This window comes from Candidatus Allofontibacter sp. (assembly GCF_040404065.1).
GTDB lineage: Bacteria > Pseudomonadota > Alphaproteobacteria > Pelagibacterales > Pelagibacteraceae > Fontibacterium.
On record NZ_JBBAJM010000001.1, the window covers coordinates 914,354 to 1,129,950 of the forward strand.

Annotated in this window: 206 protein-coding genes, 4 tRNA genes, 3 rRNA genes, 1 other RNA gene and 1 pseudogene (1 of these 215 cut by a window edge); 74 read left to right on the forward strand and 141 right to left on the reverse strand. The window is 31.5% G+C overall.

The window, feature by feature from the left end; genetic code table 11:
• Window positions 1-390, forward strand: the 3' portion of a protein-coding gene (locus AC8IG9_RS04945) for a 3'(2'),5'-bisphosphate nucleotidase CysQ family protein (RefSeq protein ID WP_507425695.1). Its footprint begins 390 nt before the window's first position; the window shows 390 of its 780 coding nt (coding positions 391-780); its start codon lies off the left edge, out of view; the stop codon is at window positions 388-390.
• A 145-nt stretch (window positions 391-535) separates the two neighbouring features.
• On the opposite strand, the gene AC8IG9_RS04950 is transcribed toward AC8IG9_RS04945, so the two are convergent.
• Window positions 536-1,105: a regulatory protein RecX gene (locus AC8IG9_RS04950; RefSeq protein ID WP_507425696.1), complete on the reverse strand. Its 570-nt coding sequence runs from the start codon at window positions 1,103-1,105 to the stop codon at window positions 536-538.
• Window positions 1,106-1,125: 20 nt separating this feature from the next.
• On the opposite strand from AC8IG9_RS04950, the gene AC8IG9_RS04955 reads away from it, so the two are divergent.
• Both AC8IG9_RS04955 and AC8IG9_RS04960 read left to right on the forward strand, forming a co-directional pair.
• Window positions 1,126-1,620, forward strand: coding sequence for an ABA4-like family protein (locus AC8IG9_RS04955; RefSeq protein WP_507425697.1), 495 nt, complete (start codon window positions 1,126-1,128; stop codon window positions 1,618-1,620).
• 41 nt (window positions 1,621-1,661) lie between these two features.
• A complete protein-coding gene (locus AC8IG9_RS04960; RefSeq protein WP_507425698.1) occupies window positions 1,662-2,246 on the forward strand; it encodes a 2-hydroxychromene-2-carboxylate isomerase in 585 nt (194 codons plus the stop codon).
• Here the strand turns inward: AC8IG9_RS04960 and AC8IG9_RS04965 are convergent, their stop codons facing one another.
• On the reverse strand, window positions 2,247-2,639 hold the full coding sequence (locus AC8IG9_RS04965; RefSeq protein ID WP_507425699.1) for a rhodanese-like domain-containing protein: 393 nt from the start codon (window positions 2,637-2,639) through the stop codon (window positions 2,247-2,249).
• 45 nt (window positions 2,640-2,684) lie between these two features.
• Between AC8IG9_RS04965 and bcp the strand changes: the two genes are divergently transcribed.
• Window positions 2,685-3,149, forward strand: coding sequence for a thioredoxin-dependent thiol peroxidase (bcp, locus tag AC8IG9_RS04970; RefSeq protein ID WP_507425700.1), 465 nt, complete (start codon window positions 2,685-2,687; stop codon window positions 3,147-3,149).
• Here bcp and serB read toward each other — a convergent pair.
• The 11 genes from serB to folE all read right to left on the reverse strand — a co-directional run bounded on the left by serB (window position 3,142) and on the right by folE (window position 12,539).
• Window positions 3,142-4,026 (reverse strand): phosphoserine phosphatase SerB, encoded by an 885-nt coding sequence (serB, locus tag AC8IG9_RS04975; RefSeq protein ID WP_507425701.1) that lies wholly within the window; start codon window positions 4,024-4,026, stop codon window positions 3,142-3,144. The two genes, bcp and serB, sit on opposite strands and share 8 nt — an antisense overlap.
• Window positions 4,019-5,611 (reverse strand): phosphoglycerate dehydrogenase, encoded by a 1,593-nt coding sequence (serA, locus tag AC8IG9_RS04980; RefSeq protein ID WP_507425702.1) that lies wholly within the window; start codon window positions 5,609-5,611, stop codon window positions 4,019-4,021. The genes serB and serA overlap by 8 nt, the downstream gene beginning before the upstream one ends.
• A complete protein-coding gene (locus tag AC8IG9_RS04985) occupies window positions 5,604-6,764 on the reverse strand; it encodes a phosphoserine transaminase (protein ID WP_507425703.1) in 1,161 nt (386 codons plus the stop codon). The genes serA and AC8IG9_RS04985 overlap by 8 nt, the downstream gene beginning before the upstream one ends.
• A 70-nt stretch (window positions 6,765-6,834) precedes the next feature.
• Entirely contained in the window at window positions 6,835-7,506 is a 672-nt protein-coding gene (locus AC8IG9_RS04990) for a CADD family putative folate metabolism protein (protein WP_507425704.1), read from the reverse strand.
• A 201-nt stretch (window positions 7,507-7,707) separates the two neighbouring features.
• Entirely contained in the window at window positions 7,708-7,983 is a 276-nt protein-coding gene (locus tag AC8IG9_RS04995; RefSeq protein ID WP_026151779.1) for an HU family DNA-binding protein, read from the reverse strand.
• Window positions 7,984-8,131: 148 nt separating this feature from the next.
• The gene (rseP, locus tag AC8IG9_RS05000; protein ID WP_507425705.1) at window positions 8,132-9,238 is read right to left on the reverse strand and encodes an RIP metalloprotease RseP; all 1,107 of its coding nucleotides are present in this window, start codon (window positions 9,236-9,238) and stop codon (window positions 8,132-8,134) included.
• A 4-nt stretch (window positions 9,239-9,242) separates the two neighbouring features.
• Window positions 9,243-9,863 (reverse strand): LysE family translocator, encoded by a 621-nt coding sequence (locus AC8IG9_RS05005; RefSeq protein WP_507425706.1) that lies wholly within the window; start codon window positions 9,861-9,863, stop codon window positions 9,243-9,245.
• A 21-nt stretch (window positions 9,864-9,884) separates the two neighbouring features.
• The gene (locus tag AC8IG9_RS05010) at window positions 9,885-10,775 is read right to left on the reverse strand and encodes a LysR family transcriptional regulator (RefSeq protein ID WP_507425707.1); all 891 of its coding nucleotides are present in this window, start codon (window positions 10,773-10,775) and stop codon (window positions 9,885-9,887) included.
• A 2-nt stretch (window positions 10,776-10,777) separates the two neighbouring features.
• The gene (locus AC8IG9_RS05015; protein ID WP_507425708.1) at window positions 10,778-11,776 is read right to left on the reverse strand and encodes an MDR family oxidoreductase; all 999 of its coding nucleotides are present in this window, start codon (window positions 11,774-11,776) and stop codon (window positions 10,778-10,780) included.
• The gene (locus tag AC8IG9_RS05020; protein ID WP_507425709.1) at window positions 11,769-11,933 is read right to left on the reverse strand and encodes a zinc-finger domain-containing protein; all 165 of its coding nucleotides are present in this window, start codon (window positions 11,931-11,933) and stop codon (window positions 11,769-11,771) included. Before AC8IG9_RS05020 ends, AC8IG9_RS05015 begins: the two co-directional genes overlap by 8 nt.
• The gene (gene folE, locus AC8IG9_RS05025; protein WP_507425710.1) at window positions 11,934-12,539 is read right to left on the reverse strand and encodes a GTP cyclohydrolase I FolE; all 606 of its coding nucleotides are present in this window, start codon (window positions 12,537-12,539) and stop codon (window positions 11,934-11,936) included.
• 71 nt (window positions 12,540-12,610) lie between these two features.
• Here folE and hisI point away from each other — a divergent pair, with 71 nt between their 5' ends.
• Genes hisI through AC8IG9_RS05040 form a run of 3 tightly spaced genes read left to right on the forward strand, consistent with a single transcriptional unit; the run spans window position 12,611 to window position 14,077 of the window.
• On the forward strand, window positions 12,611-13,069 hold the full coding sequence (hisI, locus tag AC8IG9_RS05030; protein WP_507425711.1) for a phosphoribosyl-AMP cyclohydrolase: 459 nt from the start codon (window positions 12,611-12,613) through the stop codon (window positions 13,067-13,069).
• Complete coding sequence (locus AC8IG9_RS05035; RefSeq protein WP_507425712.1) at window positions 13,069-13,704, forward strand: putative 2OG-Fe(II) oxygenase; 636 nt, start codon at window positions 13,069-13,071, stop codon at window positions 13,702-13,704. The genes hisI and AC8IG9_RS05035 overlap by 1 nt, the downstream gene beginning before the upstream one ends.
• Complete coding sequence (locus AC8IG9_RS05040) at window positions 13,697-14,077, forward strand: DUF2237 family protein (RefSeq protein ID WP_507425713.1); 381 nt, start codon at window positions 13,697-13,699, stop codon at window positions 14,075-14,077. The genes AC8IG9_RS05035 and AC8IG9_RS05040 overlap by 8 nt, the downstream gene beginning before the upstream one ends.
• An 87-nt stretch (window positions 14,078-14,164) precedes the next feature.
• On the opposite strand, the gene AC8IG9_RS05045 is transcribed toward AC8IG9_RS05040, so the two are convergent.
• Genes AC8IG9_RS05045 through AC8IG9_RS05060 form a run of 4 tightly spaced genes read right to left on the reverse strand, consistent with a single transcriptional unit; the run spans window position 14,165 to window position 18,928 of the window.
• The gene (locus AC8IG9_RS05045; protein WP_507425714.1) at window positions 14,165-15,859 is read right to left on the reverse strand and encodes a GMC family oxidoreductase; all 1,695 of its coding nucleotides are present in this window, start codon (window positions 15,857-15,859) and stop codon (window positions 14,165-14,167) included.
• Window positions 15,860-15,873: 14 nt separating this feature from the next.
• Complete coding sequence (gene dxs, locus AC8IG9_RS05050; protein WP_507425715.1) at window positions 15,874-17,787, reverse strand: 1-deoxy-D-xylulose-5-phosphate synthase; 1,914 nt, start codon at window positions 17,785-17,787, stop codon at window positions 15,874-15,876.
• Window positions 17,787-18,671: a polyprenyl synthetase family protein gene (locus AC8IG9_RS05055; RefSeq protein WP_507425716.1), complete on the reverse strand. Its 885-nt coding sequence runs from the start codon at window positions 18,669-18,671 to the stop codon at window positions 17,787-17,789. Before AC8IG9_RS05055 ends, dxs begins: the two co-directional genes overlap by 1 nt.
• Before the next feature lie 2 nt (window positions 18,672-18,673).
• Entirely contained in the window at window positions 18,674-18,928 is a 255-nt protein-coding gene (locus tag AC8IG9_RS05060; RefSeq protein ID WP_507425717.1) for an exodeoxyribonuclease VII small subunit, read from the reverse strand.
• Window positions 18,929-18,972: 44 nt separating this feature from the next.
• On the opposite strand from AC8IG9_RS05060, the gene AC8IG9_RS05065 reads away from it, so the two are divergent.
• Genes AC8IG9_RS05065 through AC8IG9_RS05075 form a run of 3 tightly spaced genes read left to right on the forward strand, consistent with a single transcriptional unit; the run spans window position 18,973 to window position 21,450 of the window.
• On the forward strand, window positions 18,973-19,929 hold the full coding sequence (locus AC8IG9_RS05065) for an L-threonylcarbamoyladenylate synthase (protein WP_507425718.1): 957 nt from the start codon (window positions 18,973-18,975) through the stop codon (window positions 19,927-19,929).
• Window positions 19,922-20,659 carry an ABC transporter ATP-binding protein gene (locus AC8IG9_RS05070; protein ID WP_507425719.1) on the forward strand — a complete coding sequence of 246 codons (738 nt, stop codon included), beginning with the start codon at window positions 19,922-19,924 and terminating at the stop codon, window positions 20,657-20,659. The genes AC8IG9_RS05065 and AC8IG9_RS05070 overlap by 8 nt, the downstream gene beginning before the upstream one ends.
• Window positions 20,656-21,450 (forward strand): ABC transporter permease, encoded by a 795-nt coding sequence (locus AC8IG9_RS05075; protein ID WP_507425720.1) that lies wholly within the window; start codon window positions 20,656-20,658, stop codon window positions 21,448-21,450. Before AC8IG9_RS05070 ends, AC8IG9_RS05075 begins: the two co-directional genes overlap by 4 nt.
• A gap of 6 nt (window positions 21,451-21,456) precedes the next feature.
• Here the strand turns inward: AC8IG9_RS05075 and AC8IG9_RS05080 are convergent, their stop codons facing one another.
• The 8 genes from AC8IG9_RS05080 to AC8IG9_RS05115 form a co-directional block, all read right to left on the reverse strand.
• Window positions 21,457-22,860, reverse strand: coding sequence for an NAD(P)(+) transhydrogenase (Re/Si-specific) subunit beta (locus tag AC8IG9_RS05080; RefSeq protein WP_507425907.1), 1,404 nt, complete (start codon window positions 22,858-22,860; stop codon window positions 21,457-21,459).
• Window positions 22,860-23,162, reverse strand: coding sequence for a proton-translocating transhydrogenase family protein (locus AC8IG9_RS05085; protein ID WP_017971925.1), 303 nt, complete (start codon window positions 23,160-23,162; stop codon window positions 22,860-22,862). Before AC8IG9_RS05085 ends, AC8IG9_RS05080 begins: the two co-directional genes overlap by 1 nt.
• A complete protein-coding gene (locus AC8IG9_RS05090) occupies window positions 23,162-24,259 on the reverse strand; it encodes a Re/Si-specific NAD(P)(+) transhydrogenase subunit alpha (protein WP_507425721.1) in 1,098 nt (365 codons plus the stop codon). The genes AC8IG9_RS05085 and AC8IG9_RS05090 overlap by 1 nt, the downstream gene beginning before the upstream one ends.
• A gap of 40 nt (window positions 24,260-24,299) precedes the next feature.
• A complete protein-coding gene (locus tag AC8IG9_RS05095) occupies window positions 24,300-25,331 on the reverse strand; it encodes a branched-chain amino acid ABC transporter permease (RefSeq protein WP_507425722.1) in 1,032 nt (343 codons plus the stop codon).
• Window positions 25,332-25,334: 3 nt separating this feature from the next.
• A complete protein-coding gene (locus tag AC8IG9_RS05100) occupies window positions 25,335-26,240 on the reverse strand; it encodes a branched-chain amino acid ABC transporter permease (protein ID WP_507425723.1) in 906 nt (301 codons plus the stop codon).
• The gene (locus AC8IG9_RS05105) at window positions 26,233-27,030 is read right to left on the reverse strand and encodes an ABC transporter ATP-binding protein (protein WP_507425908.1); all 798 of its coding nucleotides are present in this window, start codon (window positions 27,028-27,030) and stop codon (window positions 26,233-26,235) included. Before AC8IG9_RS05105 ends, AC8IG9_RS05100 begins: the two co-directional genes overlap by 8 nt.
• 46 nt (window positions 27,031-27,076) lie before the next feature.
• Complete coding sequence (locus AC8IG9_RS05110; protein ID WP_507425724.1) at window positions 27,077-27,907, reverse strand: ABC transporter ATP-binding protein; 831 nt, start codon at window positions 27,905-27,907, stop codon at window positions 27,077-27,079.
• Between the two features lie 115 nt (window positions 27,908-28,022).
• Window positions 28,023-29,372: an ABC transporter substrate-binding protein gene (locus tag AC8IG9_RS05115; protein WP_507425725.1), complete on the reverse strand. Its 1,350-nt coding sequence runs from the start codon at window positions 29,370-29,372 to the stop codon at window positions 28,023-28,025.
• 161 nt (window positions 29,373-29,533) lie between these two features.
• Here AC8IG9_RS05115 and AC8IG9_RS05120 point away from each other — a divergent pair, with 161 nt between their 5' ends.
• Window positions 29,534-30,028 carry an HPP family protein gene (locus tag AC8IG9_RS05120; RefSeq protein ID WP_507425726.1) on the forward strand — a complete coding sequence of 165 codons (495 nt, stop codon included), beginning with the start codon at window positions 29,534-29,536 and terminating at the stop codon, window positions 30,026-30,028.
• 11 nt (window positions 30,029-30,039) lie between these two features.
• On the opposite strand, the gene fdhF is transcribed toward AC8IG9_RS05120, so the two are convergent.
• From fdhF to AC8IG9_RS05140, 4 genes are read right to left on the reverse strand one after another with little or no spacing between them, the layout of a single operon-like run.
• On the reverse strand, window positions 30,040-32,805 hold the full coding sequence (gene fdhF, locus AC8IG9_RS05125) for a formate dehydrogenase subunit alpha (RefSeq protein ID WP_507425727.1): 2,766 nt from the start codon (window positions 32,803-32,805) through the stop codon (window positions 30,040-30,042).
• A gap of 3 nt (window positions 32,806-32,808) precedes the next feature.
• Entirely contained in the window at window positions 32,809-34,458 is a 1,650-nt protein-coding gene (locus AC8IG9_RS05130) for an NADH-ubiquinone oxidoreductase-F iron-sulfur binding region domain-containing protein (RefSeq protein ID WP_507425728.1), read from the reverse strand.
• A gap of 16 nt (window positions 34,459-34,474) precedes the next feature.
• Window positions 34,475-35,317: a formate dehydrogenase accessory sulfurtransferase FdhD gene (gene fdhD / locus AC8IG9_RS05135; protein WP_507425729.1), complete on the reverse strand. Its 843-nt coding sequence runs from the start codon at window positions 35,315-35,317 to the stop codon at window positions 34,475-34,477.
• A gap of 17 nt (window positions 35,318-35,334) precedes the next feature.
• The gene (locus AC8IG9_RS05140; protein ID WP_507425730.1) at window positions 35,335-35,733 is read right to left on the reverse strand and encodes an iron-sulfur cluster assembly scaffold protein; all 399 of its coding nucleotides are present in this window, start codon (window positions 35,731-35,733) and stop codon (window positions 35,335-35,337) included.
• A gap of 43 nt (window positions 35,734-35,776) precedes the next feature.
• On the opposite strand from AC8IG9_RS05140, the gene mobA reads away from it, so the two are divergent.
• Both mobA and AC8IG9_RS05150 read left to right on the forward strand, forming a co-directional pair.
• Entirely contained in the window at window positions 35,777-36,391 is a 615-nt protein-coding gene (gene mobA, locus AC8IG9_RS05145) for a molybdenum cofactor guanylyltransferase (protein WP_507425731.1), read from the forward strand.
• Window positions 36,384-37,631: a molybdopterin molybdotransferase MoeA gene (locus tag AC8IG9_RS05150; protein ID WP_507425732.1), complete on the forward strand. Its 1,248-nt coding sequence runs from the start codon at window positions 36,384-36,386 to the stop codon at window positions 37,629-37,631. Before mobA ends, AC8IG9_RS05150 begins: the two co-directional genes overlap by 8 nt.
• Before the next feature lie 2 nt (window positions 37,632-37,633).
• Here AC8IG9_RS05150 and AC8IG9_RS05155 read toward each other — a convergent pair whose 3' ends face one another.
• Window positions 37,634-38,158, reverse strand: a complete 525-nt coding sequence (locus AC8IG9_RS05155; RefSeq protein ID WP_507425733.1) for a molybdenum cofactor synthesis domain-containing protein — start codon at window positions 38,156-38,158, stop codon at window positions 37,634-37,636.
• A 34-nt stretch (window positions 38,159-38,192) separates the two neighbouring features.
• Between AC8IG9_RS05155 and AC8IG9_RS05160 the strand changes: the two genes are divergently transcribed.
• The 8 genes from AC8IG9_RS05160 to rpoH all read left to right on the forward strand — a co-directional run bounded on the left by AC8IG9_RS05160 (window position 38,193) and on the right by rpoH (window position 43,317).
• Window positions 38,193-38,930, forward strand: coding sequence for a TSUP family transporter (locus tag AC8IG9_RS05160; protein ID WP_507425734.1), 738 nt, complete (start codon window positions 38,193-38,195; stop codon window positions 38,928-38,930).
• 34 nt (window positions 38,931-38,964) lie between these two features.
• Window positions 38,965-39,954, forward strand: coding sequence for a GTP 3',8-cyclase MoaA (moaA, locus tag AC8IG9_RS05165; RefSeq protein WP_507425735.1), 990 nt, complete (start codon window positions 38,965-38,967; stop codon window positions 39,952-39,954).
• Window positions 39,954-40,499 (forward strand): cyclic pyranopterin monophosphate synthase MoaC, encoded by a 546-nt coding sequence (gene moaC, locus AC8IG9_RS05170; protein ID WP_507425736.1) that lies wholly within the window; start codon window positions 39,954-39,956, stop codon window positions 40,497-40,499. The genes moaA and moaC overlap by 1 nt, the downstream gene beginning before the upstream one ends.
• Before the next feature lie 26 nt (window positions 40,500-40,525).
• Window positions 40,526-40,795, forward strand: coding sequence for a MoaD/ThiS family protein (locus AC8IG9_RS05175; RefSeq protein WP_507425737.1), 270 nt, complete (start codon window positions 40,526-40,528; stop codon window positions 40,793-40,795).
• A complete protein-coding gene (locus AC8IG9_RS05180) occupies window positions 40,795-41,247 on the forward strand; it encodes a molybdopterin synthase catalytic subunit (protein ID WP_507425738.1) in 453 nt (150 codons plus the stop codon). The genes AC8IG9_RS05175 and AC8IG9_RS05180 overlap by 1 nt, the downstream gene beginning before the upstream one ends.
• A 61-nt stretch (window positions 41,248-41,308) precedes the next feature.
• Window positions 41,309-41,383, forward strand: a tRNA-Arg gene (locus tag AC8IG9_RS05185).
• 12 nt (window positions 41,384-41,395) lie between these two features.
• Window positions 41,396-42,379, forward strand: coding sequence for an RluA family pseudouridine synthase (locus AC8IG9_RS05190; RefSeq protein WP_507425739.1), 984 nt, complete (start codon window positions 41,396-41,398; stop codon window positions 42,377-42,379).
• A gap of 38 nt (window positions 42,380-42,417) precedes the next feature.
• On the forward strand, window positions 42,418-43,317 hold the full coding sequence (gene rpoH / locus AC8IG9_RS05195; RefSeq protein ID WP_507425740.1) for an RNA polymerase sigma factor RpoH: 900 nt from the start codon (window positions 42,418-42,420) through the stop codon (window positions 43,315-43,317).
• On the opposite strand, the gene AC8IG9_RS05200 is transcribed toward rpoH, so the two are convergent.
• From AC8IG9_RS05200 to AC8IG9_RS05290, 19 genes are all read right to left on the reverse strand, one after another.
• On the reverse strand, window positions 43,307-44,596 hold the full coding sequence (locus tag AC8IG9_RS05200; protein ID WP_507425741.1) for an adenylosuccinate synthase: 1,290 nt from the start codon (window positions 44,594-44,596) through the stop codon (window positions 43,307-43,309). The two genes, rpoH and AC8IG9_RS05200, sit on opposite strands and share 11 nt — an antisense overlap.
• Before the next feature lie 41 nt (window positions 44,597-44,637).
• On the reverse strand, window positions 44,638-45,432 hold the full coding sequence (gene thiD / locus AC8IG9_RS05205) for a bifunctional hydroxymethylpyrimidine kinase/phosphomethylpyrimidine kinase (RefSeq protein ID WP_507425742.1): 795 nt from the start codon (window positions 45,430-45,432) through the stop codon (window positions 44,638-44,640).
• A 2-nt stretch (window positions 45,433-45,434) separates the two neighbouring features.
• Window positions 45,435-46,766, reverse strand: coding sequence for a phosphoglucosamine mutase (gene glmM, locus AC8IG9_RS05210; RefSeq protein ID WP_507425743.1), 1,332 nt, complete (start codon window positions 46,764-46,766; stop codon window positions 45,435-45,437).
• A complete protein-coding gene (gene folP, locus AC8IG9_RS05215) occupies window positions 46,766-47,830 on the reverse strand; it encodes a dihydropteroate synthase (RefSeq protein WP_507425744.1) in 1,065 nt (354 codons plus the stop codon). The genes glmM and folP overlap by 1 nt, the downstream gene beginning before the upstream one ends.
• Window positions 47,831-47,845: 15 nt before the next feature.
• On the reverse strand, window positions 47,846-49,741 hold the full coding sequence (gene ftsH / locus AC8IG9_RS05220; RefSeq protein ID WP_507425745.1) for an ATP-dependent zinc metalloprotease FtsH: 1,896 nt from the start codon (window positions 49,739-49,741) through the stop codon (window positions 47,846-47,848).
• 43 nt (window positions 49,742-49,784) lie between these two features.
• On the reverse strand, window positions 49,785-51,119 hold the full coding sequence (gene tilS, locus AC8IG9_RS05225) for a tRNA lysidine(34) synthetase TilS (protein WP_507425746.1): 1,335 nt from the start codon (window positions 51,117-51,119) through the stop codon (window positions 49,785-49,787).
• Window positions 51,091-52,044, reverse strand: a complete 954-nt coding sequence (ybgF, locus tag AC8IG9_RS05230) for a tol-pal system protein YbgF (RefSeq protein ID WP_507425747.1) — start codon at window positions 52,042-52,044, stop codon at window positions 51,091-51,093. The genes tilS and ybgF overlap by 29 nt, the downstream gene beginning before the upstream one ends.
• A gap of 82 nt (window positions 52,045-52,126) precedes the next feature.
• The gene (gene pal / locus AC8IG9_RS05235) at window positions 52,127-52,600 is read right to left on the reverse strand and encodes a peptidoglycan-associated lipoprotein Pal (protein ID WP_507425748.1); all 474 of its coding nucleotides are present in this window, start codon (window positions 52,598-52,600) and stop codon (window positions 52,127-52,129) included.
• 75 nt (window positions 52,601-52,675) lie between these two features.
• Window positions 52,676-54,016: a Tol-Pal system beta propeller repeat protein TolB gene (gene tolB / locus AC8IG9_RS05240; protein WP_507425749.1), complete on the reverse strand. Its 1,341-nt coding sequence runs from the start codon at window positions 54,014-54,016 to the stop codon at window positions 52,676-52,678.
• A gap of 1 nt (window position 54,017) precedes the next feature.
• Window positions 54,018-54,824, reverse strand: coding sequence for a cell envelope integrity protein TolA (gene tolA / locus AC8IG9_RS05245; RefSeq protein ID WP_507425750.1), 807 nt, complete (start codon window positions 54,822-54,824; stop codon window positions 54,018-54,020).
• A gap of 4 nt (window positions 54,825-54,828) precedes the next feature.
• Window positions 54,829-55,263 (reverse strand): protein TolR, encoded by a 435-nt coding sequence (tolR, locus tag AC8IG9_RS05250; RefSeq protein ID WP_507425751.1) that lies wholly within the window; start codon window positions 55,261-55,263, stop codon window positions 54,829-54,831.
• Window positions 55,264-55,908, reverse strand: coding sequence for a protein TolQ (tolQ, locus tag AC8IG9_RS05255; protein WP_507425752.1), 645 nt, complete (start codon window positions 55,906-55,908; stop codon window positions 55,264-55,266). It lies immediately after the preceding gene.
• 78 nt (window positions 55,909-55,986) lie between these two features.
• A complete protein-coding gene (locus AC8IG9_RS05260; protein WP_507425753.1) occupies window positions 55,987-56,400 on the reverse strand; it encodes a YbgC/FadM family acyl-CoA thioesterase in 414 nt (137 codons plus the stop codon).
• Window positions 56,393-56,890, reverse strand: coding sequence for a crossover junction endodeoxyribonuclease (locus AC8IG9_RS05265; RefSeq protein ID WP_507425754.1), 498 nt, complete (start codon window positions 56,888-56,890; stop codon window positions 56,393-56,395). The genes AC8IG9_RS05260 and AC8IG9_RS05265 overlap by 8 nt, the downstream gene beginning before the upstream one ends.
• A 4-nt stretch (window positions 56,891-56,894) precedes the next feature.
• Window positions 56,895-57,638, reverse strand: coding sequence for a YebC/PmpR family DNA-binding transcriptional regulator (locus tag AC8IG9_RS05270; protein WP_507425755.1), 744 nt, complete (start codon window positions 57,636-57,638; stop codon window positions 56,895-56,897).
• 3 nt (window positions 57,639-57,641) lie between these two features.
• Entirely contained in the window at window positions 57,642-58,451 is an 810-nt protein-coding gene (locus AC8IG9_RS05275; RefSeq protein WP_507425756.1) for a TIGR00282 family metallophosphoesterase, read from the reverse strand.
• Window positions 58,448-58,999 carry a 5-formyltetrahydrofolate cyclo-ligase gene (locus tag AC8IG9_RS05280; protein ID WP_507425757.1) on the reverse strand — a complete coding sequence of 184 codons (552 nt, stop codon included), beginning with the start codon at window positions 58,997-58,999 and terminating at the stop codon, window positions 58,448-58,450. Before AC8IG9_RS05280 ends, AC8IG9_RS05275 begins: the two co-directional genes overlap by 4 nt.
• A gap of 5 nt (window positions 59,000-59,004) precedes the next feature.
• Complete coding sequence (locus tag AC8IG9_RS05285; protein WP_507425758.1) at window positions 59,005-59,433, reverse strand: cell division protein ZapA; 429 nt, start codon at window positions 59,431-59,433, stop codon at window positions 59,005-59,007.
• Window positions 59,427-59,951, reverse strand: coding sequence for a hypothetical protein (locus tag AC8IG9_RS05290; RefSeq protein WP_507425759.1), 525 nt, complete (start codon window positions 59,949-59,951; stop codon window positions 59,427-59,429). The genes AC8IG9_RS05285 and AC8IG9_RS05290 overlap by 7 nt, the downstream gene beginning before the upstream one ends.
• A gap of 74 nt (window positions 59,952-60,025) precedes the next feature.
• Here AC8IG9_RS05290 and tkt point away from each other — a divergent pair, with 74 nt between their 5' ends.
• The 11 genes from tkt (at window position 60,026) to AC8IG9_RS05345 (ending at window position 69,853) form a co-directional block, all read left to right on the forward strand.
• On the forward strand, window positions 60,026-62,008 hold the full coding sequence (gene tkt, locus AC8IG9_RS05295; RefSeq protein ID WP_507425760.1) for a transketolase: 1,983 nt from the start codon (window positions 60,026-60,028) through the stop codon (window positions 62,006-62,008).
• A 12-nt stretch (window positions 62,009-62,020) separates the two neighbouring features.
• The gene (locus tag AC8IG9_RS05300; RefSeq protein WP_507425761.1) at window positions 62,021-63,208 is read left to right on the forward strand and encodes a phosphoglycerate kinase; all 1,188 of its coding nucleotides are present in this window, start codon (window positions 62,021-62,023) and stop codon (window positions 63,206-63,208) included.
• Window positions 63,209-63,234: 26 nt separating this feature from the next.
• Window positions 63,235-64,251 carry a class I fructose-bisphosphate aldolase gene (locus tag AC8IG9_RS05305; RefSeq protein WP_507425762.1) on the forward strand — a complete coding sequence of 339 codons (1,017 nt, stop codon included), beginning with the start codon at window positions 63,235-63,237 and terminating at the stop codon, window positions 64,249-64,251.
• A 4-nt stretch (window positions 64,252-64,255) separates the two neighbouring features.
• Entirely contained in the window at window positions 64,256-64,870 is a 615-nt protein-coding gene (gene thiE, locus AC8IG9_RS05310; protein ID WP_507425763.1) for a thiamine phosphate synthase, read from the forward strand.
• 20 nt (window positions 64,871-64,890) lie between these two features.
• Window positions 64,891-65,454 (forward strand): elongation factor P, encoded by a 564-nt coding sequence (efp, locus tag AC8IG9_RS05315; protein ID WP_507425764.1) that lies wholly within the window; start codon window positions 64,891-64,893, stop codon window positions 65,452-65,454.
• The gene (locus AC8IG9_RS05320) at window positions 65,454-66,236 is read left to right on the forward strand and encodes an inositol monophosphatase family protein (protein ID WP_507425765.1); all 783 of its coding nucleotides are present in this window, start codon (window positions 65,454-65,456) and stop codon (window positions 66,234-66,236) included. Before efp ends, AC8IG9_RS05320 begins: the two co-directional genes overlap by 1 nt.
• Before the next feature lie 8 nt (window positions 66,237-66,244).
• The gene (locus AC8IG9_RS05325; protein ID WP_507425766.1) at window positions 66,245-67,411 is read left to right on the forward strand and encodes an MFS transporter; all 1,167 of its coding nucleotides are present in this window, start codon (window positions 66,245-66,247) and stop codon (window positions 67,409-67,411) included.
• A gap of 67 nt (window positions 67,412-67,478) precedes the next feature.
• Window positions 67,479-67,712 carry a 50S ribosomal protein L31 gene (gene rpmE, locus AC8IG9_RS05330; protein WP_507425767.1) on the forward strand — a complete coding sequence of 78 codons (234 nt, stop codon included), beginning with the start codon at window positions 67,479-67,481 and terminating at the stop codon, window positions 67,710-67,712.
• 6 nt (window positions 67,713-67,718) lie between these two features.
• Window positions 67,719-68,288 carry a cell cycle transcriptional regulator TrcR gene (locus tag AC8IG9_RS05335; protein ID WP_507425768.1) on the forward strand — a complete coding sequence of 190 codons (570 nt, stop codon included), beginning with the start codon at window positions 67,719-67,721 and terminating at the stop codon, window positions 68,286-68,288.
• A gap of 24 nt (window positions 68,289-68,312) precedes the next feature.
• Window positions 68,313-68,813, forward strand: coding sequence for a 5-(carboxyamino)imidazole ribonucleotide mutase (purE, locus tag AC8IG9_RS05340; protein WP_507425769.1), 501 nt, complete (start codon window positions 68,313-68,315; stop codon window positions 68,811-68,813).
• On the forward strand, window positions 68,810-69,853 hold the full coding sequence (locus AC8IG9_RS05345; RefSeq protein ID WP_507425770.1) for a 5-(carboxyamino)imidazole ribonucleotide synthase: 1,044 nt from the start codon (window positions 68,810-68,812) through the stop codon (window positions 69,851-69,853). The genes purE and AC8IG9_RS05345 overlap by 4 nt, the downstream gene beginning before the upstream one ends.
• Here AC8IG9_RS05345 and AC8IG9_RS05350 read toward each other — a convergent pair.
• From AC8IG9_RS05350 to hflK, 13 genes are all read right to left on the reverse strand, one after another.
• Entirely contained in the window at window positions 69,850-70,488 is a 639-nt protein-coding gene (locus AC8IG9_RS05350) for a ubiquinone biosynthesis protein COQ9 (protein WP_507425771.1), read from the reverse strand. The genes AC8IG9_RS05345 and AC8IG9_RS05350 overlap by 4 nt on opposite strands.
• Window positions 70,489-70,493: 5 nt before the next feature.
• Window positions 70,494-70,979, reverse strand: a complete 486-nt coding sequence (locus tag AC8IG9_RS05355) for a hypothetical protein (RefSeq protein ID WP_507425772.1) — start codon at window positions 70,977-70,979, stop codon at window positions 70,494-70,496.
• Window positions 70,979-71,839 carry a rod shape-determining protein MreC gene (mreC, locus tag AC8IG9_RS05360; protein WP_507425773.1) on the reverse strand — a complete coding sequence of 287 codons (861 nt, stop codon included), beginning with the start codon at window positions 71,837-71,839 and terminating at the stop codon, window positions 70,979-70,981. The genes AC8IG9_RS05355 and mreC overlap by 1 nt, the downstream gene beginning before the upstream one ends.
• A gap of 19 nt (window positions 71,840-71,858) precedes the next feature.
• Window positions 71,859-72,890: a rod shape-determining protein gene (locus AC8IG9_RS05365; protein ID WP_507425774.1), complete on the reverse strand. Its 1,032-nt coding sequence runs from the start codon at window positions 72,888-72,890 to the stop codon at window positions 71,859-71,861.
• A 23-nt stretch (window positions 72,891-72,913) separates the two neighbouring features.
• Entirely contained in the window at window positions 72,914-74,473 is a 1,560-nt protein-coding gene (locus AC8IG9_RS05370) for a 2-isopropylmalate synthase (protein WP_507425775.1), read from the reverse strand.
• Between the two features lie 96 nt (window positions 74,474-74,569).
• Window positions 74,570-75,589, reverse strand: a complete 1,020-nt coding sequence (gene ilvC, locus AC8IG9_RS05375; RefSeq protein WP_507425776.1) for a ketol-acid reductoisomerase — start codon at window positions 75,587-75,589, stop codon at window positions 74,570-74,572.
• Window positions 75,586-76,152, reverse strand: a complete 567-nt coding sequence (gene ilvN / locus AC8IG9_RS05380) for an acetolactate synthase small subunit (RefSeq protein ID WP_507425777.1) — start codon at window positions 76,150-76,152, stop codon at window positions 75,586-75,588. Before ilvN ends, ilvC begins: the two co-directional genes overlap by 4 nt.
• Window positions 76,149-77,915, reverse strand: coding sequence for an acetolactate synthase 3 large subunit (locus AC8IG9_RS05385; protein ID WP_507425778.1), 1,767 nt, complete (start codon window positions 77,913-77,915; stop codon window positions 76,149-76,151). Before AC8IG9_RS05385 ends, ilvN begins: the two co-directional genes overlap by 4 nt.
• A 44-nt stretch (window positions 77,916-77,959) precedes the next feature.
• Complete coding sequence (gene miaA, locus AC8IG9_RS05390) at window positions 77,960-78,874, reverse strand: tRNA (adenosine(37)-N6)-dimethylallyltransferase MiaA (protein ID WP_507425779.1); 915 nt, start codon at window positions 78,872-78,874, stop codon at window positions 77,960-77,962.
• A gap of 11 nt (window positions 78,875-78,885) precedes the next feature.
• Window positions 78,886-80,325 carry a Do family serine endopeptidase gene (locus tag AC8IG9_RS05395; protein ID WP_507425780.1) on the reverse strand — a complete coding sequence of 480 codons (1,440 nt, stop codon included), beginning with the start codon at window positions 80,323-80,325 and terminating at the stop codon, window positions 78,886-78,888.
• Entirely contained in the window at window positions 80,322-80,513 is a 192-nt protein-coding gene (locus AC8IG9_RS05400; protein WP_507425781.1) for a DUF2065 domain-containing protein, read from the reverse strand. The genes AC8IG9_RS05395 and AC8IG9_RS05400 overlap by 4 nt, the downstream gene beginning before the upstream one ends.
• Window positions 80,513-81,400: a protease modulator HflC gene (gene hflC, locus AC8IG9_RS05405; protein ID WP_507425782.1), complete on the reverse strand. Its 888-nt coding sequence runs from the start codon at window positions 81,398-81,400 to the stop codon at window positions 80,513-80,515. Before hflC ends, AC8IG9_RS05400 begins: the two co-directional genes overlap by 1 nt.
• Window positions 81,400-82,536, reverse strand: coding sequence for an FtsH protease activity modulator HflK (gene hflK / locus AC8IG9_RS05410; RefSeq protein ID WP_507425783.1), 1,137 nt, complete (start codon window positions 82,534-82,536; stop codon window positions 81,400-81,402). The genes hflC and hflK overlap by 1 nt, the downstream gene beginning before the upstream one ends.
• Window positions 82,537-82,606: 70 nt before the next feature.
• Here hflK and AC8IG9_RS05415 point away from each other — a divergent pair, with 70 nt between their 5' ends.
• Window positions 82,607-83,437: an Mrp/NBP35 family ATP-binding protein gene (locus AC8IG9_RS05415; protein ID WP_507425784.1), complete on the forward strand. Its 831-nt coding sequence runs from the start codon at window positions 82,607-82,609 to the stop codon at window positions 83,435-83,437.
• Here the strand turns inward: AC8IG9_RS05415 and thyX are convergent.
• Window positions 83,430-84,380, reverse strand: a complete 951-nt coding sequence (gene thyX, locus AC8IG9_RS05420) for an FAD-dependent thymidylate synthase (RefSeq protein ID WP_507425785.1) — start codon at window positions 84,378-84,380, stop codon at window positions 83,430-83,432. The two genes, AC8IG9_RS05415 and thyX, sit on opposite strands and share 8 nt — an antisense overlap.
• 28 nt (window positions 84,381-84,408) lie before the next feature.
• Between thyX and ssrA the strand changes: the two genes are divergently transcribed.
• The 5 genes from ssrA to AC8IG9_RS05445 all read left to right on the forward strand — a co-directional run bounded on the left by ssrA (window position 84,409) and on the right by AC8IG9_RS05445 (window position 87,134).
• Window positions 84,409-84,709: a transfer-messenger RNA gene (ssrA, locus tag AC8IG9_RS05425) on the forward strand.
• A gap of 186 nt (window positions 84,710-84,895) precedes the next feature.
• A complete protein-coding gene (locus tag AC8IG9_RS05430) occupies window positions 84,896-85,276 on the forward strand; it encodes a hypothetical protein (RefSeq protein ID WP_507425786.1) in 381 nt (126 codons plus the stop codon).
• A gap of 135 nt (window positions 85,277-85,411) precedes the next feature.
• Window positions 85,412-85,972: a hypothetical protein gene (locus AC8IG9_RS05435; RefSeq protein ID WP_507425787.1), complete on the forward strand. Its 561-nt coding sequence runs from the start codon at window positions 85,412-85,414 to the stop codon at window positions 85,970-85,972.
• A gap of 176 nt (window positions 85,973-86,148) precedes the next feature.
• Window positions 86,149-86,409: a glutaredoxin 3 gene (grxC, locus tag AC8IG9_RS05440; RefSeq protein WP_507425788.1), complete on the forward strand. Its 261-nt coding sequence runs from the start codon at window positions 86,149-86,151 to the stop codon at window positions 86,407-86,409.
• An 8-nt stretch (window positions 86,410-86,417) separates the two neighbouring features.
• Window positions 86,418-87,134, forward strand: coding sequence for a cytochrome c biogenesis CcdA family protein (locus AC8IG9_RS05445; protein ID WP_507425789.1), 717 nt, complete (start codon window positions 86,418-86,420; stop codon window positions 87,132-87,134).
• A gap of 2 nt (window positions 87,135-87,136) precedes the next feature.
• Here AC8IG9_RS05445 and AC8IG9_RS05450 read toward each other — a convergent pair whose 3' ends face one another.
• From AC8IG9_RS05450 to mrdA, 5 genes are read right to left on the reverse strand one after another with little or no spacing between them, the layout of a single operon-like run.
• Window positions 87,137-88,093 carry a D-2-hydroxyacid dehydrogenase family protein gene (locus tag AC8IG9_RS05450; RefSeq protein WP_507425790.1) on the reverse strand — a complete coding sequence of 319 codons (957 nt, stop codon included), beginning with the start codon at window positions 88,091-88,093 and terminating at the stop codon, window positions 87,137-87,139.
• Complete coding sequence (locus tag AC8IG9_RS05455; protein WP_507425791.1) at window positions 88,090-88,989, reverse strand: DMT family transporter; 900 nt, start codon at window positions 88,987-88,989, stop codon at window positions 88,090-88,092. The genes AC8IG9_RS05450 and AC8IG9_RS05455 overlap by 4 nt, the downstream gene beginning before the upstream one ends.
• 11 nt (window positions 88,990-89,000) lie before the next feature.
• Complete coding sequence (locus AC8IG9_RS05460) at window positions 89,001-89,774, reverse strand: YdcF family protein (protein ID WP_507425792.1); 774 nt, start codon at window positions 89,772-89,774, stop codon at window positions 89,001-89,003.
• Between the two features lie 14 nt (window positions 89,775-89,788).
• Complete coding sequence (rodA, locus tag AC8IG9_RS05465; protein ID WP_507425793.1) at window positions 89,789-90,907, reverse strand: rod shape-determining protein RodA; 1,119 nt, start codon at window positions 90,905-90,907, stop codon at window positions 89,789-89,791.
• A complete protein-coding gene (gene mrdA, locus AC8IG9_RS05470) occupies window positions 90,900-92,729 on the reverse strand; it encodes a penicillin-binding protein 2 (protein WP_507425794.1) in 1,830 nt (609 codons plus the stop codon). Before mrdA ends, rodA begins: the two co-directional genes overlap by 8 nt.
• 62 nt (window positions 92,730-92,791) lie before the next feature.
• On the opposite strand from mrdA, the gene rpsU reads away from it, so the two are divergent.
• Window positions 92,792-92,986: a 30S ribosomal protein S21 gene (gene rpsU / locus AC8IG9_RS05475; RefSeq protein ID WP_029207103.1), complete on the forward strand. Its 195-nt coding sequence runs from the start codon at window positions 92,792-92,794 to the stop codon at window positions 92,984-92,986.
• Window position 92,987: 1 nt separating this feature from the next.
• Here rpsU and AC8IG9_RS05480 read toward each other — a convergent pair whose 3' ends face one another.
• From AC8IG9_RS05480 to rrf, 4 genes are all read right to left on the reverse strand, one after another.
• Window positions 92,988-93,098, reverse strand: coding sequence for an aa3-type cytochrome c oxidase subunit IV (locus AC8IG9_RS05480; protein ID WP_507425795.1), 111 nt, complete (start codon window positions 93,096-93,098; stop codon window positions 92,988-92,990).
• A 3-nt stretch (window positions 93,099-93,101) separates the two neighbouring features.
• Window positions 93,102-93,227: a type B 50S ribosomal protein L36 gene (ykgO, locus tag AC8IG9_RS05485; RefSeq protein ID WP_017969707.1), complete on the reverse strand. Its 126-nt coding sequence runs from the start codon at window positions 93,225-93,227 to the stop codon at window positions 93,102-93,104.
• Window positions 93,228-93,272: 45 nt separating this feature from the next.
• Window positions 93,273-94,157, reverse strand: coding sequence for an NAD-dependent epimerase/dehydratase family protein (locus tag AC8IG9_RS05490; RefSeq protein ID WP_507425796.1), 885 nt, complete (start codon window positions 94,155-94,157; stop codon window positions 93,273-93,275).
• Between the two features lie 22 nt (window positions 94,158-94,179).
• Window positions 94,180-94,294, reverse strand: a 5S ribosomal RNA gene (gene rrf / locus AC8IG9_RS05495).
• 150 nt (window positions 94,295-94,444) lie between these two features.
• On the opposite strand from rrf, the gene AC8IG9_RS05500 reads away from it, so the two are divergent.
• Window positions 94,445-94,521 (forward strand) — tRNA-Met (locus AC8IG9_RS05500).
• Window positions 94,522-94,562: 41 nt separating this feature from the next.
• Here AC8IG9_RS05500 and AC8IG9_RS05505 read toward each other — a convergent pair.
• The 4 genes and pseudogenes from AC8IG9_RS05505 to nadE form a co-directional block, all read right to left on the reverse strand.
• Window positions 94,563-95,486 carry a glycosyltransferase family A protein gene (locus AC8IG9_RS05505; protein WP_507425797.1) on the reverse strand — a complete coding sequence of 308 codons (924 nt, stop codon included), beginning with the start codon at window positions 95,484-95,486 and terminating at the stop codon, window positions 94,563-94,565.
• Window positions 95,487-95,520: 34 nt separating this feature from the next.
• Window positions 95,521-96,522, reverse strand: a complete 1,002-nt coding sequence (locus AC8IG9_RS05510; RefSeq protein WP_507425798.1) for a hypothetical protein — start codon at window positions 96,520-96,522, stop codon at window positions 95,521-95,523.
• Window positions 96,523-97,749, reverse strand: a complete 1,227-nt coding sequence (locus AC8IG9_RS05515) for an O-antigen ligase family protein (protein ID WP_507425799.1) — start codon at window positions 97,747-97,749, stop codon at window positions 96,523-96,525.
• 446 nt (window positions 97,750-98,195) lie between these two features.
• Window positions 98,196-98,930, reverse strand: a pseudogene (nadE, locus tag AC8IG9_RS05520) (NAD(+) synthase).
• A 138-nt stretch (window positions 98,931-99,068) separates the two neighbouring features.
• On the opposite strand from nadE, the gene AC8IG9_RS05525 reads away from it, so the two are divergent.
• Together AC8IG9_RS05525 and AC8IG9_RS05530 are read left to right on the forward strand one after the other, a co-directional pair.
• On the forward strand, window positions 99,069-99,860 hold the full coding sequence (locus tag AC8IG9_RS05525) for a class I SAM-dependent methyltransferase (RefSeq protein ID WP_507425800.1): 792 nt from the start codon (window positions 99,069-99,071) through the stop codon (window positions 99,858-99,860).
• A 10-nt stretch (window positions 99,861-99,870) separates the two neighbouring features.
• Window positions 99,871-100,587, forward strand: a complete 717-nt coding sequence (locus AC8IG9_RS05530; RefSeq protein ID WP_507425801.1) for a class I SAM-dependent methyltransferase — start codon at window positions 99,871-99,873, stop codon at window positions 100,585-100,587.
• Here AC8IG9_RS05530 and AC8IG9_RS05535 read toward each other — a convergent pair.
• Window positions 100,584-101,774, reverse strand: coding sequence for a glycosyltransferase (locus tag AC8IG9_RS05535; RefSeq protein WP_507425802.1), 1,191 nt, complete (start codon window positions 101,772-101,774; stop codon window positions 100,584-100,586). The two genes, AC8IG9_RS05530 and AC8IG9_RS05535, sit on opposite strands and share 4 nt — an antisense overlap.
• A 913-nt stretch (window positions 101,775-102,687) precedes the next feature.
• On the opposite strand from AC8IG9_RS05535, the gene AC8IG9_RS05540 reads away from it, so the two are divergent.
• Entirely contained in the window at window positions 102,688-103,437 is a 750-nt protein-coding gene (locus tag AC8IG9_RS05540; protein WP_507425803.1) for an O-antigen ligase family protein, read from the forward strand.
• Here AC8IG9_RS05540 and AC8IG9_RS05545 read toward each other — a convergent pair.
• Genes AC8IG9_RS05545 through AC8IG9_RS05575 form a run of 7 tightly spaced genes read right to left on the reverse strand, consistent with a single transcriptional unit; the run spans window position 103,434 to window position 111,578 of the window.
• Window positions 103,434-104,474, reverse strand: coding sequence for a hypothetical protein (locus AC8IG9_RS05545; protein ID WP_507425804.1), 1,041 nt, complete (start codon window positions 104,472-104,474; stop codon window positions 103,434-103,436). The genes AC8IG9_RS05540 and AC8IG9_RS05545 overlap by 4 nt on opposite strands.
• Entirely contained in the window at window positions 104,461-106,374 is a 1,914-nt protein-coding gene (locus AC8IG9_RS05550) for a glycosyltransferase family 4 protein (RefSeq protein ID WP_507425805.1), read from the reverse strand. Before AC8IG9_RS05550 ends, AC8IG9_RS05545 begins: the two co-directional genes overlap by 14 nt.
• Window positions 106,375-106,402: 28 nt before the next feature.
• On the reverse strand, window positions 106,403-107,524 hold the full coding sequence (gene wecB / locus AC8IG9_RS05555; RefSeq protein ID WP_507425806.1) for a non-hydrolyzing UDP-N-acetylglucosamine 2-epimerase: 1,122 nt from the start codon (window positions 107,522-107,524) through the stop codon (window positions 106,403-106,405).
• Window positions 107,521-108,627: a polysaccharide biosynthesis C-terminal domain-containing protein gene (locus AC8IG9_RS05560; protein WP_507425807.1), complete on the reverse strand. Its 1,107-nt coding sequence runs from the start codon at window positions 108,625-108,627 to the stop codon at window positions 107,521-107,523. The genes wecB and AC8IG9_RS05560 overlap by 4 nt, the downstream gene beginning before the upstream one ends.
• Window positions 108,628-108,631: 4 nt before the next feature.
• Window positions 108,632-109,657, reverse strand: coding sequence for a polysaccharide biosynthesis protein (locus AC8IG9_RS05565; protein WP_507425808.1), 1,026 nt, complete (start codon window positions 109,655-109,657; stop codon window positions 108,632-108,634).
• 9 nt (window positions 109,658-109,666) lie between these two features.
• Complete coding sequence (locus AC8IG9_RS05570; RefSeq protein WP_507425809.1) at window positions 109,667-110,647, reverse strand: glycosyltransferase family 2 protein; 981 nt, start codon at window positions 110,645-110,647, stop codon at window positions 109,667-109,669.
• 22 nt (window positions 110,648-110,669) lie between these two features.
• Window positions 110,670-111,578 (reverse strand): alpha-1,2-fucosyltransferase, encoded by a 909-nt coding sequence (locus AC8IG9_RS05575; RefSeq protein ID WP_507425810.1) that lies wholly within the window; start codon window positions 111,576-111,578, stop codon window positions 110,670-110,672.
• 137 nt (window positions 111,579-111,715) lie between these two features.
• On the opposite strand from AC8IG9_RS05575, the gene AC8IG9_RS05580 reads away from it, so the two are divergent.
• Entirely contained in the window at window positions 111,716-113,002 is a 1,287-nt protein-coding gene (locus tag AC8IG9_RS05580; protein ID WP_507425811.1) for a nucleotide sugar dehydrogenase, read from the forward strand.
• A gap of 10 nt (window positions 113,003-113,012) precedes the next feature.
• Here AC8IG9_RS05580 and AC8IG9_RS05585 read toward each other — a convergent pair whose 3' ends face one another.
• Genes AC8IG9_RS05585 through AC8IG9_RS05620 form a run of 8 tightly spaced genes read right to left on the reverse strand, consistent with a single transcriptional unit; the run spans window position 113,013 to window position 120,247 of the window.
• Entirely contained in the window at window positions 113,013-113,765 is a 753-nt protein-coding gene (locus AC8IG9_RS05585; protein ID WP_507425812.1) for a DUF268 domain-containing protein, read from the reverse strand.
• 22 nt (window positions 113,766-113,787) lie between these two features.
• The gene (locus tag AC8IG9_RS05590) at window positions 113,788-114,897 is read right to left on the reverse strand and encodes a DegT/DnrJ/EryC1/StrS family aminotransferase (RefSeq protein WP_507425813.1); all 1,110 of its coding nucleotides are present in this window, start codon (window positions 114,895-114,897) and stop codon (window positions 113,788-113,790) included.
• A gap of 7 nt (window positions 114,898-114,904) precedes the next feature.
• Entirely contained in the window at window positions 114,905-115,486 is a 582-nt protein-coding gene (locus tag AC8IG9_RS05595) for an acyltransferase (protein ID WP_507425814.1), read from the reverse strand.
• Window positions 115,487-115,494: 8 nt separating this feature from the next.
• Window positions 115,495-116,361 carry a transketolase family protein gene (locus AC8IG9_RS05600; protein ID WP_507425815.1) on the reverse strand — a complete coding sequence of 289 codons (867 nt, stop codon included), beginning with the start codon at window positions 116,359-116,361 and terminating at the stop codon, window positions 115,495-115,497.
• 2 nt (window positions 116,362-116,363) lie between these two features.
• Window positions 116,364-117,137 carry a transketolase gene (locus AC8IG9_RS05605; RefSeq protein WP_507425816.1) on the reverse strand — a complete coding sequence of 258 codons (774 nt, stop codon included), beginning with the start codon at window positions 117,135-117,137 and terminating at the stop codon, window positions 116,364-116,366.
• A 10-nt stretch (window positions 117,138-117,147) separates the two neighbouring features.
• Window positions 117,148-118,458 carry a lipopolysaccharide biosynthesis protein RfbH gene (rfbH, locus tag AC8IG9_RS05610; protein ID WP_507425817.1) on the reverse strand — a complete coding sequence of 437 codons (1,311 nt, stop codon included), beginning with the start codon at window positions 118,456-118,458 and terminating at the stop codon, window positions 117,148-117,150.
• Window positions 118,459-118,461: 3 nt separating this feature from the next.
• On the reverse strand, window positions 118,462-119,538 hold the full coding sequence (rfbG, locus tag AC8IG9_RS05615; RefSeq protein ID WP_507425818.1) for a CDP-glucose 4,6-dehydratase: 1,077 nt from the start codon (window positions 119,536-119,538) through the stop codon (window positions 118,462-118,464).
• Entirely contained in the window at window positions 119,528-120,247 is a 720-nt protein-coding gene (locus AC8IG9_RS05620) for a sugar phosphate nucleotidyltransferase (RefSeq protein ID WP_507425819.1), read from the reverse strand. The genes rfbG and AC8IG9_RS05620 overlap by 11 nt, the downstream gene beginning before the upstream one ends.
• Window positions 120,248-120,387: 140 nt before the next feature.
• On the opposite strand from AC8IG9_RS05620, the gene AC8IG9_RS05625 reads away from it, so the two are divergent.
• On the forward strand, window positions 120,388-121,338 hold the full coding sequence (locus AC8IG9_RS05625; RefSeq protein WP_507425820.1) for a glycosyltransferase family 25 protein: 951 nt from the start codon (window positions 120,388-120,390) through the stop codon (window positions 121,336-121,338).
• Here AC8IG9_RS05625 and AC8IG9_RS05630 read toward each other — a convergent pair.
• Window positions 121,328-123,028, reverse strand: a complete 1,701-nt coding sequence (locus tag AC8IG9_RS05630) for an ATP-binding cassette domain-containing protein (RefSeq protein ID WP_507425821.1) — start codon at window positions 123,026-123,028, stop codon at window positions 121,328-121,330. The genes AC8IG9_RS05625 and AC8IG9_RS05630 overlap by 11 nt on opposite strands.
• Before the next feature lie 85 nt (window positions 123,029-123,113).
• Here AC8IG9_RS05630 and AC8IG9_RS05635 point away from each other — a divergent pair, with 85 nt between their 5' ends.
• The gene (locus tag AC8IG9_RS05635) at window positions 123,114-124,076 is read left to right on the forward strand and encodes a glycosyltransferase family 10 domain-containing protein (RefSeq protein ID WP_507425822.1); all 963 of its coding nucleotides are present in this window, start codon (window positions 123,114-123,116) and stop codon (window positions 124,074-124,076) included.
• On the opposite strand, the gene AC8IG9_RS05640 is transcribed toward AC8IG9_RS05635, so the two are convergent.
• The gene (locus AC8IG9_RS05640) at window positions 124,060-125,148 is read right to left on the reverse strand and encodes an NAD-dependent epimerase/dehydratase family protein (protein WP_507425823.1); all 1,089 of its coding nucleotides are present in this window, start codon (window positions 125,146-125,148) and stop codon (window positions 124,060-124,062) included. The two genes, AC8IG9_RS05635 and AC8IG9_RS05640, sit on opposite strands and share 17 nt — an antisense overlap.
• Before the next feature lie 166 nt (window positions 125,149-125,314).
• Here AC8IG9_RS05640 and gmd point away from each other — a divergent pair, with 166 nt between their 5' ends.
• The 3 genes from gmd to AC8IG9_RS05655 are packed head-to-tail and all read left to right on the forward strand — an operon-like array spanning window position 125,315 to window position 128,098.
• A complete protein-coding gene (gmd, locus tag AC8IG9_RS05645) occupies window positions 125,315-126,391 on the forward strand; it encodes a GDP-mannose 4,6-dehydratase (protein WP_507425824.1) in 1,077 nt (358 codons plus the stop codon).
• Window positions 126,392-126,400: 9 nt separating this feature from the next.
• Window positions 126,401-127,327, forward strand: a complete 927-nt coding sequence (locus AC8IG9_RS05650) for an NAD-dependent epimerase/dehydratase family protein (protein WP_507425825.1) — start codon at window positions 126,401-126,403, stop codon at window positions 127,325-127,327.
• A gap of 12 nt (window positions 127,328-127,339) precedes the next feature.
• Window positions 127,340-128,098 carry an FkbM family methyltransferase gene (locus AC8IG9_RS05655; protein WP_507425826.1) on the forward strand — a complete coding sequence of 253 codons (759 nt, stop codon included), beginning with the start codon at window positions 127,340-127,342 and terminating at the stop codon, window positions 128,096-128,098.
• A gap of 17 nt (window positions 128,099-128,115) precedes the next feature.
• On the opposite strand, the gene AC8IG9_RS05660 is transcribed toward AC8IG9_RS05655, so the two are convergent.
• The 9 genes from AC8IG9_RS05660 to AC8IG9_RS05700 all read right to left on the reverse strand — a co-directional run bounded on the left by AC8IG9_RS05660 (window position 128,116) and on the right by AC8IG9_RS05700 (window position 137,408).
• A complete protein-coding gene (locus AC8IG9_RS05660; RefSeq protein ID WP_507425827.1) occupies window positions 128,116-128,805 on the reverse strand; it encodes an FkbM family methyltransferase in 690 nt (229 codons plus the stop codon).
• Window positions 128,806-128,923: 118 nt separating this feature from the next.
• Window positions 128,924-130,087 carry a DegT/DnrJ/EryC1/StrS family aminotransferase gene (locus tag AC8IG9_RS05665; RefSeq protein ID WP_507425828.1) on the reverse strand — a complete coding sequence of 388 codons (1,164 nt, stop codon included), beginning with the start codon at window positions 130,085-130,087 and terminating at the stop codon, window positions 128,924-128,926.
• A 4-nt stretch (window positions 130,088-130,091) separates the two neighbouring features.
• Window positions 130,092-130,940, reverse strand: coding sequence for a glycosyltransferase family 2 protein (locus AC8IG9_RS05670; RefSeq protein ID WP_507425829.1), 849 nt, complete (start codon window positions 130,938-130,940; stop codon window positions 130,092-130,094).
• The gene (locus tag AC8IG9_RS05675) at window positions 130,937-131,719 is read right to left on the reverse strand and encodes an NAD-dependent epimerase/dehydratase family protein (RefSeq protein ID WP_507425830.1); all 783 of its coding nucleotides are present in this window, start codon (window positions 131,717-131,719) and stop codon (window positions 130,937-130,939) included. The genes AC8IG9_RS05670 and AC8IG9_RS05675 overlap by 4 nt, the downstream gene beginning before the upstream one ends.
• Entirely contained in the window at window positions 131,716-132,696 is a 981-nt protein-coding gene (locus AC8IG9_RS05680; protein WP_507425831.1) for a glycosyltransferase family 2 protein, read from the reverse strand. The genes AC8IG9_RS05675 and AC8IG9_RS05680 overlap by 4 nt, the downstream gene beginning before the upstream one ends.
• A gap of 74 nt (window positions 132,697-132,770) precedes the next feature.
• Window positions 132,771-135,526, reverse strand: a 23S ribosomal RNA gene (locus AC8IG9_RS05685).
• Between the two features lie 121 nt (window positions 135,527-135,647).
• Window positions 135,648-135,723: transfer RNA gene (locus AC8IG9_RS05690), tRNA-Ala, on the reverse strand.
• A gap of 9 nt (window positions 135,724-135,732) precedes the next feature.
• A tRNA-Ile gene (locus AC8IG9_RS05695) sits at window positions 135,733-135,809 on the reverse strand.
• Window positions 135,810-135,922: 113 nt separating this feature from the next.
• Window positions 135,923-137,408 (reverse strand): 16S ribosomal RNA (locus AC8IG9_RS05700).
• Together the 16S and 23S rRNA genes with 2 tRNA genes alongside form the textbook arrangement of a ribosomal RNA operon.
• A gap of 403 nt (window positions 137,409-137,811) precedes the next feature.
• Here AC8IG9_RS05700 and AC8IG9_RS05705 point away from each other — a divergent pair.
• Window positions 137,812-139,107, forward strand: a complete 1,296-nt coding sequence (locus AC8IG9_RS05705) for a M23 family metallopeptidase (RefSeq protein WP_507425832.1) — start codon at window positions 137,812-137,814, stop codon at window positions 139,105-139,107.
• A gap of 10 nt (window positions 139,108-139,117) precedes the next feature.
• Here AC8IG9_RS05705 and AC8IG9_RS05710 read toward each other — a convergent pair whose 3' ends face one another.
• The 5 genes from AC8IG9_RS05710 to AC8IG9_RS05730 form a co-directional block, all read right to left on the reverse strand.
• Window positions 139,118-139,555, reverse strand: coding sequence for a DUF4167 domain-containing protein (locus tag AC8IG9_RS05710; protein ID WP_507425833.1), 438 nt, complete (start codon window positions 139,553-139,555; stop codon window positions 139,118-139,120).
• Window positions 139,556-139,673: 118 nt separating this feature from the next.
• Window positions 139,674-140,522 (reverse strand): peptide chain release factor N(5)-glutamine methyltransferase, encoded by an 849-nt coding sequence (gene prmC, locus AC8IG9_RS05715; protein ID WP_507425834.1) that lies wholly within the window; start codon window positions 140,520-140,522, stop codon window positions 139,674-139,676.
• 5 nt (window positions 140,523-140,527) lie between these two features.
• Window positions 140,528-141,604 carry a peptide chain release factor 1 gene (prfA, locus tag AC8IG9_RS05720; protein ID WP_507425835.1) on the reverse strand — a complete coding sequence of 359 codons (1,077 nt, stop codon included), beginning with the start codon at window positions 141,602-141,604 and terminating at the stop codon, window positions 140,528-140,530.
• Window positions 141,605-141,610: 6 nt separating this feature from the next.
• Complete coding sequence (gene ispG / locus AC8IG9_RS05725; protein ID WP_507425836.1) at window positions 141,611-142,717, reverse strand: flavodoxin-dependent (E)-4-hydroxy-3-methylbut-2-enyl-diphosphate synthase; 1,107 nt, start codon at window positions 142,715-142,717, stop codon at window positions 141,611-141,613.
• A 6-nt stretch (window positions 142,718-142,723) separates the two neighbouring features.
• A complete protein-coding gene (locus tag AC8IG9_RS05730) occupies window positions 142,724-143,935 on the reverse strand; it encodes an aspartate kinase (protein WP_507425837.1) in 1,212 nt (403 codons plus the stop codon).
• Between the two features lie 67 nt (window positions 143,936-144,002).
• On the opposite strand from AC8IG9_RS05730, the gene ubiG reads away from it, so the two are divergent.
• The gene (gene ubiG / locus AC8IG9_RS05735) at window positions 144,003-144,743 is read left to right on the forward strand and encodes a bifunctional 2-polyprenyl-6-hydroxyphenol methylase/3-demethylubiquinol 3-O-methyltransferase UbiG (RefSeq protein ID WP_507425838.1); all 741 of its coding nucleotides are present in this window, start codon (window positions 144,003-144,005) and stop codon (window positions 144,741-144,743) included.
• Here ubiG and AC8IG9_RS05740 read toward each other — a convergent pair.
• Genes AC8IG9_RS05740 through AC8IG9_RS05750 form a run of 3 tightly spaced genes read right to left on the reverse strand, consistent with a single transcriptional unit; the run spans window position 144,740 to window position 146,149 of the window.
• On the reverse strand, window positions 144,740-145,174 hold the full coding sequence (locus AC8IG9_RS05740) for a DUF1178 family protein (protein WP_507425839.1): 435 nt from the start codon (window positions 145,172-145,174) through the stop codon (window positions 144,740-144,742). The two genes, ubiG and AC8IG9_RS05740, sit on opposite strands and share 4 nt — an antisense overlap.
• A 38-nt stretch (window positions 145,175-145,212) precedes the next feature.
• Window positions 145,213-145,767: a DUF3833 domain-containing protein gene (locus AC8IG9_RS05745; protein WP_507425840.1), complete on the reverse strand. Its 555-nt coding sequence runs from the start codon at window positions 145,765-145,767 to the stop codon at window positions 145,213-145,215.
• On the reverse strand, window positions 145,739-146,149 hold the full coding sequence (locus tag AC8IG9_RS05750) for a (deoxy)nucleoside triphosphate pyrophosphohydrolase (RefSeq protein WP_507425841.1): 411 nt from the start codon (window positions 146,147-146,149) through the stop codon (window positions 145,739-145,741). The genes AC8IG9_RS05745 and AC8IG9_RS05750 overlap by 29 nt, the downstream gene beginning before the upstream one ends.
• An 86-nt stretch (window positions 146,150-146,235) precedes the next feature.
• Between AC8IG9_RS05750 and AC8IG9_RS05755 the strand changes: the two genes are divergently transcribed.
• Window positions 146,236-147,336: an alkene reductase gene (locus tag AC8IG9_RS05755; protein WP_507425842.1), complete on the forward strand. Its 1,101-nt coding sequence runs from the start codon at window positions 146,236-146,238 to the stop codon at window positions 147,334-147,336.
• A gap of 2 nt (window positions 147,337-147,338) precedes the next feature.
• On the opposite strand, the gene AC8IG9_RS05760 is transcribed toward AC8IG9_RS05755, so the two are convergent.
• Complete coding sequence (locus tag AC8IG9_RS05760) at window positions 147,339-148,223, reverse strand: cation diffusion facilitator family transporter (RefSeq protein ID WP_507425843.1); 885 nt, start codon at window positions 148,221-148,223, stop codon at window positions 147,339-147,341.
• An 86-nt stretch (window positions 148,224-148,309) separates the two neighbouring features.
• Here AC8IG9_RS05760 and AC8IG9_RS05765 point away from each other — a divergent pair, with 86 nt between their 5' ends.
• Window positions 148,310-148,732 carry a DUF4149 domain-containing protein gene (locus AC8IG9_RS05765; protein ID WP_507425844.1) on the forward strand — a complete coding sequence of 141 codons (423 nt, stop codon included), beginning with the start codon at window positions 148,310-148,312 and terminating at the stop codon, window positions 148,730-148,732.
• Here the strand turns inward: AC8IG9_RS05765 and AC8IG9_RS05770 are convergent.
• The 4 genes from AC8IG9_RS05770 to AC8IG9_RS05785 form a co-directional block, all read right to left on the reverse strand.
• Window positions 148,729-150,183 (reverse strand): sodium:solute symporter family transporter, encoded by a 1,455-nt coding sequence (locus AC8IG9_RS05770; protein WP_507425845.1) that lies wholly within the window; start codon window positions 150,181-150,183, stop codon window positions 148,729-148,731. The two genes, AC8IG9_RS05765 and AC8IG9_RS05770, sit on opposite strands and share 4 nt — an antisense overlap.
• Window positions 150,184-150,313: 130 nt before the next feature.
• Window positions 150,314-151,060 (reverse strand): TorF family putative porin, encoded by a 747-nt coding sequence (locus AC8IG9_RS05775; RefSeq protein ID WP_507425846.1) that lies wholly within the window; start codon window positions 151,058-151,060, stop codon window positions 150,314-150,316.
• A gap of 149 nt (window positions 151,061-151,209) precedes the next feature.
• On the reverse strand, window positions 151,210-151,956 hold the full coding sequence (locus tag AC8IG9_RS05780; protein ID WP_507425847.1) for a TorF family putative porin: 747 nt from the start codon (window positions 151,954-151,956) through the stop codon (window positions 151,210-151,212).
• 146 nt (window positions 151,957-152,102) lie between these two features.
• On the reverse strand, window positions 152,103-152,561 hold the full coding sequence (locus AC8IG9_RS05785; RefSeq protein ID WP_507425848.1) for an Lrp/AsnC family transcriptional regulator: 459 nt from the start codon (window positions 152,559-152,561) through the stop codon (window positions 152,103-152,105).
• 152 nt (window positions 152,562-152,713) lie between these two features.
• Between AC8IG9_RS05785 and AC8IG9_RS05790 the strand changes: the two genes are divergently transcribed.
• The 4 genes from AC8IG9_RS05790 (at window position 152,714) to AC8IG9_RS05805 (ending at window position 155,972) form a co-directional block, all read left to right on the forward strand.
• The gene (locus AC8IG9_RS05790; RefSeq protein ID WP_507425849.1) at window positions 152,714-153,352 is read left to right on the forward strand and encodes a peroxiredoxin; all 639 of its coding nucleotides are present in this window, start codon (window positions 152,714-152,716) and stop codon (window positions 153,350-153,352) included.
• Between the two features lie 108 nt (window positions 153,353-153,460).
• Window positions 153,461-154,441, forward strand: a complete 981-nt coding sequence (locus AC8IG9_RS05795; RefSeq protein ID WP_507425850.1) for a cysteine synthase A — start codon at window positions 153,461-153,463, stop codon at window positions 154,439-154,441.
• Window positions 154,438-155,574: a homoserine O-acetyltransferase MetX gene (metX, locus tag AC8IG9_RS05800; protein ID WP_507425851.1), complete on the forward strand. Its 1,137-nt coding sequence runs from the start codon at window positions 154,438-154,440 to the stop codon at window positions 155,572-155,574. Before AC8IG9_RS05795 ends, metX begins: the two co-directional genes overlap by 4 nt.
• The gene (locus AC8IG9_RS05805; protein WP_507425852.1) at window positions 155,571-155,972 is read left to right on the forward strand and encodes an OsmC family protein; all 402 of its coding nucleotides are present in this window, start codon (window positions 155,571-155,573) and stop codon (window positions 155,970-155,972) included. Before metX ends, AC8IG9_RS05805 begins: the two co-directional genes overlap by 4 nt.
• 3 nt (window positions 155,973-155,975) lie before the next feature.
• Here AC8IG9_RS05805 and AC8IG9_RS05810 read toward each other — a convergent pair whose 3' ends face one another.
• Window positions 155,976-156,347, reverse strand: a complete 372-nt coding sequence (locus tag AC8IG9_RS05810; protein WP_507425853.1) for a TIGR02300 family protein — start codon at window positions 156,345-156,347, stop codon at window positions 155,976-155,978.
• A gap of 17 nt (window positions 156,348-156,364) precedes the next feature.
• On the opposite strand from AC8IG9_RS05810, the gene aroA reads away from it, so the two are divergent.
• Genes aroA through AC8IG9_RS05860 form a run of 10 tightly spaced genes read left to right on the forward strand, consistent with a single transcriptional unit; the run spans window position 156,365 to window position 165,931 of the window.
• On the forward strand, window positions 156,365-157,663 hold the full coding sequence (aroA, locus tag AC8IG9_RS05815; RefSeq protein ID WP_507425854.1) for a 3-phosphoshikimate 1-carboxyvinyltransferase: 1,299 nt from the start codon (window positions 156,365-156,367) through the stop codon (window positions 157,661-157,663).
• Window positions 157,660-158,334 carry a (d)CMP kinase gene (gene cmk, locus AC8IG9_RS05820; protein WP_507425855.1) on the forward strand — a complete coding sequence of 225 codons (675 nt, stop codon included), beginning with the start codon at window positions 157,660-157,662 and terminating at the stop codon, window positions 158,332-158,334. The genes aroA and cmk overlap by 4 nt, the downstream gene beginning before the upstream one ends.
• Complete coding sequence (locus tag AC8IG9_RS05825; protein WP_507425856.1) at window positions 158,324-160,045, forward strand: S1 RNA-binding domain-containing protein; 1,722 nt, start codon at window positions 158,324-158,326, stop codon at window positions 160,043-160,045. The genes cmk and AC8IG9_RS05825 overlap by 11 nt, the downstream gene beginning before the upstream one ends.
• A 58-nt stretch (window positions 160,046-160,103) precedes the next feature.
• Window positions 160,104-160,442, forward strand: a complete 339-nt coding sequence (locus AC8IG9_RS05830) for an HU family DNA-binding protein (RefSeq protein ID WP_507425857.1) — start codon at window positions 160,104-160,106, stop codon at window positions 160,440-160,442.
• Window positions 160,439-161,128, forward strand: coding sequence for an orotidine-5'-phosphate decarboxylase (gene pyrF / locus AC8IG9_RS05835; RefSeq protein ID WP_507425858.1), 690 nt, complete (start codon window positions 160,439-160,441; stop codon window positions 161,126-161,128). The genes AC8IG9_RS05830 and pyrF overlap by 4 nt, the downstream gene beginning before the upstream one ends.
• A complete protein-coding gene (locus tag AC8IG9_RS05840; protein WP_507425859.1) occupies window positions 161,129-161,734 on the forward strand; it encodes a phosphoribosylanthranilate isomerase in 606 nt (201 codons plus the stop codon). It abuts the gene before it with no gap.
• On the forward strand, window positions 161,731-162,969 hold the full coding sequence (gene trpB / locus AC8IG9_RS05845; RefSeq protein WP_507425860.1) for a tryptophan synthase subunit beta: 1,239 nt from the start codon (window positions 161,731-161,733) through the stop codon (window positions 162,967-162,969). Before AC8IG9_RS05840 ends, trpB begins: the two co-directional genes overlap by 4 nt.
• Window positions 162,962-163,765 carry a tryptophan synthase subunit alpha gene (gene trpA, locus AC8IG9_RS05850; RefSeq protein WP_507425861.1) on the forward strand — a complete coding sequence of 268 codons (804 nt, stop codon included), beginning with the start codon at window positions 162,962-162,964 and terminating at the stop codon, window positions 163,763-163,765. Before trpB ends, trpA begins: the two co-directional genes overlap by 8 nt.
• Complete coding sequence (locus AC8IG9_RS05855) at window positions 163,762-164,700, forward strand: acetyl-CoA carboxylase carboxyltransferase subunit beta (protein WP_507425862.1); 939 nt, start codon at window positions 163,762-163,764, stop codon at window positions 164,698-164,700. The genes trpA and AC8IG9_RS05855 overlap by 4 nt, the downstream gene beginning before the upstream one ends.
• Entirely contained in the window at window positions 164,633-165,931 is a 1,299-nt protein-coding gene (locus tag AC8IG9_RS05860) for a bifunctional folylpolyglutamate synthase/dihydrofolate synthase (RefSeq protein ID WP_507425863.1), read from the forward strand. Before AC8IG9_RS05855 ends, AC8IG9_RS05860 begins: the two co-directional genes overlap by 68 nt.
• On the opposite strand, the gene trxA is transcribed toward AC8IG9_RS05860, so the two are convergent.
• From trxA to AC8IG9_RS05895, 7 genes are all read right to left on the reverse strand, one after another.
• Window positions 165,928-166,248 carry a thioredoxin gene (gene trxA, locus AC8IG9_RS05865; RefSeq protein WP_507425864.1) on the reverse strand — a complete coding sequence of 107 codons (321 nt, stop codon included), beginning with the start codon at window positions 166,246-166,248 and terminating at the stop codon, window positions 165,928-165,930. The two genes, AC8IG9_RS05860 and trxA, sit on opposite strands and share 4 nt — an antisense overlap.
• A 64-nt stretch (window positions 166,249-166,312) precedes the next feature.
• Window positions 166,313-166,903, reverse strand: a complete 591-nt coding sequence (gene msrQ / locus AC8IG9_RS05870; RefSeq protein WP_507425865.1) for a protein-methionine-sulfoxide reductase heme-binding subunit MsrQ — start codon at window positions 166,901-166,903, stop codon at window positions 166,313-166,315.
• 6 nt (window positions 166,904-166,909) lie between these two features.
• The gene (gene msrP, locus AC8IG9_RS05875; protein WP_507425866.1) at window positions 166,910-167,875 is read right to left on the reverse strand and encodes a protein-methionine-sulfoxide reductase catalytic subunit MsrP; all 966 of its coding nucleotides are present in this window, start codon (window positions 167,873-167,875) and stop codon (window positions 166,910-166,912) included.
• Between the two features lie 24 nt (window positions 167,876-167,899).
• Window positions 167,900-169,324: an exonuclease domain-containing protein gene (locus AC8IG9_RS05880; RefSeq protein ID WP_507425867.1), complete on the reverse strand. Its 1,425-nt coding sequence runs from the start codon at window positions 169,322-169,324 to the stop codon at window positions 167,900-167,902.
• Window positions 169,321-170,220, reverse strand: a complete 900-nt coding sequence (rmuC, locus tag AC8IG9_RS05885) for a DNA recombination protein RmuC (RefSeq protein ID WP_507425868.1) — start codon at window positions 170,218-170,220, stop codon at window positions 169,321-169,323. Before rmuC ends, AC8IG9_RS05880 begins: the two co-directional genes overlap by 4 nt.
• Before the next feature lie 3 nt (window positions 170,221-170,223).
• Window positions 170,224-170,667 (reverse strand): hypothetical protein, encoded by a 444-nt coding sequence (locus AC8IG9_RS05890; protein WP_507425869.1) that lies wholly within the window; start codon window positions 170,665-170,667, stop codon window positions 170,224-170,226.
• Window positions 170,668-170,673: 6 nt separating this feature from the next.
• Entirely contained in the window at window positions 170,674-171,345 is a 672-nt protein-coding gene (locus AC8IG9_RS05895; protein ID WP_507425870.1) for a DUF1345 domain-containing protein, read from the reverse strand.
• A gap of 181 nt (window positions 171,346-171,526) precedes the next feature.
• On the opposite strand from AC8IG9_RS05895, the gene AC8IG9_RS05900 reads away from it, so the two are divergent.
• A complete protein-coding gene (locus tag AC8IG9_RS05900) occupies window positions 171,527-172,678 on the forward strand; it encodes an FAD-binding domain-containing protein (RefSeq protein WP_507425871.1) in 1,152 nt (383 codons plus the stop codon).
• Between the two features lie 18 nt (window positions 172,679-172,696).
• On the opposite strand, the gene AC8IG9_RS05905 is transcribed toward AC8IG9_RS05900, so the two are convergent.
• The 6 genes from AC8IG9_RS05905 to AC8IG9_RS05930 all read right to left on the reverse strand — a co-directional run bounded on the left by AC8IG9_RS05905 (window position 172,697) and on the right by AC8IG9_RS05930 (window position 175,583).
• Window positions 172,697-173,266, reverse strand: coding sequence for an NAD(P)H-dependent oxidoreductase (locus tag AC8IG9_RS05905; RefSeq protein WP_507425872.1), 570 nt, complete (start codon window positions 173,264-173,266; stop codon window positions 172,697-172,699).
• Window positions 173,267-173,402: 136 nt separating this feature from the next.
• Complete coding sequence (locus AC8IG9_RS05910) at window positions 173,403-173,792, reverse strand: hypothetical protein (RefSeq protein ID WP_507425873.1); 390 nt, start codon at window positions 173,790-173,792, stop codon at window positions 173,403-173,405.
• 117 nt (window positions 173,793-173,909) lie between these two features.
• Window positions 173,910-174,188, reverse strand: a complete 279-nt coding sequence (locus AC8IG9_RS05915; RefSeq protein ID WP_507425874.1) for a hypothetical protein — start codon at window positions 174,186-174,188, stop codon at window positions 173,910-173,912.
• Window positions 174,185-174,415 carry a hypothetical protein gene (locus tag AC8IG9_RS05920; RefSeq protein ID WP_507425875.1) on the reverse strand — a complete coding sequence of 77 codons (231 nt, stop codon included), beginning with the start codon at window positions 174,413-174,415 and terminating at the stop codon, window positions 174,185-174,187. Before AC8IG9_RS05920 ends, AC8IG9_RS05915 begins: the two co-directional genes overlap by 4 nt.
• A complete protein-coding gene (locus AC8IG9_RS05925) occupies window positions 174,415-175,167 on the reverse strand; it encodes an acid phosphatase (RefSeq protein ID WP_507425876.1) in 753 nt (250 codons plus the stop codon). The genes AC8IG9_RS05920 and AC8IG9_RS05925 overlap by 1 nt, the downstream gene beginning before the upstream one ends.
• A gap of 2 nt (window positions 175,168-175,169) precedes the next feature.
• Window positions 175,170-175,583 carry a hypothetical protein gene (locus AC8IG9_RS05930; protein WP_507425877.1) on the reverse strand — a complete coding sequence of 138 codons (414 nt, stop codon included), beginning with the start codon at window positions 175,581-175,583 and terminating at the stop codon, window positions 175,170-175,172.
• Window positions 175,584-175,780: 197 nt separating this feature from the next.
• On the opposite strand from AC8IG9_RS05930, the gene AC8IG9_RS05935 reads away from it, so the two are divergent.
• Together AC8IG9_RS05935 and AC8IG9_RS05940 are read left to right on the forward strand one after the other, a co-directional pair.
• A complete protein-coding gene (locus AC8IG9_RS05935) occupies window positions 175,781-176,623 on the forward strand; it encodes a sulfite exporter TauE/SafE family protein (RefSeq protein ID WP_507425878.1) in 843 nt (280 codons plus the stop codon).
• A gap of 74 nt (window positions 176,624-176,697) precedes the next feature.
• Window positions 176,698-176,883 (forward strand): hypothetical protein, encoded by a 186-nt coding sequence (locus tag AC8IG9_RS05940; protein ID WP_507425879.1) that lies wholly within the window; start codon window positions 176,698-176,700, stop codon window positions 176,881-176,883.
• A 28-nt stretch (window positions 176,884-176,911) separates the two neighbouring features.
• Here AC8IG9_RS05940 and AC8IG9_RS05945 read toward each other — a convergent pair whose 3' ends face one another.
• Genes AC8IG9_RS05945 through AC8IG9_RS05960 form a run of 4 tightly spaced genes read right to left on the reverse strand, consistent with a single transcriptional unit; the run spans window position 176,912 to window position 179,337 of the window.
• Window positions 176,912-177,847 carry an ATP-grasp domain-containing protein gene (locus AC8IG9_RS05945; protein ID WP_507425880.1) on the reverse strand — a complete coding sequence of 312 codons (936 nt, stop codon included), beginning with the start codon at window positions 177,845-177,847 and terminating at the stop codon, window positions 176,912-176,914.
• 44 nt (window positions 177,848-177,891) lie between these two features.
• Window positions 177,892-178,386 carry an MOSC domain-containing protein gene (locus AC8IG9_RS05950; protein WP_507425881.1) on the reverse strand — a complete coding sequence of 165 codons (495 nt, stop codon included), beginning with the start codon at window positions 178,384-178,386 and terminating at the stop codon, window positions 177,892-177,894.
• A gap of 24 nt (window positions 178,387-178,410) precedes the next feature.
• Window positions 178,411-179,097 (reverse strand): dienelactone hydrolase family protein, encoded by a 687-nt coding sequence (locus tag AC8IG9_RS05955; RefSeq protein WP_507425882.1) that lies wholly within the window; start codon window positions 179,095-179,097, stop codon window positions 178,411-178,413.
• 57 nt (window positions 179,098-179,154) lie between these two features.
• Window positions 179,155-179,337, reverse strand: coding sequence for a hypothetical protein (locus AC8IG9_RS05960; RefSeq protein WP_507425883.1), 183 nt, complete (start codon window positions 179,335-179,337; stop codon window positions 179,155-179,157).
• A gap of 137 nt (window positions 179,338-179,474) precedes the next feature.
• Between AC8IG9_RS05960 and AC8IG9_RS05965 the strand changes: the two genes are divergently transcribed.
• Window positions 179,475-179,777: a hypothetical protein gene (locus AC8IG9_RS05965; RefSeq protein ID WP_507425884.1), complete on the forward strand. Its 303-nt coding sequence runs from the start codon at window positions 179,475-179,477 to the stop codon at window positions 179,775-179,777.
• Between the two features lie 18 nt (window positions 179,778-179,795).
• On the opposite strand, the gene AC8IG9_RS05970 is transcribed toward AC8IG9_RS05965, so the two are convergent.
• The 5 genes from AC8IG9_RS05970 to AC8IG9_RS05990 form a co-directional block, all read right to left on the reverse strand.
• Window positions 179,796-181,346: an MORN repeat-containing protein gene (locus tag AC8IG9_RS05970; protein WP_507425885.1), complete on the reverse strand. Its 1,551-nt coding sequence runs from the start codon at window positions 181,344-181,346 to the stop codon at window positions 179,796-179,798.
• 78 nt (window positions 181,347-181,424) lie between these two features.
• The gene (locus tag AC8IG9_RS05975; protein ID WP_507425886.1) at window positions 181,425-182,147 is read right to left on the reverse strand and encodes a fimbrial biogenesis chaperone; all 723 of its coding nucleotides are present in this window, start codon (window positions 182,145-182,147) and stop codon (window positions 181,425-181,427) included.
• A gap of 66 nt (window positions 182,148-182,213) precedes the next feature.
• The gene (locus AC8IG9_RS05980; RefSeq protein WP_507425887.1) at window positions 182,214-182,741 is read right to left on the reverse strand and encodes a spore coat protein U domain-containing protein; all 528 of its coding nucleotides are present in this window, start codon (window positions 182,739-182,741) and stop codon (window positions 182,214-182,216) included.
• 136 nt (window positions 182,742-182,877) lie between these two features.
• Window positions 182,878-183,426, reverse strand: a complete 549-nt coding sequence (locus AC8IG9_RS05985) for a Csu type fimbrial protein (RefSeq protein ID WP_507425888.1) — start codon at window positions 183,424-183,426, stop codon at window positions 182,878-182,880.
• 127 nt (window positions 183,427-183,553) lie between these two features.
• A complete protein-coding gene (locus AC8IG9_RS05990; protein WP_507425889.1) occupies window positions 183,554-185,281 on the reverse strand; it encodes a ShlB/FhaC/HecB family hemolysin secretion/activation protein in 1,728 nt (575 codons plus the stop codon).
• Window positions 185,282-185,404: 123 nt separating this feature from the next.
• Between AC8IG9_RS05990 and AC8IG9_RS05995 the strand changes: the two genes are divergently transcribed.
• The 3 genes from AC8IG9_RS05995 to AC8IG9_RS06005 all read left to right on the forward strand — a co-directional run bounded on the left by AC8IG9_RS05995 (window position 185,405) and on the right by AC8IG9_RS06005 (window position 190,731).
• Entirely contained in the window at window positions 185,405-187,501 is a 2,097-nt protein-coding gene (locus AC8IG9_RS05995; protein ID WP_507425890.1) for a tetratricopeptide repeat protein, read from the forward strand.
• A gap of 210 nt (window positions 187,502-187,711) precedes the next feature.
• Window positions 187,712-188,158, forward strand: a complete 447-nt coding sequence (locus tag AC8IG9_RS06000) for a hypothetical protein (protein WP_507425891.1) — start codon at window positions 187,712-187,714, stop codon at window positions 188,156-188,158.
• A gap of 95 nt (window positions 188,159-188,253) precedes the next feature.
• A complete protein-coding gene (locus tag AC8IG9_RS06005) occupies window positions 188,254-190,731 on the forward strand; it encodes a fimbria/pilus outer membrane usher protein (RefSeq protein ID WP_507425892.1) in 2,478 nt (825 codons plus the stop codon).
• Between the two features lie 3 nt (window positions 190,732-190,734).
• Here the strand turns inward: AC8IG9_RS06005 and AC8IG9_RS06010 are convergent, their stop codons facing one another.
• Window positions 190,735-191,202, reverse strand: coding sequence for a spore coat protein U domain-containing protein (locus AC8IG9_RS06010; protein ID WP_507425893.1), 468 nt, complete (start codon window positions 191,200-191,202; stop codon window positions 190,735-190,737).
• A gap of 5 nt (window positions 191,203-191,207) precedes the next feature.
• On the reverse strand, window positions 191,208-215,597 hold a 24,390-nt coding region (locus tag AC8IG9_RS06015), incomplete at its 5' end, for an autotransporter-associated beta strand repeat-containing protein (protein ID WP_507425894.1).

Sequence of the window (215,597 nt, forward strand, 5' to 3'; positions counted from 1 at the left end):
TCATTTGGAAAAAATAACGCCTTTGAAATTAATAGAAATAGAAAAAGTAAACTAACTAGTAAAAAGCTTTCTAAAAAAAATGAGATTTTAGCGCTATCAAATAGTCCAACCCCTTCAGATATTATTTTAAATATTCATAAAAAATATAACGTTACAAAATTTATAAAGTGTTCAAGCTCACTCAAATTTTGTTTAATAGCATCTGGCGAGTTCGATATTTATGCCGCAAGAGCAAGAGCAAAAGAATGGGACATTGCTGCAGGACATGCAATCGCTGAGCATGCAGGAGCAATATTAACTACTTTCTCTGGTAAAAAAATAATTTACGGTAAAAAAGACTTTGCAAATCCTGCAATGATATTAAGGAGATCGTCTAATCTAACAAGGTAAACTTATATGAAACACGACATCGCAATTAAAATCATAGGCGGAGTTTTTATATTTGGAATAATTTTTTTTATTATATGTGCAAACTTTTTAAGAAATACCGTAAACCAACTTGTTGCTAATAAAAAAAATAAGGAAAGAAAAAAAATTAAAAAGACCAAATCTTCTTCTCGAAAATCTTAAGCTCTTTTTTATCTAGCCCTAATACATTTTTAGAAGTTGAATAACTAAAGCCTGCTCTTGCTAAAACTCCCGTATCTTTTGTATAAAAAATTTCTCTATTTGCATCCGGACGATAAGGTCCTATTCTTCTTCTTCTACAAACTCTAATAGCCGCATAAAAGTCTGGATCGACATTATCTTTCTGAATATCATTCATTGTCTTTTTTAATAACTCACCATCAATTCCCTTCTGGGCTAAGTTCATTCTAATCTTATTTAAGGAATAACCTTTTTTTAGATAATTTTTTGATTTTAACTCTGAATAAATAATATCATTTACAACACCCATGCTCTCAAGATTGCTAATAACTGCGTCTATTTCTCTTAGAATGCTTTCTTTGTCTTTACTTAAATAATCCGTATCCAAGACTTTTCTGTATAAATAAATTCTAAGATCTTTTTTCGAAGGCTGGTATTTATCAAGATATTTTAAAGAAAGTTCTTTAATATCTTCTCTGCTATTTATTGATTGCTTTGCAGATTTATTAAATCTCATATAATAGTGCTTACTAACACATGCTTAACACTTTAAAAGATTTTTTTACCCTGGAAATGATTTATCATTTCACAAATATCGGTGTAATTCCATTATGGATTCTTCTTGCCTTTCTTCCAAGCTGGAACGGAACAAAAGTTTTGGTAAACAGCATATTAGTTCCTCTAATATTAAGTCTTACCTATTTTTATGTATTTTATATTTATGTAAACACTTCGAATGGCATATTTTCTAATATTCTAGATAAGGGAAAAACGTTCGAACTTTACATGGGAATTGATCAGCTTAAAAAAGTGCTGAGTGATAAAAATGTATTGTTATTGTTTTGGATACATTTCTTAACTGCAAATCTTATGTTAGGCGCTTGGATTGCAGCGGACGCTGCTAAAAATAAAGCTCTACAATTTATAGTTTTGGTTCCTTTGATACTTACTTATTTTTTAGGTCCTATTGGACTTGGTGTCTACTTACTCTTAAGACTTCTCGCTGCTCAAAAATTAAAATTATTCGATTAACTCTTAGTAGCTAATAATTTATTTCAGAGTTATAAATAACTATGAAAAAAATAGATTTCTATTTTGATTTAGGAAGTCCTTATTCATATCTTGCTCATACACAAATAAAAAAATTCGAAAAAGAAACTGGTGAAAAAGTAAACTACATGCCAGTTCTTGTAGGAGGACTTCATAAAGAGGCCGGAATTACTGCTCCAGCTTTCATTCCATTAAAGGCAAAATATTTAATCAAAGACTGCAAACTCTGGGCCGATAAATATAAAGTGAAATATCAATTCAATAGATATTTCCCTATTAAAACCGTTAATCTTATGAGAGCGGCATTAGTTGCTGAGAAAGATAATTTTTTTAGATCTTTTGTCGACAAAGCTTTTAATGCTGTTTGGGTTGACTCTATGAATATGAATGACGAAGAAGTATTTCTAAAATTTATTAAAAATCAGGAAATAAATTCTGATTTATTTTCTTTAAAATATAATGATCCAGTTATTAAAAATGATCTCATTAAAAGAACTAATGAATGTTTTAATAAGGGTATATTTGGAGTTCCTGCATTTATTGTAAATGGAAAAATGTTTTGGGGACAAGATCGTTTAGAATTTGTTTTTAACGAAGCTAAAAAATAGTTACTTCTTTTTAACTTCCATTATCTTAAAATTAATTTTTTTTAATGCTTCAAATCCACCTTTTATGTGAGCTACATTTGTAAAGCCCATATCTTTTAAAGTTTTAGCAGCAAGAGCTGAGCGCATTCCTTGAGCACAAAATAATATTTTATTTTTATCAACAGAAAATTCTTCCTTGTAATAGTGACTACTAGGATCTAACCAGAATTCTAGCATTCCTCTTGGGATATGCTTTGCATTCTCAACTGTGCCCTCTCTCCACAACTCTCTAATGTCTCTAATATCTATTAAAATTGTATTATCATCCAATCTTGATTTGGCTTCTTCTGGAGTAAGGTTTTCTATATGTAAACTTGCTTCTTCGACTAATTGCTTATGCGATTTTATCTTCATTAAATGTATTTTATAAAGTATTTTGAATTTATTAAACAGAGTATTATGATCAAAGAGAATAAATTAGCACCAAGTTTTAAAATTCCATCAAGTAATAATAAAGAATTTGAGCTTAAAAATAATAAAAAAAATTTTTTACTAATCTACTTTTATCCAAGAGATAATACGCCTGGCTGCACAAATGAGGCCAAAGATTTTTCAAAACTTTATAAAGAATTCAAAAAATTAAATTGTGAAATTACTGGAATTTCAAAAGATACTATAGAAAGTCATAAAAAATTTATAAATAAATTCAAAATTCCTTTTCAATTATTATCCGATGAAGAAAATATAGTACTTAAAAAATATGGTGCTTGGGGGGAAAAAAGTATGTATGGCAAAAAATTTATGGGGATCAAAAGAACAACAGTTTTAATTAATCCTAAAGGAAAAATAATAAAAATCTGGAACAATGTTAAAGTCACAGATCATGCAAAAGAAGTACTAAATTTTTTAAAAGAAGCTATTTAGAAAATTCTTTTTCAGCAAAGCCTAAATAAAATAGAATAGTTGTAAGATCAGTAAATAGAATGTGATTATCAACGGCCTTCTTTATTATAAGATGTGGACGATAACCCACTCCAAGACCTGAGTTTTTAAGCATTGCAAGATCATTTGCACCATCACCTACTGCGATCGCATGTTTTGTTTTGTTTAAACATTTTTTTTTACAAATATAGTTTAAGTAAAACAATTTAGAATTTTGTTGTCCAGTAATTGGGATATATTCACCTGTAAACTTATTATTTTTTATAACAAATTTATTACTGATTACTTTTTTAAAACCTAAAGTTTTTCCAACATAAGTTGAGATAGGCTGAAAACCACCTGTAACAAGGCTAGTGTGATATCCGTTTTTATTTAAAGTTTTTACTAAAATTCTAGAACCTTGATTAAATCTAATTTTTTTTATAACTCGCTTTATAAGCTGAGTACTTTTGTCTTTTAAGTAACTAACTCTAAATTTTAATGTATCTCTAAGACTAATTTTTCCATCCATCGCAAGTTTGCTTAGCTTATCAATGTCAGCTTTTATTCCTGCAATTTTTACAAGATTATCCAAAGTTTCATCTTTGATCATAGTTGCGTCCATATCTGCTAAAAATATTTTCTTTTTTCTCCACTTAAGATTTTGAATGCAAACGTCAATTTTTTTCTTAAAACAAAACTTTCTAATTTTTTTTCTATTTTTTTTATTTATGTCGCCACAATAAAGATCTAGAGCTCTTTTTGAGAGAATTTTATAATCTTGAGTATCCTGAATTTTTGAAAAAAAATTTATAAGATTTTTATAATCTAATTTATTTTTGGCTACAAAAGTGCAGACTAGTTCTGTAGAACTATTCATATTCATTATCTTTAAATTGAATATATTTTGCTTGGATTACTAAAGGTATTTTCTTAATACTCTCCAAAACAGAATTTTCAATTTTATTATCTGTTGAAATAATAGCGATCGCTTCTCCGCCAGCACTTACTCTGCCTAAATGAAACGTTGCAATGTTAACTCTATTATCTGCTAAAATTTTTGATAAGTCTTTTATAAAACCAGGTTTATCCTGGTTAGTTACGTATAAATTATGCTCTGATAAATCCGCCTCAACTTTAATTCCTTTAATCTCAACTATTCTAGCTCTGCCACCAAAAATGGTACCTGATACTGTTCTTGTTTGTTTTTCTGTAGTCACCGTTAACTTAATTAAAGATTGATAATCATTCTCTTTTTGATGTTTAACTTCTGAAATTGAAATTGATTTACTCTTTGCAACCAAAACAGAGTTAATAATATTAATGCTGTCCGTTGTTGGTTTTAATAAACTATAAATAATTGTTTGTGTAAGTGGAGCGCTATTAACACTTGCAGCACCTCCTTCAAAATCTATTTGAATAGATTTAATAGCATTCTCTGTTAATTGACCGGCAAACCCTCCTAGTAAACTTGATAGCTTTAAGTAAGGCGCAACAGATTGATGTTCTTTTGCAGTTAATGAAAAGGTATTAACCGCGTTAGTTATAGCTCCTGTTTTTAAATAATCTGATATTTGTTCTGCGATTTGCACCGCAACTTTTTCCTGAGCTTCTGTGGTAGAGGCTCCTAAGTGAGGGGTAAGAATTAAATTTTTTGTTCCTAATAAAGGGCTTCCTTTTGGTGGTTCTTCAACAAAAACATCTAAAGCAGCGCTTGCTACATAACCGCTATCTAAATTTTCTTTCAAAGCTACCTCATCAACAAGGCCTCCTCTTGCACAATTAATAATACGTACTCCTTTTTTCATTTTTTTAAATGCTTCTTTATTGATTATATTTTTTGTTTTTTCATTAAGGGGCGTATGCAATGTGATAAAATCTGATCTTTTAAATAAATCATCCAAACTAACTTTTTCAACACCAAGCTCTAATGCTTTTTTATCCTGTAAAAACGGATCAAATACGATTACTTTTAATTTCAGTCCTAAAGCGCGTTGTGCAACAATTGTTCCAATATTACCGCAACCGATAATTCCTAGAATTTTTCCAGTAACTTCTACTCCTTTAATAGTAGATTTTTCCCATTTACCCTCATGAGTAGTTTTGTCGGCATAAGGAATTTGTCTTGCAGTAGAAAGTATTAGCGTAATTGCGTGTTCAGCTGTTGTAATTGAATTTCCAAATGGAGTATTCATCACAACTTTTCCATTACTTGTGGCGGCTTCCAGATCTACGTTATCAACTCCAATTCCAGCTCTACCAATTACTTTAAGTTTTTTACAAGCTTCAATTACTTCTTTTGTAGCCTTTGTTGCTGACCTAACAACAAGAGCATCGCAATCTTGTAGTTCTTTTATTAATGATTTTGTATCAAGATCCGTTTTGGTAATAGCTTCAATTCCATTTTCTTTAAAAATGGCTAGCGCTTCATTACTTAATTCGTCTGCGATTAAAACTTTATACATTTAAATTCGTTAAATAAGCCCACTTAATCCAGGGAAGCAATTTTTCAATATCTGCTGTCTCTATTGTAGCTCCACCCCAGATTCTAAAGCCTGCCGGTGCAGTTCTATAAGAATTCACATCATAAGCAATATTTTCTTTTTCTAATATTTGATTAATAGTTTTTAATTTAGCTGCCTGATCTTCTTTGCTTAATTTTTTAAATTTTGGATCAATAATTTTTAAGCAAATACTAGTTGATGAAATAGTATTTTCTTGTTCAGCCAAGAAATCAATCCAGTCTTTATTTTCTTTAACAAAAAATTTAACTTCATCTAAGTTTTTCTTTGATCTTTTAATAGCACCTTCTGAGCCTCCTATAGATTCAATCCATAACAATGCATCTATGCAATCTTCAACACAAAGCATGGATGGAGTATTAATAGTTTCGCCCTCATAAACACCTTCTAAAACTTTTTTATCTTCAGCTAATCTAAATATTTTAGGAATTGGCCAACTAGGCTGGTATGTTTTAAGTCTTTCTAAAGCTCTAGGCGATAATGCAATCATGCCATGCCCCCCTTCTCCTCCTAAAACTTTCTGCCATGACCAAGTAATTACATCTAATTTTTTCCAATCCATTGGCATTGCAAAAACTGATGATGTTGCATCGCAGATTGTAAGGCCTTTTCGATCATCTTTTATCCAGTCGGCATTGGGTAAGCACACGCCAGAACTGGTTCCATTCCATGTAAAGATAACGTCATTGTTAAAATCAACTTTTGTTAGATCGGGCAGTTTTCCATAATCAGCTTTATGTACATTTAAATTTTTTATTTTTAACTGGCTGACAGCATCTTTTATCCAGTCGTTACCAAAATTTTCCCAACCTAAAATATCAACTCCTGTAAATCCCAACAAACTCCACATTGCCATTTCAATCGCGCCGGTGTCTGAGCCTGCGACAATGCCAAGTTTATAGTCGCTTGGAAGTTTTAATAATGATTTCGATAAAGTGATAACTTCTTTTAATTTATCTTTTGCAATTTTAGAGCGATGTGACCTTCCTAATGTAAAAATTGGCAAGTTAGAAATAGACCAGCCTGGTCTTTTTGCACAAGGCCCCGAAGAAAAAAAAGCTCTGTCTGGTTTTGTCTGTGGTCTTCCAATTGTCATAATTAATATTTTAAACTATTTGCATAAATATCCTGTGGTGTAATTTGCCACAGGATATTTAAAAAAAGATTTAAGCTGCTGCTTGAACGCTAAGATTATGCTTTTGCGCTACGCCTGAAAGAAAGTTCCAAAGATATTTTGCAGTTGTAAGTGCTGCAGTTTCTGCTTTTGCTTGTTCTTCTTTAGAAAGATTGTCTAATAAAACTTCACACTCTTGTCTGTGATAAACATCAGCCTTTTTATGAGTTTCAAAAAATGCAAGTCCAGATTCTGTGTTTACTCCGTAAAACTTCTTAAGACCATCAATCTTAACTTCCGCTATTTCAGGAATTTGTCTTTCGTAAGTATATAAAGAAGCAAGTCCTTCAGCATAAGTTGATCTTCCTTGTTTAAAGAAATTATCAATCATTTCTGAAGTGTGTTTTTCTAATTTTACTTTTTCGATTTCATTTTTGTCAGCTCCTAAAGCTACAGCAAATTGCTTCCATAGTTTAGGGTGATCATTATGTTTGTCTTCCTCATCATTCAAATTCTCAAGTAGAATTTTTCTGTTAGCAATATCTTCACACAATGAATGTGTTGCGCTAATATAACGTGGGAATGCCTTTACATGATGATAATATTGTTCAGCATAATCTTTTATAATTTTTCTGCTTAGTTTTCCTTCATTCCATGCTTGATAGAATGGATGCTTTAACAAATGAAACTCATCTAGTTTTGCGTTTAGTTCTTTTGAAAACATGTTTTTCTCCAAATTGTTTAGTTAAATTATAAATTAATTAAACTTATATACAAACAAGTTAAGGTTGAAAAAAATTAAAAAGATAAAGAAAAATGTGAATAATATTATTTAATCTTTATTGTTAAAATATTTTGAAAATTACTCGAGAACTTGAGGATTTAATAACTCAGCTAATAAAAGCTGAGTTATTAAAAAACGAAATTACTTATTAAACATCTCTTTTAAAGCTTTTGCTGGCAAAAACTTAACTTTTTGAGAAGCTGCGATTTGAATACTTTCACCAGTTCTAGGATTTCTTCCAGTTCTAGCTTTTCTTTTTGCAACTTTATACGTACCAAAACCTGCGATTTTTACAGTTTCATCATTCTTTAATTCAGCAAGAATAATGTCTTGTATTTTATCAAAGGTTTTTTCGGCATCACTCTTGCCCATATTGCAAGCAGTAGCTATTTTAGCCACTAATTGTTTTTTGTTCATTTTTAACCCTTTTGATTCGTTGATTTTTAAATAATGTTGAAAAAACAAAGAAAATCAACATAAATGTAGTATTTGCTTATTTTTCTAACACCATATGTTGATATGATTTATAAGGATTTTTTACTAAAACGTTGTTTTATATGACTTTTTAGAAAATACCTAAGCCTTTGAGGTCATTATACGTTGAAAAAAACATCAGCGTAAAAAGCACGAATAAACCGAACTTAAAGAAGTAAGTTTGCATCTTTTCACTCAATGGTTTTCCTCTAACAAGCTCATAGAAATAAAATACCAAATGACCGCCATCCAATAATGGAATTGGAAACAAATTAATTAGTCCTAAGCTAATTGAAATGTAAGCCATAATAGAAAGAAACGGAATAATTCCAAGTTGAGCAACTTGTCCTGAGATTTGAGCAATCTTTATTGGTCCACCTAATTGATCTGCCTTTTCAGTGCCAATAATCATCTTACCTAAATAGCTCATCGTGGTTGAAACTGTGAACCAGATTTCTTTTAAAGAATAATAAATTGCTTTAGCTGGTCCTAATCTTTGTCTATTGATTTCATTGTTAAGTGGAATGATCTGAATTCCAATCATTTTACGATTAATATTATTTCCTAAATTGTCTTTTGCTTCTTGTGTGATTGACTGAACTTGAAAATCATATTCTTTTCTATCTCTAAGAACTGTTATTTTAATCAAATGCGTTTCTGATAAAGCAATAGACTGCGATACTTCAGTGATACTGTTAATTTTATTATCATTAATTTTAATAATTTGATCATTCTTCTTTAGTCCAGCTTTATAGGCAGGACTATTAATTTTAACATCCTGAATAACAGGGACTGAAAAATCTTTTCCAGCAGTCATATAAATAAAAGAAAATATAACTAAAGCTAAAACAAAATTAGCAATAGGTCCTGCCGATACAATAATAGCTCGCTGATATAATTTTTTTGTTGCGAGTAAATATTTTTGATTTTTTTGTGAAAAACTTGAAGTCTTTTCTGGCTGACTTGCTGAGTTTGCATCGCCAAAGAATTTCACATAACCACCTAATGGTATAAGACAAACTTTCCAGCGCGTTCCATTTTTATCATTCCAGCCAAATAATTCTTTTCCAAATCCAATTGAAAAATCTGTAACTTTTACACCGTATTTTCTTGCATAATAATAATGTCCATACTCATGAACAAAAACAACAACTGAGATCAGAATTATAAAGGGAATAATGGTATTAATGATTGTCATTTAATTAAAAGTTATTAAGAGAATATACAAGCACAACTACTGCAAAAACTAAAACTATAAATCCTGTAATTACATTAGATCTTTTTATAAATGTATAATTTACTTTCTTTTTTAGAAATCTTGCAAACTCAACTAGTATTAACCACCACAACATCGATCCTAAAAAAGCACCCACAAAAAATAATAAAACTAAACCTTTATCAAAATCTTTAAAGCTTACATGCAGATAAGAAAGCAGCGCTATAAATCCAATATAGGTAAGAGGATTGCTTAGGGTAATTATAAAGCCTGAAAAAATATCTTGAGGCCATTTATTGTGATTTACTTTCTTATTACTAATTTTAACTGGGCCACTAAATAACATTCGAAGAGAAATAAAAACTAAACACAAACCACCGATCACCCTTAATATATCTTGGTTTTGTAAAAAAATATTTGAAATTGTATTTAAGCTATATATGGCCAAAAAACCGTACAATGCATCTGCTAAAGCAGCTCCAATTCCAATGCAAATTCCAGAGAATATTCCATATTGTAAAGTAATATTAATACACATCAACGCAACAGCACCAACCGGTAGGGCAAGCAGAAAACCTGATAAAATTCCTATAAGAAAAGTTGTCATACTAAATAAAAAAATTAAAAATTAAAAACGCCATTCATTAACTTTATCAAAAATGAAGTCTCTAAAACTCTTAACGCGAGCAACATTCTTTAAAGATTGCGGATAGACAAAATGAGCTTCGTATTTGGGTCCATCCACATTTGGTAAAACTTTTATTAAGCTGCTTTTTTCTTGAACCATATAATCAGGTAATGCTGCAAGTCCAACACCGCTTTCAACCGCAAGTAACAATGAGTAAATATTATTCACTCTCATTACTGATTTTCTTTTGCTAGAATCTTTTTTGCCAACTTTTAAAATCCAATCTGTTTGCGACAAAGGAGAAGGTGTACCTTTTCCGTAAACAATAAATTTATGTTTATCTAAATCTTTAACGGTATTTGGATAACCATTTTCTTCTAGATATTTTGGCGAACCGTAAATGTGATAATTGATATCGATTAATTTCTTTTGAATATAACTTAGTTGCGTTGGCTGTCTCATCCAAATTGCAACATCCGCTTCTCTTGTACTTAGATCTAACTCTTTATCAGTAACAATTACTTCAACTTCCATTTCAGGATATTTATCCATAAATTCTTTAATACGAGGTGTCAGCCAAATACTTCCAAAACCAACAACTGTTGTTACTATTAACCTTCCAGATGGTTTGTCTTTCTTTTCCATTAAAGAAGTTTCAACATCTTTAAGATGAATTATGACTTCATTTGCTGTTTTAAAAAGTGTTTCACCGTCTTCCGTAAGGGAGAGTCCTCTTGCATGTCTTTCAAATAAAGATGTTTTTAAAGTATGCTCTAAAGATTGAATCTGGCGACTAATAGCAGATTGACTTAAGTTTAAAGTACCGGAGGCTTCAGTAAAACTTCCTGCTTGAGCAACCGCATGAAATATTTTAAGTTTATCCCAATCCATAATTACTGATTAACGTCGATGACTACCCGACCCGAAACTTCTCCTTTTAATATTTTATCATAAGAGGCTATAAGTTTTGACATACTCCAAATTTGAGTAATCTCGTCTAATTTTTTCATATCAATTAAGTTTGTAGCTTGCGACCAAACAAATTCTCTTCTTTTCATTGGAGTATCTACTGAATTAATTCCCCACAATTTAACACCTCGAATGATAAAAGGCATAACTGTTGTTTCTAGTTTAAAACTATTAGTAAGTCCGCATGCAGCAACGATTCCTGTAGGCTTTGTATGAGTTAAAGCTTTAGCCAAAACATTGCCACCAACAGTATCAACAACACAGTCCCAAAGCCCTTTATCTAATGGTCTAATTTCACCTTCTAGTTCTGATCGATCAAGAATAACGCTAGCACCTAATCTTTTTAAAAAATCTACCTTATCTTTTTTTCCTGTAAGAGCATGCACTTTGTAGCCCATTTTAGCTAAGATCATCACAGCAACACTGCCAACTCCTCCTGTTGCCCCTGTTACAAGAACATCATTTACTTTTTCTCCAAGCAAAATTGTCTCTCTCGCCTGAACTGCAAACGAACATAGTAATGCTGTAAACCCTGCTGTACCAAGTGCCATCGCGTGTTTAGTTGAAATATCGTTTGGAGCTTTCACTAAAAAATTTGCATCAACTTTTGCATACTGAGAGTAGCCACCGTAATAAATCTCTCCTACTCTCCAACCAGTTAAAATAACTTTATCACCTATTTTAAATTTATCACTTTTACTTTCTTCAACAGTGCCTGCAAAGTCAATACCTGGAATATGAGGATAGTCTTTAACTAAGCTTCCGCCGTTTTTTAAAATCATTCCGTCTTTGTAATTAAAATCTGAATAATCAACATTAACTAAAACGTCGCCATGAATTAAAAAACTTTTATCAATATCTTTAATCTCTCTTGTGAATTGATCGCCGTTTTTATTAATTACAATTGCTTTAAAATTACTCATGGTCATCTTTTTTTATGAACTTTTTTCCGCAGTATCCGCAAATAACCTCTAATTTTTCTCCGAAATTATAATAAACTGTTGGATGTCCTAGATCATCGGCTCCTCCACTGCAAGAAACTGATTCTATGTCTGCATCAACGATAACTTGATCTAACATTTATTTCAGACCGATATAATGTAAGAAACGATTTTGAAGGTTATGACTTTCTTTAAATATGCCTGTAAAGTAATTTGTAACAGTTGTCGCTTCGTGTTTTTTAATTCCACGAGAAGTCATACAATGATGCACTGCATCGATGCTCACTGCCGCTCCTTGTGCTTTCAATCCTTTAAATACTGTATTTGCAATTTCCATTGTTAATCTTTCCTGAGTTTGTAATCTTCTAGAATAAGCCTCAACAACTCGCGCCAGTTTGCTAAGACCTACTACTTTTTCATGGGGAATGTATGCTACATGAGCAACACCGACGATAGGTGCCATATGATGCTCGCAATGACTATAAATTGAAATATTTTTTTGAATAACCATGTCATCATAACCCTCGACATCACCGAATGTTTTTTCTAAATCTTTATAAGGATCAATTAAATAGCCTGAGAAATATTCTTCAAAAGCTTTGACTACTCGTTTTGGAGTCTCTAGTAATCCTTCTCTTTTAGGATTGTCACCTGCCCAAGCAAGCAAAACTTTAATAGCCTCTTCAGCCTGTTCTCTGGTAACGGCTTTTTCTAACTTTTTTTTTATTAAATCAGTAACGTTCATTAAAAGTGATTATATTTTTTGTTAAGTTATAATATATACTAAATGCTTAGAACAAATTAATTTTCTCATAAATGTTTAAAAAAAGAACCTCAATTAAGCAAGTAGAAGAAGGCAAGTATTTAAGCCCTAAATTCAACTTAGAAGGTTTAATACCTGTGATAACTACCGATTACAAAACTAAAGAAGTTCTAATGCACGGATTTATGAACAAACTGGCTTTAAAAAAAACAATTGAGACTGGTGAAGCTTTTTATTGGAGTAGATCACGAAAAGCTTTGTGGCACAAAGGAGCAACCAGTGGCTTTGTGCAAAAGGTAAAAGATATTAGAATTGATGACGATCAAGATGCAGTGTGGATCACTGTAGATATAGGCAGAGGTGCAAGTTGTCACGTGGGTTACAAATCCTGTTTTTACAGATCAGTACCTACTAAAACCAAAAAGAATATTAAATTAAAATTTAAAGAAAAAAAAAAAAAATTTAATCCAAATATTGTCTATAAAGGACAACCTAATCCTACAAAACTATAATGACAAATAATGTAAACGTCTTGACACCTTTTGGTCCAAGAATTGCAAAATTAAAGATTCCAAAAAATCTTATTGATAAAATAAATAAAGAAATCGATAGAATTGTAGATAATCAAAATCTTTCAAAAAAATTCGATTATAGTAAAAAATTAGTGGGACAAGTTAGTCAAGAGCTTATGCTTCCACAAACTTTTATTAATAAGTATTTAAAAAGTTTTTTATTTAAAATTACAAAAAGCTATATTGAAAAAGCAGTAAATAGAAAAATTACTAAATTTAAAATTAATAATGTTTGGGTAGTTCGACAATTTGAAAATGAATACAACCCTATTCATTATCATGATGGACATATTTCAGGTGTTGGTTATTTAAAAATTCCAAAATCTTTAAATGAAGACACAAGATCTCATAAACATAATCTTAAAACTCATGGCACAATAGATTTTATTCACGGCTCAAGAGCTTTTTTAAATAAAAGTATTTATAATCATCAACCCAAAGTGGCTGACATGATTTTATTTCCAAATTATTTAATGCACACAGCTTATCCTTTTCAATCTGGTGAAGAGCGAAGATCATTTTCATTTAATGCTGAGATAGATCAAAAAATAGCAAATGTGTTTAAACATGAATAAAATTCCAAAACAAAAAAATGTTCTTGGCGAAGACATTGAACCCTGCTCGATGAATCCAGTAACCGGTTGGTTTCGCGATGGTTCTTGCAACACAGATAAAACTGATGTGGGAGTCCACTGTGTTTGTGCAAAAGTAAATGATGATTTTCTAAATTGGTGCAAAGATAATGGTAATGATTTAATTACACCTCATCCAGAATTCGGATTTGAGGGATTAAAAAACGGAGATAATTGGTGCGTTTGCGCAAGTTGGGTAAAACGCGCAATTGATGCTGGTCACGGGTGTAAAATTTATATTCGCAGAACTCATATGAAAACTTTGGAGATCATACCCATGGAGACATTAAAGAAGTTTGCTGTGGATATCTCATAAATCAAAGCTCCGATGTTCTTGTTTTGATTCCCTTTTGATTCCATTTTGAATCAAATTTTCTACTTTTAAGGGTGTGTGTTGATAACTCTAATTGTTAGACAAAATTTCTCGAGCAACTGTTTCTGCGATTGCCATGGTTGGAGCATTAGTATTACCAGAAGTAATTGTCGGCATTGAAGAAGCATCGACCACTCTTAAACGAGATATTCCTCTAACTCGACAATTTGAATCTAAAACTGTTAATTCATTTTCTGCTTTACCATTACTATCAATTTTTCCCATCGCACAAGTTCCAACAGGGTGAAAAATAGTTGTACCTAAATTTCTCGCTGCATTAGTTAAATCATTATCGCTTTGAATATGATCTCCTGGTAGCTCTTCTTTTGGAGTAAATTTAGCAAGAGCTTTGCTGCTCATAATTTCACGTGTTTTTTTTATTCCTGCTACGGCAACTTCAAGATCTTCTTCTGTAGATAAATAATTGCATAATATTTTTGGATACTCCATTGGATCTGGGCTTACTGCTCTAATCCATCCCCTCGAAGTTGGTCTTAAATTACAAACGCTGGGAGTAATGGCGTTATAAGGATGTAAATCTTCTCCAAATTTAGGAAGGGATAAAGGCTGAACATGCCATTCTATATTGGCACTACTTTTTCCTGGATCACTTTTAGCAAATGCACATAAAGTAGAAGGAGGCATTGTAAGAGGCCCTGTTCTGAATATAGCATATTGTAAGGCCATACCGATACGTGTGATAAAATTTTTATATAATGTATTTACTGTTCTGCAGTTTGAAACTTTATAAACGGATCTGATTTGCAAATGATCTTGTAAATTTTCTCCAACACCTTTTAAATCGTAAACTGGATCCACTCCTATAGATTTAAGATGAGATGATGAACCTATGCCGGAAATTTGTAACAGATGAGGTGAACTAACTGAACCAGCTGCAAGTATAACTTCATTATTAGCAGTAACTATTTTTTTACTATTTTGATTTAATATTTCAAGGCCATAGGCTTCGTGATTAGAATTGGCCCATCCTTTAGCTTGATAACGCTTTTGATTTCTTGTTGTGTCTGTAGTATTTTTTGTGAGAACCTTTAAAACTTGTGTTTTAGTCATTAAGGTTAAATTTTTTCTATTTCGAATAGGATGTAAAAAAGCATCGGCCATAGACCAACGCACACCTTTTTTTTGATTCATATGAAAATAAGCACAACCAAAGTTATCCCCTCTATTAAATTCTGGAATAGATGGTATTCCTTGTTCGCTTGCCGCCTGTTGCCAAGCATCTAATATTTTCCATTTTACTCTTGGCTTTTCAACACGGATCTCTCCTTTGGTTCCATGCCATTCATTCTCTCCGTCAAAATAATTTTCAATAGATTTATGAACAGATAGAGCATTCTTCCAATTCCAAATATTGTCACCTGTAACTTTGGCCCAGTGATCATAATCACCGGACTGACCTCTCATATAAAGCATTCCGTTTATAGATGATGATCCTCCAAGAACTCGTCCTCTCGGATAGTTAATAGATCTTCCGTTTAAACCTGGATCAGGTTCAGTTTTAAAGCACCAATCTGTTCTAGGGTTTGCGATAGTAAATAAATAACCAATGGGTATTTTAATCCAAAACCAATCATCTTCTCCACCAGCTTCTATAAGTAATACGCGGTGATTTGGATCTTTTGAAAGACGATTTGCAAGCAAACATCCTGCGCTGCCAGCTCCTACTATAATTGTATCGAAATTTAATTGATTTGGATGGTTCATCTCAAATCTTTTAATTATTTTAGTGAACTTGCTAAAGTCTTATCATCTAAAAGTACTTCGAGAGCTTTTTTAGATATATGAAAAGCGTTAAGTTCTGCAATGTCATACATTCTCTCGGGTGTATCTTGCTCAATAAAAATATCTGGTAAAATCATAGATCTAAACTTTAATCCTTTATCAAATACTCCATTCTCAGCTAACAAATGAGAAATGTGTGAACCAAATCCACCAATAGATCCTTCCTCAATTGTAATTAACACTTCATGATTTTTTGCAGAATCTAATATTAATTGTTCATCCAATGGTTTTGCAAATCTTGCATCAATAACTGTTGTTGATATTCCTTTTGCATCTAATTGTTGTGCAGCTTTAATACATTCTTGAAGTCTTGTTCCTAAACTTAATAAACAAACTTTAGTTCCCTTTTTAACTACTCTTCCTTTTCCGATTTCTAATACTTCATTAATGCTTGGAAGGTTAACTCCATAACCATTTCCTCTTGGATATCTAAATGCTGAAGGTCTATCGTTTATTGTAACCGCAGTATTAATCATTCTAACTAATTCTGCTTCGTCACTTGGGGCCATGACAATAAAATTTGGAAGTGTCGCAAGATAAGTAATGTCAAATGAGCCTGCGTGTGTTGGTCCGTCTGCCCCAACTAAACCCGCTCTATCAATTGCAAATCTTACTGGAAGACTTTGTATTGCAACGTCATGAACTACTTGATCATAAGCTCTTTGTAAAAATGTCGAATAAATTGTTGTAAAAGGTTTATAACCTTCTGTTGCAAGACCAGCAGCAAAAGTAACAGCATGTTGCTCAGCTATCCCAACATCAAATGCACGTGTAGGAAATTTTTTAGAAAATATATCCACTCCCGTTCCTGAAGGCATAGCTCCTGTTATCGCAACAATCTTGCTGTCTATCTCCCCATGTTTAGCAAGTGTATCCCCATAAACTTTTGTGAACGTTGGTGTTGTTGTTGTGGGTTTTGCTTGTGCTCCTGTAATGACATCAAATTTATTAACGCCATGAAATTTATCTTCTGAATTCTCCGCAGGTTTATATCCTTTTCCTTTTTGAGTAATCGCATGAACTAAGAAAGGTCCATTATGTTTAGAGTCTCTTACATTTTTTAATACTGGAATTAATTGATCAAAATTATGTCCGTCAATCGTGCCTACATAATAAAATCCAAGTTCATCAAATAAAGTTCCGCCGACAGCTAGCCCTCTAAAGTATTCTTCAAATCTTGCAGCTCTTGTTTTGATTGACCTTGGAAAGATTGATGCAATTCTTTTTAACAACCCTCTAAAACCAATATAGGTTTTTCCTGACAATAATCTTACAAGATAAGATCTCATTGCACCAACGGGTGGGGCAATGGACATGTCATTATCATTTAAGATAACGATTAATCTCGAGTTCATTGAACCTGCATTATTCATGGCTTCATAGGCCATTCCAGCACTCATTGCTCCATCTCCTATAACTGCGATTACATTGTTATTTCTTTTGTCTAAATCCCTAGCCACAGCCATTCCAAGCGATGCAGATATAGAAGTTGAGCTATGAGCTGCTCCAAATGGATCATAAATACTTTCGGATCTTTTAGTAAATCCTGATAACCCACCACTCTTTCTTAAAGTTCTAATTCTATCTCTTCGTTCAGTTAAGATTTTATGAGGGTAAGATTGATGACCAACATCCCATACCAATCTGTCTTCCGGAGTATTAAAAAGATAATGAATTGCTATAGTAAGTTCTACTACGCCAAGACCAGCACCTAGGTGCCCCCCCGTAACAGATACAGCATCTACTAATTCAGCTCTTAACTCTTCAGCTAATTTTTTTAATTCTGATACTTGTAATTTTTTTAAATCATCTGGATTTTTAATCTTATCAAGTAATGGTGTGTGTGGCATTAGTGATCTCTTCTTAATAAAAAGTTCACAGAATCTATCAAGCTATCAGCTTTTGTTCCATATCTTTTTTTTAATCTTTCATTGATACCGTCTGCCAATCCATAAGAAAATTCAATGGTTTTGCTTATGCCAAGATTTCTAATAACTGTTGCTTTACCTTTTTGTTTATCTCTTCTAGTGGGTTTGCCAATTTTTTGGCTATCTCCAAATATATCAAGAAGATCATCTGTCACTTGAAATAATAATCCAATATCTAATCCTATTTTTTTTAAAAATGATCTTTCTTTTTTTTTGCCCGATAAGATTGCTGCACTTTCTGTGCAGAAACTTATTAACTCACCGGTTTTTTTATTCTGCATATTAATAATTAAATCTTTGGTTACTGACATTTTTTCAAATTTTAAATCCAAAAATTGTCCTCCTGCAATTCCAGTATATCCGGAGGTTGATGCTAAGGCATAAACTAAATCAGATTTTGATTTTGGACTTGAGTGCATGCTGCTCGATGTTAAAATTTCAAATGCTAAAGTTAATAAAGAATTGCCAGCAAGGATTGCGGTCGACTCTCCAAATGCTTTATGAACACTTGGCTTTCCTCTTCTAAAATCATCATTATCCATACTAGGAAGATCGTCATGAATAAGAGAATAACTGTGCATACATTCTACTGCAGCAGCAGCTGTTATTAGCTCCCTATAATTTAAATTAAATATTTTTCCTGAGTTGATAATTAAATAAGATCTAAATTTTTTGCCACCTGAAAATAGACCGTATTTAATGGCCTCATATAGTTTACTTTTTTGAGTTTTTTTTTTTAAAAAACTGTTTAGAAAAATATCAACGTCTTTTGCTACTTTAACAATATTATTCTCGGTATCTTTCATTATTAAGAATTTTTATTAAATTCCTTTGTCGAAAACTTGCCGTCTTTATCAATTGTAATTTGTTCTACCTTTAATGTTGCTTCACGTAATTTATTTTCACAGTGATTTTTAAGATGGACGCCCTTGGTATACTCTTCAATGGACTGTTCTAAATTGATGGATCCATCTTCTAACTTGCTTACAATATCCTCTAACTGTTCTAATGCTTCTTCGAAAGATAACTTTGTAATATCTGGAGAAATATTGGTTTTTTTCATATAAGTATCATTTTTAAAAATTACTCTTTTATATTAAATAATTAATGAAAAATATCTATTCAAATATTTATAAAGCAACAAACAATAATTTAAACAAGGCAAAGATTGTCATTGAAAAAGGAGATGTAGTTGCCGTTCCAACGGAAACTGTCTATGGCTTAGCTGCGAACGCCTACAACAATAAGGCTGTTAAAAAGATTTTTGCTTTAAAAAAGCGTCCCAGTCACAATCCTTTAATCATTCATTTTAAAAATATTGAGCAGATCAAGAAAGAGACAATTATTAATAACAATTTTTTAAAGCTTGCAAAAAAGTTCTCGCCTGGCCCTTTAACTTACGTTTTAAAAAAAAAAAAAAACTCAAAAATATCAAAATTTGCAAATAAAGGTCTTAGTAGCATTGCTGTGAGAATTCCAAATGAGAAAAATATATTAAAGTTACTAAATATACTTAAATGTCCACTTGCGGCCCCAAGTGCCAATAAATCAAAATCTTTAAGTCCTACAACAGCAAAGCATGTTGCTGATGAATTTAATGGTAAAGTTAAAATGATTATTGATGGTGGAGCTTGCACGATTGGAATTGAATCGACGGTTATTGATTTAACAGCAAAACCAAAAATTCTAAGAGAAGGAGGTTTGTCTTCTGAAATTATTGAAAAGTTTTTAAAAACAAAACTGTCTGAAAATAAAAATAAAGTTATTAAATCGCCAGGGCAGATAGGTCTTCATTATTCACCTGGAATGCCTATTTATATGAATAGAAATAAAGCTATTAAAGATGGAGCTTTGATTGCTTTTGCAAACAGAAGTTATAGTAATAAAAATGTTTTTAACTTAAGTAATAAGGGTAATTTAAAAGAAGCAGCTAAAAATTTCTTTAATACTTTAAGAGTTATTAAAAACAAAAAATTTAAATCAATTAGTGTTAACAAAATTCCAAATAAAGATTTAGGTAAAGCAATTAATGAAAGGCTTATAAGAGCTGCACAATATGAATGAAAATATAATTGAGGTTAGAGACCTATCAAAAAAATTTAGAAATCATCATGCGGTGAAGAATATTTCTTTTGATTTAAAAAGAGGAGAGATAAAAGGAATTCTTGGTGCAAATGGAGCCGGCAAAACTACAACAATAACAATGTTGCTTGGCTTGTTAACTCCAACATCAGGTAGTATAAAAATATTGTCCACTGACATTTCTAAAGATAGGTACAAAATCTTAAATAAAATAAATTTTTCATCTCCCTATGTAGATCTTCCAAAAAAGTTAACGGTTGAACAAAATTTATATGTTTATGGAATGTTATATGGGATTAAAAATATTAATAAAAAAATCAAAAGTATTGCGAAGGAATTAGATTTTGAAAAACTACTGAACATTAAAGTAGGGGAATTATCATCAGGTCAAAAAACTAGAGTATCTTTAGGCAAAGCAGTAATTAATGATCCTGAAATATTATTTCTTGATGAACCAACCGCATCTTTAGATCCAGATACTGCTGATAAAGTAAGAACTTTCTTTGAGAAATTCTGTAAAAAACACAATACTGCAATCATTCTTGCTAGTCATAATATGGAAGAAGTTACTAGACTTTGTGACAATGTTATCATGATGAAGGATGGAAAAATTACAGATCAAGGAACTCCTAATAGTCTTTTAAAAAAATATGGAAAGAAAAAATTAGAAGACGTCTTTCTTAAAATCGCAAGGGATAAAAATAATTCATGAAGCCACTTGTTAGAATCTTTGCATTAGTTGTTAGATATTTTTATTTGATTAAAACTTCTGTTCCTAGAATTTTAGAGCTAATGTATTGGCCTACATTTCAGATGATATTATGGGGTTTAATCTCAAAACATTTAGCAGGGTCTAATGACACTGTAGTTCAAATTGGTGGCGCTTTGATTTCTGGAGTCTTGTTGTGGGATATTTTATTTAGAAGTCAGTTAGGTTTTTCTTTATCTTTCTTAGAAGAAATTTGGTCGAGAAACTTAGGTCAGTTATTTGTAAGTCCACTTAGACCGCTTGAGATGGTTTTGTCATTAATGACAATTAGTTTTATAAGAACTTTTATTGCAATTATTCCTGCAGCTCTTCTTGCTATTCCTCTTTATTCTTTTTCTATATTTCAAATGGGACTGAGTTTGACGTTCTTCTTTGTAAGTTTATTAATAACAGGATGGATCCTTGGAATATTTATCATTGCAGCAATTATTCGCTTTGGTGTTTCTGCTGAAAGTTTAGCATGGGGTGCTATTTTTACATTGGCTCCATTAAGTGCTGTTTATTATCCTGTTCAAACTTTACCTGAATGGATTAAATGGCTTTCATTATCATTTCCACAGACTTATGTGTTTGAAGGAATGCGGGAAGTTTTATTTCACGATATTTTTAGATACGATTATTTCTTAAAATCTATAATACTTAATATAATTTACGCTTTAATTGCTGTGGTAATTTTTTTAGTATCTTTTGAAGGAGCTAGAAAACGAGGCGGTCTCATTAATACAGGCGAATAATTTTTATTAATCGAGGTTCTTAATTATTTCTTCAACCATCTTTTTCGCATCAGCAAATAACATTAAAGTATTATCTTTATAAAACAATTCATTATCTACTCCAGCGTACCCTGCTGCCATTCCTCTTTTTACAAATAAAACCGATTTAGATTTTTCTACATCAAGAATTGGCATTCCATAGATTGGACTCGTTGGATCGGTTTTAGCTGCTGGATTAGTGACATCATTAGCGCCAATAACGAACGAAACATCTGTATTTGCAAAATCATTATTAATATTTTCAAGTTCAAAAACTTCATCGTAGGGAACGTTGGCTTCTGCTAATAAAACGTTCATATGTCCTGGCATTCTTCCAGCTACGGGATGAATTGCGTAAGAAACTTTAACGCCTAATTTTTTTAACTTATCACCCATTTCGCGTAGAGCATGCTGAGCCTGGGCTACTGCCATTCCATAGCCAGGGACAATAATAACTGAAGATGCATTTTTCATGAGAAAAGCAGCATCATCCGCTCCTCCTTGCTTAACTGGTTTGGTATTTTTCTGAACCGCTGCTGATGAAGTATCTCCACCAAATCCACCTAAAATAACATTAAATAACGAACGGTTCATTCCTTTGCACATAATATAAGAAAGGATAGCACCTGAAGATCCAACTAAAGCTCCGGTAATAATAAGGGCAATATTTTCTAACGTAAATCCTATTCCGGCAGCTGCCCAGCCCGAGTAAGAGTTTAACATCGAAACCACTACAGGCATGTCGGCTCCTCCAATTGGAATAATAATTAAAAAACCAATTACAGTTGAAAGAATTACAATTGCCCAGAATAAATTATCAGATTGCTGTTTTGTAAAATAAAATATTAAAAAAATTATTAACAATCCTAAAAATAAATTAAAAAAATGCTGACCTTTAAATGTTATAGGGCTACCTGACATTAAACCCTGTAGTTTTAAAAAAGCAATACAAGAGCCTGAAAAAGTAATAGCTCCAATTGCCACTCCTAAAGACATTTCTATTAAGGATAAAAGTTTAATATTGCCTACTTGTCCAATTCCAAATGATTCAGGATTATAAAATGCAACGATACCAACTAGGACCGCTGAAAGACCAACTAAGCTATGGAAACCAGCAACAAGTTGAGGCATTGCCGTCATGGCAACTCTAAAGGCGATAAATCCGCCTATAAGACCACCTATGAGTATAGGTGTTAAAATATAATAAATATTTTCTTTAATTTGCTGAATGTCTCCAAGAGATAATAAAGTAACAACAATGGCCAAAGACATGCCTAAAATTCCAAAAAAATTTCCCGTCCTTGAACTTTCAGGAGAAGAAAGTCCTCTCAACGCCATAATAAATAATATGCCAGTTACTAAATATAATGAGGCTGTAATATTAGCTGAAATCATTTCTTTTTATTCTTTTTGTACATCTTCAGCATTCGATGAGTTACCAAGAAACCCCCGAAGATATTTATTGAGGCAAGTAAAATTCCAAGAATACCTGGAAACTTTCCAAAAAAACCTTGTGTAACTGGAGAGAGCCCAACTGCAACTAAAGCTCCGACGATAATCACTGATGAAATTGCATTTGTTACAGACATAAGAGGCGTATGTAGAGCTGGTGTAACACTCCAAACCACATAATAACCTACAAAAATAGATAGAATAAAAATTGCAAATCTAAAAATAATTGGATCAATTTCCATTAATTAATCTCCTTATTAATATAAACTGCTTTAATAATTTCATCATTCTCATCTATTTTTAATTTTTTTTGAGTTTTGTCATAAATAATTTCTAAAAAATTTAAAATATTTTTAGCAAGTAAAATAGATGCGCTTTCTGAAATCCTGCTTGGAACATTTTTATATCCTATAATCTTTACTCCATTTACAACTGCAATTTTACCTAGTTCAGAAAATGCTGAATTACCCCCTTGCTCCACAGCAAGATCGCATATAACAGAACCGCTCTTCATCGATTTAACCATTTCTTCTGTAACAATTCTTGGAGCCCTTTTCCCTGGGATTAAAGCAGTACAAATAACAATATCCTGATTTTTAATTGTATTTTTTAATAAGTCTTCTTGTTTGCTTTTATCTTCCGCGTCTAATTCTTTTGCATAACCACCACTCGTTTCTAAGTTTTTTGAACTTTCAGCAAAAACAAATTTTCCACCCAAACTTTCAACTTGTTCTTTTGAAGCAAGTCTCACATCGGTAGCAGACACAACGCCACCCAATCTTTTTGCAGTTGCGATAGCTTGTAGTCCAGCAACTCCCGCTCCTATTATAAAAAATTTTGCTGGCGTTACTGTGCCAGCTGCAGTCATCATCATGGGTACTGCTCTATTAAATTCATAAACTGAATCTATAACTGCTTTGTATCCAGCTAAATTTGCCTGTGAAGACAGAATATCCATGGATTGTGCTCTTGTAATTCTTGGGAGCAGTTCTAAAGAAAATATTTTAATATTTTTTTTTAAAAGCTTATTAATTTTATCTTTATTTAAATGTGGGAAAAAACTTCCAATTAATACAGCGCCGTCTTTGATTAATGAAATTTCGGATTCACTAGGACAATTAATTTTAATGACAATGTCTGAACTTTTATAAATCTCATCTTTATTTAATATCTTAGCTCCTAGTTTTTGAAGCTCCTCATCATAAATATTAGAATATTTTCCAAAATCTTTTTCAAGCTGAACTGAAAATCCGTTAGCGATAAATTTTTTTATTGTTTCTGGAGATATTGGTATTCGCTTCTCGTTTATATCGCCGTCAACTACTGATCCTATAATCATAGTAGATTACTTATAATACTCTAATATAAAAAACTATTTTTTAATTAGATTTCTTTGGGCTTAATTTTTGTTTTATAGTTTCCCACAATTTTGAAAATCCAAGTGGTTCATAAATCATGAGAATAATAATTAATGAACCAAATACAATTTGTTCTATAGCCGATATGATCGTTGCATCAATTGCGCCGTGAAACACGTTATTACCAAAAACATTTAAGACAACTGGGAAAAGTAAAATAAATGCGGCGCCAATAAAAGCTCCGGAAATTGTTCCAAGTCCCCCAATGATCGCCATAAACATAATTTTAAAAGATAGACTGATATTAAAGGCTGCAAACGGTTCAACAGTTTTTAGATACGTATAAGTATAAAGAGCCCCTGCTATACCGCATAAAAAAGCATTAATCGCAAAAGCTTGTAGCTTCGTTTTTAAAAGCGAAACACCCATAGACTCTGCAGCTATGTCCATATCTCTAACCGCCATCCAGTTTCTACCAGTAGCTCCCCGAGCCATATTAATTGCAAGTAAGATTATGATAACCACGATTGCTGCAACTAAAAGATACATCATGTATCCATTAGTAAAGGCCACTCCATTTATATATATTTTTTGAAAAGTAGTTGCGCCAGAAAGGTCATAGTTCTTAAACCAACCGAATTTATCTATAACCCAAACAATAAAAAACTGTGATGCCAAAGTTGCAACCATTAAATAAATTCCTCTAATTCTAAGACTCGGCAATCCAAATATAAGACCCAGACATGCCGCTATTAATCCTGATAAAAGTAAAGCTCCTAAGAATGGCATACCATGTATTCGAAGCATTATATTGTAACAAGCATAGGCTCCTGCGCACATGAAGCCTGCTGCGCCTAAAGATAATTGCCCGGTATACCCCATCACAATATTTTGACCCAAGGCTGCAACGGTTAAACAAAGCCAAGGTATTAAAATGGAAGTGTACCAATAATCATTTGTGATAACATTAGGTATCACTAAAAATCCTATCACTAGTAAAACAACAAAATTTATAATGTCAGCTTTTGTATATCTCATAAAAACAGGTTTCATAAATTAAACTCTCCTAATTATTTTTTCTCCAAATAAACCTTCTGGTCTATAAAGTAAGAATAATATTGATAACATATATGGTGCCCAAGCTTCGATTCCGCCTTTAAAGAAAGGTCCAATATAAACTTCTAAGATTTTTTCAACAGCACCCACAAGTAAGCCACCAACAATTGCTCCAGGAATTGATGAAAATCCTCCAATAATTAGAACTGGTAATGCTTTTAACGCCAATTCAATAAGAGCAAATTGAACACCTGCTCTCGCGCCCCACATCATTCCAGCAACTAAAGCAACTACTCCTGCTGCAGACCAAACTAGTAGCATGATATGCTTTAAAGGAATTCCAATTGAGCTTGCTGCTCCGGGATCATCTGCAACGGCTCTTAATCCAAGACCAATCTTTGTATATTTAAATAAGAGTGTAAGAAGAGCAATCATACCAAAGGCAACTAGGCCTGCTGTTATATCAAGCGCACTAATAAATAATTTTAAATTATCAGCAATCCACGGAAGAGGGAAATCTCCAACTCCTAAACTTAATTTTCTAACTTCAACACCCCATTTTGCTTGAGCAAGTCCCTCAAGAACAAATCCAAGACCAATAGTTGCCATTAAAACTGTATCTTCACTTTGATTCATTAATGGACGAAGCACTAATCTTTCAGTCAGCAAACCAACTAATATCATTAAAAGAACAACTGCAAAAAAGGCAACAGCAAATGGCATTCCGTATTCCATAAATCCACAAAATGAAAGTACGGCAAAAAACACCATGGCACCTTGTGCGAAATTAAATGTCGAAGATGCTTTGTAAATAAGAACGAAACCAAGAGCCACTAACGAATACATCGTTCCTGATAACAATCCACCAACAAGTACTTCGAAAAAGAATAAAATTGAATCAGTCATGGGCAACTCCTAAATAAGCATCTATAACTTTTTTGTTAGACCTAACTTTATCTGGTACATCATCACCAATGATCTTTCCATAGTCAAGAACTACAACTCTATCAGAAATATCCATAACAACTCCCATGTCGTGTTCAATTAGAACTATAGTTGTTCCAAGCTCATCATTCACTTTTAAAATAAATCTGCACATATCTCTTTTTTCTTCAACGTTCATCCCAGCCATCGGTTCATCTAACAACAACACATTAGCTTCCGTTGCAAGCGCACGACCTAATTCAACTTTTTTTTGCAGACCGTAAGGAAGTTTGCCGACAGGAGTATTTTTAATATTTTCAATTTCTAAGAATTTAATAATTTCTTCACACTTTGCTGTATTTTGCTTCTCTTCTCTTACTGCTCTAGGTAGCTGAAATGCCACTTCAAGAAAGTTAGCTTTTGAATGAAGTTTTCTGCCCACTAAAATATTGTCTAACACAGACATTCTTTTAAAAAGAGCAAGGTTTTGAAAAGTTCTTGAAACTCCTTTTTTAGCTATAATATTAGGAGTAATTTTATCTAACACTTCTCCTTTAAATAATATTTTTCCCTCTTGTGGCTTATAAATTCCATTAATACAGTTAAGTAATGAGCTTTTTCCGGCCCCATTTGGTCCGATAAGAGCTCTTATTTCGTGCTCCAAAACGTTAAAAGAAATATTAGTAATAGCTTTAACGCCACCAAAACTTAAAGAAATATTCTTTAGTTCTAAAATAGGTTTTCCAATTTCAAATTTTCGTCTTTGTGTCATAATTTTTTTCTTACTTTTTTTATTAATCTTTTTACTAATTTTTTTCTTACTTTTTTTCTTTATTGCCATTATTTATTTTTTTTTCATTATCCATAATAGCATCCCTGAAATTTAGTCTTTTCCCTTTAGAAATTCCTAAATACAATTCTTTTACCTTATCATCACCTAATAAACTTTTTGCTGATCCTTCTAACATTACTTTTCCTGTTTCAATAATGTATCCGTAGTCAGAATTTTTAAGAGCGATATTTGTATTTTGTTCAGCTAATAAAATGCTAACTCCCTCTTTTTCATTTAACATTTTTACAATATTAAATATTTCTGCAACTAACTGAGGTGCTAAACCCATAGATGGCTCGTCTAACAAAAGCATTTTTGGTTTTGTCATCATTGCTCTTGCAACAGCTACCATTTGTTGTTCGCCACCTGATGTAAAACCTGCTTGGCTTTTTCTTCTTTCTTTTAATCTTTTGAAATAACTATAAATTTTTTCAAGCTCTTGATTTAAATCACCTCTTGATAATTTTCTTGAATATGCTCCAGCAATAATATTCTCTTCAACTGTTAAATGTCCAAAACATCTTCTACCTTCAAGAACCTGAACCATTCCAAGCTTAACCATCTCAGATGGCGTTTGATTTTCAATTACGTTGCCGTCGTAATTAATTGAACCCTTTGTAACTTTACCTCTTTCAGAAGCAAGCATTGTTGAAATTGATTTTAAAGTTGTGCTTTTTCCTGCACCGTTAGCTCCTAGTAAAGCTACTATTTTTCCTCGTGGGACATTAAGTGAAACATTGTGAAGTCCTAAGATAACATTGTCATAGACTACCTCTATGTTTTTGACTTCTAATATATTTTTAGAATTTGTCCCCATTAAAATTCTGTATTATTTTTTCTTGAGCAATTTAGATATTAAAATGGGGAGTGTAAACTATTTTGAGTCCTTAAAATAATTCACACCCCCCAAATTAAATTTATTAATTTAAGGCTTAACTACACTTTTTAGGTGTAATTTTATTCTCCTCAGCATACTTAGCAGCTGACTCTTCGATTTGAGCTCTTATAGCTTTAGGATCGTTAGATCCTGTCCAGTCCTTAACTTTCTTGAAAGCCTGAGTTTTAGAGTCCCATTGCATTAAAGCAAATCTTCCTGCGCCCTCATGTTGAGAACAAGAAAGAGCGAATGGAGCTAACATTCCAGCGATGCCAATTTCTTGCATTCTAGCATCGGTCATGTTTATAGCTTCATATCCAGCTCTAAACTCTTCAGAGGTAACTGCTTTTCCAACTTTATTGTGCATTTTTTGAGCATTTCTCAATGCTTCAACCCACAAAATAGAAGCACCTAAACCTCTATTATAATAGGCAGTGCCAACACGATTTGGATCAGCTAAATTTCCTTTTCCAGCTTTATAAACTTTTTCCTGAATTCCTTTGATTAAAGGATAATTTTTTCCAGGAAGCGCATTTGAAACAACGTAAGTTCCATTAGCAGATTCACCAGCAGGAATCATATCCTCCTCGGCTCCACCGAAAGTAACGTACATCATTTTTGTTCTTGGAAAATTAATTCTAGCAGCATTTGTCATAGCTGTTGAATTCATTCCAGAACCAGCGCCCCAAAAAGTTACCCAATCAGGCTTTTCTTGTCTGATTTGTAACCACTGAGATTGTTGCTCTAATCCTGGAGGGGCAATAGCAATTTCTACTAAGGTAAATCCCCATTCTTTAGCAAGTCTTCTCATTGTTGGAAGTGGTTCACGTCCGTATGCAGTGTCAATGTGAAGGTGAACTATTTTTTTGCCTTTTAATTTTTCAGGACCACCGCCTTCTAGTTCTGCCATCCATCTTAATTTAACTGCGATTTGCGACCAGTAGCTGCTTGCAGCATTAAATACCCAAGGCCAAACTCTGCCGTCAGCAGCGTCTGTTCTTCCGTATCCATATTGAGCTAGAACAACCTTGTCCTCTGCCATACGATTAATAACTGCGTATGCTCCTGGAGTTCCAAGTGTATCGAACACTACCATTTTCTGACCGTCTTTTGTCATAAGTCTTTGGTAGCACTCTACAGTTTTTGCTGCGTTATATTCTGTTTCGCACTCTTGCCATGTCAGCATAACTCCATTTACGCCGCCGTTAGCATTAACGTAATTCATATAGTCAATTTGTGCGCCGTAGTAACCAGTACCCATTGCTGAGTACGGACCCACTCGACTACTTGGCACAGGAAAGTACTGCGTCTCAGCAGCTAATAAATTTCCTGGCAAAATCATTGTTATAAAAAAAGTTGCCGATGCAAAAATCGAAACTACTTTTTTTAGATATTCTTTAATCATTGATTATCCCCTTATTGTTTAATGAAAGAATTATATTCACAAAAAAAAACACATTCAATTCAATTATTATGTAGGAGTTGGGGACACTTATCATTCAACTTATAAGTGTAGTTTAAAATAGCTAAATAAAATTAAGGGTTAATGATAAAAGAATTGGCAGAATGATTAAGACAATAAAAGAAAATTTTAAAAGAGCTATAACTGCTAAAATTTTTTCAATTCTAACAATCGGTACACTATCATTTTTAAGTTTTAAGACTCCTTTTGGTTTATTTCTTGTTGGGTCGTTTGGAGCGTCTATGGTGTTGGTTTTTGGATATCCTGAAAGTCCATTTTCCCAACCTAAAAATGTTTTTTTCGGTCATTTTTTTACTTCATTAGTTGGTGTATTAGCTTTAAATTTTTTTCCTATAGATCAGCATTATTTATTTCTACAAATTGCTGTTGCTGTGGGACTTGGAATATTTGTAATGATATTGCTAGGAATTACTCATCCTCCAGCTGGTGGCAATCCTATATTTATAATTCTTGGTGGAGCTTCTTATAACTTTTTATTAAACCCTATTATTTTAGGATCTATAATAATTATAGTTTACGCAATTATCTTAAATAGATTTATTTTAAAAAAGAATTACCCAGTTAGTTGGAGTAAATAAAATTTTTATAGTTATTTAACTTGAACTTGATGTTCTTTTGGCTCATTTTGTTCAAAACGATTTGAGATCTTTTTAATTTCAACTGAAGAAACTTTATATTCTGCGCACATAGTTTCTTCATCTTTACCATGACCCGTAACCATGTTCACCATATGCTCAGGGAAGTGGAAAGTAGTAAATACAATTCCTTCTTTAACTTTGTCCGTTACTTCTACTTTAAGATCAACTTTTCCTCTTCCAGAATATAATCTTCCAAAATCTCCGGTAATTAAATCTCTTTGAGCTGCATCTTTTGGATGGATTAAAAGAATATCTTCGTCCATTAGATCAATGTTGTTCGTTCTTCTAGTCATTGTACCACAATTATAATGTTGTAACGCACGACTTGTAGTCAGAATTAATGGATATTCTTTTTGATTATTTGTTATCTCAGTAGACTCTTTCCAATCGAAATTTTTAAGCTGGCCTTTTCCAAGCTTGAAAGTTTCTTTGTATAAAATTTTAGTATCAGTTCCATCTGCATCCACAGGCCATTGCAAACCAAATTCACCAAGTCTTTCTCTAGTAACGCCTTTAAAGAAAGGAACTACATCTGCAATTTCTTTTAATACTTGATCCGCATCATAGCTTGCTTGATTGAAACCTAATTTTTGCATCATTTCTGCAACGATGACTCCGTCTGGTTTAGTTCCTGGTAAAGGAGGAGCTGCTCTATTTACTCTTTGAATTCTTCTTTCTGTATTTGTGAAAGTCCCATCTTTTTCTAAGAAAGTAGTTCCCGGTAACACTACCGTTGCAAGTTTTGCAGTTTCGCTCATAAATATTTCTTGAACAACTAAAAACTCTAGTGAGTTCATGGCCTTAATAACGTGAGAACTATCAGGGTCTGTTTGAACAATGTCTTCACCAATAATCCAAACTGCTTTTAACTGTTTGTTAATTGCAGCATCAAACATTTCAGGAATTTTTAAACCAGGTTTAGTCGGATGAGTAACTCCGTATTTTTCACTGTAGTATTTTTGATTTTTTTCATCTGCAACATTGAAATAACCAGCTCCTTGATGTGGTTGACATCCCATGTCGGCAGCTCCTTGAACGTTATTTTGTCCTCTTAAAGGATTTACACCAACGCCTTTTCTTCCAATATTTCCTGTGATCATTGCAAGATCAGCAATTAACATTACTGTTTTTGAACCTTGTTCATGTTCTGTAACTCCCAAACCATGAAACTCCATAGAATTTTTTGCAGTGGCATAAGCAATGGCTGCTTCTTTGACCATCTCTTTGTCTACTCCAGCAATTTTTGCTAATTGATCAACGTCTTGTCTTTCAATTTCTTTAATAAATTTTTCAAAACCTTCAGTTCTGTCTCGAACAAAGTCCGCGTTATACAATTTAGCTTTGATAATAAAGTGAAGCATCATGTTTAGCACGGCTACATTCGTTCCTGGTCTTAATTTGATGTGGTAATCTGCAAGTTTAGCAAGTTCAGTAGTTATAGGATCTAAAACAATTAATTTTTTACCCTTCATTACTTGTTGTTTAATTTTAGCTCCAGTTACTGGGTGAGCCGTAGTTGGATTTGCGCCAATCACTAAAAATAAATCTGCGTGATAAATATCGTCTGTAGAATTAGTAGCAGCACCCATTCCAAACGTTTGTTGCATACCCCATGCTGTTGGTGAGTGACAAATTCGAGCACAACAATCAACGCTGTTAGTACCAACAACAGCTCTAATCATTTTTTGGAATAAATAATTTTCTTCATTAGTACATCTTGCAGAAGAAATTCCAGCTATTGCATCTGGTCCGTATTCTTTAATAATTCGATTTAATTCTTTTTTAATAAAATCATAAGCTTCATCCCAAGAAGCTTTTTCAAATTTTCCATTTCTTTTTATTAATGGGGTTCTTAATCTGTCTGGATGATCATAAAAACCAAAAGCATATCTTCCTTTAACACAAGTGTGTCCGGCGTTTACTTCTGTTTCTTTAGGAGTATCGATTGACACTACTTTGTTATCTTTAATTGAAGCTTCAAGATTACATCCAACACCGCAATATGAACAAGTCGTTCTAACTTTTTTATCTACATCAGCTGACTTAGATTTAAAAATATCTGAAATTGCATCAGTTGGGCAAGTGTGTGCACATGCTCCGCATGAAACACATGAAGAGTCGCCAAACAACATATCATTGTCTGTAGTAATTCTTGATTCAAAACCGCGGCCACTCATAGTCAAAACAAATGAACCTTGAATTTCATCGCAGGCTCTTACGCATCTTCCACAATTAATACAGTGATCTAAATTCATCCTCATGTACGCATGAGAAGTATCTTTTGGAATACCTTTGTGTTGTTTTGGATTATTATATCTATGATCTGAAATTCCTAAATCATTGGCAACTTTTTGAAGTTCGCAATTATTGTTCACTTCGCAAGTTCCGCAAGTCATTGGATGATCTGTTAAAACAAGTTCAACAATATTTTTTCTAAGACTTGTTAAATTTTCATTATTAGTAAAGATGTGCTGATGTTCAACTACTGGAGTATGACAAGAAGCAACAATTCTAGTAGGACCGTCTTTCACTAAGGCAACTTCAACAGAGCAAACTCTACATGCACCATAAGGCGCTAAATTAGGATCATCGCAAAGCGTTGGTACTTTATCGTCACCTAAATAGCCTTTAACAAATTTTAGAATAGAAGTGTGATGATCGCCAATTTCGTAAGGCTTTCCATCGATATAAGCTATTTTTCTTTTTTCTGAGCTCATTGTTTAAGCAGAAATATCATTTTTCATTTCGTTAGAAAAGTACTTTAGAATATTCATAATGGGAGTAGGTATTGCTCCACAAAGCGCACATAAACATCCTTTTTGCATAGTTACTAACAGATCGTTTAACAATTTTAGAGGTATTTTAGCTGTTTTATTCTTAACTTGATCAAACATTTCTTTGCCTCTGTATGACCCGAGTCTTCCAGGGAAACATTTACCGCATGATTCTTCTGCTGAAAATTCAAATAAGTGATGAATGTATTCTACCATTGGAAAATCTTTAGGAATGCTTACAACGCTAGCATGTCCTAACATAAAACCCTTGGCACTAAATTCTTGAAAATCTAAATTTAAATTATCAATTTCGCTTAAAGGAACAACACCACCTAAAGGACCTCCAATTTGAAAAGCTTTAACGGGCTCTTTATATCCTCCGCCGATTTCATTAAATATTTTTTTCATCGATGTGCCCATATCAATTTCATAAACTCCAGGATTTTTAAAAAAACTATCTAGACAAACTAATTTTGTGCCAGCAGATTTTTTATTTCCAATAGCTGCAAATTTATCAGCACCATTAATTAAAATTCCAGTGACCGCAGCTAATGTTTCAACATTATTCACTACTGTTGGTTTTTTATATAACCCTTCAGTGACTGGGAATGGAGGTCTAACATCTACTTCAGCGCGTCTGCCTTCAATAGATGCAATCAATGCTGTTTCTTCACCGCAAATATATGCTCCTTGCCCAATACAAATATAAATATCAAAAGAAAAACCTGTTCCTAAAATATTTTCTCCAAGCAATCCTGCTTTTTTTAATTCATTGATACATCCATTAATTGCTTCAATTGATTTTGGATATTCACCTCTAATATACAAAACTCCTTCATCGCCTCCGATCACATAGCCACAAATTATCATGGCAAACAAAACTTTAAGTGGTTGATCTTCTAATAAATATCTGTCAGAGAATGCTCCTGAGTCACCTTCGTCAGCATTACAGATAACATATTTCTTTTTTACTTTTTCTCTGCTGCAAAAATCCCATTTCATTCCGGTGGGGAAACCTGCTCCACCTCTACCTGTAAGATTAGAATCTAATATTGATTTAATTATTTCTTTTTTATCTGTTTTAAGAAATTTAGTTAATTGTTCTTTAACTTGTTTAATAGAAGATAACTTGTCATCCATTAAAAAACTTGTCGTCGCATAACTTTTTGAAAAGAATTTATCTTGTTTAATTTTTTCGCCTTTTAAAATTTGATCGATTTTTTCTATATCTTTTCCGGCATAATTTTCACCGTTGTAATGAAATGCATTGTTTTCATAACAATAACCTAAACAAAACATTGAGCCTACTTTATCCTCGCCTAGTTTTGCTTTTAGAGTTTGCTTTAGTTTATCTTGAGTACCTGCGCACATGCATGCGCTTCCATTACAAACAAAAGCTTTCTTTTCACGATGTGAGGGTCTTAAAAATTCATAGAAGCTTTCTGCTCCATAAACAGTCGAAACGCCCAGATTATATTCATTTGCTATCTCTTTATTATCTTTTGGATGATTCTTTAGAACGTTGTCTGAAATTTTCTGAAAGAGGTTGTGCTTTAAACCTACTTTACCAGATAAATTACTAATATTTTTTGACATGAATTTTTTTATATAATTATGCTTTTATAATTACTTTTTGATTATTGGTATAGACATTAAAACTGTCTTTTTTTACGAAACCAATCAAAGTCATATTAAATTTACTTGCTAAATCAATAGCGAGACTTGTTGGCGCCCCCACACCAATCATGATTCCAATGTTCGTCATTAAAACTTTTTGCACAAGTTCGAAATTTAAACGCCCAGAACAAGTGATAAATTGTTCTTTAGGATTAAGAAGTTTATTCTTTAAAATATTACCCACCAATTTATCTAGGGCATTATGTCTGCCAACATCTTCGCTTATTGCTATTAATTTACCATTACTTGAAAATAATCCACTTGCATGAATACCACCTGTTTTAGAAAATTCTGACTGATTTTTTTTCAAAATTTCTGGAGATTGAATAATAACTTCTTTCGTTAACTTTGGTTCTGTTAATGAAGTTTGGTCTTTTTTAATTATTTCTAAAGCGTCTAGAGAAGATTTTCCACAAACTCCACATGATGAATTGGTTAAAAAATCTCTTTTAATTTTAGTGATATTAACATTTTGAGAATTGTTTAAAGTGGCTAATATTTTATTTTGAATTTTGTATTGTCCTACTTTATCTCCAAAACTTTTAATAGATTCAATATGACTAATATTTTGAACAATCTGTTCATTAAATAAAAATCCTCTCACTAAATCTTCATCATAGCCGGGTGTTCTCATGGTAATTGATAAAATTTGATTAACCCACTTATCTTGATCTTGATATTTTATTGAAATTTCTAATGGCTCTTCTATAGAGATTAAATCTTCAACATTTTCAAATTGATTAGATTTAAACTTTAAAACTTTGTATTTAAAATTCATTTAATTATTCTAGTCATTTATATTTCAAGTGCTTTTAAAACTGTTCTCAAAGGAAGAAGTAAACATTCTTTTCTAGCTATATTTTTTTTATCAAATATTTCAGAGAATTCTTTCCAGTTTTTATTTAGATCTAATTTATCATCATTAAACATATTTCCAGCGGCATTAAAAAAGTCTTTAAATTCATCAATATTTCTATGTCTGATTATTCTTGAAAGTAAACTCACCGAAGCCTGACAATAGACACAAGAATTGCATTGGTATGCCATGTCCTCAATTGTACCTTTTTTTACAATTAAACTAATTTCCATTTCATCTCCACAAATCCGATTTCTGTTTTTTGATGAATGGGTAGGATTGTTAAGTGCTTTTTTATTTTCTGTATGGGAAGCAATTTCCAAAATTTTCAAATCCATTATATATCTTTAATTGGTATTTTAATGATTTATATTTAGACTAATGGACTATAACAGCATTTTAGGAGTTGTGCTAGCGGGAGGCCAATCGAAAAGATTTGGTCAGGATAAATCTCAAGTTAAGTTAGGAGATAAAATATTAATCGATTACATACTCTCAGAGATCCTAGATCAATTTAATGAAATTCTAATTATTTCAAATAACGACATTAAGTTTTTAAATTCCAAAAAAGTTACTAAAATTGAAGATTATAAAAAAGATTTAGGACCTTTAGGAGGTGTTTTGACTGCTATGAAATGGATCAAAGAAAATAACAAAAACTATAAATGGATTTCTACCTTTCCTTCTGACACGCCTTTTTTTAAAAAGAAAAACCTACATGATTTTATAAAAAATATTAACTATAAAGACAGCAAACTTTTTTTTATAAAATCCAACGACAAAAGACATAATATATTTGGGCTATGGTCCGTAGAGCTATTAAAAAGACTGGAGGATGATGTAATGAAGAAGGGAGAGCGAAAGGTAGAAGTTTGGGCTAATAACGTTGGAGTTAAAACAATTAATATGGAATTTAAAGATAATGATCCTTTTTTTAATATCAATACTAAACAAGATTTAGAAAAAGCGAAAGAATTGATAAGAAATAATGATTAGTTATTTACGCTCACAACAAATTTTAAAGAAAGCACCCATTAAAATTTCAGGTGAATTTATTGATAGCGCGAATAGTTTAAATAGAGTTTTATCTTCAAATATTTTTTCAAATACTAATTACCCGGCTGGAGACAACGCGGCCTTTGATGGTTTTGCTATTAATTCTAAAGACAGTCGTTATCTTAACAAAACATCCCCTCAAAAATTTAAAATTATCGGCTCTATGATTGCAGGAACTAAACCTATCACTAAACGTATTAAAAAATTTGATACAGTAGAAATTATGACGGGTGGAATTGTACCAAAAGGTTTCGACACTATTATTCCAATAGAACAAATCATTTTCTATCCAAACAAAGAACAGCCTAAATATATTGTAGTCGATAAAAAAATTAACAAACACCAACATGTAAGATTCTTAGGATCGGATTATAAGAAAAATGATTTAATTATTAAAAAAGGAACAATTATTCAACCAAATCACATTTTGGCTTTAAAAACTTTAGGAATCAAAAAGATTAAAGTAAAAAAAAAACCTAACATATTATTTTTTTCAACAGGTAACGAAATTTCAGATAACGAAAATATTCCGGCCTGGAAAGTCAGAAATTCAAACGGCCCTTATATCAAATCATTAAACAATAATTTTTTATTCAATTTTATTAATGGCGGAATCTTAAAAGATAATCATGAGACAATTTTTAAAAATCAGATAAAAAAAATGCTTAAATCAAAGATAGATATGATTGTTACATCGGGAGCGGTTTCTGCTGGTAAATTTGATTTTATTCCAAGTGTTATCAAAACTTTTAAACTTTCTAATTATTTTAAAGGTGTGGCCATCCGACCTGGTAAGCCTGTGTTATTTGCAAAGATTCAGGGGAAACAAAAGGCACTCTTTGGATTACCGGGTAATCCTCTATCGACTGCGGCATGTTATAGATTTTTTGTTCATCCCTACATGATGAATATTTTAGGTGTTCAAAATGAAAAACCAATAAAAGCAGTTTTGAAGAATAGTTTTAACAAAAAAAAACATATGACTCAGTTTATCAAAGCTAAATTAAATGGAACAAATAGTGGTAAACTGGAACTGGAAGTTTTGAAGGGGCAAGAATCTTTTAGAATAAAATCTTTCGTACACTCTAATATTTGGGCAGTATTTCCGGCTGGTAAATCTGGCTTTAAAAAAGGTGAAATGATTGACTGTTTTTCCCCTAATCACCCAAACGAAATTTAGTATTATTTTTCTTTTAGACGAGGAATAATATTGATGAAGTTACAAGGTTGAAAACGAGAATCTAATTGAAATTTTAAAATTCCCTCCCAAGCATCCGTTACAGCGCCAGAAGACCCCGGCAAAGCAAATATATATTTTCCTTTACATATAATTCCTTGTGCTCGCGATTGAATAGTAGAGGTGCCGATTGTTTTGTAACTAAGCATTCTAAATATTTCACCAAATCCAGGAATGTCTTTATCTTTAATCTCATCTAAAGCTTCAATTGTTATGTCTCTTCCTGTTAATCCTGTTCCGCCTGTACTAATAATTATATCAACTGCGTCATCACACCATGTAAGAATAGTTTTTTTAATTTGCTCTTTATCGTCCTTTAAAATTTTTTTACTAACGACTGAATGACCCAATTCTTTAATTTTATTTACTAAAATATTGCCTGATGTATCAGTCGATTCATCTCTGGTATCAGAAACGGTTAAGACGGCAATGTTAACGGGTATAAATTTTTTTGTACTATCGGTTTTCATAAATTTACCATATTAAAACATATAGATTAAAAATATGCTACCCATACTTTTTTTTGTAATCGCAATTATTTATGCTAGCGTCGGTTTTGGTGGAGGTACTTCCTATTTAGCATTGTTAACTATTTTTGACGTGGAATATTTATTTATTCCAATAATAGGATTGGCTTGCAATATTATTGTCGTAACAGGAAATTGTTTTAATTATATAAGAGCTGGAAATTTAAATATAAAATATTTAACTCCTTATTTTTTAGGTTCCATCCCTTTAGCTTATATTGGCGGAAAATTCCAAATTACAAAAGAATTTTTCCAAATTTTATTATTCTTTTGCCTAATGATAAGTGGACTTCTACTATTACTGCAAGCGAGCCAATATAAATTAAAAAATCAAATTATAAAAAAAATTCCTTTTTTTGTAGCAGTTATAATTGGAGCTGGAATTGGTTTTGTGTCTGGTGTTGTAGGTATTGGTGGTGGAATTATACTATCCCCTATTCTGTTTAATTTAAAAGCAGCTCAACCTAAACAGATTGCTATTGCTGCATCTTTATTTATCTTAATAAATTCTATTTCAGGTTTTTTAGGACAAATTCAAAAATTAGATAATCTTTTACAGCTCCAGCCGTATTTTTATTTGCTTTTAGCTGCATTGCTTGGTGGTCAACTTGGAAACTTTTTTAATATAAAAATATTAAAGTCTCATATTCTTGCACTTTTAACTTCTATTTTAGTTATTTTTGTAGCACTAAGTTTAGGTTTAAAAATATTTTGACTATCTTATTATTATAGATTGTAATGAATAATTAATGGCTCATTTAAAAGATAACTTTGGCAGAAGCTTTCCGTATTTTAGAATTTCTATTACGGACGTTTGTAATTTTAAATGCGGATACTGTTTGCCAAATGGTTATCAAAAACCAAATAACAAAAAAGAATTTTTAAGCCTTGATGAGATAAAAAGAATTGGCAAAGCTTTGTCAGAGCTTGGAGTTTGTAAAATTAGACTAACAGGAGGTGAGCCTACAGTTAGAAAAGATTTTATTGAGATTATAGAAAATTTAAAATCCTTACCCGGAATTAACAAAGTTGTTTTCACTACTAACGGTTATAATTTAAAACATATTGCAAAATCTGTTGTTAATGCAAAAGTTAACGGTATCAATATAAGTGTTGATAGTTTGGATAGAGAAAAATTCAAATTCATTACTGGCATGGATAAGCTAGAGGACATCTTAATTGGCCTTAAAGAATTGCAAGATTTGAACTTTAAAAATATAAAAGTGAATGCTGTTTTACTTAAAGGCGTTAATGATAGTGAGCAAGATTTTGATAGCTGGATGCAATTTGTAAAATCAAATCAAATAGATTTTCGATACATTGAACTAATGCAAACAGGAGATAATTTAGATTATTTTAAAAAATATCATGTGTCCGCTAATGTATTTAGAGATTATTTATTAAAAAAAGAATGGATACATCAAACCGGAGGTTTTGATGCGGGTCCTTCCAAAAATTATATTCATAAAGATTTTAAAGGAAGATTTGGAATTATAGCTCCCTATTCAAAAGACTTTTGCAAAAGCTGCAATCGTTTAAGAATTACAGCTCAAGGCGATTTAAGATTGTGCCTATTTGGAGATACTGGAATATCTCTTAGAGCACTATTGCAAAATGACGAACAGATTCCTCAACTTAAAGATCTAATTAATGCACAATTAAATTTCAAAAAAGAATCTCATTATTTAGAATTAGGCAATACCGGAATTACCCCACATTTAGCATCTATTGGAGGATAATGAAAAATCTCAAAATCATAGACACAAACATTTTAAAAGATTGGGCAAAAGAAATCTTTACGAGCAATAATTTCCACATGGTGGATGTGTCGCAAAAACAAAATACCCACCGAAGAGCTTTGGCTATGGGTAAAATTTATGTTGGTGAAAAAACTTTTAAATTAATTCAAAACAAACAAATGCCAAAAGGAGATCCAATTTCTTTAGCAGAAATAGCATCACTACTTGGGGTAAAAAAAACTAGTGAAATTATTCCTCTTTGTCATCCGCTGAGTATTGATCATAGTTCAACAAAAATTATTCAAAACGCTGACGACTTTTCACTTGAAGCTTATTGTGTTGTTGCAGCATTCGCTAAGACTGGCGTTGAGATGGAGGCGATCATGGGTGTAAATGCAGCGTTAATTACAATTTACGATTTATGCAAAATTGTAAACCCCGATCTTAAAATTGATGGCATTCGTTTGTTAATTAAGCAGGGTGGAAAATCAGGAACCTGGATAAATCCTAATGGCTTGCCAGAATTTTTGCAGGATTTATTTTAAAAGACTTAAGTTAAGTTATTGCAAATATGAAAATCAAAATAAAATTATTTGGTAATTGTAAGGATATTTTTCGCACTGAAGTTTTGCAAATTAACTTTGATAAAAATACAAAAGTTAAAAATATAAGAAATAAATTAATTGAGATTATAGAAGAAAAATATTCTGGTAATAAAGCTTACAAAGATCTTATTAAAAAATCAGCTTTTTGCTCAGAAAGAGATGAGATAGTAAATGATGCTTACACATTAAATAAAGAAAAAACTATTTCAATTATTCCACCTATTGGAGGAGGTTAATGTTTCACGCTGCAATTATTGATAAAAAAAAAACAAAAAAAAGAATTAGCTTATTAAGAGCAGAAAAATTCATCAAAGATTTTGACGCAGGAGCTTGTATTTTTTTTGTAGGTAACATTAGAAAAAATAACAATAATAAAAATGTTACCGGTATTACCTATGATGCATTCGATAGATTAGTGATTAAAACATTTAAAAAAATATACGCTGAGGGAATAAAAAAATTTAAGTTAAAAAAAGCAAAAGTATTCGTCGAGCATGCTAAAGGCTATGTATCATTAGGCAAGCCTTCTATTATTATTGCAGTATCTTGTAAGCACAGATCTGAGGCTTATCAATTATCTAGATATCTTATTGAACAAATAAAAATTAGAGCGCCTATTTGGAAAAAAGAATATTATAAAAATCAAAAATCTGAATGGCTTAAAGGAACTTCAGTAAAGATTAAATAGTCTAGGCAATAGCTAAAAAGGATAGAATTAAAATTTAAGGAAGAGTATAAATCACATTCACGGTCTTGTAGTGAAATGGATATCATCCTAGTCTTCGAAACTAGAGTTCTAGGTTCAAGTCCTAGCAAGACCACCAAAATTACTAATCATGTCTATTAACGAATATAAATTTGAAATAACCGAAGAAAAAAATAATACAAGGTTAGATTCCACGCTTGCAATTTTAATTCCGGAAATCAGCAGAACAAGAATTAAAAATATTATTAATGATGGATTTGTTAAAATTAATAAAATTAAAATAATTCAACCTTCAATTAAAATTAAAACTTCTGATATTGTTGAGGTTGAAATTCCAGAACCAAAGGAAGTTAATATTTCAGCAAAAGATATTAAACTAGACATTCGTTACGAAGATGCCGACCTGTTAATAGTTAATAAATCTCCTGAAATGGTTGTTCATCCTGGTGCGGGTAATTTTAATAATACATTAGTGAATGCGCTTATGTTTCATTGCAAAAACAAACTTTCAACTATCGGTGGAGAATTAAGACCTGGAATAGTTCATAGAATTGATAAAGGCACGAGTGGTCTTCTGGTGGTTGCAAAGAGTGATAACGCGCATATTTTTTTATCTAAACAATTTGCAGAACACACAATTAAAAGAGTTTATGAAGTTCTTGTTTACGGAAGATTAAAACCAAGTTCTGGTCAAATTGCTTCAATGATAGGAAGAAGCAGATTTAATAGAAAAAAAATGAGCGTTAATACTTCTAGAGGAAAAGACGCTGTCACAAATTATATAACTATAGAGTTTTTTACTGGAAAAAAAATTCCCGACATGAGCTTTCTTGAATGTAGGTTAGAAACTGGAAGAACTCATCAAATTCGTGTTCACCTTTCTTCTCATGGTAATCCCATTATTGGCGACCAAATTTATGGTAAACAAAATAAATTTATCAGAGATATTGATCCAGATTTTAAAGAATTATTAGAAGGATTTAAAAGACAAGCACTACATGCAAAATCTATTGGCTTCATTCATCCAACTACAAAAAAAGAAATGGAATTTGAATGTGAAAAACCAAAAGATTTTGAAAACCTATTAAAAACTATTAAAAAGCTTAAGTTTTAATATCTTGTTATAAAAGTTATAATCACTACATAAATATCATGGATAAAATTGAAAAACATTCCAATCTTCCAACGCTTACACCTGAGGGAAGTTTAAATTCTTATTTATTAAAGATCAGAAAATTTCCAATGCTAGAGCCTGAGCAAGAATATATTCTTGCAAAGAATTGGCGCGAAAAAGGTGACAGAGAGTCAGCCCATACCTTAGTCACAAGTCACTTACGATTAGTTGCAAAAATCGCTATGGGTTACAGAGGTTATGGTCTTCCCGTTGGAGAATTAATATCTGAGGGTAATATTGGATTGATGCAAGCCGTAAAAAAATTTGATCCAGAGCGAGGCTTTAGACTTGCTACTTATGCTATGTGGTGGATTAAAGCATCTATTCAAGAATACATTTTAAGATCATGGAGTTTGGTTAAAATTGGAACAACCGCTGCACAAAAAAAATTATTTTTTAATCTTAGAAAACTTAAAGGGCAAATTTTTGCAATTGAAAGTGGAGATATGACACCTGCTCATGTTAAAGAAATCGCCAATAGATTAGACGTTAATGAAGATGAAGTTGTTTCGATGAATAGACGAATGGCAGGACAAGAACAATCTCTAAATGCTAAAGTTTCCGATGAAGAACAAAGCGGTCAGTGGCAAGATTGGCTTGTAGATGAAAATGCTGATCAAGAACTTTTGATATCTCAACGTCAAGAATTAGATCAAAAACACGCTTTATTACAAACAGCTTTAAAAGTTTTAGATGAAAGAGAAAAAGAAATTTTATACGACAGAAAACTGATTGATGAACCAAAAACTTTAGAAGAATTAAGTCAAAAATATAAAATTAGTAGAGAAAGAGTAAGACAAATTGAAAACAGAGCTTTTGAAAAAGTTCAAAAAGCAATGTTAGAAAATATTAAAACAAAACCTTTCATTACGCATTAAAAGGATCTTCAACAAAAATCGTATCATCTCTTTCAGGACTTGTTGAAATACTTCCAATTTTAACACCAATAAAATCTTCAATCGCTGCAATATAAATTTTTGCTTTTTCAGGAAGCTCTTTATAATTTCTTATTCCTTTTGTCTCTGATTTCCAGCCTTCAAAAGTTTTATAAATTGGTTGCACTGCAAATTGATCATCTGATGCACTTGGAAAATAATCGATCTCTTTTCCATTTAATTTGTAACCAACGCAAAATTTAATTTCATCTAAGGTATCTAAAACGTCTAACTTAGTTAGTGCTATGCCAGTAATTCCAGAAATGGTTGCAGACTGCTTAACAAGCACACCATCAAACCAACCACATCTTCTTTTTCTATTAGTAACAGTTCCAAACTCATGACCTCTTTGACCAATTAATTCTCCTGTCGCATCTTTAAGTTCTGTCGGAAAAGGACCTTCGCCTACTCTAGTTGTGTAAGCTTTTGTAATTCCAAGCACATAATCAATTGTTTTTGGACCGCATCCTGTACCAACGGACGCTGTTCCAGCTACTGTATTAGATGAAGTAACATAAGGATAAGTTCCATGATCTACATCAAGTAATATTCCCTGTGCACCTTCAAATAATATTTTTTTATTTAATTTTTGATATTCTGCAATTTTTTTCCAAACAGGCTGAGAAAATTTTAATATTTTAGGTGCTATTTTTAATAACTCTTCGATTAATTCGTCCGATTTATATATTTTCTTTTTTAGTCCTTTTCTAATCGCATTATGATGCTCTAAGATAACTTCTAATCTTTTTTCTAGATTTGATTTTGAGCTAAGATCCATAACTCTAATAGAACGTCTACCAATTTTATCTTCGTAAGCAGGTCCTATTCCTCTTCTCGTAGTTCCAATTTTAGATTTTGCTGCATCTTCTCTGATCTCATCCATTTCTTTGTGAAAAGGAAGAATTAAAGTTGCTGTTTCAGAAATAATTAAATTATTTTCATTAACATCAATTCCTTTTTTTTTAATATCTTCGATTTCTTCTAATAGAGCCCAAGGATCTATAACAACTCCATTACCAATAATTGAAATTTTGTCTCCTCTAACTATTCCTGAGGGTAACAATTTTAATTTAAAAACTTTTCCATTGATAACTAATGTGTGACCAGCATTATGGCCTCCTTGGAATCTTATAACAACATCGGCCTGCTCTGAAAGCCAATCCACAATCTTCCCTTTGCCCTCATCACCCCACTGAGAGCCTACAACTACAACGTTTGTCATAAGTAAATTTGTTTTAGGTCCGCTATAAAGATCTAAATTATTTATTTTAATAAAGCCATATGATTAATTGGCCCGTGTCCTCTTCCAAATCTTGGGTTTAACAAGATTGCTTTGTGCACATATTGAATTGCGCGTCTGCACGATTCGTTCATACTATAATTTTTTGAAATAAAAGAAGCAATTGCACTTGATAACGTACAGCCTGTGCCGTGGGTATTTTTCGTTTTAATTTTTTTATTTTTAAAAATTTTAATACTTTTTTTTGAGATCAAAACATCTTCAACGAAAGATTTGTCAGCATGACCGCCTTTTAAAAGCACAAATTTCGGTCCAAGTTTTAAAATTTCTTTACCAGCTTGAATCATATCATCTAAAGTTTCAATTTTTTTTTTAGCTAAAGTTTCAGCTTCTGGAATATTAGGTGTTACTAATAATGCGTAAGGTAATAATTTTTTTCTTAAATAATTAACTGAACTATTACTAATCAATCGATGACCGCCCTTTGCAACCATCACAGGGTCTATGATTATATTTTTTAATTTATGTTTCTTAATGGCCTTAATGACTTCTTTGATAACTCCAACGTTATGAAGCATGCCAATTTTTATAGAATCTGGCTTTATATCCTGAACTGAAAATGAGATTTGATTGAAAATTTCTTTTACAGGAACTGCAACAATTGATTTTACACCGGTAGTATTTTGAGCTGTAATTGCAGTAATTGCAGTCATTGCGTACACACCTAGAGAAGTTGCTGTTTTAATGTCTGCTTGAATCCCAGCTCCACCACTAGAATCTGAACCAGCAATAATGAGTAATTTAGAGTTTAATTTCAATTTTAATTAAATATAATTTTTTTAACTTCTAACAAAGTGTCTTTTATTAATTTCTGATTTGAACTTTCTACCATTATCCTAACTATATTTTCAGTTCCTGATTTTCTAACAAGTAATCTACCTTCACTTTTTAAGCCTTTGTTAATTTTTTCAATTTTTTGTTTAATAGTTTTGTTATCTACAATTGTTTTGTCTTTGACTTTGATATTTTCTAAAACCTGAGGTACTTTTTTAAATACAGAAAACAATTTACTAGCTTTGCCGTTATTTTTTAAAGCATTTAAAACTTCTAAAGAAACTAACAACCCATCTCCTGTTGTTGCTAAATTTCCAAGTATAATATGCCCTGATTGTTCACCACCTAGATTATATTTTAAACTATTCATTTTTTCTTTTACATACCGATCTCCTACATTTGCTCTATAAAATTTAATATTATTATTCTTAAAATAATTTTCTAATCCTAAATTAGTCATTAGAGTTCCAACCACTCCACCTTTTAAAATTTTTTTCTTTTTCCAGTGTTTTGCAATCATTGCAACGATCTGATCACCATCAATTAAATCTCCTTTTTCATCACACATAATAACTCGGTCGGCATCACCATCGAACGCTATCCCAATATCCGCTTTATGCTGCTTTACTGATCTTTGAATAAGCTCAGGATGAGTTGATCCACAATCTTTATTAATATTAAATCCATCTGGGTTAATGCCTATGGCAACAACTTCAGCTCCTAGTTCTCTAAGTAAAGCTGGAGCAGATTTATAAGAAGCTCCATTGGCGCAATCTAAGAATATTTTTATTCCTGATAAATTAAATGATCTTGGAAAGAAGTTTTTTAATACTTCTGTATATCTTTCCGTCGCATCTTCAATTCTTTTAGCTCTGCCAATTAAATTTGGCTTTAATAAATATTTTTGAACTTTTCCATCAATTAATTTTTCAATTTTTTTTTCAACCTTATCCGACAATTTCATACCGTCAGGTCCGAAAAGTTTTAATCCATTGTCAGTATGAATGTTATGAGAAGCAGTTAACATAATTCCTAAATCCGCTTTCATTGATTTTGTTAACATCGCAAGTCCATTTGTTGGAAGAGGTCCTAAAAGCAAAACATCCATTCCAGAAGATATAAGACCTGACACTAAAGCTGGCTCAAGCATGTAACCAGACAAACGAGTATCTTTAGCAATGATAGCTTTGTGACGTTGTTTATTTTTATTTGAAAAATAAGTGCCTGTAGCAAGGCCGAACTTGAAGAACATTTCTCCTGTGATATTGCCCTTATTAACTTCTCCTCGAATACCGTCTGTACCAAAATATTTTTTCATTATGACTTTAAAAATTGTGAGTAAACATTAAGAGCCTCTCTTGTTTCTTGTATATCATGAACTCTGAATAGCTGAATACCTTGTAAATAAGAATGCAAAACTGAGGCTATGGAACCACCCAATCTTTGTGGATTGTCTTTTTCGCCCATAATTTTTCCTATAAAACTTTTTCTAGATGCTCCAATCATAATTGGATAACCCAAACTATGAAATAAAGAGATTTTAGAAATAATTTGTAAATTATGGTCTAAAGTTTTTCCAAATCCAATTCCTGGATCAACAATAATTTGCTCATCTTTAATTCCATTGTCTTTTAAAAATTTAATTTTATTTTCGAAATAATCATAAATATCTAACAACACATTATTATAAGTTGGGTTGTCCTGCATACTCTCTGGTGTGCCTTGTGAATGATTTAAAATAATAGGCTTGTTAGAATTTTTAATCACTTGATAAGATTCATTGTCAAAATCTAAAGCAGAAACATCATTCAATATATCGACACCTATACTAACGCCATGCTGCATGACTTTTGATTTTCTTGTATCTAAAGAAACTAACTGATTTGGATATCTTTTTTTTATAAGCTGAATGATTTCTGAAACTCTTGAAATTTCTTCCTGTTCATTAATATTTTTTGCTCCAGGTCTAGTTGACTCTCCGCCAACATCAATAATGTGTGCGCCAGAATCAATCATGTGTTTTACATGATCGATGGCTCTGATAGCATTATTATATTTTCCTCCATCGGAGAAACTGTCAGGCGTGACATTTAAGACTCCCATTAAAATAGGATTTGTATGATCCAAATTTAAAATATTATTTCTTTTAAAAGAAATTTTATTTAAATCTAAATCAATTTTATCTCTAAAATTTATTTTTTCTAATTCTTCCACATTGTACTCTTCAACTGAATTACTTTCTGATTGTCTTGTTAAAATTTCAACAGATAAAAAAGCTGCATTTTCTAAGCCACAAAGAGATCTGGCTTTTTTTTGATCAAGAAAAAATTTTGCTTTTTGGCCAAAAACAATGTTGGTTGGCCTAACGTAAATACTCTTCATATGGAAAAGCTGTGATTAACTTTGGGTCTTGGGCTTTAAGCCTATTGATCCTAAAGCGCTACCTAATTTCTTATTAGATATACTTTCTTCTTTTGAAGAAACGCGTTTTGGATAAATATTTTCAAAAATTATTTTTTTTATCTCTTCTCCAGATAATGTTTCGTACTCTAATAAAGCTTTTGCAACTTTATGAAGATCGTCAACTTTTTCTGTTAATATTATTTTAGCTCTATCATATCCTGATTGAACAATTTTTTTTACTTCAGAGTCTATTTTTTTAGCTGTGTCTTCAGAAACATGTTGTTGTCTTGAAACAGATCTTCCTAAAAATACTTCTTCTTCATTTTCTTGATAAGCAATAGGTCCTAATTGATCACTCATTCCATATCTTGTGACCATATTTTTAGCCATTTTTGTAACCATTTCAATATCTGATGAAGCCCCTGAAGTTACTTTGTCATAACCAAAAATTAACTCTTCCGCTATTCTTCCACCCATCGCAACTGAAATATCTCCGAACATTTTTTCTCTCGTAACAGACAATTGGTCTCTCTCTGGAAGTCTCATTACCATTCCTAAAGCTCGGCCTCTTGGAATGATCGTTGCTTTGTGAATTGGATCTGAAGTATTTTCATTTAAAGCCACAATAGCATGACCGCCTTCATGGTAAGCTGTTAAAGTTTTTTCTTCTTCAGTCATAACCATTGATTTTCTTTCAGCTCCCATCATTACCTTATCTTTTGCTTCTTCAAGATCTGACATAGTCACAATTCTTTTATTTTTTCTTGCAGCTAATAAAGCAGATTCGTTTACAATGTTCGCAAGGTCAGCGCCCGAAAATCCAGGAGTTCCTCTTGCTATAACTTTAGGATTTACATCAGGACCTGTTGTAATTTTTTTCAAATGTACTTTTAAGATAGCTTCTCTTCCAATAATGTCAGGATTTGAAACTATCACTTGTCTATCAAAACGACCTGGTCTTAATAACGCTGGATCTAAAACGTCTGGTCTGTTTGTTGCGGCAATTAAAATAACTCCTTCGTTAGTTTCAAAACCATCCATCTCGACAAGTAATTGGTTTAAAGTTTGTTCTCTTTCATCGTTGCCCCCACCTAACCCGGCTCCTCTGCTTCTGCCAACGGCATCAATCTCATCAATAAATATAATACAAGGAGCACTCTTCTTTCCCTGCTCAAACATATCTCTAACTCTAGATGCTCCTACTCCAACGAACATCTCTACAAAATCTGAACCTGAAATTGTAAAGAATGGAACATTTGCTTCTCCGGCAACGGCTCTTGCTAATAAAGTTTTGCCAGTTCCTGGAGGTCCAACAAGCAAAGCTCCTTTTGGAATTCTTCCTCCTAATTTTTGAAATTTTCTAGGGTCTTTTAAAAATTGCACTATCTCTTCTAACTCTTCTTTTGCTTCTTCAACTCCAGCAACGTCTTGAAAGGTAACTCGGCCTTGTGCTTCATTTAATAATTTCGCTTTTGATCTTCCAAACCCCATAGCTCCACCTTTGCCACCTTGCATTTGGCGCATAAAAAAAATCCATACAGCGATAAGTAACAACATTGGAAACCAAGATAATATTATTCCCCATATTGAAGGTCCTTTTTCTTCACGAGGTCCTGCGGTGATAGAAACTCCTTTGGCAGTTAATTTTTCAACTAAGTTAGGGTAATTTGGAGAGTAAGTTTTAAAACCTTTTCCGTTTGCAAATGTTCCTGAGATTTCGCTTCCTCTAATATCAACTGAGGTTACATTTCCTTTGTCAACTTCTGTTAAAAAAGAAGAGAAAGGCATATCTGACTTGCCAGTAATAGAGCCTGGATTTTGAAAAAGATTATAAAGACCTAAAACAAGCAGGACTATAATGCCCCACATCATTAAATTTCGTAAATTCATATTTTAAAGGTAATGATTATTATAGATTAAACAAGTAGCAATCTCAAACAAATCTAAGATAACTAACGCTAAAACTATTGTTTTTAATGTTATATTTTCTATTTTTAAAATTAAGAAAAGGAACAAATAATAATTCTCCACGAGAGTTCCAAAAAGAAGGTAATGTCTTTTTTGCATGAGCCGGGATTTTTAATCCGTAATCACTGAATTTATTTTTTCTTAAATATTCAATTCCATTATTTCCTAATTTTTTAACAATTAGTCTTTGCGAATTGTTTAGGTTTCCAAAAACTAAAAAACGATCGTCCCAATTCTTTCTTTGATGTTTCTTGTTTAAAGTTTCCGTTGGGACATTTCTATCTTCTCTAAAAAATGAAAGTAAATTTTTATTTTTTTCAATTAAACATCCGCCAAGTGTTGCGGATTTAAATTTTTTTTGTGATATATTTTTAATTAGAGCATTCAAACCATCAGATCTTGGAGGATAATATTCTCCTGAAACAAAATGAATTGCTTTAATAATTATTCTAAAAATAACTTCTTGAGCTTCGTTCTTAAGTATTGATAATTTAATTGTTGAATATCCTTCTTTATAAAAATCTAAATATTTTTTTTGAGATTTAAGCACATAAAAATCTAATGAACTTTTGGCTTTATTCAAATTTTCAATAGTCTTAATGATACGTCTTGGATCCAATCCTTCTTTTTGTAATTTAGTTTGCATTTTTCTGACACGCACTCTTAAAAATTTATCATTTTTATTTGAAGAATCTTCAACCCATTGAAGATAAGTTTTTTTAGTTACTTCTAATAATTCTTTTTTAGTAAAATTTAACAAAGGTCTTAAAAGATAAAAATTTTGGCCATACTCGAAAACATTCTGTAATGAAGTTAGTCCTTTAATACCACTACCTCTAATTAATCGAATATAAAAATTTTCGACCAAATCATCCTGGTGATGAGCAAGAATAAGAAATTTAATTTTATTTTTAATGCAATATTTTTCAAATAAATCATATCTTAAATCTCTTGCTTTTTTTTGAATATTAGATGAAAAATTCGCACCTTTGTAAGTTAAAATTTTAGATCCAATATTTTTATCTTTCAAATTTTTAAGAGTTCTCTTTGCTTCACTTGCAGATTCTTTTCTTAACTTATGATCAATAATTAAAGCTACAAAATTACTATTATTTTCTAGAGCATATAATCTGGCAAGAACACTTAAAGCTAAACTATCACTACCTCCTGAAACACCAATGGCAAATTTTGATTTACCCACAAAAGGCAAAATCTTTTCTCTAAATTTAAAATAAATATGATTTATTTTTTTTTCTTCTAATAACTTTAGATTAACTGCAGTTAAATCTTTTCTTTTCATAAGATGACTTTTGTAAAATTGAAGCATCAGTCATAGGATAGGATTTTTTCAAATTAATAATAATTTTACAACCCTGCTCTACTTCTCCAATTTCTGCAAGAGTCACTCCAAGTTTTAACAAATTTTCAGGTGCTTTGGAACTTTTTGGGTATTTTTGATAGCCCTCTAAGAAAGCAGCCGCGGCATCCTCGTAAAGCTGTCTAATATAAAAAGTTTCTGCATACCAAAACTGTGCATTACCGGCCAACTCATGTTTTGAGTGAGTATCTACAAACTCTTTAAAAGCTACTTCTGCTTTTTCAAAATCTCCACTCTTCATAAGATTCATTGCATATTTATACTGATCTGCAATTGAAGCTTTTGGCAAAACTTTTGTTTTAGGTTTGTTAGTTTTTTCTTTTTCTTTTAATTTAATATCTTCTGCCTGAACTGGCTTTTCTTTAATAGCATTTTCTTCTTCGTTAATTTCTTCTGAATTTAAAATATTCTTTTGATTTTTATTTACAATAGCAGATTTTTCTACGGTCACTTCTTTGGCTGGATTAACTTTATCAACAATAGCCTTGTTGGTTTCTAATTGTTGAAGTCTAAATTGGTTATCATTTGAAATTTTATTTAATCGATCTGACAATTGTTGAATTTTATAATTACTTTCTTCATATTTTGATGTCATTAATTGAATTTGCTTTTCTAAATCTGAGATTTTAGTCAACTGTCTAGTTAAAGCTTCATTCACAACAGCATTGTCTGATGCTGGTAGTGTCGCATTTTTACTGTAAACAGCTTTTTCCAAAGTCTGGATATCTTTTTGAATCTTTTCTAATCTATCTAACAACTCAAATGTCTTATCTTGTTGTGCAAAAGAAGTATTTGCGAGAAAAAGAATAATTAAAATTTTTAATAAAAGTCTTTTTTTAAAACACATATTTACTTATCTTATTTAATTGAGATGGCAAAAAAAAGACCCTAATGAAATTTTCATTAGGGTCTTTTAGTAACTTTTAATATTAATTAGTTTTAACCGTTACTGATCTTCGATTTTGAGACCAAGCTAAAGCGTTTGAAGCTGGGTTAACAGGTTTTTCTTTACCATAACTAATAACTTTAATTCTGCTAGCAGCAACACCATTGCTAACTAGAAAATCTTTCGCAGTAGTTGCCCTTTTTTGACCAAGAGCTAAATTATATTCTCTTGTGCCTCTTTCATCAGCATGACCTTCAAGAACTACATTTAAACTTGGGTTAGCTTTTAAATAAGTAGCTTGTTTAGCAAGAGTTGCTAATGCTGCTGAGGTTAAATCAGATTTATTAGTTGAAAAGAAAACTCTATCAGGAACTCCGTCCGCTAAATATTTTAGCGTTTCTGTTCCAGTATAAGCGTCATCACCTTTTGTAGTGACCTGTTGTGTTGCACAAGCTCCTAGGAATAAAGTCGCAACAAACACTAAAGCAACTCTATTTAAATTATTTAAAAAAATCATGCTATTCCTTTTATTTTAATTGGTTTTGAAAATAACAAGTATTTTAATGTAACAAATAATGCAACTAGTTATTGGTTATTTTGGGGACAATAAGCCTGACCAAGACGGATCTGAGGCATCAGTAGGGGTTTGAATTAATCTCTCGTTATATCCTGTTAAATCTATAGACCAAAGCTTGGCACCTCCTCCTTTGCCGGAACTATCTGCTGGGGTTTCTCTATAAAAAACAAGTACTCTTCCATTAGGAGACCATGAAGGCGCCTCTTGGTAAAAATTTTCGGTTAATAATCTTTCCCCAGATCCATCTGATCGCATGACACCAATATAAAATTTATTCTTATAAAGTTTAGTAAAAGCAATCAAATCACCTCGTGGAGACCAAACTGGAGTTCCGTAAAGTCCTTCACTAAAAGATATTCTCTTAACATTGGTTCCATCGCTTCTCATTATATAAATTTGCTGTCCTCCACTTCGATCAGAATTAAAACAAATGTATGAACTATCAGGCGAATAGGACGGAGATGTGTCAATCGCTGGATGATCTGTTAACCTTTCAACAACTCTTGTTTTGATATCCATAGTATAAATATCAGAGTTACCTTCTTGAGCAAAACTCATGATGATTTTTTTTCCATCTGGTGAAAAACGTGGAGCAAAAGTCATACCAGGAAAATCTCCAACTAAATCCTGCAACCCAGTTTCAATATTCAATAAGTAAACCCTAGGTAAATTTTTAAAATAAGACATGTACGTTACTTGCTGACTTGTTGGACTAAATCTTGGGGTCAAAACTAATTCATTACCCAATGTTAAATATTTTACTCCATAGCCATCCTGATCCATTACAGCTAATCTTTTTTTTCTATCTACTTTTGGACCAGTTTCAGAAACATATATTATTCTAGAGTCAAAATAACCTTTCTCTCCTGTTAATCTTTCATAAATTTTATCTGAGATCATATGTGATATTCTTCTCCAGTTATCAGGCGTGGTATAAAATGCTAAGGCTGATAATTCCGTTGCAGAAACAACATCCCATAATTTAAACTCAACTCTAAGTCTGCCTTCTTTTTCTAATGAAATTTTTCCAGTAACAAGCACTTGAGTTTTAATAAAAGCCCAATCTTCAAATCTTGGTTTATTATGTGCGGCTTCTGGTACTTGAATAAAAGATTTCTTTTCTAATGGAAAAAATAAACCAGATTTTGAAAGATTACTTTTAATAATTTCTGAAATTTTACTTTCTAACTGTAATTTTTTTATATTATCATTTAATTTTAAGTCTAAATAAAAATCTGAAACCGCTATTGGGAGAGGATCTAAATTTCCTCTTGTAATATCAACAGAAACAACAGCGTGAGACTTTGTTGTTATAAAAAAAAATAACGTAAGAATTTTTATAATTTTATATTTCATATTAACCTTTTAACATTTCTTTGGCGTCAAAGTTTAATTGCATTTCTTTCCATCTTTCATAGTCTGTTGATGGAACTTTAAGAGGATTGCATAACTTGACTGCTCTTAATGCACTCTCTGCTAATATTTTATAATAAATTTGTCCAGCCGTATTCATTCTTGCTTGGTCTAATATCTCACTGCCAATAAGCGATCCATCAGGATTAAGTTTAATTCTTATTTTGACAGTTAGATTTTCATTATAAGGAAGTCCTATTGGTATATTCCAGCACTTAAAGATCTGAGCTTTAATTGCATCTTCTTGGGTAATTGTAAGTTTAGATGTAACAACATTTCTTTGCTGACTTTGTGTAGCTTCTAAATTTACTTTACGATTAGATTCTGAGTTATCTTTTTTAGATTTGTCTATAAGGGCAGATATTTTATTAGGGTCAAAAATTTCTTTCTTTTCAAATTCTGAGGTCTGCTTTCTTAAGTCTTCAACTTTAACTGGATTTTGCCTTTTTTCTAATATTTCTTTTATTTGTTTTATATTTTCAGGCATGGGAACTGCATCTGGCTTTTCCTTTGGTACAATTTTTGGAGGGGCCTGCTCTGTTACTAATCTTTCTTTTGTTTTTTTGTCAGTTTTTTCTCCATCAGAAACTTTGGGAGCGTAAGGAATATTTGTTCTATCTCCAATTTGAACAAGATCGACAGAAATAACTAAAGGAGCCTGAACCCTTCCTGTTAAAAAAGACAAACTTAAACTTGAAATAATAATTATAATCGAATGAGCTATAAAAGAAACTTTAAGGCTCTTTTGCATAACATTATTTTTTACTCTTCGATGCTGATGTTCCCGAGATCAAAGCAACTTTTGTAAATCCTGCTTTAGAAAGCAGTCCCATTACTTCCATAACTCTTCCATAATCTATTGATTTATCACCTCTGACATAAATTCTTGTGTCAGTTCTATTTTTTGACATTGCTAAAATTTTACTAACTAGTTGTTTTGTTTCCACTTGTGTATCTTGAATAAAGGTTTCTCCCTTTCCATTAATAGTAAGGGTAAGTGGCTCCTTGTCATCAGGTAAAGAATTTGCTGAGCTATCTGGTAAATTAACTGCAACCCCAGACGTTAACATTGGTGCAGTCACCATAAAAATAATTAGCAACACCAACATTACATCAACAAACGGTGTGACATTAATCTCACTCATAGGCTCTCGTTTTCGAGATCTATTGTTCTGAATTCTAAAAGCCATTTATGTAATAGAAATAAAAGATTGGCTAAAATTTTCTAAACGTGTCGAATATTTTCTAGAATCGCTAGTAAATTTATTATAAGCAACAACCGCTGGGATAGCTGCTAACAAGCCTAGTGCTGTTGCAAATAATGCCTCTGCAATACCAGGAGCCACAATTGCAAGGTTAGTGTTCTTTGAAATAGCGATAGATTGGAATGAATTCATAATTCCCCAAACTGTTCCAAACAAACCAATAAAAGGAGCTGTTGATCCAACGGTTGCTAAAAAAGTAAGTTTAGATTCTATATTTTCTAACTCTTTATCTATTGCACTATTTAAAGTTTGCATAATTCTTTCCTGGGCTACTGCGGACCTAGATTTATTTTTAATCATAAAATCCATTCCTGCTTTAAATACGTTAACCATTGGATCTTCATTATAATCTTTTATTTTTTTAAAAAGACTATCAGCAGATTTAGATGACCAAAACTGCTCTTCAAATATTGAAGAGGTTAGGTTAATTTTTTTAAATAATTTATACTTGTCGATAATAATTGCCCAAGAATAAACTGATGCGGCAATTAAAATTACAATTACAAATTTAACAACAAAATCTGCTTTTAAAAATAATGAAATAAATGAGAAGCTATTTTCGAAATTCATGAAATCTTTAATTAGTAAAATTATTATCTTTAGTACTGTGCATTTATTCGTCTTCGTTACAAAGATCTATAGTTTTTATTAGATACAAGAGTTAAGTTTTTCTTTTAAATCCTGAGGTATTATTTTGGGTTTTCCGGTATCATCTACAATAACCAACTCTACCGTTGCTTCTGCCACAAGATCTTTATGTCTTAGAGCGTTTTGTATCATTTCAATTCTTAAATTTGATACTTTACTAACAAAACTTTCAATGGTCACTTTATCTTCAAATTTAAAAGATTTTTTGTAAATAATGCTAAATTTATGGACAACAATATTAACATTAAATTTTTCACTTAATTCTTTATGGCTGTAACCAAGGGAATAAATTAATTCTGTCCTCGCTCTTTCAAAATATTTTAAATAATTAGCATAATAAACTATGCCTCCAGCGTCAGTATCTTCATAATAAACTTTAGTTTGGTAGGTAAATTTTTTTAATAAACTAGCCATGAAAACTATCGTTTTTATAATTATCTATAAAATATTTACCAATTAAAATGGCGTCAGCTTTGTTAGAATCTTTTTTTCTAGCTAGTTTTGGAGATATGGTTGGATAAATTTCTATTACCTTTGTTCTGCTTGCATCCTTAACTGAACCAATCAAATTAAAATGTTTTTTCCATTTTGCTGGTCTTACAAAGTAGATTGGAAAACTTAATGCAGCACATATACCTTTGATAATTCCAAATGACTGACCAAAATTAAACATGCTGGTAACTCCTTGTCCTGGCATCGCATTTACTTGCTCGACAATAACAGAAACTTTTTCACTTTCTTGTAAAAAACTTTTAAAGATATGGGTAACTTGTGCTGAATTAATCTGTCTTTTATTTTTTTTTCCATCAACCATTGTGGGAACGTCATAGATTTCTAAAATTTCTTTATTTTTAAAAACACATATTGCTCCACTCACACCGGGATCAATAGAAAATACTAACAAATTTTTAATTCACCCCTTCTAATATTTTTTCGTCAACTTCAAAATTGGTATAAACATTTTGCACATCGTCATCATCTTCTATCTGTTCTAAAAAATTAATAATTTTACTAAAAGTTTCTTTATCTAAATTAACCTTACTGAGCGGATTCCAAACCAATCCTGCATAACTTAGATCTTTAATTTTTTTTTCAATTTCCTCTCTTACAGAGTTAAAGTTTTCTTTTTTGCAATTAATCTCGTGATAAAGATCGGTGGTAACGCAATCATCAGCTCCTGCATTAATCGTGAGTTCTAAAGCATCATTTGAGTTCATTAATTCTTTCTTTATCTTGATTTGCCCTATCTGTGCAAATTGATAACTAACTGATCCAGTTTCTCCTAAAGTTCCTCCAAATTTTTGAAATATTGTTCTGATGTTTGAAACAGAGCGATTTTTATTATCTGTTAAAACCTCAATGATAACTCCTGTTCTACCAGGACCAAATCCCTCATATCTTGAAAATTCATAAGTATTATCAATGTTGCCTTGTGATTTTTTTATAGCACGCTCAACATTATCTTTTGGCATATTAGCCGCTCTTGCAGCTTGAACAGCCGCTCTTAATCTTGGATTCATATCTGGCTCTGGAGCTCCAAGTTTTGCCGAAACTGTAATTTCTCTTGAAAGCTTTGTGAACAACTTAGAACGCATTTTATCTACACGACCCTTTCTGTGCATCATGTTTTTGAAATGCGAATGACCTGCCATGATCTAAAATGACCGTTGGTTAAAATGAGCCCCAATTGTGATTGGTTTGATATCTTTTGCTAGTCCTGTTTTTTCATCAGCTGTAACTTTAATTCCCGACAAAGTTCCTTTTCCTAAGGCTGGCGATAGACGTTCTAAATTTGGTTGTTTTAAAAATTTTTTTAATGCGGCCTCTTTGTTCATTCCTATAACAGAATCATAATCTCCACACATGCCAGCGTCTGTTTGATACGCAGTTCCATGATTTAAAATTCTAAAATCATAGGTTGGTACATGACTATGGGTTCCAACTACCAATGTAACTTGACCATCTAAATAATGTCCCATGGCCATTTTTTCACTAGTAATTTCTGCATGAATATCAACTATAATAAAATCCACGTCTTTTCCTAGTTTTAAAGACTGTAGTTTAATAGCTATGCAATTAAAAACATCATCAGATTTTTTCATATAAACATTGCCCATAATATTAATGACAGCAATTTTTTTATTGTTTTTTAAAGAATAAATTTCGCAGCCAGAGCCTGGAGTTCCATCCATAAAATTTAATGGTCTTAATAATCTTTTTTCTTCAGATATAAAATCTGCGGTTTCTTTTTGATCCCAAATATGATTCCCAGATGTGATCACATCAACACCTGAGGCAAATAATTCTTCACAAATCTTCTTGGTAATGCCATAGCCACCCGCTGCGTTCTCTCCGTTTACAATAACAAAATCTATTTTTTCATTCACTTTAATTTTAGGAAGCTCCGAAAGAACAATATCTCTTCCTGATCTACCAACAATATCTCCTAAAAATAAAAAATTCATTTAATATTTAAAAATCCTTTTTCAGTAAAAATAGCGTCTAAACCAAAATCTGTTTTTAATATTTTTAATTTATCTTTTTTTTGAAATGAAAAACCCACACCAATAGTTCTAAATGTTGCTTTATTCTTTTTTAACATATTAAAATACTTATCATAATATCCAGATCCATAGCCGAGCCTATTACCATATTCATCAAAGGCTAACAGTGGAACTAAAAAAATATCAGGTATTAAAGTTTTAGCATTTTTAAAAGTTTGGGGTATTCCATACTTATTTAATTGTAATACATCATTATTCTTCCATTCCTTAAATTCCATAGGGTTGTTAATTTTATCAATAAATGGAAGAGCCAATGAAAATCTTTTTTTAAATAACAATGTATTTAAGATTTTTAAATCTAACTCATAATTAATAGAATAATAAGATCCTATAGTTTTTTTTTTAAATCTGCCAACTTCAGAAAAAAGTGATTGAAAATTTTTTTCTTGTAATTTAAAATATTTTTTTTTTCTTAAGGAAAAAAAATACTTCCTTAATCTTTGTTTCATTAAGATTAATTAATTTTTTCTAAGAAATTATTTATTGAGTTTGAAACTTTTTCTAAAGACTCTGAATAATTCTTTTCATTATCTGAAATTTTACTTTTTAATTCTTGCAATTCAGACTTGAGATTCTCTATTTCTTTTTCTCTATCGTCTTTATACAAAATAGATAAATTTTTAATTTCTTTAAATCTTTCAAGTAAAACCTTATTTTGATTTTTAAGCTTTTCTGCAGAATCTTTCATTGTGAATATTTCATCAATGCATTGGATAGAGCTAATCAATAACAATTTACTCTCTCCTATATTGCCAAGATCACGTTTTAATTTTTCAAATTTTTCGTTTAAATTAAAAGCTAACTTTTCTAGTTCCTGCTCCTGACCGTCTTCGCAGGATAAAATATAGTCTCGTTGATTAAATTTAACTGTAACATTTACCATTTATCAAACTCTCCTAGCATAGCATCCGTCTCTTGGCTTAACTCATCAATTTTTTTAACAAACATTTTTTTATTTTTTAATATTTCTTCCAACTGTTCTTTTGTGACCTGCAATTCTGTTTGAGACGCATTAGCTTCTTCTTTTAAATTTTTATTTAAATTTTCTACTTCAACAACTTTATGTCTGGACTCCTCTAATTCATTTTCTATTTTTATTAATTCATCTTTTATAGTTTGATTTTCTTTTTCTATTAAATCAATTTTATTTAGCAGCTCCAGGTGATTAGAATCTTGATTATTTAATTTTTGTTCAAAAGTTTTTAACTCATGAACGATACCGTCCTTTTCTTGCTCTAAATGTTTTGCCTTTTGACGAAGTTCTTCTTTTTCCTGCTCTAACTGAGAGCTTAGTTTTTTTAAATGACTGCTTTCTTCTTTAGAATTTCTAATTAAATCTACGATTGAATCTAGTTTAGTTAAAGTTTCGAATAGCTGCGTTTCTTTATTTTTTAAATCCATTAAACTAAAAAAATTCTTTAATTTGCATCTTAAACATAATAATAATTCCTGCAATCCAAGTCTACCTATGTTTCATGGCAAAAAATAATTATACAAATTTAGCGAATGCAATCAGATTTTTATCTATTGATGCTGTGCAAAAAGCAAATTCTGGTCATCCTGGTATGCCTATGGGTATGGCTGATGTTGCAACGATTCTTTTTCAAAAGTTTTTGAAATTTAATCCTCATAACCCTTCTTGGTTTAATAGAGATAGATTTGTTTTGTCAGCAGGTCATGGATCTATGCTTTTATATTCTGCTTTATATTTATCTGGATACAAAAGTATTGGTATCGAGGATATAAAGAATTTTAGACAATTAGATTCTATTTGCGCGGGTCATCCTGAATATGAAAAAAATTCCGGAATAGAAACAACAACGGGTCCTCTTGGGCAAGGGATTGCTAATGCTGTGGGCTTTGCTTTAGCTGAAGAAATAGGTAAAGCAAAATTTGGGGATAAAATTTGCGATCATAAAACATATGTTATTGCTGGCGACGGATGCTTGATGGAAGGCATTAGTCATGAAGCTATGAGTCTGGCCGGACATCTCAAACTTAAAAATTTAGTATTATTCTTTGATAACAATTCTATTTCTATAGATGGAAATACAAATCTTACTATTTCTGATGATTATAAAAAAAGATTTGCTTCTTATAATTGGGACTTAATTGAAATTAACGGCCATGATTACAATCAAATTTTAAAAGCAATTAATAAAGTGCAAAAAGCTAAAAAACCAACCGTTATATCCTGCAAAACTATTATTGGTTATGGTTCGCCTAACAAAAGCAACACTGCTGGAGTGCACGGAAGTCCTTTAGGAAGCGCAGAGATTGAACTTATTAGAAAAAAATTAAAATGGCCATATGCACCATTTGAAATACCTGAGAACATATTAAAAGAATGGAGAAAACTAATTGTTTCTGGCAATAAGCATGAAGAAAACTGGAAAAAACACTTTAATAAATTAGATAAATATAAAAAAGAAGAATTTTTGAGAATTTCATCTGGTAATTTACCAAAAAATTTTAGCGAAAATATTCAGCAAATTAAAAAAAAATTCTCTGAAAATTCAAAACCCGTTGCGACAAGAAAATCTTCTGAAGCATGTCTAGAAGAAATAACAAAATTTATGCCAGAACTTATAGGTGGCTCTGCAGACTTAACTGGTTCTAATAATACTAAATCATCTATCCAGAAAATAATTAAAACTAATAATTTTAACGGCGCCTATATTCACTACGGAATAAGAGAGCACGGAATGTGCGGTGTAATGAATGGTTTATCACTACATCAAAGCACAATTCCTTATGGTGGAACATTTTTAATATTTTCTGATTATTGCAAACCTTCAATTAGATTAGCTGCTTTAATGAAGCAAAGAGTTATATACGTTCTAACTCATGACTCTATTGGACTAGGAGAAGATGGACCTACTCATCAACCGATAGAACAGCTTTTTAGTTTAAGATCAATTCCTAATTTAAATGTATTTAGACCAGCCGACTCTATAGAAACATTAGAAGCTTGGGAGTTAGCTCTAAAGTCTAATTCTTCTCCCAGTGTACTTGCTTTAACACGACAAGATTTGCCAATGGTAAGAAAAGAAAAATCTAAAGAAAATTTAACTCAATACGGTGGTTATATATTAAGTGATTCAAACAAAGAAAATTCTAACTTAACAATAATTGCAACTGGTTCAGAAGTTGAGATTGCTTTGGATGTGCAAAAAAAATTAAATGATCAAAGAATAAATTCGAGAGTTATTTCTATGCCTTGTTTAGAATTATTTGAGAAACAGTCTAAAGAATACAAAGAAAAAATATTAGGAAAAAATTCTTTTAAAGTCACTATAGAAGCTGGAATTACAAATGGTTGGGAAAAATATACATCTAATGGGATTTCTTTTGGAATTAATTCTTTTGGAAAAAGCGCTCCTTATAAACAAATATATAAATACTTTGGCCTCACTTCTGAAAACATCACTTCAGAAATACAAAAAAAATACAAATAAGTCAGCTTATCAATGAATAATTTAAACACGCTACCTAATAATGAAGATATTAAAGAAAAAATTATCTTTTTAAGAGTGGATTTTAACGTTCCGATACAAGACGGAAAAGTTATTGACGATACAAAAATTGTCAAAATGAAAGATATTATTAATAAACTTCTGTCCAAAAAAGCAAAAATTATTCTATGTTCACATCTAGGTAGACCTCAGAAAAAAGGGAAAGAAGGTTTGTCATTAGAGCAGGTCAAAAATAAATTAGAAGATTCTTTTAAAAAAAAAATAGTTTTTTTGAAAGACTATTTAAATAAAGATACAAAAAAAAATATACAAAAATCGGATAAGGAATTATTTCTTCTTGAGAATATTAGATTCTATAAAGAAGAAGAAAGTAATAACCCTGAATTTGCAAAACAACTAGCCGGTCTTGCTGATATCTACATAAACGAAGCGTTTTCTTGCTCTCATCGTTCTCATGCTTCTGTAACTGGAATAACTAAATTTATTAAATCTTATGCGGGAGAAACTATTATTAATGAATTAAATTCTTTAGAAAAAATCTTTAACAAATCAAACAAACCGGTGGCTTGTATTATTGGTGGCTCAAAAATATCTACCAAAATAGATTTGATCTCTAACTTAATCAAAAAAGTAGATTTTATGATTATTGGAGGAGCTATGGCTAATAATTTTATAAAATATAATAATTTTGAAATAGGAAAATCATTGTTTGAACCTAATAAGGAAGCAACTATAAAAAATATTATCTCTGAAGCTGATAAGAATAATTGTAAATTAATCATACCAGAAGATGTTGTGGTTTCAATTAATGAGGATACAGAAGGAAAAAATAAAAAAATATCCGAAATAAAATCTGATGAAATTATTTATGATATTGGTCAGGACACTATAAGAGCTATTGGTAAAGTCATTAATTCTTCAAAAACTCTTTTATGGAACGGTCCTTTAGGATTTTTTGAAAAGGATTTCTTCGCTATAGGAAGTAACGAAGTTGCAAAATTAATCAAAATAAATACTCAAAAAAAATTATTAACTTCTATTGCGGGTGGTGGAGATACTGCTGCTGCAATTAAAAAAGCAAAAGCTGAGGATGGATTCACTTACATCTCAACTGCAGGTGGTGCTTTTTTAGAATGGCTTGAGGGAAAAATACTTCCTGGATTAAAAGTCCTTGAAAAATAATTTTTAAATAAATAAAAGATTATTCTATGAAAGATATTGAGTCTATTGCTCTTGCTATGGTGCAAAAAGGCAAAGGAATTCTTGCTGCTGACGAAAGCAACAGCACAATGGGCAAAAGATTAGAATCTGTAAAAATTCCATCCACTGAAGCTAATAGATTTAATTTTAGAGAAACGCTTTTTACATCACAAAAAATTAAGGACTTTATAAGCGGAGTAATTTTGTTTGATGAAACAATAAGACAAACTACTTCTAATGGAAAAAGTATTTCGACGATTTTAAGTGAGCAAGGAATTATTCCTGGAATCAAAGTTGACAAAGGAGTTAAGCCACTTGCTTTATCAAACGACGAAAAAATTACTGAGGGTCTTGATGGCTTAAAAGAAAGACTTATTGAGTATTACAAATTAGGAGCTCGCTTTACCAAGTGGAGAGCAATCTACAATATAACAAATACCCTACCGTCAAAAACTTTAATAATTGCGAACGCGCACGCGCTTGCAAGATACGCTGCTATTGTTCAAGACACTAATATGGTTCCAATTGTTGAACCAGAAGTTTTAATGGACGGATCACATGATATTAAAAAATGTTACGATGTTACTGGGGCAGTATTAAATGAATGTTTTAATCAACTTGTTATTAATAAAGTAAATTTAAAAGGAATAGTTTTAAAACCTAATATGATACTTAACGGTTCCGAATCTGGTAAAAAAAACTCAACTAACGAAGTTGCTGAAAAAACTTTAGATTGCATTAAAAGAAATGTTTCTAAAGAAGTACCTGGAATAGCGTTTCTTTCAGGTGGTCAAAGTGAAGTTGAAGCAACTGAAAACCTTAATTCTATTAACAAAATTAATGATACAAAATTTGCTTTTACATTCTCGTACGGAAGAGCTCTTCAACAAAGCGCCTTAAAAACTTGGGCAAAAGATATTAAAGACAAAAATAGCGTTCAAACAATATTTGATGCAAGATCTGAGATGAATAGTCTTGCTTCTGTTGGTAAATGGAAATTAGATTTAGAAAAAAAAGCAAATTAATTTATTGAAAAAATTTATTTACTTAATCTCACCAGAAAAAATAGTTAATAATAAAAATTTTCTTAAAAAACTAGAAAATGTATTTTCAAGTAATATCGTAAAATTTTTTCAACTTAGAATTAAACATCAAAAAAAGAATTTAATTATAACTCTTGGAAAAAAAATATTAAAACTTACTAAAAAATACCAAGTTACTTTTATTGTTAACGATGATCCTTATATTGCTAAAATAATAAATGCCGACGGTTGTCATCTCGGTCAACAGGATATGTCTATTAATTTTGCAAAAAAAATTTTAAAAAAAAAATCAATTATTGGAGTTACTTGTCATGATTCAAAAACTCTCGCTGCTAAAGCTATTATAAATAAAGCAAGTTATGTAGCTTTTGGTGCTTTCTATCCAACAAAAACTAAAAAAGTAAAATATAGACCTAAGCTAAGTTTGTTAAAGTGGGCTAAAAAAAATGTTAAAAAACCTATTATTGCTATAGGAGGTATTAATCCAAATAATTTTAAAAAAATATTAAATTCTGGGGCTGATTATATAGCCTGTTCAGCTAGTATATGGAAAAGTGAATTTAAAAATCCATTAACTGCTGTAAACATGTTTAAAAAATAGATATACGTTCTCACAATAATATGAAAATTTTAGGATCGAACATAAGAGTCGGAAATATAATTGACTATAAAAATGACCTTTGGAAATGCCTTAAAAATCAAACGTCAAATCGTGGAAATCTTCGATCACATAATCAAGTAGAGCTTAAAAGTATTACTAAAGGCACAAAATTAAATGAAAGATTTAGAGCAGGCGAAACAGTTGAAAAAGCAACGCTTGATGAAAAGAAATTTCAATTTTTATATTCAACAAATGATGATTTTTTTTTTATGGACAATGAGAATTTTGAGCAGATTTCAATCAACAAAGATTTAGTTGGAGATTGCGAAAAACTTCTAAAAGAAAATTTAGAAGTTACTATCGAGTTTTATCAAGAAAAACCGTTAAATATTATTTTACCTAGATCTGTAGAATATGAAGTTCTTGAAACAGATTCTGTTGTAAAAGGACAAACTGCTTCTAGCTCTTTTAAACCAGCAACAATTCAAAATGGTGTTAAAATAATGGTACCTCCATTTGTAGACCAAGGGGATAAAATAATTGTTGATACAGAAGCTAAAGAGTATTTAAAAAAATCTAGCTAATGCCTTTACTATCGGCAAATCTAAATATTATGGAGAAGGCTTGTAAAAAAGCATCTAAACTTTTAATCCGTGATTTTGGTGAAATTGAAAAATTACAAGTATCAAAAAAGGGGCCTGGAGATTTTGTTACAAATTCAGACAAAAGAACTGAAAAAATAATTATAAATGAATTATCGCTAGCCAGAACAGATTATTCATTCTTGGCTGAAGAAAGTGGACTATCTAATAAAAGTACAGAATTTAGATGGATTATTGATCCAATTGATGGAACTACAAATTTTTTACATGGTATTCCTAATTTTGCAATCTCAATAGGTCTAGAAAAAAATAAAGAAATTATATGTGGGATGATTTTTAATCCTATAACTAATGAAATGTTTTATGCAGAAAAAGGAAAAGGTGCATACCTAAATAATTCTAGAATTCGTGTTTCATCAAGAAAAAATATTGATGAATGTATTGTTCTAACTGGAGGACCAGTTCTATCCTATAAAAATAAAGAAATATTTTTTAAAGAATACGAAACAGTAACGAGAAATGTGGCCGCAACTAGAAAACTTGGTAGTTCAGCATTAGATCTTGCTTATCTTGCTAGCGGAAGATGTGATGGAGTTTTTGAAAGAAATCTAAATTATTGGGATATTGCTGCTGGAATCATAATTGTTAAAGAAGCAGGTGGAACAATAACTGATTTTAAAGGTGGTGATAAATATATAGAAGAAAGAAATCTGCTAGGCACAAACTCTAAAATAGATAAAGAGCTTATTAGTTTGCTTGCATAAATTCCTAAATGTTAAAAATATTAATTTTTTTGTTTCTTGATGTTCTAGCATTTAGCGGAGTGTTAATTTCAACGCTTCCATTCTTAATTCATGAATATGGTGGTAACATTCTTTTAATAACAATAGTTTTCGGTTCATTTTCTTTTTTTCAATTCTTTACGGCGCCGTTCTGGGGAAGTTTATCGGACCGTTACGGAAGAAAACCTCTTATTGTATTAAATTGTATTGCAGAAATTACAGCTAATCTAATACTCGCTATAAGTGGAAGCTTGTTCATGATTTTTTTATCAAGAATTATTGCAGGTTTATTTAAAAACAATGTTTCTGTTGGAACGGCTTATATCGCTGACATCACCACGAAAAAAAATAGAGCTAAAGGTATGGGGTTGTTTGGCGTTGCATTTGGACTTGGATTTACCGTTGGCCCTTTGCTTGGAGGATTAGTAGCAGGATCTAATTTTACTATTATGACTCTTGCAAATGTCGCCTGGATCGCTTTTGCAATAAATATTTTTAATTTATTATTTGTAACTTTTTTTTTAAAAGAATCTAAAAAATCTTTTACTAATTTTTCTCTTAAAAATTCTTTTAGTAAAATTTATTTACAGTTTAAATTAATGAAGAATAAAAAGTTACTACCTTTTTTCCTAATTATTTTTATTGTATATTTTGGATTTTCAGGAATGGAAGGTGTATTTGCAATATGGATAAGGCAAACTTTTAAATGGGGTCCTAAGGAAGTTGGTATAGTTATGCTATATGCTGGGTTGAGTCAGATTCTAGTTCAGGGTTTTATATTAAGAATGCTTCTTAAATTCTTTAATGAGATACAATTAATAAAAAGTGGCATTATATTTCTAATTTTTGGATTTTTATTAATTCCAACTTCAAATATTTATTTAGTTCCAGTTGCGATTTTTTTATTATGTTACGGAATAGGAGTAACAAATCCGTGCTTGAATAGTTTGGTTTCAAAGAATTGCTCTAAAAATGAAAAGGGATTTGCTTTAGGAGCCGCATACTCCTCTCAATCTATTTCTAGGTTTGTTGGTCAGCCAGTTGCTGGCATTTTATTTTTGTTTTTTGGCAAAGACATGCCTTTTTATGTAAATTCTACAATTCTCGTTTTAACAATAATATTTTATTTATCTTTAATTAAAAAAGTTAATAAATGAGGCCCTTAACACTTAAGAAGTGTTGTCTATTTATCTAATTTTGTTATAAAAACTTTCTTCTAAAATTATGAAAGAAAAAATACACCCAAAAACACATAAGATAAAAGTTGTTATGACTGATGGTACTCAGTTTGAAACTTTATCGACTTGGGGCAAAGAAAATGATGTTATGAAATTAGATATTGATCCAATATCACATCCTGCTTGGACTGGCGGTTCTCAAAAAATTATCGATAAAGGAAGAGTTAGTAAATTTAATAAAAAATTCGAAAATCTTACAACTAAACCATCTAAGAAATAAATATTTATGTTGGACAAACCTTTAATGCCAAAAGCTACGGCGGTATGGCTGCTAGAAAATACTAGCCTTACTTTTAAACAGATAGCGGACTTTTGTCAGTTGCATGAACTTGAAATCAAAGGTATCGCTGATGGTGATGTTGCTGTTGGAATAAAAGCTTATAACCCAATACTTGCAAACCAATTAACAAGAGAAGAAATTGAAGAATGCAGTAAAGATCCTAATAAGTCATTATCAATAAATAAAAAAATATTAGATTACGAAATAAAAAATGTTGTTGGTCCAAAATATACTCCGCTTTCAAAAAGACAAGATAGACCGGATGCTATTGCTTGGTTGGTTAAGAACTATCCGCAACTATCTGAAGGACAGATATCTAAATTAGTAAGCACTACTAAAAATACTGTGGGATCTGTAAAAAGCAGAAAACACTGGAATGCTTCAAACATAGCTCCTAAAGATCCTGTGGCTTTAAACTTATGCACTCAGAGCGATCTACAAAAAGCTGTAGAAAAAGCTAATAAAAAAGTTGAAAATCAAAAAAAAGCAAAATTAAAACAAGAAACTAATAAGTAATTTAACTTATTTAATAATTAAACAATGTCTTTTAATTCAAAACATAAATCTATTGTTTCTATAATTATGGGAAGCAAATCTGATTGGTCTGCTCTTAAAAAAACTGCAGAAATTTTAAAAAAATTAAAAATTAAATATACTGTAAAAATTGTTTCTGCGCACAGAACACCTATGCGATTAGTAGAGTTCGCCAAAACAGCAAAAAAAAATAATATTTCAGTTATTATAGCTGGCGCTGGTGGTTCTGCTCATTTGCCAGGCATGGTTGCTGCTATTACCGATTTGCCTGTAATTGGAGTTCCTATGGATACAAAATCTTTAAAAGGATTAGATAGTTTATTATCAATTGTTCAGATGCCGTTTGGAATTCCTGTTGGTACCGTTGCTATTGGAGAAACTGGAGCAAAAAATGCTGCTCTATATGCTGCTTCAATATTGAGTCTTAATGATAAAAAAATTGCAAACAATTTAAGTGTTTGGAGAAAAAAACAAACTCTATCAGTAAAGCATAATCCTAAAAGATGAATAAAAAAACCTTTACCCTTGGTATATTTGGGGGTGGTCAATTAGGAAAATTTTTAGTTTTGGCTGCAAAAAAACTTAATATTAAAACTTTTGTATTTACAGATAGTCTGGATTCTCCTGCCATTTATTATTGCGACGATTTTATCATTTCAAATTATAAAAATAGAAAACAAATAGATTTTTTTATCAAAAATGTTGATATTGCAACTTTTGAGTTTGAGAATATTCCGTTTAAAACCCTTGATTATGTTGAAAAAAAAATAAAAGTTCTACCAAAACCATCAATAATAAAAATTCTTCAAGACAGGTTAAAAGAAAAAACTTTTCTAAATTTAATAGGAGTAAAAACGACAGAATTCTACTATTTAAAAAAAGTTAATAAAAAAAAATTAAATAGTAGTATTTTTCCTGTCTTAGTAAAAACGTTACGTTTAGGATATGATGGTAAAGGACAAATATTATTTAAAAATAAAAAAAGTTTTTTAAAACATTCTTTTGATAACAAAGAGTATATTATTGAAAAATTAATCAATTTTAAAAAAGAAATCTCAATTATTATTAGTCGAAATCAAACTAGATGTGTTTGCTTTGATGCTTTTGAAAATCTTCACAAACATCAAATCCTGCAAAAATCTTACATACCAGCAAATATTAGTTTAAAAATAAATTGTGAAGCTAAAAAAATTGCAAAAAAAATAGCAGACAAATTAAATTATATTGGGACTATGTGCGTTGAATTTTTTGTAACAAAAAAAGATGAATTATTAGTAAACGAGATTGCCCCTAGAGTGCATAACTCGGGACACTTAACAATGAATGCTTATAATATTAATCAATTCGAAAGTCACATAAGGGCAGTGTGCAACCTTAAAACAAGAACACCAAAAAAGATTCATAAAGCAATTATGTATAATATTTTAGGTTCTGATATTAAAAAATATAGATCCAAAACAATGATGAAAAATGAATTCTTTTATGATTATGGAAAAAAAGAGATAAAAGAAAAAAGAAAAATGGGACATTTAACTAAAATTTTTTAAAACCCTCTGCCTGCTTTTTGCGTGGTAAAAAAGCTAAAAAATTCCTCAATACTTCTAATAAAATTTAATTTTAATTTAAATTTAGATATTATTTTCACCTGATCTAGCGATTTTGAAATTTCTTTTTCTATTTCATTTTTTTTTAAATTAGTCTTAAAAAATTTTATGAATAAAATTTTAGAATAAACAAAAGAAAGTATTAATCTTTTGCTATAATAATTAAAATCTACTGAACGATCATTTGAGCAATTCCACATTAAATCTGCAACTGAATAAATATAAGTAATAACCTTATCATATTTATTATTTTTTATTAAATAAGCTAAGACTTTATTAATTAACTCACTACTCTTATTTTCTATTTTAAATCTAACGCTTAATAAAAAATGAATTTTTTGAGTAATTTTATTAATTTTATTAACTTTTAATCTGGTTTCTTTTAAGAACTTTTTATCTAAATCCTCAAAAAGAATGTCAGCAAGTTGTACAATTAAATTCTCGTTATCTAAAAACTTGACTGAGTTTATTCTTTTAAAAAACAAATCTTGGTTAAGATTATTAAAATCTATTTTTTTAAAATTACGATATAGGTAAATTAAGATTTTATTCTTTTCTGGCTTGGTAAGTTCAGGCATTAATATTAATAAAAATAAAATATTCTTAATATTTTTCTTATAACCGGATAAAAAATTAACGTAATCATTATATTAATTGCTAACAAAAAATATTCAAAAGAATTTTGAGAAAAATAATTTAAAATAATAATAGATACAATTTGAGTAACTAGAAGCGCAGTAGCAAAAGCAATAAACTCATTCTGAAAATTAATGTGTGTTCTTCTTTTTTTTAAAAAAATAGCTATTTTATTTAAAACTATAAAACAAATTGGAGTTAATCCAAATGGCATACCTTGTAAACTGTCAAATATTAATCCCAATATAAATAAAAAGGTTACTGATAATCGTTCTTTTTCAAAAAATGAAAAATAAAAAACTAGGATATATTTAATATTAATAATTGGCCCTGGAGCAATCCAAGTATTTATAAAAATGCTATCGTTAATACATATTAAAGTAATAATTATATGTGCAGAATAATATTTAATTTTTTCTAAAAAAGATTTCATTATCTTGCGATTTTTAAAACAGAAACATAATTAAGCTGGTGCTCTTTAAACCCTAAATCAACTAAGTACCTTCTATTTTTTAGATCTTTTTTATTATCAATACTTATTTTTCCAACATACAAACCTTCTTTAATAGAGCCATCTGTTCCTGATGTGTAAATTTGATCATTATTTTCAAGAGAAACATTTTGCGGCAAAAATAATAACTGGGCGCCTCCAAGACCATTCCCTTTTAGAATTGCATTTACTCCTTTTGAGGGAATAACGACAGGGACTCTACTATTAATGTCCGTAATAACCATAACTTTGGAACTTAATAGATTGACCTCAGAAATCTTTCCAAGGTAAACATTATTTCTTACAACGGCCTGCCCTAATTGAATATTCTCATTCGATCCTATTGTTATTATTAAATTTTTTGCAAACTCATTTGTGTCTTCATGAATAATCTTTGTATAAACCGCTGTGTAAGCATCTTTATTCTTAATATTCAAAACTCTTCTTAAGTTTTCGTTTTCATTCTTAAAAAATAATAATTCTTTTTTCTCAGAGACAAGTTGATCAATTTCATCTTTGAGTTTCTTATTTTCTAGCACAATATTAAAATTAAAATATTGTCTGGCCTCACTTCCTGCTCCTAGAATTAAATTCACAGGGGCATTAACAATATAAATGCTGTAGGTAATTCCGTCGTTTATTAAAGCTTTAATAAACCTGATCGCTCTAAAATCACTCTTTTCAGAAATAAGAAATAAAAAAGAAATTATAATATAAGCAGGTAATAGAAATCTCTTATTTACAGTCCTTTGTAATGCCGCAATACCCGGTGTTGAGCTTCTTGCAAGCTTGTTTTCGATCATATTACGTTAATATAACTTTTTAATATGAAGTTAGCATAGAAGAAAATATTCCTTCTTGCTCTAAAGCTTTGCCAGTTCCAATTGCGACGCAAGACAAGGCGTCCTCTGCTATAGTTACTGGCAATCCTGTTTCTTTTTTAATAAGTTTATCTAAATTTTTTAAATAGGCACCACCACCCGCTAAAACCATTCCGCTATCAACAAGATCTGATGATAATTCTGGAGGAGTATTTTCTAAAGCATGTTTAACGGCGTTAACAATCTGATTTACGACGCCTTCTAAAGCTTCTGCTGTATCCTTCTCTGTTAAAATAACTTCTTTAGGTGTTCCTGTTCTAATGTCTCTTCCTTTCATTAAGAAAGTTTTTTCAGAACCGGTTGGAATAGCAGATCCAATTTCTTTTTTAATTCTTTCTGCTGTTGAATCTCCTATTAATAAATTAAACTTCTTTTTCATATAATTAATGATTGCTGCATCCATTGCGTCACCGGCAACCCTCAAAGAGTGAGAGTAAACAATTCCTCCAAGCGACATAATGGCGATTTCAGTAGTTCCACCCCCTATGTCCACGATCATAGAAGCTTGCGGCTCTGATATTGGAAGTCCCGCACCAATTGCTGCTGCCACTGGTTCTTCTATAAGTTGAACTTTTCTAGCTCCGGCTGCATAACCTGCTTCTTGAATAGCTCTTCTTTCTACTGGGGTAGATCCTGTTGGAACACAAATAATAATTCTAGGATTTGCAAAAGCATTTCGTTTATGAATTTTTCTAATAAAATGTTTAATCATTTCTTCTGTAACTATAAAATCTGCGATAACTCCGTCTTTCATTGGTCTAATGGCTGTTATATTTCCTGGAGTTCGTCCTAGCATTTGTTTTGCCTCTTCACCAACAGCTAAAACTTCATTTCTTCCATTTCTAGAAATAACAGCAACAACAGAAGGTTCATTTAAAACAATTCCTTTTCCGCGAACATAAACAAGTGTGTTAGCAGTTCCTAAATCAATCGCCATATCTGTCGACCAAAAACCAAATAACTTATCAAACATTTTATTTTCCTTTTAATTTTTAATTAAGCAGATGCACTCAAGTCTGGGCTTGGCGCTGTTCTTTTTCTCTTAATAATTAATTTATTTAATGCGTTTATATACGCTTTTGCCGAAGCAACAAGTGTATCTGTATCAGCTGCTTGTCCCACTGAAATCTTGCCTTTTTCTTCAATTCTTACACTAACTGTAGCCTGTGCGTCTGTCCCCTCTGTTACAGCTTGGACTTGGTAAAGCTGAAGATTGGCATTATGAGGGTAGATTTTTTTTATTGCTTTAAAAATTGCATCAACAGGCCCGTCTCCTTCACACTCAACTTTTTTTACTTCGTCATAAATTGTTAACTCAATGATAGCTTTTTGAGGGCCTTTTGTTCCTGCAAAAACCTCTAATGATTTTAAGCTAACGGCATTATTATGCTTCATTAAATCATCATCGATTAAAGCAATAATATCTTCATCAAAAACATGTTTCTTCTTGTCTGCCAAATCTTTAAATTTAGCAAAAGCATTATTAATAAATTCTTCATCTAAATTAGGATAACCAAGTTCTGAAGCCTTATCCTTAAAAGCATTTCTTCCAGAATGTTTTCCCATTATTAATGATGATTTTGTAACTCCAACACTCTCTGGAGTCATAATTTCATAAGTCTTTTTATTTTTTAACATTCCATCTTGGTGAATTCCAGATTCATGAGCAAAAGCATTTTTTCCTACAATCGCTTTATTAAATTGCACTGGAAAGCCAGTAACGTTGGCTACCAATTTTGAACAACTACTAATCTTTTTAGTATTAATGCCGGTAGTATATGGCATTAAATCATTTCTTGTTTTCATCGCCATTACAATTTCCTCTAATGCTGCATTACCTGCACGTTCTCCTATACCATTAATTGTACATTCAATTTGTCTGGCTCCTGCTTTCACACCTGCCAAAGAATTTGCTACTGCTAAACCAAGATCATTGTGGCAATGAGTTGAAATAACCGCCTTGTCAATATTTGGAACTTTATCAAATAAAAGTTTTATAGTTTTGTAGTATTCTTCAGGAACAGTATAACCAACGGTATCTGGAATATTAATTGTTGTTGCTCCGCATTTAATTGCAAGCTCAACTGTTTTGCATAAGAAATCTGAATTTGTTCTGGTGCCATCTTCTGGTGACCATTCCACATCATCTGTAAATTTTTTTGCTAAAGAAACACTATCTTTAATTAACTCCAAAACTTCTTTTGGAGATTTTTTTAATTTAAATTTCATATGCAAATCGCTTGTTGATATAAAAGTATGTATTCTATAATTTTTCGAAAATTTTAAAGCGTCTCTGCACTTTTCTATATCTGACTTTGATGCTCTTGCTAAACCACATGGAATAGCTTTTTTTAAAATCTTACCAATCTCTGTTGCGGCCTGAAAATCTCCTTTAGAAGCGGCTGGAAAACCAACTTCCATTACATCGACACCTAAGTCTTCAAAAGCTTTGGCTATTGTGATTTTCTCTTCAACACTCATGGATGCTCCTGGAGACTGCTCTCCGTCACGCAGGGTAGTGTCAAAAATAATAATTCTATTATTGCTTTTTGCCATATTCTACAAACTTAATTTAGCTAAAATTAAAAATCTACTTATAATATTAGATACTTTTTAGACGTTCTTAAGAAAGCTTAATTTTATTAAGCAATCTTAATTTTTATTCTTATCAACGAGCTTATTCTTTCCAATCCAAGGCATTAGAGCTCTGAGTTTTTCTCCAACTTTTTCTATTGGGTGCTCGGACAAATCTTTTCTCATCTTTAAAAAGTTTTTCTGACCAATTTTATTCTCATCCATCCAAAGTTTAGTAAACTTTCCAGATTGAATATCTGCTAAAACTTCTTTCATTCTAGCTTTGGTTTTGTCATCGATGATTTTTGGCCCAGAAATATATTCTCCGTATTCGGCTGTATTTGAAATTGAATAATTCATATTAGCAATCCCGCCTTCGTAAATTAAGTCTACAATAAGTTTAACCTCATGTAGACATTCGAAGTATGCCATTTCCGGTGCATAACCAGCTTCGACTAATGTCTCAAATCCTTTTTTAATTAATTCAACTAAGCCACCGCACAATACAGCTTGTTCACCAAACAAGTCTGTTTCGCACTCTTCTTTAAATGTAGTTTCAATGATTCCTGATTTTCCACCGCCTACTGCACTTGCGTATGACAACGCTAAATCTCTGGCTTTGCCTGAACCATTTTGATGCACTGCCATTAAACATGGAACTCCCCCACCTCTTTGATATTCACTTCTAACTAAATGACCAGGTCCTTTTGGAGCTATCATAAACACATCTAAATCTTTTCGTGCACTAATAAGATCAAAATGAATATTTAATCCATGAGCAAAAGCTAATGATGTTCCTTGCTTCATGCGTTGTTCAATGTGATTTTTATAAATTTGAGCTTGCAATTCATCTGGTGTTAAAATCATTACAACGTCTGCCCATTCAGCGGCATCTGATAAATTCATAACTTTCAGACCACTAGCTTCAGCCTTTTTACGACTAGGAGAATCTTCTCGCAAAGCAACTACGATTTCTTTTACACCGCTGTCTTTTAAATTAAGTGCATGCGCATGTCCTTGACTGCCAAAGCCAAAAATTGCAACTTTCTTAGATTTAATTAAATCTTTATTTGCGTCCTTCTCATAAAAAATTTTCATAATACCTTTCCTTTATTTACTTCTGTTATCTCCGATCCTTTTGCCATTGCCAAAGGACCTGTTCGCGCAATACTTGCCAATCCATACGGTTTCAATTCTTTAATAAAACGGTCAATTTCTCGTCTTGTAGAATTAAATTCGACAATAAAAGAAGTTTTAGTTGTATCAAGATATTGCGCACCGAAAGAATTGCAAATTTTTTTAGCTTTTTCAAGATTTTTTTTATCGGTTATAACTTTGATCAAAGCTAACTCTCTAAAAATTGATTTATCATCAACTTTAAAAGAGGCAACTTTATAAACTGGTATAAGCTTTAATAATTGAGCTTTGATTTGCTCAATGACTGAATAAGTTCCGTTGGTTGCTATAGTTATTCTTGATATATGTTTTTCATCATCAACTTGGGCAACCGTTAATGACTCAATGTTATAACCTCTTCCAGAGAACAAACCTGCTACTCTTGCTAAAACTCCTGATTCATTATCAACCCAAACAACCATGATATGTCTTTCTACAGTCTCTTTTGATGAAGATTCCGAATAAGCAGACAACTGTTTTATCATACCAAAACCTTCCCTTGTTTAGATATTTTTGTGTCTTCCTCATCCTTAGCTCCTAAAATCATTTCATTATGAGCCTTTCCTGAAGGTATCATTGGAAAACAATTCTCAATTTTTTCTACCCTACAATCAAAAAGAACAGGTCTATCAGAACTTAACATTTGTTTAATTTTTGAATCTAGTTCATTAGGAGTTTGAGCTCTAATACCTACAGCGCCATAAGCTTCTGCAAGCTTAACAAAATCTGGAAGGGCCTCAGAATAACTTTCTGAATAATTTTTTTCATGTAATAACTCCTGCCACTGTCTAACCATGCCCATATATTGATTATTTATAATAAATATTTTAACAGGCAGACGGTATTGTACCGCCGTAGATAATTCTTGAATATTCATCAGGATCGAAGCTTCTCCAGCAATATCAACAACTAATTTTCCAGGATTTGCTAATTGAACACCAATTGCAGCCGGAAGCCCAAAACCCATAGTTCCAAGTCCTCCAGAAGTCATCCATCTTTTGGGTCTTTGAAATTTATAATATTGAGCAGCCCACATTTGATGCTGGCCAACTTCAGTTGTAATGAATGTATCTTGGTTTTTTGTAAGCTCATATAATCTTTGAATGGCGTATTGAGGCTTTATTGTTTTGTTACCCTGTGGGAAAGCTAAACAGTCTTTTTCTCTCCATTTATTAATTTGCTTCCACCATTCACTGATATTTTCTTTATTTGAATTTTTAAAATTTGGATATTTTTTTTTAAAAACTGTTATCAACTTATTCAAAACATTTCCAACATCACCAACAATTGCATGATCAACTTTTATAATTTTATTTATAGATGATGGGTCAATATCAATATGGACTTTTTTTGATTTTGGAGAAAATTTATCAATCTTTCCAGTAATACGATCATCAAAACGCGCTCCAATATTTATCATCAAATCGCAATCATGCATGGCATTGTTTGCCTCGTACGTTCCATGCATTCCAAGCATTCCAACAAAATGATGATCTTCTCCTGGATAAGCGCCAAGCCCTTGCAAAGTTGATGTTATAGGAAATGCAGTTATGCGAACTAAATCTTTTAAAAGTTCACAGGCTTTATCTCCAGAGTTTATGACACCACCCCCAGAATAAATGATAGGTTTTTTTGACTTAACAATTAAATCAATGATTTTTTCTATTTCTTTTAAATTTATCTCTGTAGCAACTTTATTTATTTTTTTAATTACATCTTCTTTTTTTATATATTCTGTTTTTTGGAACTGAATGTCCTTTGGAATATCAACCAAAACTGGTCCTGGTCTTCCAGATGTTGCTATATGAAAAGCTTTATGAATTATTGTTGGAAGATCGTTAATATCTTTTACTAACCAGTTATGTTTTGTGCAGGGTCTTGTGATGCCTGTTGTATCGCATTCTTGAAAAGCATCCGTTCCTATTAAATGGGTTGGCACTTGCCCTGTAATACAAACTAATGGGATTGAATCCATATAAGCATCAGTCAAAGCTGTGACCATATTTGTTGCTCCAGGACCAGAGGTTACTAAAACAACTCCAGGCTTTCCTGATGACCTTGAATAGCCTTCTGCTGCATGACCAGCTCCCTGCTCATGTCTTACAAGAATGTGTTTTATATTTTTATGTTTTACTAACTCGTCATAAAGAGGCAGGACTGCTCCTCCTGGATAACCAAAAATATATTCAACATCATGATCAGCTAATGCTTTAAATACAATCTCAGCTCCTGTTAACTGTTTAGCCATAAGAATTTATCGAAAAACTTAATCTAAACTAGTTAATTTAACGGTCAAGATGAAGAAGTTAAATTTATAATTTTTTTAGTTAAAATATCAAAATTGGAGTTATAAATCCTTTTCCAATCCTTCATATGTCCGCGTGACCATGTTTTCTGTCTCTTTATATACCTTCTAGTTCTTATAAATGTCCCTTCAAAGGCTTCTTCTAATGAAATCTTTTTACTTAAATACTGTTTAATTTCCTCAATGCCTAAAATTTTATTTGCTGGCAAACTTGGATTGATTTTTAATCTTAAAAATTTTGCAACTTCATCAATTGCTTTATTCTCAAACATTTTTTTTAAACGAAGACGTATTATTTTTTCTAAATAACTCTTTTCGGGACTTATATAAATCTTAACAAATTCAAAATTTGCAAAAGAACTTTTATTTTTTTTTTGCCAAATAATTAAAGATTTTTTGGTAGATAAAAAAACTTCATAAGCTCTAATAAGTCTATGAGTGTCATTTTTTTTAATTTTATTCTTAATTAAAGGGTCTATTCTAACAAGTAGTTTATAAAATTCTTCATTACCCAAATTCTTATTTAAATTTCTTGATTGTGTCCTAATTTTATCTGGTATTTTCGGAATATTAGAAATACCTTCTGTTAATAATTTAAAATACAAACCCGTTCCGCCCACAATAATAGGCTGTTTATTCTTTTTTAAAATCTTTTTTAATATTAATTCTGATTTTTTAATCCACTCACCTACTGAAAAATTATTTTTTACAGAAATACTTCCGTATAAATGATGCGGTATATTAAAATAATTATCTGGTCTTGCTGATAAAATTCTAATTTCCTTATAAACTTGCATGCTGTCTGCATTAACTATTTCTCCATTAAGTTTTTTTGCAAGCTTAAGAGCTATTTCTGATTTTCCAGAACCTGTTGGTCCTGAAATGAGAATAATTTTTTTCATGGGCAAAAATTTTATTTAATTTTTACACCAATAAATTTATTTTGATTGTTAATATCAACTAAGGTTAATAAGATTGAATTTAAATTTCTTTTAATTTCTCTTTTAAAAATCTCTTCAAAATTCTTTACATCGCTAACTTGAATATTAGAAACACCAATTATGATATCACCTTGCTGAACAGGAAGTAGTGACAGCGGACTATTACTTTCAATTTCTACAATATAAACTCCTTTTTTGTTTTTCAAATTAGGTCTTTTTTCCACATCTTGACTATTAATATTTCTAATTTTTATTCCGAGTTCTTTGATAGTTGCAAATGAACTAGGAGAAGGTTTGCTATTCTCACTTTTATATTCACTAGTATCTTCAAGTCTTGTAACTGAAATTTGCTTAGTTAATATTTTATTATTTCTCCAAATTTTAACTTCAACATTCTCTCCTATTGGAGTTTGTGCGACAATCTTTGGAAGCTTTCTCATATTATCAACTTTTTTATTGTTAAATTCTAATATGATGTCACCAGCTTCAATGCCTGCCTTATCCGCAGGACCTCCTGTGGTAGCGCTGGACACCAAAGCTCCTTCTTGACTTTTTAAACCTAAGCTATCTGCAATTTCCTTTGTAACTTCTTGAATTCTAACACCTATATATCCTCTTTTTGTTTCTCCAAATTTTGTAATTTGATCAATAACATTTTTTGCAAAATTAGCTGGAATTGAAAAACCAATTCCAACTGATCCACCTGTATTAGAAAGTATCGCGCTGTTAATTCCGACTACTTCCCCTCTAGTATTAAATAATGGTCCTCCAGAATTTCCTTGATTAATCGCTGCATCAGTTTGAATAAAGTCATCATATTTTCCAATACTTACATCTCTATTTCTCGCAGATATAATTCCAGCCGTAACCGTCCCTCCCAACCCAAACGGGTTTCCGATTGCAATAACCCAGTCGCCAACTCTAGACTTGTCTGAATCTGCAAACGCAACTGCTTTTAAAGGATCTTTTGAAATTATTTTGATTATGGCAATATCACTTGTTGGGTCTGTTCCTATAACTTTTGCCTCATATTCTTTTCCATTTGTTAATTTAACAAATATCCCCTCAGCACCTTGAATAACGTGGTTACAAGTAATAATAATTCCTGTCTTATCAATAATAAATCCTGATCCTAAAGACTGAGTTTTTCTTTTTTGAGGAACTCCGTTTTTATCAAATTCTTTAAATAAATCTTCAAATGGTGATCCTGGTGGAAATTGAAATGGAAATGGGTTTTGCGCTCTCGTTTCGACAACTCTTGTTGCTGATATATTAACAACTGATGGCATTAATCTTTCAACTAAATCTGCAAATGAATCCGGTACTTCTTTTGAATTTAAATTTGTAATTAAAATTACATTAAAAATTGTAATTAATAAAAAATTCTTTATGTTTTTAAATAAATTCTTCATTTAATTTTTTTTATATAAGCAATTATAATAAATCCTATTATAGCAAAAATAAATCCGCCCACTCTTAACTTTTGCTCTGATAAATCTTTCATAGAGTTTAACATTTTTTTCATGCTTACTGGGAATATAGTATAAAGTATGCCTTCAATAAATAGCAATAAGCCTACAGCTATAAATATCTCATCCATTATTTTTTTAATATCTTATGCAGTCCCGATTCTCCAAAATATCTAAAAAATTCACTGTCGGGAGATAATACTAAGGAAGTTTCGCCACCGCTAAGAAGTGATTTCTCATAAGATTGCATTGCTCGATAAAAACTAAAAAACTCAGGATCTCTTCCAAAGGCTTCAGCAAATATTTTATTCCTTAATCCGTCACCTTCCCCTCTTAAAATTTGAGAAGTTTTTCTAGCCTCGGCTAATATAATGGTAACCTCTTTGTCTGCTTTAGATTTAATTGTTTGCCCAAGCTCAGCACCCTCTGCTCTAAATTCTTTTGCTTCACGAGTTCTTTCTGTTTGCATTCTTTTAAAAATAGCTTCACTGTTTGCACTTGGAAGATCGGCTCTTCTAATACGAACATCAATAACATTAATTCCAAAGTCTTTTGCCTCTTCAGCAACCTCTTTGGTAATTTTGTTCATTAATTTTGTTCTATCTAAAGATATTAAATTAACTAAGTTTTCTTTGCCTAATACACCTCTAATTTTAGCATTAATAATTGATGACATTCTAGATTGAGCAACTCTTTCATTGCCTACGGATATGTAGAATTTTAAAGGGTCGGTAATTAAAAATTTAGCATAGGCATCAACTATTATTCTCTTTTGATCTAATGCTATAACCTCTTCTGCGGGAGCATCTATATCTAAAACACGCTTGTCTACTAACTGAACATTTTGAAGAAGTGGAATTTTGTAATAAAGACCAGCATCTTTGTAAACTTTTTTTGGCTCTCCTAGTTGAAGTACTATGGCTTGTTGAGTTTCTTGAACAATAAAGAAAGTTGAATACAGTAATAATCCAGTAAATAAAATTGTAGCAATTAAAATTTTTAAAATTTTATCTGACATTAATTTTTAATCTCCAATTTTCTTTGTTCATTATTAGAATTTTTTTTTAAATCAGGAAGAGGAAGGTAAGGAACGACTCCTGAACCTGATTGCTTATCTATAATAATTTTATTTACACCAGACAAAACTTTTTCCATAGTCTCAAGATACATTCTTTCTTGAGTAACAGTCTTTGCTTTGGCGTACTCATTATATATTGCAATAAATCGACTTGCTTCTCCTTCTGCTTGCGCAACTACTTCTCTTTTATAAGCTTCGGCATCCTGCACAATCTTAGCTGCCTCTCCTCTTGCTCTTGGAATAACATCGTTAGCATAAGCTTGTGCTTCATTTTGTTGACGTTCTTTATCTGCCTTTGCGGCCTGAACATCTCTAAATGAATCGATTACTTGTGCAGGGGGATCTGATTTTTGCGCCTGAACCTGGGTAACTTCAACTCCAGAGTTATATTGATCCAATATCTGTTGCATTATTTTGTGAGCTTCAGTTTCAATATCAGTTCTGCCTTGCGTCAAAATTGATTGAATTTTTTTTCTTGCAATAATTTCCCGCATAGCAGTTTCTGCTACTGCCTTGATAGTTCCTTGAGGGTCTTGAACATTAAAAAGATATTTACCAGCATCCTTTATAACCCAAAAAACTGAATAATTAATATCAACTATATTTTCATCTCCGGTTAACATTGCGCTCTCTTCTTTAATTTCGCTGATTGCTCCAGATCTAGAAACATCTCCTGACGATCTAAATCCAATATCTACTCTATTAACCCTGGTAACTTTTGGTGTCATCACGGATTCAATTGGGTAAGGTAAATGATAGTTCAGTCCTGGCTGAGTCATATTTGTGTATTTTCCAAATCTTAAAACAACTCCTTGCTCATCGGCATCCACTCGATAAAATCCACTTAGAGCCCAAATAGTAATTGCTCCAATAATAAAAAATATTATTGGTTTTTTAGCATCTTGTTTTCCATTTCCTCCAAAAATATTTTTTAAACCATCCTGAAATTTCTGAGTTAAATCGTTAGAGTCTTCTGAGCTCTGAGGGCTTGGTTGCTTATTATTTTTGCTGGGAGCTCCCCAAGGAGATTCTTTTCTTAAAATATTACTATTATTATTATCCTTAATTAATGACATAATGTTTAAAAAATTTGCCTATTAATATAGGTTTAAATGGTTATTTAAAAGAAAATTACAATGCTGAAAAATGAACGAAAAAGAAGCTAATCTTAGTAAAAATTTTATGGACCAAATTGCTCCTAAAAATCCATTTAAAAAAAATAAAATTAATGGGGTAAAAAAAATTATTGCTGTATCCAGCGGCAAAGGGGGTGTTGGAAAATCTACCATCGCTGTTAATCTTGCAATCTCTCTTAAAAATTTAAATTATAATGTCGGTATTTTAGATGCAGATATCTATGGTCCTTCCATTCCAAAAATGATGGGCATAGCAGAAAAACCTAAAAGTGAAGACGGTATAAATCTAATTCCAATTAAAAAATTTAACATTCAGTGCATGTCGATAGGATTTATGGTTTCAGAGGAAACACCGATGATTTGGAGAGGTCCTATGGTTGCAAGTACTATAAAAACTTTTGCTCATAAAGTTTTATGGAAGGACATTGATTTTTTAATTATAGATTTACCTCCTGGGACAGGAGATGCTCTTTTAACTTTTTCTCAAGAAATAGATATTGATGGCGCAGTCATTATAACAACTCCTCAGGATATTGCTGTTATTGATGTAAAAAAAGGAATTGAAATGTTTAAAAGAACAAACGTTAAAATATTAGGAATTATTGAAAATATGACAAGCTTTACGTCAGAGGATGGTGTTGAATATTTTATATTTGGAAAAGATGGTGGAAAGAATATAGCAAGTAAATTTAATATTGAACTTTTGGGACAAATACCAATTAATATAGATCTTAGGAAGAACTCAGATGAAGGATTATCTTTTGTAGATCAATTTAAAGATCATCAGGTTTCAAAATTGTTCTTAGAAATTGCGAATAAAATTACAAAAATAATTAAATAACTATAAGATTTTTTTTATCTATTACTTCCATTAATTCATTCCACTCTCTTTTACTAAGTCCAGAATCTTCATAGCCGACTTTATTTCCATTGATCATTGATTTTACAATTTTTAATCCTTTCGATGACAAATGAGCAGCACCAACTCTATAATCTAAAAATGCGGCGTGAGTGATTGGAACCCATTTTTTAACTGTTTCTAACATTGTCTCAGCATAAACTCTAATTTCATACTGTGCGTGGCTATCTCCTCTTAAAAATAAAAAATTCATGAGATTTAAAAGATCGGTTTTCCAATACCACTGAGTATATGAATTTAATGTTAAATTCATTCTTGCAAGTTCTCTTGCCAGACCAGATCTTTTTTCATCGATAATTGTTCCATCAAATCTTTCATTCAGCATTTTTTCATAATTGTCGTAAGTTCTCACTGCATCATCTTTTAAAATTTTAAGAACTTCATCGGCTTGTTGGCCCGTAATCAAATCACCTCGACCTTGTCGATTATTAGTTGCCTGTGCTGATAACTGCTCTTTTGCCGGAATATAAAACTCTTTGTCTAATATAGAATATCTTGCTGAGTACTCATTTACATTAGCTGTTCTGTGTCTAATCCACTGTCTTGCTATGAAAATTGGTAGCTTTACATGGTACTTTATCTCGCACATTTCAAATGGAGTGCTATGCCAATGCCTCATTAAATATCTAATCAAACCTTCGTCAGTTGAGACTTTCTTAGTTCCTTTCCCGTAAGAAACTCGAGCTGACTGAACAATTGAACTGTCGTCCCCCATGTAATCTATGACCCTTATAAATCCATGGTCTAAGACTGGTATAGCTTCATAAAGAACCTTCTCAAGCTCAGGAGAAGTCACTCTTTTTGTAGAGTTATTCTGAGATTGTTGTTCCTGGATTTCTTTTTTTTGTTCTGAAGTTAGTTCCATTATCTGCGAAATACTTAAATTTTAAATATATCTTTAATTTGACGATTCAAAGTCTTATATTATCAGTGTTGGTTTTCCAACTATAACGATAAACGAGATTCGTAATAAACATTGAGGACCAGGGGGCGGTACCCTGCACCTCCACCAAATTCAACTTATGGGGGTGAACTAGAATCGACTAATGTCTAAAGGCTTTTCTTTCGTTCGGTATAGTACCACCGCAAAGGACTAAAAATATAAACGCAAATGAACAATTTGCTCTCGCTGCCTAATTAATTTATTAATTAGATAAGCACGGTCAGGGGCACCGGGTAACAGAACGCCCCACTTTAATTTTTTTGATGTCTGATAAATTTTACAAAAATTATTACTTAATTATATTACTTTATATTCTTGTTGCATTTACAAGCGTTTACATATTTTCATTATTTAAGGTCATTAATGTTTGGACGTACACTGAGTCGCACATAAATTACTCCTAAGGACTTGTGAGAAGAGGTTTGTTTGGAACTATAATGATTGCTTCGAATAAATATTTAAATATTCCGATAAAATATTTCTTTTCAACTTTTTTTTATTTATTTACATTAATTAATATTTTTATCTTTTTTGCATTAATTAAGGAGTATTCAAAAAATTTTATAATATTTACATTTTTTTCATTAAACCCAGCATTAATATTATTTTCATTCTATGATTTGGGCGGTTATGCAAGATTTGAGATTATGACTATTACCACAGTGTTGCTGCACGCTTATTTTGTAAAGAAATTCAATCAAGGGTTATTGAACGAGAAAAAATATATCGAAAAACTTCAATTTATTATCTTGCCTTTAATTGTAATCATTATTTTTATAAGCGATACAATGATATTTTTAATACCTTATCATGTTTAGCTTTCTTCAAACGTTTTTTACAAAAAAAATAATTTAAATAAAAAAATTTACTTATATTTATTATTATTAATTCCAACTTATTTAATTATTACACATCCGCTTACTTTGGATTTGAGTAAATCAATATTTAATAACTTGAATAATAAAAATAATCTTGATTTTTGGATTTTTGAATCTATAGCAAATAACAGCATCATTTCTCGTCTTCAAATTGAAGGAGGGTACATGTTTACCTTTGAAAACATTATTAGATATTTATCAATATTTTTAATATTCTTATTGCCTATAGTCATTTTTTTTAATTATTTAAATTACAAAAAAAATATTCACCTTAAAAATAATTTGTTGGTAATTTTATCAATAGCACCAATTTTTTTACTTTTTCCAATAGCAAGAGATTGGGGAAGATGGATGCACATAATCATAATAACATTATTTGCTTATTATTCTCAATTTCCACTATTAAAAAAAACTTTAAACTCAAATATAAAAAGTAACTCAAAAAATATATTTTTAACAATTGTAACAGTCATATTCTTATTTCTTTATTCTTTTTTCTTAAGAATTCCACACTGCTGCAATTTAGAAAAATTAAATTTAACAATTTATGGCGGCGCAGTCGAAAAAATTAAAGTTTTATACGACATGACTTTTATTAAAAAAATAGACATTAACCAAAGATTTCGAAATTTTTAATAATACTTAAAAATGAATGAGTAAAATCATATAGAAAAATACTAACAACGAAGTCCAAAGACAAAGTGAAGACAAAGAAGAGTATATTTACAACGAAGTTTCAATGAAGAATTTCAAAAAGTTATATTTTATGATACTAATTCGTTGGATGGCGTGTAACAGAACGCCCCGTTTTTATGAAAAAAATAGAAATATACACAACAAATTATTGTCCCTTTTGCGTAAAAGCAAAATCATTATTAAATAAAAAAAAAATTAAATTCTCTGAAATTGACGTGTCTAATGATCAGGTTTTAAGAGAAAAAATGTCTGCTATGGCAAATGGAGCAAGGTCGGTTCCTCAAATATTTGCTGACAATATTCATATTGGTGACTGTGATAAAATTCATAAATTAGACCAGGAAAAAAAATTAGATAAATTACTAGGTCTCGAATAAAGAACTTAATGATTGTATCGCTTTCTATAGCTTTTTTTGCTGGCTTAATAAGTTTTATATCTCCTTGTGTGCTTCCTTTGATTCCTGGATATGTTTCATTTATTTGCGGGGCTACACTTAATGAACTAGATTTAAAATCTAAGAATTTTATTTTAAAAAAATCTTTATCTTTCTCTTTTGGGTTTTCATTAGTTTTTATTTCTCTTGGAGCAACAGCTACTTTTATTGGAAGTTTTTTACTACACAATTCTCAAATTTTATCAATTATTTCTGGTTTGGTAATTATTTTTTTTGGTATTTATTTATTAGAATTAATAAAAATTAATTTTTTAAACAAAAATCTTGGCAATTATAATGTAAAATTTTCTAACAATCTTTTATTCCCATTTATAGTTGGTATAGGTTTTGGATTTGGATGGACTCCTTGTATTGGTCCAATTCTTGGTTCAATTTTAGCCTACGCATCAATGGAAAATTCTATTTCTAAAGGCATATTACTACTGACCTTTTACTCCTTGGGTCTTGCAATACCTTTTGTTATTTCAAGTTTAATTATAAAAAAATTTTTAATATTTTCCAAAAAAAGCAAATCTTATTTAAATAAAATAAAAAAAATCTCTGGAGTTATATTACTAATTACTGGTATTTTCATTGTGATTGGAAAACTTCAGATAATTGGTTTTTACTTAATTCAATTCTTCCCATTTTTACAAAAATTAGGATAGCTCTAATTAAGCATCTGAATAATTCTAATAGGCTTTCCGTCTTTAAAAGCTTGCAAATTCTCAAACATTTGAGAATAAAAAATCTCATAATTTTCTTTAGTTACATAGCCTAAATGTGGCAATAAAAGTGCATTAGGCAAAAATCTTAATTTATGATTTTCAGGTAAAGGTTCAATGTCATAAACATCAAGACCAACTCCTGCTATGATATTTTTCTCTAAAGCCTCAACTAAATTAAACTCATTCACTATCGGACCTCTTGAAGTATTGATTAAAAAAGCTGCATCTTTCATTATCTCTAGATCTTTTTTTTTTATCAAATTCTTTGTACGATCACTTAAAACTGTATGAATTGTAACAAAATCAGATTTCTCTAATAACTCTTCTTTAGTTACAGCTAATACTTGGTTATCTTTTGCTACAGAAAGTTTAAGATTTTCGCTCCAAGCTATGACATTCATGCCAAATGCTATTCCTACCTTTGCAACTTGTGATCCTATTTTTCCAAGACCAATAATGCCTAAAGTTTTTCCTTTTAGTTCATATCCTAATGTTGTCTGCCAATAACCTTGGTACATATTTTCTGCTTCTTCTCTTACATTTCTTGCAAGTCCTAATATTAAAGCCCAAGTAAGTTCTACTGTTGAGTTCGATTTTGAATCTGTTCCACAGACAAGAATATTTTTTTCTTTCGCTGAAAGAAGATCAATAGATTTATTTCTCATTCCGCTTGTAATTATAAGTTTTAATTTTTTTAAATTGTTTATAATATTTTTGGTTATAGGAGTTCTTTCTCTCATAACTAATAAAATCTCAAAATCTTTTAATTTTTCAATTACATCATCCTCATTCGCAAATGGTTGATTAAAAACATGAAAATTGAAATCTTTATTTAATTTTTCAAAGTTTCCGAGGATTAATGAAACGTTTTGATAATCGTCTAAAATTGCAACTTTCATTTTAACAAAGTTTTTTTTGAGGAAAGGTATATTCCTAAAATAATTACACCTCCGCCAATGATATGAAAACTCATTAGTTTTTCATTTAATATAAATATTGCCATAAAAGAACTAAATACCGGCATAAGATGTAAAAAAATTCCTGCTTTATTTGGACCTACGATAGATACTCCTTTATTCCAAAATATATAAGCTCCCAACCCAGCAAATAAAACAACATAGCTAGTAATTAAAATCACTGGAAAATTAAATTGGATTATTTGATGATTTTTATATTCAAATAAAAATTGTGGTAGTAGAAAAATTAGACCAATTGAAACTATTATTGATATAAAAGTTAAAGCTTTTAATGGTATTTTATAAGTTCTTAACATTGTTGAATAAATCGCCCAAGATAACATTGCAATTAGCAGCCAAAGATCGCCTTTATTAAGATCTAAATTAATTAATTTAAAAAAATCTAATCTGGTAACGATGGTAATAACTCCTATTATGGAAAAAATAACGCCCAGGATTTGATTGAAATTAATTTTTTCTGTCTTAAAAACAAATGATATAAAAATAATCAACACTGGTATCGTTGAAATCATTAAGGCGCCATTTAAAACCTGAGTGTAATTTAGAGAATAATAAACAACTGAATTAAAAACGCTAATACTGGTAATTGACATTAAGAAAATTGAATAAAAATTATTTTTTATAATTTTAAAATTTTTAATAATATCTTTTAACGTAAAAGGAATTAAAATTATCCAAACTATTAACCATCTAAAAAAATTTAATGTTAAGGGCGGGACCTCATAAAGTGTTGCAAATTTTCCAACAATAAAATTTCCAGACCAAAACAAAGAACATAATGTAAGCATGATATATGCTTTAATGTTTTTATTAATCATTTTAAAAATATTTAAATCTTATTTGTAACCTTATAATAAACGAGACCTATTATTTCATGAAATATTATTGACCAATGATGCAAACCTTTCTCAATACTAAAATTTAGCCAAAACGTTTTACTTGGTCCAGTTTTATAGTCAGTGCTTATAGGCTCTAAAACAAGGCCTAGTTTTTTAAATGTAAAAAAAGATCTTGGCATATGATTAGCGGAAGTAACCAAGCCCCATGTTCCTCTATAATTATTAATAATATCTTTAGAAAATTTAATATTCTCAAATGTATTTCTTGATTTATCTTCTAGGATTAAATTATCCATCCTAACTCCTTGATCTAAAAAAAACTTTCTGGCCATTTCTGACTCATTCCAGCCTTTAGGATTTATTGAATTTGAATATCCAGAAAATAATATCAAAACTTTTGGATTTTTCTTATAAATCTCTAATGCCTTAGTTAATCTTTGAGAGCTATTGTTTAAAGAAACTTCATTTCTTTCTTTGGACTCTAAACCTGAATCAAAACTTCCACCTAAAACTACAATTCCAGTTAGTTGATTGATTGGATATCTTGATGGCTCAATATAATCTTCTATTTTACTAAGGACAAAACCACTTAAAGGAATGTAGCCAAAAAATAAAAAAGCGACTAAAAAAAATTTAGATAAATTTTCTACTAATTTCTTTGAATCTAAAAAGAATATTACAAAAATTTGAACTAATATAATCGCAAATAAAATATTAAAGGGTTCAAATGTAAAATTAATTATTTTTGATAAATAAAATTCCATAAAAAATATTTAAATTAAATGAAATCCTCTGCATATAATTTCGAATTAAGAACAATCCCAAAGCCAATCATGTTAGTTAGCATGGCAGTTCCTCCATATGATAATATAGGTAATGGAACTCCAACAACTGGTAATAAACCTGTAACCATTCCTAAATTTATTGCAATGTATAAGAAAAAATTAAAAGCAAATGAATAGCAAAATATTTTTGTAAAATTGTTTTTGCTCTGATCTCCAATAAAAGTTACTCTCTTAATAATTGAAAAGAATAGCCACAGTAATAATAAAGATCCAACTAATCCAAATTCTTCAGCAAAATGAGAAAATACAAAATCCGTATGATTTTCTGGCACAAAATCTAGAGAACTTTGAGATCCTTTCAAATATCCTTTTCCAAAAATTCCTCCTGATCCAATTCCAATTTTTGCTTGGATAACTTGGTAGTTGGCACCTAATGGGTCTCTTTCTGTATTAAAAAAATTCACTACTCTTTGTTTTTGATAGGGCTTCATCGCTGCAAAAATAAAAGGGAAGCTTACAATTACAATTACAATACCAGAAATAAAAAACTTTCGATTCACACCAACAATCCACAAAGTTCCAAGTGCTGCTCCTAAAATTAATACTGCGGTTCCTAAATCAGGTTGTCTTAAAACTAACAAAAACGGAATTAATATTAAAATTCCAGAGACAAGTAGAGAAAATAACTTATTAATATTTTCAACTTTTACTAAGTTGTAGAATTTTGCAAGAACCAATATGATTGCTAGTTTTGCTAACTCCGATGGTTGGATGTGAAAAAATCCAAAATCTAGCCAACGAGCAGCTCCTTTTGCTGAAAAACCTACAAATTTTATAACAACCAATAAAAATAATACAAAAAAATAAAAATGATAAGCGTAACGAAACCAAAATCTTAAATCTGTGAAAGCAACTGAAATTAGAATTAAAAATGCAAAAGAAAATCTAAGTAAATGCCTTAGCCAAAGATTGGTCTGGCCCTTGTCTATTGAGTACAAACATAAAATACTTATGAATCCTAATAACAAAACCATGTTTATTAGAGCTCTGTCTAACTTTTGAAACTTTTCAATTAATAAAAATACATTAGAAACTTTTATCCTGTCAGGCATTTTGCAACCTTTTCTTTAATAAAAAATCAAACATACTGCTAGCAATTGGGGCGGCAACCCTTGATCCGGCACCGGCATGTTCCGCTACAACTGCTATGGCATACTTTGGATTTTCTATTGGTCCAAATCCAGCAAAAAGTGCATGATCTCTATATATATATGGTCTTGCATTTGGATTTGCATTATCTTCTCTATCCTTCATGGTTAATTTTGTAACCTGAGAAGTTCCAGTTTTACCACAAAATTTTAAATTTCCTGTCAATCTAGAACCGTAAGATGTTCCCCCTTGTTCATTCGTTGCGGCAATTAAAGCCTCATTTATAATTTTAATATTGTCAGAATCAAAATCCATTCGTTTTAGTTTAGATTTTTGATCAGTATAAAATGTAGGCTCTACAACAAAACCACCATTTGCAAATTGCGCTATTGATTTACAAATTTGGATTGGTGTGGCCAATACATAACCTTGACCTATTCCACTAATTAAAGTCTCTCCCAATAACCAAGGTTTTCCTAAAACATTTTTCTTCCATTTGGTATCTGGTACTAAACCTTTTTTTTCTTCATCGAAATTTTTTAAAACCAACTCACCGAAGTCAAATTTTCTAATTACTTCTGCCATTCTGTCAACCCCCAACAACCTTGCAACTTCATAAAAATAAACGTCGCATGATTTTTTTATGGCATCTTTTAAATTAACTCTTCCATGTCCTCCATCTTTCCAACAATAAAATTCTTGACCATATAATTCTATTTTGCCTGGACAAAAATGAGTATAATCCTGATCAATAATTTTATTTTCTAATGCAGCCAGAGCAATTATTGGTTTTATTGTAGATCCGGGTGAATATTGTGCAGATAAAAACTTATTAATTAATGGTTTTCTCTCATTTTTAAGAAGTTCATTAAATTCTGGTTGAGTAATTCCAAAAGCAAATTTATTTGTATCAAAAGAAGGTGTTGAGACACATGCCAAAAGTTCTCCTGTTTTAACATCCATTACAACTGCTGATGCGGCATACCTTCCTAATTTTTCATACGCTAATTTTTGAAGCTCAAGATCAAGCGATATTTTTAATGGTTTACCACTTACACCATCAACAAATTCTACTGTTCTAATGGCTCTTCCTGCCGCATTTACTTCAAATCTTGTAAATCCAGGTATGCCAATTAACTCTCTATTTAAAATCTTTTCTATTCCGAGTTTTCCAATCTTAATTCCTGGTGTTCTAAATAAATCATCTTGTTGATTCTGAAGATCATTCTCATTAGGAGATCCAACGTAACCCAATATATGGGCAAATTGATGTGGATAATTATAATGCCTTTCCATTGAAATAAATGGCTGCACTCCATTTAAAATAAATAAATTGCTATTTATTTTTGAAAATTCACCCCATGATAAATTTCTATTTATAACGTAAGGTTGGAATTTTCTTAATTTTATAAAATCTGTTTTTGTTTTTTCAATTAAATCATGATCTAATTTTAAGAATTTATTTAATGTAACCAAAACAAAATCAAGGTCAGTTACGTCACCTTTAATCAAAGCAATTCTATAAAGCTGACGATTTTCGGCTATCTTGTTATTAAATCTATCTAATATTAATCCTCTTTCTGCTGCAATCTTCCATTCTTTAAATCGATTTCTATCTGATAAAATTGAATACTTATTTCTTTGAAAAACTTGTAGCCACAAAAGTCTCAAACCTATTAAACCAAAAAAGGTATATTTTGCAGTCGTTAAAATTGCTTTTCGTCTATTAATTACGCTAGGTTTTGTATGGTGACCTTCTGTTGGTCTGTGCTTAAAAAACTTCATAAAAATCTAGACAATATATCATCAAAATGTTAATTCAGCACACTTTTTGGAGGTAAGCAAATATTAAAATAGAAGTTAAAAATGATAATCTAGAGCAAGCTCTAAGAGCTCTTAAAAAGAAATTACAGAGAGAAGGAGTGTTTAGATTATTAAAAATTAAAAGTCATTTCGAAAAACCCTCTGAAAGAAAAAAGAGAGAGAAAGACGAAAACACAAGAAGAGTTAAGAAATTCAAAAAACTTAAAGCCCGTTACTAATCTATAGTAAAAATACAGCCATCAACACTAAAATAAAAATAACAGAGATTGACACATAAAGTGTTAGTTTTTTAAAATTAGACCAAGTTTCTTTTTGAGGATTAATATCCATATACTAACCTTGTCTTGCTTTAAACTTTGGATTTTTTTTATTTATAACGTAAAGTTTTCCTCTTCTTCTTACTACTTTACAATTAATATCTCTTTTTTTTAAAGATTTTAACGAACTCACTACTTTCATATAATTAACTTAAATATATGCTAATTTTATCTTTGTAAAGAAAACTTAAAAACTTTTACTCAAAAAATCCTTTATATAATCTTTAAGTTTGATTTTTGCCTTAATCCTTATGACTTTATTAGTTAAATTCATTATTTTTAAACTTGAAGAAAAACGCTCTCCTGGTCTTTTAGGCAAATATTTAATTTTACAATTAAACATTCCTGCAAGTTGGTTAATACTGTAAGACTTATTGCTTGCTACACTGTAATGCCGACATTCATTCTTCTTCCAAGCAACAATACATGCATTAATGGTATCTTGGATATGTGTAAATCTTCTTGTCTGGGTGCCAGGTTTAACGATAGGTAATGGTTTTTTATTTTTAAAATTTTCTTCAAATATACCAATTACTGTAGCCATATCACCTCTGCATATTTGTCTTGGTCCATAAACATTATAAAAATAAACTACTTCATATTTAAAATTAAACCATTTTTTTAAATTCTCCAATAACTCTAAATTCTTTGCTTTAGTAAAAGCATAAGGTGATAAGTTCATGTCTTTTCCGTTATTACCTAAGCTTGCAGATGTAGCTGAATAAATTAATTTAATTTTGTTTTCTAAAGCAAAATTAAATAATTCTGCGCTGCCTTGGATATTGGAATTAAAACATTCTCGAAATTTATCAAAACTTTGATATATTCTTGAGAATTCTCCGAAATGAAAAATAGTATGAATTTTATTTTTATATCTTGATAAAATATTTGAAATACTATTGGTATTACCTGTTAAATATTTCAACCCCGAACCTCTTAAATGATTAGAAGTTTTTCCTGAAGAATAATTATCTAAACTTAAAATTTTATATTTTTTAATTTTAATTAGCTCTTGGATAAGATTAGAGCCAACAAAACCTGCTCCTCCCGTAACTACTATTATATTTTTCATTAATATATCAATGAGAATAAAAGCCTGGCAACGACCTACTCTTCCGTGCCTTAAGACAAAGTACCATTGGCGCTAAAGGGCTTAACTGCCGAGTTCGGAATGGGATCGGGTGTTACTCCTTTGCAATAATCACCAGGCGTGTTTTTATACATAAATAGTATTCTTTTGTAAATATAATTGAATTTTATATCAGTTAATAATCAAAATGATTTTCTATTAATAAACCAGAACCGCTTTCAGATAAGTAGATAAATTAAAATATAGTGCTATAACTAAAAAAACTTTATCGCGGGGTGGAGCAGTCTGGTAGCTCGTCAGGCTCATAACCTGAAGGTCCTTGGTTCAAATCCAAGCCCCGCAACCAAATTAAATATTCTTTATATAAAGAGGATCTAAATTTTATAATTATTCTATAATACCTAATAATACATAAAAAAATGATTTAATTATTCCTGCAAGGTTACCACATGCTCTAAAAAAAGAATTAAATTCACCTTTAAACATATTAAATAAAGATAGAAAAAATCTTACAAAAGATCCCAAAAAAAATAATTTTAAATTCAACTGATTACTTTTAACAATAATAAATCTATTAAATATCTCTACAATACCAAAACTTAAGTTATTTCTTTTAATTTCATTAGGATGCTTATATTTAGAAGAATAATTAACTAAAATTTTTTTATTATTTTTATTTACTTTAAAAGAGAAGTCTAAATCCTCCAAATAACTATATGCTCCTAAATTTTTATTAAAGTATATATTCTTTATAAATTTAGATTTGTAAATTACCGCCTGAGTAGTGCACCATTCCGCCAAAACATTGGATTTAATATTAGAAACTATTGTTTGCCAACCGCTTTTAGTAACTACGCCAGGTCGGTCAGAATAAAGGTTCAATGATTTAATAACGCCGCTTCTCTTTATTGAATCCAAAAAACTTTTTTTTTTATTGGTGATAAGATTAAAACCAAATCCTGAAATATTATTATCATTTTTGTATAAATTTACGCTTTTATTCATTCTTATAAAAGAGTCTTTAAAAAAAAAAATATCATCATCCAAAAACATTACAAATTGATTATTTTTATTTCTTAATTTTAAGCCTAAATTTCTTTGTAAAGAAGTAGAGGGCTTTGATCGGTAAAATTTAACTGAAAACTTTTTGCAAATTTTTTTAGCAAATAATTCATCATATTTATCGGAGCTATCTATAACTAAGATCTCTTCAAACTTTATTTTATATTTAATAAATTGATTTAACGTTTTAAATAAAAGACCAGCTCTATTACGAGTGGGTACTATTAAGGAGGTATTTCTAGTAAACATATATTAAAATAATTTTAGTTATCAGATAAAATTACTAATAATATTTCTTAAAATAAAAAAGAAGAAGAAAATATAGTATTGCTGAAAACAATGTAAAATACAAAGTTCCCCCAAGAGTTAAAGAGAGAATATTGGGAACTATTATAATAGAGAAAATAATTAATAAGGTATTGTTTAATCCGATTTTTCTTAAAATGTTATGATGAAAATGATCCCTGTCTGCCTCGAAGGGGTGTTTATGATTAAAAATTCTTGTGATCGCCAATCTTAACAAATCAATACCAGGAATGAACATTAACAAAAAGATTTGATCGGCATAAATTATATAATTAGAATTGTAGCTTTTTATAAATAAAAAAGACAAAATGAATGAAATTAACAAACTACCATTATCTCCAAAAAAACACTTATTTTTATAATTTAAATAAATAAAAGTTAATAACGGGAAAATTAAAACATATATAATTACTACAGAAAAATTAATTATTAAAAATATTACTAATAAAAATAATGAATAAATACCTGATTGAAGATTAATTCCATCAAACATATTAAAGGCGTTAATAAATAATAAAAATGAGATTAATGTAAATACGAAAGAAATTTTTGAAATATCTAAAGAAAAAGATAAAAAAGAAAAATTAATTTGTTTAACTAAAATATTATTGCTGAAAATTAAAAAAAAATAAATAATAGATGCAAAAATAAATAACTTTATATTTGGGGATATTGTAAATTTGTCATCTAAAAAACCTAAGACAAAAAAAAGAAAACTAAAAATAAAAAATATATAGAATTCTTTCTCAGAAAAATTAAAATTATTACTATAAAAATAGTTTTTATTTAACAAGTAATAAATAAAAAAAATTAGTAAATTAAAAAAAATTAGACAACCCCCAATATTTGCAATTTTTCCTTTATGAAATTTACGTTTATTATCTGGTTTATCGAATAAATTAATATATTGAGCAATATTCTTAAAATAAAAGATAAAAAATAAATTAATCAGAACCAATGTTATGTATAAATTGATCATTTATTTCTTTTGTAAAAAAAATAAAACAAAACCAAAATTAAAATAAAAAATTGCAGAAAGCCAATTATTAAAGAAACTTCCAGAGGGAAAAAGTGGAAAAATACTTACAAATATTCCAAGTAGTGCAAAAAATAAAGAGCAGTTATAATTTATCTTATTTTTATAAAAAATATTTTTAATTGCTATAAAAAGCTTAAATAATATAAAAAATAATCCAACTAACAAAAATAAGAGTCCCAATATTCCTAGCTCAGATAAGAATTCAAGATATATATTATGAGGATGAGTATTGCACCCATTTAAAAATTCATAACTAGAACCTAAATAATCACCTTTGCTAACTAATTGATTATTTTTAATATCGAATTTATTAAACGCCCCAAAAAAAGCATAATAATAAATCCCTTCATCAATTTTAGTTTCACTCAAAGGCTGAATAAATAAATATTCTTTATCATTTAATTTTAGTAAGGTTTTTCCATTAAAATCTTCTTCAAAAATAATAAAATCATCCTTATAGTTTGGGTAAATATTTTTATCTAAAATAAGAAATTTTTTTTTATTGCCTTCATGCTTTAAAATTTTTATTACTCCGTTTATCGGCGAAAAATTCCTATTATCATTAATTATTTTCTTTATAGGCGCATAATTATTATTCTCACAAAGAAATCTAAATGATTTAAGACCATGACCAATTAATTTACTATCATTGAATAAATTCAGAGCTGTAAAAAAATGCAATTCATGTCTATAACTAAATCCAAAATAATTTGTTGTTTTTGATTGTTTTATTGTATGCGTAATTATGCGTTCATAAGAACTTGGTTTTATAAGATAAAGAGAAAAAAAAACAAATAAGATTAGCAATATAACTTTGTATAAATTTTTTTTATTGTACGTAAGTATTATAAAAAAAATTAAAGTAATTAAATAATACGCAAAAGCTAATCTTTCGGCGCTTAAATAAACTAATACTCCTGCAACTAAGATTATAAATATCTGAAGTAGTTGACGATATTTAATTTCAATGAAAAAAATAATAGACAAAGCTATAGGCAAAGTTCTTGAAACAAAACTTCCCATTACTAATTTACGTCCAAAAAAACTACTTATTCTATAAGTTGAGGCGTGTCCTGTAATGTTAAATCCAGTAGTTAATTGATATATAGAATCTGCTAATAAAAAAATGTAACTTAGTATTAAGCTAATAAGTATAATTTTAAGCAAATTTTTAATGTTATTTAATAAATAAGCCAAACAAAAAGAAAATAATATCATTCGTATATAGGGAACGGAAGACTGAAAAGAGATAATTCTATTAAAAGAAAAAAAAGAATTACAGATAATATAAAAATAAAAAGTTAAAAAAAAAAAAAATATTTTACTATTTAAAGAATATTTATTTTCTAATTTGTAAAAAAAAAATAAAAAAAATAGAGATAAAAAAGAAATAATAAGATCAGGTAAAAAAGCTCCTGAAATCAAAAAAAATGGAAATAAAAATAAAATTAATTTCAAGAAAGTTGAGGCTTTATAATTTTTTTGTAAATTGAAAGCGGGCATAGAAATTTAATACTATAGTAATTCTATATAAAAATATAGAAATTCAATTATTAAAAAAGAAAAAATTATTTTACTTAAATATTGCTAATTTTTAGTTAAACAATTGAATTTTAATTGAACTTACAAACTGTAATTGGATTCATTTTATGAAGATTTCTTTTTCTAATCTCTAAATATTTTTCATGATTTTTATCAGTTCGATCTAACATACCCTTTTCAAGCTCATAATATGACATACCCAATTGACCTTCGTCTGTTCTACCATCTGCCCATAGTCCATCTGTCGGTGGTGCATCAATAATTTCTATTAAAAGCCTAAGCTCTCATCCCATTTCCCACGCTTGCGATTTCATACAATCTGCAATAGGCGAAATATCAACTCCGCCATCGCCATATTTTGTATAAAACCCAACTCCAAAATCTTCAACCTTATTTCCGGTGCCAACAACTATTCCATTATTTACTCCTGCAACTTGATAAAGAGTTGCCATTCGAAGTCTTGCTCTACTATTTGCAAATGCAAGTTCGCTATTAAACTTTGATAATTTTTTTTCAAAAGCTTTAAACGCATCATCTAAATTAACAATGATGCCATCTACATTTTTAAATTTAATTTTTAACCATTGAATTTGAGCTTTGCTTAAATCATCCAAAGATTTCAGTTGGCGAATGGACATAGATAAAACTTTCATATTCATGCCAGTCATAGCTGAAAGTGTACTAACAACCGCGGAATCTATTCCGCCTGATGCTCCAACTACTAAACAGTCAGGTTTTTTTTCCATGGAACTACAATAATCTTTAATCCACTTTACAATATGTTTGATTCTATAAGCTGATTTCATATTAATATTTTTATTTTATTATTAACTTTGTAATATATAAACTTATTTTTAATAAAAATTTAAAGAAGCTAAAAAGCTATATTGTATGTATTTCAAAACGATCAAATGATATTAAAAAAAAATTAATTACGACACATCATGAATGTTAGTAAATTATCGTCAGTTCAGAGATATTGGAATAGACAACCTTGTAATATAAATCACTCTAGTAAAAAATTTTTATCAAAAGATTATTTTGAAGAAGTAAGAAAAAAAAAATATTTTGTTGAAAGTCATATACCAAATTTTGCTGAATTTCATAAATACAAAAATAAAAAAATTCTGGAGATAGGCTGCGGGATTGGTACTGATGCTATCGAATTTATCAAAAATAATAATCAATATATTGGTATTGACTATTCAATACGATCATTAGAAATTTGCAAAACACGAGTTTTTAAATATAATTTAGAAAAAAATAACCCTTTATTTTTACTAGATAATTGTGAACAGCTAAGTAAGGTTAAAAAATTAAAAATCAAATTTGATCTTATATATTCCTTTGGTGTTATTCATCATACTCCTAATATGAAAAATTGTTTTGATGCTATTTATAAAATTGCAAACAAAAATACAGAAATTAAAATTATGTTGTATGCAAAAAACTCATACAAAAATTTCTTATTAAAAGATACTCCCTACAGATATGAGGCACAGAAGGGATGTCCCATAGTATATACTGTTGATGATGATGATGTGAAAAAATTATTGGATAAGAAGTTTAAAATAATCTCAAAAAAACAAGATTTTATTTTTCCTTATAAAATAAATTCCTATAAAAAAGGCAAATATGAAAAAATAGGACATTTTAAATTTATGCCTAAAAAAATATTTAATATATTAGAAAAAAATATTGGTGAACATTTATTATTAAATCTTATAAAAATATAATATTCAAATAATGTATAGTGCATTTAGAAATACGATTTTAGTAATTTTAAAATTATTTAGGTATATATTTATTAGTATTCCAAGAGATTTTAACGTATTTCGAGAAACTCCGTTTGAAAAATTCCAAAATGAATCAATGCAAAATTCATATAATCATTTTAAAAACTACTTTAAAAAAGCAATTTTTTTACAAGGAAAAAAAATTAAAAGTTATGCAATTTTAAAATCTTTAGAATTAGATAATCAAGGTTTATTCTTAGAATTTGGTGTTCATAAAGGTGCTAGTATTAATTTTTTTTCAAAACTTATTAAAAACCAAAAAATTTATGGTTTTGACTCTTTCGAAGGATTACATGAAGACTGGAAAGGCACTCAACAAGCAAAGGGAACTTTTGATTTGAAAGGTAAAATTCCTAAACTGAATGCCAATGCAATTCCTATCAAAGGTTGGATACAAGATACTCTACCGAACTTTATATCTTCTACAAATAAAAAAATAAATTTTGCCCATGTTGATGTTGATACTTACGAAACTACTTTGTTTATTTTAAAAACAATAAAGCCATATTTAAATAAAGGAGCTATTTTAATATTTGATGAATTATATAATTATATTAATTGGGAAGAAAATGAATATAAGGCTCTAATAGAAGTTTTTAATAATCAAGAATATGAATATCTGGCTTTCAGTAAAGAAGGGGCGCAAGTAGTAATTAGATATTTTTAATTCAGCACTAATCTTTCAAAAGAGTTAATCCATACTTTTGGATTTGCCTTGTATCTAAATTTTTTCATATTTATAACAAAATTTTTATAATTATTAACTTCTAAAATTTTATTAATTTTGAACACTAGATTATCAATATTATTTAAATCAACAGCCAAGCCTAATTTATATTTTTTGTTAAAATAATTAATTATACCTTCATTAGATACTAATACTGGCAAACTTTTAACTGAGGCCTGGTATAATACTCCACTAGGTATTGGATAATTTTTATATCCTACCCATATCAAATCTGAAGCACTAAAAAGTTTTGCTTCATTAATTTCACTTTGCCAACCATGAAATATTAGCAACCTTTTATTTTTAATTAGGTTTTTAATTTTATTAGTATTAAGTAAGGTTTTAATTTCCAAAGATTGAGTGCCAGCTAACACTACGCACAAATCTTTTCTAATTCTTTGGTGAACTAATACTTTTAATAGTTCGAATATACCTTTTGAATTAATTAGCGCTCCATAAACTAAGAGTGCTTTAGATGGCAATGGAATTTTCAAATCTTTTCTAGCTTTTGATTTGGAGTAAACATAATTAAATTCTTTTGGTTCATGCAAAAAATTTACTTTTTGAAAATTTGTAAAATTAAATTTTTTTAAATATTTAATAAGAAGAGGGTCGTTAGTTAGAATTTTTTTTAAGGTTTTAAAACATAGTAGTCTTTTAAAAAGTATTTTAGAAAAAAAATCAATGCGTCCTGAAGTATTAATTCCAAATTGTTTAAAATGAAATTTTAAACCTAAAAAAATCCCAGAAAATAAAACATTCCCAAAAGGACTTCCTAAAATACTTAAAGCCTTATCAAATCTTTCAAAAGAATTTAAAATTACATGATCAAATTTATATTTTTTGTTAATAATTTTAAATTTTTTTTTAATTAAAAAAAAAAATTTAAGTTGATAAATAATTAATGATAAAAAATTTTTTTTTTTAATTACAAGAGCATCTACAAACTCTAATTTGATATTTTTATTTTCTTTTTTTAAAATATTAAAAGATGGGTGAAGGCTAGTTTCCTTTGTCGTAAGGATAATTATTTTATAATTTTTTTTAGCGAATAATCTTAGTATATACTTCATATACCCAACTAAATAATGACCTAAATTTTCTGTTTCAATTATAAGAATGGTCATTTCAACATAATAAGAACATGCAAATTTCAGTTGTTTGCTGGGCTTGGGTTTGAACCAAGAATCTTAAGGTTGTGAGCCTGAAAAGTCTACCAGAATACTCTACCCTACGATATTTTAAAAAACTATTAATATATAATGCAAATAATTAGTTTTACTAGTTTATTATTTTAAAATTATAGATAATAAAAAAATATAAAAAATGACAGCACTATTTTTGATATGTTTGACTGCTAAAAACCTAATTATTAAAGATTATATGAAAGTACATAATGATAGTAACTAATAATTTTTAAAAAAGATGAAACTATATTCAAGATATATGAAAAATATTGCGATTAAAGAAATAATCTTGATTCTTTGTTGGACAGGATGTTTAATTTCTATTAATTCAAATCAAAATGATTTTTTTTATTTAATAAGCAACTCAAAAAATTCTTATTTAAACTTATTTGTATATTACAATGCAATAAGATTTATTATTCCATTTCTCCTTTTTATTTTTTTTTTTATAAGTTTTTTTTTTATAAAAAAGAAAAATCTATTTACTATATTTTTTATACTATACGGTTTATGGCAAGTAATAATATCATTTATAAGTAAAAAAAATATAACGAACTTAGACGACTATCAATTGATAGTTTGCTTAATAGTGTCATTATTAATTTTAAATGAGGCATACCAGATTGATAAATTATATAAAAAAATATTTATTATAACGTTAATTTTTATTAATTTAATTGGGATATATTTTACAACTTCTTTTTTTTTAGAATTAAATGAAAATAATACCATCAGTTATTTGTATAGTTCGAAAACTTTAACTCCTGAAACTCAAACATTATTTCAATCGACACCGAGAGTAACAGGTTTCAGCAGACTGCTTTTGTTAATATCATATTACTTATTTTTTATCATGTATTACCTAAAAAATAATTTAAAATATATTATTTATATAATTCTCTTTTTAACGAATATAATGATTTATATTTGTCAGTCCAGAGGCGCGTTTATTGGCGAATTGTTAATTATTATTTATTATATTATTTTATTTAAAGATAAAATTATAAAAAAAATTTTCAAAATATTTATTATTTTTATACTACCTATATTTTTTTTTGAATTAACAAACTATTTTTTTTACCATTCAGATAAAGAAAGCAAGAATAATTATTCTTATTCTTCTTATTCGAGTTATTTACAAAATAATAACAGAATTATGAACAACCAATCTTCTTCTGGTCGATTAGAGATATGGAGCAATTGTTTTCATATATTAAAAGAAAACAAAATAATTTTTGGTGTAGGTCCTCAAGCAGACAGAAAATTGTTGAATGAATATCTATTTAAAAATAAAGGAAAAACTTTTCAAGTTTATGAAAATAATTCATCTAATGCTTTAATTTACAGCTATTTATCCGGGGGAATAATATCTCTAAGTTTACTATTATTGATATATTTTTTGACTATAAAAGAATTATTTAAAAGCATTTTTATAAATAAATTATACGACACTAAAGATCCTGTAACACACTTTTCTATTAATACATTATTTTTTTTAATTATTAGAAGTATTTTTGAAAATAGCTTTAGTTTATTTGGAATAGATTTTTGTTTTTTTTCTTTATGTTATTTTTTTTTAGTAAAAAAAAACTTAAAAAACTAATAATGAAATTTTCCTATAGTTAATTTAATTTTATTTTGAAAAGAATAAATATTTTTTAATGAAATTTCATTTACTTTATCGAAAAATAAATTTTTACATTTTAATAAAATTATTTTTAAAGAAATTTCAAAATCGTTAAAGTTTAAAGGTATAAGCGGAAAATCTAAAAAAAAAACATTTTTAAGTTTTAAGCATTTATTATAAAATAATGTAACGTTACAAGAAAGACAATCTAAAAAGAATAAAGAATATAAATTATCACCAGCTGAGACAGAATATCGTGTTTGATCAAGTAAAGGTAATAATTTTACTCGCGGAATATTAATATAATTTTTGATTTTTTTATAATTAAATTTATCTCCAACAACTACTATTTTAAATCCTCTGTCTGCCAATTGTTTTATAATAAATTCTAGAAATTGATTATTTTTAGAAACATGTCTTCTAAAATAAAAAAGAAAGTCTATATTCTTTTTTACAATTTTTCTTTTTTTATAAAATAATAAACAAATATTAAATAGGCAAAATTTTTTTAATTTATTAGAAACTAATTCTTTTAAATTATCAGTTGAAAACAAAACATTTTTATATTTTTTAAAGATAATTTTAATACTAATAAAATAAAATAATGGAAAAATTATTTTTCTAATAAAACTATTAAAACTATTCACTTTTGCTTTATATAAATTTCCGGTAATTGGGCCTAACAATGTATCTTTCGGCAACAAAAGAAAGATTACAAAATTCCACAAAGGTAAATAATTTATATAAACAGTCTTTTTATTTTTTAAATAATAATACCATATTAATAAAATACCATAATAAGGGAATAAATATTTATTAATAAAATTATTTTTATATTTTTTTTTTTTTTCTATGAGAATTTTTTTTTTATAAAAAAAAACTGAATTATTTGAGACAATTTTTATTTTACTTTTATTATTAAATAAATTTTCTACAAAACTTCTAGCTAGAAGACCTTCGCCTGTAAATTCTTCAAAATCAGATGACCATATGAAAATATTAAAATTTTTCATTTAAAACTCTAATATTTATATTTTTATATTCCCTTTTAATTTCACCCATCAAATAATAAAAAAAACTTTCCACCAATCTTGTTAATCTTCTTATTGTATCAAACTGAAGTCTCCAAAGAGCCTCAGCAAAAAAAAATTTAGTAAATTTAACTGGCACGCTCTTTTCTACGCCGGAGGCCATATTAATGGCTCCTCCTAAACAAAAAATTTTGCAATAACTTTGATTAACAGCAATATAGTCAGCTACGATTTCTTGTTTTGGTGTTGGCAAAGTTAAAAAACAGACTTCGTCCTTCTTAAATGTTGGCAAATGTATTTTGAAATCATTCAAATTTCCATATGGCAATTGGATATGTTTGACTTTTAATTTGAATATATTTTCTAAATAACTTTTAGATTTTTTTTCTAGATTACCTATAACTATAATTTTTTTTATAATAGAATTATCAAATTTTAAGGATTTTAATAATTCTCTTCCAGGTGTTTTTTTAATATAAGGTGAAACAAATCTCTTTCGAAAATAGCCATCTGGCCAAAGCAAAAGATAATCATTAATTGGTAAAGCTCTTTTAGCATAATATCCAAGAAAGGCTAAATTAAGAGCACTAACTATAAATTTTTTATGATAATTGATATGATTAGGATTTAATAAAAGTCTTAGTGAAACTAAAGAAGAGAAATTTGATATATTATTAATATAAAAGTTAAATTTCTTTACTCTTCTTGATTTAGAATAAATATTTAGTAATAAATCAAAATTTTTATCTTCAATTTTAATTTTATTTGATAAATAATTATCTACATCTCTAAATAATTTTTTCTCTTCTTGATAATCAAAAGCTTTACCGATTTTATACTTATTTATAATTTTATTAGTTTCTCCTCCTAACAATCCTACTATAGGTTTTTTATATTTTAAGTATGTTTGAAATTTGCCAGGAATTGTTTTATCAAAAGTTTCTTTATATCCTAATGAAATAAGTAAAAAATTTGCATTAATAAAATAAGACTGCAGCAAATTAAAAGGAAGCCACCCCATTAAAACTATATTTTTAATATCATTTTTATATAAATAAGAACTTAAATTTAAATATTCACGTCCTTGACCAGCTATATAAAGTTTTATTTTATTTTTTTTTAAATCAAAATATTTGAACAATCTTAGCACTAAATCAAAATTTTGAGATTGTCCTATATTGCCGGTAAACAGAATATTAGTAAAATTCTTATCAAAAACAACTTCTTGATTGTTACTAAACTTATCATTAGAAGATTTTTTTAAAGTTTCTTCGGGCCAAGAAGGGAAGTAAACTATTTTTTTGTAAAATCTTTTATCAAGGTTATTTTGAATTTCTTTTTTAAAAGCTAAAGATTGGCATAAAATCAAATCTGAATTTTTATAAATATAATTTACCAATTTATTCAAAAGCTTAAATAACAAGGAATTTTTATTAATAATTTTTAAATCATGAAGAACAATTGGCCATAAATCTAGTAACCACAATATGTGTTTGCTTTTTTTTAATTTTGATAAAAATATACTAATTAAGGCAACAATAATTGGAGAGGTTGCGAAAGTTACAATAATGTCGTATTTTTTTTTTCTTAGAAGAAAAGAACCGTAAAATATAGATGAAAGTAAAAATGATAAGTAATTTATTGTCAAAAGTAATTTACTGCCAGATCTCCTTGGAAAAATTGGTACTCGATAAATTTTAATTTTTTCCAAATAATCAAAATTTTTTTTATTTGCTTTAAAATTAGGAAATATATCACCATTCGGGTAGTTTGGTTCACCAGTTAACACTTCTACGGCATGAGTTTTAGAAAGTTCTAATGCAAGGTCATTTATTCTAAAATATTCAGGCCAAAAATACTGAGATACTATTAATATTCTCATTAGAGTTTATTTATATGAAATCTATTTACTATCTGAACCAAACTTTTCGATTTATGTAGTCCGTATAACTTTGAATGATTGTAACTACTTTATTAGAGACATTTAGTTCAGAATAATCTTGATGAATTTCACTTTGTGAATTCTCTGAAAAATTAGATATCGCGATTTCTGCTCCTGCAACAATATTATCTATTTTTAGACTGCCAATCACTACTGATGCTTTTTCCATGCCCTCTTGTCTTTCGGTAGTCTCTCTTAAATTTAATGCAGGAAAATTTAAAATATTTGACTCTTCAACAATACTGCCGCTATCTGAAATAGTTAATTTAGAATTTTGCTGTAACTTTACATAATCAAAATATCCAAAAGGTTTATGGAATAAAATATTTTTTAATAAAGATTTCTTTACATTTTTTAAAGTTTTTTGAATCCTGGGATGTGTTGAAAAAATTAATTTTGATTTATATTTTTTTGAAATTTTAGAGATTGCTACAAAAATTTTATTTAAATTATCATAACTAATTAAATTTTCTTCTCTATGACAACTAACTAAAATATAATTTTGTTTTTTAAGATGTAATTGATTTAAGATTTTTGAATCTTCAATCTCAAATTTATAATATTCGAAGACCTCACGTAAAGGTGAGCCTATTTTAATAATTTTATCTAACGAAAAATTTTCTTTAATTAAATTATTTTTTGCAACATCACTATAAACCATATTAATGTCGGAGATTTTATCTATCAAAGATCTATTAATTTCTTCCGGCACCCTTAGGTCAAAACAACGGTTACCTGCCTCAATATGAAATATAGGTATTTGTCTTTTTTTTGCTACTAATACTGATAGCGCAGAATTCGTATCACCTAAAACTAAAACTGCATCTGGCTTTTCTTTTAATAACACAGAGTCAATCTTTACTAGAACTTCTGAGATAAATTCTACAGAATTTTTATTTTTACAATTTAAATTATAATCAGGTCTTCTTAATTTTAATTCCTTAAAAAAGATACTACTAAGATTAGTATCATAGTTTTGGCCAGTATTTACTAACACGTGATCAAAAAAAATATTTAACTTACTTATGATACGAGACAATCGAACTATCTCTGGCCTTGTTCCAAGTATCGTTAAAACTTTTAATTTCATTTTATTTTGCAAAAATATGTATCTGGACAATTTTTGTCTAAAATCTCATTACACCAGACCAAAATCTTCGTTAATTTATTTCCGGTATTTTCTATATTATGAGCCCATCCTGGAATGCTATTAACTACTACGTTTTCGTTACTATTAACAGATATTGAAAATATACTTTTATTTTTAACATTTTTAAAATTAAATTTAGCTTTTCCACTAATTACTACAAATTTTTCAACTTTTGTATGATGAAAATGATTTCCTCGAATTTTTTTTGGCAGTATCGAAAAGTAAGAAAATTGCCCAAATTGCTGATTCTTTAAAAATTCAACAAAAGAACCTCTTTTATCTGAGTGATTTTTAAGGTTATATTTAAATTTATAACTTGGTAAATAACTCACGTATGTACTATAAAGTTTTTTTGCAAAATCTTTAGACACATCGCTTGGTAAATAAGTATTATCTTTAATATTAAAACTACGAATTAAATTAGCTAATTCCAGTAATGTAATACTATAGATATTTTTAATCTTCACAAATGTACTCCATTTTTTTAATTTTATTTTGTTGAGAAAATCTTTCACTAAATCATCAATATAAAATAATTTAATTACTTTATTATTATCACTAATATTTATTTTTTTATTACGAGCAATATTAAAACAAAAAGTTGCAACAACAGAATTATAATTAGGTTTTGACCATTTTCCAAAAATATTGGGGAGCCTATAAATAAGTAAATTAGATTTATTTTCTTTTTTATATCTTAACAAAATTTGTTCAGCTTTTAGTTTGGATCTTCCATAAGAATTATTTTGATTTACTTGAATCGATGATGTAAAAATAATGTTAGTTTTTTTATTGTGGCGTTTTAGTATTAAGCATATTTTTTTAGTTAAAAGATAATTCTCTTTAAAGGTGCTTGTGGGAAATTTTTCTTTATTTACACCAAAAACTAAAAAAATTAACTTTGCTTTGATAACTTTATTTTGTATTTCACTCTCTGATGAACGCTTATCTAATACTGATATTTTAAATTTTTTATTTTCTTTGAGCTGATAAAATAGATTTTGACCTATAAATCCTCTGTAACCTACAATAAGAACATTCATTAATTTAAAAAATACTGTTCTTTGTTTTATTAAAAATTTTTAAAGATAATAAAATTTTTTCTGTCTCTTTTTGGCTAAGTTGTTTAACGGTATTGGAACTATAGTCTCTAATTTCTGACATTTTTTTATTACCTTTAGAAAAATATAAATCGTAATTTAAATCTCTAATATCGCTGAAAACTTTAAAATATTGACCAAAATCTTTGGCTTTTGATATTTCTTCACGAGTTAATAAACTCTCGTGTTTCTTTTCTCCGTGTCTATTGCCTATAATGTTAATTTTATAATTTTCTTTTTTTCTTAAAATCTTAAGTAATGCTTTAATAACAATATCTATAGAAGTTGCATGAGTTTTTTGAATAAAAATATCACCATTGCTTCCATTTTTCATTGCATACATAACTAGTTCTATAGCTTTACTCATGGGCATAAGAAAACGAGTCATTGTTGGATCTGTAACTGTAATTGGCTGATTATTTTTTATTTGATTGATAAAAATTGGAACAACCGAACCTCTTGAGGCCAGCACATTGCCGTATCTTGTAATACAAATAATTGTTTTACTTTTTTCAACTAAGGATTTTGAAACTGCAACTTTTTCCATCATGGCTTTAGAAATGCCCATGGCGTTAATAGGGTAAACTGCTTTATCGGTGCTTAAGCAAACAACTCTTTTTACATTGTGTTCAATTGCCTTCTGCAAAACATTTTCTGTACCTAAAATATTCGTTTTAACAGCTTCTAATGGATAAAATTCACATGATGGAACTTGTTTATATGCGGCGGCATGAAATACATAATCTATATCTTTAATTGCAGCATTTAAACTAGCTGAATCTCTCACATCGCCAATAAAAAATTTAATTTTAGATAAGTTAAAAAGTTTTCTTAAGTCGTCTTGTTTTTTTTCATCTCTACTGAAAATTCTAATTTCATTAAATGATTTTTTTCCTTTTAATAAAGAAGTAACAAAAGCACTTCCAAAAGAACCCGTTCCGCCTGTGATTAAAATATTTTTTCCTTTAAACATAAATTAATTTCATTTGTACCAATAACTATTAATATATCCTTCATTATTATATCTTTTTCTGTAAAAACATCCCTCTAAATATGCACAACCTATGGCGGTTTTGTAAATAAAAGGTAAATAAATAAAATGTTTATCTATAAAGATGCAAATTTTTTGCGTTAAAAATAATACATTCTTAAAAATATTAAAGTTTAATAAAAATTGGAATAAAAAAAAATTTTCAAGTTTATAAAAATTATTATCTTTAGCGGCTAAAAGATTTAGTCTAACTAAATATTTCATGCTTTCAAAACCCAGAAATTTAATTTTTTTTAAATATATAACGAAATTTCTTTTATCATAATGATAAACAGATGGATTAGCCTGGACAATTTTAAATTTATTATAAGCTAACCTGAAGCCTAATTCATAATCTTCAAATCCATATCGATTAAAATGTTTATTAAAAAATATTTTATTTTTTATAAAAATACTTTTCTTGAAACCCATATTCATTGTAACAATTTTACTTGGAGAAAGATTGGATGTTGAAATATCAGGGTCTTTATTCACTATGAAATGCCTAGACTGTCTATACTTTACAAAATTAAACTTTAATAATTCTTTAGGATACTTAACTGATCCACAGTAAATAATATCATTTTTCTTAATAAAAAGACTGTAATAATTTCTGATAAAAGTTTCATCTGGGAAACAATCGTCATCTAAAAAAATAATGTACTTACCTTTAGCAAATTTTACGCCAACATTCCTTTTTAAAGAATGAATGTTTTTCTGAATATTTATATACTGAATTGGTAAAAATAAATTATTATTTTTAAAATTTTTTATTTTAATATTAGTATTATCTTTGCTGCGACTGTCGCAGATTACAACTTCAAAATTTTTAAAATTTAAGAAATTTTTTTTTAATTTATCTAAAATTTTTAATAAATAAGTAGATCTATTAAAAGTTGGGATAACAACACTAATTAATATATCCGGTTTCATAAAATATATAATTTAAAAAAAACTAATTATAATTATTTAGTTTCCATGAATTTAAACAAGTATCTTTATTTATAAAATTTTCTGCAGATATAATTGTTTGTTTCTTATATCTAGTTGAAGAAAAATAGGCGCCCCACCAATATAAAGTGCTATTTGAAATAACGTGGTTAACACAATGGCTCATTAACCACAAATTATCAGCTGCTTCCTTAAATCCATTATCTTCAGTTAATATATAATAATTATATTTTTTAATTTCATTAAAATTAAATAAAAAATTTTCGACATTAATTAATTTAGTTGAGAATAAAAAAAAGGTTGGGTTAGGAACTTTCTTTAATATAGCGGGAATGGCATTTTTATAAAAATCAAATGACGTTACTCCGCCAAATTTATAATGGGTATCTTTTGAATATGTTTCATAAAAACGGAGTCCTAAAGCAACTGAATTAGAATCCAATATCTTATCTTTTATGTCTATAAATATTTTTTTATCGGATTCTGCTGGATAAAGCTCATCTATAATACTATCTTTGTTTTCAAGAAAGTATTTCTCGGACTGGAAATATCCAAATAAATATAAATTATTATTTATTTTAATTTTTTTAATATCTTCATCAAATTGATTTGTCAGCATTTCATTAATAAAATGACAGAAAAAAAAATTACTGAATACTTTATCTATTTTAAAAAATTTTTTATATATTTTATAAAACCAAAAGATTAAAATATTTTTTTTTAAAAAAACATTCTTTAATGTTTTTTTATTTAAAGCAAATTTTCGAAAATCTTTAAAATCTGTTACAAAACCAGAAAGAGTATCGATTAATAGATCAGCATTATTAATTATTGCTAAATTTTTAGCTGCAGCATATTGAAATAGTTGATTACCTAATCCACCCGATAAATATAAATATATCTTTTTTTTCACTAATTTATAATTATACTATATTTTTCTATATAATTATTTAAAATTAATATAAAATTTAAAAATCTTAGTATTTACGGTAATTAAAGAAATTTTCATTTAAGCAATCTATGAATGATTAACTAACAAAAATTTAAATCTTGAAAAATAAAATATTTTGTATCGGATTAGGAAAATTAGGGTTAATTTTTTCTCAGATATTAGCCATGAATAATAATTTTATTTATGGTTACGATATCAATAAAAAAATTAAATCAAAAATTGAAAACAACATTAAAGACACGGAACCTAATTTAAATGATTTAATTAAAAAAAATAAAAAAAATTTTATTTTTACTGAAAATTTTGAAAATACAATTCAAAATACTCAAGGAACTTTTATATTAGTTCCTACTCCTTCGAAACAAAATGCTGAATTTGATAATAAGTTTATTCTAGATTCTCTATTAAAAATTGGAAAATATTTAAAAAATAAAAAAGAATATTTAATTAATATAACATCAACGGTCAATCCTGGCTCATGTGAATATTTTATTAATTTTTTAGAAAAAAAATTTAATTTAAAACATGGTAAAGAATTTATATTAACATACAATCCGCATCTTATTGCTTTAGGATCAATCTATAATGATGTAATGAACAGCGACTTAGTTATTTGTGGTTCTAATTTAGATCGAGGCCATAAAATTTTAAAAAAAATATACTTAAATCTTTATAAAAAAAATATTAGCAAACTTAAATTTCTAAATTTAAAAGAAGCGGAGATTGCAAAAATTGCTATAAACACATATGTCACTTTAAAAATTTCTTACACTAATTCTCTAAGTCAAATTGCAGATGTTGAAAAAAATATCGATGTTTCAAAGATATTAAATACTATTGGTTATGATAAAAGAATTGGTCATAATTATTTATCATTGGGAGCTTTGTACGCAGGCCCGTGCTTTCCTAGAGATAATAGAAATTTTTCAAAATATTTAAAAAAAATAGGGGCTTCAAATCAAATTCCTATAACGACGGATAAAATCAATAATTTACAAATTAATAGATATATTAATATTTTTAATGATCTTAAAAAAAAATTCAAAAATAAAATAACAATAGGAATATGTGGGCTAAGTTATAAAATTAACACCCCTATAACCACTGAATCTCCTGGAGAAAAACTATTAAAATATTTTACTAATAAAAATAAAATTATTATTTATGATGAACAATATCCAGAAATAGAAAATAAAATTAATTACTGCAGAAATATTAAACAATTTTTTAACAAATCTGATGTCATTTTTGTTTGCTACAAAAATAATAAATTTAAGAAAATTGAAAAGTTAAATAGTAATAAATTTAAAGCAGTTATTGATTTGTGGAATTTCATAAATATTAAAAATAAAAATATTTTATTAAAAAAAGTTGGAATTAATTAATTAAAAATAATTACTTTTTTTTAAATGTATAAATTCCACACCCGTAACTAATTTTCTTGCTAAATTTATTTAAGTCAACATCTAAAAATATCTTTTCGTAATCATCAATAAAGTCAAACTTTACTAATTTTAGTTCATCCGACCATTTTAATATTTCTTTTGGACTAAAAGATCTTTCTGAATTAAAATATGTTAAGTTTTTATTGGAAATAGGAAATGAAATATAAAGCGTTCCACCGCTTTTTAAAATTTTAATTAAATTATTGTAACCTTTGATGTGTCCACTTGGATCAAGCTGATCACCATATCTTCCTAGACCAAAGTGCTCTAAAGTATGCAAACAAGATAGGCTGTCACAATAATTTGATAAACTTTTATCAATCCTACTAATATCTTTTTTTTTGAATATTATGTTTTTAAACTGAAAATTGTTGTCACGTATATCAAAAACTTCAATTTTTCGAAAACTTGCAACATGAGCGACGAAGCCATCAACTCTTGAGCCTACATCCACATGCTTCTTTGGATTATCTTTAAAAATATAAGATGCAACGAGTAAATCTTGATTAAAATAATGTTTTATAACAACGCTGGATTTCTCCTTATGCTCACCTAAAATAGGAAAAATTAGGTCAATTTTTGATAATTTACTAAATTTTAAATAATCACTAAAATATTTAAAGATATATTTTATATTTTTAAATTTTAATAAATTAATTCCACACTGAGATAAAAATGAGTGTATAATTTTATAATTAATCACAATATTTATACAAATTTGAAATTTAGCAAAATTTTTTTAAAAAAGTAAAAATTTCATTACATACCCTTTTAATATCAGCTGAACTCATAATTGAGGCGGAGGGTAAAGTGATTGCATTTTCAGAAACGAATCTTGAATTACTATTATTATATCTTTTTTTAAACATATCCATGTCGCTCATTGGTGGAAACATTTTTCTTGCGAAAATTTTTTTCGACTCAAGATGGTCAACAATTTTATCTCTTAAATTTTTATTTCCTTCTTTTAGGATAATATTAGGATATGCGTAATTTGAAAATCCATAACTTGGTTCTTTTATAAAATTTACGTGTGAATTTTTTTCAAAAAAATCAATATATTGAAAGGCTATATTTCTTTTTATTCTTATAATTTCATTAATTCTTTGAACCTGTGCAGCGCCCAAAGATGCATTTAAATTAGACATTCCATATCTATATGCAATATGATCAGACCAGAATTCACCTTTTCTATCTGTCCTTCCTAATATTGAAAATAACTTTGCAAATTCAAATTTTTTTTTACTATTAGTAACGAGGGCTCCACCTTCATTGCTAGTAACAATCTTAGCTCCTTGGAAACTAAAGCATCCTACATCGCCAAAAGTTCCTGTCATTTTTCCATTAATATGAGAACCAAGTGATGGCGCGGCATCTTCTATTAAAAATAAATTATTTTTTTTACAGATCTTTAAAATTTTCTCCATGTCACAAGGATGTCCGAAACTATGAACTACCATCACAGCTTTTGTTTTCTTTGTAATTGCAGAAGCTATTTTTTCAGGATCTACACAAAAAGTTAAAGGATTAATGTCTACAAAAACACATGTTGCTCCTGTGTAAGCAGCTGCTTGCGCTGTAGCAATCCAACTAATTTCTGGAATTATAACCTCATCACCCTTTTTAACACCACACGATAATAATGCTAAATGCATAGCATGCGTACAGGTAAATGTAAGATGTGCATAATTAATTTTTAATAATTTTTTTAATTTCATTTCCAAGTTTATTAAATCTTTTTTCATTCCATCATAAAAACCATTGGTAACAGAGTCTAATACGTACTTTTTCTCTAAATTTGTTATAGACGGACCTCCAAAATAAATTTTTTTCATAAAATATTTAATTTTTTTTTAAAAATTTTTTTTCTAGTTTAAGAATATCTTTATGCCTGCTTTTTATTTTCTTTGCAGGAATTCCGGCGTAAACTCCCCAAGGATTAAGATCTTTATGAACAAGTGACAGGGCTCCCACAGAAGATCCTTGTTTTATGGTAACATCAGGTAAAACAACAGAACCAGCTCCAATAATAACGTGTTTGCAAAGAGTAACTTTTCCAGATTTTCCTCCTACATAAGGATTATCAACCATAGGGTTGGTTAGTTTTTTGCCACTATAATCGTCTGAACCTGAAAATATCAAAACTCCTGGTGCAAAAGTAGTAAAGTCCATAACCTCAATACCATCCGATCCAGCTAAATAACAATTGGAAGCAATATGAACATAATTCCCAATTTTAACTGGATTCTCTTTTTTTGATGCCACTATGATTACGTTGTCATCAATTCTGACATTGTTACCTATTGATATGTTTTCTATAAAATATAAACCAACATTTTTTTTTATAAGAACATTTTTACCAATAGATCTAAATTTAAATTTTTTTAATTCTTTTTCAGAGTAAAATGAAATTCCCACATGCATAAATTAATTTATTTTAATAACCTCATTAAATACTCTTGTGACCCAACCTTATTTACCACTGAGCTACTTATTGATCGTGATACAATATTAACTTTACAATTTTTATTATTTATAGACTCATTTAACCAAGATTGAAAACCTCCATCTTGAAAATGATCTTCTACAACTATAATTTTTTTATATTTTTTTATATTTTTATATTGCTTTTTTTTACATTTCATACCCCAAAGCGGTAATGAATAATGTGATGAATTTTTTGTATTACTAATTTTTTTCTTTACATGCTCTATTACAGCTCCAGTGGTTAGATAAGTAAATTTATTATTTTTTTTTTCAAATATTTTGAGCCACTTACCTGGAAAAATTTTAGGAATTTTATTATGAATCTTGTAATTAGAACTTTTGTCTAATCTTAAATATGAAGGCTGAGGATTAGACAATAAATAATGAATGCAGGCTTTAAGTTCCATAATATCACCTGGAGATGCAATTAGCATGTTAGGAAAACTTCTTATTAAAGAATAATCTTGCAATCCATGATGAGTATAACCTAAATTTCCATACCCAACACCAGAACCCACAGACACAATAGTAACTGGTAATTTATGATAATCAACATCATTTCTTATTTGTTCGGCACATCTAAAGGTTGGAAAATTTGCTATTGAATATACAAAAACATGCTTACCAGCTGCCGCTAGTCCAGCGGCATAACCCATCATGCTTTGTTCAGAAATGCCTGCATTAAAATAGTTATTTGGAAAAAGTCTGCAAAACTTTTCTATTACTCCAAAACCCAAATCATTAACTAATAGAATTATATTTTTATTTTTTTTTGTGGCAATTATTAGCTCATCAATAAAAATATCTCTCATTATTATATCTCTTTAATAGCAACTTTAAGTTCTTGTAAATTTGGATACTTGTAGTGCCATGAAATAGAATTTTCCATAAAACGCACTCCTTTTCCTTTAATAGTATTAGCTATAATTACTGTTGGCTTTTTATTCTTTCTTACAAAAAAAGATTTATAAATTTGAGTGAAATTATGGCCATTAATATTCTTTACGTTACAGCCAAAAGATTGGAATTTTTTACGTAAAGGTTCTAATTTTAAAATATTTTTAGTAAAATCTAAACTTTGGATTTTATTATAATCAATAATTATAATTAAATTGTCTAATTTATGAAATGTTGCAAATAATAGGGACTCCCAGGTAGTTCCTTCGTTCAGTTCACCATCGCTTATTAAGACAAAAATTTTATTATTAGATATATTAATTTTTTCTGCCAAAGCCCTTCCAATGGCATAAGGTAAACCATGTCCCAAAGATCCTGTTGAAAACTCTACGCCCGGAACTTTATGGCTTACATGAGATAATAGAATTGTATTATTTTTACCATATGAGTTTAAAATTTTATTAGAAAAATAACCAAACTTTTGCAACACACAGTAATAAGCTAAACAAGCATGACCTTTGCTTAATACAAAAATATTCCTCTTGTTAATAAAATTTTTATATAAAACAACTAAAATATCAACAATAGATAAACAGCTTCCAACATGAGATGATTTTGCTCTATTGCTTATTTTAAGTATTCTAATTCTTATTTGTTTAGCTATCTCTATCTCGCTGAATTTTTTTGCCATTTTTTTATATTTATTTAAAAAAAGTTTTAAGAATATTTACTGTAAATTCTAAATGTTTAATAATAAGGCCAGGATAAAGGCCAAGCCAAAAAGTATTATCCATAACTAGATTTGTATTTTTTAACTCTCCATGGACTCTAAAATTAGTATTTTGCATATAAGGTTGTTTAATCAAATTTCCTGCGAATAAAAGTCTAGTTCCAATTTTATTGGCATTTAAATAACTAATTAAATTAATTCTATTGAATCTTTTATTTTGTCTAAGAGTCAAAGGGAAGCCAAACCAAGAAGGTTCAGAATCTTTTTCTGGTTCTGGCAATATTAAAAATTCTTCCAGTGCTTTTAAGTTTTTGTATAAATAATTAAAATTCTCTTTTCTTTTTTTAATAAAACCCTCTAGGCGATCTAACTGGGCGAGACCGCACGCTGCCTGCATATCTGTTATTTTCATATTATAACCTACATGAGAATAAGTATATTTGTGATCATAACCAAAGGGCAAATCTCCTAATTTCCAACCAAATCTTTTATTGCAAGTATTGTCTTTTCCAGGTTCACAATAACAATCCCTTCCCCAATCTCTAAAGGACTCTGCTATTCGCTCTAATTTTTTGCTATTAGTGAAAACTGCGCCCCCCTCACCCATTGTTATATGATGGGCAGGATAAAAACTTAGAGTTGCCAAGTCTCCAAATGTTCCAACATTTTGATTGTCGAATTTTGAACCTAAAGCATCACAACTATCCTCTACTAACCACAAGTTATATTTATCACAAATTTCTTTAATTTTTTTAACATTAAAAGGATTACCAAGAGTGTGGGCTAACATTATAGCTTTTGTTTTATTAGTGATCGCTGATTCAACTAAATTCTCATCAATATTATAAGTTGGAATTTTTACATCAATAAAAACTGGAACTGCCCCAAATTGAATTATAGGATTAACGGTTGTTGGAAAACCAGCAGCAACTGAGATAACTTCATCACCTTTTTGAATTGCTCTTTCTTTTAATTTTGGTGATGTTAAAGTTGAAAATGCAATCAAATTTGCAGAAGATCCAGAATTTACTGTAAGCAAACATTTCACTCCTAAAAAATTTGCTAACTTTTTTTCAAATTGTTCATTAAATCTACCCGTGGTTAACCATCCATCTAAAGATGCCTCAACCATATTTTTTAGTTCTGAAGCACCAATGACTTTTCCTGATGCCGGAACATCGCTGACGCCAGGTATGAATTCTTTTTCTTTAAAATTTATATTAGAATAATCATTAACTAAGCTTAATATTTTACTTCTTATTTCTAAAATATCGTCTTTCATGATTTAATTAAAATAGTTTCTTATTTGTTCTTGAGTCAGTTTCAAAATATTTTTATTTTCAATAAATGCTTTAAACCACAAAGTTGTTAGTTTTATACTTTGTTCAAGATTATATTTAGTTTTCCAATTTAATATTTTCTTAGATTTGTTTGAATTTAACATTAATATTTTACTTTCGTGGTAATTTTTTAAACTATTATTTTTTTTAGTAACTTTTACAAAATTATTAAAATCTTTATTAATTAAATTAATAACATCATTTACAGATTTATTATTTGATTTATTTGGACCAAAATTAAAACTACTATTACTTAATTTCTGTTTTTTATGTAATTTCATTAATAACAATAGATAACCATATAATGGTTCAAGTACATGCTGCCATGGCCTTATAGAATTTGGTGATCTTAAAATTAGTTTTTTATTTTGGAATAAAGAGCGGAAATAATCAGGTAAAATTCTGTCTTTTGAAAAGTCACCACCTCCAATAACGTTGCCGGCTCTTGCTGTTGCCACGAAAATATTTTTTTCTTTGAAAAATGAATGATTATAAGAGTTAACCACTAATTCAGCACAAGATTTTGAATTACTATAAGGATCATATCCTCCTAAAACGTCATTCTCTTCGTAGTATTTTTTTTTATTATTATTAAAATAAACTTTGTCAGTTGTAATAATTAAAGCAGATTTAATGAATTTTAGTTCATTTAAAATATTTAGAATATTAACAGTTCCTAAAGTATTTACTTGATAAGTATATTTTGGACTAACATAAGACTCTCTAACAATTGCTTGAGCTGCCATATGAACGACAAAATTTGGAGAAAATTTATTAATAGATTTTTTTAATTTATTATAATCTGTAATATCACCAATTATAGAGTTATGAATTTTTCTATTTAATTTAATGAGATCAAAAAGATTTGGATTTGTAACGGGTTTTAAAGAATAACCTACAACTTTTGCACCAAGTAAATTTAATAAAATAGCAAACCAACTTCCCTTAAAACCAGTATGACCTGTTAAAAAAACTTTTTTACCTTTCCAAAATTTACTTAAAGATTTAAAATTATTTATCATTCCAGATCTTCCAGGGGGCTTTTTTTAACGACCAAAGATTATTTAAATGCCTTTTATCCCTTAATGTATCCATGCAATACCAAAAGTCATTATGTTTATAGGCTACTAACTTTTTCTTTTTTACTAAAACACCTAGGACGTCAATTTCAAATATGGCATTTCTTTTTTTTATATATTTAAAAATTTCTTCATTACAAATGAAAAAACCACCATTAATCCAACTCTCTTTTGTTTGATCTTTTTCTAAAAATTTAGTTACTTTATTGCCTTTAAAAATAATTTTTCCAAAGTGTGGCGTGGGTTTAACAGCTGTTACGGTAACTATTGATTGATTTTTTTTATGAAAATTTATTAATTTATTTATATCTACATTGCTTAAGCCATCTCCATAGGTTAAACAAAATGTATTACCTACATATTTTTTAATTTTTCTTAATCTTTCTCCGGTGTTACTATTTACTCCTGTGTTAATAACTTTAACATTCCACGATTGGTTTAAGTTTTTTTTAAACTTTTTAAAATAATTTTTTATAACGTTTATTTTATAACCACCACAAATTATAAACTCTGAAAATCCAAAAACTGAATAATATTTAATAATGTGCCATAAAATTGGTTTTTTACCAATTTTAACCATTGGTTTTGGAACATAATCAGTTTCTTCTGATATTCTTGTTCCTAAGCCTCCGGCAAATATTACTAATTTCATTTAAATAATTTAATTAATAAAATTTTAAAATTATAAATAAATTTCATCTTATATAATTTGTGCAAAAATATTGTGCTATCATGTTAAACCTTATTATATAAGGTATTATTAAAGAAATAAAAATTTTTATTTACTAAAAAATGCAAAAAAAAATCACAATATTTGTACTAAGCATGAGAAACAGTCCCAGGCTTAAATACTTAACAAAAAAATTACAAGAACTTAATTTAAAATATAAGATTTTTTATGGAATTGAGGGAAAGAATCAAAAAGAAAAAGAAATAATATATTCACAATATAACAGAAAAAAAGTTTTGAATCATGTTGGCAGAGAAATGGGATTTAACGAAATTGGAGGAATGTATACAATAATAAGAATTTATAAATACGCTGTCAAAAAAAATTTAAAAAATATAATTTACTTTGATGATGATTTTTACCCTTCTTTTTTATTTAAAGAATGGGTTGACAATAAAATTTATTTCGAAGGTAATAAAATTATTCAATTTCAATGTATGCCTCCAGGGTTTCTTAAAAAAAAATCACTAAATGTCTTAAATAATCGAGTAAAAGTCTATTATGCAAAAACACACTTATTTAATCCAGGTGCCGCTCAAGTAACAATTGGTTTTATAAAAAAATTTTTAAAAATAACAAAAGGAAAAACAATAGGTCTTGGAGATTATCCTTTTAATTTTTTTAAAAATAATATTGAATTAATGCAAACTATGCCTTTTTTAGGCTATCCAGATAATCGAGGATTTTCTTATCTTGCCCAAGATAGAAAGTCTTTTGAAAGAACCTCTTTTAAAAAAATTAGAAAATTTATTTATAAAAAATTTTCTATAGGAACAATAAATTATATTCTAAACTTACTAAGGATTCCTTATTATTTATTTTTTATTCCTTTTTTATTAAGAAAATATAAAAATTTTGACTACTACATGGAATACTATTTTGACAAACAATTTTGTAAAATTAAAAATTTTTTCTTTAATTCTTACATTGATATTGAAAAAATATACGCTTTAAAGTCAAATTACCCAAAAGACTTAAGAAAATACGTAAAGCCGAGAGTATTTAACATTTAATATTATTAATTTTATTATCTCTTAACTCAAATAACTCAAATTCTTTTACAATTTCTAACTTTTTATGCGAAACCATAATAATAGTTATAAATTCTTGTAATTCTAATATCTCTTTTAATAACAAACGTTCGGTTTCTTCATCAAGTGCACTAGTTGCTTCATCTAATATCAGAATCTCCGGTTTTTTATATAAAGCTCGAGCTATCCCAATTCTTTGTTGTTCACCTCCTGACAAAGAAGATCCTCTTTCACCAATAATTGTATGTAACCCATTTGGCAATTTATCAATTAATTTGTTTAATTTAGACTTGTTAATTACTTCTTTAACTAAATTTGAATCTAAATTCTCAACATGTTGCCCAAAAACAATGTTGTCCAAAATAGAATCTTCTAAAAGTAATGTTTTTTGAGGTACATAACCTATTTTGCTTCTGTAAGACTTTAGAAAAAAGTTAATATTTTTGTTGTCCATCAAAACTTGGCCTGTTGTGGGAAATAATAAGCCACAAACAATATTTAACAGAGTACTCTTTCCTGATCCGCTTTCTCCTTTGATGAAAGTTATAGAATTATGCTTAATTGTTAAATTAATCCCTTCTAAAATAAGTGAATTTTTACTGTCATACTGAAAAGATATATTTCTCAATTCTATTTGTTTAGAAAATTTAAAGTTATCTAAGGTTTCTTCTTTTTCAATTATTACACTATTATTTAAAGATAATTCATTACAAACGAAATCTATTGAAGGCGCATAAAATTTAAAAGAATTTAAGCAAATAAATACTCTATTTAAAGAAGGCAAGAATCTAAAAAAAGCGATAGTAAAAGTTCCTAATATTAAAACTATATCTAAACGAAATAATCCAAAAAAATTATACCCAATATACATTGTGATAGAGAAGCTTAATATAATTAATATTTCCCAAATTGGTTTTTGAAGATCAGAAAAAATACCAAAAATTGCCACGGTTCTAGCTATAGCACTATTAATAATATTGAATTTATCAATAAAATAATTTTCAATACCATCTAATTTAATAGACTGAATAGCATAAAAACTTTTTTGAAGATGATTAATTTTATCACTATCCAACTTGGCTCTTTTTAATCCAACGTCCTTTATTTTTTTTTTATAAATAAATATTGATAGAAAAAATAATAAAAAACAAAAAGATAATAATACAAGACTAAATGTAAAAAATTTAATAAATAAGAAAAAAATAATTGCTAAAAGTAAAAAAATTTCTGTAAGGAATGTGAGAAAATTATTAAATACGCTTTGACAAAAATTATCTACTTCATTGGTAGTATTAGAAATAAGTTTCGCTGAGTTATTTTTTAAAAAAAAAGAATAGTCTTTTTTTAAATAAGATGAATAAATTTTATTAGAAATATGAATGTTTAAATTTTTAATAAAATAAGTTTTAAATAAAATTGTTAATGTATAAAAAACATTTCTTAAAAAAAAAATAACCATAAAAGATAAAAACAATAATTTACTTGTAAAAGAGTAATCAAATAAAAAAAAATTTACCCGATAAGATAAATTATTATTTAAAAAAAATTGTAATATAGGTTGAATAAATAATAATAACAAAATTTCTGAAAAAGAAGTTATTAAAATTAAGACTGCTAAAATTAGAACTTGGAGTTGCTCATTTAAGTTTAAAATTTTAAATATTTTTTTCATTTATTCTTATAGATTAAAAGTAAACTAATAATTATAAATTATACTTAATTATTAAGTTATAATATCCTTGTAATTAATAAAGAATATGAAAAAAATCAAAATTTCCACACTATGGACTGGAGATCTTAAGGGAAGTTTAATTATAAAACTAATACAACATACCTCTAAAAAAGAAATTGAAATTGTATCTCCCAAAGATTCCGATATTCTTATTTTTGGACCTTATGACACACTTATTTTGAAAAGAAAATTTTTTAATTTTACTCGAAAAAAATTAAAATTTATTGATAATATATTTCCAAATATTGACCTATATCTTTTAAAGCGAAAAATTAAACCTATTCGAATTTTTTATTCTCATGAAAATTATCCTTTTCCTGACGTTAAATATGATTTTAGCATTTCCAGTCATTTTGGACTAAGCAGCGAAACTCATTTAAGATTTCCTTTGTGGAAAGAATTAATCAATTGGGATCATTTAGTACCAAAGAGGGAACTAAGTACATTTATTGAAAGATTTGGGAATTTTTATAGTATTAAAGACTTAATGTCTCCTCAGGGCGATTTCTTTCTGAAAAAAGAAAGAAAGATTTGCCTACTCTCAAGCCACTTGGATGAGCCGAGAAAGAGTATGCTTTTTAATTTTTCTAAAAATTTTACAGTTGATGGATATGGACCTTACTTTAATAAAAATATCAAAAACCATAATTCCAATCCATTATCAAAAAAAGAAATATTAAAAAAATATGCATTTAATCTATGTCCAGAAAACAGTCTGTATCCTGGATACTACACAGAAAAAGTGCCGGAGGCATTTCTTGGTAAGTGTCTACCCTTAGCTTGGGCAGATAATAATATTAATCAAGATTTTAATGAAAAATCGTTTGTTAACTTATTAAACTATTCAAAAGATAATTATCTTGAAATAAGCAATCTTTTAAAAGATGAAAGTTTTTTAAATAAATACGCAACTGAACCACTATTATTGAATGAACCTAATTTAAATAAAGAAATAAATTTTATAAAAAATATTACCGACTCAATATAAAATATTTTTTTAGCTGATTGTTATTTTTTCTACTTTCCCAAATAATTTGTTCGATTATATCTTCGTTAGTATTTTTAATTCTCCAACTTGGAAATTTTTTCTTAAATTTATCAAAATTAGTAATATACCAAATATGATCCCCACTTCTATTTTCTTTTTTGATAGTATAATTAATCCATTTTTTTTTGGAAATTTGGTTTACTAAATTAATAGTTTCTAATATCGAGATAGAATTTTCTCTCCCCCCGCCAGCATTATAAATCTCTCCGTATCCAGGATTTCGATAAAAATGCCAAAACATATCAACAAGATCTTCGGAATGAATATTGTCTCTAACTTGTTTTCCTTTGTAACCATAAATATTATAATTTTTATTAGAAATTATACATTTAACTAAATACGACAAAAACCCATGTAGTTCTGCGCCTTGATGATTTGGTCCAGTAATGCACCCACATCTAAAAACTGCTGTTTTTATATTAAAATATTTTCCATATTCTTGAACCATTAAATCTGCAGCAGTTTTTGAGACTCCAAAAGGTGAATGTTTTGAGTTATCAATTGAGAAATCTTCGCTTATAGAGAAAAGTTTATTATTTTGATAAACTTCATAACGTGTTGCTAGTTCTTTAATGCCTTTAAGGTTGTTAGGCAAATCTCCATAAACTTTATTTGTTGAAGTAAAAATAAAAATAGCTTTTGGTGAATTTTTTCTAGTGAGTTCCAGAAGATTTAAAGTACCAACAGCATTAACATTAAAGTCTAAAAGAGGATCTTTTGCAGACCAATCGTGCGATGGCTGACCTGCTGTATGAACTATTAAATCAAATTTATTATTCTCAAATATTTTTTTAATTTCATTAATATTTGCAATATTATGGTTAAGGAACACAATATTAGAATACTTTTCCTTCTGATATTCTTTTATTTTATTTGTTGAATATTTTTTACCAAAAATTTGACCTCGAAAGTCATTGTCTAATGCAAATATCTTAAATTTTTTTTTATAAAAAAAATCAACGGCACCAGAACCAACCAATCCTGAACTGCCAGTTATAAGCACTTTTTTCATAGTTAACAACAAATCTTAAAAATATTATACTTAATTTTAAATGACTTAAATTAGCATTTAACTTAATTTGCATTTATTTAAATGTTAACTATTATAAAAGAATATAAAAGTTTTAAAAACAATTTCTACAGTTCAATATAAAGTATGATTGCGATCAAATAAAGTAATGAAAAAAAAAATAGCACTAATTACTGGAATTACAGGACAAGACGGGTCTTACCTTGCGGAATTATTATTAAAAAAAAATTACATTGTTCATGGTATTAAAAGAAGATCCTCTTTAATAAACACTCAACGTATTGACCACCTTTACTTAGATAAACATAATAAAACTAATTTTTTTTTGCATTACGGAGATCTTGTAGATGCTAACAACCTAATAGAATTAATTAATAAAATTAAACCAGATGAAATATACAACTTAGCTGCTCAAAGCCATGTACTAACTAGCTTTAAAGTTCCCGACTATACTACACAAGTGAACGCTTTGGGAACTTTAAGAATGTTGGAAGCTATTAGATTGCTTGGTCTTAAAAAAACAAAATTTTATCAAGCTTCTACATCTGAACTATATGGAAATATTAATAAAAAAAATCAATCAGAAAAAACTCAATTTTCACCTCAAAGTCCTTACGCCACTTCAAAACTTTTTGCTTACTGGATAACTAAAAATTATAGAGATGCTTATGGCGCATATGCGGTTAATGGAATTTTATTTAATCACGAATCTCCAAGAAGAGGAGAAACATTCGTCACCAGAAAAATTACTATTGGATTAAATAAAATTGCGTTAGGAATCCAAAAAAAATTATATTTAGGAAACCTATATGCTTATAGAGATTGGGGTCACGCAAAAGACTATGCCGAAATGCAATGGAAAATGCTACAGCAAAAAAGACCTGAAGACTTTGTTATTGCAACAGGAAAACCATATACAGTAAAATTTTTTGTTGAAAAATGTTGTAAATTTTTAAAAATTAATATCGGTTGGTCAGGTAAGGGTATTAATGAAGTTGGTTATGTAAAAAATTGCGATAAATTTAAAACCCCTCATCTTAAGATAGGAGATAAAATCGTTTTGATTGATAAAGAATATTTTAGACCCAATGAAGTAGACTACTTAAGAGGAGATGCCGCTAAAGCTAGAAAAAAATTAAGATGGAAACCTAAAATCAATATTAACCAATTAATTCATGAAATGATGACTGAGGACCAAAAATTAATAGAAAAAAGTAATTTCTAATATTGGTTAATGCAACATAAAATTTTTATTGCTGGTCAAGAGGGTATGGTTGGTCAGGCAATTTACAAAATACTTAAAAAAAAAAATCACATAATTGAATGCAAAAGATCACAACTCGATCTCACTAATCAAAAGAGTGTTGAAAAATGGTTTAAGAAAAATAAACCTACTATCGTTATTAATGCTGCTGGAAAAGTGGGTGGTATTTTAGATAACAGTCTATATCCCGAAAAATACTTATACATCAATACAATGATTGGACTTAATCTTATAAAAAATAGTTTAGATTATAATGTTAAACAATTAATTAATTTAGGATCGGCCTGTATTTATCCAAAGAAAACCAAACAGCCTATTAAAGAGCGTTATTTGCTAGAATCAAAACTCGAAGAAAGCAACGAAGGATATGCTATCGCAAAAATCGCTGTTTTAAAATATTGTGAGTATGCGCAAAAAAAATTAAAAAAAAATTTTTTTTCTCTTCAACCCTCAAATCTTTACGGTGAAGGAGATAATTTTGATTTAAAATCTAGCCACGTATTGCCTGCGTTACTTAGAAAATTTCATGAAGCAAGAATAAATAATAAAAAAAGTGTTGAAGTCTGGGGTTCAGGATTAATAAAAAGAGAGTTTTTAAATGTAAAAGATCTAGCAGAAGCAGTTTCTTTTTTTATAAATAAAAAAATATCTACTGGGCATATAAATGTTGGGGGGTCCGAACATATTTCAATAAAAAAATTAGCATTAAAGATTAAAAAAATTACAAAATTTAAAGGAAAAATTATTTTTGATAAAAAATATCCAGACGGAGTAAAGGAAAGAAGGCTAGATGTAAAATTAATAAATAAATTAGGTTGGAAATATAAAATTAATTTAGACGAAGGTTTGAAAGATTATTATAAATATTTCTTAAAAATTTATAAAAGTCTAAGTTAATAATTAATTAAAATGAAAAAAATTCTTATAAAAATATTTCAATTATTTAATTTAGGTCTTATTTCGTACAAAAGATTAGAGCAATTAAAAGAATCTCAAAAAGATATTTCAATAATTTTTCAATCACCAAAAAATCAATTAGCTAAAATTATAGAAGTAAAAGATAAGTCTAAAGCACAGCTAAAACAGGATCTTTTTGTTTTATTAGAAACTAACTTTATGAAAAATGGGTTTTTCGTTGAATTTGGGGCTACTAATGGTGTGGACTTTAGTAACACCTGGTTGCTCGAAAAAGAATATGAGTGGAATGGAGTTCTAGCTGAGCCTGCTAAATTTTTTCATGAATCATTAAAAAAAAATAGATCTTGCCATATAGATTATGGCTGTGTTTGGAGTGCATCAAATTCTTTTATAAACTTTGTTGAAGATGAGGCGCCATTGCTCTCAACGATAAACAAATTTAAAAATTTTGATTCTCATAAAAGAAAGCAATCCAAAATTTACCAAATCGAGACGATAAGTCTTTCTGACTTGTTAAAAAAATATAACGCCCCAAAAAAAATTGAATATTTGTCAATAGATACTGAAGGTAGTGAATTTGAAATACTAAATAATTTCAATTTCAATGAGTATGAATTTAAAATAATAACCTGCGAACATAATTTTAATAAAAACAGAGAAAAAATAAATAATTTATTGTCAAAGAATGGTTATATAAGAAAATATGTTGGGTTTTCAGATTATGATGATTGGTATATTAAAATAAATTAACAATTTAAATGCAGAAACTAATATTTGTGTTTAAAGTGTAAATTTAAATATAAAACATCGTAAGCTTTCTTTCCGTTATAATTCTTTGCGATGCACGTTTTTTTTATTTCTTTAAATCCTAATAAATACAAATACCTTGATATCTCAGAATAAAGAGGATTTTTTGAATACATCTGAAATTCAGCAGCTTCTAATTTAATATATTTAAATTTATTAATTAAATGCCCCCCCCCTTTTAAAATTTCTAATTCTGCTCCTTGAGCATCCAATACTAAAGAATCAAAATTCTTTAAATTTATTTTTTTTTTATTAACTATTGTTTTTAGATTTTTACTATTTAATAAAATTGATTTTGTATAATGTAGTTTTGGGTAAAGTCTTTTAGAATCCTTTAATGTAAATATGGATGAGCTATTAGAGTCATTATTTGCAATATTAAATTTTACTTTTTTTTTATTTTTATCAGTTACCAAATAGTTGTAAGCTTTATAATTTTTATAATTCTTTATATTTCTTAATAAAATTTCATATATTTCGGGATCAGCTTCTATCCAAATAACTCTTTGAACTCTTAGTTTTTTGTAATGATCTTTTTCTTGTCCAGAATTGGCACCAATATGAATAACTCCTATTGAATTTTTAAGAAAATTATCAAAAAATCCAAATAATATGAAGTTATAAATCTTAATAAATAAATTAATTGTCATTGTAATTTGATTTAGATTTTTTTAAAAACTTATAATTAATTTTTATTAATATTATTAATATTATAATAATCTTAATTTTAATAAATTGGTAAATAAAATACTTGAATCTGGTTCCTACTTAAAAAAATTTTGGTACTGCAATTTCTTTAAATTTTTGGCTAATAAAAAAAATGTCATTTCTGCTTAAATTATAATGATTTGGCAAATATAAACCAAATTCATGTACAATATCTGCATTTTTTAAAATGCAATTACCATATTTTTTAACCCAAAAAGGATGTCTTCCGATGTTACCGCATATTAATGGTCTTGTTTCTATATTAAATTTTTTTAAATACTCATAAACTTGCTCTCTATTCCTAACCAAAGTTCCATATGCAAAGCTTGAGATAAAATTAGATGAACTTTTCTGGCACCAAAAATCTGATAAATTTTTTTCATAAGCTTTGAAATTATTATATCTAACCTGACAGATTTTATTTAATTTTTTTAATTGTCCTAAACCTAGAAAGGCATTTAAATCTGTGGACCTTAAATTGTATCCAGAATAGTAAAATGTGTACAAATCTCTAAACTCATCAACCTTATACTCCTTTAGCAATTTTTTCTTTGCCCTTTTGTGAATATCTCTAGACCAGCCATGAGATCTAATTGAAAGCATAATATTATAAAGGTCAAAGTCATCTGTTATAACCATTCCTCCTTCAATAGTTGAAATATGATGACCATAATAAAAAGAAAAAGAAGATAAAAGTCCGTGTGTACCAATTTTTTTTTTTTCAAGCTTTGTTCCTAGAGCTTCGCACGAATCCTCCAGTAAAATTACATCATATTTTTTGCAGATTTTTTTTATTTTATAAATATCGTTTGGGTGACCCAAAACGTTAACCAGCATCGCTACTGAAGGCTTGTTTTTTTTGCATAAATATTCAAAGTGATCAAGATCAACACCTAAATTATTAACATCGCAATCACATAAGTCGATATCAAAATTCAGTTGCATAAAAGGAGTAACGGTTGTTACCCAAGAGACTCCAGCGACGATTGCTTTTTTATTTTTTAATCTACCGCTCTCAAGTAACGCTGAAAGTATTAATAAGTTTGCTGAAGAACCACTGTTTACAAAAATAGAATATTTACTATTTATAAATTTAGAAAATTTTTTTTCAAATTCTATAGTTAGCCTTCCTTTTGTCAGCTGGTTGTCTTTTAATAACCACTTGGTTAAGCTGACTATTTCTTTTTTCGAAATTGTATCTTGCGCTAACGCATATTTCTTCATAAATCTATTTTTTTTCTACAGCCTTAGAGGAGTTAAATAATTTATTAATAACCCTTCCATAGAAATCTCTCAAATAAAATAGGTACCAAAAATATCTGGCATATTTTAATAAATAATAATACATATTTATTTCTCTATAAGCTTTTTTGAATTGTTTATTTTTTTGTTTATTGCTGTTAGCATCAATTGTGATTGAATGATTATGCGCTCTATAAACTGACAAATATTCAGATACATATCCAAATTTTTTGTAGCGTAACAAGCATATTAAAACCATTAGTTTATCTGGTCCGACGCCCTTGTATTCAAACCTAGATAAAGGCAATCTTCCCTGAAACAAAGCGTCGATCATATCTTTTTTTCTTATAATAATCGAAGTAGGGGATATTAATTTTTGAACAAAATATGATTCATGTCGAAAAATATTATAGACACCACTATTTGGTAAAATCTTTTTGCTTTGTCTAAAAACTTTTTTTGTTTGATCATCAATAAGTTCACTTTCTGAAAAAACAAATCCCACTTGTTTATCGTCAAAATATTTTATACATTCTTCAATAAATTTTGGTTTAATCCAGTCATCATCAAATAATAAATTTATATATTCTCCGCTTGCTTCCAAAATACCTTCTAGCCAGCAAAAATGCGGACCATAATTCGCAGTTCTTTTTATATACTTAATTTTACCTTCAAATTGCTTAACCATAGTATCCGTTCCATCTGTTCCACCATGATTACAAACAATTATTTCGTGTTTAATAGTTTGATTTAAACATGAAAGTATTGCCTCTTTAAGATAAATTTCTCTATTAAAAGTAGGAATTACTGTTGAAATTGTCATTTCTTTATTCATCGGTTTAGAATTGAATTAAGCTTTTTCATATCAGCTACAATTATTGTTTTTTTTTTAGTATTTGTATATATTTTAATTTTCTTTTTAGTTAACCTTCGTGCAAAATTTTTAACGCTAATTCCCTTTCCTGTTCCTATATTAAAAATTCCTTGAGTTTTTTTTTCAAAAAGTTTTAAAATAATTTTAACTACATCAGTAGCTTTCTGAATATCAATAATACTATGAGCATTAATAATATTTATACTTTTTTTCTTTGATAATTTTTTTATTTTATCTTTTACGGATGGAAATAAAAAATCTTTCGATTGAAAATTGTCATAAAAACTAAATATTCTACCACAACAATAGGGCAAATTATGTTTTGTACTAAAGTTCTTTAATATTTTTTCACCTACCCATTTAGTATAGCCATAAAAAGTTTTTGGAAAAATCGGATCAGTCTCTAGTAATGGTTTATTTTTAGCTTTATAAACATGTGAAGTTGAAGCGTAAAAAAACCATGGTTTTTTTTTTAATTTAGTCAACGCCTCTAAAATATTAAGTGTACCTCCAATATTGACTGAGCATGCCAATAAAGGATTTTCATTACATATTTTCACGGGTACGATTGCTGCTAGATGAAAAATAAAATCAAAATTATTTTTTTTAATCCACATTTCTACTTTTGATGCATTAGCAATATCTGAATTAAAAACAACTATCTTATAATTTTTTTCTTTTAATTTTTTTAAAAGAATTGAACCTAAAACTCCAGTACTACCTGTTATACCAATTTTCATTTATAAAAATTAAGTATTAATTTAATTTTACCTAAAAGAAATCTATATGTTCTTCTTGGAAAACTAAATAAAAGTCCTGGCATACGCAAATGTCGACCATCAAAATTTTCATCAAATACATAACGATCTTTATCTTTATCCTGTCCAACAATTTTTGGGTGAATAAGCTCTCCAATAGATTCGACTGGTAAATTTGCATCTTTATATAAAGGGTCAGTGGTTCGAGTTGCATCTTCCCCAAATCCAATATTGCTAATCAAGTTTACACTAGATACTGCGCTTAGTCCTCCTTTTTTCCAAGCAGAAGCAATAAAAGGATAATCCCAAGTGTCAGGAGGATTTGAATATACTAACTCAAAAACTTTCTTCCAATATTTCTTTTCAACAGTATCGGTAAATTTTTTATTCCAATCCTCAGAAGATTTCCATTGTGGCCAAAAACTTATTTTATCATCATAACACTCCCAAGCTCTTCGCCAAGAAGCCCAACCCCAACAAAAAAAATATTTAGAAAAGTAATAAGATTCACTACTGCGTTTATAATTGCTTTGTAAATTACTACCAGCAATCGTTATAATTCTACTGTCATTTTTATAATAATTTAAAAGAGTTTCACAGAAATAAAAAAAATCATGGTGTGGAAGACAATCATCTTCTAAAATAATACCTTGCTCTTCATGCTCAAAGAACCAGCTGATCGCGGTGCCACAACCATATTTACATCCTAAATTTTTTTTCCTAAATAAAGTTTTTACTTCGCACGGCCAATTAATAGCCATTGCAATCTTTCTTACTTTAGCTATTTGTTCAATATCATCAATTCTATCCTGTCGTGGCCCGTCAGCAGCAACGTATAGTCTGGGAGGTCTGGCTTTTTTTATGCTCTCAAATACTTTAGCAGTTGCATCAGGTCTATTAAAAACAATAAAAAGTATAGGTGTATTTAAGTATGATCTTTTAGTAAATAAATTTTGCATATAATTTAATATAGAAAAAATTTATTTTAAGGTCTAAAACATTGTAATTTGTATCTAAAATTTTTTTCAGTGCATAAATCAAGCCAATTGAGCTATTAGTAACGGTAAGCTTAACGTGTTACCACGCTTCCACACCCGTCCTATCAACGTCGTAGTCTACGACGGCTCTATAGGAAGAACTAGTTTTGAGGTGAGTTTCTCGCTTAGATGCTTTCAGCGATTATCTCTTCCGTATTTAGCTACCCGGCACTGCAGCTGGCGCTACAACCGGTCCACCAGTGATACGTCCAACCCGGTCCTCTCGTACTAAGGTCAGCTCCTCTCAATTCTTCTACACCCATGGCAGATAGGGACCGAACTGTCTCACGACGTTCTGAACCCAGCTCACGTACCACTTTAATTGGCGAACAGCCAAACCCTTGGGACCTGCTCCAGCCCCAGGATGTGATGAGCCGACATCGAGGTGCCAAACACCCTCGTCGATATGAACTCTTGGAGGGTATCAGCCTGTTATCCCCGGCGTACCTTTTATCCGTTGAGCGATGGCCCTTCCACTCAGAACCACCGGATCACTATGACCGTCTTTCGACTCTGCTTGACTTGTCAGTCTTGCAGTCAGGCAGGCTTATGCCATTGCACTCAACGATCGATTTCTGACCGATCTGAGCCTACCTTCGCACGCCTCCGTTACTCTTTAGGAGGCGACCGCCCCAGTCAAACTACCCACCATACAGTGTCTTCCAGCCGGATGACGGCATGGAGTTAGATATCAAAAATAACAAGAGAGGTATTTCACTGACGACTCCATGATAGCTAGCGCCACCACTTCAAAGTCTCCCTCCTATGCTACACATGTCATTTCTAATACCAATGTAAAGTTGTAGTAAAGGTGCACGGGGTCTTTCCGTCTAACCACGGGAACTCCGCATCTTCACGGAGAATTCAATTTCGCTGAGTTGATGTTGGAGACACCGGAGCAGTCGTTACGCCATTCATGCAGGTCGGAACTTACCCGACAAGGAATTTCGCTACCTTAGGACCGTTATAGTTACGGCCGCCGTTCACCGGGGCTTCAGTTCGATGCTTGCACATCTTGCTTTAACCTTCCGGCACCGGGCAGGCGTCAGACCCTATACATCCACTTACGTGTTAGCAGAGTCCTGTGTTTTTGTTAAACAGTCGCTACTCCCTGGCTTGTGCCACCTTACTCTGCTTGCGCAAAATAAGGCCCTCTTTATCCCGAAGTTACAGAGGCAAGTTGCCGAGTTCCTTCAACATCATTCTCTCAAGCGCCTAGGTATTCTCTACCAATACACGTGTGTCCGTTTAGGGTACGGTCTTAATGATGGAGTTATTTCCTGGGACCTCTTCAAGGCAAGTTCAATCCAATAAGAACTTACAATATACGAGATCCGTCACTACCATCAGGTCAAGGAATATTTACCTTGTTCCCATCGACTACGGCTTTCGCCCTCGTCTTAGGGGCCGACTAACCCTGCGAAGATTAACTTTACGCAGGAACCCTTGTATTTTCGGCGACAGAGTCTTTCACTCTGTTTATCGCTACTTATGTCAGCATTCGCACTTCTGATATCTCCAGGACCCCTCGCGGGTATCCCTTCGCAGACTTACAGAACGTTCCGCTACCAGATAAAATGTCCGTAGACACTTTAAATCCACAACTTCGGTACGTAGTTTGAGCCCCGTTACATCTTCGGCGCAAAGTCTCTTAATTAGACCGGTGAGCTGTTACGCTTTCTTTAAAGGATGGCTGCTTCTAAGCCAACCTCCCGGCTGTTTTGGAGTCTTCACATCCTTTCACACTTAACTACGATTTTGGGACCTTAGATGGTGGTCTGGGTTTTTTCCCTCTCGACGATGGAAGTTAGCTCCCACCGTCTGTCTATTGAGAAACAATCTTGAGTATTCGGAGTTTTATTAGGTTTAGTAAGAATTTCTTCCCCCTAGCCTATTTAGTGCTCTACCCCTCAAGATCTTATTATTCAACGCACTACCTAAATAGTTTTCGCGGAAAACCAGCTATCTCCCAGTTTGATTGGCCTTTCACCCCTAATCACAAGTCATCCGAGCCTTTTTCAACAGGCACCGGTTCGGTCCTCCAGTAAGTGTTACCTTACCTTCAACCTGCTCATAACTAGATCACTAGGTTTCGGGTTCTTATCCGTACAACTCATCGCCCTATTCAGACTCGCTTTCGCTACGCCTACACCTTTTCGGCTTAAGCTTGCTGCACAGATAAAGTCACTGACCCATTATACAAAAGGTACGTCGTCACTCATATAGAGCTCCGACTGATTGTAGGCATCCGGTTTCAGGTTCTATTTCACTCCCCTAATAGGGGTTCTTTTCACCTTTCCCTCACGGTACTAGTTCACTATCGGTCACTGAAGAGTATTTAGGCTTAGAGGGTGGTCCCCCTATCTTCAAGCAGGATTTCACGTGTCCCGCTTTACTCAAGAATCTTATTTGCTTTTACCTTTACGGGGCTATCACCCTCTATGGCAAACCTTTCCAGGTTTTTCTAGTTGTACAAATAAAACTACAGGCCTGTTCCGCGTTCGCTCGCCACTACTGACGGAATCTCAATTGATTTCTTTTCCTCTAGGTACTTAGATGTTTCAGTTCCCTAGGTTGCCTTTTCAAACCTATGTATTCAGTTTGAAATAACTCTTAAAGAGTTGGGTTTTCCCATTCGGAAATTTCCGGATCAAAGCTTACATACAGCTCCCCGAAACTTATCGCAGTATATCACGTCCTTCATCGACTTTCAGTGCCAAGGCATTCACCAGACGCCCTTAAACGCTTGATTTATGCACAGAAAAAATTTTTCTGTGTAAATTGAATTTTTAAAATTTGTGAAAAATAAATTTTTCACAAGGATATAAAAATATTGATACAAATTAACAATGTTAAAGAATTTCTCTAAAATTTGGTGGAGGATAGCGGGATCGAACCGCTGACCTCCTGAATGCAAATCAGGCGCTCTACCAGCTGAGCTAATCCCCCTAATAAAAATGGTGGGCCGAGAAAGACTCGAACTTTCGACCCCACCCTTATCAAGGGTGTGCTCTAACCAACTGAGCTACCGGCCCTTTCGTTGAATGAACTCTTTTACAAACATTAGAGATAAGGAAGAGAAACGAGGACGGCTACAATGTACAATGTTAAGTGATAGTTCAAAAGTAAACTTTCGAACTGTCCTTAGAAAGGAGGTAATCCAGCCGCAGGTTCCCCTACGGCTACCTTGTTACGACTTCACCCCAGTCGCTGACTATACCTTGGTCAAACGCCTCCTTGCGGTTAGCAATCTGCTTTAAGGTAGAACCAACTTCCATGGTGTGACGGGCGGTGTGTACAAGACCCGGGAACGTATTCACCGTAGCACGCTGATCTACGATTACTAGCGATTCCAGCTTCATGCACTCGAGTTGCAGAGTGCAATCCGAACTGAGATAGATTTTTGAGTTTAGCTTAGCGTCGCCACTTTGCATCTCATTGTCACTACCATTGTAGCACGTGTGTAGCCCAACCCGTAAGGGCCATGAGGACTTGACGTCATCCCCACCTTCCTCCAGCTTATCACTGGCAGTTCTTTCAGAGTGCCCAGCATGACCTGATGGCAACTAAAAGTAGGGGTTGCGCTCGTTGCGGGACTTAACCCAACATCTCACGACACGAGCTGACGACAGCCATGCAGCACCTGTGTTCTGTCCGGCCGAACCGAAAAGTCTAGTTTCCTAAACTCGCGACAGACATGTCAAGGGTTGGTAAGGTTCTGCGCGTATCTTCGAATTAAACCACATGCTCCACCGCTTGTGCGGGTCCCCGTCAATTCATTTGAGTTTTAACCTTGCGGTCGTACTCCCCAGGCGGATTGCTTAATGCGTTAGCTGCGATACTGAAAATAAATTTCCAACATCTAGCAATCATCGTTTATGGTATGGACTACGAGGGTATCTAATCCTCTTTGCTACCCATACTTTCGCGCCTCAGCGTCAGTGTTGATCCAGAAAGCCGCCTTCGCAACTGGTGTTCTACATAATATCTACGAATTTCACCTCTACACTATGTATTCCGCTTTCCTCTATCAAACTCTAGTCGAGCAGTTTTAATTGCAGTTCCAAAGTTAAGCTTTGGGATTTCACAATTAACTAACTCAACGGCCTACGCGCGCTTTACGCCCAGTAATTCCGAACTACGCTAGGTCCCTTCGTATTACCGCGGCTGCTGGCACGAAGTTAGCCGGACCTTATTCTTAGGGTACAGTCATTATCTTCCCCTACAAAAGAGCTTTACAACCCAAAGGCCTTCTTCACTCACGCGGCATCGCTGCATCAGAGTTTCCTCCATTGTGCAAGATTCCCCACTGCTGCCTCCCGTAGGAGTCTGGGCCGTGTCTCAGTCCCAGTGTGGCTGATCATCCTCTCAGATCAGCTATTGATCATTGTCTTGGTGAGCCATTACCTCACCAACTAACTAATCAAATGCGGGCTCATCTTATGGCATTAAAACTTTCCCCGTAAGGGCTTATCCAGTATTAGCATCGGTTTCCCAATGTTGTCCTGAACCACAAGGCAGATTCCCACATGTTACTCACCCGTCTGCCACTCAGTATTGCTACTGCGTTCGACTTGCATGTGTTAGGCGTGCCGCCAGCGTACGTTCTGAGCCATGATCAAACTCTCAAGTTTAATAACGGCGTACACAAGCTTTTACTATCTGTTTAATTAAAAACAGCTTGTACAAAATTACTTTTGTATTTTTATAGAAGTGTGTACAGCCAAATTTTTTTACAAATATAGCCGTCCACGCTTCTCTTCCTAATTTACGTTTTTAAAGAGCTCAACAAGACAACAAGAAATCTGTTAGGATTTCTTTTTGTCTTATTCAAATTTTTATTAATTTGCCCCTAAATAATTAATTATTCAGGGCAAGGGACGATGTATGTACGTCTAAAATGTTGCTAAGTCAACACAGCTATTAGCTATTTAAATCAATGGAAATAAAGGGTTTTTGACTTGAATCCCAGCACCAAACAACTTCAAATTGATCTTTGAAATGACTCAAAAGAGTTAATAAGATATTTAACTCAAGATGTATAGAAAGATACTAAGTTACAGACCTAGCTACAAGCCGAGCTTAGTTTTTTTGATCGTTCCCATAGTATTAATTTTTATTTTTTTAGCAAAATCTCTTGAACAACATAGTGGTGAAGGCTTCAGTAAAAATCAAGAACTAGAGGACAATCTCACAACTGCTAAAAATTTTTTATTTAATCAATTTAATTCTGGCGCTGCAAAAATTGAATACAAAGCAAGAAACGGCGACTCTATTCAAAGAATTCTTTATGAACAAAAAATTCCATCTAATGAAGTTAACAATGTCATGAATGCTTTAAGAAGAGAATACAATGCAGGCACTCTAAGAAATGAACAAAAAGTTTATTTGGTTATAAAAAAAGACAAAACTGGAAACTCTCTTTCAAGACTAACTGTTAATATAGATGGCATCACTTCAATTCACGTGTTCTTAAATAAAGATAACGTCTACGAAACAAAAAGAATTACCAAAATTTTAACAAAGAAAAATCATTTTGTTGAAACAACGATAGATCGAGGAATCTACAGTACGGCAAAACAGTCTGGCATTGAAAATTCTATTGTTGCTCAGTTTGCAAGGCTTTATGGTTTTGAAATCGATTTCCAGCGTGATCTTAGAAATAATGATAAAATAAAAGTCTTTTATGAAAGATTTTTAGATGATGATGGGGTTGCTCAACGTACGGGTAACATTATCTATAGTGAAATAAAAAATTCCGATAAAAATATTATTTTGTATCGATATGAATATCCAAATGGCGCTATTGGTTATTTTACTCCAGAAGGAAAAAGTATTGAAAGAACTTTAATGAGAACTCCAATTAATGGAGCAAAATTATCTTCTCGTTACGGATTTAGAATTCATCCCATTCTTGGATATAACTTAATGCATCAAGGAACAGATTTTGCGGCGGCCGTTGGTACACCAGTCATGGCTTCAGGGGCTGGTGTAGTTGAGTACGCTGGCTGGAAAGGCGGCTATGGAAAATTTATAACCATCAGACACAGTTCTACTTACCAAACTAATTACGCCCATCTTTCTGATTATTCTAAAGGAATAAGAAGAGGAGCTAGAGTTCAACAGGGACAAGTGATTGGATATTTAGGAAGTACAGGAAGTTCAACAGGTCCTCACTTGCATTATGAAGTTGTTGTAGGTGGAAAAAAACAAAACTCTCAAACACTTAAGCTTCCCTCAGCAGCCCCACTGGAAGGTAATAATAAAAACTTTTTTGAAATACAGAAACGAAATATTGAGAGTTTAATTGCTGAAGCGGTTAAAAAGAAATAGGGTTTTAAACTTAAGAATTTCCGTCCACTGGCTCTGAACTATTGGCCGCAACTGTTGCTGCCGGTTCGTCTAAATGAACACCAGGAATTTTATTAATAATCTCTACTGGCTCTGCCGTTTCTGACGTTTCGCTGTTATTTCTATCAGGTCTAATTTGGGTAGGAGACATTCTTATATAATGGTCTGCGTGTTGATAATAATTTTCAGCTAATATTATATCTCCACTTGCAAGAGCCTCTCTTGCTAAATTGTTATATTTTTCAACCAGCTTATGAGCTCCGTGTGCTGAACCACTATTTCTATAACCACCGTTACCGTTGTTATTAAAAGAATGTTCAATATTTTGAGGTCGGTTACTTCTAAAACCATTGCTACCGCCAGGTCTTCTCATGCCCCCACTTCTTTGCTCAGGACGTCTTCTAGGTGGTCTTCTTACAAAACTATTCATCAATTATTTAAATTAAATTATTCTAAAGTTGTTTGATTTTTTTTATTTTAATTTCAGGGAAGTCTCTAAACTTCCATAGATCACATTTAATGTCAATTATTAGTTATTCTTATTTTTTTTAAAGTTTAGTTGCTAATAAACAACGAACCTGTTTGTTAATTAAAGTATATTTCTTTAAAATTTTAAAGCGATTTTCTTTTAAATATTTCGCTAATATGTGGAACTGATTATCACCAATTTCTAAAGCTAGCAAACCATTTATTTTTAAAATCTTCGAGGCTAAATATATAATCTTATTCAATAAATCAACTCCTTGAACACCTCCCTGCAGTGCGACTTTCGGCTCATAAAGTCTAATATCAAAGTCTAAATTTTTTAATGAAACATTAGATAAATAAGGAGGGTTAGAGACAATAATATCAAATTTTTTATCAAAATTTATCTGCTCTAAACTAATATTTTTAAAACATATTCTATTGTGAATTTTATTTGAAAAAGAATTCTTTTTAGCAATAGCAATTGCTTTTGATGATTTATCTACACCCACTCCCTTAGCCTTCGTTAACTCTTTTAATAGTGAAATTAAAATGCAACCAGAGCCCGTTCCTATATCCAAAACATCTAAATATTTATTCTTGTTAGTAATTTTAGATAATAATAGATCAATCAAAACTTCAGTTTCAGGTCTTGGGATCAATACTGAACGATCCACATAAAAATTACTGCTCCAAAATTCTTTATTATTCAAGATATAGGCAATAGGCTCTTTCTTTACTCTCCTATTTACTAGTTGTTTTAATTTTTCAAAATTATCAAGCTGAAGATCTTCTTTTAATTTAGAATATATATTTTCTCTTGGAATATTTATTAAATGAGAAACTAAAATTTCAGAATCTAATCTTGAATTTAGATTATTAGTCTTTTTTAATTCTTGCTCAGCAAAGTTTATTGCTTCATTAATTAACATATATTTCAAATCTTTAAGTTTTCTAATTGCTCTTCTTGGAACTGAATTTGTATTGCATCGGACAATTCTTTAAACGCATCCCCTGCTAAAAAATCTGTTAATTTGTAAAGCGTCATATTAATTCTATGATCAGTCACTCTGCCTTGGGGGAAATTATAAGTTCTAATTCTTTCTGATCTATCTCCTGTTCCGATCTGGCTCTTTCTAGCTTTTGCTCTTTCACTCTCTTGTTGAGATCTTTGTAAATCGTAAAGTTTAGATCTTAAAATTTTTAAAGCTTTAGCTTTATTTTTATGTTGTGATTTTTCATCTTGTTGAGAAACCACAATTCCAGATGGAATATGCGTTACTCGGACGGCACTGTCTGTCGTATTAACTGATTGTCCGCCGGGACCGCTCGATCTAAAAACATCAATTCTTAAATCTGCATCATTAATTTTTACATCCACTTCTTCAGCCTCGGGCAAAACTGCAACGGTTGCGGCTGAAGTATGAATCCTTCCTTGAGTTTCTGTATCTGGTACACGCTGAACTCTGTGAACTCCTGATTCAAATTTTAATTTAGAGAAAACATTTCTTCCTACTATGGATGCAATAATTTCTTTATAACCACCACCTTCGCTGTTTGATAAATTTATGATTTCAACTTTCCAACCATTTAAAACAGCAACTTTTTGATACATATTAAACAAGTCTGCTGCAAATAAAGCAGCTTCTTGACCGCCTGTACCAGCTCTTATTTCGATAATAGCGTTTTTCTCATCCGCTTCGTCTTTTGGAAGTAAAAAAACTTTTAATCTTTTTACACATTCTTCCTCTTCTTTTTTTAACTCTTTAAGTTCAATCTCAGCCATTTCATAAAATTCTTTATCTGTGGCCTTATCTTCTAAAATATTTTTAGTATTTTTTAGATCGTCTAAAACTTTTAAATAACTTCTTGCAAAAGTTATTATGTCATTAAGACTTGAGTATTCTTTTGAATTGCTAACAAATTCTTCTTTTTTAAGATCTGGCTTTGCTAAAATAAGCTCAAGCTCATTGAATCTATTAACGATGTTCTCGACTTTATCTCTGGGTATCATTTAAATTTAAAGTGCTTGATTTCTAATTTGCTCTGCTTTTTTCTCAACGAGACTTACAATATGATCAATAATTTTTTCACTAGGCACTTTATGATCTGCTAGACCTGATAAGTAAATCATATTATTCCCCTTGCCACCTCCGGTAAGACCAATATCAGTTTGCGAGGCCTCACCTGGTCCATTCACGACACAGCCAATAATGGAAAGGGTTAAAGGTTCTTTAATGTGTGACAATCTCTGTTCCAAAACCTCGACAGTCTTAATTACTTCAAAGGCCTGTCTAGCACATGAAGGACAAGAAATTATTTTAACACCTCTATTTTTTAAATTTAAACTTTTTAATATTTCAAGTCCCGCTTTAACTTCATTAACTGGATCTGAAGAAAGAGAAATTCTTATAGTATCTCCTATACCTTCGCTTAATAACATTCCAATTCCTATTGAAGATTTTATAGTTCCTGCATAATAACTTCCAGCCTCTGTGATTCCTAGATGGAGTGGGTAGTCACATTTTTTAGAAAGTTGCCTGTAAGCGTTAACCGCTAAAAAAATATCTGAAGCTTTAACGCTTATTTTAAAATTAAAGAAATCCAAATCTTCTAAAATTTTTATATTTCTTTCAGCGCTTTCAACTAATGCTTCTGGGCAAGGCTCTTTATATTTCTCTAATAAATCTTGTTCGATAGATCCGCCATTAACTCCAATTCGAATTGAACAACCAAAATCTTTTGCAGCTTTTACAACCTCTTTAACTCTATCTTTAGAGCCAATATTTCCAGGATTTATTCTGAGACAACTTGCTCCGGCCTTTGCTGCCTCAATTGCTCTTTTATAATGAAAATGAATATCGGCAACGATTGGAACATTTGCATGTTTGATAATCTCTTTTAAGGAGTGAGTAGATTCTTCATCTGGACAAGAAACTCTTACAATATCGGCGCCTGCTTCAGCTATTTGATTAATTTGTTGTATTGTTGCTTTAGCATCTGTTGTTAAAGTATTAGTCATGGACTGAACTGATATCGGAGCATCACCACCGACATAGACATTTCCTACTTTAATTTTTCTAGTCTTTCTCCTTAAGATTTCCCTAAATGGTCTAATGCTGCTCATAAAAATTTAATCTAAATCGAATGCAGTATGAATTGCAACTACAGCTTTTTGCGTCTGATCTTCTTCTATTAAAACGGAGATTTTAATTTCTGATGTTGAGATTACTAAAATATTTATATTTTGATTAGACAAAGCTTTAAACATTTTGAAGGCAACACCCGGGTGCGTAATCATTCCAGCACCAACGATTGAAACTTTTGCAACTTTGTCATCAAATGTAATTTTCTCAAATTTAAGATCTGTATTACTTTTTATAAGAGTAACTGATTTTTCTAAATCATCTCTCTTAATAGTAAACGTAACATCAGTTTTTTTGTTATCTGCCGATACGTTTTGTACAATCATATCAACGCTAATATTATTTTCATATAATGGTTTAAAAATACTAGCTGCAATTCCAGGTTTATCCTCAACGCCTATTAGAGTTATTTTTGCATCATCCTTGGAATAAGCAACACCTGTAATGACTTTGTCATAAGAAATTTTATCATCGCTTGTAATGCTAGTGCCTTCTCTATTTGTAAATGTTGAACGTACGTGAATTTCTACATCATTCATCATACCTTGTTGAACAGAATTACTTTGCATAACTTTTGCACCAAGAGATGCCATCTCCAACATTTCTTCATAAGAAATTTTTTCAATTTTTTTTGCCTTAGGATTGATGGCTGGATTTGTTGTGTAAACTCCATCCACATCTGTATAAATCTCGCAGTAATCTGCTCCTAAGCATTTAGCAAGCGCAACAGCTGATGCGTCTGATCCGCCTCTACCTAATGTTGAAAGTCTAAAATCTTTTGACACTCCTTGAAAGCCAGGAACTACTGGTATCTGTCCTTGGTCTAATGCTTTATTTAATTTAGTAGTTTCTATTGAAACAATTCTAGAGTTAGAATGGAAACCTTCCGTTACTATTGGGATCTGCCAACTTAACCATGATCTTGATTTAAGACCAAGCTTCTTTAAAGCTGCAGCAAATAATGTTGAGGTAACTTGTTCGCCAGTCGATAATAATGCATCATATTCTTCTAAATCAAAATCTTGATCTATTTCTTTTGATTTTTTTATTAAATCGTTTGTAACTCCAGCCATTGCGGACACAACAACGACAACTTTATGTCCTTCATCGGCTTTACTTTTTATAAGCTTTGCAGCGTTTAAAATTTTTTCTGTGTTTGCAACAGAAGTACCGCCGAACTTAACTATGATTTTACTCATGGATCTCAATTAATATCTTAAAAATTTAGATTTATAATTACTCCTATGTTAAATAATTCGCAAGAAAATGAAAATAAATAATAAAAAGAATCAAACAGATGATCAGCGAGAAATAAATAAATTCTCAGAAATGGCTTCTGAATGGTGGGACCCAAATGGAAAATTTGCACCATTGCATAAATTTAATCCCACAAGACAAGAATATTTAGTAAACCAAATTAAAAATCACTTCTCGATATTGTCCAAAGGATCCAATCCATTCAAAAAATTAACTTTGCTTGATGTAGGCTGTGGTGGTGGCTTAGTTGCTGAACCGATGACACGCCTTGGCGCAAAAGTAACAGGCATTGACGCCTCTGAAAAGAATATCAATGTTGCTAAATTTCATGCTGAACAGATGAATTTAAAGATTAATTACATTTGTTCAACTCCTGAAAAGCTAAATCAAAAGTTTGATGTTGTTTTATGTCTTGAGATTATTGAGCATGTTGCTGACGTTGATTTCTTTATAAAAACTTGTGCCAAATTATTAAAAAAAGATGGCATCATATTTTTTGCAACGCTTAATCGAACTGTTAAATCATTTTTATTTGCAATTGTAGGCGCAGAATACATTTTAAATTGGCTTCCAAAAGGAACGCATGACTGGAATAAGTTTTTAAAACCAGATGAAATCATCTCAAACGCTTTAAAATATAAATTAGATCTTTATGAGACCGTGGGTTTTAAATTTAATATTATTTTAAGAGATTGGCAAAAAAGTAAAGATACTGACGTTAATTATGCAGTCAGTTTTAAAAAAAATTAAGCGTCTTCTTTTGGCGCCCAAGGAATAGTTGCAACATCAATCCCCTCTTCTTGTAACTCTTTAGTCTCTTCTAAAGTTGCGTTGCCATAAATATTTCTTTTTTTCTTTTTATCGTAATGAATAGATCTAACTTCAGATACAAACTTGTCTCCTACATATTCAGCATTTTTAGCAACATAATCATTAAGTTCTTTGATTTTGCTTTTTACATTTTTTAAAAATTCTTTTTTCTGTTCAACATCTTTTTCAGCAGAAGCAGTTTTAGAAGTAGCAACACTTGGTGCCATTAAACTTTTTTTAACAGTCTTTGACCCGCCACAAACGTAGCAACTTATTAAATGCTTTTTTAATAATTTTTCATATTCATTTGAATTTTGAAACCAACTTTCAAAAGTTTCACCGCAAGAACATTCAAGGTTATATTTAATCATGTGCTTAATGTAGTAACGTTTATTTTAATTTCAATACGTTAGTTTTTATTGAAGAATAGAATAACCTTTCCAAGCGTTATTCCAAATTTTGACATGGTTGCAATGTTCACTAAATAATTATTGTCCTGTAAAAACATCCAATCATCGAAGCTTACCTTGTATTTACTAGAGCCAATCGGAAGATCAAAATCGTATTTCCAATTAAATGCATTTCCAGAAGTTGAGCCCGAGGCAAGACCTATAACTCCATTTGCGTAACCTTGGTATTGATTAGAGCCAATTTTTTCGAGTTTCCATTCTCTGTATTCTTTAGTTCCATCATCATAAATAAAATTCTCCTTCATGATTAAATATTTTCCATCCCAAGTTCCATCGATATCAACTTTGAAACTTTTCTTAATGTTGCCAAAACGATCTTCGAATACTCCGCGCGCAACTGTTTTGCCTTTAAAATACTCTTCTAATTTAAATTCAGGTTTATTATTTTGAAACTGTTCTAATTTCATAGTTGAACACTGTGTTACACTAAAAAAAATAAAAAATATAAATAATATTCTCAACTTTTTATTTAAAAAATTTGTAATAGTTTCCATAAATTCTATCAAAAACAGTCTGGCTACCTGGTAAAAAATTAAACTGTTTAATTTGTTTATTAGTTATCCAGCTCAATTGTTGTTTTTCTTTAAGCTTAATCTTTCCAGACCAATATTCTACCAGATAAATCATCATAATGATTATATTATTTTTATAACGATGAGTAATTAGATCTATATTTTTTAAATCCTCTTTGTTTATAGTAACTCCTATTTCTTCATATAACTCTCGAACAGCGCAATCTTCGAAAGATTCATTATTAAAAACCTTTCCGCCTGGTATCTCCCAATATCCACTTAAAAGTTTACCTTCTGGTCTGCTAGTAATTAAAATCTTATTAGCTTTTTTAAGTAAGCATGATGCAACGTAGGTTATTTTCATAAAAAAATTTAATAAATATTTAATATTAACAAAATTGACATTCGTTTCTATGATACCTATATAACATCTCAATCTATCAGAAACATATGCCAACAATCTTTGACAATCTAAATATAGGTAATTTAACACTTCCAAACAGAATTATTATGGCTCCGCTAACTCGTATGAGAAGCAAACAACCGGGTAATATTCCTTGGGAACTTAATGCAACTTATTATGCGCAACGTGCATCAGCGGGATTTATTATCAGTGAAGCAACTCAAGTTTCTCAGCAAGGTCAAGGTTATCCAGCAACGCCTGGCATTCATAGTAAAGAACAAATTCAAGGATGGAAAATAGTTACAGAAGCTGTTCATAAAAATGGTGGACATATTTTTTTACAATTATGGCATGTAGGTAGAATTTCTCATTCATCGCATCAACCTAATGGGGGATTACCTGTGGCCCCTTCTGCAATCGCTGCTAAAGATTCTGGAACTTATACTGCTGATTGGAAACCAACTGCTATTTTAACTCCAAAAGCATTAGAAGCATCTGAGCTTCCTGGAATTGTTCAGGATTATGTAAACGCTGCAAAAAATGCAAAAGAAGCTGGCTTTGATGGTGTTGAAGTTCATATGGCAAATGGATATTTGCTTGATGAATTTTTACAAGACGGAAGCAACAAAAGAACAGATGAGTTTGGCGGATCTGCTCAAAATAGAGCTAAATTTCCACTTCAAGTATTAGATGGTGTTATAAGTGTTTGGGCTAAAGATAGGGTTGGTGTGAGACTTTCTCCTTATGGAACTTTTAACGACATGAGTGACTCTAATCCCGTAGAATTATTTAATTACGTTATTGACCAACTAAACCAAAGACAAATTGCATTTCTTGATATGATTGAACCTAGAGCGACATCAGCTGGTGGTGGTGATGCTGTAAATACTAGCGCTCCTTCAACTACAAAATTATTTAGAAATAAATTTAAAGGCGCATTTATTTCTGCTGGCGGTTACACTCCAGAAGATGCAAAAAAAGCAGTTGAAAATAATGATGTAGATGCAGTTGCCTTTGGTAGAATTTTTATTGCAAATCCAGATTTGCCAAAACGAATTAAAACGAATGCAACTTTAAATCCTTATAAACGAGAAACTTTTTATGGTGGTGCTGAAAAAGGTTATACGGATTATCCCGCTCTAAGTTAGTTTTAAACTGGATCAATATGTGTCATCAGGTTTAAAACCCTATGACGTTCCATAACTCTATTTCTTGCCTCAACTGCAATGGCATGGCCTTCGGTGACAGATAAAGTTCCTTTAACTTCGATGTGAACATCTGCAATAATACTATCCCCTACTTTTCTTGTTCTAAGATCGTGAACATTAACAACCCCGGGGGTTTCTAATATAGTTTTTCTAATATTATCAGCTGCATCTTTATCAACTGCTTTATCGGTTAAAGCATGCATTGCTTCATAACTAAAATCCCAACCCATTTTTAAAATCATAATTCCAACAATAATTGCTGCAATAATATCGAAAGTTAAAAACCCCAAAAGATTAAAAGCAATTCCAACTGCAACAACTAATGAAGAGGCGGCATCCGAACGTGCATGCCAAGCGTTTGCCATAAGCAAAGTGGATTGCGCTCTCTTTGCAACGCTCATTAAATATCGAAATAATAATTCTTTAATAACAAGACAAATAACTGCAGCAAATAAAGCTACTTTATGAACCGGAACAATTAAACTTGGCTGTTCAAGTTTTCTCGATGCCGCCCAAATCATTCCAAGACCTACCCCTAATAATAAAATCCCAAGAAATAAACTAACTGCATTCTCATATCTTTGATGACCATAGTTATGATCATCATCTGGGGGATTTAAAGATTTAGAACTTGTAATTAAAACAATTAGATCTGACAGCATATCAGCTAAGGTATGCAAACCGTCCGCTATTAACGCTGAAGATCTTGAAAAAAAACCTACAAAGATTTGAAATATAACCAGAAAGAAATTTACAACAACACTCACCCAGGTGCTCTTATTAGCTACTTTTCTTTTTCTTATATAATTCCTTAAAGAATCTGACATTTTTTAATCTAAGCTATTACTACCTTATTTATTTATTTGATTAAATAAACTTTGCTCTATACGGTATTTTTTTATATTTAAAGCAAATGTCATCAATTACAGATTATATTATACTTACAATAATCACTATTTTTCCAGTGATCAGTCTTGGAGTAATGATTTTTTTCTCATTCATAATCACACCAACAATATTCAAATTTTTACCAGCAACACAAGCAGGTTTGTATGCGCGAAAAATATTTCCAATTTATTATATTTTTAACGGCAGCATAGTTTTGATATCTGGAATTGCAATTGCATTTCTTGGCGTTTTTAATCCAATTTTTTATTGCAATGTAATTATTTTTTTACTTTTTATCGTAAGCTATTTTTATCTAATGCCAGAAATCAACAAGGCTAAAGGCAAGAACAATAAAAAATTTAAAATTCTACACAACGCTTCAGTTGTAATAAATATTATTCAAATACTTCTATTGGTTTACCTGACGTTTTTATTATTAGACTTTTAAGACTTTTCTTTCGCACTTCTATAAATAAGATCAAAAAAAACTGGCGATAATGTTGCAAATAAGAAAGACCAAAAAAGCAAAGCTTTAGAAAACATTTCACTAAAAATCTCTTTATTAAAGAAAAATCCAATCAATAAAGATTTAGAAAAATCTTCACTTGGAAATAGTAATAAGCCAGTCACTAAACCAACACTAATTAAGATTATGGATCTACACTGAGAAACTTTCTTCTCATAAAGTCCTTTAAACACTACATACGCGCAAGCGCAGCACAATAAATCTGCAAATAAAAATAAATATAAAACGCTAAATTGAAACAGAACTATTAAAAAACAAATAAGCACTGAAATAATTAAAACAATATTAGACAATCTTTTTTGTTTGGTAATTTTCTTTAAATTAAAAAAATCTTTAGAATGAACAATAGTCAAACTTGAAATGGAATTAAGAAGAGTATCTACGGTGCTAATACAAAGACAAGCTGCAAATAATAATATAACAAATGAAATTAAAGTATTATTTTTATCTAAAATAATTGAAAAAAATGCAAGATCTTGGCTAAATTTTAATCCATTTAATTTTGCAATGCTACCTGTTAATCCCATGCAAAATACGATGATATAAATGATTACGAAGGAAGCTAATAAACTCGTCACTAAAACTTTATCATTTTTAGCCGCATAAACCCTTTGCCAATTGCCCTGATGAAATAAATTAGTTGCAGCAACGGCCACAAAAAAAACAAAACCAAATTGTAAGGAATTAACCAAGGATTTGTTATCAAGTTGGAGTAAGTCTTTATGAAAAAAATTTAGATTAAGATGAAAGCTATTTTGAATTACAACTACATAAAGCAGATATAAAAAAAGTAGAACTATAGCAATACATTGCACCGTATCCGTTCGAATGGTTGCATTGAGACCACCAAATAACACATAACTTACAACGCAAATTAGGATAATCCCTGCAGATATCCAAACTGAAAGACCGGACATATAATGAATTAATTCTGAAATAGCAGTTACTTCAGCGCATAAAAAAATGAACAAATAAAACATCATCAAACCAAAGATAAGTTTAAAGACTTTAGATCCAAATTTTTTTAGTACAATTTCTGTAAGCGATTTTCCGCTTGGAAATATCTTTCTCAGTTTTTTTCCAAAAAATATTAATAAAATCATGGTGAATGCTGTACCTAGTGCATAACCAATAATAGCGCCTAACCCACCGTCAATTGCAGCGGTAGGTGGTCCAAATAAAATCCAAGAACCTAGAGATGAGGCAACTAGTGTTCCTGTTAATTTAAAGACTCCAACATTGCGGTTTGAAACTAAATAATTATTTAAATCTAAGGTTTTTTTAGAAAAGTAGGTTCCGATAAATAAGAAAGTTAAAGATATGATTACTACAAATAGTAGAGCAGAATTTACGCCTATAAAAGAACTATTCATTTTTCCCTAATTGAATTACCAATCCAGGTTCCAGGGTTTAATCTCAGCCTCTTTCAAAGCACCCCTAAAACTTAATATGTTTAAAAACTATATTGATGTGAGGAGATTTGCAATCTCCAAATGTTATTGATTAAAATCTTTTTGTAGCAACTAACGTAAGATAGTCTTTGCTATCTTGCGTAAGCTGAGATGTTTCAGTTTTTGCTCTATCTGCATAAATGTAAGAAAGATCAAAATTAACTCCGATAAACTCTTTTGATAATGTAACTGTTGAAGTATTAGTATCTCTATCCCAAACACCGTAGCTTATTTTACTTTGTACCGGACCAAAATCATAAGTTGCGTTGAACTCATAATAAAACCTATCAGATCTTTGTCCGTTATCATTAAGCACACCTTGTGAGTCATCCAATGTGTAAGCAGCTCCAAATGTATAGGGCTTTTTATCTGGGGCGATTGTTATTTTTGCGAAATACTCTGCATTATTTAGAGCTATATTGTGATCATAAATTCCTGGATAAGAAGAAGTAGTATACCCAACATCTAAGGTAACGATATCAATAGTTTTTTTTATTCCAATATAATTATCCCACTCTTTTGTGTAACCTAATCCAGCTGAAGTATTCACGCCGTGGCTTGCTGAAATCCAAGTTCCCACATAAACGTTAACTCCTAATGTTTTTATAGGATAAGAAAAATCTGCTCCGGCAAAAGGTGCGGGTTGTCCTTTATTTTGCTCAACACCTCTGTTTACATAGTTACTTGCAATACCAACATTGAATTCAAGCTCACCCCCTAAAATTTCAGTATGTGATTGTGCTGTCTGAGTTCCTAAAAGTGATAAAGCGAAGAAAAGTGATAATATTTTTTTATTCAATTTTTTAAAACCTATATTTTTCAAGTTCTAAATATCAAATTAAATTGAGATCAGTAACAAAAAAAGAAAACAACAATACCAGCGTTTATAAGGGGGTAATCTTATAAACGCTGAGTATTTTTAATTAGAAATTCTAATTAATTAATTAATTAAAATGTTTTTGAAATGTTAAACACTAAAAAGTCATGGTCCTGTGCTGGAGCATAACTATTTGTTGTGCTTTCAGTTTTTCCATTAATGTAGCTTAATGCAAAACCAATGTCAGAAATTGTTTTTGAAAGAGTTACTGTAGTAGTTTTTGTAACATCTTTATATTTACCGTAAGAAATTAAACTTTGAACAGATCCAAAGTCATATGTAGCATTCGCTTCATAGTAATTTTTACCTATACCAGTAATTTGGTTACGTCCTGTTCCAGTTGCAAAACCCTTAGTGTCTTCTTTATAATAAGCGAGACCAATAGAGTATGGAGCTTTGTCTGGAGCAAGTGTTAATTTTATATAACCTTCAAGAAAATCTGTAGCTACGTTGTCAGTGCTTGCTGGGTAATGATACTGAATTACACCAATGTCACCAGTTATAGGTCCAAAAGTTTTTTTGATTCCACCATAAATATCTAATTCTTGAGTAGAACCATTATTTCCAGAAGCGCCAGCGGCAGCTGTCCAAGTTCCTACATAAATTCCTATCGCTGTATTTAGATCAGCACCAATGTAAGGTGAACCTGCGCTATTGTTTTGATCAATACCTCTCCATACGTACGCGCTGTTGTAACCAGCGTTAAAAGATAAAGTCGCGCTAGGATCTTTAGGATTTCCAAATTTTATTTCTGCATTCGCAGCTTGCGTTAAAAATAATAACGAGCCAAGGAATGAGAATATTATTTTTTTATTCATTTTATTTTTTTTTAATTAAATTAATTTAATAATTGTTTATCTATATAAGTTTTATATTAATTTATATGGTTCAATATAAATAACAGCTATGTGTTGTTTGCATGTAACAGTATGCGTTATTAGCATAATGTATTTTAATAATTTCTTTAAACGTAGTTAAGCGGAAGGATTGTTGTCTGTTTAATTTCTTCCATTGAGAATGAGGTTGATACTGCAAAAATATCAATCTGATCTGTAAGTTTTGTATAGAATTTGTTGTATTCTTCCATGGTTGGGACTAGCACTTTTAATAAATAATCAATACTGCCGCTCAATCTATAGAACTCGACCACTTCAGGCATAGAATTTATAATACTTATAAATTTCTTTGCCCACTCCATATTATGTTTGTTAGTTCTAATAGAGACAAAAGCTATGGTTTTAAGATTAAGTTTGTTCCTATCTGCGACAGCTACCTTCTTCTTTATATATCCCTCTTTATATAACTTATTAATTCTAGCCCAACATGGGGTGGCTGAAAGGTTTACTTTCTTTGATAATTCAGCAATTGGAATATCCGCATCTTCTTGAAGCTGGGATAATATTTTTTTATCTATATCATTCATGATATTTTATTCTAAAATAACTATCATATTCAGAATAAAATACCAGTTTTAGTCTAGATAAAGCTTATTTTTGACTTATTTTTCTGCAAATATTGAATTGAACAGAAAAAACTACTACATCATTCACACAATTAATAAATAAGGAAATAAAAATGGCACTACAATTAAATGATGATGCTCCAAATTTTATAGCTAAGAGCACAGAAGGTAAAATTGATTTTTATGAATGGCTTGGAAATAGCTGGGCAATACTTTTCTCTCACCCAAAAGATTTCACGCCTGTTTGCACAACTGAACTTGGTGCAGTTGCAAAACTAAAACCTGAATTTGATAAACGCAATGTTAAGGTTATTGGACTATCTGTTGATGGCTTAAGTAATCACGAAAAATGGTCAGATGATATTAAAGAAACACAAGGTTATAAACCAAACTTTCCAATCATTGCAGATGAAGATAGAAAAGTTTCTGATCTCTATGGAATGATCCATCCAAAAGCTAGTGACACTTTAACTGTAAGATCTGTGTTTGTTATTGGACCTGACAAAAAAATTAAGCTGACATTAACGTACCCTGCTAGCGCTGGAAGAAACTTTGATGAGATCTTAAGAGTAATCGATTCATTGCAGTTAACTGCAAATTACAAAGTTGCAACTCCTGCTAACTGGAAAAGTGGTGAAGATGTTATTATCTCAGGAGCAGTTTCTGATGAGGATGCTAAGAAATTATTCCCTCAAGGTTGGACGACTGTAAAGCCATATCTTCGAACTGTAAAACAGCCAGTTTCTAAGTAAGAAATTTTAGCTAATTAATAAAGTCACACCCAGCTCTTTAAAGAGAGTTGGTTGTGATTTTTTTTATTTAATTTAAAATAAAGTAATAAATACAATTAAATAAATTAAATGAACCAAAGTAAAATTATAAATAGTATCGGCAACACTCCTTTAATTTATTTAAAGAAAGCCTCACAACTTTCAGGCTGTAAGATTTACGGCAAAGCAGAATTTTTAAATCCAGGAGAGTCTGTAAAAGATAGAGCGGCTCTTTACATTTTAAACGACGCCATTAAAAAAAATAAATTAAAAAAAGGTGGTACTATTGTTGAAGGTACAGCTGGCAACACTGGTATAGGGATTGCCCTCATTGCAAAAGAGCTTGGTATTAAAACAGTTATTGTTATTCCAGATACTCAATCACAAGAGAAAAAAGATACCTTAAGACAATTAGGCGCTGAACTTATTGAAGTTCCTGCAGTTCCTTATGATAATCCAAATAACTATGTGAAGTATGCAAAGAAAGTTGCAGAAGACATTGGTGGATATTGGGGAAATCAATTTGACAACACTATTAATCAACAAGCTCATATTGAAACGACTGCAGAAGAAATTTGGACCCAGACGAATGGAGAAGTAGATGGCTTTACTTGCTCCTCTGGAACGGGTGGCACTATTTCTGGTGTTTCTATTGGATTAAAGAAACATAATAAGAATATTAAAATTGCAGTCAGCGACCCTTTTGGTTCTGCTCTTTATAGTCATTTTAAAACTGGAAAATTAACAATGACTGGAAGCTCTATAACAGAAGGAATTGGAACTTCTAGAATTACAGAAAATTATAAAGGCGCTTTATTAGATGATGCATTTCAGATCAATGATACTGATGCTGTGAATATTGTATTTGATTTATTGCACGACGATGGATTATGTCTTGGAAGCTCTTCAGGAATAAATGTTGCAGGCGCAATTGAACTTGGGAAAAAAATGGGACCAGACAAAACAATTGTAACTATTTTATGTGATGTGGGCACACGTTATAAAAGTAGATTATTTAACCGTGAATTTTTAAAATCTAAAGGACTACCTTGTCCAGATTGGATCAAATGATTATCGATAAAAATAAAATTAAAACATTCGATTTTAAAAAACCGTTACAGTTAGAATCTGGACAAACTCTAGATGGCTTTACAGTTGCTTATGAAACGTTTGGAACTTTAAATAAAAATAAAGACAATGCGATTTTAGTATTTCATGCTTTGAGTGGAGATCAATTTGCAACGGGTATTAATCCAATTACTAATAAAGAAGGTTGGTGGGTTACTGCAATTGGACCGGATAAAGCGGTTGATACTAATAAATATTTTGTAATTTGTGCTAACGTTTTAGGTGGCTGCATGGGAACTTCCGGACCAACCTCTATTAACTCTAAAACAAATGAACTCTATGGGACGACTTTTCCGTTAGTAACCATAAAAGATATGGTGAATGCACAAGTGTTATTACTTGATCATTTAAATATCGAAAAAACTTTATGTGTTTTGGGTGGATCTATGGGTGGAATGCAAGTGCTGCAGTTCTGCTCAACTTATCCAGATCGAACTTACGCTGCAATTCCGGTTGCTTGTACAGCAAGTCATTCTGCGCAAAATATTGCATTTAATGAATTAGCTCGTCAGGCCATTATGGCAGATCCCGATTGGAGTAATGGAGAGTACGTGAAGCTTAAGAAAAATCCACGTAATGGTTTGTCCATTGCACGTATGGCCGGTCACATTAGTTATTTATCTGAAGAAGGACTTCAGGAAAGATTTGGAAGAAAGCTACAGAAGAAAGGTGACTTTAAATTTTCTTTTGATGCCGACTTTCAAGTTGAAAGTTATTTAAAATATCAAGGCAATGCCTTTGTAGATCGCTTTGATGCAAATAGTTATTTATATTTAACTCGCGCTATGGATTATTTTGATCTGTACCGTGAGAACGATGGAGTATTGGCTAATGCATTTAAATTCACAAAGATTAAGTATTGTCTTATTTCTTTCTCAACGGATTGGCTTTACCCAACCGCTGAAAGCAAAAAAGTATTAATTGCCTTAAACTCTGTTGGTGCCGATGTAAGTTTTGTCGAAGTTGTAACTAATAACGGTCATGATGCTTTTCTTTTAGATGAGCCTGAATTTTTAAGAAGTGTTAAAGGATTTTTAGACTCTGCTTATGAGTCATTTAAAATATCTAAACAATGATCGATCCAAATAGAGAGCATTTTATTACGATTTCAGACGTAGATCCGGATTCACTTGTGCAAAATATTGAAGTTCGAGGACACAAACTATTAGCAGATGAACCTAAATCTTTTCCAGGCGGAAATGATAAAGGCTTAAGTCCAACTGATTTTTTATTATCGTCACTTGGTTCATGCACATCAATGACACTTCGTTTATATGCGCGTTTAAAAAAATTACCGTTAGAAAAAATTATTGTGAGATTAGACAGAAAAGCAAGCGGGGAGATTATTAGAGAAATAGAACTTATTGGAAATTTAACCGAAGAACAAAGACAACGTTTATTTGAAATCTCTAATAAGTGCCCTATTCACAAGGCGCTAAGTAATCAAATAATAATTAATTCTGAATTAGTTTAAAAACTACTCTTGAGTATCTTTTTCTAAAGTCTCTTCGATTTCTTTTTGATCATCTAAAGAAATAACCATTTCTTCAGCTTGATCTTCTTTCGCTACAAAATCATCACCGTCAGCTATTGCATCTGGATCAATATCTTTAACTGATTTTTTCTCAACTTGTTTTACAGCTGCAAGTTTTGCAAATTTGTCTTCAATGTTTTGAACTTTTCCACAAGGACAAGTAATTGGACTTTTGTTAAAGTCATAAAACTTTTTACCACACTCGCAAATTCTTTTAGTTCCCCAGTTTTTTTTATCCAATGTAGCCTCTAAAATTGTTAAATTTGTATGATTAATTTTTGCTTGTATATAAATTTTAATCGCATTAAACAACACTAATTAACCTCAGCAAAATGGATAAAAAATTGCCAAAATTTAAGGGTGTAATCAGTTTACCTGGCGATAAGTCTATTTCACACAGGTCTCTCATTATTGGCTCACAAGCAACGGGTATTGTTAGAGTTTCAAATCTTTTAGAATCTGCAGATGTATTCAGCACTATGAATGCACTTAGAAAATTTGGTGTAAATATTTTTAAAAAAGGAAAAGATTATTACGTTTACGGTTTAGTTGTGGGGGGACTTAAGGAATATAACGGGACTTTAAACTGTGGAAATTCAGGAACCACAGCAAGATTAATGATGGGCTTAATCTCAACCTACCCTGTAAAGATAAAGTTTACAGGTGATAAGTCTTTATCAAAAAGACCAATGCAGCGAGTGATTAATTTGCTTAGAGAATTTGGAGCAAATGCATTGCCTGAAAACAAAAACACTATGCCGTTTACTTTTTTAGGCTCTTACGTCGGTCTGCAAAATGACCAGAAATTAAAAGTTCCAAGTGCACAATTAAAGTCGGCCTGGTGTCTTGCTGCATTAAATACAAAAGGAATTTCAACATTAGAAGAGCCATTTGAAACGAGAGATCACACTGAGATCATGCTTAAACATTTAGGCGCTAATATTACAGTTAAGAAATCAAAGAATAAAAAGATTATCTCAATATTTGGCAAACATCCAATTGATGCAAAAGATATCTCTGTACCAGGTGATATTTCATCAGCAGCATTTATGATGGTGCTTGCGCTTATTTCTAAAAATTCAAAAGTAACTATTAAAAATGTTTTACTTAATCCAACGCGAACTGGAATTTTAGATGTCTTCAAAAAGATGAATGCTAAAATTAAAATAAAAAACAAAAAAATTATCTGCGGTGAGATCGTGGGTGATCTTGAAGTTCAAAGCTCAAATTTAAAAGCAACAACAGTTACTGAAAAGATGGCACCACGTTTAATTGATGAATACCCTATTCTTTTCATTGCCGCATGTTTTGCAAAAGGAACGTCTAACTTTAAAGGCATAGAAGAACTTAGAGTAAAAGAGTCGGATCGAATTAAATCCATGGAAGATGGATTAAAACCGCTTGGTGTTAAAATAACATCGACAAAAAGTTCAGTTAAAATTACAGGAGTTAAATCTTTTAAATTAAATAAAAAAATTAAAATTGATGCAAAAGGTGATCATAGAATAGCAATGTCATTTTATGTGCTATCACAAGTACTTAATAAATCATTCAAGATTAAAGATTTTAATTATATAAAAACTAGTTTTCCAAGTTTTACTAAAACAATTAATAACCTGAGAAAAAATTGAAAAACAAAAAACAAAATAGATTACGAATTGCAGTTGATGGACCTGCAGCCTCAGGTAAACATACATTGGCTAGACAAATCGCAAAAAAATACAAACTTTTACATTTAGATTCTGGAAAACTTTATAGATACTTTGCCTTACAAGTTTATCAGACTAAAGGTCAAAAAGTTAATTACGCAAAACTAAATCAAGCATTAAAAAAATTAACTCTTAAAAAACTAAAAGATAAAAGACTTACAAGTGAGCCTGTTACAAAAATTGCATCTGTAATTTCAAAGATAAAAAGAATAAGACAAATGCTAAAAAAAGTTCAGCATGATCTTGCTTATAATCCTCCAAAGAAATTTAAAGGATCTATTTTGGATGGACGAGACATTGGCACAGTGATTATGCCCGATGCACATGTGAAAGTTTATTTAACTGCGAGCTTAAATGTGAGAGCAGTGCGTAGATATAAAGAGTACAAAAAAATGGAGGTGAAGACGACCTTAAGCAAAGTTAAAAGCGATATAAAAAAGAGAGACTACGATGACACACATCGTAAGATTTCTAGCTTAAAACCAGCAAAAGATGCTGTATTGCTAGATAGTTCTTTTTATAATACAAGATCCGCCTTTGTCGAAATAGACGAAGTGATAAGGAAAAGAATTAAACTACTGAATGCAACATAACATAAAAGCCTACAACGACGACTCTTCTAGCAACGAATTCGCAGCTTTACTTAAATCAGATCTAGATAAAAGAGTTACAGCAGAAAGTTCTTTAGTGAACGGGATCGTATCTCGTATTGAAGAAAAAATTATTCTAATTGATGTTGGTTTAAAATCTGAAGGCGTAATTAATAAGAGCGAACTTACAAGTGACGAGCTTGAAACTTTAAAAGTTGGAGATGAGCTTGAAGTATTTATCGAAAGATTAGAATCAAAACACGGTGAAGTTATTTTATCTCGTGAAAAAGCAAAACGAGTTAAATCTTGGAACAGAATTCAAAAAGCATTTGACGATCAAACAAAAGTTACAGGAACTATTAAGAGCAGCGTTAAAGGTGGATTTACTTGCGAGATATTTGGAATTCAAGCATTCGTACCATCATCACAACTGGCAGACGCACCAATCAGAAATCCAAACGACTTTATTAATAAACCATTAGAATTTTTAATTATCAAAATCGACAACATTAGAATGAACGTGATTGCATCACGAAGAGTTCTATTAGAAGAATCTAAAAACCAAAGTAAAGATGAAGTGATCGCCAAATTTAAAGTGGGCGACATTGTAAAAGGAAAAATTAAAGCAATCCAATCATATGGTGCGTTCGTATCGGTTGATTCATTAGATTGTTTATTACACACATCTGAAATTTCTCACTTAAGAGTAAATTCACCTGAAGAAATTTTCACAGTGGGTGAAGAAGTAACTGCCCAAATTATTGAGATTGATAATGTACAAAAAAGAATGTCGCTTTCAATCAAAGCAATGTCGCCAGATCCATATATTGGAATTGAAAACAAATATAAAGTTGGTGAAATTTACGAAGTTAAAATTTCAAAACTTACAGACTTTGGAGCATTCGCTGAATTAGATTCAGGTGTTGCAGGATTAATTCATACATCAGAAATTAAACACTTAAACAAAAACGTAAATCCTAGAACGGTATTTAAAGTAGGTGATGTTGTTAAAGTTAAATTAAAAGAATTAGATTTAGAGAAGAAAAAAATTGTTCTTTCTTACAAAGACACTCAAGAAAATCCAATTGAAGATTTCAAAAAACGTTATCCAATTAACACAGTATTGGAAGCTAAGATCGTGAACAAAAAAGAGTTTGGTTTATTCTTAAACACAGGTGACTCTGAAATCGACATTTTCATTCATTACAAACAATTAGATTACTCTGAAAGTTCAGATGCTTTAAATAATTACAAAAAAGGCGATTCAGTTAAATTCAAAATCATCGATATAAAAGATGATAAAGTAAACGGCTCTGTTAGAGCGTTATTAGAAGATCCATTTGATATATTTAAAGATAAGAAAAAAGGTGATGTTGTAACTGTTAAAGTTGCTGAGATTTTAGACAATTACATCAGAGTAAATGTTGGAGAAAAACGTTTCCCAGTTATTATTAAGAAAGCAGAAATCGCAATTGAAAAAGCGGATCAAAGAACAAACAGATTTGCAGTGGGTGATGCATTAGATGCAATGATCGTAACTCTTGAAGAAAAAGAAAGAAAAGTTGAATTATCAGTTAAAAAATTAGAAGAAAAACAACAAAAAGAAACAATCGCTAAATTCAAAAACGTAGATAGCGGTGCTTCTCTTGCTGACATCTTAGGCCCTGCTTTAAAAGCTGAGAAGAAGCCTAAAAAATCTAAAAAAGAAGAATAATCTCCACAACTATAAAAAGATTGTAAGTTCAATCACTTACCCATAAAGTTCAAGGGTAATGAAAAGATCTACTCTCATTCACGATCTAGCTATCCGATACAAATATTTAAATCATCCTCAAGTGGAGCGTATGGTTGAGCTTGTATTTAAACATTTAGGACAGGCACTAGTTCAAGGTCAAAGAATTGAAATCAGAGGCATTGGCACTTGGGCCGTAAAGACGAGAGAGCCAAGACTTGCAAGAAATCCGAGAACCGGTGAAAAAGTACAAGTTGGAATTAAGAAAAACATCGGCTTTAGAATGGCAAAGGATTTAAAAAATAGAATTAACAACGATACATCTCCAGCTGACGTCGATAAGAAAATTGAAAAGATGTATGACAATAAAAAACAATGAGAAAACAACCTATCTTTGTTGCGGTCGACACAAACAATATCAAACGCGCAAAACAAATTGTTAATGCAACAAATAAATATATTTACGGGGTAAAATTTGGACTTGAGTTCTTTTGCTCAAAACAAGGACGACAAGCAATTAAACAATTTCAAAACAAAAACGTTAAAATATTTCTAGATCTAAAACTAAAAGATATCCCAAACACTGTTTATAAAGCGATTAGAAGTCTTAAAGATTTAAGAGTTGATTATCTAACTATTCATGCAAGTGGTGGTTTAGAGATGATGAAAGCTGCAAAAAAAGCGCAAAATGAAACTAATAAGAAATTAAAAATATTAGCAGTAACGATTCTAACTTCACTTACAAACAAGGATCTAAAACAAATGGGATCAAACACAAGTGTTGAAACGCAGGTGCAAAAGTTAGCGCAAACTGCAAGACTTGCAAAGATTCACGGCATCGTTTGTTCAGCACATGAGATACTAAAAGTTAGAAAAGTTTCTAAATCATTTGAAATTGTTGTGCCTGGAATTAGAATTTCAAATAAAAATGTAGCTGATCAAAAGAGAATAATGACACCAGAAAAGGCTTTAAAATTAGGAGCCACACACTTAGTTATTGGCAGAGACATTACTAAAGGAAATCCAAAAACTAATATTAAGAAAGTTTTAAAAGCTTTAATCTAAATGCCAAAAGTTAAAATCTGCGGCATGACTGAAAAAGAAACTATTCAAACTGCAATTGAACACAAAGTTGATTATTTAGGTTTCGTGTTTTATGCAAAATCGCCAAGAAATTTAACACCAGATCAGGCAAGAGAACTTACAAAAAATATCCCGCCTCACGTTAAAAGAATTGCAGTTTTAGTAAATGCAAAGGATGAATTTATAGAACAAATTAAAGATTATTTTGACTGCTTCCAACTTCATGGTCATGAAGATGTAAAACGCATTAGAGAATTAAAACAAAAGTTTAATAAAGAAATTATTAAAGCCATTCGGGTAACTGATGAAGCAAGCGCTAAAACTTACACGCAGTTTGAAGATGAAGTCGACATGTTAATTTTTGACAGTCCTGCGATGGAGAAGACTGCAAAGTTTGATTGGAATATTTTAACAAAACTTAAAATCAAAAAACCTTATTTAGTCGCAGGTTCTATTAGTATTGATAATGTTGATGAGGTTTTAAAATACAATCCATATGGTATTGATGTATCTGCCGGATTAGAAAGTAGTCTTGGCGTTAAAAGTAAAACAAAAATTATAGAATTTTTAGACAAAGTAAAAGCATGATGAAGTTATTAAAAGGAAAACCCATTATCGACCAACATGACAAAAGCTATATGTACGGTGGTAAATTCGGTGGAAACTTTATTCCAGAAACTCTTAAAAAACCCATCGAAGATCTAACAAAACTTTTCAACAAACTAAGAAGAGATAAAAAATTTATTAAAGAGAGAGACTATTATTTTAAAAACTACGTAGGCTCCCCTACTTCATTCATCAAACTTTACAATTTAACAGAATATTTAGGTGGCGCTCAGATTTATGCAAAAGTAGTGAGTGAAGCTAATGGGGGCGCACATAAGATATATAACGCCATCGTTCATGCGCTGATTTGTAAACACGCAGGTAAAAAATATATCATTGGTGATACGGGCGCAGGTTACGCTGGAAAAATGCTTTCCATGGCTGCAAAGAAATTTGGTCTTAAGTGCAAAATATTTATGGGCACAAAAGACATGGCAAGACAAAAACCAAATTGTGATGCGATCAGAGCAAATGGTGCTGAAATAATTCCTGTAGATTCTGGTAGCAAAACATTAGTCGATGCCGTTTCAGAATGTATGCGTTACTGGGTTGCCAATTGCGACACTACGCATATGTGCGTTGGTTCAACGGTTGGTCCTAATATATTCGTTAAAATTTGCGCATGGAGTACAGCGCAGATTTCAAGAGAACTTATTGTTCAAATCAGAGAAGAATTTGGAAAAATCCCAAACAAATTAAAATTAATTAATTGTGTGGGTGGCGGTTCTTCTGCAATTGGTTTTTGGAATTCATTTATGGATTACAATAAGAAACAGGTTGAATTTATTGGTGTTGAAGCAGGTGGACCTAAAAAAAGTAAACTTCATGCTGCACCTCTAAGTAATAAATCTAAAATTGGAATCTTGCATGGTGCTGCACAATATGTCGTTCAAGATAAAGAAGGACAAATTAAAGAAACTCATTCTATTAGTGCAGGTCTTGATTACCCTGGTGTTTCTCCTCTTCATTGCTTCTTAAAAGACGTAAAAAGAGCACGCTACATCTCTGCCACAGATGAACAAGCATTGGATGCTTATAAATTAGTAGCTAAACTAGAAGACATTAGACCGTCATTAGAACCCTCACATGCATTTGCAGAAGCGATAAGAATTGCACCAAAATTAAGCAGAGACACTATTATTGTTGTTAACTCTTGTGGTGATGCAAAAAAGGATAAATTAATTTTAGATAAAAGACTTGGTAAAAATCATGATTAATTCAAACATCACGCTAGCCTTTGAAAATTGTAAATTAGAAAAAAGACCAGCGCTTTTAACTTACATTGTAGGAGGAGATCCTAATAAAAATACAACATTAAAAATTTTAAACTCAATTGCACCTTATGTAGATATCTGTGAGATCGGTATGCCTCACAACACATCCGTTGCAGATGGAAAGCAAATTCAAAACAGCTCTTACCGAGCGCTAAAGGCTCACACTAAACTTCACGATGTATTTGAAATAGTTAAAAAATTTAAAAAAACAGACAATACTAAGCCTGTAATATTAATGGGCTACTTTAATCAGATCCTACAATATGGTGAGAATAAATTCTTACAAACGTGCAAAAGTATTGGCGTAGATGGACTTATTGTGGTGGATCTGCCCTTCCCTGAAAACAAATTATTCTCTGATAAGTGCAAAAAGAATTCAATTAATTTCGTGCAATTAGTTGCGCCTACAACATCCAATGAAAGATTAAAACAGATCATCAAAAATTCGCACGACATGATCTATTACATTTCAATGTTGTCGACGACGGGCGGAAAACTAAAAGTATCTTCTAAAACAATACTTAAAAATTATTTTAAAATAAAAAGGCTAGCTAAAAATAAAAATATTGTGATTGGTTTTGGTATTACAGAAAAAACGATTAAATCTTTAAAAGCGGCCGATGGATTAGTGGTGGGTAGTCAATTATGTAAAGCAATTGGCGACTCTTTAAAGGCTCATAAAAATCCTACAATAACACTAAACAAAATAGTAAAATCACTAAGATCTAAGATTCAATGAATTGGATAACAGAAAAGTTTAAGCGTTTTAAACCCAAACTTAAAAACCTATTCCGAGTTAAAATAGGTCCTGAAGGAAAGTTATGGGAAAACTGTTCGTGTGGTGCCGTTCTTTATAAACAAGATTTAAAAGAAAATTTATACGTTTGTACTGCCTGTCAAAAACATCACCGTATTAATCCAAGAGAACGTTTTGCTATTTTATTTGATGAAGGTCAGTATCAAGAAATATCACCACTACTTCCAATGGATGATCCTTTAAACTTTACAGATTCAAAAAGTTACACCAAACGATTAGCGACTGCGAGAGAAGAAACGGGACAACACGACTCTGTTTTACTTGCAACTGGAAAAGTAAATAATGTTTACCTTGTATCAGGTGCAATGAATTTTAATTTTATTGGAGGCTCTGTTGGTCGAGCTGCAGGTGAAGCTTTTTGCACAGGTGCTGAATTTGCACTTACTAATAGATTGCCTTTTGTATTTTTTGCCTGCTCAGGTGGAATGAGAATGCAAGAGTCAATGTTCTCACTTATGCAAATGCCAAGAATGATTGCAGCAATCAATGAATTAAAAAGATCAAACCTTCCATTCATTTCAGTTTGTCTAGATCCAACAACAGGTGGAACCACAGCATCCGTTGCTCTGTTAGGTGATATTAATATTGCAGAACCAAAAGCACTTATTGCATTTGCTGGAGCTAGAGTAATTAAAGAAACAGTTAGAGAAGAATTACCACCTGAATTTCAAACTGCAGAATATTTATTAGAAAAAGGTCAGATTGATATAGTCGCAGAGCGAAAAGATTTGCCAAAAACCATCAGTACTCTAATATTGCAATTAACTAACCCAAACAAAACTTTCTTAAGTGAATCAACAAATATCTTCAGCCAGCAACAAAATCCTCTTGGATCGTCTGCTGACTTTACATCCTAAAAAAATAGATCTATCCCTTGAGCGAATAAAAGTTCTCTTAAAAGAACTTAAAAACCCACAAGATAAAATTAAAAATGTAATCAATTGCGTTGGTACTAAGGGCAAAGGTTCAACCTGCGCATTTTTAAAATCTATACTTGAGCATCACGGCAAAACCGTAAACATGTATGTCTCTCCGCATCTTCAAACCTTTAATGAGCGAATTATCCTAAAAGATAAAGAAATTAGCGATTCATTACTCAATGAAGTGTTAACCAAAACTATGGATCAAATTGAAAAAAGCAAAATAACGGTGACGTTTTTTGAAGCGACAAGCACTGCTATGTACTTAGCCTTTGAAAAAAGTCCTGCAGATTACACAATATTAGAGTGCGGTCTTGGCGGAAGATTAGACACTACAGCGGTTATTAACGAACCCATTGCACAAATCATAACGCCAATAAGTTACGATCACATGGAGTTTTTAGGCGATACTTTAGAAAAAATTACCCATGAAAAATGTGGAATTTTAAAACAAGACACACAAATTATAATCGGAAAACAATCACCATCAGTTTTAAAACAAATTGATAAAGAAACTGCAAAGAATAGTTCAGCTAAATTTATCTTTGGTGAAGATTTTCAGGTAAGTAAAGAAAATGGCAGATTTATTTATCAAGATAATCAATCATTATTTGATTTAGATCTTCCCTCTTTAAATGGTGATCATCAACTCATAAATGCTGGAACTGCAATTGCAGCAGCACAAAAGATATTAAAGAAATTAGATCCACAAAAACTCAATAAAGCAATCACACACACTAAACACAGAGCAAGATTAGAGAGAATTACAAAGGGAAAATTATTAGAATACATTAATCCTAACAATCAACTTTATCTAGATGGCGCACACAATGAAGCTGCTGCAGAAGCGGTAAGTAAGTTCTTAGAAACAATAAAGAGCAAAAAGACTTATATGATCCTTGGAATGTTAAATACTAAAGATGCAAAAGTGTTTCTAAAACATTTCTCATCCACAATCACAGCACTAAAGACTATTAACATTCCACATCAAGACAACTCTCAAGATCCAAAGATCTTAGCTAAAATTGCAAATGAATTTGGAATTAAAGCAAATCAGTCACAAGGTATCACTGAAGCACTTCATGAGATTGCAAATGAAGATCCAAACGCTGTAATCATAATTACAGGATCTCTTTACCTAATGGGTGAAGTTCTAAATCTGAATTAGATCTTAGATAAAATCCAATCTTTAATTTGCTGTTTAGATGAAGCACCAACCTTAGTGTCTATTGCTTTTCCACCTTTAAACAAAATCATTGTTGGAATTCCTCTAACACCAAAACGTGTTGGCGTATTTGGATTGTCATCAATGTTATGGCTCCCAAATAAAACCTTACCTCCAAGTTCAACTGATAACTCCTCCAGCATTGGAGCTATCATCTTGCAGGGGCCACACCATTCAGCTGTAAATCTCTGCACAAAAGGGAGTTCACTTTTTAAAACTTTTTCGTCAAAATTTTCGTCTGTAATTGTAATTGTTGCCATAGAATCTCTTAGGTTATTAAAACAATACCATAATAACCTTACAATAATTGTCAACTACGTAGCTTCAATTTTTGATTAATTTTTTTATTAATGGAATGCGAATAATTAGTAGCAAAAAAATCACGCTGGCATAAATGTATACTACTGCAAAATCATTCTTGCCTTGCTTGTGCCAGTAGTAATGTATCAATGCTAAAATAACGATTAAATATATTAATCGATGCAGTATTTTCCACTTTCCTCCAAGCAAACGCATTGCCAATTGATTTGAACTTGCCGCTAACAGACTCATAGTAATAAAAGCTATAAATCCCATAGTAATAAATGGTCTTTTGATCACATCATTCATCATCGCGGCAAAATTTAAATTGTGATCTAGCCAATACCAAATTGTAAAATGCAAAAATCCGTAAAAAAAACTAAACAAACCTAAAGTTTTTCTCAATTGTAGCCACTGCGGCCAACCTGTAATCCAACGCAGTGGACTCATAGCAAGTGTAAAACATAAAAAAGTAATCGTCCAAGTACCGGTTGATCGAGTTATAAATTCAATTGGATTAGCAGTTAAATGATCCGTTAATCCCAAAACAAATAATCGAAGCAATGGAATTAAAGCCAGCACAAAAACAATGCGCTTAATTAAAATAATATTCATGATTGCTTAATAAAACTTTTGAAGATCCATGCCTGCATATAATTTTGCAACCTGTTCTCCATAACCATTAAAAATTTCAGTTTGAATTTTAGGAGATAAAATCCCTCTACCATCAATTCGATGTTCCGTTCTCTGACTCCAACGTGGATGACTTACGTTAGGATTTACATTGGAATAAAAACCATATTCTTGTGTAGCTACACTGCTCCAACTAGTTGCAGGTTCTTTATCAGTTAATCTTATTTTGACTATAGATTTTGCACTTTTAAATCCATACTTCCAAGGAACTACTACTCGAACTGGTGCGCCATTTTGTTTTGGTAATATTTCACCATAAACTCCAAAAGTTAAAAGCGTTAATGGATTCATAGCTTCATCTAATCGAAGACCTTCTTGATAAGGCCATGACAATACAGATGACTTTAAACCCGGCATTTGTTTTGGATCAGCTAAACTGATGAACTCGATATATTTTGCAGAACCGAGTGGCTCTACTTGGTTTAAAAGATGAGATAATGCAAAACCACTCCAAGGAATAACCATGGACCAGCCCTCAACGCAGCGCATACGATAAATTCTCTCTTCCATAGCAGAGAGTTTCATTAAACTATCGACATCAAAGATTGTGGGTTTTTGAACTAGACCTTCCACACTTAAAGTCCAAGGTCTTATATTTAAACTTTTTGCATATTTAGCTGGATCTTCCTTGTCCATTCCAAACTCGTAAAAGTTATTATAATTAGTAATGTCTTTATAAGAAGTGAGTTTATCGTTAACTGAATATTTTTTATTTAATGTAGCTGATAATTTTTGTTGATTACTTGCAGCAGCAAACGCTTGAGGGTTAAACAAAGAACTTAATCCAGCAGCCACAAAACCAATGGATGCAGTTTTTAACAACCTGCGTCGCTGCTCAAATATATTTTGTGGTGTGATATCTCTGTTTTTAATTCGCGGATCTTTAAATATCATTTGCCACCCTACAACTTTTATTAATTAAGCACTCTCGTATTTTGTTTGGATTTCCTCGATATACTCGCTTAAATCATCAAGCATGGCTAAGGTTTTTTCATCTTTTAGTTCTTCATACTTAACTCTAAGATCATCAATATCTTTAAAAGCCTTGGGAATTGTATTCCACTTTTCATCGTTAGTACTTAAGATTTGTCCAGCAATAGCTCTGTGTATTTTTTTATATTCGTCTTTGCCTAAAACTTCAGGATTTTCCTCATAAATTAACCTTTTTGCAAAATAACTAAAACGTTCATCTTTAAATTTTTCACTTAAACCAAGTTTACCTTTCCAATCCGATTTATGAAAATCTAACATCAATTTTTGATCTTCCGGTTTTGCAAATCCTCCTGCATAAATAGATTCTTCAGCCATGAGTCCAAGTTGCGAATCTAAAGCTTCTTTATCATCTGCCTCTTCACTTAAAATTTTAACAACTTTATCTTTAAACTCTTGATTAGAATGAATCATATTTGCTCGCTCTAATAATTTTGCAGCACCTAATTGTTTATAACCCTCAAAATTAATTGCATAATTTGGGCTCATAATCACAGGATGTTTGTTATTCTTAATGCTTCTAATAACCTTAGGACTTTTCTTTAATTCTTCTTTAAGCTGCGCATAAGGCATCTTTAAATAAATACTAGGATCACTTTTTAAATCAAAGCACTGTGGCCAGTTATATTTTGGATGAAAGCAAACAAACGTCACTGCAAAGGGACGAGCTTTTCCATAAAAATATTCGTTCACACAAAATATTTTCTCTTTCTCAACAATGGCATTCACTTCAGTCTTGCTAGTTGTCATTAATGAAGCCTTCCAAACAGATGGAGCTTTATCTTTTATAATTTGCGCAATACTAATGGTTGCCATCACATCTGATAAAGCACTGTGTGCATTGTCGTGTTTGATGCCATTCATTTCTGTGAGTTCTGCTAATTTAAATACTGCATTCCCTTTGTCACTCATTGGAGTTTTAATGCAATTTGGATAATACAAATGCGCTGTTCGAATAAGACCTAATATGTCACCACGTTTGTTTCCACTATGCTGAGTTAGATAAGGTTCATTCAAAGTTTTAAATAAACTCTTCCTTAAAAACTCTTCATCAAAACTAATTGAATTGTAACCAACAAATACTGCGGGCGACCATTTATTAAATTGCTCAACCATTTGCGACATCATTCCATAATGTGATAAATTTGTTTTTCTAAGAATTTGTGGTGTCGTATTATTTACAATTAAGGCATAAGGCTCTGGAACAAGACCTGGCTTTAATGAACAGCGAATATTTAAAGGCTCTGCTAAAACTTGAAAATCATCATTAACTAAAACAGCGCCCACTTCAATAATTTGGTCCCAGGCACTGGATCTTCCACTTGTTTCAAAATCGTAGAATACGTAGTTCATTTAGTAATCTCATCTTTAGATTCTAATTCTTGAATCTTCTCAGCTCTGCTTTGAATTTTATCTGCTGAAACTTTAATACCTCTAAATTGCTCGGACACTTGATTAAATCTATTCTCAACATCAGCAACCCTTTCTGCTAAACGGCCAATGTCTTTGCCAATCACACCAATTTCTTTAATAACGACTTGAGCTTTCTTACTCATCTCAGAGTCTTTTAAAAACATACGAAGAGTATTTAATAATCCCCAAAGTAAACTTGGAGAAACAATAAGAACATTTTTCTCTAATCCCTTAGTAATTAAATCGCTATCACTGATCTCACGGTACACCGCCTCTGATCTAATAAACATAATGGCATGAGGAGTAGTTTCGCCACTTATGATGTAGTCACTAGAGATCTTCTTAATGTTATTAACAACATCATCTTCAAATAATTTCTTATATTTCTTAATCTCTTCTTCAGTTTTGGCGGCTCTAAGATATTTATAATTATCTAAAACAAACTTTGAATCGATGCCGATCTTCTGCGAATTTTCACCTAAATCAATTAAGCAATCCACGCGTTTGTTATTACTTAAAGTATGTTGAAATTTTAAATACTGCGAAGGAAGTCTATCTTTTAATAACTTCTCAAGTTCCATTTCAGAAAAAGCTCCTCGTTCTTGACGGTCATTCAACATCCCCTCAAAGCTTTTAAAGGTATTATCAATTGATACCTGTGTCGTTGAAATATTCTTTGTCGCTTCCTCAACTTTAGAAAATCTAACAATCAAATCTGCAAGCTGCGAACTAAGCACACTATTATCACCAGAATTACCATTCTTCTTAACAAAGAAATAAATAGCAATAGCTCCTACAAGAACACCAATAATTAAATATAAAATCTGACTATCCATTTATTAACTATTCATTAAAATATAATTACCACCACAAAAGTAATCCTTCTGCTCTCCTTGAGGAATTAAATAAAATTTAATGTTATTTTTAAAAATAAACTTATTGTTATGTCCTTCTAAGACTATTTCATGTTTCGTAATCATCTCGTGCTTTAAGATACGAGATCGAGGTGTTTCAATTGAGATAGAATAAGTGTCTTTTGCATTCTCTTGTAATTTTAATTCGTTATAGAGACCTGTGTACATTTTATGATTTTTATCTAAGGATTTAAGGACTTTACTGTCTGTATCAAACTCAAACTTAAATTCATTTCTTATATAGTTTGGAAGTAGATTATGAAGCTGACGTTTTTCTAAGTGCTCATCTAATAATTTTTGAGGCACCTCCAGATACTTTGGTATCTTAGATTTTTCACTATTGATCTTAAGTGTAAAAGTGTTCTTCATTTAAAGTTAAGACATCAGTCCCGCAACCAAGCTCATTGTGAGTGCTAGTAAGGTTGCGTTGAAGGCAAAGGAGATCATGCTGTGTACAGTAACAAGAGATCTAATTTTTGAACTTTGAATAACCACATCTGCTGTTTGGCAGGTCATTCCAATCACTACTGAAAAGTGAAAAAAATCTGCATAACTTGGATTTTTAGAACCTGAAAAAAGTAGAGGGTTAAGTTTCTTATTATTCTTTTGTTCTAAGTAATAAATATGCGCGTAATGCAAACAATAGGCGGTATGCAACACCAACCATGAAGTAAAGAATGTAACTCCCGTCATCAATACTGCAAATTCTTTTAAATTACGTGGCACATCTTTCATGCCACCAATATGAATAAATATTGCAAGTAAACTAACGCCCCCTGAAAGTAGTGAAATAATATAGATTGCAAGTTTGCCATCATCTTCGAGCGCACTAAAGTGGGAAATGTTTTTATTCCCAACAAAATGCATCATCAAAAAAACAAGCACAAGATAGGTTGTAGATGCTGCGCTCCAGCCCATTAAAAAACGAGTGGAAGGTTGATAACCGTGTAATGAGAAAAATACTAATACTCCAACCGCTATAGAATAGAAAATTCTAGGTTTTGCCTTAACGAGGAACCAATGAAGTTTGATTTTTTTATCTGCCACAAAATTTATTTAAGTTGTTATTCATTAATATCTTATAGATTTTATTCTAACTGCATTCGACGCAATACCAATGATTAAACCTATTTGCATCTGGTGTATTTATAACAATTTAATCATTTATTGATACTGTGGCGAAGTGTTTGATTTTGCTTTGTAAACAAAGATAATACTTTAGATAAATATGAAAATTAGAGAGCAGGCACTGAAAAGTCTTAATGATTTTTCAGAAAATTTTTTAAGTAATTATGCCAAAGACAGGAATTTTGATAACGGTGCAGCGCAAAGAAGCAATACCAGTTGTTTGTCAAAATATATCACGCATAGAATTATTGATGAGCAGGAAGTTATTCTCTCGGCACATTCGAAATACTCATATGTAAAAATTGAAAAATTCGTTCAAGAAGTTTTTTGGCGAACCTATTGGAAAGGTTGGTTAGAACTTAGACCTAAAGTTTGGCAAATATATAAACAGGATCTGATAAAATTAGAGCAAGAAACAAAAAATATAAATTATCAGAATGCAATTAATGCAGCCACATCCATTGAGTGCTTTAATGATTGGGTCAAAGAATTAAAGCAGACGGGCTATTTGCACAATCACGCGAGGATGTGGTTTGCAAGTATTTGGATTTTTACTTTAAAATTACCATGGCAACTAGGTGCTGATTTCTTTTTAAGGCACTTACTAGATGGCGATGCGGCATCAAACACTTTAAGTTGGCGCTGGGTTGCAGGATTACAAACCAAGGGTAAAAATTATCTGGCTACTAGTTGGAATATTAATAAATTTTCAAAGAAGAAATATAATAATTTGAAGCTTAATGAAAATGCGGCACCTATTTTTGAAAGTGAAAATTTTACTATCCAGCCCTTACATTTTGATAAAGTTGATTTTAATAATTCATTACTGCTTATTCATAATTTAGATAGTGTATTTTTGCAGAAATTTAAAAATAAATTTCAATTTAATCACTGTGCACTTATGGATTTTAATACTGTTTTGGAAAATAATTTTTCAAAGAAAGTATTAGATTTTAAAACAGCAATCAATCTTGAGCTTTTAGCTGAAATAAAAAATAACTTTGGCACTAATCTAATCATTAAAAATAAAGATGATCTGTTAAAAATAATAGCCGACAAAAATATAAAAAATGTAATTATGCCTTATCTAACCTGCGGATATGAGAATGATTACATTAGCGAACTAAAGGCTAAAACTAATATTTCATATTTAGTAAGAGAATATGATCAATTTTGTTTTCCATTTGCAAATAAAGGGTTCTTTGCTTTCAAAGACCAAATTCCTAAAATTATAACTAAATTTTTTAATTAGAACTAACTTTTAGCTAAGTTATAAACTTTGAGCTGTTTGCTTAACGTCTTCTAAAAATTGAGCTCGTTCTTCAGGGCTTACGAAGGGCACAGCAAAATATCTTCTATATTTAATGTCTCTTATCCCGCAAATATGAAACACACCGCGTTTTAATCTTCGAATGGGTAAATTTAAAAAAAATGTCGTGATTGCAAGTCTAGGAGAACCATAGGTACAAAAAATAATTGCATTTTTGTCCTTAAGTCCGCCAATGGGATATCCATAATTTCCCCATAATTTTTTAAAAGTGAAAGCAAACGGTGGCGCTAGGACTTTATCAATCCAACCTTCTAAGATGGCAGGCATTCTAAAATTCCAAATTGGACCTATTAATACAATTGTATCTGATTTCTTTATTCGCTCTCTGTGAGAAAGAGTTGTTGCATCAGGTTCTTCTCCTCTAAAAACTGGATCAAAATTTTCTTTATATAAATCCACACAATCAACCGAATGACCTAGTTGTCTTGCTGTTTCAGTAAAAGTGTCGCGAATAGCTGCATTAAAGGATTTATCGCTATAGTGACCATAAACTAAAAATACTTTTTTCATAAATTTTAAAACTTTAATAAATTTATAAATAAAGGCGATAAAGCAAGCAACACTAATATGATCACCACTGTCTTCGGTCTACTAATAAGGTAATCCAGTATCTTAATTAAATCATCTTTAATCATTAACAATAATCCTATGAAGCCTTAGGTTTCTTTTCAAGTTTAGTACAAACGTATTTGTAGCTTTTAGTCCAGTCTGCAGATGTTTTGTTTTGACCAGTCATTTCAAGTTGACCATTTGCAAGTTTAAGTGAATATTTGTCAGACCAATCTCCCCAATTGTGTGTCCAATTCATTAAGTCTTTTTCTTCAGTATAAGGATCGAATTGGCGTTTAATGTCTTTAACTAATTTTTTATCTTTATCTAAAAGAATTTTTAAAACTGGCATCTTCTTTGCAGCATATTCTTTGCCGCCTTCCATTTGACCCCCCTCTTTAAAATTACAAAGATAAGTCACCATTTGTGCATTTGCTTTACTAGCAACTACAGAGGTTAGAAGAATAATAAAGATAAAGTGTTTCATATTTAAACTTTTAAAAGAAAATATAATAAAAAATAACTGCTTTAATTACCGCAGCAGCAATAACAATCTTTTTATGTTTATTAAAGTGTTTTAATGCTGTGATTGTGTAGGATTTTATTAGCCTGTCCATTCCTCATCAAATTCTTCTTCACGGCCTACTCGTTCTCTCTCACAAATTTTAACAAACTTAAAATAAGGAAAGTTTTCCATGAATTTTAGATCTTTAGTTTTAACATCTATGGGCTGAGCGATAAATTTTTTAACCATGTCCGCATCTCCCCAAACATACATAAACTGAACATCAGCGCAATTTTCTAGTGGTTCCTTTTGAGTAGGCTCTGCTGCAACGATTTGAACGTTGAACACGATGCATAGAATTAGAATAATACGTTTCATTTGTTTTTCTTTATCAGTTTGCTGATGATTACAACAGAGGCCATAATCACAAAGCTTAGGATGATCATTGCAAATAAAATGTAATCATCTTTATATTCTTTTAAATTAATCACTCTTGGCACAATTAAATAAAGAACGATTGCAAGAATTAGCCAAAGCGCAAGGACCTTTCGAGGTGTTATTTTATTAAGATTATCTTTTGCCTCATCCTTTACGACTTTAAACATTACTCTTTAGAATCTTTTTTGATAGGAGAACTAGTAAGACCTGCCTGAATAAGCTCTTCTTTAGCTTTTTTCATTAGTGTTTTAAATTTTTTATTATTCACTAAATCATTACCAACCATCACCCCAAGCACTTCGCCTGCTGCAACATCGGATGGGTAATGAGCGCCGCAAAATATTCTGTTGTTTCCATAAAGTCTTGCTCTATCCATAATCGCACTTGCCTTTTCAGGTATTAAATTTGCAAGTACCACAGCAGCTGCATAACCAAATGTCGTATGTCCGCTTGGATAGGTTCTGTTTAAATCACTAGCGACTGGTTCCTGACATGGAGTAATGCTCGTATCTGTTTGGTAAGGTCTTTTAATGGTGAAATAATCTTTTGATAAATCTTTAGCCTTCGTTCTATTGAAGTTAACTTTTTCAAACAACGCTTTAGTCACGGGTAATTTTTCAATATCAAAATCTGGAATAACATCAGCAAAAACACTAACACTTAAAATTTTTGCATCTCTAACTGCAAGATCTTTCTCCCGTTGTGAAAGTCTTGCCATAGAACTTTTGATGGTTTGAAGTTCTATTTGTCTTTCAATTGAATCTTCTTTGGGCGCAGGAGGCAAAATAAACTCAGGCTTATAATGATTAAGATCAAGATATAAAACCTCATTGGGTTTTTCCTGAGCTATGGTTTGAAGCGAAAAGGTTAAAACAAATGCTGCAACGAATGCTATTTTAAATATATGAAATAGTTTCATGTTTATCTTCTTTTCTTAACTATAAACTCTTTTGCAATGGGAGTGAAATATAACAAAAATAAAATAGCACCATCTGTCGCAGATTGTAGATAATCAAAAAAACTACTTAAAGCCTCACTAACATTTACCCCGGCACTTAGTAAAAATAATGAAGTTAATACAAAGTAAATAACGAATAGTATTTTGCCAAATCTATAAGATTTATAAAGCATGAATAACGAAACATAAAAAAGCACAACTGTTATAAGAGCGCCAATACCAACTACCATTTGTAAAATTTCTGAATCAAAATAGTGCAAAGTTTCATACACTTTCTCAACCTTCTTTGATTGAAAGAAGAAAGTAACAATTAGCGTTAACGTAAATAAAGCAGCGTCAATTAAGATGAGATTTTTAAAGATTCTTTTTAAGTTCATAAATTAATTTTTATTCATGTATTTTTAACCTTTTCGCCTTAATATTCTATATTAAAATTTTATCTATTCTTTAGATATTACAATAGCTATTTTTGCTCGTAAATTAATGTGGTTAGGAGTAAAATGAAGTACCGAAAAAAAGTGTATAAAACAAAATCTATCAACACATTTATAATCTCTCAAAATAAACAATATTAATGAAAAATAATATCTTTCGATTTCTCTCATTATTATTAATCATTGTTGGGGTTTTCTTTATTCTTCATCTTTATAATACCAGCATTGATGAAGTAGATACCAAGGCATTCTTTTGGTGTTTGTTATTTGGTGCTGTTGCAAGTTTTATTAAAAGTAGTTTGGGAATGGGATATGGAGCCTCTGTCTCTTCATTCTTAATGGGTTATGGAATTCCTCCTATCGCTTCTTCTGCTTATGTGCATATTGCAGAAATTTTCACAACTGGATCTTCTGCTCTTAATCACTGGAAAATTGGTAATTTAGATCTTAAATTATTTAGAAGGATTTTTCTGCCAGGTGTTATTGGTGCCGTCATTGGGATTTATTTAATTAGTAAAATAAAGATTCCATATCTGTCTTTATGGATCTCTATTTATTTATTAGTAATCGGCATCATCTTATTTAACAAAGTGTTCGATAAAATTAATTTTAGTCATCTTTATAAGATTAAAAAAATATCACCCCTAGCAGGAGTAGTTGGCTGTTTAGACGTAATTGCGGGGGGCGGCTGGGGTACGATGTTAACCTCAAATCTGATCAAATTTGGTTATGAACCTAAAAAAGTGATCGCATCAGTTAATACCGCTCAGTTTTTCCTTAGTACTTTAATAGGTATTTCCCTTGGCTTTTTAATAGAGTTTATTCATTGGGAGGCAATTGCTGGATTAATCTTGGGCGGACTAATCATGTCGCCTGTTGCGGCCAAACTTTCATCTAAAATTAAGCCACAAATCATTATTTTCTTTGTGGCGTCACTGATTATCTTCTTTTCATCACGAAAAATTTATCTGATTTTAGGTTAAAAAATTATTGAATTGTAACAAAAATTTCACATTATGGACGCAATCTTGTCCCAATTCATCTCTATATAGTGCGCATGATATATACAAACACAGAGTTAGCATTTGTTAACAAAACAAATTCTAACGTAAAAAAAGAAGGGTTTATTGCTAAACTTTTCAATTCTAGAAAAAAAGTTCAAGCAACTGGCGTTTTGCCAAGAGGCTTAAGCGTTAGCGAAAGAAGAGACTTTTTAGCAATCTCAGGAAGAAACGAAATCTAAGTTAAGTTCCTCTTAATTTAAGAGGACCTTAATTAAGGTTTGCTTTCAATTTATTAAGTTCAGATTTAAGAAATTCAGCAATCATTCTCATTCCAGATAAAGTCGTTTTTTTCTCTGCAAGAGAATTATAATTAGTATTCGTATTCACATCGTACGTGTAACTAACTCCGTTTTTATCTTTAATATATTCAATCCCTGCAACTTCTACGTTATTTGCTTTTAAAAAATTTTCACACTTTTCGATAATAGGATCTTTATAATCTTGAACGATCATAAATTTACTACCATCTGGATTAGTGGGGCAAAATTGTTCTTCGATATTACAAGCATCTGCAGGACATAATTCAAAGCTATCACTCGCATCCACTTGCACAGCATAATAAAATTTTGAATTAATAAATTCTAAACGAGTAATGACTTTAGGATCGGCTTCAATATATTCTTGTAAAATTGTAATGCCATCAATTGAATCTTCAAAGTTCTTACCCTTAACATAAATTTCTAATTCTGATTTATTTTGAAATAACTTAACGCCAAGCCCGCGCCCTGCTCTATTATGTTTTGTAATAAAGGGTTTTGTAAAATTATCTGCAGCTTTTAAAATTCCCTCAACTCCTGAACAAAAAATCGATCTTGGAGTTTTAATATTATGTTCTTTTAATCTTTTGTATTGCAGTGATTTACTAATCTCTAACGATAGAGCATTTTCACCATTTATAACTCTTCTCTTGTGGGCTGCTAACCAATTTAAAACAACCGCAGTATATTCAGGTGCATATCTATGTCCCCTTGCATGAGATGAAGCGCTCATTCTATTATAAAATACACCAAGCGGTGGCTCTGAATCCGTATTCAATTTTACTTTATCCATGTGCCAATCTTCAAAGGGCACAGATAATTTTTGCAAATGCTCTTTTAACGGGAGAGTCCACTCTTCATTTTCGTGAATGATATAAACTTTCATAAATTTTTTTCTAATATAAGTGTTTATTAAAGAAAGGCATAGTCCTAAGCGGGCACTAATAAATCGCCAATTGTAATCTCCCCAGAATCTAAAACTTGCGCTCTGATACCACCATTATTATCGTAGGCTTTTAAAAATCCTTTTTTATTTGCAAGTTTTGATGGACGCTCACACGGATCGCACAATTCTTCACCCATTAATTTAATTTTTCCTAAATAAAAAACTTTTCCAACTAATGCATTTAATTCAGCCGGCAGTATTTGATCTATCACCACATTTCTTCTCGTCTCACTCATATCAAACTCAGCTAAACCATCGTATTTTAACAACCGATTAGAAGTATCAATGCCAATTTTTGCAATTAAAGTTATATCTCTATTTTTTTTTGGACTTGAGTTTGAAAAAGCACCTAAACCTAAAGCGTATCTATCCCCTTCAATACCAATCCCTTTAACGAGTTTAGCTTTATCTTTGCTGATCATTTTAGAACCTGCATTAGCGGAAGTGTAAATGCTGTGGATGTTTGGAGTTTGTGTCATGTCTATTATGACAAAAATAAAAAGTTAACTTAAGTTCTTCTTTAAGAAGCCGATGGTTCTAGACCATGCTAGTTTTTTAGCTTCAGCGTTATATTTAAGATAAGGAAGATTTTTTTCATCCGCTTCTTCATTCGCAAATGCATGTTTTGCATCATATCTAAAAAATTCAAAATTAACTTTAGCATCTTTTAATTTTTTCTCTAATTGATCAACGCCTTCAAGTTTAAATGAATCGTCATGAATTGCCCAATGTCCCATTAGAGGAATTTTAATCTTACTTGCATCCACTAATTCAAGTGGCGGATAGCCATACCAAATGACACCGCAATCAAGTTCTGGAACATGGACTGAGGAAAGGCATGTTAAAGCTCCCCCCATACAAAAACCAGTGACAGCAACTTTTTTAGAACCTGTGCTTTTTAAATACTGAACAGCGCCACGAATATCTTCGCTTGCAGCATCTAAGAAATTAAGTCCCGTCATTAAATGTTTAGCCTCATTAGCATCGAGCGCTAATTTTCCTTTATATAAATCAGGAACAAGTGCACGGTAACCTGCATCTTTTAAAGTATCTGCAACTTTTTTGATTTGATCATTCATGCCCCACCATTCTTGGATGACAACGATGGCTGGTTGATCTTGATTACCTTCGGTTAAATAACCTTTAGAAATTTTTCCGTCCGATCTTTTAAATTCTACAATATTTCCCATTGTTTAATTCTATATCAAAAAATAATTTTCAGCTAATTAGGTATGAATATTTATTTCTTACCAATGCCAAATTATATTAGCGATAATGAACAGACACGTAATAACATGTATGCCAACCCAAAAAGTTTTTAAGTATAAAGCAATCCTTGCTTCTCTTACGGTTAGAATAGGCACATCAGGTCTTTCCTCATCTGAGTTACCCATCAAATGACCTGTGGCTCTAGCCCATATTTTTTCCATAGATTTTAACATTTTTGCTACTCCTTATTTTTTTTTAAAGACATAAGCACATTTTACATGCAGTTTACGAAATTAATTAAATAATTTATTAAAACAATGATTCGCTTTTTACGCGAATTGTAATATACCTACGGCCTATGAAAATTAAGGCAATATTTATAATTCTAGCAACTCTTACATTAAATGGTTGCGGCGGTAGTTTAGTCGCTTCGCATATAATTGACTCTCTTGTTGCGCCTTCATCATTAATGATGACGATGGCAGATTTTGGAATTGAAAATGAAACTGGAAAAAAAGTATCCGAGCACGTTCTATCAGCTGCAACATCTAAAGATTGTAAATTAACTATTGATGTAGAGAATATCTGCAAAGAAGAAGTTTCTTTTGATAATACAACTGTAACAACAATAAAAAGTTCTTACACCGATAAAATAAATTAATTTTTAATTAAATATTTCTTATTTTACAAACTGGCCGTCTTTAAACATTCCAACTACTTTTCTTCCGTCTTTGAAAGTATATGTTCCTTTGCCATTTCTCTTATTATCTTTGTGCTCTCCAACGTATTTATCTCCATTAGCCCAAGTAGAAGTTCCTTTACCATTTTTATTTCCAGCAATATATAAGCCAACATATTTATCGCCATTAGCCCAAGTATAAGTTCCTTTGCCAGAAAACTTTCCATCTTTAAAGTTTCCGACATATTTATCTCCACCTTTAAATGTTGCAGTTCCTGATCCATTTTTTTCACCGTCTTTGAAACTGCCTACGTACTTACTGCCGTCCTTAGAAGTATAAGTTCCTTTTCCATGCATCTTGCCGTTTTTGTGTTGGCCTTCATATTTATCTCCAGTTGAAAAAGAAATTGTGCCTTTGCCATTGGGTTTGTCGTCTTTATACTCTCCAATATATTTGTCGCCATTGGCCCAGATGTAAATTCCTTTGCCATCTCTTTTACTATTTTCAAACTCGCCAGTATATTTATCACCACTTACAAAATTAATAGTGCCCTGCCCATGTCTTTGTCCCTCTTTAAATTCTCCAACATATTTATCCCCGTTCACCCAAGTGTAAGTTCCTTTGCCGTGCGATAAACCATTTTTGTGTTCACCTAAATATTTATCACCATTGGTCCAAACCACTGTTCCTTGTCCGTGCGGTTTTCCGCTTTTAAATTCTCCTGAATAACTTCCTTTAGGTGTTTTTGCTTCGCCAAAACAATTATTATATTTTGAAACGTCGGTGCCTTTACATTGCTTGGCATTTTTTGAAGATCCTTGTGCTTTAGCAGGTGCGGAGAAAAATGCATCAATTGAAGAAGGTTTCTCTTTCTTATCTTTGCTCGCAGTTGATTTTTTTTCTTTGCTCGAAGTTGATTTCTTTTTATCTTCGTCTAAGGAAACGACCGTTCCTTTTTCTCTTTTGCCGTTAACAAAATCGCCAATAAACTGAGTTTTATTTGCGTATGTTAAAGTGCCTTTGCCATTTGGTTTATCGTCTCTAAATTCGCCGATGTACTTTTCGCCATCAGGCCATGTTAAAGTTCCTTGTCCACTTTTTTGATCTTCCTTGAAATCACCAATATATTCACCCTTATTTGCGAATATATACTTACCTTTGCCGTTTTTTTTATCGTCCTTAAATTCGCCTATGTATTTTTCGCCATCGGACCAACTAAATGTTCCTTGTCCGCTTCTTTTGTTATCTTGATACTCGCCAACATACTGATCTCCATTAGCCCAAGCGAATGTGCCCTTACCATGAAATTTCTGATCTTTAAAATCGCCAATATAAATTCCTCCATCAACAAGAATAAGAGTTCCCTTTCCATTAGGAAGACCTTTTCTAAATTCTCCTACATATCTTTTTCCATCTTTTAGTTTTAGCTCACCGGTACAATCGTTAAACTTTGCAGGACTTGGATCGGTACACTTTGGTAGCGTTGAAGAATCCTGAGCAAACACATTAAGTGTTGAGAATAAAAAGAATATTAAAATAAATTTCTTCATTTTGTTTTTTAAAACAAGACTAATTTCGTTTTGTTTATTTTTATCATTGAAGTAAGTCACGATTTACTTCCATAGCTATTATTTTTTATACGGAACTTCAAATTCACCAAGTGAAGATTTAATAATAAGCGTATTAGATTTATTTGTCGGAGTATTAAATCTAAACTCTTTCCAGCTATTAGATAAAATAGTTCCATTAACATTTGCATCCACGCCTAAAGCCTGCTTCTCGTCTGTAGACTTGAAAGTAATATTATTTAATGTGGCTCTCATATTTCCGCTATTATCAATTCTAACGCATGTTTGTTTAGAGTCTGCAGAACAAAAAGTTGCCTTTAATGAACTTTGTGAACCAGTAATAGTCTTGCCGGTATAATAATAAACTGGCAAATTCTGGTTAAATTTAAAAAAAACCCCCGGATCAGCTTTTTTTGGGTCTTTAAATTCTGGAGTAATGTCTTCTAAGTATAATCTATAAGATTGCTCAACCTCAGCACTGTCTAAAACGCGCTTGGTTACTCTAAAATTTTGAGATTTTCCTCCAGCAATTGTGATGATTGCAGGAACTACTATTAGATCATTGGTTGGTGAATAAACGTCTTTACCATTAACTTGTTTCCACAACAGCGCTGAAGACTGAATATTAATTTCTCTACCTGTATCATTTACAAAAGTAATCGTTACGATCTTTTGCGTAGAATTTATGTCAACAACTGTCGGCGATATAGTTACTGCGAATGAAGATGTAGATAAAAATACGAATACAAAGAACGCAAGTATATTTGATGTGAGTGTTTTCATATTTCAAAAGAGGCTTAGTTATTACGATTCAGTAATAAAAGAAAGTGCTTGTTTACAAACGCTTTATTAATAAACAACGTTTAATGTCATTATTTTGATGTAGCTGCCTGCTAATTTTCCAGTTTGAAGACCCGCGATTGTTCCTGTGAGAGTTCCTGCGACCGCTCTAGAGCCTATTCCTGTTCCTCTAAATGCAGCAACCCCTGGAGTTAAAGTTGAAGATCCATTAGTGAAAGATGCCTCTAATCGATTGGTATCCACAGTAGAACTGCCCCCTACCTTAACTAAATAATACAACGAGCCACTGTCTGGGCTGTCATTTAGAGAAACTGTGTAAGGAGTTCCGCTTGTACAATCGACATTCACAACTGAAGTTGCTGTAAGCTGACTCCCGCTATAAGAACCAAAAGACATCGTGTCGGCTGAAAGAGAGCAAGAAGCAGCCACACTAAAACTTACTAGAAATGTTCCTGAGGTAATTGTTTGTGCACTTACAAGATCACTTTTGCAAAAAATTAACATCCCCACTAAGCATGTAAGCTTAGTTGTTGTTTTCATTAATAAAATTTTAGATTTTTTTTTGTTACCAATCATAACGATAGCTTTAATCGATTATTATGATTCGTAAAAAATAGGCTTAAAAATTAAGACTTTAATAATTGGTGAAGGATTTAGATCTAGAAACTTTTTAAAGAGAAAATAAACTTATACGCGAACTAAATATAACTAATTAATAGACTATATTTAATGTCATTGTTCTAGAAAAAGTACCTGCTGTTTTTCCAGTTTGAGTTGCAGCAATTGATCCTGTGATAGTGCCAGCAGTTGCAGATGAACCTGTACCCGTTCCTGAAATAGTCGCAGCTGCGTTAGTCATAGTGGCAACTCCATTAGTGAAAGTAACCAATAATTGATCTGAAGCAGTAGCACTAACTGTACCACCTCTATACAAGTAATAGGCTGGAGTAGAGTCTGGTGTCTCGAGAAAAGAAATAGTGTAAGTCGTACCATTCGTACAGTTTGCAGTTACAACTGAGTTTGCTGTAATCAGTGTTGCAGAATATGCGGCAAAAGTCATTGAGGCCGCAGAAACGGTACAAGTAGATGCAATGCTTGTGCTCGTCACCATTGAACCAGTAGTAGTTGATAATGCCTTTGAATTATTTGTTGAAATAATTAAAGCACCAAGCAGACACGTAAGTGCTGTAGTTGTTTTAGCTAATGACATTTTTGATTTTTTAATCAAAATATTTTTGCTTTTATTTAATTCTTTTTTCATGTCTTGAAATTCTTTTTAAATTAATTCCCCAGTATTATTAACAATTATTGTGTACGTATTAATAGTTGTAAAACTTAAGGTTGTTTTACGACCTTTAGTTGTAAGTGTCAAAGTAAAAACTCTCTTTTTAAAAATTGAAATTGCCTAATATCCAATATCTATTGTCGTGATTTTTTCCATCTGAGTCATTCCCTTGTGCTGAAGCACCTGGGTTACCACCATTAGTATGGGCAGCTATAAATTTTAAAGAAAATCCATCTGAATTTACAGCATCAATTCCAAAACCATAGCCTGAAAGTGAGTATGCGTTATTTGCAACTGATGAAGTGCTAGCACTCGTGTTTTTAAACTGCTTAATTCTACCATGATCATAAAAAATTGAAGGAGTTAACTCACCAAATATAGGAAAATTTCCTAAACTATACTTTAAATCTAAACTATATTTATAACCTTCATCTCCAGAAGCCTCTCCAGTTGGGTAAGCTCTAATTCCGGTTGGTCCTCCTAAAGACATTTTCTCAGAGGAGTCTAAATTTTTAGATGCAAATTGCATATCCGCTGCAAAATTTAAAGTAAATTTTTCTGGAAGCTGCTGGATTCTATTCAATTGAATATTTTGTTTATTGAAAGATCCGTTTGTTTTGTAGCCACTTGCTGATTGATCACTAGTTAAGCTACTAGCTAATTTTGAAAGATCTAAATCACCATGAGTAAAATTAAAACTTGCTTGAGTAAAACCGCCTCCAAAAAATTGGTCAATTTTTTGATAAGTAAATCCTAAATTATAATTACTAAGTTCTTTATCTGAAGTCGCAGCTCCAGTGCTCGTATTATATAAATATTTTTTATCATAATTAAAATTAGTTAATACGGACTCAGCTGATGATCTTAATAAAGGATATTTTAAATTTATATTTGCATTCTCAGCTTTGCCAGTACTTTGCGGGTTCGTTAATAATTCTTTGCCAATTTTAAAATCAACAACGCTATAAAAAGCTCCGCCTCTTAAACCGCTTGGACCAATTGGAAAACTATAAGATATTCTTTTTGATTCTAGATCTCCTTCGATGGCTTTGGTTGCTAAAATTCCAATTTGGTCACCAATGCCGCTTGGATTATTAAAATCTACTGAAGCAGTTGCACGAAGTGATCCTGTATAACGGTTACCATAATTATCTATCACCACAGCACCTTGAACTAAAGGTCCTTCATTTATATCTAAAATCATTTTAGTGCTGCCAGGTTCTGATCCTGGTTCTAATGTTAAACTAGCTCTTACTCCTGGATTGTCGTTAATATTTAATAATCCTCTCTCCACAGACTCTTTTAAAAAATTATCTTTTAGCGCATCATCCATATAAGCGCTTATCCTGTCCTCCGACATTCTCAGTTCTTTCTTATTTATTTTATAGGGTTCTTTTGAATCTAATTTTCCTTCATTAATTAAAATAATTAAAATTCCATCTTTAATCTCTTGTTGCGGAATTATTGCTTGGGCTAAAAAGAAACCTTTTTGATTATAAAGCTGGGTAATGCGGTCTGCTGCAAATTGCATCTGAGCAAAAGTAAGCGAGGTATTGACCAGGTCAGATAATAAATTCTCTAACTCAGATATTTGAAATGCTTTTATATCGCCTTGAAGTTTGAAAGATTTAATAAGTGTTTTTTCATCAGAAGATTTAAAGTCTTTTTTCTTAGTAGGCTCTAATAAACTTTTTGGTATTTGCTTAGGAATTTCCTTGATTCTTTCACGTTCATTTTCTTGATTTAAAATCTGCCCTGCATCAGGCTTGATTTGTGTATATCCAATAGATGGTGTCAAAAGTATGAAAAATATTAGAATGAGTTTTTTCATAAAATTTCGCCATATATGCCTTGCTTCGAACTATTTATCAAATATTTAAAACTAGCTGACATCATAATATGAGTATTATGCTCAAATTGGCAATTTTATGCGAATAATTTTAATAAGAAAGACATGAAGGATATTGAAATTTCAAAACAACTATTTGAGGATGGTTTAAATTTAATTCAAAATAAAGAATTTGAACAAGCAGAAAAGAATTTTTTAAAATCACTAGAATTAATTCCTGACAGAGAGTCGGTGCTAAATAATTTATCTTCTGCACAAATAAAATTAACTAAATATCAGGATGCAAAAAAAACAGCTGAAAGAGTTATTGAATTAAATTCAAAAAATGCTGTGGCCTGGATGAATCTTGGTGTTATTGAACAAGAACTAAATAATATTGATGTATCTATTAATTGTTTTAATAAAGCGATAGAAATTGATCCTCTATATTTTCACGCCTACAATAACAGAGGTATTCTGTTATGCGAAGTAGGACGATACTCAGAAGCAATTGTAAATTTTAATAAAGCGTTAGAGCTTCAACCAGATTTATTAGAGGCCATTCTCAATAAAGCCGATGCACTTAAAGAATTAAAAGATTTTAATGAAGCGCTTAAATGCATAGACGCTGCTCTGAAAATTCAAAATCTTGGTCATGAAATATGGGCTAAGAAGGGAGGTATTTTACATAATATGAAACGCTACCAAGAAGCCATACAGGCATATGACCAAGCAATAAAATTAAATAAAAATTATGCCGAAGCATATTGCAATAAAGCTTTCACTCTTTTTACTATTGAACTTTTTGATAAGGCTATCGTTGAATGCAATAAAGCTCTTGAAATTAAAAAAATATTTCCTGAGGCATGGGTTAATCTTGCTGTATCTTATATTGGTTTAAAAAAATTTGAGCTAGCTTTAGAATATTGTGAAAAAGCATTAGCAGTTTCAGAAAATTTTATAGAAGCGTTAAATAGTAAGGGACTCTGCCTTTTTAATTTAAAGCAATACGAGGAAGCCAATAAAATTTTTGATAAAATTCTAGAGATGAAAAAAGATTTTCCAGAAGCAATGGAAAATAAAGCTAACATTCTGCACGTATTAAAAAAATATGACGAAGCCTTAATATTGTATGACAAAGCCATTGAAACTAAAAAAGACTATTATAAAGTTTTGAATAATAAAGGTTTGTTACTACACGCCTTAGGTCACATTAAAGATAAAAAATATTTTAATTTAGCAAAAGATTGTTATGACGCAGCAATAAAAATTAAATCTGACTATGCTGATACCTATTGGAATAAATCTTTAAATCAATTAACCCTTGGAGAATTTGAAGAGGGTTGGAAAAATTATGAATATCGTTTTAAATTAGAAAACTCTGAGCCTCAATTTATAGAAATTCCAAGATTAGAAAATTTAAATAATTTAATTAACAAAAGAATATTAATTTGGTCTGAACAGGGTCTTGGAGATAGCATTCAATTTTGCAGATATATCGACAAAATTTTAGATCTTGGAGCAAAAGTAACCTTTGATACGTCTAAAGCACTAACTACATTGATGTCGAGAAGATTTAATTGTGAAATTAATGAAACGGGTAAAGGTATTATTAAAAATAATTTTGACTTTCAAGTACCCTTGCTAAGTTTGCCTATGCTATTTAATGCAAATTTAAATAATATTCCTTTTAGCGGTGCTTATTTAAAGACTTCAAAAGATAAAGATGATGAGTGGTTTAAAAAATTAAAATTAACCAAACAAAAATTAAATATTGCAATAACCTGCGCTGGTAATCCAAAATATGTTGCAGATAGCGAACGATCGGCCAATCTAGAAATCTTTTATCCGTTAGTAAATAAAGTAAATTTATTTTTAGTTCAAAAAGAAATAAAGAAAGAAGATGAGATTTTTTTAAAAAAATATCCGCAAATAAATTTTATAGGTAAAGATATTGATAATTTTGATGATCTCGCTTCAGTAATGCAAAACATGGATTTGGTTATTAGTACCGATACCTCCATTCCTCATTTAGCTGGAGCCATTGGGAAAAAAGTTTTTATACTCCTTGGAAAAATAACCGACTGGAGATGGATGTTAGATACTCGAGTAAGTCCTTGGTATAAATCTGCAACTTTATTAAGAAAGAAATTTAATCCCAAAAATAATACCACCGATTGGTCTTCAGCTTTTGAAGAAATTATAAAAGAGTTAAAAATTTAATTTAGCCGAATTCGCCTAATAATTGAAAATGTTATCAACATCTGATTTGATCAATTATCCATAATTACTTTCATAATAGGCACGAATCTAACTATCGCTACATTGATGGTTAGACCAACTATCCAGACAGTAAAAAAAAATTCAATATTTCTTATATTACCATTATTTCTTTGTCTTTTTTTTAGCAAAAGCAGCTTTGCGGAACCAAAGGTGGCTTTTGGCACTTTTGTAGTTACTGCAACCATTGTTAGTAAATGCGAAACTACTGCAAGTGAACCTCAATTTGTAGATGATGCTTTTCAATCAATTCAAATAGTATCTGACGTAACGGTCGTTTGTAATAACAACAGCAAACCTATCATAAAAATTATTAGCAAAAATATCAAAGAACTACTTGATAATAATTATGCATTAAGATTTAAAAAAAATAATGGAGATTTGGTTGAGTTTATTTCTGACACATTATTAGCAAGACTTAAGTCTAATTCATCTTCAATGATAGATTTCGAAGAAGAAACTTTCACTCTAAAAAAGAATTATTCTGATAAAATAAAAAAAATAAATTTTGACACACCAAAATTATTAAACAGCAAAATTGATAATGCTAAATTACAAAAATTCCAAAATAACCCCATTATTTTTGAAATAAGCTATTAAAAGAGTCTATTTTAGAGAATAGCTGACTATTTAACCCCGTATTTCCTAATATTTTAGTTCCCTTATTACGCGAAGCAAAATAATTAGCCCTCAAAATGTTCGAATTTTTAAATGCGCTTCTTTTCATGTCGTCTGCTATGGCTGCAGAGCCTGTAGATGCTAAAAAAGTAATATTAAAAGAAGAAAGATATGAAATTAATAGAAGCGTTGATGAGTCAACAAATTCATTAGAAGACGCTGAAAAAAAATCTACTAAAGTAAAAGAAATCGCACCAACTAAAACTGCCCAAAAATCAACTGAAACAGAAACTGCCAAACCCAAATTATCAGGCTGTACAACAAAAGCTGAAATATTACTTGTGGATGTCTCAATTAACTTGTTACAGTTATCGGAACCAATCCGAGTAGAAAAATTAGCCAACGGTTCACTGGTATTACCTGAGTTAATTTTTAAAGAATTAAAACTTGTTCCTAAAAGTGAAAAGATTCAAATGTCGGATTGCTCATACGGCTATCCTCTAAATACAAGTTCAGGCCTTACATATAATTTTGATTCAGAAAAATTTGCTTTAGATATTAGGGTGCCCGTTGAATTATTTGAACTTAATGTTTTTAAACAAAAAGAATCTTACAAACTAAACCCGGACAAGAGTCCCTCTGGAGGCTTTGCTAACTATCAGGTATATGCAACGCAGACTAAGGCGAGCGATAGTATTTCAGGTGTATTTGATTTAACTGGTTTTAATAAAAAAGGATCATTGTCTACCGGTTTAATAGTAAACCAAGACTCTCATACAACTAATTTAATAAGAGCTTCAACTTACTATCAAAAGGATCTGCCTGATAAGATGCAATCCTTTGTTGTAGGAGATACAGTTAATAATGACGGGAACTGGAGTCGTTCTGCCAATTATTTTGGGGTTAAATGGTCTAGAAACTTTTCAACTCAACCTGGTTATATTTATACTGCAAATCCAATTATTTCTGGCTCTGCAGCACTACCTTCGGTTGTAGATGTGTATGTTAATAATCAAAAAACATTCTCACAAAAAGTAAACCCCGGACCATTTGATATAACCCATCTTCCAGTGCCTGGTAACGGAGCAGGTCAAGTTGATTTGATTGTAAAAGATCTTTTAGGAAATGAACAAGTCATTACGAAAAATTTTTATCAATCACCTATATTATTAGCTAAAGGTGAAAATGATTTTTCACTTGAGTCCGGTTTCTTAAGAAAAAATTATGGAATAAAAAATAATGATTACCAAGATGGTTTTATTTCAGGAACTTATGTTCACGGTGTTACAGATGCCATTTCAGCCAGAGGTCGTATGGAGTTACAAACTGATAGACAGGCAGCGGGCGGTGATGTTGCTTTTACATTAGGTAATTTTGCACTTCTACAAGCATCAGTGGCTTCTACTAATGATAATATTAAAGGAATTGGTCAGCAGTATGGAGTTAATATTGAAAATATGGGGCAATTTTTGAAAACCAGCGTAAGTGTAAAAAAATTTGATAAAGAATTTTCTCAATTCGCTTCTACCCCTGGTGAGATGCAGCCAAAAACTAGGACCAACGCATTTGTTTCATTTCCAATTCCAATTATTAGCAACAACATTACTATCGGTTACGTAAATCAAAACAATTGGGATGCTGATCCTTTTAAAAATGCGTACATAAGTTCAGGTTTCGCATTACCTTTTGGAGCCAACCTTGCTCTTTCTTATAATAAAAGATTAGACACATTAAAAAATTGGGGAGCTGCTGCGGTTGTCTCTTTTCCTTTAGGAGATTACTATACAAGAGTTGATCGTACGATTGATCCTAACGGAACCAAAACTAATACTTACGCTGTATCGACAAATATTCCCGCAGGTCCAGGCATGGGTTGGAATATAGTAAATGAAGAACTAAGAAATAATGTAAAGGCTAATGCGACTCTAAATTCAAACACGGCTCAATACTCTGCTCAACTGAATGTACAGGATGGCGTGACCACTGGAAAACGTTTAGGAGCTAACGGAACAGTTGGAGTGTTAGGTGGAGAAATTTTTATATCAAGATATGTTAATGGTTCGAGCTTTGCAGTTGTAAAAACTGAAGGATTGAAAGATATAAAAATCTATAACCAGAACAACATGGTAGCGGTTACAAATAATAACGGAACTGTGGCGTTCCCTATACGAGCTTATGAAAAAACAAAAATTGAAATAAAAGATAATGAAATACCTCTTGAGGCTAACTCAGATGTTCTAGAAATGAACCCGATCGCATATGCAAGAAGTGGGGTATTAGTAAAATTCCCAATTAAAATAGCAAAGAGTGCTCTTGTTAGAATTTATCTACCTAACAATGTTCCGATACCTGCTGGCGCAACGGTGAATGTGGCTTCGAGTAAAGAAAATTATATTGCTGGTAGAAATGGTGAAGTTTACCTTACAAATTTAAGTCAAAAAAACCAATTAACAGTAACTTGGTTAGAGAATAAATGTGAACTAAACCTTGAAATTGATATGGAGCAACAACAAGAACAAATTATTGGTCCAGTTAAGTGCGTGCTTACAAATTAAATTTTAATAAATTAGTTTTACAACTGGAGGATTTGCATTGTGTGTATATTCACCAGCTGTCATATTAGTTTTATTTCTTAAAACTACCTCGCCATACATAGGCCTAACATCAATACCATTGCCGTTAATATTTTTAACAGTTCCAGTAATCATATTAGTTTCACTCCATACTGCGGTGTAACTTGGTGAAGTAAAAAGAGTATAATTCAACAAACCTCCCCTGCCATTGCTTATGCTTAATGTCTGGTTTGTTAATGCTAAACTGTAATTAACGTCGCCTGTCATATTAGAGCAAACAACTGTGATTTCACCAACAGTTTTAGCAGAAGGACCGGATCCAAAGTTATCAAATTTACCAAAATTTAGTCTTCCTTCAGCTATTCTACAAGAAGAGGCTAGTGCGTTAGAGATAGAAATTAATCCTAACATAAACACATATATAAATAATTTTTTAAAGTAATTTAATTTCATAAACCTTAATTTATAGCTCCTGCATTTACCGTCTCTACTGCGCTACGTGTGCCAGATAAAGTTATCGTACCAGCTCCACTTTTCACAAAGCTAAAGCCTCCTATTAAATCGCCGTAGAAATTAGTGTTACCAGACTGACTTAAAGTGAAAACATCAGTTCTGTAAGCAATGATACCAACGCCAGTCAATCCTGATGTTGATGATAACGAACTAAATTGTTGACCGATATTTTGATCAACCATTATCAATCTAGCTCCATTACCTGTGAACGAAAGAGCTGAACCAGTAGGAAGCGCGTTATTACCACCGATAATTATATCGCCAGCTGCTATAATTGTATTACCCGTGTATGTGCTCGCACCATTTAATCTTAAAACGCCAGCTCCTGATTTTGTAACTGTACCTGTGCCACTAATTACTCCTGAATAATCACTGAAAATTCTTTGTAAAATTGTTAAAGCTCCGCCGCCACTACCTAAGCTAACATTTCCACCTGAAGCTCCGCCGCCAGCTAACGAACTGATCGTTTGAGTTGTTCCATTAATATTTAATCCAACTCCAGCTGTATTTGCTAACACTACTGAAACAGAACTTGTGATGGCGTTATTAGCTGCCAAATTTAATGTACCAGCACTTACAGTTGTTAGACCTTGATAAGTGCTACCGCCTGTTAAAGTTAAAGTTCCACTTCCAGTTTTAGTAACTGCTCCAGAAGTATTGTCTTTAATTATTCCAGCAAATGTTGCATCGCTTGTTTGATTGATAGTTAAAGTGCTGTTTGGATATAACCAAGCTAAAGCACCAGAGTCACCTGATAATGTTCCAACATTTAATGACAAACCATCTTGTAATAATAATAATCTAGCAGCTCCAGTTAATGATAAAGCAGTATTTGGAATTCCGCCATTAATCATAATGATTAAATCTCCACCTGTAACTGCAGTCGCGCCAGTATAAGTGTTAACTCTTGTTAATCTTAATACTCCGTAACTTGATTTAGTAAATGATCCATCACCACTGATTACGCCTGCGTAATCTCCAAATGTAAATTGATTTACTGTTAAAGCTCCACCTGTTCCTAAAGTAATATTACCACCCGTTGTTCCACCACCAGAAATTGACCCGATCGTATCAGTTTTGCCATTAACATTTAAAGCAACTCCAGATGTATTTGCTAGAACCACTTCGCTGTAATCAGGCATAACGTTGTTTGCTCCGATTTTTATAATTCCAGCATTAATTAATGTTTTTCCTGTGTAAGTGTTTGAGCCATCCAATGTTAATGTAGAAGATCCAGCTTTAGTTAAGCCACCATCCCCAATAATAGTTCCAGAATAAGTGCCATCAACTGCTTGCGTAACTGTTAAAACGTTAGATCTATTTGCTAAATTAATTTGAGCACCCGTTACTCCGTTACCAGATAATGAACCAACGTCTTGAGTAACGTCACTAAATATTAATAATAACTTACTAGTACCTGTAAATGTTAATGCAGTGTTTGGTAAAGCATTAGTAACTCCTACTATAATCTCTCCCTCTGTAATTGTTGTTGCGCCACTATAAGTGTTAGCTCTATTTAACCATAAAGTTCCGTATCCTGATTTTGTAAATGAACCTGCTCCACTAATAACTCCGCTATATATTCCAAAACTAAATTGATTTACTGTTAAAGCTCCGCCAGTTCCTAAAGTAATATTTCCACCTGAAGTTCCACCACCTGATAATGATCCAATTGTATCAGTCATGCCATTAACATCTAAAATAGCTCCAGCTGTATTTGCCATAACTACTTGACTTGAATCTGGCATAACATTGTTTGCGCCTATTTTTAAAGTTCCACCATTAATTGTTGTATTGCCTATGTAAGAATTAGAGCCATACAATGTAACTACTGTGCCACTTGAACCAGACATAGTAAGCGGTGAAGAAAACATGTTGCCTAAATCTGCATAAATAGTGTGTGTTGTTCCTGATGTTGGATTTAATAAATAAGTATTAGCAGTTATAGCGTTGCCAGATGCGCCAACTGTTACTGATCCGCTCGTTAATGTTAATGTATCAAAAACCTCTACACGGTCATTTAATTGTAAAGTTCCACCATTAACAGTTACAGCTGCACTGTTATCAATTACTGTTCCCACATCCGTAACTCCTGCTTGATCTAAAATTAAAGTTCCGGCAAGAACTGTTGTTAAACCAGTGTAAGCGTTCGTTCCTGTTAAAGTTACTGTACCAGCGTCAGTTTTGGTAACCGCCCCTGCGCCGTTTCCAATAACTCCGCTAACAACTATATTTCCCGCTCCACCAAGTACTAGAAGTTGTGAACCGTTATTAATATTTCCGCTTAATGTTAAAATTCCAGAGTCAGAGTTAATTCTCACCCCAGAAGCTGATGACGAAATATCAATTGTTCCCTGATAAGTATTGTTGCCGCTTATATTTCTTAAAGCTCCAGTTGAAGCAATTCCATCACCATTTAACGTTAATGCTTCAGTAGCAATTGTAATTCCACCTATTAATTCTAAAGCAGCACCTTGAGCAACTGTTATGCCTCCAGTTGTTGTTCCAAAAGCAGATGCATGACTTGCTCTTATTATACCTGCAGAAATTGTTGTAGCGCCTGTGTAATTATTAGCGCCTGACAAGAATAATGTGCCTGATCCATCTTTAGTTAATGTACCAGTGCTTGTGTCAATTGGGTCTGCAACTGAAATGTTATTGGCTCCACCGAAAGTTATATTATAACTTCCAGTAATTCCGTTACCGCTTGCAACATCTAAAGTTAACAATCCAGAGTCAGAGTTAATTCTTGAGTTAGATGCTAAAGTAATAGCACCACCATAAGTATTATTTCCTGAAATATTTCTTAAAGCTCCACCTGAACTAATTCCAGTTCCGTTTAATGTTAACGCCTCAGCGCCAATTGTAATTGCGCCTGATAATTGTAATGCAGCACCATCTGCAACTGTTACTCCACCAGCAACTGTTCCAAGAGCTGTATTATTTGCAGCTGTTAACACCCCTGCAGAAATTGTAGTTGCACCTGCGTAAGTGTTAGCTCCAGATAAAGTTAATGTGCCAGATCCATCTTTAGTTAATGTACCAGAACCTGTGCTAATAATTGTGCTAACTGTTGTGTTTCCACTTCCGCCCACTGTTAAATTAAAGTTAGTTCCAGTAATTGCGTCTGTAGATTTATTTAAAGTTAATGTTCCAGAGTCAGAGTTAATTCTAGAGTCAGAAGCCAAAGTAATTAATCCGCCATAAGTATTGTTGCCTGAAATATTTCTTAAAGCTCCGCCTGAACTAATTCCATCACCATTTAATGTTAATGCTTCAGCACCAATTGTAATTGTGCCTGACAATTGTAATGCCGCTCCACTTGCAACTGTTGTTCCTGATGCAGTTGTTCCAAGAGCTGTATTATTTGCAGCTGTTAATGCACCTGCAGAAATTGTTGTAAGACCTGTATATGAGTTAGCGCCAGATAAAATTAATGTACCTGATCCAGCTTTTGTTACTACTAAAGCAGAAACACCTTCGCTAATAATTCCTGTGATTGTACTTGCGCCAATATTGGTAACACTTAATGTTCCTGTAGATTTAATAGCAGCTGCAGTTAATACATCTGTTGTAATTGTAAGACCTGTAAGAGCAGTTGTTCCACCAACAGCTCCTGTAAATGTCACATCTCCCGTGCTAGATCCACCTGTATTAGTAATTGTTAAAGTGTTAGCTCCATTCACTGTTGAACTAAATAAAATAGTTCCAGTTGGAGCTGTTAATGTTGGGCTTGCAGTTAATGTAACTGCACCTGAATAAGTTTGTCCGTTATTTGTTGTAGTAACGTTAGCACCAAGACTTGTTGTTCCTGATACGCTGAATGAAGTTGCGTTAGTAATATTTCCACCAATTGAAGAGTTACCAGTGATTGTTAAAGAGAAACCACCTCCATCAACTGTTGAAGAGTTTGTAACCGTTGAACCAGCAAGTGTTGTGTTGGCTGTTAATGTAACAGCACCTGTGTAAGTTTGTGTGCTAGCTATTGTAACGTTAGCGCCAATGCTTGAAGCTCCAGAAACATCTAACGTTGTTCCGTTAGAAATAGCAGCAGTTGTTGTTAATGCAGCTGTTGAAACCGCAGCTCCAAATGTTGTTGCGCCATTAATTGTTAATTGTGCTGGTCTTTGAGATCCACCAATAATACTTACAAATGTGTTAGTTGCTCCAGAAACAGTAATTGTTCCCTCTGTTGCAGCTAAACCATTAATAGTTCCAGTGATTGTTTTTCCTGTTCCTGAGAATGTAACTCCAGCTGTTCCAGTATTGTCATCTAAAGTAATTGCAGTAACAGTTACTGTGTTTGCAAAATTTGCTAATGAATTTTCGCCAGAAACATTTCCACCTACAACGTTAATGTTTGTAGTTGTTCCTTGTATTACTGTTCCATTAAATAATGCAGAACCCGCTTTTGTAGTTGTTCCAATAGTTATTGTGTCAGCTGCAACGTTACCTGAGAATGTAATAATTCCTGGAGCACCATCAGCACTATTAATAATTTGAATAGTTGTTGTGCCATTGTCAGTAATAGCAGGCGATATTGTTTTAGCTGAAGTTGCGTTAAATAATAATGTACCGTAGTTAGCAATTGTTGTCGCAGTTACTGCATCTGAGAATGTTAATTGCTCACCTGCAACGTTAGTAATTGTTCCAAGTGCTCCATTAGTAGCTCCACCGACAGCTCCTGCAAATATTACGTTTCCTGAACCAGCTCCAAAAGTTAAATTATTTGCTCCTGATGTCGAACTATCTACTGTGCTCGAGAAAGTAATTGTGCTCGATGTTGCAGTTAATGTTTTAGTAGTTGCAGATCCACTAATAGTTACTGCTCCTGTGTAAGTTTGTGCTCCAGATGTTGAAACGTTAGCGCCAAGAGTTGTTGTTCCTGATACGCTAAATATATTAACGCCTGAGATTGCACCGTTAATAACTGAGTTTCCTGTTTCAGTTAAAGAGAATGTAGCTCCACTAATTGTGTTTGAGTTAGTAATTGTAGTTCCAGTTAATGTTCTATCAGCAGTCGCTAATGTAACTGCACCTGTGTAAGTTTGTGTTCCAGATGTTGAAACATCTGCTTTAAGTGTTGTAGTTCCACTAACAGATAAATTTTTTCCAGTTCCAGATAAAGTTACAGTGTCAGTTCCAGTGCCATCACCAAATACAGCATTACCTGTAACTGTTAATGAATAAGCGCCGTCTAATGTTGAGTTAGTTGTGATTGTTGTGCCTGTTAATGTTCTGTCAGAATTCGCTAATGTAACTGCACCCGTGTAAGTTTGTGTTCCAGATGTTGTAACGTTAGCTCCTAATGTTGAAGCTCCAGAAACTGAAAGACTTGTTAAAGCAGTTCCCGCTCCAACCGCTCCATTTAAAGCAACAGGACCAGTGCTGTTAGTAATAGTTAAAACTTGAGCTCCATTAATTGTGCCTGATAAAGTTAGAGTTCCTGAGCCTGTATCATTTTTAATAGTCGTAGCTCCAGCTAAAGTAATATTGCCTGAAGCAGTAGCTCCTGCTGTTGCATGAGAATTATAAAGTGCACCAGATGAAAGGTAACCAGTTCCTGATAAACTTAGAGCATTTGCAACTGTGTAAGAATTTAAATCAATTGCTGCGCCAGAACTTACTGTTACAGCACCCGTACCAAATGCACCGTTTGTAACTGAACCCGTTGAAGAAATTCCAGCTTGTACAATACCACTCGAAATAGTAGTTCCGCCTGTGTAAGTGTTAGCACCTGATAAAATTAATGTACCTGTTCCAGATTTAGTTAATGCACTTCCGCTGATAATACTTAAAATACTACCTGTTCCAGCATTAGTAATAATACTAGCTCCACCTAAATTTATTCCTCTGTTAGCATTAATTATAACTCCATCAGCCAATGAAAGAGTCATAGTATTTGCAATAGTTAATTGATCAGACACATATGATGCTGGAGCTGTACCTAAATTTGAGTCGCTGCTAATTGCTAATGTACCTTGTGCAATACTAGTTTTACCTGAGTAAGTATTTGTTCCAGATAAAGTTAAAGTGCCAGAGCCTGATTTAGTTAAATTACCAGCGCCTGATATTACTCCATCAAAACTTGTTGTGCCATTTACAGTAGTTGTTAATTTCTTGCCGCTTGCTATAACAATTGAACCAGAGCCAGTTATCGCTCCAACTGCATCAGTTTCGTTTAATTGGTAAGTTGCGCCACTTGCAACTGTAATAGTGCCATTAATTGCTAATGTGTCAGCCACTGCACTTGTAATTAAAGTTCCAGCATTAATCGTTGTATTTCCAGTATAAGTATTAGCAGCGGATAAAGTTAATGTTCCAGCTCCAGCTTTTGTTAAAGCTAATGCAGAAGCACCATCGCTTATAATTCCTGTAATTGTACTTGTGCCACCATTCGTAACACTTAATGTTCCTGTAGATTTAATAGCAGCTGCAGTTAATACATCCGTTGTAATTGTAAGTCCTGTAAGAGCAGTTGTTCCACCAACAGCTCCTGTAAATGTTACATCTCCTGTGTTAGCTCCACCGCTATTAGTAACAGTTAAAGCATAAGCTCCATCAACCGTTGAACTAAATAGAATAGTTCCGCTTGGAGCTGTTAATGTTGGGCTTGCAGTTAATGTAACTGCACCTGAATAAGTTTGTCCGCCAGTTGTTGTAGTAACACTAGCACCAAGGCTTGTTGTTCCAGAAATACTTAAGCTTGTAATATTTGTAATATTACCGCTGATAACTGCATTTCCTGTTTCTATTAAAGAGTATCCACCGCCTGCAATTGTCGAGCTATTTGTAATTGTTGAACCTATTAAAGTAGTATTGGCTCCTAAAGTAATAGCATCACCATAAGTTTGAGCTCCTGTTGTTCTAACAGATCCTCCATTAATTACAGTTGTTCCACCTGCATTTGTTGTAACGCTAGCAAGGTAAGGAGAGGTTGCACCAACTGTTCCACTAAATGTTGTGGCTCCTGAAGTGTTAACTGTTAACGCTCTTGCGGATGTAGTGCTCTCAATTGTTCCAGCAAAAGAAATGTTTCCAGATGAGCTTGAAGTTAAAGTAACGTCTGCTCCTAAAGTAACGTTCTCACCAAAAGTTTGCGCACCCGTTGTTGTAATTGCAGTTGTGTTAATTGCAAGTGTTCCACCTGCGTTTGTTGTTAAACTTGTTAAAGCAGTTGATCCACCAATAATTCCTGAAAGTGTTGTTGTGCCAGTCGTGTTAATCATTAATGTGTAAGCACCATTAACTGTTCCGCCTAAAGTAACGTCACCCGCTGTGTTTGCAAAAATAATTGTATCTCCAGTTAGAACTGTTGGCGTATTTGAGTCTCCAATTGATATTGGTGTATTTGTTGATCTAAATAATCCTCCAATATTAACCTGACTTGGAGCAGTTGCAGTAACTCCACCTGTAAATTCTAATCCTCCCGAAATTGTCACTCCTACTAAAGTAAGTGTTCCTGTATTAGAAAAAGTAACTGCATTTGTAATTATACCGCCACCATTAATTGCAATGTTATAAGCTGCGGCTGCAGTACCAAATGTTGTTGCCGTAACAAAGCCTGTGAATGTAATAGTTCCAGTTGTTGCTGTTAATGTAACTGTTGCAGCATCTACTGAACTTGAGAATGTTGTTCCGCCTGATTGAGTAACCGTTACTGTTCCAATATCAGTTCCAACTGTACCACTAACTGTAACTGCGCCTGTTGTATTAATAGTTAAGTTAGAAGCCGTGCTACCTACTGTTCCTGTTACTGAAGATAAACTTAATGTATTTGCAATTCCTGTTCCAACTGTAAGAGTAACGCCATCTGCTAAAGTTGCAGCTCCTAATGTAATATTTCCTGTTGATGTTCCACCAACCGTTGAGTTTCCACCAACACTGATACCTGTATCAGCATCTCCTAAAGTAATAACTCCTGTTCCTGCAGCAGTAACAGTTCCATTTAAATTAATGCTACTTGGATTAGTTGCAACTACTCCTCCTGTAAATGCTATTGTGTCACTACCATTTCCAAGAGTAACAGTTCCTGTATTAGAGAAAGTAGTCGCTCCAGCAATTGTGTTGCTTGATCCATTAAATACTACGTTGTAAGCGCCTGTTCCTGCAGCAACTGTTAATGCTGTTCCTGCGGTAACGTTACCGCTAAACGTAACAGACGTTGAAGCTTTTGAATCTGATATTGCAATTGTTGCAGCGTTTACTGTACTTGAGAATGTTGTTCCTGCAGATTTAGAAATTGTTATTGTTCCAAGTGCAGTTCCAGATCCAACAGCACCCGTTACGCTAATTGTTCCAGATGTAAGACCTGTATCTAAAATTAAATTTTGCGCTGAAACGTTTGTAATTGTTCCAACAAAACTAATATTTCCATTAGATGTTGTAACTAAAGTAGTGTTTGCACCTAATGTAACGTTATCGTTATAAGTTTGTGTGCCTGTTGTTGTAATTCCAGTTGTATTAATTGCAGTTATTCCACCTGTGTTTGTCGTTAAACTTGTTAAAGCAGTTGAGGCACCAATAATTCCTGAAAGTGTAGTTGTTCCTGTTGAATTAAGATCTAAAGTGTAAGCACCATTAATTGTTCCACCTAAAGTAATATTTCCAGTTGTGTTTCCAGAAATAATTGTGTTTGCAGTTAAAACTATTGGTGTGTCTGAATCTCCAATTGATATTGCAGTATTCGTTGATTGAACAGTTCCACCAATATTAACTTGGCTTGGAGCAGTTGCGGTAACACCAGCTGTAAATGTTGTTGTGCCAGCTAAAGTAAGAGTTCCAGTGTTAGAGAAAGTTGCAGCATTTGTAATTGTACCGCCACCATTAATTGCAATGTTATAAGCTGCAGCTGTAGTTCCAAATGTCGTTGCAGTAACAGCGCCTGTAATAGTTGTTCCTGAGTTTGCGTTAATAGTTGTTGCAGCAACTGTGCTGTTAAATGTCGTTGTGCCAGCGCTAATAGTTATAGTCGATAAAGGATTTGTAGCACCAATTGCACTTGCAAATGTTTTTCCAGTTCCAGAAACTGTAATTGTTCCTTCAGTTGTAGCTAAACCATTAATTGTTCCAGTAATTGTTGCTGTTGTTCCTGAGAACGTAGCTGAAGCTGTTGCTGTGTTATCATCTAAAGTAATTGCAGTAACAGTTACAGTAGATGCAAAGTTACCAAGGGAAGCTTCTAATGAGTCTCCACCAACAATATTAATATTTGTTCCAGTAACTGTTCCGTTAAATAATGCAGAACCCGCTTTTGTAGTTGTTCCAATAGTTATTGTGTCAGCTGCAACGTTACCTGAGAATGTAATAATTCCAGGTGCACCATCAGCACTATTTATAACTTGAATAGTAGTTGTACCGTTATCTGTAATTGCTGGTGTTATTATTTTAGCTGAAGTTGCGTTAAACAATAATGTGCCGAAGTTAGCAATTGTATTTGCAGTTACGTTATCAGAGAATGTTAATTGTTGTCCTGACGCATTAGTAATTGTTCCTAAATTGAAAGTTGTTCCAACCGCACCTGTAAATGTTGCAGTTCCAGTACCTGTTCCAAATGTTAAATCTCTATCTGTTGCATCAACAGCATTAATTGTGCTTGAGAAAGTAATTGTATTTGCCGTTGTAGTTAATGTTGGACTTGCAGATAATGTAACTGCACCTGTGTAAGTTTGTGTTCCAGATGTTGTAACGTTAGCTCCTAATATAGAAGCTCCAGAAACTGAAAGACTTGTTAAAGCTGTGCTTGCTCCAACGTTTCCGTTTAAAGCAACTGGGCCAGTGCTGTTAGTGATAGTTAAAGCTTGAGCTCCATCAATTGTGCCTGATAAAGTTAAAGTACCTGAACCTGTGCTATTTTTAATAGTAGTAGCACCAGCTAAAGTAATATTGCCTGAAGCAGTAGCACCTGTTGTTAAGTGAGAATTATAAAGAGCACCTGATGAACTGTAACCAGTGCCAGATAAAGTTAAAGCATTTGAAACTGTGTAAGTATTTAAGTCAATTGCTCCAGCAGTGTTTACTGTTACAGAGCCTGTACCAAATGCACCGTTTGTAACTGAACCCGTTGAAGAAATTCCAGCTTGAGCAACACCATTAGAAATAGTAGTGCCTCCTGTGTAAGTGTTAGCTCCAGATAAAGTTAATGTACCAACTCCAGATTTTGTAACTGCTAAAGCAGTTGAGCCATCACTAATAACTCCTGTGATTGAACTTGCTAGAGCATTATTAACACTTAATGTTCCTGTAGATTTAATTGCAGCTGCCGTTAATGTATTTGTTGTAATATCAAGTCCTGTAAGAGGAGTTGTTCCACCCACAGCACCTGTAAATGTTATATTTCCTGAACTAGTGTTAACAATGGTTAAAGAATAAGCACCATCTACTGTTGAGCTGAATAGAATATTTCCTGCATCAGTTAATGTATCATTTGCATACAATGTAACTGGACCTGTGTAAGTTTGTGAGTTTCCAGTTGTTGTAACGTTAGCTCTTAAACTAGAAGGTCCTGATACTGACAATGAAGTAGCGTTTGTAATTGCAGCTCTAAGATCTAATCCAGCATTTGTTCCTGTGATTGCAATTGCATTTAGTGCATAAGTATTTCCAACAGTTCCATTAAATTGAACCGTAGCTGCAGTTCCTGTTGCAATAGTTAAACTTCTAGCTCCACCCGAGTCACTGTTTACTGTGCTTGTGAATGTAACGTTATCACCTGTTGTTGTTAAAGTTCTATCAGCACTATTTACTGTAACTGCACCTGTATAAGTTTGTGTTCCAGTTGTTGAAACGTTAGCTCCAAGACTTGTTGTTCCTGATACGCTGAATATATTAACTCCTGAAATTGCACCGTTAATAACTGCATTGCCTGTTTCAGTTAAAGAGAATGTAGCTCCAGTAATTGTTGAAGAGTTTGTAATAGTTGTTCCAGTTAATGTTCTATCCGCTCCACTTAATGTAACTGCGCCCGAATAAGTTTGTATTCCAGATGTATTAACGTTTGCACCTAAATCAGAAACTCCTGATACAGTTAATGAAGTAGCTCCCGCTGAACTGTCAGATGTTTTTTGAATAACAGCATTAAGATCAAGTGCACCTGTAATTGCAATTGCGCCCAATGGGTTTGTTCCACCAACTACACCATTAAATCTAATAGTTGGAGTAGCTCCACCTGAGGTAAGTGTTAAAGCTCTTGGCGTAGCTCCATCACTATTTACTGTTGAACCGAAAACAATAGTGTCACCTGCAGAAGCAGAAGTTGTTGTTAAAATTCTATCAGCACTGTTTAGTGTAACTGCGCCTGTGTAAGTTTGTGTTCCAGTTGTTGAAACGTTAGCACCAATACCTGTTGTTCCTGATACGCTAAAGTTAGTAACTGATGTAATAGCTCCACCAATTGAAGAGTTACCAGAAATTGCTAAAGCAATAGAACCTCCGCTTAATGTTGATGAGTTAGTAATTGTTGTACCTGTTAATGTTCTAGGACCAGTTCCTGAAACTGTAACTGCGCCTGTGTAAGTCTGCCCTCCAGATGTTGTAACATCAGCACCTAAATCAGAAACTCCAGCAACCGTTAATGATGCAGCACCTGTAATTGCAGCATTAAGATCTAACGTACCGCCGTTTGTAGTTGTAATATTATTTATAGGAGCGGTTCCGCCAACAATTCCATCTAGTTTAAGAATTCCTCCGCTTATAGTTAAATTTTTTGGTGTAGCGTTATCGCTGTTTACAGCGTCAGTAAACCAAACGGTTCCTGATGTTGTAGTTAATGCAATATCTGCACTTAAGGTAACAGGACCGTAGAAAGTTTGGTTTCCAACTGTTGATAGTGCTCCGCTAATATTTATTCTGCTTGTGTTTCCAGATTTACCAACGGTTAAAGTTCCTAACAATCCGCTGTTTGGAACGCCACTTACAACGTCAACAAGTTTAATATTTAACGTATCAAGAGGAATTGTACTAAAGCTTGTGCTTGCTGGCTCAATAACTAAATCTCCAGCTCCTGTAAAAGTTTGGCTAACAATAACTGGATTGTTAGATCTTACGATATAACGGCCTTGCTTAATAATTACATAAGTTGGATTTGTTCCATCATTATCTGTTTTAGTTCCTGTTAAAACAAAAGTACCCGCGCCATCTTTAGTAAAAGTTGTAAGTCCTGATATTGTTCCACCATAAATTGTTGTCGTTGAACTATTTACATTAATAGTTCCACCGCCTGTGCTAAGAGTAATTCCTCTATTAGTTGCTAAAGTTAAATCTAAAGTTAAATCTGCTGTAGTTTGTAAAATTCCGCCACTTAAAGTTAGTTGTGTTGCAGCTACAGATCCTGGCACAGCACCTAAGTTAGTGTCAGCGCTAATTGAAATTGTACCAGCAGAAATTGTTGTAATTCCAGAATAAGTATTTGTATTAGATAATGTTAAAACTGAAGATGAACCTGTGTCTTTAGTTAAAGATCCAGTTCCTGAAATAACTCCAGATAAAGTTTGTGTTGCAGATGATGAGTAAATAAATGCAGCATTGTTCACAATTGCTCCGGCATAGCTACCTGAGTTTAATGAACCTGATCCAGTAATTGCTAAAGTACCAACAGAAATTGTTGTTGTGCCAGTGTAAGTATTTACGCCAGTTAAATTTAATGTACCTGAATTTATTTTAGTAAGTGCACCCGTTGTTGTTGTTCCGGTTGCTCCTGCTAATGTTAATGTAGCGCTGTTATCAATAGTTGCAGTTGTGCCAGCACTTATTGTGAATGCTCTATCTGATGTTTCTCCTGCTCCCGTGTATATTAAAGTTCCGTTACCTAATACTAAGTTAGTGTTAGCATTAGTAGCTGCGCTTAATTTACTAGAAGTACTTCCACCATTGCCAATTGTTCCAACGCTTAATGTTCCAGCATTAATAGTAACAATTCCCGTTTGTAAGTTTGTTCCAGTTAAAATTAATATTCCAGAACCTGTTTTAGTAAGATTTCCTGTTGTAGCAGCTGCAGATCCACTAACTGTTAAAGTGTTAGTAGTGATATCAAAAGTTCCTGTTGTTCCTGCAGTTATTGTAAAGTTTCTATCTGTTGAAGCAGTTGAGCCTGTGTATTGTAAAGTACCACCACCTAATACTAAATTAGATGCAGAGTTAGTTGCTTGTCCTAAGTTTCCTGCAACTCCACCATTTCCAATTGTTCCAACACTTAATGTTCCAGCGTTAATTGTTGTAACGCCTGTGTAAGTATTTGTATTAGATAATGTTAAAACTGAAGATGCACTTGTGTTTTTAGTTAAAGCTCCAGTTCCTGAAATAACTCCAGATAAAGTTTGTGTTGCTGAAGATGAATAAATGAATGTACCGCTATTAGCTATTGCTCCTGCATAGCTGCCTGAGTTTAGTGAACCTGATCCTGTAATAGCAACTGTTCCAGCAGAAATTGTTGTTGCTCCTGTGTAAGTGTTAACGCCAGATAAAGTTAATGTGCCCGATCCATCTTTAGTTAATGTTCCAGTACTTGTGGCAATTGGATCTGCAACTGTAGTGTTGCCTGATCCACCAAAAGTTATGTTATAAGTTCCAGTAATTGCGCTTCCAGTTGCAACATCTAATGTTAACGTTCCAGAGTCAGAATTAATTCGTGAGTCAGAAGCTTGTGTAATAGCGCCGGCATAAGTGTTTGTTCCTGAGATGCTTCTTAAAGCTCCACCAGAACTAATTCCACTTCCATTTAAAGTTAAAGGTTCAGCGTTAATTGTACTTGTAATTTCTAAAGCAGCTCCATCTGCAACTGTTGTTCCAGAGCTTATATTTCCAAGTGCTGAAGCGTTAGATGCTCTTAATGCACCTGCAGAAATTGTTGTAACGCCTGTGTAAGCATTAGCGCCTGATAAAATTAATCTTCCAGTTCCAGTTTTTGTAAGTGCTCCTGAAGTAGTAGCTGCTGCACCACTAATTGTTAAATCAGCTGTGTTGCTGGAAATTTCAAAAGTTCCAGTTGTGCTATTAGTTATTGTAAAAGCTCTATCTGTTGAAGCGGTTACACCTGTGTATTTTAAAGTACCACCACCTAATACTAAGTTAGTAGCGGTGCTAGTTGCTTGTCCTAAGTTTCCAGCAACTCCACCATTTCCAATTGTTGAAACACTTAATGTTCCAGCATTAATTGTTGTAACGCCTGTGTAAGTGTTTGTTCCTGTTAATGTTAAAACTGAAGAAGCATCAGTGTCTTTAGTTAAATTTCCAAGTCCCTGAATAGTTCCTGTTTGAAGAGTTTGGTTTGCACTTGATGAATATTTAAATGTTGCACCAGATCCAATATTAATATGATTTGAGTAAACTCCAGCTGACGTTGGTGATAATGAACCTGATCCTGTAATTGCAAGTACACCACCACTTGCATTAATCCAAGTCGCTCCACCGTAAGTATTGTAACCACTTAAATTTGCTGTTCCAGCTCCTGTATGCTGAAGTGTTGCTCCTGATCCTCCTAAACTTGCTGATACTGAAACTGTAACTCCTGTTGATGGAGTTAAATAAATATTATTTGTGCCTGTTAATATTCCTTGTGTGCTAGATCCTGTTCCAGTGATTGATCCTGCAGTTAAAGTAATATCAGCAACCGTGTCTGTGTAAGATCCTAAAGCTAATACTGCATTAGCACCATTAACTGTAACTGCTCCTGAAGAAATTGCATCGTTAACTCCGTAAGTTAAACTTCCATCAGAAACTAATGTTAGACCTGTGTAAGCATTAGCGAAATTAAATGTTAATGTACCCGATCCGTCTTTAGTTACCGCTCCAGTTTTAGTAACTCCTGAACCTATAGCTGCTGTGTTCATTATGGTATTACCTACTCCACCGAACGTAAGCCCTATAGCGCCATTATCGATACCTCCGCTTAATGTTAATGTGCTTCCAGTATCACTATTAATTCGTACTGAGCTTGTAGATAAAGTAATTGCACCAGCATAACTGTTGCTTCCTGAAATATTTCTTAAAGATCCAGCTCCGCCAATACCAGTATTGTTTAATGTTAACGCTTCAGCGCCAATTGTAATGTCGCCTGATAATTCTAATGCAGCTCCACTTGCAACAGTTGTGCCTGATGCAGTTGTTCCAAGTGCAGTATTATTTGCAGCTCTTAATACACCTGCAGAAACTGTTGTAAGACCTGTGTGAGCATTAGCGCCTGATAAAATTAATCTTCCAGTTCCAGTTTTTGTAAGAGCTCCTGAAGTAGAAGCTGCTGCACCACTGATTGTTAAATCAGTTGCCTGAGTTGAAACTTCAATAGTTCCTGTTGTTCCTGCAGTTATTGTAAAGTTTCTATCTGTTGAAGCAGTTACGCCTGTATATTGTAAAGTACCACCACCTAATACAAGGTTAGTAGCAGCGTTAGTTGCGGAACCTAGATTACCGCTTGTAACTCCACCATTTCCTATTGTTGCAACACTTAATGTTCCAAGGTTTATTGTTGTAACGCCTGTGAAAGTGTTTGCTCCTGATAAAGTTAACGTACCAGCTCCAGCTTTTGTTACTGCTAAAGCAGAACCACCGTCACTAATAATTCCTGTGATTGAACTTGCACCAGTATTCGTAACACTTAATGTTCCTGTAGATTTAATATCAGCTGCAGTTAATACATCTGTTGAAATAGTAATCGATGTTGGAGAATTAGTTGCGCCAACCGCTCCAGTAAATGTTGTGTCTCCAGTTCCATTAGTTGTAATACTTAATGATTGAACTCCAGTAACTGTTCCTGCAAATGAAACGCTACCGTTAGAAGTAGTTGTTAGAGTTGTGCCAGCTCCTAAAGTAACGTTATCGTTATATGTTTGTGATCCTGAAGTTCTAACAGAGCCACCATTGATTGCTGTTGTTCCGCTAGCATTTGTAATTAAGCTTGTTAGAGCAGAGCTGTCACCAACTGTTCCTGAAAGTGTAGTTGTTCCTGTAGTATTAAGAGTTAAAGCGAATAGACCATTAACTGTTCCGCCTAAAGTAATATTTCCAGATGTATTTCCAGAGATAGTAGAGTCTGCAGTTAAAACTGTAGGAGTGTTAGAGTCTCCAATTGAAATATTTGAATTTGTTGCAGTAACTATTGCACCAATATTAACTTGGCTTGGTACTGTTGCAGTAACTCCGCCAGTAAAATTTATTGTGTCTCCACCATTTCCAAGAGTAACTGTTCCTGTGTTAGCAAAAGTAGTTGCTCCTGCTATTGTGTTACTTGATCCATTAAATACTACGTTGTAAGCAGCCGTTCCTGCTGCGGCTGATAATCCTGTTGTTGCAGTAACGTTACCACTAAATGTAATATTTGCAGAAGCTGTACTGTCGCTTAAAGTAATTGTTGCCGCATCTACTGTACTTGAGAATGTTGTTCCGCCTGATTGAGTAACTGTTATTGTTCCAATATCTGTTCCAACTGCACCGCTTACTGTAACCGTTCCTGTTGTATTAATAGTTAAGTTAGAAGATAAACCAGATGCTGTTCCTGTAACTGAAGATAAACTTAATGTATTTGCAATTCCTGTTCCAACTGTAAGAGTAACGCCATCTACTAAAGTTGCAGCTCCTAAAGTAATAGCTCCCGTTGATGTTCCGCCAACTGTTGAGTTGCCACCAACACTGATGCCTGTGTTAGCATCTCCTAAAGTAATAACTCCTGTTCCTGCTGCAGTAACAGTTCCATTTAAATTGATGCTGCTTGGAGCAGTTGCAACTACTCCGCCAGTAAAATTTATTGTGTCTCCACCATTTCCAAGAGTAACTGTTCCTGTGTTAGCAAAAGTAGTTGCTCCTGCTATTGTGTTACTTGATCCATTAAATACTACGTTGTAAGCAGCCGTTCCTGCTGCGGCTGATAATCCTGTTGTTGCAGTAACGTTACCACTAAATGTAATATTTGCAGAAGCTGTACTGTCGCTTAAAGTAATTGTTGCCGCATCTACTGTACTCGAGAATGTTGTTCCACCTGATTGAGTAACTGTTACTGTTCCAATGTCAGTTCCAACTGTACCAACAGAAACTGTACCTGTTGTATTAATTGTTAGGTTAGAAGATAAACCTGCTGCTGTACCTGTAACTGTAGACAAAGTAATATTTGCAGCATAAGCACCACCACCAACAGTTAACGTTACGTTATCTGCTAATGTTGCAGCTCCTAAAGTAATAGCTCCTGTTGATGTTCCGCCAACTGTAGAGTTTGCAGTCACAGAAACTGGTGTAGCCGATGTACCTACTAAATTAATAACTCCTGTTCCTGCTGCAGTAACTGTTCCTGCAAGATAAACTGTTGTTGGAGATGTTGCAGTAACTCCTGCTGTGAATGCAGTCGTGCCACCTAAAGTAAGAGTACCTGTATTAGAGAAAGTTGCAGCGTTTGTAATTGTACCACCGCCATTAATTGCAACGTTATAAGCTTTTACTGCAGTGGTAAGTGTTGTTGCAGTCAATGCCCCGGTGAATGTAATTGTCCCTGTAGTATCACTCAAAGTAAGTGTTGTAGCATTTACTGTACTTGAGAATGTTGTTCCTGCGGATTGAGAAATTGTTATTTGTACAGCGTTTCCAGCAGATCCAACAGCGCCTGTTACACTAATCGTTCCAGATGTAAGACCTGTATTTAAAGCTAAATGTTTTGCAGCGCCTGTAATTGTTCCACCAAAACTAATATTCCCATTAGATGTTGTTGTTAATGTTTGACCTGCAGCAGTTAATGTAACGTTGCCTGTATAAGTTTGATTTCCAGATGTTGTAAAGTCCGCCCCAATGCTTGAAGCTCCTGAAACATCTAATGTTGTTCCAGAAGAACCAGCTGTTGTTGTTAATAAAGTTGTTTGAACTGCAGCTTGGAATGTAGTTGCGCCATTAATTGTTAATTGCGCTGGTCTAAATGAATTTCCAATTGTACTTGCAAATGTTGGAGTTCCAGAAACAACAATTGTTCCCTCTCCTGCAGCAGCGCCGTTAATTGTTCCGGTAATTGTTGTTGCTGTTCCTGAGAAAGTAACTGTAGCTGTAGAAGCATTATTATCTAAGCTAATTGCAGTAACTGTTACTGTGTTTGCAAATGTTGCTTGAGAATTTTCAGCGCTTGACGCTGCATCTCCGCCGATAACACTAATATTTGTTCCAGATATTGTTCCATTAAATAATGCAGAACCTGCTTTAGCAGAGCTTCCAACAGTTATTGTATCTGCTGCAATGTTACCTGAGAATGTAATAAGTGAAATATTACTATCTGCGTTGCTAATTACTTGAACGGTTGTTGTTCCGTTATCAGTAATATCAGGTGATATTGTTTTAGCTGTAGTTGCGTTAAATAATAATGTACCGTAGTTAGCAATTGTATTTGCAGTTACTGCATCCGAGAATGTTAATTGTTGTCCTGAAGCATTAGTAATTGTTCCTAAATTGAAAGATGTTCCAACCGCACCTGTAAATGTTACAGTTCCAGTACCTGTTGCAAATGTTAAATCTCTATCTGTTGCATCAACAGCATTAACTGTGCTTGAGAAAGTAATTGTATTTGCTGTTGTGGTTAATGTAGGGCTTGTACTTAATGTAACTGCACCTGTGTAAGTTTGTGTTCCAGTTGTTGTAACGTTTGCTCCTAAATCAGAAGTTCCTGATACTGATAATGAAGTAGCGCTTGTAATTGCAGCATTAAGATCTAATGCAGCGCTTGTTCCTGTGATTGCAATTGCGCCTAATGCATAAGTACCGCCAACAATTCCATTAAACTGAACAGTCGCTGCAGTTCCTGTTGCAATAGTTAAATTTCTAGCTCCACCCGAGTCACTATTTACTGTGCTTGAGAATGTAACGTTATCACCTGTTGTTGTTAAAGTTCTTGCGGCACCATTTACCGTAACAGCGCCAGAATATGTTTGTGTATTAGTTGTAGAAACATCTGCACCAAGGCTTGTTGTTCCTGATACGCTAAATATATTAACGCCTGAAATCGCACCATCAATTACTGAATTACCTGTTACAGTTAAAGAGGAACCAGCTCCAGTAATCGTTGATGAATTTGTAATTGTCGTTCCAGTTAATGTAGTGGTTGCAGATAATGTAACTGCGCCTGAATAAGTTTGAACTCCAGATGTTGTAACACTTGCTCCCAAATCAGTAGTACTTGATACTGTTAATGAAGCTGCACTTGTGATTGCTGCGTTAAGATCAAGTGCTCCTGTAATAGATATTGCACCAAGCGGCTGTGTTGCGCCAACAATTCCATCAAGTTTAAGAGTTCCACCACTTGTTGTTAAGTTTCTTGGAGTAGAGTTGCTGCTATTTACAGTTCCGGTAAAATTAATAATTCCAGATGTAACAGTTGTAGTAATATTTGCGCTTAAAGTAACTGGACCATAGAAAGTTTGGTTTCCAGCAGTTGTAATATTTCCGCTAATGTTAATAGTTCCTAAATTTCCAGATTTACCAATAGTTAAAGTTCCCATCAGAGCGCTACGATTTACTCCGTCTGTAGAAACTGGTTCTGTTGGTGCTGTACCAGTACTTCCAACAAGCGAAAGGCCTGATGCCTCAAATGTTGGACTAAAACTTGTACCCGATGATTGAATAATTAAACTTCCAGCGCCTGTAAAAGTTTGGCCAGTCAAAACAGGAGCGTCTGCTTCTACAGTAAATGTACCCTGATAAACTACAACGTAAGCAGTTCCAGTTTTACTTCCTGTAAGTACAAAAGTTCCACTTCCATATTTAGTAAAGGTATTAGCTCCAACTATTGCTCCAGGATAAGTTAAAGTACCACTAACTACATCAATTCCTCCTCCGCCTGTTCCTAAAGTAATTCCTCTGTTAGTTGCTAATGAGAAAGTTCCTGTTGTACGTAAATTTCCGCCACTTAAAGTTAATTGTGTTGCGCTTACGCTTCCTGGTGCTGCGCCTAAGTTAGCATCAGCAGTAATTGCAATTGTACCTTTGCTAATAGTTGTAATTCCTGAATAAGTATTTGTATTAGATAATGTTAAAACTGAAGATGAGTCTGTGTTTTTAGTTAAAGTTCCTGTTCCTGAAATAATCCCAGATAAAGTTTGTGTTGAAGAAGATGAATAAATAAATGCACCGCTATTAGCTATTGCTCCTGCATAAGCACCCGATCCTAATGAACCTGATCCTGTGATTGCTAATGTACCAGCAGAAATTGTTGTTGTTCCAGAATATGTATTTACGCCAGTTAAACTTAATGTGCCTGTACCTGTTTTAGTAAGCGCACCAGTAGTTGTTGTCCCAGTTGCTCCTGCTAATGTTAATGCAGCATCAGTAAAGATGGTTCCAGTAGTACCTGCAGTTATTGTAAAGGCTCTATCTGATGTTGCAGTTGAACCTGTGTAACTTAAGGTACCACCACCTAATACTAAGTTAGTAGCAGTGCTAGCGGCTTGTCCTAAGTTTCCTGCAACTCCACCATTTCCAATTGTTCCAACGCTTAATGTTCCAGCATTAATTGTTGTGACACCTGTGTAAGTGTTTGTTCCTGATAATACTAAAATACCTGAAGAAGTTTTTGTTAATCCGAAACCCGTTCCAGAAATTATGCCTGATAAAGTTAACTGAGTGCCGCCAACATCAGCTGTTGAAGTAGCGCCAAGAGTTATAGTTCCTGCAAAAGAAGAAGTGCCAGTTGATGTTTTAATAGTTCCGCCATTAACGGTTAATGCTTCTGTTGTTGAATAAGTTACGTTTTGTAAATCTAAAGTAGCACCTGATGCAACTGTTGTTCCTGCACCATTTGTTCCAAGTCCATTATTAACAGTTACTGCAAGTGTACCGCCAGTGCTTACTGTTGTGGTTCCTGTGTAAGTATTGTTTCCTGATAACGTCCAAGTACCCGCATCTTGTTTAGTCAGAGTTCCAGTTGTTGTTCCTAAAATACTTGTAAGTGTTCCGCCTTGTGCTCCACCTAATGTTAATCCAAAACCTGCTCCAGTAATTGTTCCGACATTGCTAATATTAATTGTTCCAGTTCCTCCGATAATTGAACTGTCGGATCCTAAAGTAATTAAACCTGAATAAGTTGCAGCAGATCCACTGTTCATTAAAGCACCAATTGAACTTGTTCCTGTGCCGTTAAGAGTTAATGCTTCTGCAGTTCCTAAAGTATAACCTGCAAGGTCAAGAGTTCCGTTTGTAGAAACAACTGTTCCAGCTGCCGTTGTTCCAAGAGGTGTATTTGTTGCGCCACCAGTGGCACCTAATTTTAATGTTCCAGCAGAAATTGTTGTAAGACCTGTGTAAGTATTAGATCCTGATACCGTCCAAGTACCAGTTCCAGCTTTTGTAATATTTAAAGCTTGAGTGTTATTAGAATTTGCAATTACGCCACTAAAAGTTCCTGTGCCACTATCATTACCAACGGATAATGTTATAGGGTTAGCACCACCACCAGCATCGGAAAAATCAATTGCACCAGTTCCTGTAATAATACCAGTTCTAATAGTTGGACTGCTGCCTCCATAAACTCTCAAAAATGTGTTTGCACCATTTAGGTTGATTGGTGAGGTCGAATTGATGTTGCTGCCCAAAAACCATAAATTTCCGTTATTGGTTACAGTGAATTGACCAGAAGTAGTCACAGTGCCGGTAATTGTAATTCGATTAAGCCACTGATCTGAACCAGCAAGAGGCGTTGTTATATTCCATATTCCTGTACCCGATGTCGAACCACTTAATTGGAGTGTAGCATTATTGGCTCCAACATATTCAGTGGTAGCATTATTTACAAACGCTCCACTTAAAGTCATGCTAAAGGCATCCGGTGCAAACTTAAGTGTTCCTGCACTTACTGTTGTTTGTCCGGTATACGTGCTGTTACCTGATAAAGTTAATGTACCTGTACCAAGTTTTGTTACTGCTAAAGCAGTTGCACCATCGCTGATAATTCCTGTGATTGAACTTGCGCCACTATTTGTAACACTTAGTGTTCCTGTAGATCTAATTGCAGCTGCAGTTAATACATCTGTTGTAATTGTAAGACCCGTAAGAGAAGTTGTTCCTCCAACAGCTCCTGTAAATGTTACATCTCCAGTGTTAGCTCCACCGCTATTGGTAATTGTTAAAGTGTTAGCCCCATCAAGTGTTGAGCTGAATAAAATAGTTCCGATTGGAGCTAGTAATGTAGGGCTTCCAGTTAAAGTAACTGCACCTGTGTAAGTTTGTCCACCCGTTGTTGTAGTAACACTAGCACCAAGAAGTGTTGTTCCTGATACGCTGAAAGAAGTTGCATTACTAATTGCACCATTAATTACTTCGTTACCTGTAATTGCTAAAGAGAAACCGCCTCCATTAACTACAAAGGTTGTAACCGTTGAGCCAGCAAGTGTTGTGTTAGCTGTTAATGTAACTGCGCCTGAGTAAAGTTGTGTGCTTGATGTTGTAACATTAGCACCAATACTAGATGTGCTTGATATGTTTAAAGTCGTACCATTAGAAATTGCAGCTGTTGTAGATAATGTTGTAGCAGAAACTGCAGCTTGGAATGTTGTTGCTTGTGAAATAGTTAATGCATCGATACGTGTTGTTCCACCGATAATTCCTGTAAATGTTGTGCCACCGCTATTCTGTACTGTTAAATGTCCAGTGTTAACTGCTGTTCCATTAATTGTACCTCTAACTGTAATTGCAGCAGGAGTACCCGCAGAATCAATTATCATTGTTCCGTCGGTAGTTGATGTTCCAATAGTTATTGCAGTAGCAGCAACGTTATTTTTGAAAGTTCCTGTTTGACCACCTGCAATATTAATTGCTCCTACATTAGTAGCGCCACTTGTTCCGCCGATTTCTCCTGTAAATGTTTTAACAGTTCCAGTAATGCTAATTGTTCCTTCACCTGCTGAAGCGCCTGCGATGGCTGAAGCAATTGTTACACTGTTAGCACCATCAAAAACAATTGTAGCTGTTCCACCTGATGTAGTGTCATCTAAAGTAACTGGTCCGCTTCCGCTTAATGCATAATTAAATGTAGCTGTAGAATTTTCAGATGTTGCAGTATTTCCGCCTGTAATAGTTGTTGCCGTGTTAACTGTAACTCCACTTGCGCCAGTGAATAATGCATTTCCTGATTTAGTAGAGCTTCCAATAGTTAATGTGTCTGTAACAACTGTGCCTGAGAATGTAATTGTAGATATAGTAGTGTCTGCACTATTTATTACTTGAATAGTTGTTGTGCCATTGTCTGTAATATTAGCCGATACTGTTTTAGCAGAAGACGCTTGGAATAATAATGTACCATAGTTTGCAATTGTTGTAGCTGCAACTCCATCAGAGAATGTTAATAATTCACCCGCAACGTTTGTAATTGTTCCAAGTGCAAGTGTAGATCCAACTGCACCAGTAAATGTTACGTTTCCAGTACTTGCTCCAAATGTTAAATTTCTAGCTGATGTTGTGCTATCTAAAGTTCCTGCAAAAGAAACTGTAGTTGCAGTTAAAGTAGTATCCGCTCCTAAAGTAACGTTGTCGTTATAAGTTTGCGCACCTGTTGTTCTAACAGAGCCACCATTAATTGCAGTTGTTCCGCCTGTGTTTGTTGTAACGCTTGCAAGATAAGGAAGTGTTGCGCCAACTGTTCCACTGAATGTTGTAGTTCCAGATGTGTTAACTGTTAACGCTCTTGCAGATGTAGTGCTCTCAATTGTTCCACCAAAAGTAATGTTGCCAGATGAGTTTGAAGTTAAAGTAAGATCTGATCCTAGAGTAACGTTCTCGTTAAATGTTTGCGCACCAGTTGTTGTAATTGCAGTTGTATTAATTGCAACTGTTCCACCTGTGTTTGTAGTTAAACTTGTTAATGCAGTTCCTGCCCCGATAATTCCTGAGAATGTTGTAGTGCCTGTTGTGTTAACATCTAATGTGTAAGCACCATTAACTGTTCCGCCTAAAGTAATCGCACCGTTACCAGCAGAGATAGTTGTATTTGCAGTTAGAACTGTTGGGGTGTCAGAATCCCCAATTGATATTGTATAATTTGTAGATTGAACAGTTCCACCAATATTAACTTGGCTTGGTATAGTTGCTGTAACTCCGCCTGTAAATGTAGAAGAGCCTCCGCCACTAACTAAAGTAACAGTTCCTATATTACTAAATGTTGTAGCTCCAGCTATTGTGTTGCTTGATCCATTAAATACTACGTTGTAAGCATTTAATGTTCCAGTAACCGTTAATCCTGTTGTTGCGGTAACGTTGCCACTAAATGTAACAGACGTTGAAGCTTTTGAATCTGATATTGCAATTGTTGCAGCGTTTACTGTACTTGAGAATGTTGTTCCTGCAGATTTAGAAATTGTTATTGTTCCAAGTGCAGTTCCAGATCCAACAGC

Bases quoted from the DNA above. Each gene is read 5' to 3' on its own strand.
- AC8IG9_RS05065 (WP_507425718.1), top strand. From the start codon at position 18,973: ATGAAAAATATCTATTCAAATATTTATAAAGCAACAAACAATAATTTA.
- AC8IG9_RS05900 (WP_507425871.1), top strand. From the start codon at position 171,527: ATGAAAATTAGAGAGCAGGCACTGAAAAGTCTTAATGATTTTTCAGAA.
- trpB (WP_507425860.1), top strand. From the start codon at position 161,731: ATGATGAAGTTATTAAAAGGAAAACCCATTATCGACCAACATGACAAA.
- prmC (WP_507425834.1), bottom strand. From the start codon at position 140,522: ATGTTAATTAATGAAGCAATAAACTTTGCTGAGCAAGAATTAAAAAAG.
- serA (WP_507425702.1), bottom strand. From the start codon at position 5,611: ATGTATAAAGTTTTAATCGCAGACGAATTAAGTAATGAAGCGCTAGCC.
- AC8IG9_RS05970 (WP_507425885.1), bottom strand. From the start codon at position 181,346: ATGAAGAAATTTATTTTAATATTCTTTTTATTCTCAACACTTAATGTG.
- AC8IG9_RS05655 (WP_507425826.1), top strand. From the start codon at position 127,340: ATGAAAAAAATTCTTATAAAAATATTTCAATTATTTAATTTAGGTCTT.
- AC8IG9_RS05910 (WP_507425873.1), bottom strand. From the start codon at position 173,792: ATGAAACACTTTATCTTTATTATTCTTCTAACCTCTGTAGTTGCTAGT.
- rmuC (WP_507425868.1), bottom strand. From the start codon at position 170,220: ATGGATAGTCAGATTTTATATTTAATTATTGGTGTTCTTGTAGGAGCT.
- AC8IG9_RS05710 (WP_507425833.1), bottom strand. From the start codon at position 139,555: ATGAATAGTTTTGTAAGAAGACCACCTAGAAGACGTCCTGAGCAAAGA.
- AC8IG9_RS05450 (WP_507425790.1), bottom strand. From the start codon at position 88,093: ATGAAAGTTGCAATTTTAGACGATTATCAAAACGTTTCATTAATCCTC.
- AC8IG9_RS05790 (WP_507425849.1), top strand. From the start codon at position 152,714: ATGGCACTACAATTAAATGATGATGCTCCAAATTTTATAGCTAAGAGC.
- AC8IG9_RS05095 (WP_507425722.1), bottom strand. From the start codon at position 25,331: ATGAAACCTGTTTTTATGAGATATACAAAAGCTGACATTATAAATTTT.
- AC8IG9_RS05530 (WP_507425801.1), top strand. From the start codon at position 99,871: ATGTATAGTGCATTTAGAAATACGATTTTAGTAATTTTAAAATTATTT.
- AC8IG9_RS05905 (WP_507425872.1), bottom strand. From the start codon at position 173,266: ATGAAAAAAGTATTTTTAGTTTATGGTCACTATAGCGATAAATCCTTT.
- metX (WP_507425851.1), top strand. From the start codon at position 154,438: ATGATTATCGATAAAAATAAAATTAAAACATTCGATTTTAAAAAACCG.
- AC8IG9_RS05490 (WP_507425796.1), bottom strand. From the start codon at position 94,157: ATGAAAAATATAATAGTAGTTACGGGAGGAGCAGGTTTTGTTGGCTCT.
- AC8IG9_RS05975 (WP_507425886.1), bottom strand. From the start codon at position 182,147: ATGAAAACACTCACATCAAATATACTTGCGTTCTTTGTATTCGTATTT.
- AC8IG9_RS04950 (WP_507425696.1), bottom strand. From the start codon at position 1,105: ATGAGATTTAATAAATCTGCAAAGCAATCAATAAATAGCAGAGAAGAT.
- AC8IG9_RS05290 (WP_507425759.1), bottom strand. From the start codon at position 59,951: ATGGATTTAAAAAATAAAGAAACGCAGCTATTCGAAACTTTAACTAAA.
- AC8IG9_RS05660 (WP_507425827.1), bottom strand. From the start codon at position 128,805: ATGACAATTAATTTATTTATTAAGATTTATAACTTCATATTATTTGGA.
- AC8IG9_RS05285 (WP_507425758.1), bottom strand. From the start codon at position 59,433: ATGGTAAATGTTACAGTTAAATTTAATCAACGAGACTATATTTTATCC.
- fdhF (WP_507425727.1), bottom strand. From the start codon at position 32,805: ATGAGCTCAGAAAAAAGAAAAATAGCTTATATCGATGGAAAGCCTTAC.
- AC8IG9_RS04960 (WP_507425698.1), top strand. From the start codon at position 1,662: ATGAAAAAAATAGATTTCTATTTTGATTTAGGAAGTCCTTATTCATAT.
- ilvC (WP_507425776.1), bottom strand. From the start codon at position 75,589: ATGAAAATTTTTTATGAGAAGGACGCAAATAAAGATTTAATTAAATCT.
- trpA (WP_507425861.1), top strand. From the start codon at position 162,962: ATGATTAATTCAAACATCACGCTAGCCTTTGAAAATTGTAAATTAGAA.
- AC8IG9_RS05155 (WP_507425733.1), bottom strand. From the start codon at position 38,158: ATGAAAACCGATAGTACAAAAAAATTTATACCCGTTAACATTGCCGTC.
- bcp (WP_507425700.1), top strand. From the start codon at position 2,685: ATGATCAAAGAGAATAAATTAGCACCAAGTTTTAAAATTCCATCAAGT.
- AC8IG9_RS05535 (WP_507425802.1), bottom strand. From the start codon at position 101,774: ATGACCATTCTTATAATTGAAACAGAAAATTTAGGTCATTATTTAGTT.
- serB (WP_507425701.1), bottom strand. From the start codon at position 4,026: ATGAATAGTTCTACAGAACTAGTCTGCACTTTTGTAGCCAAAAATAAA.
- dxs (WP_507425715.1), bottom strand. From the start codon at position 17,787: ATGCCACACACACCATTACTTGATAAGATTAAAAATCCAGATGATTTA.
- AC8IG9_RS05825 (WP_507425856.1), top strand. From the start codon at position 158,324: ATGCAACATAACATAAAAGCCTACAACGACGACTCTTCTAGCAACGAA.
- AC8IG9_RS05705 (WP_507425832.1), top strand. From the start codon at position 137,812: ATGTATAGAAAGATACTAAGTTACAGACCTAGCTACAAGCCGAGCTTA.
- AC8IG9_RS05270 (WP_507425755.1), bottom strand. From the start codon at position 57,638: ATGGCAGGTCATTCGCATTTCAAAAACATGATGCACAGAAAGGGTCGT.
- AC8IG9_RS05765 (WP_507425844.1), top strand. From the start codon at position 148,310: ATGTCATCAATTACAGATTATATTATACTTACAATAATCACTATTTTT.
- ftsH (WP_507425745.1), bottom strand. From the start codon at position 49,741: ATGAATTTACGAAATTTAATGATGTGGGGCATTATAGTCCTGCTTGTT.
- AC8IG9_RS05840 (WP_507425859.1), top strand. From the start codon at position 161,129: ATGCCAAAAGTTAAAATCTGCGGCATGACTGAAAAAGAAACTATTCAA.
- AC8IG9_RS05925 (WP_507425876.1), bottom strand. From the start codon at position 175,167: ATGAAACTATTTCATATATTTAAAATAGCATTCGTTGCAGCATTTGTT.
- AC8IG9_RS05130 (WP_507425728.1), bottom strand. From the start codon at position 34,458: ATGTCAAAAAATATTAGTAATTTATCTGGTAAAGTAGGTTTAAAGCAC.
- purE (WP_507425769.1), top strand. From the start codon at position 68,313: ATGTCTTTTAATTCAAAACATAAATCTATTGTTTCTATAATTATGGGA.
- AC8IG9_RS05010 (WP_507425707.1), bottom strand. From the start codon at position 10,775: ATGGATTGGGATAAACTTAAAATATTTCATGCGGTTGCTCAAGCAGGA.
- AC8IG9_RS05305 (WP_507425762.1), top strand. From the start codon at position 63,235: ATGAAAGATATTGAGTCTATTGCTCTTGCTATGGTGCAAAAAGGCAAA.
- AC8IG9_RS05595 (WP_507425814.1), bottom strand. From the start codon at position 115,486: ATGCATGTGGGAATTTCATTTTACTCTGAAAAAGAATTAAAAAAATTT.
- AC8IG9_RS05880 (WP_507425867.1), bottom strand. From the start codon at position 169,324: ATGAACTACGTATTCTACGATTTTGAAACAAGTGGAAGATCCAGTGCC.
- AC8IG9_RS05300 (WP_507425761.1), top strand. From the start codon at position 62,021: ATGAATAATTTAAACACGCTACCTAATAATGAAGATATTAAAGAAAAA.
- AC8IG9_RS05005 (WP_507425706.1), bottom strand. From the start codon at position 9,863: ATGACAACTTTTCTTATAGGAATTTTATCAGGTTTTCTGCTTGCCCTA.
- rseP (WP_507425705.1), bottom strand. From the start codon at position 9,238: ATGACAATCATTAATACCATTATTCCCTTTATAATTCTGATCTCAGTT.
- AC8IG9_RS05940 (WP_507425879.1), top strand. From the start codon at position 176,698: ATGATATATACAAACACAGAGTTAGCATTTGTTAACAAAACAAATTCT.
- trxA (WP_507425864.1), bottom strand. From the start codon at position 166,248: ATGGCAACAATTACAATTACAGACGAAAATTTTGACGAAAAAGTTTTA.
- AC8IG9_RS05525 (WP_507425800.1), top strand. From the start codon at position 99,069: ATGAATGTTAGTAAATTATCGTCAGTTCAGAGATATTGGAATAGACAA.
- AC8IG9_RS05625 (WP_507425820.1), top strand. From the start codon at position 120,388: ATGCAAAAAAAAATCACAATATTTGTACTAAGCATGAGAAACAGTCCC.
- AC8IG9_RS05445 (WP_507425789.1), top strand. From the start codon at position 86,418: ATGATTGTATCGCTTTCTATAGCTTTTTTTGCTGGCTTAATAAGTTTT.
- ykgO (WP_017969707.1), bottom strand. From the start codon at position 93,227: ATGAAAGTAGTGAGTTCGTTAAAATCTTTAAAAAAAAGAGATATTAAT.
- rodA (WP_507425793.1), bottom strand. From the start codon at position 90,907: ATGCCTGACAGGATAAAAGTTTCTAATGTATTTTTATTAATTGAAAAG.
- AC8IG9_RS05060 (WP_507425717.1), bottom strand. From the start codon at position 18,928: ATGAAAAAAACCAATATTTCTCCAGATATTACAAAGTTATCTTTCGAA.
- AC8IG9_RS05650 (WP_507425825.1), top strand. From the start codon at position 126,401: ATGCAACATAAAATTTTTATTGCTGGTCAAGAGGGTATGGTTGGTCAG.
- tilS (WP_507425746.1), bottom strand. From the start codon at position 51,119: ATGAAAAGAAAAGATTTAACTGCAGTTAATCTAAAGTTATTAGAAGAA.
- AC8IG9_RS05890 (WP_507425869.1), bottom strand. From the start codon at position 170,667: ATGAAGAACACTTTTACACTTAAGATCAATAGTGAAAAATCTAAGATA.
- msrP (WP_507425866.1), bottom strand. From the start codon at position 167,875: ATGATATTTAAAGATCCGCGAATTAAAAACAGAGATATCACACCACAA.
- AC8IG9_RS05640 (WP_507425823.1), bottom strand. From the start codon at position 125,148: ATGAAAAAAGTGCTTATAACTGGCAGTTCAGGATTGGTTGGTTCTGGT.
- AC8IG9_RS05770 (WP_507425845.1), bottom strand. From the start codon at position 150,183: ATGAATAGTTCTTTTATAGGCGTAAATTCTGCTCTACTATTTGTAGTA.
- AC8IG9_RS04990 (WP_507425704.1), bottom strand. From the start codon at position 7,506: ATGTTTTCAAAAGAACTAAACGCAAAACTAGATGAGTTTCATTTGTTA.
- AC8IG9_RS05745 (WP_507425840.1), bottom strand. From the start codon at position 145,767: ATGGAAACTATTACAAATTTTTTAAATAAAAAGTTGAGAATATTATTT.
- AC8IG9_RS05055 (WP_507425716.1), bottom strand. From the start codon at position 18,671: ATGAAAGATACCGAGAATAATATTGTTAAAGTAGCAAAAGACGTTGAT.
- AC8IG9_RS05355 (WP_507425772.1), bottom strand. From the start codon at position 70,979: ATGAAATCTTTTTTAGAAAAAATTAAATATTATTCTGCACATATAATT.
- AC8IG9_RS05100 (WP_507425723.1), bottom strand. From the start codon at position 26,240: ATGACTGATTCAATTTTATTCTTTTTCGAAGTACTTGTTGGTGGATTG.
- AC8IG9_RS05955 (WP_507425882.1), bottom strand. From the start codon at position 179,097: ATGGGAAATATTGTAGAATTTAAAAGATCGGACGGAAAAATTTCTAAA.
- AC8IG9_RS05105 (WP_507425908.1), bottom strand. From the start codon at position 27,030: ATGACACAAAGACGAAAATTTGAAATTGGAAAACCTATTTTAGAACTA.
- moaC (WP_507425736.1), top strand. From the start codon at position 39,954: ATGAAAAATCTCAAAATCATAGACACAAACATTTTAAAAGATTGGGCA.
- AC8IG9_RS05505 (WP_507425797.1), bottom strand. From the start codon at position 95,486: ATGTTTACTAGAAATACCTCCTTAATAGTACCCACTCGTAATAGAGCT.
- AC8IG9_RS05370 (WP_507425775.1), bottom strand. From the start codon at position 74,473: ATGGCAAAAAGCAATAATAGAATTATTATTTTTGACACTACCCTGCGT.
- AC8IG9_RS05935 (WP_507425878.1), top strand. From the start codon at position 175,781: ATGAAAAATAATATCTTTCGATTTCTCTCATTATTATTAATCATTGTT.
- AC8IG9_RS05045 (WP_507425714.1), bottom strand. From the start codon at position 15,859: ATGAACCATCCAAATCAATTAAATTTCGATACAATTATAGTAGGAGCT.
- ispG (WP_507425836.1), bottom strand. From the start codon at position 142,717: ATGAGCAGCATTAGACCATTTAGGGAAATCTTAAGGAGAAAGACTAGA.
- rfbG (WP_507425818.1), bottom strand. From the start codon at position 119,538: ATGATAAATAATTTTAAATCTTTAAGTAAATTTTGGAAAGGTAAAAAA.
- gmd (WP_507425824.1), top strand. From the start codon at position 125,315: ATGAAAAAAAAAATAGCACTAATTACTGGAATTACAGGACAAGACGGG.
- AC8IG9_RS05020 (WP_507425709.1), bottom strand. From the start codon at position 11,933: ATGTTAGATCAAGTTATCGTTGATGCAGACATAGAATCAGTTTCTTGC.
- fdhD (WP_507425729.1), bottom strand. From the start codon at position 35,317: ATGAATTTTAAATACAAAGTTTTAAAGTTTAAATCTAATCAATTTGAA.
- AC8IG9_RS05260 (WP_507425753.1), bottom strand. From the start codon at position 56,400: ATGGCTAGTTTATTAAAAAAATTTACCTACCAAACTAAAGTTTATTAT.
- AC8IG9_RS05600 (WP_507425815.1), bottom strand. From the start codon at position 116,361: ATGAGAGATATTTTTATTGATGAGCTAATAATTGCCACAAAAAAAAAT.
- AC8IG9_RS05335 (WP_507425768.1), top strand. From the start codon at position 67,719: ATGTTGGACAAACCTTTAATGCCAAAAGCTACGGCGGTATGGCTGCTA.
- AC8IG9_RS05560 (WP_507425807.1), bottom strand. From the start codon at position 108,627: ATGAATGTTCTTATTGTAGGTTACAGAGGATTTATAGGTCAAAATCTA.
- ilvN (WP_507425777.1), bottom strand. From the start codon at position 76,152: ATGATAAAACAGTTGTCTGCTTATTCGGAATCTTCATCAAAAGAGACT.
- AC8IG9_RS05040 (WP_507425713.1), top strand. From the start codon at position 13,697: ATGAATAAAATTCCAAAACAAAAAAATGTTCTTGGCGAAGACATTGAA.
- AC8IG9_RS05795 (WP_507425850.1), top strand. From the start codon at position 153,461: ATGAACCAAAGTAAAATTATAAATAGTATCGGCAACACTCCTTTAATT.
- pal (WP_507425748.1), bottom strand. From the start codon at position 52,600: ATGATTTTTTTAAATAATTTAAATAGAGTTGCTTTAGTGTTTGTTGCG.
- AC8IG9_RS05085 (WP_017971925.1), bottom strand. From the start codon at position 23,162: ATGGAAATTGATCCAATTATTTTTAGATTTGCAATTTTTATTCTATCT.
- AC8IG9_RS05930 (WP_507425877.1), bottom strand. From the start codon at position 175,583: ATGAACTTAAAAAGAATCTTTAAAAATCTCATCTTAATTGACGCTGCT.
- AC8IG9_RS05730 (WP_507425837.1), bottom strand. From the start codon at position 143,935: ATGAGTAAAATCATAGTTAAGTTCGGCGGTACTTCTGTTGCAAACACA.
- AC8IG9_RS05365 (WP_507425774.1), bottom strand. From the start codon at position 72,890: ATGTTTGATAAGTTATTTGGTTTTTGGTCGACAGATATGGCGATTGAT.
- AC8IG9_RS05345 (WP_507425770.1), top strand. From the start codon at position 68,810: ATGAATAAAAAAACCTTTACCCTTGGTATATTTGGGGGTGGTCAATTA.
- AC8IG9_RS05570 (WP_507425809.1), bottom strand. From the start codon at position 110,647: ATGAAACCGGATATATTAATTAGTGTTGTTATCCCAACTTTTAATAGA.
- AC8IG9_RS04965 (WP_507425699.1), bottom strand. From the start codon at position 2,639: ATGAAGATAAAATCGCATAAGCAATTAGTCGAAGAAGCAAGTTTACAT.
- AC8IG9_RS05980 (WP_507425887.1), bottom strand. From the start codon at position 182,741: ATGATTGGTAACAAAAAAAAATCTAAAATTTTATTAATGAAAACAACA.
- AC8IG9_RS05415 (WP_507425784.1), top strand. From the start codon at position 82,607: ATGAACGAAAAAGAAGCTAATCTTAGTAAAAATTTTATGGACCAAATT.
- miaA (WP_507425779.1), bottom strand. From the start codon at position 78,874: ATGAAAAAAATTATTCTCATTTCAGGACCAACAGGTTCTGGAAAATCA.
- AC8IG9_RS05140 (WP_507425730.1), bottom strand. From the start codon at position 35,733: ATGGATTTGAAAATTTTGGAAATTGCTTCCCATACAGAAAATAAAAAA.
- AC8IG9_RS05960 (WP_507425883.1), bottom strand. From the start codon at position 179,337: ATGGAAAAAATATGGGCTAGAGCCACAGGTCATTTGATGGGTAACTCA.
- AC8IG9_RS05950 (WP_507425881.1), bottom strand. From the start codon at position 178,386: ATGACACAAACTCCAAACATCCACAGCATTTACACTTCCGCTAATGCA.
- ybgF (WP_507425747.1), bottom strand. From the start codon at position 52,044: ATGTGTTTTAAAAAAAGACTTTTATTAAAAATTTTAATTATTCTTTTT.
- AC8IG9_RS05540 (WP_507425803.1), top strand. From the start codon at position 102,688: ATGTATTACCTAAAAAATAATTTAAAATATATTATTTATATAATTCTC.
- AC8IG9_RS05325 (WP_507425766.1), top strand. From the start codon at position 66,245: ATGTTAAAAATATTAATTTTTTTGTTTCTTGATGTTCTAGCATTTAGC.
- tolR (WP_507425751.1), bottom strand. From the start codon at position 55,263: ATGGCTTTTAGAATTCAGAACAATAGATCTCGAAAACGAGAGCCTATG.
- AC8IG9_RS05090 (WP_507425721.1), bottom strand. From the start codon at position 24,259: ATGATTATAGGATCAGTAGTTGACGGCGATATAAACGAGAAGCGAATA.
- rpmE (WP_507425767.1), top strand. From the start codon at position 67,479: ATGAAAGAAAAAATACACCCAAAAACACATAAGATAAAAGTTGTTATG.
- AC8IG9_RS05545 (WP_507425804.1), bottom strand. From the start codon at position 104,474: ATGAAAAATTTTAATATTTTCATATGGTCATCTGATTTTGAAGAATTT.
- AC8IG9_RS05780 (WP_507425847.1), bottom strand. From the start codon at position 151,956: ATGAATAAAAAAATAATATTCTCATTCCTTGGCTCGTTATTATTTTTA.
- AC8IG9_RS05590 (WP_507425813.1), bottom strand. From the start codon at position 114,897: ATGAAAAAAATTTATTTTGGAGGTCCGTCTATAACAAATTTAGAGAAA.
- AC8IG9_RS05075 (WP_507425720.1), top strand. From the start codon at position 20,656: ATGAAGCCACTTGTTAGAATCTTTGCATTAGTTGTTAGATATTTTTAT.
- AC8IG9_RS05190 (WP_507425739.1), top strand. From the start codon at position 41,396: ATGTCTATTAACGAATATAAATTTGAAATAACCGAAGAAAAAAATAAT.
- AC8IG9_RS05455 (WP_507425791.1), bottom strand. From the start codon at position 88,989: ATGATTAATAAAAACATTAAAGCATATATCATGCTTACATTATGTTCT.
- AC8IG9_RS05110 (WP_507425724.1), bottom strand. From the start codon at position 27,907: ATGGGGACAAATTCTAAAAATATATTAGAAGTCAAAAACATAGAGGTA.
- wecB (WP_507425806.1), bottom strand. From the start codon at position 107,524: ATGAAATTAAAAGTTTTAACGATACTTGGAACAAGGCCAGAGATAGTT.
- AC8IG9_RS05460 (WP_507425792.1), bottom strand. From the start codon at position 89,774: ATGGAATTTTATTTATCAAAAATAATTAATTTTACATTTGAACCCTTT.
- hflC (WP_507425782.1), bottom strand. From the start codon at position 81,400: ATGTCAGATAAAATTTTAAAAATTTTAATTGCTACAATTTTATTTACT.
- glmM (WP_507425743.1), bottom strand. From the start codon at position 46,766: ATGAAAAAATATTTTGGTACAGACGGTATTCGAGGAGAAGTTAATAAG.
- AC8IG9_RS05965 (WP_507425884.1), top strand. From the start codon at position 179,475: ATGAAAATTAAGGCAATATTTATAATTCTAGCAACTCTTACATTAAAT.
- mobA (WP_507425731.1), top strand. From the start codon at position 35,777: ATGGACTATAACAGCATTTTAGGAGTTGTGCTAGCGGGAGGCCAATCG.
- AC8IG9_RS05675 (WP_507425830.1), bottom strand. From the start codon at position 131,719: ATGAAAATTGGTATAACAGGTAGTACTGGAGTTTTAGGTTCAATTCTT.
- folP (WP_507425744.1), bottom strand. From the start codon at position 47,830: ATGAAGAGTATTTACGTTAGGCCAACCAACATTGTTTTTGGCCAAAAA.
- AC8IG9_RS05015 (WP_507425708.1), bottom strand. From the start codon at position 11,776: ATGAGTAATTTTAAAGCAATTGTAATTAATAAAAACGGCGATCAATTC.
- grxC (WP_507425788.1), top strand. From the start codon at position 86,149: ATGAAAAAAATAGAAATATACACAACAAATTATTGTCCCTTTTGCGTA.
- hisI (WP_507425711.1), top strand. From the start codon at position 12,611: ATGTTTAAAAAAAGAACCTCAATTAAGCAAGTAGAAGAAGGCAAGTAT.
- mrdA (WP_507425794.1), bottom strand. From the start codon at position 92,729: ATGAAGTTTTTTAAGCACAGACCAACAGAAGGTCACCATACAAAACCT.
- msrQ (WP_507425865.1), bottom strand. From the start codon at position 166,903: ATGAATATTATTTTAATTAAGCGCATTGTTTTTGTGCTGGCTTTAATT.
- hflK (WP_507425783.1), bottom strand. From the start codon at position 82,536: ATGTCATTAATTAAGGATAATAATAATAGTAATATTTTAAGAAAAGAA.
- AC8IG9_RS05400 (WP_507425781.1), bottom strand. From the start codon at position 80,513: ATGGATGAGATATTTATAGCTGTAGGCTTATTGCTATTTATTGAAGGC.
- AC8IG9_RS05915 (WP_507425874.1), bottom strand. From the start codon at position 174,188: ATGAAACGTATTATTCTAATTCTATGCATCGTGTTCAACGTTCAAATC.
- tolQ (WP_507425752.1), bottom strand. From the start codon at position 55,908: ATGAATTTCGAAAATAGCTTCTCATTTATTTCATTATTTTTAAAAGCA.
- AC8IG9_RS05070 (WP_507425719.1), top strand. From the start codon at position 19,922: ATGAATGAAAATATAATTGAGGTTAGAGACCTATCAAAAAAATTTAGA.
- AC8IG9_RS04995 (WP_026151779.1), bottom strand. From the start codon at position 7,983: ATGAACAAAAAACAATTAGTGGCTAAAATAGCTACTGCTTGCAATATG.
- AC8IG9_RS05385 (WP_507425778.1), bottom strand. From the start codon at position 77,915: ATGGCTAAACAGTTAACAGGAGCTGAGATTGTATTTAAAGCATTAGCT.
- AC8IG9_RS04985 (WP_507425703.1), bottom strand. From the start codon at position 6,764: ATGACAATTGGAAGACCACAGACAAAACCAGACAGAGCTTTTTTTTCT.
- AC8IG9_RS05665 (WP_507425828.1), bottom strand. From the start codon at position 130,087: ATGAAGAAATATGCGTTAGCGCAAGATACAATTTCGAAAAAAGAAATA.
- mreC (WP_507425773.1), bottom strand. From the start codon at position 71,839: ATGATCGAAAACAAGCTTGCAAGAAGCTCAACACCGGGTATTGCGGCA.
- folE (WP_507425710.1), bottom strand. From the start codon at position 12,539: ATGAACGTTACTGATTTAATAAAAAAAAAGTTAGAAAAAGCCGTTACC.
- rpoH (WP_507425740.1), top strand. From the start codon at position 42,418: ATGGATAAAATTGAAAAACATTCCAATCTTCCAACGCTTACACCTGAG.
- AC8IG9_RS05160 (WP_507425734.1), top strand. From the start codon at position 38,193: ATGCTACCCATACTTTTTTTTGTAATCGCAATTATTTATGCTAGCGTC.
- efp (WP_507425764.1), top strand. From the start codon at position 64,891: ATGAAAATTTTAGGATCGAACATAAGAGTCGGAAATATAATTGACTAT.
- AC8IG9_RS05920 (WP_507425875.1), bottom strand. From the start codon at position 174,415: ATGTTTAAAGTCGTAAAGGATGAGGCAAAAGATAATCTTAATAAAATA.
- AC8IG9_RS05430 (WP_507425786.1), top strand. From the start codon at position 84,896: ATGATTGCTTCGAATAAATATTTAAATATTCCGATAAAATATTTCTTT.
- AC8IG9_RS05755 (WP_507425842.1), top strand. From the start codon at position 146,236: ATGCCAACAATCTTTGACAATCTAAATATAGGTAATTTAACACTTCCA.
- AC8IG9_RS05550 (WP_507425805.1), bottom strand. From the start codon at position 106,374: ATGAGAATATTAATAGTATCTCAGTATTTTTGGCCTGAATATTTTAGA.
- pyrF (WP_507425858.1), top strand. From the start codon at position 160,439: ATGAGAAAACAACCTATCTTTGTTGCGGTCGACACAAACAATATCAAA.
- ubiG (WP_507425838.1), top strand. From the start codon at position 144,003: ATGAAAATAAATAATAAAAAGAATCAAACAGATGATCAGCGAGAAATA.
- AC8IG9_RS05995 (WP_507425890.1), top strand. From the start codon at position 185,405: ATGAAGGATATTGAAATTTCAAAACAACTATTTGAGGATGGTTTAAAT.
- AC8IG9_RS05035 (WP_507425712.1), top strand. From the start codon at position 13,069: ATGACAAATAATGTAAACGTCTTGACACCTTTTGGTCCAAGAATTGCA.
- AC8IG9_RS05180 (WP_507425738.1), top strand. From the start codon at position 40,795: ATGTTTCACGCTGCAATTATTGATAAAAAAAAAACAAAAAAAAGAATT.
- AC8IG9_RS05630 (WP_507425821.1), bottom strand. From the start codon at position 123,028: ATGAAAAAAATATTTAAAATTTTAAACTTAAATGAGCAACTCCAAGTT.
- AC8IG9_RS05785 (WP_507425848.1), bottom strand. From the start codon at position 152,561: ATGAATGATATAGATAAAAAAATATTATCCCAGCTTCAAGAAGATGCG.
- AC8IG9_RS05200 (WP_507425741.1), bottom strand. From the start codon at position 44,596: ATGACAAACGTTGTAGTTGTAGGCTCTCAGTGGGGTGATGAGGGCAAA.
- AC8IG9_RS05740 (WP_507425839.1), bottom strand. From the start codon at position 145,174: ATGATTAAATATAACCTTGAATGTTCTTGCGGTGAAACTTTTGAAAGT.
- AC8IG9_RS05565 (WP_507425808.1), bottom strand. From the start codon at position 109,657: ATGTTTAAAGGAAAAAATATTTTAATCACAGGCGGAACGGGTTCTTTT.
- tolB (WP_507425749.1), bottom strand. From the start codon at position 54,016: ATGAAATATAAAATTATAAAAATTCTTACGTTATTTTTTTTTATAACA.
- AC8IG9_RS05150 (WP_507425732.1), top strand. From the start codon at position 36,384: ATGATTAGTTATTTACGCTCACAACAAATTTTAAAGAAAGCACCCATT.
- AC8IG9_RS05320 (WP_507425765.1), top strand. From the start codon at position 65,454: ATGCCTTTACTATCGGCAAATCTAAATATTATGGAGAAGGCTTGTAAA.
- AC8IG9_RS05830 (WP_507425857.1), top strand. From the start codon at position 160,104: ATGAAAAGATCTACTCTCATTCACGATCTAGCTATCCGATACAAATAT.
- moaA (WP_507425735.1), top strand. From the start codon at position 38,965: ATGGCTCATTTAAAAGATAACTTTGGCAGAAGCTTTCCGTATTTTAGA.
- prfA (WP_507425835.1), bottom strand. From the start codon at position 141,604: ATGATACCCAGAGATAAAGTCGAGAACATCGTTAATAGATTCAATGAG.
- AC8IG9_RS05120 (WP_507425726.1), top strand. From the start codon at position 29,534: ATGATTAAGACAATAAAAGAAAATTTTAAAAGAGCTATAACTGCTAAA.
- aroA (WP_507425854.1), top strand. From the start codon at position 156,365: ATGGATAAAAAATTGCCAAAATTTAAGGGTGTAATCAGTTTACCTGGC.
- AC8IG9_RS05280 (WP_507425757.1), bottom strand. From the start codon at position 58,999: ATGAAACAAAGATTAAGGAAGTATTTTTTTTCCTTAAGAAAAAAAAAA.
- AC8IG9_RS04955 (WP_507425697.1), top strand. From the start codon at position 1,126: ATGCTTAACACTTTAAAAGATTTTTTTACCCTGGAAATGATTTATCAT.
- AC8IG9_RS05395 (WP_507425780.1), bottom strand. From the start codon at position 80,325: ATGAAGAATTTATTTAAAAACATAAAGAATTTTTTATTAATTACAATT.
- AC8IG9_RS05805 (WP_507425852.1), top strand. From the start codon at position 155,571: ATGATCGATCCAAATAGAGAGCATTTTATTACGATTTCAGACGTAGAT.
- AC8IG9_RS05275 (WP_507425756.1), bottom strand. From the start codon at position 58,451: ATGAATTTTTTATTTTTAGGAGATATTGTTGGTAGATCAGGAAGAGAT.
- AC8IG9_RS05990 (WP_507425889.1), bottom strand. From the start codon at position 185,281: ATGAAAAAACTCATTCTAATATTTTTCATACTTTTGACACCATCTATT.
- AC8IG9_RS06005 (WP_507425892.1), top strand. From the start codon at position 188,254: ATGTTCGAATTTTTAAATGCGCTTCTTTTCATGTCGTCTGCTATGGCT.
- AC8IG9_RS05510 (WP_507425798.1), bottom strand. From the start codon at position 96,522: ATGATCAATTTATACATAACATTGGTTCTGATTAATTTATTTTTTATC.
- AC8IG9_RS05605 (WP_507425816.1), bottom strand. From the start codon at position 117,137: ATGGCAAAAAAATTCAGCGAGATAGAGATAGCTAAACAAATAAGAATT.
- AC8IG9_RS05855 (WP_507425862.1), top strand. From the start codon at position 163,762: ATGAATTGGATAACAGAAAAGTTTAAGCGTTTTAAACCCAAACTTAAA.
- AC8IG9_RS05115 (WP_507425725.1), bottom strand. From the start codon at position 29,372: ATGATTAAAGAATATCTAAAAAAAGTAGTTTCGATTTTTGCATCGGCA.
- AC8IG9_RS05350 (WP_507425771.1), bottom strand. From the start codon at position 70,488: ATGCCTGAACTTACCAAGCCAGAAAAGAATAAAATCTTAATTTACCTA.
- AC8IG9_RS05680 (WP_507425831.1), bottom strand. From the start codon at position 132,696: ATGCAAAATTTATTTACTAAAAGATCATACTTAAATACACCTATACTT.
- AC8IG9_RS05750 (WP_507425841.1), bottom strand. From the start codon at position 146,149: ATGAAAATAACCTACGTTGCATCATGCTTACTTAAAAAAGCTAATAAG.
- AC8IG9_RS06010 (WP_507425893.1), bottom strand. From the start codon at position 191,202: ATGAAATTAAATTACTTTAAAAAATTATTTATATATGTGTTTATGTTA.
- AC8IG9_RS05945 (WP_507425880.1), bottom strand. From the start codon at position 177,847: ATGAAAGTTTATATCATTCACGAAAATGAAGAGTGGACTCTCCCGTTA.
- AC8IG9_RS05635 (WP_507425822.1), top strand. From the start codon at position 123,114: ATGAAAAAAATCAAAATTTCCACACTATGGACTGGAGATCTTAAGGGA.
- AC8IG9_RS05760 (WP_507425843.1), bottom strand. From the start codon at position 148,223: ATGTCAGATTCTTTAAGGAATTATATAAGAAAAAGAAAAGTAGCTAAT.
- AC8IG9_RS05175 (WP_507425737.1), top strand. From the start codon at position 40,526: ATGAAAATCAAAATAAAATTATTTGGTAATTGTAAGGATATTTTTCGC.
- AC8IG9_RS05620 (WP_507425819.1), bottom strand. From the start codon at position 120,247: ATGAAATTAGTAATATTTGCCGGAGGCTTAGGAACAAGAATATCAGAA.
- rfbH (WP_507425817.1), bottom strand. From the start codon at position 118,458: ATGAAAGACGATATTTTAGAAATAAGAAGTAAAATATTAAGCTTAGTT.
- AC8IG9_RS05480 (WP_507425795.1), bottom strand. From the start codon at position 93,098: ATGGATATTAATCCTCAAAAAGAAACTTGGTCTAATTTTAAAAAACTA.
- AC8IG9_RS05985 (WP_507425888.1), bottom strand. From the start codon at position 183,426: ATGAAAAAAGAATTAAATAAAAGCAAAAATATTTTGATTAAAAAATCA.
- tkt (WP_507425760.1), top strand. From the start codon at position 60,026: ATGGCAAAAAATAATTATACAAATTTAGCGAATGCAATCAGATTTTTA.
- thyX (WP_507425785.1), bottom strand. From the start codon at position 84,380: ATGGAACTAACTTCAGAACAAAAAAAAGAAATCCAGGAACAACAATCT.
- AC8IG9_RS05670 (WP_507425829.1), bottom strand. From the start codon at position 130,940: ATGAATAAAGAAATGACAATTTCAACAGTAATTCCTACTTTTAATAGA.
- tolA (WP_507425750.1), bottom strand. From the start codon at position 54,824: ATGCAAAAGAGCCTTAAAGTTTCTTTTATAGCTCATTCGATTATAATT.